General features: G+C 39.5%; 207 protein-coding genes, 1 other RNA gene and 9 pseudogenes. 77 read left to right on the forward strand and 140 right to left on the reverse strand.

Annotated elements, in window-relative coordinates:
* The 10 genes and pseudogenes from I7X29_RS07680 to I7X29_RS07720 form a co-directional block, all read left to right on the forward strand.
* Window positions 1–1350: pseudogene (locus I7X29_RS07680) on the forward strand (hypothetical protein); the annotation flags it as partial.
* A complete protein-coding gene (locus I7X29_RS07685; protein ID WP_225883692.1) occupies window positions 1347–1970 on the forward strand; it encodes a PepSY domain-containing protein in 624 nt (207 codons plus the stop codon). The pseudogene I7X29_RS07680 and the gene I7X29_RS07685, both read left to right, overlap by 4 nt.
* Window positions 1951–2160: a hypothetical protein gene (locus tag I7X29_RS07690; protein WP_198473769.1), complete on the forward strand. Its 210-nt coding sequence runs from the start codon at window positions 1951–1953 to the stop codon at window positions 2158–2160. Before I7X29_RS07685 ends, I7X29_RS07690 begins: the two co-directional genes overlap by 20 nt.
* A gap of 17 nt (window positions 2161–2177) precedes the next feature.
* A pseudogene (locus I7X29_RS15655) lies at window positions 2178–2426 on the forward strand (PAAR-like protein); the annotation flags it as partial.
* 278 nt (window positions 2427–2704) lie between these two features.
* Complete coding sequence (locus I7X29_RS07700) at window positions 2705–2935, forward strand: hypothetical protein (RefSeq protein ID WP_198473771.1); 231 nt, start codon at window positions 2705–2707, stop codon at window positions 2933–2935.
* Complete coding sequence (locus I7X29_RS07705; protein ID WP_198473773.1) at window positions 2914–3339, forward strand: hypothetical protein; 426 nt, start codon at window positions 2914–2916, stop codon at window positions 3337–3339. Before I7X29_RS07700 ends, I7X29_RS07705 begins: the two co-directional genes overlap by 22 nt.
* Before the next feature lie 219 nt (window positions 3340–3558).
* Window positions 3559–3678, forward strand: a pseudogene (locus I7X29_RS15660) (DUF4280 domain-containing protein); the annotation flags it as partial.
* Window positions 3679–3717: 39 nt separating this feature from the next.
* Window positions 3718–5487, forward strand: a complete 1770-nt coding sequence (locus I7X29_RS07710) for a zinc metalloprotease (RefSeq protein WP_225883694.1) — start codon at window positions 3718–3720, stop codon at window positions 5485–5487.
* On the forward strand, window positions 5484–6380 hold the full coding sequence (locus I7X29_RS07715) for a hypothetical protein (RefSeq protein ID WP_198473775.1): 897 nt from the start codon (window positions 5484–5486) through the stop codon (window positions 6378–6380). Before I7X29_RS07710 ends, I7X29_RS07715 begins: the two co-directional genes overlap by 4 nt.
* Before the next feature lie 12 nt (window positions 6381–6392).
* A complete protein-coding gene (locus I7X29_RS07720; protein WP_198473777.1) occupies window positions 6393–6746 on the forward strand; it encodes a DUF4280 domain-containing protein in 354 nt (117 codons plus the stop codon).
* A gap of 107 nt (window positions 6747–6853) precedes the next feature.
* Here the strand turns inward: I7X29_RS07720 and I7X29_RS15745 are convergent.
* The 20 genes and pseudogenes from I7X29_RS15745 to I7X29_RS07820 form a co-directional block, all read right to left on the reverse strand.
* A pseudogene (locus tag I7X29_RS15745) lies at window positions 6854–7367 on the reverse strand (transposase); the annotation flags it as partial.
* 79 nt (window positions 7368–7446) lie between these two features.
* Complete coding sequence (locus I7X29_RS07730) at window positions 7447–8769, reverse strand: leucine-rich repeat protein (protein ID WP_198473780.1); 1323 nt, start codon at window positions 8767–8769, stop codon at window positions 7447–7449.
* Window positions 8770–8817: 48 nt separating this feature from the next.
* Window positions 8818–9726, reverse strand: coding sequence for a hypothetical protein (locus I7X29_RS07735; protein WP_198473782.1), 909 nt, complete (start codon window positions 9724–9726; stop codon window positions 8818–8820).
* Window positions 9723–10838: a DUF4856 domain-containing protein gene (locus I7X29_RS07740; protein ID WP_198474077.1), complete on the reverse strand. Its 1116-nt coding sequence runs from the start codon at window positions 10836–10838 to the stop codon at window positions 9723–9725. The genes I7X29_RS07735 and I7X29_RS07740 overlap by 4 nt, the downstream gene beginning before the upstream one ends.
* A 4-nt stretch (window positions 10839–10842) precedes the next feature.
* Window positions 10843–11385, reverse strand: coding sequence for a hypothetical protein (locus I7X29_RS07745; protein WP_198473784.1), 543 nt, complete (start codon window positions 11383–11385; stop codon window positions 10843–10845).
* A 40-nt stretch (window positions 11386–11425) separates the two neighbouring features.
* Entirely contained in the window at window positions 11426–12406 is a 981-nt protein-coding gene (locus tag I7X29_RS07750; RefSeq protein ID WP_198473786.1) for a DUF4302 domain-containing protein, read from the reverse strand.
* Between the two features lie 33 nt (window positions 12407–12439).
* A complete protein-coding gene (locus tag I7X29_RS07755; protein WP_198473788.1) occupies window positions 12440–13519 on the reverse strand; it encodes a putative zinc-binding metallopeptidase in 1080 nt (359 codons plus the stop codon).
* A gap of 127 nt (window positions 13520–13646) precedes the next feature.
* Window positions 13647–15080 carry a RagB/SusD family nutrient uptake outer membrane protein gene (locus I7X29_RS07760; protein ID WP_198473790.1) on the reverse strand — a complete coding sequence of 478 codons (1434 nt, stop codon included), beginning with the start codon at window positions 15078–15080 and terminating at the stop codon, window positions 13647–13649.
* A gap of 43 nt (window positions 15081–15123) precedes the next feature.
* Window positions 15124–18477 (reverse strand): SusC/RagA family TonB-linked outer membrane protein, encoded by a 3354-nt coding sequence (locus I7X29_RS07765; RefSeq protein ID WP_198473792.1) that lies wholly within the window; start codon window positions 18475–18477, stop codon window positions 15124–15126.
* 2 nt (window positions 18478–18479) lie between these two features.
* A complete protein-coding gene (locus I7X29_RS07770; RefSeq protein WP_198473794.1) occupies window positions 18480–20792 on the reverse strand; it encodes a TonB-dependent receptor family protein in 2313 nt (770 codons plus the stop codon).
* Between the two features lie 291 nt (window positions 20793–21083).
* Entirely contained in the window at window positions 21084–21647 is a 564-nt protein-coding gene (locus tag I7X29_RS07775; protein WP_198473796.1) for a hypothetical protein, read from the reverse strand.
* A gap of 4 nt (window positions 21648–21651) precedes the next feature.
* Complete coding sequence (locus I7X29_RS07780) at window positions 21652–22182, reverse strand: hypothetical protein (RefSeq protein WP_198473798.1); 531 nt, start codon at window positions 22180–22182, stop codon at window positions 21652–21654.
* Between the two features lie 38 nt (window positions 22183–22220).
* The gene (locus I7X29_RS07785) at window positions 22221–22751 is read right to left on the reverse strand and encodes a hypothetical protein (protein ID WP_198473800.1); all 531 of its coding nucleotides are present in this window, start codon (window positions 22749–22751) and stop codon (window positions 22221–22223) included.
* A 144-nt stretch (window positions 22752–22895) separates the two neighbouring features.
* The gene (locus I7X29_RS07790; RefSeq protein ID WP_198473802.1) at window positions 22896–23810 is read right to left on the reverse strand and encodes a glutaminase; all 915 of its coding nucleotides are present in this window, start codon (window positions 23808–23810) and stop codon (window positions 22896–22898) included.
* Between the two features lie 48 nt (window positions 23811–23858).
* Entirely contained in the window at window positions 23859–24632 is a 774-nt protein-coding gene (locus tag I7X29_RS07795; protein ID WP_198473804.1) for a DUF695 domain-containing protein, read from the reverse strand.
* Window positions 24622–25497, reverse strand: a complete 876-nt coding sequence (locus tag I7X29_RS07800; RefSeq protein ID WP_198473806.1) for a hypothetical protein — start codon at window positions 25495–25497, stop codon at window positions 24622–24624. The genes I7X29_RS07795 and I7X29_RS07800 overlap by 11 nt, the downstream gene beginning before the upstream one ends.
* Window positions 25498–25511: 14 nt before the next feature.
* Window positions 25512–26597 (reverse strand): SH3 domain-containing protein, encoded by a 1086-nt coding sequence (locus tag I7X29_RS07805; RefSeq protein ID WP_198473808.1) that lies wholly within the window; start codon window positions 26595–26597, stop codon window positions 25512–25514.
* A complete protein-coding gene (locus tag I7X29_RS07810) occupies window positions 26594–26794 on the reverse strand; it encodes a Sec-independent protein translocase family protein (protein WP_198473810.1) in 201 nt (66 codons plus the stop codon). The genes I7X29_RS07805 and I7X29_RS07810 overlap by 4 nt, the downstream gene beginning before the upstream one ends.
* Before the next feature lie 13 nt (window positions 26795–26807).
* On the reverse strand, window positions 26808–27422 hold the full coding sequence (locus I7X29_RS07815) for an ankyrin repeat domain-containing protein (protein WP_317191529.1): 615 nt from the start codon (window positions 27420–27422) through the stop codon (window positions 26808–26810).
* A 307-nt stretch (window positions 27423–27729) separates the two neighbouring features.
* Complete coding sequence (locus I7X29_RS07820) at window positions 27730–28704, reverse strand: M23 family metallopeptidase (RefSeq protein WP_009412045.1); 975 nt, start codon at window positions 28702–28704, stop codon at window positions 27730–27732.
* A 109-nt stretch (window positions 28705–28813) separates the two neighbouring features.
* Between I7X29_RS07820 and I7X29_RS07825 the strand changes: the two genes are divergently transcribed.
* Window positions 28814–29074, forward strand: a complete 261-nt coding sequence (locus I7X29_RS07825) for a Sec-independent protein translocase subunit TatA/TatB (RefSeq protein WP_002681286.1) — start codon at window positions 28814–28816, stop codon at window positions 29072–29074.
* An 83-nt stretch (window positions 29075–29157) separates the two neighbouring features.
* Here the strand turns inward: I7X29_RS07825 and I7X29_RS15390 are convergent, their stop codons facing one another.
* Window positions 29158–29457 (reverse strand): hypothetical protein, encoded by a 300-nt coding sequence (locus I7X29_RS15390; protein ID WP_225883695.1) that lies wholly within the window; start codon window positions 29455–29457, stop codon window positions 29158–29160.
* On the reverse strand, window positions 29436–29642 hold the full coding sequence (locus I7X29_RS15395) for a hypothetical protein (RefSeq protein ID WP_225883696.1): 207 nt from the start codon (window positions 29640–29642) through the stop codon (window positions 29436–29438). The genes I7X29_RS15390 and I7X29_RS15395 overlap by 22 nt, the downstream gene beginning before the upstream one ends.
* A 329-nt stretch (window positions 29643–29971) precedes the next feature.
* Here I7X29_RS15395 and I7X29_RS07835 point away from each other — a divergent pair, with 329 nt between their 5' ends.
* The 3 genes from I7X29_RS07835 (at window position 29972) to I7X29_RS07845 (ending at window position 32631) form a co-directional block, all read left to right on the forward strand.
* Window positions 29972–30376 (forward strand): hypothetical protein, encoded by a 405-nt coding sequence (locus I7X29_RS07835; protein ID WP_198473814.1) that lies wholly within the window; start codon window positions 29972–29974, stop codon window positions 30374–30376.
* A 311-nt stretch (window positions 30377–30687) separates the two neighbouring features.
* A complete protein-coding gene (locus I7X29_RS07840; RefSeq protein WP_009412067.1) occupies window positions 30688–31983 on the forward strand; it encodes an MFS transporter in 1296 nt (431 codons plus the stop codon).
* A 90-nt stretch (window positions 31984–32073) separates the two neighbouring features.
* Window positions 32074–32631, forward strand: coding sequence for an RNA polymerase sigma-70 factor (locus I7X29_RS07845; RefSeq protein ID WP_198473816.1), 558 nt, complete (start codon window positions 32074–32076; stop codon window positions 32629–32631).
* Between the two features lie 84 nt (window positions 32632–32715).
* Here I7X29_RS07845 and I7X29_RS07850 read toward each other — a convergent pair whose 3' ends face one another.
* The 8 genes from I7X29_RS07850 to I7X29_RS07885 form a co-directional block, all read right to left on the reverse strand.
* Entirely contained in the window at window positions 32716–34017 is a 1302-nt protein-coding gene (locus I7X29_RS07850) for an MFS transporter (RefSeq protein ID WP_198473818.1), read from the reverse strand.
* On the reverse strand, window positions 34014–34907 hold the full coding sequence (locus tag I7X29_RS07855) for a glycerophosphodiester phosphodiesterase family protein (protein WP_225883697.1): 894 nt from the start codon (window positions 34905–34907) through the stop codon (window positions 34014–34016). Before I7X29_RS07855 ends, I7X29_RS07850 begins: the two co-directional genes overlap by 4 nt.
* Before the next feature lie 11 nt (window positions 34908–34918).
* Window positions 34919–36286: a RagB/SusD family nutrient uptake outer membrane protein gene (locus I7X29_RS07860; RefSeq protein ID WP_088593185.1), complete on the reverse strand. Its 1368-nt coding sequence runs from the start codon at window positions 36284–36286 to the stop codon at window positions 34919–34921.
* Between the two features lie 4 nt (window positions 36287–36290).
* Window positions 36291–39821 (reverse strand): SusC/RagA family TonB-linked outer membrane protein, encoded by a 3531-nt coding sequence (locus I7X29_RS07865; RefSeq protein ID WP_198473820.1) that lies wholly within the window; start codon window positions 39819–39821, stop codon window positions 36291–36293.
* A 209-nt stretch (window positions 39822–40030) separates the two neighbouring features.
* The gene (locus I7X29_RS07870) at window positions 40031–41008 is read right to left on the reverse strand and encodes a FecR family protein (RefSeq protein ID WP_088593183.1); all 978 of its coding nucleotides are present in this window, start codon (window positions 41006–41008) and stop codon (window positions 40031–40033) included.
* 72 nt (window positions 41009–41080) lie between these two features.
* The gene (locus I7X29_RS07875; RefSeq protein WP_198473822.1) at window positions 41081–42241 is read right to left on the reverse strand and encodes a 5-(carboxyamino)imidazole ribonucleotide synthase; all 1161 of its coding nucleotides are present in this window, start codon (window positions 42239–42241) and stop codon (window positions 41081–41083) included.
* Window positions 42242–42250: 9 nt separating this feature from the next.
* Complete coding sequence (locus I7X29_RS07880; RefSeq protein ID WP_009412056.1) at window positions 42251–43297, reverse strand: endonuclease/exonuclease/phosphatase family protein; 1047 nt, start codon at window positions 43295–43297, stop codon at window positions 42251–42253.
* Between the two features lie 53 nt (window positions 43298–43350).
* The gene (locus tag I7X29_RS07885) at window positions 43351–45993 is read right to left on the reverse strand and encodes a transglycosylase domain-containing protein (RefSeq protein WP_198473825.1); all 2643 of its coding nucleotides are present in this window, start codon (window positions 45991–45993) and stop codon (window positions 43351–43353) included.
* 189 nt (window positions 45994–46182) lie between these two features.
* Here I7X29_RS07885 and I7X29_RS07890 point away from each other — a divergent pair, with 189 nt between their 5' ends.
* Genes I7X29_RS07890 through I7X29_RS07905 form a run of 4 tightly spaced genes read left to right on the forward strand, consistent with a single transcriptional unit; the run spans window position 46183 to window position 48429 of the window.
* Complete coding sequence (locus I7X29_RS07890) at window positions 46183–46569, forward strand: hypothetical protein (RefSeq protein WP_198473827.1); 387 nt, start codon at window positions 46183–46185, stop codon at window positions 46567–46569.
* A gap of 17 nt (window positions 46570–46586) precedes the next feature.
* Window positions 46587–47120 (forward strand): J domain-containing protein, encoded by a 534-nt coding sequence (locus I7X29_RS07895; RefSeq protein WP_198473829.1) that lies wholly within the window; start codon window positions 46587–46589, stop codon window positions 47118–47120.
* Between the two features lie 31 nt (window positions 47121–47151).
* A complete protein-coding gene (locus I7X29_RS07900; protein ID WP_262895894.1) occupies window positions 47152–48117 on the forward strand; it encodes a LuxE/PaaK family acyltransferase in 966 nt (321 codons plus the stop codon).
* 57 nt (window positions 48118–48174) lie between these two features.
* Window positions 48175–48429, forward strand: a complete 255-nt coding sequence (locus I7X29_RS07905) for a hypothetical protein (RefSeq protein WP_198473831.1) — start codon at window positions 48175–48177, stop codon at window positions 48427–48429.
* 207 nt (window positions 48430–48636) lie between these two features.
* Here I7X29_RS07905 and I7X29_RS07910 read toward each other — a convergent pair whose 3' ends face one another.
* From I7X29_RS07910 to I7X29_RS07960, 11 genes are all read right to left on the reverse strand, one after another.
* Entirely contained in the window at window positions 48637–49431 is a 795-nt protein-coding gene (locus I7X29_RS07910; RefSeq protein WP_198473833.1) for an IS5 family transposase, read from the reverse strand.
* Window positions 49432–49526: 95 nt separating this feature from the next.
* A complete protein-coding gene (locus I7X29_RS07915; RefSeq protein ID WP_198473835.1) occupies window positions 49527–50039 on the reverse strand; it encodes a hypothetical protein in 513 nt (170 codons plus the stop codon).
* A gap of 408 nt (window positions 50040–50447) precedes the next feature.
* Window positions 50448–51470: a hypothetical protein gene (locus I7X29_RS15400; protein ID WP_225883698.1), complete on the reverse strand. Its 1023-nt coding sequence runs from the start codon at window positions 51468–51470 to the stop codon at window positions 50448–50450.
* The gene (locus I7X29_RS07925) at window positions 51470–52081 is read right to left on the reverse strand and encodes a hypothetical protein (protein WP_051035615.1); all 612 of its coding nucleotides are present in this window, start codon (window positions 52079–52081) and stop codon (window positions 51470–51472) included. Before I7X29_RS07925 ends, I7X29_RS15400 begins: the two co-directional genes overlap by 1 nt.
* Window positions 52082–52139: 58 nt before the next feature.
* The gene (locus I7X29_RS07930; RefSeq protein WP_198473837.1) at window positions 52140–52619 is read right to left on the reverse strand and encodes a hypothetical protein; all 480 of its coding nucleotides are present in this window, start codon (window positions 52617–52619) and stop codon (window positions 52140–52142) included.
* 22 nt (window positions 52620–52641) lie between these two features.
* The gene (locus I7X29_RS07935; protein WP_198473839.1) at window positions 52642–53106 is read right to left on the reverse strand and encodes a hypothetical protein; all 465 of its coding nucleotides are present in this window, start codon (window positions 53104–53106) and stop codon (window positions 52642–52644) included.
* An 82-nt stretch (window positions 53107–53188) separates the two neighbouring features.
* Complete coding sequence (locus I7X29_RS07940) at window positions 53189–54136, reverse strand: hypothetical protein (RefSeq protein WP_198473841.1); 948 nt, start codon at window positions 54134–54136, stop codon at window positions 53189–53191.
* A 161-nt stretch (window positions 54137–54297) separates the two neighbouring features.
* The gene (locus I7X29_RS07945; protein ID WP_198473843.1) at window positions 54298–58185 is read right to left on the reverse strand and encodes a DEAD/DEAH box helicase; all 3888 of its coding nucleotides are present in this window, start codon (window positions 58183–58185) and stop codon (window positions 54298–54300) included.
* Window positions 58186–58194: 9 nt separating this feature from the next.
* Window positions 58195–59823, reverse strand: coding sequence for a WG repeat-containing protein (locus I7X29_RS07950; RefSeq protein WP_198473845.1), 1629 nt, complete (start codon window positions 59821–59823; stop codon window positions 58195–58197).
* A 92-nt stretch (window positions 59824–59915) separates the two neighbouring features.
* A complete protein-coding gene (gene fabG, locus I7X29_RS07955) occupies window positions 59916–60650 on the reverse strand; it encodes a 3-oxoacyl-ACP reductase FabG (RefSeq protein WP_198473847.1) in 735 nt (244 codons plus the stop codon).
* A gap of 61 nt (window positions 60651–60711) precedes the next feature.
* Window positions 60712–62220, reverse strand: a complete 1509-nt coding sequence (locus I7X29_RS07960) for an HAL/PAL/TAL family ammonia-lyase (protein ID WP_198473849.1) — start codon at window positions 62218–62220, stop codon at window positions 60712–60714.
* A 151-nt stretch (window positions 62221–62371) separates the two neighbouring features.
* Here I7X29_RS07960 and I7X29_RS07965 point away from each other — a divergent pair, with 151 nt between their 5' ends.
* From I7X29_RS07965 to I7X29_RS08015, 12 genes are all read left to right on the forward strand, one after another.
* Window positions 62372–63106, forward strand: coding sequence for a hypothetical protein (locus tag I7X29_RS07965; protein ID WP_198473851.1), 735 nt, complete (start codon window positions 62372–62374; stop codon window positions 63104–63106).
* A 14-nt stretch (window positions 63107–63120) separates the two neighbouring features.
* On the forward strand, window positions 63121–63849 hold the full coding sequence (locus I7X29_RS07970) for a YggS family pyridoxal phosphate-dependent enzyme (RefSeq protein WP_198473853.1): 729 nt from the start codon (window positions 63121–63123) through the stop codon (window positions 63847–63849).
* Between the two features lie 106 nt (window positions 63850–63955).
* Window positions 63956–65278, forward strand: a complete 1323-nt coding sequence (locus I7X29_RS15405; protein WP_225883699.1) for a hypothetical protein — start codon at window positions 63956–63958, stop codon at window positions 65276–65278.
* Window positions 65278–66180, forward strand: a complete 903-nt coding sequence (locus I7X29_RS07980; RefSeq protein WP_198474080.1) for a histone deacetylase family protein — start codon at window positions 65278–65280, stop codon at window positions 66178–66180. The genes I7X29_RS15405 and I7X29_RS07980 overlap by 1 nt, the downstream gene beginning before the upstream one ends.
* Before the next feature lie 109 nt (window positions 66181–66289).
* Window positions 66290–66826 (forward strand): hypothetical protein, encoded by a 537-nt coding sequence (locus tag I7X29_RS07985; RefSeq protein ID WP_198473855.1) that lies wholly within the window; start codon window positions 66290–66292, stop codon window positions 66824–66826.
* Window positions 66823–67023: a hypothetical protein gene (locus I7X29_RS07990; RefSeq protein WP_198473857.1), complete on the forward strand. Its 201-nt coding sequence runs from the start codon at window positions 66823–66825 to the stop codon at window positions 67021–67023. The genes I7X29_RS07985 and I7X29_RS07990 overlap by 4 nt, the downstream gene beginning before the upstream one ends.
* A gap of 149 nt (window positions 67024–67172) precedes the next feature.
* Window positions 67173–67586, forward strand: a complete 414-nt coding sequence (locus I7X29_RS07995; protein ID WP_198473859.1) for a hypothetical protein — start codon at window positions 67173–67175, stop codon at window positions 67584–67586.
* 23 nt (window positions 67587–67609) lie between these two features.
* The gene (locus I7X29_RS15410; protein WP_225883700.1) at window positions 67610–68041 is read left to right on the forward strand and encodes a hypothetical protein; all 432 of its coding nucleotides are present in this window, start codon (window positions 67610–67612) and stop codon (window positions 68039–68041) included.
* Between the two features lie 62 nt (window positions 68042–68103).
* Window positions 68104–68412 (forward strand): hypothetical protein, encoded by a 309-nt coding sequence (locus tag I7X29_RS15415; RefSeq protein WP_225883701.1) that lies wholly within the window; start codon window positions 68104–68106, stop codon window positions 68410–68412.
* Between the two features lie 87 nt (window positions 68413–68499).
* Window positions 68500–70782, forward strand: a complete 2283-nt coding sequence (locus I7X29_RS08005; protein WP_198473861.1) for a hypothetical protein — start codon at window positions 68500–68502, stop codon at window positions 70780–70782.
* A 382-nt stretch (window positions 70783–71164) separates the two neighbouring features.
* Window positions 71165–72016, forward strand: a complete 852-nt coding sequence (locus tag I7X29_RS08010; protein WP_198465884.1) for an AraC family transcriptional regulator — start codon at window positions 71165–71167, stop codon at window positions 72014–72016.
* 37 nt (window positions 72017–72053) lie between these two features.
* On the forward strand, window positions 72054–72536 hold the full coding sequence (locus I7X29_RS08015; protein WP_198473863.1) for a hypothetical protein: 483 nt from the start codon (window positions 72054–72056) through the stop codon (window positions 72534–72536).
* A gap of 168 nt (window positions 72537–72704) precedes the next feature.
* Here the strand turns inward: I7X29_RS08015 and I7X29_RS08020 are convergent, their stop codons facing one another.
* From I7X29_RS08020 to I7X29_RS08030, 3 genes are all read right to left on the reverse strand, one after another.
* On the reverse strand, window positions 72705–73487 hold the full coding sequence (locus I7X29_RS08020; protein WP_198473865.1) for a lipocalin family protein: 783 nt from the start codon (window positions 73485–73487) through the stop codon (window positions 72705–72707).
* Window positions 73488–73653: 166 nt separating this feature from the next.
* On the reverse strand, window positions 73654–74442 hold the full coding sequence (locus I7X29_RS08025; protein ID WP_198473867.1) for a lipocalin family protein: 789 nt from the start codon (window positions 74440–74442) through the stop codon (window positions 73654–73656).
* Between the two features lie 168 nt (window positions 74443–74610).
* Window positions 74611–75399 carry a lipocalin family protein gene (locus tag I7X29_RS08030; protein WP_198473869.1) on the reverse strand — a complete coding sequence of 263 codons (789 nt, stop codon included), beginning with the start codon at window positions 75397–75399 and terminating at the stop codon, window positions 74611–74613.
* Between the two features lie 518 nt (window positions 75400–75917).
* Between I7X29_RS08030 and I7X29_RS08035 the strand changes: the two genes are divergently transcribed.
* From I7X29_RS08035 to I7X29_RS08050, 4 genes are all read left to right on the forward strand, one after another.
* Complete coding sequence (locus I7X29_RS08035) at window positions 75918–78956, forward strand: SusC/RagA family TonB-linked outer membrane protein (RefSeq protein ID WP_198473871.1); 3039 nt, start codon at window positions 75918–75920, stop codon at window positions 78954–78956.
* 123 nt (window positions 78957–79079) lie between these two features.
* Entirely contained in the window at window positions 79080–80564 is a 1485-nt protein-coding gene (locus I7X29_RS08040; RefSeq protein ID WP_178958077.1) for a RagB/SusD family nutrient uptake outer membrane protein, read from the forward strand.
* 145 nt (window positions 80565–80709) lie between these two features.
* On the forward strand, window positions 80710–82149 hold the full coding sequence (locus I7X29_RS08045; protein WP_198473873.1) for a SusF/SusE family outer membrane protein: 1440 nt from the start codon (window positions 80710–80712) through the stop codon (window positions 82147–82149).
* Window positions 82150–82342: 193 nt separating this feature from the next.
* On the forward strand, window positions 82343–84082 hold the full coding sequence (locus I7X29_RS08050) for an endo-dextranase (RefSeq protein ID WP_198473876.1): 1740 nt from the start codon (window positions 82343–82345) through the stop codon (window positions 84080–84082).
* A 70-nt stretch (window positions 84083–84152) separates the two neighbouring features.
* Here I7X29_RS08050 and I7X29_RS08055 read toward each other — a convergent pair whose 3' ends face one another.
* Window positions 84153–84515 carry a hypothetical protein gene (locus I7X29_RS08055; RefSeq protein ID WP_198473878.1) on the reverse strand — a complete coding sequence of 121 codons (363 nt, stop codon included), beginning with the start codon at window positions 84513–84515 and terminating at the stop codon, window positions 84153–84155.
* A 213-nt stretch (window positions 84516–84728) separates the two neighbouring features.
* Here I7X29_RS08055 and I7X29_RS08060 point away from each other — a divergent pair, with 213 nt between their 5' ends.
* On the forward strand, window positions 84729–86915 hold the full coding sequence (locus tag I7X29_RS08060; protein ID WP_198473880.1) for a glycoside hydrolase family 97 protein: 2187 nt from the start codon (window positions 84729–84731) through the stop codon (window positions 86913–86915).
* 367 nt (window positions 86916–87282) lie between these two features.
* On the opposite strand, the gene I7X29_RS08065 is transcribed toward I7X29_RS08060, so the two are convergent.
* Both I7X29_RS08065 and I7X29_RS08070 read right to left on the reverse strand, forming a co-directional pair.
* Window positions 87283–87693, reverse strand: a complete 411-nt coding sequence (locus tag I7X29_RS08065; protein WP_198473882.1) for a type II toxin-antitoxin system HicB family antitoxin — start codon at window positions 87691–87693, stop codon at window positions 87283–87285.
* A gap of 44 nt (window positions 87694–87737) precedes the next feature.
* Window positions 87738–87920: a type II toxin-antitoxin system HicA family toxin gene (locus tag I7X29_RS08070; protein ID WP_198473884.1), complete on the reverse strand. Its 183-nt coding sequence runs from the start codon at window positions 87918–87920 to the stop codon at window positions 87738–87740.
* A gap of 135 nt (window positions 87921–88055) precedes the next feature.
* Here I7X29_RS08070 and I7X29_RS08075 point away from each other — a divergent pair, with 135 nt between their 5' ends.
* The 4 genes from I7X29_RS08075 (at window position 88056) to galE (ending at window position 92149) form a co-directional block, all read left to right on the forward strand.
* Complete coding sequence (locus tag I7X29_RS08075; RefSeq protein ID WP_198473886.1) at window positions 88056–89672, forward strand: DUF6377 domain-containing protein; 1617 nt, start codon at window positions 88056–88058, stop codon at window positions 89670–89672.
* A 71-nt stretch (window positions 89673–89743) separates the two neighbouring features.
* A complete protein-coding gene (locus I7X29_RS08080; RefSeq protein ID WP_009418182.1) occupies window positions 89744–89983 on the forward strand; it encodes a hypothetical protein in 240 nt (79 codons plus the stop codon).
* 20 nt (window positions 89984–90003) lie between these two features.
* Window positions 90004–91098, forward strand: a complete 1095-nt coding sequence (locus I7X29_RS08085; RefSeq protein ID WP_198473888.1) for an SH3 domain-containing protein — start codon at window positions 90004–90006, stop codon at window positions 91096–91098.
* A 25-nt stretch (window positions 91099–91123) separates the two neighbouring features.
* Complete coding sequence (gene galE, locus I7X29_RS08090) at window positions 91124–92149, forward strand: UDP-glucose 4-epimerase GalE (RefSeq protein WP_198473890.1); 1026 nt, start codon at window positions 91124–91126, stop codon at window positions 92147–92149.
* A gap of 83 nt (window positions 92150–92232) precedes the next feature.
* On the opposite strand, the gene I7X29_RS08095 is transcribed toward galE, so the two are convergent.
* The 21 genes and pseudogenes from I7X29_RS08095 to I7X29_RS08190 form a co-directional block, all read right to left on the reverse strand.
* Window positions 92233–92466 (reverse strand): hypothetical protein, encoded by a 234-nt coding sequence (locus I7X29_RS08095; protein WP_002679563.1) that lies wholly within the window; start codon window positions 92464–92466, stop codon window positions 92233–92235.
* A gap of 7 nt (window positions 92467–92473) precedes the next feature.
* Window positions 92474–92677: a hypothetical protein gene (locus tag I7X29_RS08100; protein WP_198473892.1), complete on the reverse strand. Its 204-nt coding sequence runs from the start codon at window positions 92675–92677 to the stop codon at window positions 92474–92476.
* A gap of 254 nt (window positions 92678–92931) precedes the next feature.
* Window positions 92932–93027, reverse strand: a pseudogene (locus I7X29_RS15420) (PIN domain nuclease); the annotation flags it as partial.
* Window positions 93028–93042: 15 nt separating this feature from the next.
* Window positions 93043–93309, reverse strand: coding sequence for a glutaredoxin-2 domain protein (locus I7X29_RS08105; protein ID WP_198473894.1), 267 nt, complete (start codon window positions 93307–93309; stop codon window positions 93043–93045).
* 43 nt (window positions 93310–93352) lie between these two features.
* Window positions 93353–94219, reverse strand: coding sequence for an SDR family oxidoreductase (locus I7X29_RS08110; RefSeq protein ID WP_198473896.1), 867 nt, complete (start codon window positions 94217–94219; stop codon window positions 93353–93355).
* Window positions 94220–94222: 3 nt separating this feature from the next.
* Window positions 94223–94837, reverse strand: coding sequence for a CDP-alcohol phosphatidyltransferase family protein (locus I7X29_RS08115; RefSeq protein WP_198473898.1), 615 nt, complete (start codon window positions 94835–94837; stop codon window positions 94223–94225).
* Window positions 94838–94906: 69 nt separating this feature from the next.
* The gene (locus I7X29_RS08120; protein WP_198473900.1) at window positions 94907–95215 is read right to left on the reverse strand and encodes a hypothetical protein; all 309 of its coding nucleotides are present in this window, start codon (window positions 95213–95215) and stop codon (window positions 94907–94909) included.
* A gap of 164 nt (window positions 95216–95379) precedes the next feature.
* Window positions 95380–95979 carry a hypothetical protein gene (locus I7X29_RS08125; RefSeq protein ID WP_198473902.1) on the reverse strand — a complete coding sequence of 200 codons (600 nt, stop codon included), beginning with the start codon at window positions 95977–95979 and terminating at the stop codon, window positions 95380–95382.
* A 116-nt stretch (window positions 95980–96095) separates the two neighbouring features.
* Window positions 96096–97055, reverse strand: a complete 960-nt coding sequence (locus I7X29_RS08130; protein ID WP_198473904.1) for a hypothetical protein — start codon at window positions 97053–97055, stop codon at window positions 96096–96098.
* A 63-nt stretch (window positions 97056–97118) separates the two neighbouring features.
* Complete coding sequence (locus I7X29_RS08135) at window positions 97119–97511, reverse strand: hypothetical protein (RefSeq protein WP_157668352.1); 393 nt, start codon at window positions 97509–97511, stop codon at window positions 97119–97121.
* Window positions 97512–97598: 87 nt separating this feature from the next.
* Window positions 97599–98246 carry a hypothetical protein gene (locus I7X29_RS08140; protein ID WP_198473906.1) on the reverse strand — a complete coding sequence of 216 codons (648 nt, stop codon included), beginning with the start codon at window positions 98244–98246 and terminating at the stop codon, window positions 97599–97601.
* A 168-nt stretch (window positions 98247–98414) separates the two neighbouring features.
* On the reverse strand, window positions 98415–99608 hold the full coding sequence (locus I7X29_RS08145) for an NADH-quinone oxidoreductase subunit J (protein WP_198473908.1): 1194 nt from the start codon (window positions 99606–99608) through the stop codon (window positions 98415–98417).
* A 129-nt stretch (window positions 99609–99737) separates the two neighbouring features.
* Entirely contained in the window at window positions 99738–100544 is an 807-nt protein-coding gene (locus I7X29_RS08150) for a CPBP family intramembrane glutamic endopeptidase (RefSeq protein ID WP_198473910.1), read from the reverse strand.
* 31 nt (window positions 100545–100575) lie between these two features.
* Complete coding sequence (locus I7X29_RS08155; protein ID WP_198473912.1) at window positions 100576–102915, reverse strand: TonB-dependent receptor; 2340 nt, start codon at window positions 102913–102915, stop codon at window positions 100576–100578.
* A gap of 289 nt (window positions 102916–103204) precedes the next feature.
* Window positions 103205–104002, reverse strand: coding sequence for a DNA-methyltransferase (locus I7X29_RS08160; protein ID WP_198473914.1), 798 nt, complete (start codon window positions 104000–104002; stop codon window positions 103205–103207).
* Complete coding sequence (locus tag I7X29_RS08165; protein ID WP_096088391.1) at window positions 104002–104523, reverse strand: PD-(D/E)XK nuclease superfamily protein; 522 nt, start codon at window positions 104521–104523, stop codon at window positions 104002–104004. The genes I7X29_RS08160 and I7X29_RS08165 overlap by 1 nt, the downstream gene beginning before the upstream one ends.
* A complete protein-coding gene (locus I7X29_RS08170) occupies window positions 104520–105443 on the reverse strand; it encodes a DNA adenine methylase (RefSeq protein WP_198473915.1) in 924 nt (307 codons plus the stop codon). The genes I7X29_RS08165 and I7X29_RS08170 overlap by 4 nt, the downstream gene beginning before the upstream one ends.
* A gap of 23 nt (window positions 105444–105466) precedes the next feature.
* A complete protein-coding gene (locus I7X29_RS08175) occupies window positions 105467–107638 on the reverse strand; it encodes a glutamine synthetase III family protein (RefSeq protein ID WP_198473917.1) in 2172 nt (723 codons plus the stop codon).
* 271 nt (window positions 107639–107909) lie between these two features.
* A complete protein-coding gene (locus tag I7X29_RS08180; RefSeq protein ID WP_198473919.1) occupies window positions 107910–108680 on the reverse strand; it encodes a hypothetical protein in 771 nt (256 codons plus the stop codon).
* A 135-nt stretch (window positions 108681–108815) separates the two neighbouring features.
* Window positions 108816–109397, reverse strand: a complete 582-nt coding sequence (locus I7X29_RS08185) for a Uma2 family endonuclease (protein ID WP_198473921.1) — start codon at window positions 109395–109397, stop codon at window positions 108816–108818.
* Between the two features lie 58 nt (window positions 109398–109455).
* Window positions 109456–109869: a hypothetical protein gene (locus tag I7X29_RS08190; RefSeq protein WP_198473923.1), complete on the reverse strand. Its 414-nt coding sequence runs from the start codon at window positions 109867–109869 to the stop codon at window positions 109456–109458.
* Window positions 109870–109994: 125 nt separating this feature from the next.
* On the opposite strand from I7X29_RS08190, the gene I7X29_RS08195 reads away from it, so the two are divergent.
* The 3 genes from I7X29_RS08195 (at window position 109995) to I7X29_RS08205 (ending at window position 112795) form a co-directional block, all read left to right on the forward strand.
* Window positions 109995–110372, forward strand: a complete 378-nt coding sequence (locus tag I7X29_RS08195; RefSeq protein ID WP_198473925.1) for a zinc-binding metallopeptidase family protein — start codon at window positions 109995–109997, stop codon at window positions 110370–110372.
* Complete coding sequence (locus I7X29_RS08200) at window positions 110369–111544, forward strand: helix-turn-helix domain-containing protein (RefSeq protein ID WP_009412074.1); 1176 nt, start codon at window positions 110369–110371, stop codon at window positions 111542–111544. Before I7X29_RS08195 ends, I7X29_RS08200 begins: the two co-directional genes overlap by 4 nt.
* 75 nt (window positions 111545–111619) lie before the next feature.
* Complete coding sequence (locus tag I7X29_RS08205) at window positions 111620–112795, forward strand: dicarboxylate/amino acid:cation symporter (protein ID WP_198473927.1); 1176 nt, start codon at window positions 111620–111622, stop codon at window positions 112793–112795.
* A 181-nt stretch (window positions 112796–112976) separates the two neighbouring features.
* Here the strand turns inward: I7X29_RS08205 and I7X29_RS08210 are convergent, their stop codons facing one another.
* Together I7X29_RS08210 and I7X29_RS08215 are read right to left on the reverse strand one after the other, a co-directional pair.
* Entirely contained in the window at window positions 112977–113696 is a 720-nt protein-coding gene (locus tag I7X29_RS08210) for a nitroreductase family protein (protein WP_198473929.1), read from the reverse strand.
* An 81-nt stretch (window positions 113697–113777) separates the two neighbouring features.
* Entirely contained in the window at window positions 113778–116006 is a 2229-nt protein-coding gene (locus I7X29_RS08215) for an FAD-dependent oxidoreductase (protein WP_198473931.1), read from the reverse strand.
* 87 nt (window positions 116007–116093) lie between these two features.
* Between I7X29_RS08215 and I7X29_RS08220 the strand changes: the two genes are divergently transcribed.
* Window positions 116094–116801 carry a LuxR C-terminal-related transcriptional regulator gene (locus I7X29_RS08220; protein ID WP_198473933.1) on the forward strand — a complete coding sequence of 236 codons (708 nt, stop codon included), beginning with the start codon at window positions 116094–116096 and terminating at the stop codon, window positions 116799–116801.
* A gap of 103 nt (window positions 116802–116904) precedes the next feature.
* On the opposite strand, the gene I7X29_RS08225 is transcribed toward I7X29_RS08220, so the two are convergent.
* Window positions 116905–117504 (reverse strand): hypothetical protein, encoded by a 600-nt coding sequence (locus I7X29_RS08225; RefSeq protein WP_198473935.1) that lies wholly within the window; start codon window positions 117502–117504, stop codon window positions 116905–116907.
* Window positions 117505–117761: 257 nt separating this feature from the next.
* On the opposite strand from I7X29_RS08225, the gene I7X29_RS08230 reads away from it, so the two are divergent.
* Window positions 117762–118274 carry a lipocalin-like domain-containing protein gene (locus tag I7X29_RS08230; protein ID WP_095901501.1) on the forward strand — a complete coding sequence of 171 codons (513 nt, stop codon included), beginning with the start codon at window positions 117762–117764 and terminating at the stop codon, window positions 118272–118274.
* 48 nt (window positions 118275–118322) lie between these two features.
* On the opposite strand, the gene I7X29_RS08235 is transcribed toward I7X29_RS08230, so the two are convergent.
* The 5 genes from I7X29_RS08235 to I7X29_RS08255 all read right to left on the reverse strand — a co-directional run bounded on the left by I7X29_RS08235 (window position 118323) and on the right by I7X29_RS08255 (window position 123594).
* On the reverse strand, window positions 118323–118988 hold the full coding sequence (locus I7X29_RS08235; protein ID WP_198473937.1) for a hypothetical protein: 666 nt from the start codon (window positions 118986–118988) through the stop codon (window positions 118323–118325).
* A 73-nt stretch (window positions 118989–119061) separates the two neighbouring features.
* Window positions 119062–119724: a hypothetical protein gene (locus tag I7X29_RS08240; RefSeq protein ID WP_198473939.1), complete on the reverse strand. Its 663-nt coding sequence runs from the start codon at window positions 119722–119724 to the stop codon at window positions 119062–119064.
* Window positions 119725–119819: 95 nt separating this feature from the next.
* Window positions 119820–120116: a preprotein translocase subunit SecG gene (locus I7X29_RS08245; RefSeq protein ID WP_198473941.1), complete on the reverse strand. Its 297-nt coding sequence runs from the start codon at window positions 120114–120116 to the stop codon at window positions 119820–119822.
* Between the two features lie 94 nt (window positions 120117–120210).
* Window positions 120211–122793 carry a DNA mismatch repair protein MutS gene (gene mutS / locus I7X29_RS08250; protein WP_198473944.1) on the reverse strand — a complete coding sequence of 861 codons (2583 nt, stop codon included), beginning with the start codon at window positions 122791–122793 and terminating at the stop codon, window positions 120211–120213.
* Window positions 122794–122922: 129 nt separating this feature from the next.
* Window positions 122923–123594: an MIP/aquaporin family protein gene (locus I7X29_RS08255; protein WP_088593261.1), complete on the reverse strand. Its 672-nt coding sequence runs from the start codon at window positions 123592–123594 to the stop codon at window positions 122923–122925.
* 193 nt (window positions 123595–123787) lie between these two features.
* On the opposite strand from I7X29_RS08255, the gene I7X29_RS15615 reads away from it, so the two are divergent.
* Window positions 123788–123910, forward strand: coding sequence for a hypothetical protein (locus tag I7X29_RS15615; protein WP_262895896.1), 123 nt, complete (start codon window positions 123788–123790; stop codon window positions 123908–123910).
* 14 nt (window positions 123911–123924) lie between these two features.
* Here the strand turns inward: I7X29_RS15615 and I7X29_RS08260 are convergent, their stop codons facing one another.
* The 9 genes from I7X29_RS08260 to I7X29_RS08300 form a co-directional block, all read right to left on the reverse strand.
* Window positions 123925–124371, reverse strand: coding sequence for a PIN domain-containing protein (locus I7X29_RS08260; RefSeq protein ID WP_198473946.1), 447 nt, complete (start codon window positions 124369–124371; stop codon window positions 123925–123927).
* Between the two features lie 12 nt (window positions 124372–124383).
* Entirely contained in the window at window positions 124384–124665 is a 282-nt protein-coding gene (locus I7X29_RS08265) for a hypothetical protein (protein WP_198473948.1), read from the reverse strand.
* 132 nt (window positions 124666–124797) lie between these two features.
* On the reverse strand, window positions 124798–126189 hold the full coding sequence (locus I7X29_RS08270; protein ID WP_198473950.1) for an RtcB family protein: 1392 nt from the start codon (window positions 126187–126189) through the stop codon (window positions 124798–124800).
* Between the two features lie 474 nt (window positions 126190–126663).
* Window positions 126664–127011: a hypothetical protein gene (locus I7X29_RS08275; protein WP_198473952.1), complete on the reverse strand. Its 348-nt coding sequence runs from the start codon at window positions 127009–127011 to the stop codon at window positions 126664–126666.
* Window positions 127012–127036: 25 nt separating this feature from the next.
* Window positions 127037–127873 (reverse strand): hypothetical protein, encoded by an 837-nt coding sequence (locus tag I7X29_RS08280; RefSeq protein WP_198473954.1) that lies wholly within the window; start codon window positions 127871–127873, stop codon window positions 127037–127039.
* A 6-nt stretch (window positions 127874–127879) separates the two neighbouring features.
* A complete protein-coding gene (locus I7X29_RS08285; protein WP_198473956.1) occupies window positions 127880–128431 on the reverse strand; it encodes a 3'-5' exonuclease in 552 nt (183 codons plus the stop codon).
* Window positions 128428–128829, reverse strand: coding sequence for a hypothetical protein (locus I7X29_RS08290; protein ID WP_198473958.1), 402 nt, complete (start codon window positions 128827–128829; stop codon window positions 128428–128430). Before I7X29_RS08290 ends, I7X29_RS08285 begins: the two co-directional genes overlap by 4 nt.
* Window positions 128830–128939: 110 nt before the next feature.
* On the reverse strand, window positions 128940–129632 hold the full coding sequence (gene prfH, locus I7X29_RS08295; protein WP_198473960.1) for a peptide chain release factor H: 693 nt from the start codon (window positions 129630–129632) through the stop codon (window positions 128940–128942).
* Between the two features lie 60 nt (window positions 129633–129692).
* Window positions 129693–130475: a hypothetical protein gene (locus tag I7X29_RS08300; RefSeq protein ID WP_198473962.1), complete on the reverse strand. Its 783-nt coding sequence runs from the start codon at window positions 130473–130475 to the stop codon at window positions 129693–129695.
* A gap of 487 nt (window positions 130476–130962) precedes the next feature.
* Between I7X29_RS08300 and I7X29_RS08305 the strand changes: the two genes are divergently transcribed.
* Complete coding sequence (locus I7X29_RS08305) at window positions 130963–131790, forward strand: prephenate dehydratase (protein WP_198473964.1); 828 nt, start codon at window positions 130963–130965, stop codon at window positions 131788–131790.
* A 5-nt stretch (window positions 131791–131795) separates the two neighbouring features.
* Here the strand turns inward: I7X29_RS08305 and I7X29_RS08310 are convergent, their stop codons facing one another.
* The 24 genes and pseudogenes from I7X29_RS08310 to I7X29_RS08420 all read right to left on the reverse strand — a co-directional run bounded on the left by I7X29_RS08310 (window position 131796) and on the right by I7X29_RS08420 (window position 152383).
* Window positions 131796–132848, reverse strand: a complete 1053-nt coding sequence (locus I7X29_RS08310; protein WP_198473966.1) for an NAD(P)/FAD-dependent oxidoreductase — start codon at window positions 132846–132848, stop codon at window positions 131796–131798.
* 73 nt (window positions 132849–132921) lie between these two features.
* Window positions 132922–134133 (reverse strand): beta-ketoacyl-[acyl-carrier-protein] synthase family protein, encoded by a 1212-nt coding sequence (locus tag I7X29_RS08315; protein ID WP_198473968.1) that lies wholly within the window; start codon window positions 134131–134133, stop codon window positions 132922–132924.
* A gap of 295 nt (window positions 134134–134428) precedes the next feature.
* On the reverse strand, window positions 134429–135442 hold the full coding sequence (locus tag I7X29_RS08320) for an Acg family FMN-binding oxidoreductase (protein ID WP_095901485.1): 1014 nt from the start codon (window positions 135440–135442) through the stop codon (window positions 134429–134431).
* A gap of 82 nt (window positions 135443–135524) precedes the next feature.
* Complete coding sequence (locus I7X29_RS08325) at window positions 135525–136052, reverse strand: Crp/Fnr family transcriptional regulator (RefSeq protein WP_198473970.1); 528 nt, start codon at window positions 136050–136052, stop codon at window positions 135525–135527.
* A pseudogene (locus I7X29_RS15665) lies at window positions 136049–136201 on the reverse strand (L-2-amino-thiazoline-4-carboxylic acid hydrolase); the annotation flags it as partial. The pseudogene I7X29_RS15665 and the gene I7X29_RS08325, both read right to left, overlap by 4 nt.
* Window positions 136192–136356 (reverse strand): annotated as a pseudogene (locus I7X29_RS08330) (Crp/Fnr family transcriptional regulator); the annotation flags it as partial. The pseudogenes I7X29_RS08330 and I7X29_RS15665, both read right to left, overlap by 10 nt.
* Window positions 136357–136495: 139 nt before the next feature.
* Window positions 136496–137419, reverse strand: a complete 924-nt coding sequence (locus I7X29_RS08335) for a DUF3078 domain-containing protein (protein WP_198473972.1) — start codon at window positions 137417–137419, stop codon at window positions 136496–136498.
* Window positions 137420–137440: 21 nt separating this feature from the next.
* Window positions 137441–137764: an iron-sulfur cluster assembly protein gene (locus I7X29_RS08340; RefSeq protein WP_009413044.1), complete on the reverse strand. Its 324-nt coding sequence runs from the start codon at window positions 137762–137764 to the stop codon at window positions 137441–137443.
* Window positions 137765–137818: 54 nt separating this feature from the next.
* On the reverse strand, window positions 137819–138241 hold the full coding sequence (locus I7X29_RS08345) for a SufE family protein (RefSeq protein WP_198473974.1): 423 nt from the start codon (window positions 138239–138241) through the stop codon (window positions 137819–137821).
* A gap of 85 nt (window positions 138242–138326) precedes the next feature.
* Window positions 138327–138899 (reverse strand): hypothetical protein, encoded by a 573-nt coding sequence (locus I7X29_RS08350; protein WP_198473976.1) that lies wholly within the window; start codon window positions 138897–138899, stop codon window positions 138327–138329.
* Window positions 138896–139594 carry a hypothetical protein gene (locus I7X29_RS08355; RefSeq protein ID WP_198473978.1) on the reverse strand — a complete coding sequence of 233 codons (699 nt, stop codon included), beginning with the start codon at window positions 139592–139594 and terminating at the stop codon, window positions 138896–138898. Before I7X29_RS08355 ends, I7X29_RS08350 begins: the two co-directional genes overlap by 4 nt.
* A gap of 15 nt (window positions 139595–139609) precedes the next feature.
* Window positions 139610–140122, reverse strand: coding sequence for an STM3941 family protein (locus tag I7X29_RS08360; RefSeq protein WP_198473980.1), 513 nt, complete (start codon window positions 140120–140122; stop codon window positions 139610–139612).
* 20 nt (window positions 140123–140142) lie between these two features.
* A complete protein-coding gene (locus tag I7X29_RS08365) occupies window positions 140143–140802 on the reverse strand; it encodes a hypothetical protein (protein ID WP_198473982.1) in 660 nt (219 codons plus the stop codon).
* A 115-nt stretch (window positions 140803–140917) separates the two neighbouring features.
* Window positions 140918–143941, reverse strand: coding sequence for a leucine--tRNA ligase (locus tag I7X29_RS08370; protein ID WP_198473984.1), 3024 nt, complete (start codon window positions 143939–143941; stop codon window positions 140918–140920).
* 381 nt (window positions 143942–144322) lie between these two features.
* The gene (locus I7X29_RS08375) at window positions 144323–145108 is read right to left on the reverse strand and encodes a hypothetical protein (protein ID WP_198473986.1); all 786 of its coding nucleotides are present in this window, start codon (window positions 145106–145108) and stop codon (window positions 144323–144325) included.
* A gap of 194 nt (window positions 145109–145302) precedes the next feature.
* The gene (locus tag I7X29_RS08380) at window positions 145303–146268 is read right to left on the reverse strand and encodes a pentapeptide repeat-containing protein (RefSeq protein WP_198473988.1); all 966 of its coding nucleotides are present in this window, start codon (window positions 146266–146268) and stop codon (window positions 145303–145305) included.
* A gap of 12 nt (window positions 146269–146280) precedes the next feature.
* Window positions 146281–146889 carry a hypothetical protein gene (locus I7X29_RS08385; protein ID WP_198473990.1) on the reverse strand — a complete coding sequence of 203 codons (609 nt, stop codon included), beginning with the start codon at window positions 146887–146889 and terminating at the stop codon, window positions 146281–146283.
* Between the two features lie 152 nt (window positions 146890–147041).
* Window positions 147042–147611, reverse strand: coding sequence for a hypothetical protein (locus I7X29_RS08390; RefSeq protein WP_198473993.1), 570 nt, complete (start codon window positions 147609–147611; stop codon window positions 147042–147044).
* Window positions 147612–147667: 56 nt separating this feature from the next.
* The gene (locus I7X29_RS08395; protein WP_198473995.1) at window positions 147668–148366 is read right to left on the reverse strand and encodes a WG repeat-containing protein; all 699 of its coding nucleotides are present in this window, start codon (window positions 148364–148366) and stop codon (window positions 147668–147670) included.
* A 261-nt stretch (window positions 148367–148627) separates the two neighbouring features.
* A complete protein-coding gene (locus tag I7X29_RS08400) occupies window positions 148628–149146 on the reverse strand; it encodes a YfbM family protein (protein WP_198473997.1) in 519 nt (172 codons plus the stop codon).
* 12 nt (window positions 149147–149158) lie between these two features.
* The gene (locus I7X29_RS08405) at window positions 149159–149866 is read right to left on the reverse strand and encodes a hypothetical protein (protein ID WP_198473999.1); all 708 of its coding nucleotides are present in this window, start codon (window positions 149864–149866) and stop codon (window positions 149159–149161) included.
* 38 nt (window positions 149867–149904) lie between these two features.
* Window positions 149905–150639, reverse strand: a complete 735-nt coding sequence (locus I7X29_RS08410) for a hypothetical protein (RefSeq protein WP_198474001.1) — start codon at window positions 150637–150639, stop codon at window positions 149905–149907.
* A gap of 14 nt (window positions 150640–150653) precedes the next feature.
* Entirely contained in the window at window positions 150654–151445 is a 792-nt protein-coding gene (locus I7X29_RS08415) for a hypothetical protein (RefSeq protein ID WP_198474003.1), read from the reverse strand.
* A gap of 191 nt (window positions 151446–151636) precedes the next feature.
* Window positions 151637–152383 (reverse strand): acid phosphatase, encoded by a 747-nt coding sequence (locus I7X29_RS08420; RefSeq protein ID WP_198474005.1) that lies wholly within the window; start codon window positions 152381–152383, stop codon window positions 151637–151639.
* A gap of 385 nt (window positions 152384–152768) precedes the next feature.
* Here I7X29_RS08420 and I7X29_RS08425 point away from each other — a divergent pair, with 385 nt between their 5' ends.
* From I7X29_RS08425 to I7X29_RS08435, 3 genes are all read left to right on the forward strand, one after another.
* On the forward strand, window positions 152769–153101 hold the full coding sequence (locus I7X29_RS08425; protein WP_198474007.1) for a hypothetical protein: 333 nt from the start codon (window positions 152769–152771) through the stop codon (window positions 153099–153101).
* A gap of 91 nt (window positions 153102–153192) precedes the next feature.
* On the forward strand, window positions 153193–154011 hold the full coding sequence (locus tag I7X29_RS08430; RefSeq protein WP_198474009.1) for a class I SAM-dependent methyltransferase: 819 nt from the start codon (window positions 153193–153195) through the stop codon (window positions 154009–154011).
* Window positions 154012–154395: 384 nt separating this feature from the next.
* Entirely contained in the window at window positions 154396–154911 is a 516-nt protein-coding gene (locus I7X29_RS08435; protein ID WP_009413068.1) for an OmpH family outer membrane protein, read from the forward strand.
* An 86-nt stretch (window positions 154912–154997) separates the two neighbouring features.
* Here I7X29_RS08435 and I7X29_RS08440 read toward each other — a convergent pair whose 3' ends face one another.
* The 6 genes from I7X29_RS08440 to nrdD form a co-directional block, all read right to left on the reverse strand.
* Complete coding sequence (locus I7X29_RS08440; protein ID WP_198466841.1) at window positions 154998–155663, reverse strand: LysE family translocator; 666 nt, start codon at window positions 155661–155663, stop codon at window positions 154998–155000.
* Window positions 155664–155785: 122 nt separating this feature from the next.
* A complete protein-coding gene (locus I7X29_RS08445) occupies window positions 155786–156337 on the reverse strand; it encodes a hypothetical protein (protein ID WP_198474011.1) in 552 nt (183 codons plus the stop codon).
* 437 nt (window positions 156338–156774) lie between these two features.
* The gene (gene rnr, locus I7X29_RS08450) at window positions 156775–159006 is read right to left on the reverse strand and encodes a ribonuclease R (protein WP_198474013.1); all 2232 of its coding nucleotides are present in this window, start codon (window positions 159004–159006) and stop codon (window positions 156775–156777) included.
* A gap of 487 nt (window positions 159007–159493) precedes the next feature.
* Window positions 159494–160378, reverse strand: coding sequence for an NAD kinase (locus I7X29_RS08455; RefSeq protein ID WP_009413073.1), 885 nt, complete (start codon window positions 160376–160378; stop codon window positions 159494–159496).
* Between the two features lie 280 nt (window positions 160379–160658).
* Window positions 160659–161141 carry an anaerobic ribonucleoside-triphosphate reductase activating protein gene (gene nrdG, locus I7X29_RS08460; RefSeq protein ID WP_198466848.1) on the reverse strand — a complete coding sequence of 161 codons (483 nt, stop codon included), beginning with the start codon at window positions 161139–161141 and terminating at the stop codon, window positions 160659–160661.
* Window positions 161122–162912 (reverse strand): anaerobic ribonucleoside-triphosphate reductase, encoded by a 1791-nt coding sequence (nrdD, locus tag I7X29_RS08465; protein WP_111972236.1) that lies wholly within the window; start codon window positions 162910–162912, stop codon window positions 161122–161124. Before nrdD ends, nrdG begins: the two co-directional genes overlap by 20 nt.
* Window positions 162913–163705: 793 nt before the next feature.
* Here nrdD and I7X29_RS08470 point away from each other — a divergent pair.
* Window positions 163706–164437 carry a tellurite resistance TerB family protein gene (locus I7X29_RS08470; protein ID WP_198474016.1) on the forward strand — a complete coding sequence of 244 codons (732 nt, stop codon included), beginning with the start codon at window positions 163706–163708 and terminating at the stop codon, window positions 164435–164437.
* A gap of 31 nt (window positions 164438–164468) precedes the next feature.
* Here the strand turns inward: I7X29_RS08470 and ffs are convergent.
* Window positions 164469–164566, reverse strand: an RNA gene (gene ffs, locus I7X29_RS08475) — signal recognition particle sRNA small type.
* An 89-nt stretch (window positions 164567–164655) separates the two neighbouring features.
* Here ffs and I7X29_RS08480 point away from each other — a divergent pair.
* The 9 genes and pseudogenes from I7X29_RS08480 to I7X29_RS08520 all read left to right on the forward strand — a co-directional run bounded on the left by I7X29_RS08480 (window position 164656) and on the right by I7X29_RS08520 (window position 172098).
* Complete coding sequence (locus I7X29_RS08480) at window positions 164656–165075, forward strand: nucleoside-diphosphate kinase (protein ID WP_198474018.1); 420 nt, start codon at window positions 164656–164658, stop codon at window positions 165073–165075.
* An 82-nt stretch (window positions 165076–165157) separates the two neighbouring features.
* Window positions 165158–165637 (forward strand): CAP domain-containing protein, encoded by a 480-nt coding sequence (locus I7X29_RS08485; protein WP_198466851.1) that lies wholly within the window; start codon window positions 165158–165160, stop codon window positions 165635–165637.
* A gap of 9 nt (window positions 165638–165646) precedes the next feature.
* Window positions 165647–166225, forward strand: coding sequence for a TatD family hydrolase (locus tag I7X29_RS08490; protein WP_198474020.1), 579 nt, complete (start codon window positions 165647–165649; stop codon window positions 166223–166225).
* 52 nt (window positions 166226–166277) lie between these two features.
* Window positions 166278–166472, forward strand: coding sequence for a 30S ribosomal protein S21 (rpsU, locus tag I7X29_RS08495; RefSeq protein WP_009413086.1), 195 nt, complete (start codon window positions 166278–166280; stop codon window positions 166470–166472).
* 258 nt (window positions 166473–166730) lie between these two features.
* A complete protein-coding gene (locus I7X29_RS08500; RefSeq protein WP_198474022.1) occupies window positions 166731–168137 on the forward strand; it encodes a leucine-rich repeat domain-containing protein in 1407 nt (468 codons plus the stop codon).
* Between the two features lie 78 nt (window positions 168138–168215).
* The gene (gene pgmB / locus I7X29_RS08505; RefSeq protein ID WP_198474024.1) at window positions 168216–168848 is read left to right on the forward strand and encodes a beta-phosphoglucomutase; all 633 of its coding nucleotides are present in this window, start codon (window positions 168216–168218) and stop codon (window positions 168846–168848) included.
* 88 nt (window positions 168849–168936) lie between these two features.
* Window positions 168937–171201 (forward strand): NADP-dependent malic enzyme, encoded by a 2265-nt coding sequence (locus tag I7X29_RS08510; protein WP_198474026.1) that lies wholly within the window; start codon window positions 168937–168939, stop codon window positions 171199–171201.
* Between the two features lie 157 nt (window positions 171202–171358).
* Window positions 171359–171541, forward strand: a complete 183-nt coding sequence (locus tag I7X29_RS08515) for a hypothetical protein (RefSeq protein ID WP_198466855.1) — start codon at window positions 171359–171361, stop codon at window positions 171539–171541.
* Window positions 171528–172098: pseudogene (locus tag I7X29_RS08520) on the forward strand (GNAT family N-acetyltransferase). Before I7X29_RS08515 ends, I7X29_RS08520 begins: the two are co-directional and overlap by 14 nt.
* 5 nt (window positions 172099–172103) lie before the next feature.
* On the opposite strand, the gene I7X29_RS08525 reads toward I7X29_RS08520, so the two are convergent.
* The 8 genes and pseudogenes from I7X29_RS08525 to I7X29_RS08560 form a co-directional block, all read right to left on the reverse strand.
* Window positions 172104–173333, reverse strand: coding sequence for a 3-deoxy-D-manno-octulosonic acid transferase (locus I7X29_RS08525; protein WP_198474028.1), 1230 nt, complete (start codon window positions 173331–173333; stop codon window positions 172104–172106).
* Entirely contained in the window at window positions 173330–173779 is a 450-nt protein-coding gene (locus I7X29_RS08530; RefSeq protein WP_198474030.1) for a PIN domain-containing protein, read from the reverse strand. The genes I7X29_RS08525 and I7X29_RS08530 overlap by 4 nt, the downstream gene beginning before the upstream one ends.
* Window positions 173780–173781: 2 nt before the next feature.
* Window positions 173782–174024, reverse strand: coding sequence for a hypothetical protein (locus I7X29_RS08535; protein ID WP_198474032.1), 243 nt, complete (start codon window positions 174022–174024; stop codon window positions 173782–173784).
* 70 nt (window positions 174025–174094) lie between these two features.
* Window positions 174095–174345: pseudogene (locus I7X29_RS08540) on the reverse strand (DUF5053 domain-containing protein).
* Between the two features lie 11 nt (window positions 174346–174356).
* Window positions 174357–174647 (reverse strand): type II toxin-antitoxin system YoeB family toxin, encoded by a 291-nt coding sequence (locus tag I7X29_RS08545; RefSeq protein ID WP_198474034.1) that lies wholly within the window; start codon window positions 174645–174647, stop codon window positions 174357–174359.
* Complete coding sequence (locus I7X29_RS08550; protein WP_009413096.1) at window positions 174635–174892, reverse strand: hypothetical protein; 258 nt, start codon at window positions 174890–174892, stop codon at window positions 174635–174637. Before I7X29_RS08550 ends, I7X29_RS08545 begins: the two co-directional genes overlap by 13 nt.
* 71 nt (window positions 174893–174963) lie before the next feature.
* Window positions 174964–175332: an immunity protein gene (locus I7X29_RS08555; protein WP_198474036.1), complete on the reverse strand. Its 369-nt coding sequence runs from the start codon at window positions 175330–175332 to the stop codon at window positions 174964–174966.
* 68 nt (window positions 175333–175400) lie between these two features.
* A complete protein-coding gene (locus I7X29_RS08560) occupies window positions 175401–176213 on the reverse strand; it encodes a type IV secretion protein Rhs (RefSeq protein WP_198466860.1) in 813 nt (270 codons plus the stop codon).
* A 240-nt stretch (window positions 176214–176453) separates the two neighbouring features.
* On the opposite strand from I7X29_RS08560, the gene I7X29_RS08565 reads away from it, so the two are divergent.
* The 9 genes from I7X29_RS08565 to I7X29_RS08605 all read left to right on the forward strand — a co-directional run bounded on the left by I7X29_RS08565 (window position 176454) and on the right by I7X29_RS08605 (window position 182213).
* Window positions 176454–177455, forward strand: a complete 1002-nt coding sequence (locus I7X29_RS08565; RefSeq protein ID WP_198474038.1) for a choice-of-anchor D domain-containing protein — start codon at window positions 176454–176456, stop codon at window positions 177453–177455.
* Between the two features lie 157 nt (window positions 177456–177612).
* Window positions 177613–177837, forward strand: a complete 225-nt coding sequence (locus I7X29_RS08570) for a hypothetical protein (protein ID WP_002679792.1) — start codon at window positions 177613–177615, stop codon at window positions 177835–177837.
* Complete coding sequence (locus I7X29_RS08575; protein WP_198474040.1) at window positions 177837–178133, forward strand: Txe/YoeB family addiction module toxin; 297 nt, start codon at window positions 177837–177839, stop codon at window positions 178131–178133. The genes I7X29_RS08570 and I7X29_RS08575 overlap by 1 nt, the downstream gene beginning before the upstream one ends.
* 16 nt (window positions 178134–178149) lie before the next feature.
* Window positions 178150–178440, forward strand: a complete 291-nt coding sequence (locus tag I7X29_RS08580; RefSeq protein WP_198474042.1) for a DUF721 domain-containing protein — start codon at window positions 178150–178152, stop codon at window positions 178438–178440.
* The gene (locus I7X29_RS08585) at window positions 178440–178979 is read left to right on the forward strand and encodes a GNAT family N-acetyltransferase (protein ID WP_198474044.1); all 540 of its coding nucleotides are present in this window, start codon (window positions 178440–178442) and stop codon (window positions 178977–178979) included. The genes I7X29_RS08580 and I7X29_RS08585 overlap by 1 nt, the downstream gene beginning before the upstream one ends.
* A 16-nt stretch (window positions 178980–178995) precedes the next feature.
* On the forward strand, window positions 178996–180333 hold the full coding sequence (locus I7X29_RS08590) for a dihydroorotase (RefSeq protein ID WP_198474046.1): 1338 nt from the start codon (window positions 178996–178998) through the stop codon (window positions 180331–180333).
* A gap of 11 nt (window positions 180334–180344) precedes the next feature.
* A complete protein-coding gene (locus I7X29_RS08595; protein WP_198474048.1) occupies window positions 180345–180755 on the forward strand; it encodes a DUF4296 domain-containing protein in 411 nt (136 codons plus the stop codon).
* A gap of 14 nt (window positions 180756–180769) precedes the next feature.
* The gene (locus I7X29_RS08600) at window positions 180770–181441 is read left to right on the forward strand and encodes a DUF4271 domain-containing protein (protein WP_198474050.1); all 672 of its coding nucleotides are present in this window, start codon (window positions 180770–180772) and stop codon (window positions 181439–181441) included.
* A 22-nt stretch (window positions 181442–181463) separates the two neighbouring features.
* Window positions 181464–182213, forward strand: coding sequence for a uroporphyrinogen-III synthase (locus I7X29_RS08605; RefSeq protein WP_198474052.1), 750 nt, complete (start codon window positions 181464–181466; stop codon window positions 182211–182213).
* Window positions 182214–182262: 49 nt separating this feature from the next.
* Here the strand turns inward: I7X29_RS08605 and I7X29_RS08610 are convergent, their stop codons facing one another.
* Complete coding sequence (locus I7X29_RS08610; protein WP_198474054.1) at window positions 182263–183213, reverse strand: hypothetical protein; 951 nt, start codon at window positions 183211–183213, stop codon at window positions 182263–182265.
* 165 nt (window positions 183214–183378) lie between these two features.
* On the opposite strand from I7X29_RS08610, the gene I7X29_RS08615 reads away from it, so the two are divergent.
* Window positions 183379–184188 carry a lipocalin-like domain-containing protein gene (locus I7X29_RS08615; protein ID WP_198474056.1) on the forward strand — a complete coding sequence of 270 codons (810 nt, stop codon included), beginning with the start codon at window positions 183379–183381 and terminating at the stop codon, window positions 184186–184188.
* A 99-nt stretch (window positions 184189–184287) separates the two neighbouring features.
* Here I7X29_RS08615 and I7X29_RS08620 read toward each other — a convergent pair whose 3' ends face one another.
* From I7X29_RS08620 to I7X29_RS08645, 6 genes are all read right to left on the reverse strand, one after another.
* Window positions 184288–185523, reverse strand: coding sequence for a hypothetical protein (locus I7X29_RS08620; protein WP_198474058.1), 1236 nt, complete (start codon window positions 185521–185523; stop codon window positions 184288–184290).
* Window positions 185524–185609: 86 nt separating this feature from the next.
* Window positions 185610–186833 carry a hypothetical protein gene (locus tag I7X29_RS08625; RefSeq protein ID WP_198474060.1) on the reverse strand — a complete coding sequence of 408 codons (1224 nt, stop codon included), beginning with the start codon at window positions 186831–186833 and terminating at the stop codon, window positions 185610–185612.
* A 31-nt stretch (window positions 186834–186864) separates the two neighbouring features.
* On the reverse strand, window positions 186865–188586 hold the full coding sequence (locus tag I7X29_RS08630; protein ID WP_198474062.1) for an ABC transporter ATP-binding protein: 1722 nt from the start codon (window positions 188584–188586) through the stop codon (window positions 186865–186867).
* 22 nt (window positions 188587–188608) lie between these two features.
* Window positions 188609–190342, reverse strand: a complete 1734-nt coding sequence (locus tag I7X29_RS08635; RefSeq protein ID WP_198474064.1) for an ABC transporter ATP-binding protein — start codon at window positions 190340–190342, stop codon at window positions 188609–188611.
* Window positions 190343–190418: 76 nt separating this feature from the next.
* A complete protein-coding gene (locus I7X29_RS08640; RefSeq protein WP_198474065.1) occupies window positions 190419–191225 on the reverse strand; it encodes a class I SAM-dependent methyltransferase in 807 nt (268 codons plus the stop codon).
* Window positions 191226–191228: 3 nt separating this feature from the next.
* Window positions 191229–193553: a TonB-dependent receptor gene (locus tag I7X29_RS08645; protein WP_198474066.1), complete on the reverse strand. Its 2325-nt coding sequence runs from the start codon at window positions 193551–193553 to the stop codon at window positions 191229–191231.
* Window positions 193554–193766: 213 nt separating this feature from the next.
* On the opposite strand from I7X29_RS08645, the gene I7X29_RS08650 reads away from it, so the two are divergent.
* Window positions 193767–194729, forward strand: coding sequence for a helix-turn-helix domain-containing protein (locus I7X29_RS08650; RefSeq protein ID WP_225883704.1), 963 nt, complete (start codon window positions 193767–193769; stop codon window positions 194727–194729).
* A 45-nt stretch (window positions 194730–194774) separates the two neighbouring features.
* Complete coding sequence (locus I7X29_RS08655) at window positions 194775–196076, forward strand: Fic family protein (RefSeq protein ID WP_198474067.1); 1302 nt, start codon at window positions 194775–194777, stop codon at window positions 196074–196076.
* Window position 196077: 1 nt separating this feature from the next.
* Here the strand turns inward: I7X29_RS08655 and I7X29_RS08660 are convergent, their stop codons facing one another.
* From I7X29_RS08660 to I7X29_RS08700, 9 genes are all read right to left on the reverse strand, one after another.
* On the reverse strand, window positions 196078–197598 hold the full coding sequence (locus I7X29_RS08660) for a GH3 auxin-responsive promoter family protein (RefSeq protein ID WP_198474068.1): 1521 nt from the start codon (window positions 197596–197598) through the stop codon (window positions 196078–196080).
* A gap of 83 nt (window positions 197599–197681) precedes the next feature.
* Window positions 197682–198650, reverse strand: coding sequence for a glycoside hydrolase family 130 protein (locus I7X29_RS08665; protein WP_009417204.1), 969 nt, complete (start codon window positions 198648–198650; stop codon window positions 197682–197684).
* A 10-nt stretch (window positions 198651–198660) separates the two neighbouring features.
* Entirely contained in the window at window positions 198661–199437 is a 777-nt protein-coding gene (locus I7X29_RS08670) for a TdeIII family type II restriction endonuclease (protein WP_198474069.1), read from the reverse strand.
* Window positions 199409–201280, reverse strand: a complete 1872-nt coding sequence (locus tag I7X29_RS15670) for an AIPR family protein (RefSeq protein ID WP_198474070.1) — start codon at window positions 201278–201280, stop codon at window positions 199409–199411. The genes I7X29_RS08670 and I7X29_RS15670 overlap by 29 nt, the downstream gene beginning before the upstream one ends.
* A gap of 5 nt (window positions 201281–201285) precedes the next feature.
* Window positions 201286–202872: a DNA methyltransferase gene (locus tag I7X29_RS08680; protein ID WP_198474071.1), complete on the reverse strand. Its 1587-nt coding sequence runs from the start codon at window positions 202870–202872 to the stop codon at window positions 201286–201288.
* Between the two features lie 21 nt (window positions 202873–202893).
* Window positions 202894–203160, reverse strand: a complete 267-nt coding sequence (locus I7X29_RS08685; RefSeq protein WP_088593323.1) for a hypothetical protein — start codon at window positions 203158–203160, stop codon at window positions 202894–202896.
* Between the two features lie 11 nt (window positions 203161–203171).
* A complete protein-coding gene (locus tag I7X29_RS08690) occupies window positions 203172–203750 on the reverse strand; it encodes a Uma2 family endonuclease (RefSeq protein ID WP_198474072.1) in 579 nt (192 codons plus the stop codon).
* Between the two features lie 18 nt (window positions 203751–203768).
* On the reverse strand, window positions 203769–204683 hold the full coding sequence (locus tag I7X29_RS08695) for a restriction endonuclease (RefSeq protein ID WP_015781947.1): 915 nt from the start codon (window positions 204681–204683) through the stop codon (window positions 203769–203771).
* A 171-nt stretch (window positions 204684–204854) separates the two neighbouring features.
* On the reverse strand, window positions 204855–205979 hold the full coding sequence (locus tag I7X29_RS08700; protein WP_198474073.1) for a DegT/DnrJ/EryC1/StrS family aminotransferase: 1125 nt from the start codon (window positions 205977–205979) through the stop codon (window positions 204855–204857).
* Window positions 205980–206265: 286 nt separating this feature from the next.
* On the opposite strand from I7X29_RS08700, the gene I7X29_RS08705 reads away from it, so the two are divergent.
* From I7X29_RS08705 to I7X29_RS08730, 6 genes are all read left to right on the forward strand, one after another.
* Window positions 206266–207243, forward strand: coding sequence for a pyruvate dehydrogenase complex E1 component subunit beta (locus tag I7X29_RS08705; RefSeq protein WP_088593326.1), 978 nt, complete (start codon window positions 206266–206268; stop codon window positions 207241–207243).
* A gap of 339 nt (window positions 207244–207582) precedes the next feature.
* Entirely contained in the window at window positions 207583–208200 is a 618-nt protein-coding gene (locus I7X29_RS08710; protein WP_009750735.1) for a 4'-phosphopantetheinyl transferase family protein, read from the forward strand.
* A gap of 275 nt (window positions 208201–208475) precedes the next feature.
* Complete coding sequence (locus tag I7X29_RS08715) at window positions 208476–210767, forward strand: TonB-dependent receptor (RefSeq protein ID WP_198474074.1); 2292 nt, start codon at window positions 208476–208478, stop codon at window positions 210765–210767.
* Between the two features lie 343 nt (window positions 210768–211110).
* On the forward strand, window positions 211111–211434 hold the full coding sequence (locus I7X29_RS08720; RefSeq protein ID WP_095897561.1) for a DUF6660 family protein: 324 nt from the start codon (window positions 211111–211113) through the stop codon (window positions 211432–211434).
* A gap of 95 nt (window positions 211435–211529) precedes the next feature.
* Window positions 211530–215861: a CusA/CzcA family heavy metal efflux RND transporter gene (locus tag I7X29_RS08725; RefSeq protein WP_198474075.1), complete on the forward strand. Its 4332-nt coding sequence runs from the start codon at window positions 211530–211532 to the stop codon at window positions 215859–215861.
* 5 nt (window positions 215862–215866) lie between these two features.
* Complete coding sequence (locus I7X29_RS08730; RefSeq protein WP_009411030.1) at window positions 215867–217051, forward strand: efflux RND transporter periplasmic adaptor subunit; 1185 nt, start codon at window positions 215867–215869, stop codon at window positions 217049–217051.
* The last annotated feature ends 149 nt before the right edge of the window (window positions 217052–217200 follow it).

A 217200-nucleotide genomic window follows, 5' to 3' on the forward strand; every position in this document is an offset into this window, starting at 1 on the left:
TTGAGAGAGGTTGATAATGCTCAGACTTCATTTATAGACAGTAACAGCCAGCAATTTACAGATGAAAATTATTATATGCTATTAGAGTCGGGTTATGGTGATGGGCAGCACACAGACTTAACACCTAATGAAGCATACGAAAAACTTAAAAGACAATATCTCCGACATCCTATCAATAAGGAAGGTATGACCAATATGAATGAAGATGAGTATTATGTGCCTTATCTTACACTATTTCCTAAAAGTTATGTAGATACAATAAATCCAACACCAGCAGTTTCTCCTATGTATCAAGCGACATTAAGAATGCTTGGAGAGATTACAGAAGATATTGATAGATTGGAATTTGAATATGATGAAACACTTTTTGAACTCGACAAAAAAGTTTTAAGTAATAAAAGCAAGATAGAGGATTTAGAGTTTTTGCAAGAAACAATAACCATTACTTGTAAGGAGGAATTAGACAGCGATAAGGAAATACGATTGTACGCATACCCTAAAAGACCAGCTGTGACATCATACACCGATAAAAAAGGTACACGCCCAAGTGCTGATTTAGATCAGCTGGTACACCGTAGGCTGGCAGGAAAGATTATTGTAGTAAAGAACGATGCTACGGTACGCAAAGAAGAGAAGTTTGTATTGGTGAAAGTAATGACAGATGTTTGTAATCAAGGGGTTAAAGAAAGAGGAGGGTTTAATCCAGAAGAAAAAAAAGCTTTTTACAACACTTTACATCAAGCACTGATTATCCCGAAAGTAGAAGAGTATGGAGGTGAAAACAGTGAAGTGTATCTAAATTTGTCAGCTGATAGGAGATTTCGCAGTAGTGGAAAATATGTTGAGGGGGACAAATTAAAAACAAAGTTTTATACAAATCAGCAACGACAGATAGTAAAGAGTGAATTTTTAAAATATGTACAAGAAGCCTTCTTTAATGATCCGCCAGAGAATAGGGTACGTTATGCAGGGTACTTTACTGTTTTTGCTTTTGGGGTAGGAAACCCAGACACAGGAGGAGAAACGGCTGGGGAATTTGAGTTACTTAATAGAGTAGTAATAGCAAGTGCTATAAAATTCTTTAAAAATGTAGCACTATATGCAGGCAGAGGCAATACAGCATTATGTCACGAAGTCTTACACGGTTTGGGGTTATTACATACCCATAGAGAAAAGAAAGAAATAAATGGTAGAGAAGTAAATTCTGAACCAATTATTAAAGATAGTAAAAAGAAATACGTATATAAACACAAAACGACCACCAATGTGATGTCGTATAACCAGCCGAGAAATTACACTACTTGGCGTTGGCAATGGAGTATAATTAACCCTAATATTAGTGAGAAATGAAAAGGATATTTTTTTTAATTAGCTTACTAATAGTAGGCATCAGTTACGGACAAGACACAATTAATAACTTAAAACCGAGTAAAATGAGAGAACATTTTTTAGATGACAATTATAAAGATTGGGAACCTGACCCAAGATATGTTAATAGTACTTACACTATCCATCTTATTAGAGGAGATAAAAGAATTTGGATTTCTAAAGTTCGACAAACTAATGAAATCTATGTTGAAGAAACAAATGTAATAAATCGTTATAGCTCGATTGCTGTATACGATTATAATACAAAGGTTATCAAAATTTCTGGTGAGAAATTTTATAACTTTCTAATAGGAAAGAAAAAAACCTATGACCAATATGGTCGGCTTATTAAAGAGGAAGATTTTAACAAACCTTATAAAATAGGGGTTAGAGAACTTGCAGAGATTGTTAAAGAGCGGTATAATATAGATATTATAAAAAATAATCGAGATATAAGCGTTGGTCGATATTGCAATCCTAACCCTATTTATACTATTACAATTACAATAGACTACTCTCAGTATAGAGAAATTCGAATTGATGCAACCACAGGTAAAACAATCTCTGATAAAGTAAAGGACAGTGATTTATTTTCCTCTTGAAGAGAACAATACCTCCTCTATCTTCATAGAAGAAACAAAAGAACCTAAAGAATTAGGTGTTCCTTATAAACAAGTGGGTTATTACCCTGCTGGCACTTACCGCCTTTATAACGATAGGGCTTTCACTAAAAAAGAGTGGGAACTATATGTAAAAACACGCCCTTGGTGGGAAAGGTTATTTCTAAGTTAATTTAAAACTTAATCATTATGCCACAAATCATCACTAATACTGCAGAACTCAGTTGCAATCAAGGTACAGCAACGAGTAAACTCAATGTTACAAGTCAAGATTTTGTAACTATTGAGGGTAAAGCTATGGCTGCTGAGGAGGACAAGCAAGCGAATTCCAATATACAGCCTTTTAAGCAATGCAAACTAAAACCTTCTTCTGGTGGTTATTTACCTTGTGTGCCTGCTCCTATTCAATGGGAAGATACGGCTGAGAAAGACACTATTATGGGGTTCTATCACAATAATGACACTAAAACTCCTTTTTACCCTGAGAGTACTGCGGTAATCGAAAATTTTAAAAATGAGTATAGAAATGTAACAATAGATCGCAATGGTACACCACATGGGAGAAAAGTTGATACAGAGCCTATTATAAAAGATAGTAAAAAGAAATACGTATATAAACACAAAACGACCACCAATGTGATGTCGTATAACCAGCCGAGAAATTACACTACTTGGCGTTGGCAATGGAGTATAATTAACCCTAATATTAGTGAGAAATGAAAAGGATATTTTTTTTAATTAGCTTACTAATAGTAGGCATCAGTTACGGACAAGACACAATTAATAACTTAAAACCGAGTAAAATGAGAGAACATTTTTTAGATGACAATTACAAAGATTGGGAACCTGACCCAAAATATGCTTACAACCCTTATGATTATCACTTAATGAAAGAAGATAAGCGAGTTAGAATTATGAAAGATAAATGGGAAAAAAAATCTTTGTAAAGGAAAGTAATATTATAAATCAATATAACTCCTCAGCTGTATATGATTATGATACAAAAGTAATCAAATACTATATTGAGAAATTCTATTATTTTATTATAGGAAAGAAGAAAATCTATGACCAATATGGAAAACTTATCAAAGAAGAGGATTTTGATAAACCTTACAAAATAGATATTAGGGAGCTTGCAGAGATTGTCAAAGAGCGATATAAAATAGATATTATACGAATTAATCAAGATATACATGTATATCGTGATTGCGAGCAAAAAGCTCTTTATTATATTGAAATTTACCATATTAACCCTGAGAGTTATCACCAATATAGATATATAATAATTGATGCAACCACAGGCAAAACAATCTCTGATAAAATAAAGGATAGTAGATTTCCTGACAATTAGAACAACAATACTACCTCTATCTTTATCGAAGAAACCACACCTCCCAAAGAATTAGGTGTTCCTTACAAGTAAGGGGGGGATTACCCTCCTGATACTTACCGTTTATATGATGGTAGAGCCTATAACAGAGAAGAATGGGCTGCGTATGTTAAAAGACAAAATTGGCTGGTTCGTTGGTGGTTGAGTTAAATGTTTAAAATGTATAAATTAATGCTATAAATCATCACTAATACTGCAGAACTCAGTTGCAATCAAGCTACAGCAACGAGTAAACTCAATGTTACAAGTCAAGATTTTGTAACTATTGAGGGTAAAGCTATGGCTACTGAGGAAGATAAATAGGCTAATGCCAAACTTTATGCTCCGAATAATATCCGTATGAATGCAGGTAAAAACTTTGACTTAAGTGTTGGAAATAACCTCAACTTCACTATAGGCGGGCAGGCTACAATGCAGATATTGCAGCAAATGCTTTTAGAAACCCCTTTGATGAAGCAGATAGTTGCTAATTATGAGGCACGTTTGGGCAATGCGCTGCTCTCTTCTGACAACCTGATGAAGATAGAGGCAAAAGAGACCAACGTGGCAGGGCTGGAAAAACTCTTTATCCACTCCGATGAGTTGGCAACGGTGAACTCCAAAGGGCTGCTTGAGGTGAAGGGAGAGCAGGGAACAAAACATAGTAATAAGGCGGAAAGCCTTGCTCAAGACCCCGTTGTAATTGAAGGCAAAGCCTTAGTAATGTTTAGACCTAATAGCGATTGGGAAGATGACTCTGCCTCAAGTGATAACCCTACTTATGGCTTTGATTGGTATAGGGAAAATGACACTAACCTAATAGGTGATACAGCACAAATGGACACGCTTATGGGGTTCTATCACAATAATGACACTGATACTCCTTTTCAGCCTGAGAGTAGTACTGCGGTAATCGAAAAATTTAAAAGTGAGTATAGAAATGTAACAATAGATCGCAATGGCACACCATATAGGTATTTTGTGCCTAAACTTATCCTGTATAAGAATGAAAATGAACAAGTAAGAAGTGTAGCGTCTCTTGATATCATATATGATGTGTATGAAGAGCCTAACAACCTCTTTATAGAATATGAACGTGAATATTTTAACATCACAGAGCCAGGTGCCATTGTATATGGAGTTTCTCCACGTACTTCTCAACAAACGCCACGCCCTGAGATAGCCTACCAACCTACAGAAGGATATAACATATTTAAAATATCCCCAAAGTCAGTTGGAAATGATAAAAGTATTATTGTTGAAATAGAGTGCTTAAAACCTTTTGGAGACTTAAACGGAAAACAGATAAAAGCGTATGCTCTTACAGAAGGCACTAATGGGCAACCTGCACAGAAAAAGATAGTAGGGGTCTTGGATGTAATGCCTAATGACAAAGCCAATCGCAAAGTGGTAAAGCTACTTATGGTGAATGTGATTACGGATGTAGATAATGATGGAGAAACTGAGAAAGGCTATGAAGCTCCAAAACTGTTAGAACAAAAGAAGTACCTACGAAAGTATTTGAGAAACTCCTTAATAGATCCTATATTTAAAAAAGTCAATTTAAATTTGGATAGTTCTGCTATTAAAGAGCATTTCAATCGCGTCTATACTCGTAACAACAATTTATTATATAATACACCTAATGGGCATCCGCCTTTAAGTGTTTATTTAAAAGAAAAACTTAAAGAAAAATTAAAATCCATATTAAAAGAAAGACTAAGAGGAAAAACAGTTAATATAGAAGCAGAATACAATAAAAGATATAAAGATTACCTTCCCATATTCTTTTTCTCTCAAAGATATTTTGATGATAGCCTAACTACAACAGCTTATTATAGCAGCAGCAACAAGGCTGTAGTAGCTACGAATAATTTAAAAATAACTACTATAACCCACGAAGTATACCATAGCTTAGGCTTACCTCATTCATTTGAAAATAAAGCTCATATTCCTCAAAATGGAGATAGACAAACACAAAGTAATGGAGAATATTCATTTGAATACCGAAAGACCACCAATATTATGGATTACTCAGATTTGAGAAATAATTTATTCTATTGGCAAATAAAAATAGTTCGCAGCAAAGCGGCTCCAGAACCTAATAATTATAAACCTGAACAGTTATGAAAAAATTGATCACGATTAGTTGTTTACTATTGATAGTAAACCTTAGTAATGCACAATATATATATGAGTTAAAAATTGATAAAAAAATGGATAAGAACAATCGCCCAACAATAGATAGTGGATTTGACATTCTTCATTTAGAAGAATATAAAGATTATTTAATCAAAGACCCAGATAATATTGATAAAGATGTTTATGAAAAGAAAACCTCTTCAGGAAAAATACAAATAGAGGGAGGGTATGGGAATGATTATCAGTACAAAGAATGTTTTGATAATTCAAGCTATTATATATTTAAGATATATGATGTAAAAACATTGAAGATTAGATTAAAAAGGTTGTCAGAAGAACCAACAAGAATTGCCTTAGGGAAAGAGTATCACTATGATAGTAATGCTACCCTTATCAAAACCATTGACCACGATAAGGGCTGGAATTTTAGTTATGAAGATGTGATTAATTATTTATACGAACATATAGAAGATGAAGTAGAAATATTCAGTTCTTCTATCAAAAAAAGAGTATACCAAAATAGAAATTATTGGCAAGTAGAAACTAATGCAAGTTTTTGGAGAAATAATCATTTTTTGCGTATAGATGGTAATACAGGTGAGATATTATGTCATCTTGTTTTGTATACAGAAGAAAATGCTCCTGCAATAAATGTGCTTAAAACTATTGTTCCTAATAAGATAGATAAACTTCCTCCTGAAGAAAATAAATATCTTCATTGGATAGATGAAAACGGCAAAAAGTATCAAACCCCAGACACAAGGCGGAAAGTCAATGGTATTTCCTATACCGAAGAAGAATGGAAAGCCTATGAGGAAGAACAATGGCAACGCTATCAGAAAAACAAAGGAAAAAGTTGGTGGGAGCAATTGTTTAGTTAAAATATATAAGTTATGCCACAAATCATCACTGATACTGCAGAACTCAGTTGCAATCAAGGTACTGCAACAAGTAAACTCAATGTTACAAGTCAAGATTTTGTAACTATTGAGGGTAAAGCTATGGCTACAGAGGAGGACAAGCAAGCGAATTCCAATATACAGCCTTTTAAGCAATGTAAACTAAAACCTTCTTCAGGTGGTTATTTACCTTGTGTGCCTGCACCCATCAAATGGGAAGATGTTGCAGAGAAAGACACTATCAACGGGCAAAAAATACTTACAGAAAACTCCTATTGTATGTGCTCAGTAGGTGGTAAAATCACCATAAAAGACAAAGGGCACAACGAAAATCACAATGCAGAATGACCTAATCTCCACGACTTCGGAGTGCGGTGTTTTGCGCTCTCTTTCACACAAGTAGTTTTGAGCAGCTGAAAAAGTTTTCAGCTGCTCAAAACACAACTTGCTACCATAATGATTAGATGTAACTTAAATCCATAGAACCGGCCTAAAGAACATTGTCCTTTTTGGGCAAATCCTTTGAATACTTTATGTTGTTTTTCACGTTTGATATGACAAACTCTTATGGGGGTAGAATCAATATATGAAATGCCAGTACATTTTCCTAAACAAAACATTTTCAAGAATATAGCTAATTTTACAACTACTTTCTTTTGCAATTCAACGAATCGATTGTAGGATACAGTTTGTGGGAATTCACCTTTCATATGCTTCTTTATGTGATTGATATAGTAATGTTTTAAATCTCTATAATGACCTGAATGAAAAGAGAATTAGAATAGTCATAACCTCACTATCAGATAAAGTTGATTTACGATTTCTCTGTTTTAAGTCAGTATTTTGCACAAGGCTATGGTCAGACACTATTTTTTCAAAATTCTTGTCAAATTCGTCTATTATAAAGAAAATTTCCGTAACTTTGTGGCTATGATAACATAGGGATAGTTTTTTAGTTAAACTTTTGATTTTCAAACTACAAAGTTACTAAAACTATCCCTTTTTTGCAAATAAAAAATAACTTTTCTTACGTCGAACTCACGTTAGATTATTGTTCAAGCTCTTTGATAGTTCCTAATTTCTTCCATAAAGAATGATCGTCGTAGGCTGCTTTAGCACCTTTAGGCACATAAACAGTTGCTCCTGTTATTCCTATAAACGTTGAACGAGTTACTGTTGGTGGAGTAGCAGTTTTTACAATAATTGTTTTTAAAGCAGGACAATTAGCAAAAGCCACCTGACCTATTTCGGTAACTTTATTCATTGTTACTGAAGTAAGATTAGTAGCCCCATTAAAAGCACTTCCCCCTATTTTAGTTACGTTATTAAAGTCTACAGAAGTGATTTGAGTAGCATCTCTAAAAGCTCCTGACCAAATATGAAGTCCATTAGCAGGGATAGTAATAGCTCCTTTAGCGGTAGCCCCATTTTTTAAAGTTACTACACCATTACCATCTACATCAAAAATATCGTCTTTAGCTTTTACGGTTACAGTGATGGCTACTGTTTTGTTTTGGCTATCTTTAAGGGTGATAGTAGCAGTACCTGCAGCTACTCCTTTGATAATCACATAGTGATGCGTATCGTTTTTACCAGCTACTTTTTCAGTTTTCTCTTTTACTTCAGCAGTTGTAATATTATCAGCTGAAGAAGTAATGGTATAATTAGGGTTACCAGTGTTGATACGAACTTCGGTAGTTGCTTCAGTTTCTACCTCAGTAGCAGTTTTAGCAATGGTAAGCTCGGCAGCGGTAACAGTTACTTTGAAAGAAGTAGTTTGATTGTTTGTGTTATCTTTTATTGCTATTTGAGCAGTACCTACATTGAGGGCTTTTATACGTAGGTTTTTACCGTCGGGGTTACCATTTACAATGCGGTCTTCTACAGTGATACTCACACTTCCCGCAGGACTGATTGTGAAAGAAAGATTCATATTGCCATTGTGTTCGGCATTGAGAATTCTGTTCACTTCTTCTTCTCCGTTTACAAGGGTGAGTGTTTGTTTTTCTACCGAAAGTCTTTCGCTAGGGTCAATATTGCTTTCAACAGTTACGGCTATAGCAGCTTTTTGTCCTTTAGCATCGGATACTGTGAGAGTAGTTTGTCCTTCGGCTATTGCTGTGATTTTCACATTGTTTTGCTCGATTGTTGCTGTAGCAATGTTTTTATCGGCACTCTCTACCTTATAACCGCCATTGCCTGCTGTGATGCGCACGATAGCGCTTTCAGTTTGCTTTACGGTTACTGCCGATTTCTCTAAAGTAAGTCGCTGAGGGGCTTGTTCGCCACCGTTGTTGTCATCTTTTTTACAAGCTGTAAAAAGAAGGGCTATCAAGGCAAGCCCTAAGGTTAAAAATCTGAGATTTTTCATAAAAAATATATATAAAATTAAAATTAGACTCTATGGGTTAGTTTTTTGTCAATTGTAATAGGGCACTACTATTTTTAAGGTTTTACCGCGCAAAACCACTTGTTGGGTAGCGGTGCGCACTTCTTCTACGTAAAATTTAAGGTTTTCACGAGTAGCTACTCCGCCTAACTTCTTGTATTCGATAAGCAAGTTGATATAAGTGTCTGCTACCGGATTCTCAATAGGTGGAATTTTGTAATACCAATTGTTAAGCGCATTGACGTTTTCTTTTCCCGAAAAGAAAGTGCCTGTAGTGCGCTCACTTACAATACGCGCTGGGGTAATAGCTCCGTTAAGCGAACGACTGGTATTGTAGTATACTCCTAACTGATTGAGAAAGCCTTTTTCGTCTATACAACGCACTTTCACTTTCAGCTCTTTTGGGGCGAGTCCTGCTGAGGTAGCGGTTAGGGTGGCTACCCCTTCGGCTTTGCCTCTTATCTCTACAATCCCACTACTGCCGTTCCAAGTAACTTTCATCACCTCATCGGGGTCAGTAGTGGTGAGGCTCACGATATCGCCACCGCCTAAGCGTATGGTTTTATTGATATCGGTAGGGGCAAGGGTTACTTCATCAGCTGAAAAACTGAGTTCGTTAGGACGGACGTTAATCTCCAAGCGCGCGGTTTGGTCGTGTGAATGAATGATTGCATAAGTAGTTCCTTGTTCCTGAAAACTCTTTATCTTCAGGGTATCCTGACTGATAGAAGCACTTGCCAAACGACTGTTAGCAACATTCACTGTGTACTTGTGGTTGCCTCCTGAGAGCAATATATCGTGCTGACTCTGAGGGTAGAGTGTGAGCTGAGTGAGCGAGCTGCTCTCGGTGCCTATTTTGATAGGCTCGGTGGTATCTGTTTTGTCTTCGCAGGCGCATAGCACTATGGCAAAGAGACATAAAAGTATATTTTTTGTCATAACTGGTAACGTTCAGCGATTTGTTGTGTGATATTTTTAAGTGATCCTACAATTTCGGCAGGGGCTAACAAGCGGGATCTATTCCAAAGTCCGGTGCCTGCTATAAGTTGGTTTTGGAGGGCTTTCACTTCGTCGTAAGTAAAATAAAGAGTGCCATCGGGTTTGCGAGTGAATTGCAACGCGTATATAAAGCCATAACCTTGCGACAAGTATTTGAAAGCCTGCTTAGGCGATTCGCTGTAATTGGCAAGGGTATTTGCCCCCGTAAGGGTGTGAATGGTGCGAATAGCCATCACTTTGGAGAGTTCTTTGCGAATGATGCACATTTGCTCATATAAGGCTTCATAGCGATAGCGCCCTAACTCTATACGCCCTTGTACAAAAGCATTGCGAATTTTGCGCTCAGCACCTGCCAAAGCCGCTACTCCATCGGACTGGGTGAGGGATTGCAGATGCAGGAAATAGCCATAAGCCAAATCCCAATGATGTTCGAGTTGAGTGTAGTTCTCACCAGCGGGCAAGACTACATTTTGGTGTTCGCGGCGCAGGGTAGCATCGGAGAAAAAACGCTCATCCAAGTGGTATAAGAGAATTTTATCTAAATAGAGAGCTCCGTTTATAGTGTATATGAACACTTGTGCAGGGGCAATGCCTTTTTCGTCAACATACACACGATCGGCATCGCCTACCCTTCTACCAGCATCACCCGAAACGCCTTGTTGGGCTTCGCGTAGCGGAATATTTTTGGCTACAAGAAAGAGATTTTTTACATCTTCTCTCACTTGGGCAGTGGCAGCTAAAGGTGAGGAGGCTACTTCATCAGCGGGTTTTACGTAGGAAGTCCCCTCATTGTAGTAACGCAGAATTTCGTCGTAAGTAAAATTAGAAATAGCACCGTTGAGCAAACGCCTTTCGATAATCTCCAAAGGCTCGCGCAACAAGCTCACGCTGTGTTCATCAACGCTTGACTGCCCATTGCGGCTGAAAGTGTAGGGGATATCGGCTTGCGGACGCAAGATATTAGCAGTCTCCACTGTCTCACCTTCGCCTTTTTGGCAAGCTATTGCAATCAACAGCAGTGAAAAATATGATAGTATATGTTTTGTTTTCATCATCTTAAGGCAATACTATATATTCGCAATAGGAAGGAATATCATTGGAACCATCAGTGTTTTGGGCTGCAATGTACTGTAAGGTAGGTACATTCACCACTCCTTGGGTATCTACCGCAGTGAGCTGGGCACTCACGCGTGATTCTCTTTCTCCCCCTCCATACACACCGAGATACAGCGGATAACCTGAAAGGAGGGTAAAGGTAAGCGTTTGTGCAGTAGTGGTGGCATTGAGTACCACGCGCTCTTTATTGGCATTTACATAACACACATAATAACGCGGATCGCGGGTATTGCCTTCTCCTCGCTGGCATTGATAAGTGAGGGTTACGGTATACTCACGTGCTTCTTGGGGGGCATCAATACTTGGGTACACATAATGAGCGATATCACATTGTTTATGCACGAGGTCTTCGTAGTTGATGGTAGGCTTTTCAATTCCTTTGAAAGGGAATAGCTTTTGGTAATCCTCTGGAGTAGGATCTTCTTCTTTGCTATTGCAGGCTATGAGTAACAAGGCTGCAATGATAGTGTTTAGATATTTCATTTTATTAATTTGCCAATTTGCTAATTCTCAAATTTTCTAATTAATTCTCAAATATTTCAGCAGTGTAGCCAGTGGCAATTCCTTTGCTATCACGATGATGGGCTACAAAGCGGTTACCTTCTCTCACAAAGTTGTAGAATATAATCGACTTGTTGTAGCGCAAGCCTGCTCTAAAGGTGAGTCCGCTTTCAGTGCCTACATAGCCCGAGCCTATAAACTGACTTTTATACCTGCCTGTGGAGGGATCTTCCTGCGGATTGGTGCGGTACTCAAACACGTAATACCTATTGGCTACAAATCCCTCTAAGAAAGGTGTGTTGAGCCCAAAGCTATTGCCTTTTAGGTATACATCACTTTGGTAGTAGATTTTGCTCCCCCGCTTAATCACTATTTGAGGGTTTTGCATCTGCTCGAAAAAGAGTCGGTTGTTATAGGCTTTTTGCAAGAACTGTTGTTGATCGTCGGCAGTTTTGAGTTTTTCAAACACAATGTACTCGCGGGCAGGGTCGGCATACGAGGCTGTTTTGAAGACCATATTCTGCAAGGTGTCTTTGCCTACATACAGCCAATCGGCAGCGGCGCGAAAGCGGTTGTTTACTAATTGGTGAACGTAGTTATAGGTAGTGAACGAGAGCTGTAACTGCGCCTCTTGGCTAAGAGTGTATTCACTTGTTTTGACGGTTTGCAGCGTTTCGCTATGGGTGTCGGCTTGTATGGCTACTGTATTGTCTTTGTTAAAGGTCATCAGGAAATAGAAGCCTCCAAAACCTTGGTTTAAGAGTTTTTCTACATAGCGCGAATCACTTCGTTTTTCAGCTTTGGTAGGGTTAGCAAACAGCAATGAATCAGTACGGGGAAAGTAGAGCACTTTCCAGCCGTAGGGCGCTTCGGTAAGTTCTTTTTGCAAGGCAATGCGCTGCTGAAGCATTCGCTCTGAGGGCGATTGCTCAAAAACATTGTGGTCTTTTTGGCAAGATGCCAAAAGAAGCGCAATAAATGCTGTTGTTAAAAGATATTTCATATATGATTCATTTATTTTATAGACTCTTCACTTTTACCTATTATTAAAACGGTTGAGGCGTTGGAGACTTAAGAGCTGTAAACGCTTCAAGCTGAACCCTACTTTTTTGTTGAAATAATCGGCGATGAAAACTTCTTTTTTCAGTAGGTTGTTATACGATAGGGCTGCGCGTTGTACTTCTTCATCAGTGCTATCTACAGGAGTCTTCGCAATACTTTTAGCTATCTCTATCTGGGTGTTGAGATTGGTGAGGGGTACGCTTATCATCTCGGCAAAGTCATTTTCGGCTGAAAGCATTGCTTGAAAGGTGATAAATCCGTAGTGATTGGGCGTGCTTTGGGTAAAATTACAATAGTAGCATTCCTCATCTATACCTGCTTGGCTGTGTGCATTTTGGCATTGGGTAAGCGATGCAAAATACTGAAAAGGCAAGGCACTATTGCAGTTGTTTAAGTCACGCTTTTTGGGGTAATACTGCAAAGCATAAAGGGCAGTATCATCATTAGGAAAACCGTATAGCTGTTTGTTAGAACTCACGCGATAATCCTTCTGACTGATATTCAAAAACGCCTGACGGTCGTAAGGGTATATCTCATCGCCTAATAAGCGAGCGAATTGGTGATGTACAATGCGCATCAGTACATATACTTTATTCTTGTCGCGAGGGTCGAAATTATTGATGTTATACAAATGAAATTCACGCCCTACCGCACTGCTATTGATGAGTTCTTGTCCGTTGCCATCGATGTTTTTACCACCATAGAGGTATATTTTTAAAGGAGCTTTTCCTTTCCAGAAATTAGCCCCTCCTAAAGAGGGCTCACTATAGAGTTCGAGCCATAAGTATTTAATAGTCTCAAGTACCGGTTTTACTTTGCTTACTTCGGGCGGATAGGTATAGGTACCTTTAGGGGCAGTGTTCTTGTCCCAACGGTATTCCACAGCAATGCCATAAGGCAAGGTGATATTGGTTTCTATCCACTTGTCTAAATCGGTATAGGCTTGCTGAGCGGTTTCGGTATCTACAACGCTTTGTGTAGAAAGTTTTTCACGCTGACAGCTCACTATAAGGATTAATACCGTAATGAGTGTTATTTTTAAAAGGTTTTTCATATAAGTTTTATTTATTGCTTGTCGTGAATGAATAGCCCCCGTTCCCCCGAAGGGGGACAATCCGCGAAAAGATGTTTTATTTATTGTAACACTATTCACTTTTCACTATCCACTATTCACTTTTAACTTACCTCGGGTTTGCAGGCAAACCGCGGTTGATGGCTTCTATGGGGAGTTGTATCACTTTGCGCAAATCCTCTTTTTGTAGGGGTTCATTAGTGCGATTTACGGGGGTGTAAAAACGCCTGATGTCTAACCAACGCATTCCCTCGTGCATAAATTCCCATTGACGCAAAAAAGCGATATTCTTGATTGCCCCTAACTGACGAATGCTAAGCCCATAGAAAGGCGAGTAGTTGCGATAATCGTCATCGGTAGAGGCGATAAGGTCTTCCACGGTGATATTGCGAGGATTATCAAACTTTATTTTTTGAAATTCGCGGTATTCTAAGAGCAGTTGGTTGTAGTTTTTGAGCATAGCATAAGCTTCCATACGGTTGAGCATTACCTCATCGGTGGTGAACAATATGTTTGACACGTACAAATCAGTAGGTTTACTACCAGTGCTACCAAAAAGCGACAACTCATCAAACTTGGCGATATACATCCCATTGTACACGGGAGTGGGTGAGGTTGCTGGGGTGTAATAGGCAGCGTTATTGTTCATCAGTTGGGTGGTAAAGCCGTACTTAGCCGTAGGAAGCTCTCTTGCCCAACGCGATTGCACAGTGGTGATGAGTAGGTTAGCTTCTTCCTCTGGCTGGGTATAACGCTGGTAGAGATACGGACGATTATTGAAAGCATACACATCGTAATAGTCCTTTTTCCAGTGGCGCAACTGTGTTTTAGGTTGAGTGAGTACATAGTTAGCATAGTCTATCACAGTTTGCCATTCGCCTTTAAACAGATAGAAACGCGAAGCAAAAGCATAAGCAGCACGCTTGTTGAAATGAAACTTAGGTTTAGTGTAATAGGCATCGCTCACTAAAGAAATACCCAACTTGAGGTCTGTTTCTATCTTCTGATAGACCTCATACACAGTGCCTCTATTGTACTCCACCAAAGCGTTTTTCTCGGGCGTAGTGAGGTAAGGAATCCCCATATCGTTTTTAGAGGCTTCGCCTTTGTAGGGCTCTGCCCAAATATTCACGAGCATAAAGTGCAGGTAAGCCCTGAGCAAGAAAGCCTCGCCATAGAGCGCTTTTACACGTTCGGTTTTGGGGTAACGGGCTAAAAGTTCTAAGGCTTTATTAGCTTGTGCAATGCCTCGGTAACAACTATTCCAATAGAACAAAGGCGCATCAAGGTCTTCTTGGTCTTCATCTTCCCAGCGGTACATCGCTTCGTTCAAACGAGTATGCACACCGTTTTCGCGTTCGGCTACATTATCGGTGCGGGTTTCGAGGAAAGGAAAATAGCTCGCATCGGGGTAAGCCCCCGTAAGAAGCTCGGCTATTTTTTCTTCCGAATCAAGGGGAACATTTAGAGAGGCATCGGGGTCTTTGTCTAAATAGTTGCAACTTAGCAATAACAAAGAAAATATGTAAATTAAATGTTTCATTCAGTTTTAAACTATTAATTTTCAATTGTTAATTGTTAATTCATTAAAATCCTATTTGGAATGACAAGGTATATTGTTTAGGAGTAGGTAATGATACCCCTCCAGACTTGTAATACTCAGGGTCTTGACCGTTGAGTTTGCTATCGGAATAGATAAGGAATGGATTAGTGGCTTGTGCTCGCACAATAAGGCTACTCATACCATAGCGTTCCAAAGCCTTTTTAGGTACGCGGTAGCCTAATGATATACTTTTCATACGTACAAAGCTACCATCGGCAACGCGGTTTTGAGAATAGTTGTATGTATTATAAGCGCGCTCTATATTCTCTTTGCCAATGAGATCAATAAGACTCTGTGAAGGCAATGAGGGCACCTTGGTACGGAGCTCGTCGTAAGGATGCAACCAGCGGTTGTAATATTCCTTAGAAAAGACATTTAAATCGCCGAAAGCGGGATCGAAAGTAGGGTTCAAACGAATTTTATTCCCCGCTTGAGCCGAGATAAAGAAAGAGGCTTCCCAATTTTTGTAGGTAAAAGTATTAGAGAGTCCTGCAATCACATTGGGTTCTACCGATCCGTGATAGATAAGGTAGGATTTTGAGTACTTTGTGTCAAGAAAATCAGCGCCTACTACATTAGCATTCGGGCGGTTGTTGAGCGGATACAATCCAAAATCAAAAGTAGGTAAGCCTTGGTGGTTCACTCCTTGATAGTTGAACGAAAACAAAGATCCTTTAGGATAGCCCACAATATTGCCGCGCCCTGTACCTGATACCATATCAAAAGTGTTAGGGGTGTTGAGCAAACGGGTAATCTTTTGGTTCATATAGCTGAACGAGATAGTAGTTGCCCATTGGAAATCTTTTAGTTGTATGTTCTTAGTATTCAAAGAAAGTTCGATACCGCGGGTGCGCATATCACCAAAGTTGGCGTATTTGTAGTATTCACCACCTATGCCCGAGGTGCGAATCAGGTCGATGAGGTCGAATGAATTGCGCTGATAAACATCTACCGACATACTGATGCGATTATCAAAAAATCCTGCATCGACACCGAGGTTCAGCTCATACATCTTCTCCCAAGTGAGGTCGCGGTTCTCTAAGTGCTGCAAGCGCAAAGCGTTCTCTCTATCGCTAAAGCGGTAGCGGTTTTGCACATAGTTTTGGAATACACTATATGAATTTATCGCTTGCTCGTTCATTTTGGCTGTAAGCCCATAGCTGGCTCTCAAATCAAGGGTACTGATGTTTTTGCTTTCAAAGAAAGGTTCATCGTCTATATGCCATTTCAGCCCCACATTCCACGTAGGCAACCAGCGAGAGCGCGTACCGCGACCGGCAGTATTAGACCCTTCGTAGTTCAGCACGGCATTGGCAATATATCTGCCTTTATAACCATAAGTCGCACTGCCCGAAAAGGTAATGCCTCGGTCGTACTTTTCGGTAAGCGCAAAATAGTTGTTGCCCTCGTTGAGGAGCTTTTGAAAAATAAGCGGATTGGTAAACACCTGATTGCCGCGGTCATACTGAATGCCGTAGCCTTGGAAAGGCGTAACAGTACGGTCGGCATAGCGGATTTCGGCAAAGCCAAAGGCTTTGAGGTCGTGATGCTCGTGCAAGGTGCGATGATAATCAACAGCGAATCGCCCCATATAGCTTTTGAGAGAGGTTTCAGTTTTGTTAAAAATACCCCCATTGGTGAGCGCTATTTGCGGAGGTGCTAAAGGATTGTCCTTATTTTTGAGCAAATAGATATTATCATTGGCTACCTGAGGGGTTTCATTGGCGCGAAACGCCTTGATAACATTAGAATTTTCGGTGATGTAATGTGATGATTGGGTTTGTGCTTGGCGCGCTGATACTAAGGCAGTAACTTCTAAATGCGGATTGAGCTTGTAAGAGGTTTCGGCTTGTATTTTGAAGTCGAGTACATCGATTTTCATATAGTTGTTGCGATATTCCTCCAAAATATTGAAAGGCGCCCAATTGTTGCGGTAGTACTCCAAATTGCCCTGCGCATCTTTAGGTCTCAAGGTGCGTGAGGTACCTAAAGCATACGAAAAGGGGTTGATATCAAAATCGCGCTCGAAAGCACCTACCGCTGTGTTTTTACGCTGTGCAAAAGTGCCAGGGGCTTTCTGACTGCGTAAATTCCCCACGGCAGTAAAGGTAGCTTTTAGTTGGTCGTTGATATAAAAAGTATTTTTGAGGTTGGCAGTAATGCGTTTCACATTATCGGTAATCGTCCAGCCACTGTCGTGATAATAGCCCAAAGAAGCATAACTTGTACTGTTTTTGCCTCCTCCGCTAAATGTAATAGTGTGGCTGCGTATAGGGTTGATAGAAAAAAGATGTTTGAACCAATCGGTATTGGCGTATTCGCGTTCTCTCATAAAGGCAGCTTGAGCTGCTGGCGTATTGGGGTAGTAGTAGTTGCCAGTGTTGGGATTGATGGTACTCACGCCCTTATACCATTGGTAGTAAATGCCACTGCGCCTGCCGTAGAGGGTGTTTTGCAAATTGAAATAGCCTTTGCTGTTCATCTCTTGCAAAAGTGACATCGTTTCTTGCGAGTTCAGCAAGTCAAAATCTTTATACGACGGAATGGTGCGGAAGCTCTGTTCGTAGCTATAAGTAATGCGGTTAGGCGTATCGCGTTTGCCCGATTTGGTTGTAATAACAATCACCCCATTGAGGGCGCGCGCTCCATACATAGAAGTAGCCGATGCATCTTTCAGCACTTGTATATCCTCTATATCAGTAGCGTTGAGTCCAGCAATAGCCGAGCTCACTAAGGTAACCGCATCACCCGAAACCAATTGGTCAAGACTGAGAGAGACCAAATCTTCATAAATTGCCCCATCGATTACCCAAAGCGGTTGTACATTGCCTATGATAGAAGCCCCCCCGCGAATATTGATGCGCGGTGCTGAACCAAAAGAGCCCGTTACATTTTGGATAGAAAGCCCAGCCACACGCCCTTCGAGCATACGCGATATATCGGCAACACCTTCCATTTTGATATTGTCCATTTTCACCGAAGCAGCTGCCCCTGTAAATACACGGTTTTGTATTTTTTGGTAGCCCGTGAGTACTACCCCCTCTAAGGCTTGGGCTTCTTCTTGGAGTATGATTTGCAGGGTTTCCCCTTTGATTTTGAAGCGTTGGGTTTTCATTCCCACATAACTCACTTCAAGAGTTTGCCCTACCTGCGCTTTGATGCTGAAATGCCCCTCCATATCGGTACTGGTGCCTATATGTGATTCTTTCACCACTATCGTCGCGCCCAACAGCGGAGTGCCATTGGTTTCTTTTACCGTTCCTTTGAGGGTAAAGGTTTGAGCGCTAGCAGATAGGCTTACGAGGAGAAAAAGAAATATGTATGACAGTTTGTTCATCGTTAATTTACTTTGTAAATGATACCGCCAAAAATACCTAAAGGATGTCCTGGTCGCAATCCTGAAGGGTGACGGGATACCAAATAAGTGCGATTGGTAAGGTTGATAGCATTTAGGGTGAGGGTAAAATGGCGTGCAAAATGCGCTTTAGCAGCAACATCGATAATGGTATAGGCAGGAATTTTATGGCGTTCGGCGATGCGTCCTTGTCCTGGTTCAGTGCGTACAGCGCCATTATAGCGAATACCTATATTCAGTTCGTATTTTTTGTACTCGGCTCCTATACTCAAGTTGAGGCTATGGCGGTTGATATAAGGAATTTCATCACCAGCAATCACTCGCCCCCAAGAGTTGCTCTCAAAAGAGTTTTTCATCTCGGTATCGGTGAAGGTGTAGGAGAGTTGTAAGGGGGTTTTTATAGGAGATTCCTCAGGGAATGGCTGGTATTGTGCAATGAACTCAGCTCCTTTCACAACAGCTTCTCCCACGTTGAACTGTTCGAGGGTACCTGTGCCGCCCATAGCTGCAAGGTCGCTACCCAACATATTGCTGTAATGGTTGTAAAAACCTATCACTTCAGTTTTTAGCTGTTTGTAATTCACACGCAAGCCCACTTCAAAGTTGATACTGCTTTCGGGTTTTTGGTTTTCGGTGAGTAGGGTGATATTGCCATTCCTGTCCATCACGCGCTTTTCTTTACTTACCCCTGGAGGTGAAAAGCCCTTGTGTACACCAGCAAAAGCAGACAACCAATCGGTGAGGTTGTAATGCAACCCCAAACTGGGTATTACGGCATTGGCTACATTAGTGGTTTCTATGCGTTTTTGCCCTGTACGGCGGGTATCGGCAGTAGTATAATCTTTTTCTAACAATTCTATATGCTCAAAACGCAAGCCCGCAGTTACAGTGAGCTGTTTATAAGTCAGTTTAGAAAGCCAATAAGCCGCTAAGGCATTGGCACGGGTTATCTTATTCGCCTGACTGCCCTGTACTCCTTTCCAAAGGAGTTGCATTTGCTGGTTTTTCATTGCATAGATATCGTCCCACTGGTTGCGGTCTTCTTCATCGGTGTGGTAACGCAGCCCCCACTCGTTGTCTAAATAACAATTGCCCCATATCGCTTTGTATTCAGCTTTGGTTTGCACGCCACGAGAGAAATAATTGCGGTAGTTAGCGCGCACAAAGAGTCCAGGGTTGTCCTTCAACCGCTCGTAATCGTTGTAGAACACACGGCTATCGGTTTTACCTGAAAGTATATCAAAATAAGGAGCATTAGTTTCGGGGTCGGAGAGAATTTGCCCAATGGTGCGTTTTTCGTTGGCTGAAGTGCCGTATTTCACCGATTCAAGTTTGTACCAATTGCGGAAGAAGGTATTGTAATAGAAGTGAGTAGTAAATTTTAGTCGGTTAGAAAACTGAAGTAAGTAAGTGCCTACCCACTGAGTGTGGCGAGTTGTGAGGTGGTCTTTTTGAGAACCTACATAGCGCAGGAAAGGCGTTCGGGCAAAATCGGATTGCGTAAGACCTACGTAAGTTTCGTTAGAATCTTCATCGGCATAGCCCGCTTTGAGTTCAAAAGAGTGGTTAGTTCCTTCGGTTTTAGCTGTATTTACTTTGAATTTAGCGACCCAATCGTTGCGCTTGAAGCCCGCATTTTGTTTGTTTTCAAAATGTTTGAAGCCATCGGACTGGTAGCGGAGGTATTCCACCATATAGCCAAAGTGTTTTTTGCTGTCACCTACATTGATGTGCGTTTTAAGGGTGTTGTTAGTTCCACCGGAAGCACTTAGTTTGGCTGAAAATTTAGTTGGGATAGCCGTGGATACCATATTGATAGCCCCACCGGTAGTAAACGGACCGTATTGCACTTGGCTACTGCCTTTTACCACTTCTACCGCTTGCATACGAGCTGCATTGGGGAAATAGTAAGCCGCAGGGGCAGCATAAGGAGCAGGGGCGGCCAAAATACCGTCCTCCATCAGGGTGATTTTCTCACTTCGTTCTGCTTTAGTGCCTCGCAAACTGATGTTAGGTCGCAAGCCATAACCATCTTCTTCGTACACATTCACCCCAGGGACAGCTTTGAGCATACGGTTGATATCAGTATAGCCCATTTTTTGGATTTCTTGAGGAGAGATGTAATACGCTGATCCCGTACGGTTGCGCGCCTGAAACTTGCTACCTAATATTTGCTGAGCCGATACCGTTACTTCGTCTAATTTTTGTATGGTATCTTTCTGTTGTTCATTTTGTTGAGCAAAAGCAAAGGAGGTAGATAGCCAAGATAAAAGTATAAAAACACCCAATGTTTTCATATAGGAATCTTAAAATCGGGCGCAAAAGTACGTATTATTTATAAATAAAACAAATAAGAGGGTGTGAATTACGAGTTACGAATTACGAAGAAATCGGCTATCTTTAAAAGTTTTATTTTATAAGGGCGTTTTGCAAACGCCCCTACAGCGTAACTAAAAAATTAAAGACTTTAGTTACTATTCACGTAAAGGTCTGTAGCTTAAATGATGACCTAATAGAACATCTGTAAACAACTCCACCAAGTTTTTCGTTCTTATTCTCAGGCATTGTGCTACAATATTCTTCTTTTACTACCCATTCGTTGTAGGTGTAGGTTTTGTAGACTTCTGTGGCTTTTCATAATTTCTTAAATACCACTTTTTCAATCTTTTGTATAGTCGTAAACGATTGTTATAATTGGTTGTTTTATCTTGAGTGTGAAACAAAATAGCTTGTAAATGATCATACATATAAGCATCAGATTTATATTCTTTTTTAAATTCCTTTAAAACAACTTCTTTATAAATATCTCTTTTACTTTTCAATGCATAAGGCAACATAAAAAACGCATAATCTCCCTCTGTAAAATTACAAATTTCAGCATATCTAAAATATGTAGGGGTTGTATCTTTTACTTTTTCAATGAGACAGGGAACCAAAACTTTCCCCTTCTGATTAATTTGATCAAAAACCTTACCCGTAAATAAATAGTCATCTGTATATTCAATGTATCCCAAACTATCTAAAACAGGATATTTATCACAATCTAAATTAGTAAAAACAGATTGTTTTTTCGTCGCACAAGCCATTAAACAAACAACTATTATAGAAAATAAAAATAGTTTTTTCAAGGCTGTTTTAGCATATTCTTTCATATTCTTACTTAGGGTTATAATGTCCTTCATTTTTATAGATGATCCAATTAGAGTGCTGGGTAAACTCCTCCTCTCGATTCACATATTTGAACCAAATGGCAGCACGCATTTTTATATTGGGTTCTGTTATTTTAAAAATTTCCTCACATTCTCTCATTACAGCCATAGAAGAAAGTGTTTCTATTTTAGCATTAGGAGCTAAAATAGTATCATATTCTCTTATGTTAATGGGACGCATAGGTGGAGCTACACAAGTCATTTCTCTTATAGTATCATTTGCCTGAAATTCTAAAACCAATATATCTGTATATATCACAAACATATTTGTGGAAATAGGTTCGTCTAAGTAATTAGCAATTGTTAGTTTTGCCTCTTTGTTATTGATTTTATCTAATTGTACCACCACTTCTTTTTTTAGGTGAGGAGCAGGAGTAATAATCACATTTTCTTGTTGCTTAGGTGTGTTGTTAGTGCAATTAGCTCCCCCTAATAGTAAAAACAGAAGTGCACTAAATTTATTTATAGAATTTTTCATATCCGAAGCTGTTTAAATAAAGTAAAAGTCCACATTTGTTATTTTTGAGGCATATTCAATTCTTCTTCTGTAAAAACATCTTGATTCAAATAATATTTACCATCAGAATAAAGATAATATCTGCAATTTTTCCAAATGAGTTTATATTTATTGGGGTCTTTGCTAATAATATGTAATTCCCATCTGTCTGACCACTCTTTTAATAGGTATAAGAATTGCTTATCTTTTGAAAAACCTGTATCTGCTAATTTTTCATACGTATCTCTATCTACAATGTCCTTTATTTTTAATTTATCAGAGTTCATAGCATAAAGCTCTGATATGTATATTGGACGAGAATAGTAAAAGATCATATTGTTAGTTCCTTGTATATACAAATTCCCTTGTTTATCTTCAAAAAGATTATCTTTCAATTGCTTATAATCTTCTGTTATCTTTATATATTGACAACCTTGACTGTCTATATATACATCATTTTCAAAAAAACTATTACCTACTTTTTTTATATTTACATTTTTAGAGCAAGCTATAAATATTAGTAATAAAAGGAAAAATACAATTCTTTTCATAGTTCTATTTTTATATAGTCAAACAAAAAAAATTGACCAACAGATTGATAATCAGAGTAGTCAACTTTGCCTAAGTTTCCAGCCTGTGCGGATCGCACCTTTGGCAAAATTTTTAGACTTTTCAGACAGCCTCCTACAATGTAACTAAAAAATAGAGGTATGCGTTTGGGCAGTAAACATTTCTAAGAACTTCATTCCTCTATATGAATTGCCTTTGTCGTTGAGTTTGGGACTCCATACCGCTATGCTGTAATGATTGGGCAATAGGGCAACAATCCCCCCTCCTACTCCACTCTTCCCTGGCAAACCTACTTTAAAAGCAAACTCCCCCGACTCGTCATAAAATCCGCAGGTTTGCATTATGGCGTTTACGCGCTTGGTGCAGGTTTCGGTAAGGATTTGCACGCGGTCGTGCATACGGATACCGTCGTTGGCAAGAAATGAGAAGATATATGCCATCGATTTGCAAGTGAGTTCCAAAGAACAGAGTTTGAAATAGAAGTTGAGCACCTCAATAGGGTCGTTTTCGATATTCCCGAGCGACTTGATGTAATAACACAAGGCAAAATTGCGATATCCTACGGATTTTTCGGATTCGGCTACTAAAATAGAATAGTTGATGCTATTGTCGTTAGCCAATTCGCGTACAAAAGTGAGGAAATCGGCTTCGGCATCTTCTAAGATAGAGAGCAAAATATCACACACTACTATTGCCCCTGCGTTGATGAGCGGATTACGCGGAATACCATTATCGGCTTCTAACTGGACGAGAGAGTTGAACGATGTACCTGAGGGTTCTACATCTACACGTTTCCACAATTGGTCGCCTATGATGCTATACGCCAAAGAGAGGGCGAGCACCTTGGCAATACTCTGTGATGAGAATTTCACATCGCAATCGCCTATGCCATACGATTGCTTGTTGAGGCTATAGAAATACACCCCAAACTGCTCGGGGTTTACTTGTGCTAATTCGGGAATGTAAGTAGGGACGGTACCAGCGTTTTCGCCCTTTAATACTTCCTCATAAACGGCATCGATTATTTTAGAATACTTCATTTTTCAATTAACAATTGACAATTAATAATTAACAATTAGCTGTACTTCTCATTGTACGTTTACACAGCCCCAGCCGTCGTACTCACCTTCAAAAGGAGAGGCAAGTTCTAACAAATCCCATACGATATCATTGATATCCAGCGGACTGTCTTCACGGGTGGCTTCCACCATATAGGGATATTCTTTTCCTTCTGCTTTTCGCTCTTCCACAAATTCATCATCGTTAAAACGCACTTTAAAACCTTTGGCTTCAGCTTCTTTGGCAAAAGCCTGTTGCTGAGCAGCTTCTTTGAAGTAGATAAAATGGTCGATTTCGCGAGGTACTTCCATCTTATCGCCATTCTTTTCGAGCTGCATTAGCACTTTGCGGTTTTGCATTGTTTGGTAAGAAAACTCATCGGGGTAAAGGAAATCGAAATAATCTTCCCACTCAGGATCTTCGGCTATATTATACCCTGATTCATACCCCTGAAAAGCTTGTAATGCTTCTTCACTAGTTTTAGCCAAAGTTTTGGCATTTTGGGTATAAAACCAGAGTTCTAAAAACCCTTCCGATTTTACTACCCCTGCTAATACAGCCCCTGTAGCTCCCGCTTTTTCGCCTATAGCATCCTCTATATCACAAAGGATAGGATATTCTTCATTAGAAGAAAGTCCGTCGGGTCTGGGGTTTTGCATTTTGATATAGAACTGCAAGCGCTGTGTGAGTCCTTCAAGAGGAGCGACCTCAATCAAGGCTAAGTTGGTGCGTATAGAGGCAGGAGCGCCTTCAATACGGCACATAAAGAAATCCCAATTTTGGGGTAGATTTTTATGAGTCATAATATTCGTATTTTATTGTTTTTATGTTATGTAAATCGCGACTGCCTGTTAAGGTTCTTTTCTTTATGGGGTTGTGGTGCTTATCGTATTCGTACTCATAGATTTCTTCACTTTGTTCTTCCCCATCTGAAAAATTTTTTTTTGAGATTTCATCCTTGTTTTCATTGTAGGTAAAAACAATTTTAGTAGCCACTTTATCAATATTATATTCCATTTCTATCAGATTATTTTGGTTGTCATATTTATAGCTAATAACCACATCAGTTATGGACTTTCTTTTTGGATACGTAGTTGTCTCTACCATATCGTAATACTTGTCATTATAAGAAAATGTTGTTTGTGAGGTTAAAGAATCTTCTTTGCTAATAGGAATGGTATTTATTTTGGAAAATCTTCCTTTTTCATCATAAGAAAAAAGAATTTTAAAAGCGTATTGGTCGTTTATATATTCATCTCTTTGAATTACTTTACCTACTTGGTTATATTTATAATGAATAGTTTTTCTATTTAAAGGAGCGCCTTCATCAGAAAGAGTTACTTCAGTTTCAGTAATGAGGTTATGCTGAGTGTCATAAACATAATCTGTTGTTGTAACCTCCTTTTGAATACCATCATCCGTTTTTATTTGCTGAACATACCCATCTGTATTAAAGGAAATAGTTGTGGAGATAGTTGAAGAACCCTCTTTTTCATCTGTTTGGTAATGAGACATCACTTGTGTGATTGCTTCCATAGTTTTAACTTTTCCGTGAAGGTTCAACCATTCCCAGTTTTTTTCGGGTAGGGTAGTGAATCTTTTTTGTCCGTTGCAAGCCAATAGGCAAAGAGCAAAGACTAATAATGTAGTAAGGGTTTTGTAATTCATATTAATTTGATTTATTATTTAATACTGATACAGATATACTGACCTCGTGGGTTATAGTGCCCTTTTTGATCCCAACGAACAGAGACATTAATTACTTTAGCATAGAGACTTCCATTGCTTCCCATAAAGACTTGTTCTCTATCCTTTTCATCTAATACTAATGCCCACTGAGTAAAAGTGGTTGAAAATACTTGCTTTATTTTATTTGTCTCATCAATACTATAAAGTGAAAAGTCTGCAACTCCTTCATAGACATTGTCTAATAGAGTCATAAAATATTGTCTATCAGGAGTAATATAAGGATAAGCAGCTAAAGTAAACTTTTTACCTGTAGTTTTGTCAATCAAGGTATAATCCCAATCTTCATAGTATGTAGTACTGATAAGATATTGATTTAGAAAGGGTATTTCCCCTATATAGGTATGTTCTATTCTATTGTCATCGTACTTAGGCGCAAGGCTATCAATATAAGTAATATATTTGTTTTTACACTCCTGACAAGGAAGGCGCAGTTTCCCTTTTACTTTTTTGATAGTATTGGTAGTATCTATAAAATCAACCGCATTGGCTTTTTGAGCGAGATATTCGTCTTTAGTCACAAAACGAATGTTTATTTTCTTGTGCGGTTTCTTGTCTTCAGTAGTAATCAGGTCTTTATAGTTGAGTTTTATTTGGCTAATATCACCTGTTTGTTCTTTTTTAATAAAGAGTTTTTCCCATTGCCACAAGATAATGTCTTCGCCATTACGCTTGTACTTCCTCTGGATTTGCTGTTTTATGCCATACCAATACTTAAGTTCTTGAACTACTTCTACTTTTTCGGCGTAGGGCAATTTACCAAGACGTGCGCTTTTGTCGTCGGCTTCCTCATAAAAATCAATACTATCGCGGGTGGTTACATAAACTTCTTTAATCGTAGGTGCATTATAATCAATAGGGTTGCCTATTCTTTTGCCCTCAGAGTGTGTATCCTCAAGTGAATCCTTCTTTTCTGTATAAACCACATCAGCGGTGTTGATTACCTCCTCTTGGGCAGGAGAGGATGAGAAATATTGGCAACTGCAACAGAGGAGTAATATGGCGCTTAAGAGGGGTTTCATTTTGTTAAATCGTTTTTGAATTTTCCGATTTCTTTTTGGGTATCGGCAATGAATTTGGTATCTATATCGGTGGCTTGGTGGATAGATTGTTCGATTTCGGTTTTAATTTCGTTGGTAGCATCACACATTTGGCGTATGGTTTTGCCCAAGGTAACGCCAGAAAAGGCTTGCTGTATGGTGTGAATGAGGTTTGTCATTTTGCTGATTTTCTCATTTGCTGATTACTTTTTCTATTGTATATAAGTTGTTTTCATCTAACAATCTATCTAAAAAAGAACTCTTGAGAAGGTACGTACTGTTTTTCTTTACTATTTTTATATAATCCTCATTTTTCAAATCTACAAATGAAATTTCGCTGTTTTTTTCTTCTTTAAAAACATATTCCTTATCATTACTTTTATCATAAGTTTCTATCTGTAAATGAGCAATATTATCATCTATTTTTACTAAGATTTTTCCCCAAGCACGAGGGTCTGCCTTTTCTTCTTTTAAATATAAAAAATGACCTGAGTATATTCCTAACCAATCTGAAGAGTACTTAATTGCACCTTGTTTAATAAGATACGAAACAATCTCTTTGTCTCCTATTTTACGAGCTAATCCAAGAGGTGTTAGTCCTTCTTCTGTATATATTTGATTTATATCTGCTTGGTTTTCTACAAGATATTTAACAATAGGCAAATGACGATTTTCTATAGACACAAACAAGGCATCATATATCAAATAATCATCTTTTTTTGCAAATTTACTATTCGCTCCTTTAGCAAGAAGTTGTTTTACATTGTCCAAATTTCCTATTTTACACTCTATACCCAGCGAGTATATTTAAATATATTTTCTTTGTGATAAAAAGAGTCAATAGCAATTGAATTTTCTTTGATATCAGCAACATAGGTTTTCTTATGTTGTCTACAAGCCGTTATAAAACTGCTAAGAATAAAAAGAAATAGTATTTTTTTCATCTAATTATAGAATTTTGATTTCAATTCGCTAAAGCCTCTAAGTTCTGGCAGTTCTTTGTGGAGGTTTTTGGAGTATTTTTTAGAGGTTGTTTAGAGGTGAGAATATCTGACAAGTCGGACGAGTCAGACTCTGACACCTAAAACCTAACCCCTGAAACCTGCCCTAACCCCTAATCAAGCGATTGGTTTTCTTGGGTAGAGACGTGTAACATATCGGCGTATTCGCTGGGGGTGAGGTTGCCATAGTAGAAGTGAATAGGGTTGATATGTTCGCCGTTTTTGATGACCTCGTAGTGCAAGTGAGGTGCTTCAGACCTACCTGTGCTTCCTACTTTGCCAATGAGGTCGCCGCGCTTCACGTGCTGACCGGCGCGCACGTTGTAGGCAGAAAGGTGCCCGTAGAGGGTTACATAGCCATAGCCGTGGTCGATGCGAATGTGGTTACCATAGCCTGAGGCATTGCTATCGGCACGGACTACCACGCCATCGCCAGCAGCATATACAGGAGTGCCTTGAGGTGCAGCGAAGTCCATACCATAATGGAACTTACGGGCTTTGGTAAAAGGGTCGGTGCGCCAACCATAGCCTGAAGCCATATGTTTTAAATCTTTGTTGTTGATAGGCTGAATAGCAGGAATAGAAGCGAGAAATTTTTCCTTTGCCTTAGAGAGTTTGGTAATCTCATCAAGCGATTTAGATTGTACAACCAACTGTTTGCGCAACACATCTAAACGCTCATTGGTACTGGCAACAAGTTTGGAGTTGCCAAATTTTTCGAGGTCTTTATAGCGGTTGGGGTTTTTAAGGCTCTTGCGGATACTATCGGGGATGATAGGGGCGTTGAAGTATAGACGGTACATATTGTTGTCGCGTTCTTGGATATCGGCAAGCACCTCTTCCGCCAATTCCATTTTTTTATTGAGGATTTGGTAATTGGTTTCGTAGGTTTTTATCTCGCGTGCCAACACCACCTCACGAGGGGTGAAAAACAGACGCGAGTTAATCATTACCAAAGAAAATAAAATCCCAAAGAGAGCTGCTGCCGTGAGGAATATCAGGGCATTGCGCACCTTTGTACGCTTGCGATTGCGAATGCGTTTATACGAAAGCGTCTCGGGGTCATAATAATATTTTACCTTTTTCATACGGGCAAAAGTATAAAAAAAATATGATATTTACTATTTTGTGACAAAAAAAATGTAATTTTGCTCCGCATTTGCCAATTTGCTAATTTACAAATTTGCTAATTATATTATGGGTATTTCAGAGATTATATTTATACTTTTTATGGTTTTAATACTTTTTGGGGCAGATAAGCTCCCAGAGGTTGCACGTGGTTTGGGCAAAACAATGCGCCAATTGCGCGATGCTACTGATGAGATTAAAACTGAAATTCATCATCATATCAATCACACGGGAATAGACACTACTATCGTAGAAGACACCCAAAAAGAGATTGAAGAACTTAAAAAAACAATTGACAATGAAGAATTGACAATGAATAATGAACAATAATTTGTAACTAAATTGTTACTTTACTCTAAAAAATTCCCTTGCACTTTTACACTGCAAGGGAATTTTTCTGTTAATAAACGTGTTTAAACTTTTTTGAGAAACTTGGAGATAAACCCTAATAGAAGCATTCCAATCCAAGTTACATCATGATATTGGTGTCTCATTATCAAATCTTTATATCCGTCAATCCAACCATTTGCTTGTTCAATCTTAAACCTATTTTTGTACAATTCTTCATCAAAAAAAACATCTGGTTGCTCTCCATTTCGGGGATTAGGTTTGATATTTGCGATCAAATCCTGCATCAGCATTGAGAAACAGACCTTTGTGTACTCGCTGAAAACTACCATCTTTACTCCATTTATTGAAGTAGTAATAGACATTTTGCCAAGAGATTTCCCCCTTTTTCAAAATAGCTCTCAATTGGAAGTTCTCTCCATTGTACTCCTGTTTTTAATCTCTTGAGAATCAATAAAAATATTGAAGCTAAATCAAAATTACTTTTAAATCCTCTTTTTCCTACACTTAAAAAGGGAATAATCCATTTATTTATTGTATCTTTGCCCAAAGTTCCTGAATTTTGGTGTTCTTTTTTTTTGCAAACAAAAAATTACTAATTTTTGGGAACTTTTACTTTATTATAGGAAAAGTTTAAACAGCTTCTTAGTGAAGATTTGCTAAATAAATTGAATTATGATTGTTTTTGCAACAATTTTAACAAAGCTGAAGTGATTAAAAATGATACTATCTACAGTTTTGAAATATTTAGAGGAGATTGTAGAGGAGTTGAAGTTTTTAGTAGAAATAAAGAATGAAAAAGTTTGGCTTATAGATATAGCTTTTTATGCGTTTATGTATTATAATTTGAATAATATCACAAAAGAACATCAGTAAGGAATGATAAAGAGAATATTTTTAATACTTATCCTTTGTGGAATAGCTTTTTTCATATTTGCAATATCAACTTTTGATGAAGGCTATTTAAAAAATAGGATAGAAGCCATAGAAGCTGACAAAGCTAACCATTGTCTTACTCGTTTAGGAATTGTAGTAACCACAGAAAAACAACCTATTGATAGTGTTACTTTCTTTGATTATAACAATGAAATCATCACTCGTACAGATAGCGTTGGATTTTTCAAAATAACAAGAGAAAAAGAGGTGTTTATTCACGCTATTATCTTAAAGAAGAAAGATTATATTACAGATACCATTCATTACTATAATAAAGAAATAAAAGAATGGGATCCTGTATATAGAGGATATAATGACACTATTGTTTTAAAAAGAGAGAAGAAATGAGAGAATTATGGAATTTCATTGAAAAATAATGTTATACTTTTTAAAATTATTGCTAACATACATTTGCGCTCTATTTTCTCCTACCCCTTGATTCCTAATACCTAACACTTACTTCTTTTAAAAAATCATAAATAAACCTTAAAAAAGTCTTCGTTTTTGTTGCGTTTTAATTTTGGTTTATTTACTTTTGCCGTCAAAATAAGGCATCAGGTGTCAGGTGTCAGACATCAGGTAATAGGTGACAAGTGGAGTATTACCATTCTTACCTCTTATCTCTTTTTAACTAATTAAAAAATAAATAATTTAAAATAATGGAAAACCAAAATCAACAAAACAAAAGTTACGTATTGCCTATTGCAATGATGTTCGCTTTATTCTTTATGATATCATTCGTAACAGGCTTGCAAAACCCTTTTGGGGTTATTGTGAAAAACCAATTTATGGCGAGCAACCTCGAATCTCAATTGGGGAACTTAGCCAACTTCATCGCTTATGCCTTTATGGGTATACCAGCAGGGAAAATGTTACAACGCATTGGTTATAAAAAAACAGCTTTAACTGCTATTGTGGTAGGTTTTACTGGAGTGTGCGTTACTTTCCTTTCAGGTATTGCAGGTAGTTTTGCCGTATACCTCACAGGGGCTTTTATTTCGGGGTTCTCTATGTGTATGCTCAATGTGGTAGTAAACCCAATGCTCAACACTCTTGGTGGTGGTGGTAAACGCGGTAACCAACTCTTGCAGTTTGGAGGGGCTATCAACTCTATTGGGGCAACCATTGTACCTGTATTGGTAGGTTACCTCATTGGTACTATTAGCGCTGGCACTTCAATTGCCGATGCTAACCCTGCACTCTTCTTAGCAATGGGTATTTTTGCTTTAGCATTTATCGTACTTTTCTCTATGCAAATACCCGAACCTCACGCAGCTCAAGCTAATGTAGCTACTGTAAAAGACGCTCACAGCCCTATGTCGTTCCGCCACTTTATATTAGGAGCGATTGCTATTTTCCTCTATGTAGGTATTGAAGTAGGGATTCCTAATATTGCCAATTTATTTATGACCGGTAGTAATGAAGCCAATGGTTTAGGTATTGATACTACTACGGCAGGTTCGGTGGTAGGTACTTACTGGTTTTTGATGTTTATAGGTCGTTTGACAGGAGGTTCATTAGGAGCTAAATTCTCAAGTAAAGGGATGCTTACTTTTGTATCTTCTTTAGGTATCCTTTTTGTAATCTTAGCTATAGTAATCCCTGATACACAAGTAGTAAATATGCCTGTGTTCAAATCGGATATATCTTTTGGTTTAGCCGAAGTGCCAATGAGTATAATGTTCCTTGTACTTTGTGGTTTGTGTACTTCAGTAATGTGGGGAGGTATCTTCAACCTCGCTACCGAAGGATTAGGTAAATACACTGCTGCCGCTTCAGGTATCTTTATGGCGATGGTATGTGGTGGTGGTATCTTGCCAGCTATCCAAGGAGCTGTAGCCGATGTAGTAGGTTATATGCAAAGTTACTGGGTAATAGTAATTGCTCTTGCTTACTTATTGTTCTACGCCCTTGTAGGTAGCAAAAACGTAAATACCGATATCAAAGTAGACTAACGAAAATGATTGTACTATAATATAAAAAACTGCCCAAAGCACCTCAACTAAGGTCTTTGGTCAGTTTTGTTTTTAAACAACCTCCTACCAATGAACGATTTCGCTACATATTATGCCTCTTTGCACCAGCGCATACAACAAGGAGATAACACTGCCTTTCAAAAGCTTTTTGATAGTTTGTGGAAACCTCTGTACGTATGGGCACAATCGGTGGTGATGGACGAAGATATAGCTAAAGATATCGTTCAAGAGGTGTGGATTGACTATTGGAAACGCTGCAAAAATATACAAAACCTCGCTATCGATGCCTATTTGCGACAAGCGGTGCGCTACAAGGTGTACAACTATTTGCGCGACCGCAAGTTCAACACAGTGCAAATAGAGGTTATACAAGAACTCCTCACCGATGAACTCACCGTTGACGAACCTATAGCCCTACAAGAAAATCTCACCGCTACCGAGGGTAAACTTCACCGCGTACTCAAATCCTTGCCCAAGCGATGTCGTGAAATCTTCAGTTTGAGTCGAGAAGAAGGAATGAGCAACAGCGACATCGCTACGCATTACGGCATCTCCAAACGCACAGTAGAAAACCAAATTACTTTTGCCCTCAAAAAACTGAGAGAGGTGCTGGGCGCGTTCTTTTAGTGAGATAATTTACCAATAAGTATAAAAAACACTGACTTTTTGAGGTCAGTGTTTTTTCTTTATAAAGTAATGAAGGATAAAAGATTATGTTTTCTTCCAAGTGAGTAATGCAAAGAACATTGAAAGCACTGCTGCTGATACCCAAAATATAGATATAGCACCAAAATCGTAATGTGTTATACCATTTACTACTGTTTTATTTCCCTCGATGAGGTAACCACTAGCAATATCTTGAATACCTGCTGCTAAATAGCTCATTATTCCCACTACGCCTAAAGCAGCTCCTGATGCTTGTTTAGAAGCAATATCGGTAGCCATCAGTCCTCCTAAGAAACAAATGAGAGCTCCTATCGCCAAACCGAAAATTACCATACTGAGTACATCGATGAACCAGCTTTGAGGAGCAAAGAGCATTAGTGAGAGGGCGGTAATATTCATCAGTCCAAAGATAAGTGCGGGTTTGTTGCGATGACCTTCAAACCACTTGTCGGACACAAAACCTGAAGAAGCTGTACCTAAAATACCACATATTGCATTGATAGAAACCAAGAGGTTTGCCTCTGTAAGACTATAGTGCTTGGCAGCTTGAAAATAGTAGGGTCCCCAGCTGGTAACCGCATAGCGCGAGATATACATAAAAGCACTAGAAAAGGCTAAAAGCCATACATAAGGATTTTTTATTACCCCTAATTGTTCGCCCCATACACTTTTCTTTTCTTGAGCGACTTGTTCATTTACAGGGGGTAGCCCGATGCTCTCGGGGCTATCGTGAAAGAAAAAGTACAAAATTGCTACTCCTATAAAGCCTACTATAGTAGCTGTGAGAAACCCCCAACGCCACCCACAATATGAGGCTACTACGGCAGTGAGGATATAGGTAAGTGCTTCTCCTATATTGTGACTCGTACTCCAAAAGCCGTAAAAACTGCCTCGTTCACTACTCTTATACCAACGCGAAAGTCCCACAACACAGCACGCTGCCCCAATAGATTGTACCCATCCATTTATTCCCCAACAGATGATGAAAAACAAATAGGCATTGGTAAAACCCATCACAAGGTTAGCTAAAGCTGAAATGAGTAGTCCTGCACTCATAAAACGTTTGATATTGCTATGGTCAGCTAAAAAACCGTTTAGTAGTTTGCCAAAAGCATAGGAAAAGAACAAAGCTGAACCTATAATTCCTAATTGCGATTCACTGAGAAAACCACTATCAGCGATTGGTTTTTTGACTACATTGAGACTTAATCTACACACATAGTAAAAACCATAGCCAAAGGTTGCTGAGAAAAAGATGTACCAACGCAGTTTTTGGTAGCGTTTAGATTGCTCCTCAGCTGTGCCTTGCAGTGGCTGAGGAGCACTTTTTTTGAAGTAATTTATCATTGTTTGTAATGTAATTTCTTAGATTTGAGAAAAGCGACGAGTTCTTTAATTCTATCAGTTTGAATAATATTTACTTTTTTTTCAATAAACCACTGATAAACGTTAGGATCTTCTAAGAATTTATCGTCGCTATGGCCTCCACTGAGTTCGTCCCAAAGTGAATTGACCCATACGCGATACCCTTTTTTGCGCAACGGGCTGAAGTCGATCAAATGTTCTTCAGTTTCTCCTAAAGTAAACTCAAAGCCGTAAACGGGGTAGTGGTCTTCAAAGCCTTTAATCATATCCCAACCCTGTCCTTTTTCTAATCGAATGATAGGCATATAGCAAATTTTATCCTTGATATTACCATATTTTTCATTGAACTGTTCGTAGGTTGCTTCACCTTTGTAGAGCACTTGGTCTTCCATTGCGTATTTTTTGACTAACGGATAAACGAGATCAAAGTACTTAAAACCCTTGTCCAAGTTTAAGAATACTTTTCCTTTGGCGGTTTGTAAAGCTTCTTCAAGAGTAGGTATGCGCATTTTGGTAGGACATCCGTGACCGTTTTTTAAATATAGTTTTTTGATTTCGGCAAGGGTGTAGTCAATAGGGCTTCCTTTTCCGTTTGTAGTGCGGTCTAAGGTGCGGTCGTGTAGTAAGATAAGTACGCTGTCTTTGGTCATAGCTAAATCTATTTCTACCATATTTGCCCCAGCCTCGTAGGCTTTTTTAATAGCCCAAATAGAATTTTCGGGAGCTTCACGCCAATCGCCACGATGAGCAACGACCATCACTTTGTCTTGAGGAAAATTCTTGAGAGACAATTTTTTTTTGTTTTGTGCATTTGCCGAAAAAACAATGCATAATAGCATACTGAGTAAAGATAATGTAAATCTGTTTTTCATTTTAAAAAATTTTAATTATATCCTTGGTTTTGCCAACCAGTTTTGTTGTTTACGTTTTCAATTTCTACTGAAGGGATGGGGTACAGTTGTCGATAGGCAGGTACGCTGGGGTAAACAGTGCTAAACTGTTCTGTGCGTATGAGGTCGAACCAGCGGTCGCATTCTAAAGCGAGTTCTAATCGACGTTGCAAGTACACTTCTGTACGGAAAGCTTCTTTAGTAGGGAAATCGGATAAGGTTTTAGTAGCGATATTAGCATTGCTGCGTACGGCGTTTAGGGCATCTAAAGCAGCTTGAGTAGGAACTGAAGAGAGTTCGTTAGCAACTTCAGCATAGAGTAACATTACTTCGGCACAGCGAATAATAGGAAAGTCGCTGCTGGTTTCGTTACCAATACGGTCAGCATTAAATTTACCAGGGCGATTGCCATTAGAGGTAGGAGCTACTAAGTTTTTTCGATTATCACCACTTTCAAATAACGACTGAGGAAGTGCTATTACATTGCTGCTATCTTGATTGCGATAACGATTGTTTTGGTGTACGGATTCACCTACTCCTCCTTTGAGGTATTGTACAGCAAAAAGCACGTCCTTACTAGTTTTAAGATTGTTAGGAAAAGTTTCGTTTGAGGGTACTAAACCGATAACACTTCCTGCATTGATAGCAGTAACTAAGGGGGTAAGTTCTGTTAAGGCGGCACTGTATTGTTTTTGATATAGATACACTTTAGCTAAAAGAGCTTGAGCCGCATAAGCGGTAGCACGTCCGCGCTCGGCATCAGCCCAACGGGTAGGCAGTTGTTTTGCTTTTTGCAAATCACTGATGATAAGACTATACACATCGCTAATAGAGTTGCGTTGGTTGTTACGTGCTTCTTCTACGGTTTGTACTTTGGTGATAATAGGTACTTCTCCCCACAAACGCACTAAGTTGAAATAGGCTAAAGCGCGTAAAAAGGAGGCTTGACCTACAATGTTTGTACGTTCAACAGTAGTCATTGTTATTTTATCAACATTTTCCAAGATAGTATTGCTTCGTGCAATCACTTGATAGAGCGAAAGCCAAGTGGCTTTAAAATTTCCGTTAGCGGGGGTGTCGGCAAAAGTTTCTATTTCGTAGTTTACGCCTCCTGCAGCACCTGAATTTTCATCACTCACATTGTCAGCGCGTACCTCCATTAAAGTAAGAAAACGCCCTGAATATTGGTCTTTAGATTGCAATTCGTCATAGACACCTATAACAGCTCCCTCAAAATCTTTTACTTCTTTAAAAGCAGTTTTTTCAGTAGGTTTTGAAATAGGCTCGCGATCTATAAATTTGTTACAAGAAGTAGCTGAACATAAAGCTACTAATCCAAATAATATATAGGTTAGTTTCATCGTGTTAGAATTTTAAGTTTAAACCAAGAGTGAAGGTACGAGCCAAGGGATATACGCCGTAATCCTCACCACTGGTAGTAGCATCGGTACGGTTAGATACTTCGGGGTTGTAACCTTCGTAATTTGTAAAAGTATACAAGTTTTGAATGCTGCAATATAGGCGTACATTACTAAAATACTTACTGATGTTTTTAGGTAGATTGTAGCCCAAAGTAATGTTTTTGATACGCAAATATGATCCATCTTCTACGTGCCAAGTGCTGGTTACTCCATTTTGACCTTTGCTCACGCGATTGGCGCGCACATTCATCCCACTACCTGGATTACTTTCTGATTTCCAACGGTTGAGAGCTCCGCGATAGTTGTTCATATTTCCTTCGTGATTGTAGAAATAACGGCGGGAGAGGTTGAGAATTTGGTTGCCATATACACCTTGAAAATCTACTTTGAAGTCGAAGTTTTCGTAACTGATACCTGTACCAAAAGCATAAGTGAATTTAGGGAGATAGTTACCCACGATGGCACGGTCGGTATCTAAGATATCTAAGCGTCCATCACCATTCACATCCTTAAATTTGAAGTCACCTGGTCGAGAGGTTTGGTAATCGTAGTTGTTGGGAGTGTCAATATAGTGTAAAGAAGCATCTACTTCGGCTTGGTTTTTAAATACGCCTTCCACTACAGGCAAGTAATAAGAACCGATAGACTCTCCTACACGAGTGATAAAATAAGCGTTAGCAATCGAACCTGAAGAAATGATATCAGCATTGCCTGGCCCCAATTCTTTCACTGTATTGATATTCTTAGAATAGTTGAAGTAAGGCTCGAAGTTCCATTTGCCCCAATTGATATTGCTGGAGAGATTGATTTCTATTCCTTTATTGTTTACTTTACCAATATTTTCTAATCGGGTAGCGAAACCTGTAGTACGTGGAATAGGTACATTCAACAACAAATCGTAAGTGTTACTATTGTATAAGTCGAGACCGAGATTGAGGAGTCCTTTCCAAAGAGAAGCATCAAAACCTACATTCAATTGAGCGGTTTTTTCCCATTGCAAATTAGGATTAGGTAATGCACTGGCTCCCATCCCCTTTACTACTGCTGGTGAAGAACCTCCTAATACATAGCTGTAGTAGCTAAATTCGCCTTGAGCTCCGTAGTTAGGAATGCGGAAGTTACCTGTAAGCCCATAGCTGGCACGGAGCTTTAAGTCGGTAAGGAATTTTACGTTTTGCATAAACTCTTCACCTGTAACGCGCCAACCTGCTGAAAGTGATGGAAAGTAGCCCCATTTGTTGTTGTTCCCAAAACGAGAAGCTCCATCGGCACGTAAAGCCGCTGAAAGCATATACTTGCTTTTGTAAGAATATTGTAAGCGTGCTAAAGCAGAGAGTAGAGCCCATTCTGAAGCCTCAGAGTTCCCTCGTGTTACAGTACCAGCATTGAGGGTTTGAATACTATTGGAGATAAACCCATTAGCAAACATATAATTGCTCTCATCGCGTTGGTATTGCATTGTCCAACCTCCTAAAGCATTGAGGTGATGTTCGCCAAAATTTTTGTTGTAGTTCAAGGTTTGTTCAAATACCCAATTATAGCGCTGAGAGGTTTGAGAAGTCGCTTCAGCTTCTGAAGGCGGATTACCTGCCGTATTAGAAAGTGGAATAGTAGAGGGTTTGAAAGTGCTTTGAGCATCGGAGAAAATATCAAAGCCAAAGTCCATTTTGTAGGATAAACCTTTTAGAAACTCAGCCTCAGCATATACTTTACCAAGCAAGCGATTTGCTTTTGTTTGGTTTGAAGTAAGGCGCGCTAAGGCAACAGGATTCCACGCTTGAGTTTGTGAATTACCTATTCGTTTTACGCCATTTACCATTGTAGTAGTGCTGGCACTCCATTCGTTTTGAGCAAAACTAAAGGTTCCATCAGGGTTGTATACAGGAAAGATAGGTGCGTAGTGCAAAGCTGAGGCAATCACCCCTCCACCATTTTCGTTGTAGGCTCCATTTGCATTTACTTTATCTTCTTTTACAAACGAAGGATTGAGAGAAGCTCCAAATTTAAAAATTCCTGTTTTGCCATCTAAATTCAGGCGTAAGCCTATACGTTCAAAGTTGGTACCTATCACTATACCGTCTTGGTTGAGGTAATCTAAAGAGGAATAGTACTTTAGGTTAGGAGTTCCTCCTGAAATTGAAACAGAGTGGTTGGTCATTACTGCTGTACGGAAAATCTCATCTTGCCAATCGGTATCGGTGAGCCCTTGTACGCCTTGTAAATAAGGTTGTAGCTCTACAGGGATAATAGTGTTATAGTCGTTGTTAGTATTTTTAAGACGAGTGGCGTTATCGTCGGCTGATGAAAAGCTAATAGGCGCTTGGCTACGTGCTGCACGGCGTTTATTGATAGATTCCATACGGTCTGCATACGAATTGTTACGTGCGTCTTTTACTAAATCGGCATATTCGTAGGCATTAAGAAGGTTAATTTTTTTAGAGACGTTTTGAATAGAGAGGTAAGTATTGTAAGAGAAGGAAGGTTTGCCTTCTGCACCTTTTTTAGTTGTGATGAGCACCACCCCATTACTACCACGAGAACCGTAAATAGCTGCTGAAGAGGCATCTTTGAGTACTTGAATTGACTCAATATCGTTGTTATTGAAAGTGTTGAGGTCTTCTTTAGCTAAAGGCACTCCATCTACCACATATAGAGGGGCAGTTCCGGCGGTGATGGTGCCTACCCCGCGTACACGTACTTGCAAGTTAGCCCCAGGCGCCCCTGTGTTCTGAGCGATATGTACTCCAGGCATCTTTCCTACCATTGCTTCGGCTACCGAGCTAACCGCTTTGTCTTCTAAATCTTTTGCTTTTACACTGGCAATAGCGGTGGTTACATCACCGCGTTTTTGTACACCATAACCCACTACTACTACTTCGTCTAACTCGGTCGTATCTTCTTTGAGGACAACTTTAAATTGAGTGTTTTTACCGATAGTCACTTCTTGTGAATGATAGCCGATAGAAGAAAATACGAGGGTTTGAGCATCAGTAGGGACTTCTAAAGAGAAGTTGCCGTCAAAATCGGTAGCTACTCCTATGGAAGTGCCTTTCACTACTACACTTACTCCAGGAATAGGTATTCCTTTTTCATCTACCACCGTCCCTTTTATAGGTCGTCTATCGGCAGTTGCCTTTGGGGCGTTCACTTTCACCGAAATACTGTTGTGAATACGCAGAAAGCTCACCCCGTATTCAGTAGCTAACTTTTGTAAGATACTGTCTACTGAATCGCTTTGATAACTAAAATCCACTCGTTTTTGTAGTGCTTTCAGTTCGTTGTTGTACACAAAGCTCAATTGTGTTTGAGCTTCAATTGATTTTAAAACATCTAATATAGATGCTTTTTTTAAATTTAGCTGAATTTTTGTGTTTTGAACCTCTTGGTGAGGGGTCGCATTCATCACTAAAGGACAACACAAGAAAGCCATAGCTAAAAGCCACTTTGTGGTTTGATTGCGAAATTTTACATTCATAAAAAATAGTTTATAAGGTTCTTATTTTGATAAAACTGTTAAAATGCTTTAGTGCTGATATTCAATGATATATTTTAATATTTGAATAGTAAAGCATTTCTATTTCTTTCCTTTTTCACTTATAAATACCAAAAAAGTAGCAATACACACATAAAAAATAAAAAAACTGCCCGAGAAGGCAGTTTTTTAAGAATAGGGAGTAAGAAACCTTAGTAGCTGCTTCTTGTGCTACAAGTTCCTTTGAGTACTAAATGTTGGCTGTCGATATATTCGTAGCTGAGTTCTGAATGGATAAAGATGAGTTGTTTGAGAACTACATTTAAGTCTTCTTTTACAAAAGTACCCGATAAATGGCAGTGTTCAGCGTTTTCTACCTCTAAGCGTATTTGCACACCGTAGAATTTTTCAATTTTTTGTACCGCAGTGGGTAAGGAGCTTTCACGGAAGCGCAAAATACCCTCTTTCCAGTCGATGAAGTCGTTGGTAGCGACGTTTTGCACTTGCATTTGTTGAGTTGTTTTTTGGAAGACAGCTTGTTGTGAGGGGAGTAGTTCGCATTGTTGTGCCCCTGCTTGCACCCTTACTTTGCCGGTAACAAGGGTTACTCTTGCTTCATTTTGTGAAGGAAAAGCCTCAATGTTGAAGCTGGTACCTAATACTTCGGTGGTGAGTTTTTCAGTTTTTACAATAAAAGGTTTTTGTGGATTATGAGTAACCTCAAAGAAAGCTTCACCGTCCAATTGTACTTCGCGTTTTTCAGTTGTAAAAGCTGAAGGATAACGCAAACTGCTGCCGCTGTTGAGGGTAACAGTAGATCCGTCGGGCAGAGTGAGGGTTAAGGTTTTACCTTTAGTAGCCGATGCACTGAGCCACTGGATTGGGGTGCTCATCGCTGTAGGGTTAGGTGAGGAGAAGAACCAGCTCCAATTGGCAATACCTATTATCAGCAATAATACTGCCGCCGCTGCCACCGACCATCGGTAGTAGAAGGGTTGCGGGGAGAGCTTTTTAGTGATTCGCTGGGAAAGCTCACTATGCACGGTATCGGCAGAAGTGTGGGCAAAAACTTCAGAGGTATTTTTTGCTAAAAGCTTATTTTCAAAGTCTTTTAGTATTTTGTTTTCATCTGTTGAGGTGTTGCCCTGCAGGAATTTACGGATGATATTTCTGAAAGTATAAGTTTTCATATTTTTTCTTTTTCAGTTATAAATACCAAAAAGGGGAGGGGACACACATAAAAAGGGGTTAGGGGATAGCGATTAGGGGGTAGCGATTACTTTTATCGTTTGTTTTACTTTTTCGGCAATGGCTCGGGCTTTTTCAATGTCTCTATTTACGATGGTTACGTGTCCCATTTTTCTAAACGGACGGGTTTCGCGTTTGCCGTAGATATGAGGGGTTACGCCTTGCATTGCTAATATTTGTTCTATATTTTCGTATACTACATCGCCTTGGTAGCCTTCAGCTCCTACGAGGTTTACCATTACACCTGCTACTTTGCTATCGGTGTTGCCTAACGGAAGATCTAAAATGGCGCGCAAATGTTGTTCAAATTGGTTGGTATAAGCTGCTTCTATGCTGTAATGCCCTGAGTTATGCGGGCGTGGAGCTACTTCGTTTACTAATACCTCGCCTTCAGCCGTTAGGAAAAGCTCTACGGCTAAAAGTCCTACTACCTGAAAGGCTTGGGCTACTTGTACGGCTATCGCACGTGCTTTTTGGGCGATTTCCTCACTGATACGCGCTGGACACAACACATATTCCACCTGATTGGCTTCGGGGTGAAACTCCATTTCTACCACAGGGTAAGTGGTTGCCTCACCGCTTACATTACGGGCGACGATCACGGCTAATTCCTTAGCGAAAGGCACTAAATTTTCGGCGATACACTCTCCTTCGGGTAGAAGGGATAGATCGGGTAGTTGTCGTACGATTTTCACGCCGTTGCCGTCGTAGCCAAAACGCGCTGATTTCCACACGAAAGGCAGCGTTATTTGCTCGTTTGCTACTGCTTGTTGCAGGTTTGCTAAGCTCTCAAAGCGATGAAAAGGGGCAGTAGGGATGTTGTGAGTGGCGTAGAACTGTTTTTGGGTAGCTTTGTTCTGTATCAACTCAATAGTTTGAGGAGTGGGATATACTTTTACCCCTTCGGACTGTAGTTTTTTAAGGGCATCGACATTCACATTTTCAATCTCGATAGTGAGTACATCTACCTCTTTGCCAAAACGATAGACGGTATCAAAATCGGTGAGAGAGCCTTGTACAAAGGTATTGCAGGCAATGCGACAAGGCGCATCGGCAGAGGGGTCGAGCACCTTAGTGGTGATATCGAACTTACGGGTTTCGGTGAGGAGCATCTTGCCGAGCTGTCCGCCACCAAGGATTCCTAAAGTAAAGTTTGATGAAAAATAGTGAGGCATAAGGTTGATTTATTTCAATTCTCTAATCAAATACATATACACGGGGAAGTGGTCGGAATAGCCCCAAGTGTAGTTGCCGTTGCTCATACTGCGGAAAGGATAGCCTTTGTAGCGCCCTTTGGGGTTTGCTAAATAAGGACGATTGAAGATGCCTGTTTTCCAATAGCGATAACTGCTTTTGTCTTCTTTGAGCAAGTCGTAGGTGAAATAGAATTGGTCGAAAAGATTCCAACCGTCTTGATAGGCAAGGGTACCCATACCTTTTTTGAGCATCGCTTCCATAGGGTTGAAGAGTTCCCCTGGTTTTACATCTTCTTTTTTGTCTTTTGTTTTGAGTACATTTTTAAAGCCAGAGTTAATAGGGTCGTCGTTGAAGTCGCCCATCGCAATAACTTTGGCGTTAGGGTCTTTTTTGAGTAGAGAATCGATGATTTGCTTGTTCAGAGCGGCTGCTTTTTCACGACTGGGGCGGCTTTTGGCTTCTCCTCCTAAACGTGAGGGCCAGTGATTTACGATAAAGTGTATCATTTCGCCGTCTAACTCACCGCTTACGAGCAGTTGGTCGCGAGTGTAGAGGGGTTTGCCGTCGTCTTTAGTGAGGTGTAGGGGGTGTGCGAAAGAAGAAACGGGCTTGAACACGCCTTTTTTGTAGATGAGTGCTACATCTACCCCACGTGCATCGGGGGAATCATAGTGCACGATGCCATAGTTGTAACGTTTGAGATACTCGGTATTGATAAGGTCTTGTACAACAGCTTCATTTTCTATTTCGGCAAGTCCTACTACATCGGGGGCGTGGTGGGTTACATCGTTACCGATTTCGGAAATGACTTTAGCAATTTTCTGCACGTGGTCGTTATAGACTTTAGAAGTCCAGCGGTCGGCGCCTTCAGGGGTGCGATCGTCGTCGAATTTATTAGGGTCGTTGATGGTGTCGAACAAGTTCTCCACGTTGTAAAAAGCAATCGTTCTCACACTAAATTTTTTTTGTTGAGCCTCGGCATTGAGTACCGCTAAAAGTACAAGCGATACCGTTAAAGTTACAATTCTTTTCATTTATAATTTGGTGTTTTTTTAGCTGTTTAGTTTCAAAATAGCAAATCGGTAAATTATTGAAATATTCTCCCGAAAAAGCCTTTCTTTTTAGGTTTGTCTTCTTCTTGTTGTTGGGTGGAGGAGGCGGTGTTTTTGGCTGCTGCCGAAGGGTTTACCACATCGTCTATAGAAATTTCTTCCTCACCATTATCTATATCGTTTAATTTGCCTTTGCGCTCGTAGATGCGGTAATGCACTTCGCCTGCTCTAATCGTATCTTTTACAGCATTGCTATTGCTGAGGAGACGGTCGAGGAAACCTTCTCTTACCACGGGTTCACAATTGGTTATCTCCTCGCGTATCTCGTCGGGGACGGAGAAGGTAGCGCGGGTGATTGTGTTGAACTGCTTGTTGCGGTTGAGTTGTGATACAAAGAGGGCTGCAATAGGCAGTGCTGAGTTAGCTCCTTGCCCCAAATAGGTAGCGCGGAAGCCTATCTGCTGGTCGTTACCCACCCAAACAATCATCACCAAGTTAGGCAAGAGTCCTGCAAACCAACCGTCTTTATTATCTTGGGTTGTACCTGTTTTACCGGCAAGGTCATTAGTGAGCCCATATTGTCCGCGCATTCTGGCAGCTGTTCCTTCATTCACTGTAGCGCGCATCAATTGGATCATCTGTTGGGCAGTGGTTTGGCTGATAGCAGCGGCTTCTTTTTTAGGTTTGTGTTGCCAGATGATTTTTCCTTTTTTGTCGGTGATTTTTTCTATAAAATACGGTTGTGAGGGTACGCCGTTATTGGCAAAGGTGGTATAAGCTTTAGCCATTTCAATCACTGATAATTCGGCTGAACCCAAGGCGATAGAGGGCACTTGTGGCAAGGCTGTTTGGATACCCATTGCGCGCGCTTTCCTGATGACATTGTTGAGTCCTGCATAGAAGAGCGTTTGCACAGCGATGGTGTTCAGTGATTCTTTAAGCGCCTTGCCTACAGAGTAGTAAGTATAAGGGTCGTCGTCGGTTTTAGAGGCGTTGCGCGGAGTCCAGAATTTTTCATCGGCGTAGGTAAGGGCGCGTGGTGAGAAGTGAGTGCATACAGGCATTCCTACCTCTAAGGCAGTAGCATAGACAATAGGTTTGAAAATAGACCCAACTTGGCGTTTACTTTGCAACACGTGGTCGTACTTGAAGTGCTCAAAATCAACACCTCCTACATAACTTTTTACAGCTCCCGTTTGTGGATTCACACTCACAAAACCTGTGTTGAGCAAGCGGATATAAAACGACAAACTATCGAGGGTACTGTGTTTTTGCACTTCGTCCTGAGTGTAGAAACTCAAGTCCATAGGTTTTTTCTCGCTGAGTTTTTTCCAAATAGTTTCATCGTTGAGACCTTGGGCTTTTAGTTCTTTATAAGCGGGGAGTTTTTTAGCTTCTTGGAGTAGCCAGTCGTTATCGGTTTTCCAAGGAGGGTTTTTGCCATAAGCCGTTTCAAAATCTTTTTGCAGGCGTTCTAAGTGTTTTTTCACGGCAGCCTCGGCGTATTGCTGCATAGTACGGTCGATAGTGGTGTAGATGCGCAACCCATCTTTATAGATATTATAGGGCGTACCGTCTTCTTTTTTAACGTCTTTCAACAATTCGGGGAGTTGCAAGCGTATTTGTTCGCGGAGGTAAGGCGCGAGACCTTCGTTTTCGATGTTGTTATAGCTAATTTTCAGGCTGTCTTGCTTGTGGACTTCAAAGTCTTTATCGGAGAGGAGTCCATTTTTTTTCATCTTAGCCAATACTACATTGCGGCGTTCTTCACTTCGCTTGGGCGAGGTACGCGGATTGTAGTTTTTATTAGCTTTGAGAGATCCTACTAAGGTAGCAGCTTCGTTGAGGGTGAGTTCTTTGGTGTGTTTGTTGAAAAATCGATGGGCAGCAGCCTCTATACCGTAAGTATTGTCGCTAAAAGGTACGGTATTGAGGTAGAGGGTGATGATTTCCTCTTTAGTATAGACTTTCTCAATACGGCTGGCGATAATCATCTCTTTGATTTTATGCACGGGCATTGAGAGTTTTCCGTAGCGCTCGCCACGCCCGAAAATGTTTTTAGCCAACTGCATCGTAAGGGTACTACCCCCGCCCGAAGAATCATCTTGCAAGAGCAGTGTTTTGAAAAATACCCTAAAGAGGCTTCGCATATCCACGCCACTGTGGCTGTAAAAACGCTCATCCTCGGTGGAGATGAGGGCATTTACCAAGTAAGGAGGAAAATCGGAATATTCAACTTTAGTGCGGTCAAAAATGTAGAATTTTCCTAAGAATTCACCGTGGTCGTCGTAGATGAGGCTTGCTTCAGCTTGGCGGAGCTCCTTGAGTTCTTGTTCGGTAGGTAATTTGCCAAAAGCACCAAAATATACTAAAGAGAAGAGCAATAACAACATTGCTACCCCTGCTCCTACAGCAATACCTGCCCATTTGAGGTAGAATTTGTAGGTTCGGGGTTGTTTGCCTTCGCGCTTGCCGCTGAAGAGTTTATAAAATAAATAGGGAATGCCAATAAGCAGTAATACAAGGGCATACCAAGTGTATTTGAGGCAGTAACGCAGTAGTTTATATACCATAGAACCTAAAGCCAAAATCCCTTCCATCAGTAGAGAAAGGAGGGGAGCTATCAGGAGCAGCCCTTTGGTAATAAGTTTTTTGAATGATATATTTTTCAGTTGCATATAAAAAAGTACTGAACGATTTAGAATGCAAAAGTACAAATTAATTAATAATTACCAAGTAATGGAGAATAAAATTTAGGTGTAGAGAGAGATTAGCGAGAAAAAGTTTTTGATATAGGTTTTTTGTTATTTACTAAAAAATTTATACTTTTGCCGCTTCAGTAATAAAGGATTATAAAAATAAGTGTGATGATATACTATGTACTTCTTTCCTTAGGTGTGGTTGTGCTGCTTTATCTGCTTATTATGCAAGGAATTGCAAATCTTAAGCGCGAAAAAGTAAAAGATGAACTACGCGAAAAATGGCAAAATGCCCTTATCGACGAAAAACGAACTAAAGAGACCATTATGGAACTCATCAAAAAAACTTTTGGTGAGGCAACGGTTAGTAGTATTGAAAAAGGCATATACAAAGAAAGTATGCCCGATTATCTCGTGAAAATGGCTATCGGTCGCCCTGTGAGCGTCCAGCCCGTAGTGTTCCACGGCATCCCTACCGAACGCTGGTTCTACAAATCTGTCGTGCTTAGCTTTCAGAGCGGCCGACTTATAGGCTGGGAAACCAATGATAAATAACTCCAAATAACAGGACTATGACAGTAAAAGATTACTACCAAGTGCTGGGACTCACCCCTGAAGCCCCTACTGAAGAAATACGCACCGCCTACCGAAAACTCGCTAAAGCTAATCACCCCGATAAACACAAGGGTGACCCTATCTACGTAGAAAAATTTAAAGACCTCCAAGAGGCTTATGATGTGCTATCGGATAGCTACAAACGCAAAGAATACGACGATCAGCTGGCACGCCAAAAAAGCTATAATAAAAAAGACGCTAAAAAATCGACGGCTAATAAAAAATCGGATGAATCTTCTAACGATAACGCGCAACAACCCCCGCAAACAGAACAATCCCAACAACCCAAACAACCTCGCCCCGAGGAAATTAAGGATTTGCATACCTTGGTGGATATGTATTTCAAAAAACGCGACATCACTCTGCAAGCTCGTAAGGCTTACGATAGTTTTCTCGCTTCTCCTCGCAAAAAATATATCAATTGGGTAACCTTTATAGCTCTGTTGCTTTTTATCGCAGGAGTTGTTGTGGCAATGACGCTCCTCAATTGATAGGTAACAATTGACAATTAATAATTAACAATTGACAATTAACATACACAACGAAACGGATTTTACGGCAACTGCCTTGGATACTTTTCGCTATCAATACGAAAATAACGAGGTGTACCACCGCTTTTGTACCCTATTACAACGCACTCCCGAAAAAGTAACTGCCCTCGAGCATATCCCTTTTTTGCCTATTGAATGCTTCAAAACGCATAAAGTGTATTGTGGCAGTGCACCTCACCAGCAAATCTTCACCAGCAGTGGCACCACAGGCGCACAAACTTCCCGACATTATGTGAAAGACCTCACTATTTACGAAGAGAGCTTTCGCAAAGGATTTACATACTTCTATGGCGATATCCACAATTATGTGGTATTAGCCCTCCTCCCTTCTTATTTAGAGCGCACGGGCTCATCGCTCATCACTATGGTAGCCGACCTTATAGAGCGCTCAGATAGTGAGTATAGCGGTTTTTACCTCAATGAATACGACCTCTTAGCCGAGCGCTTACAAATGCTTGATGCTTCGGGTAAAAAAGTGTTGCTCATAGGGGTATCGTTTGCCTTACTCGACCTTGTTGAAAAACATACTTTCTCCTTAAAAAATACGATTGTAATGGAAACTGGCGGAATGAAAGGTCGGCGTAAAGAACTCGTGCGAGAAGAGTTGCACGCTATGCTCTGCCAAGGTTTTGGGGTAGCAATGATTCACTCGGAATACGGAATGACCGAACTGCTCTCGCAAGCCTATTCTGCTGGTAAGGGGATTTATAAGTGTGTACCTTGGCTCAAAGTGCTTATACGCGATACTAATGATGCGCTTAGCTATCTGCCTACTGGCAAAACCGGCGGACTTAATATCATCGATTTGGCTAATAGAGAATCGTGTAGCTTTATCGCTACTCAAGATTTAGGAAAACTATACCCCGATGGTACTTTTGAAGTATTAGGGCGCTTCGACAACGCCGATATCAGAGGGTGCAATTTGCTCATTAGCTAATTTTCTAATTTGCTAATTTCCTAATTATTTTCTATCTTTGCCAAAAATATAAGAATTATGGGTACAGTAAGATTACAAGCAACAGTGCAAGAATTTGATATTCCATACTTAGAAAGGTTTTTAAAAGGCATTTCAGCCACTGAAATCAATTTTGAAAAAGAAGAAGATGCTTTTGATATTCTTACTCCTGAAGACCTCAAAGCCATTGCGCTCTCAAAAGAGCAAGGAAACCTCGGTATGGTTACAAGCAATGACGATGTTTTTAAAGAGATTCGATATTTTAGAAGTTCAAAACAACAACCCTTATTTTAACAAGAAAACTCCCTTGTAGTTTGTACTGCAAGGGAGTTTTTCTAAAGTAAAGTAACTAATTTATTAATTGATTACTGTTTTTATCAGACAAGGCGGACGTGTCAGACAAGTCAGATTCCTGACCCCTAAAACCTATCATCGGGGGCAAAGGTAATAAAAAATAGTTTAATATCCTAATTTATGTCGCTAATTAATTATTAAACGTGTTTAAACTTTTTTGAGGAACTTGGAGATAAACCCTAATAGGAGCATTCCAATCCAAGTTATATCAAGATATTCATATCTCATTATCAAACCTTTATATCCGTCAAGCCAACCATTTGCTTGTTCAATCTTAAACCTATTTTTGTACAATTCTTCATCAAAATAAACATCTGGTTGCTTTCCATTTCGGGGATTAGGTTTAATATTTGCTATAATTTCTTTGCTTTCTAAAAAATCTCTAAGAGATTTGCTATCAAATCCTGCATCAGCATTGAGAAACAGTCCTTTGTTTTCTATTCCTGCTTCTTCTAAAAAAGCTAAGATTTCTTTTAGTACTTCTTCTATTTCATATAAGTCATTGTGATTTCCTGATTTAGGGCTTCCCATTGCTATCATTTGCCCTTTATTATCACACAAAAAAATACTATTTGTGGTTACGGCTTTTTTTCTTGCTTGATAACCTGCAGACTCTCCTTTTTGGCGACAACGTGTATGACTACCATCCAATTGAACACAAGACATATCTAATTTTCTTTTCTTCTTGCTTAATAGATTCAACCATACTCGCTGAAAACTACCATCTTTACTCCATTTATTGAAGTAGTAATAGACATTTTGCCAAGAGATCTCTCCTTTTTCAAAATAATTCTCAATTGGAAGTTCTCTCCATTGTACCCCTGTTTTTAATCTCTTGAGAATCAATAAAAATATTGAAGCTAAATCAAAATTACTTTTAAATCCTCTTTTTCCTACACTTAAAAAGGGAATAATCCATTTATTTATTGTATCTTTGCCCAAAGTTCCTGAATTTTAGTGTTCTTTTTTTTTTGCAAACACAAAATTACTAATTTTCGGGAACTTTTACTTTATTATAGGAAAAAGTTTAAACAGCTTCAATATTTATATTTGAATTTACCAAATACTGAAAGAGGAAATTCCCAAAGAAAGTTGGTAGGAAAAATATGATAGCCTAATATTACATCTTTACTTGATGTAATAAGTACATCATTTGTATAAGTTTTTAAATACTGATAGTTTTCTTCAAGAATTATTTCCTTTACATTAACTAAATCATTTTCTAAAAGACAAATACTTCTGTTATATACTCCTCTTGATGTTTTTACAGCATTAGCCCAAGCTATTAAATATTTAGAATTCTCATTTGCTATAAGAAAATAGTTACTTTTAATAATATTAAAATTTTCATCAATATAATAGCACCCCTTCTCTTCATCAAAAACTTGAATTAGAGAATCTGAAATCTTATAAATGCTAGTACCATCTATTCCTTCCATTAAGAGTGTATTGTCATATAACAAATTGTCGTTTAACAAACTATAAATTATTCCTTCTTTAAAAGGAATTACTTTATTTATATTTTCTTTTATTTCAATTAGAGAATACATAAATTAGAATTTTATAAAATTGTACAAAACAGAATCTGTTGAATTTATTAGGTCTCTAAAAACATTTTTAGCTTCACTTTTAGTTAAACCTTCACCTAATAAGTTATTTTTCAAAGTATTGTTTTTCAAAATAATCTCAAAGAGCTCATCTTTTCTGTTTTTAAACAATTCTTTAAAAGCTTGTTTTACTTTATTTATATTAGCTTTATTACTGTTAATCACATAAGCTAAATCTTCTATTTTGTTAACTTTTTGTAAATGGCTTTCAAATTGCTTGATAAAACCTTTATCATTAGCTATTTTGCTCCAAGTTTCACTGTTATAACTAATCAGGCGTATATTTTTTAGGGTTTTTCTATGCTTTTAAATGAAAGTAAAAGTAATAAAATTAGTATGATAAAACAAGAACTACTCTTCTCTTTCAAAAATATGCAACGTATTATTACTATCTAAGATATACACCTTATTCTCTGAAACTTTTAAATCTTTAAGCTGGGTAAAACAATCATCTCTTTCCACTACTGCAATAGGCTCTGAAACATAGATAATCTCCTTGGTATTGATGTCTAAAACACCAAATTTTAGTTGTTCAGCAAGATAAAAGTACAATAGATTATCTTGAACAACAAAATCTTCGGCAATATCATTTGCTTTTTTGATGTTGTACTTTTCAAACTCCTCTTGTAAACCATATTGAGTAACAAAAGGGGGGTCTTGATTTAAATCTATTTCAATAAAAATATGTGCTAATCCAAAAATTTTTCCTCGTTCATTATCCAAGTAATAATCACTTCTGAAAAAAAGTTTGCTTTCTTTTCCCATGTGGTATTCAGAAATACGATATTTCAGCTCTCCTGTTTTGATGTCTAAGCCTATAAAGCCTCCTATCTCTATAAAAGCCCAAAGAATATTGTTATATATACCTATAAGTTTATATACCTCGAAATCTCTTTCTTCATCCCACGAATTTTTCCACCTCCCAAGTGAAGAAAGAGGAAACTCCCAAAGGAATTGCCCTGATAAGAAGTTAATTGTTTGAATTTTATTCTCCTTTTCAAAAAATAAGAGCTCATCAAAAATATAAGATGATAGTATTTTGCCTCTCACTAGCTCTAAATCATTATACATCAATCTCTTTGATACTCTATCATAATAGATAAAGGAGCTGTCAGAAAAATAGTAATAAAAATTTCTTTCTTCAAAAGTGTTTATAACTTTTCCTTGATAATTAAAAAAAGTATTGACACTTCTATTAGTAAACACATTAAAAAAAGAAGGGTTAAAATCAACTCCCCAATACGGAAGAGGAATGGGAATACTAACCTCTTTGCCAATGACTTTTACTAGATTGCCAGAAGCATAATAACAATTACCATCTATTATTTTCCAACTATTTATATTAGGAAAATTCTCTACGTGTTGATACTTCATTAGTTTGTTTTTATAAAATTATATATTGGATTATTGAGATCCTCAACTTTCTCTAAGAAATCAGAGGCATTATCTATGTCCTTACCAAATAGCTTTCTTATTTTTTCAAGTCCGAGTCCTCCTTCTTCAGGAAATCTAAAAAGATTATCAGCTTCTTTTTTAAACACTTCTTTAAAAGCTTGTTTTACTTCATTTATATTAGCTTTATTACTGTTAATCACATAAGCTAAATCTTCTATTTTGTTAACTTTTTGTAAATAGCTTTTAAATTGTTGGATAAAACCTTTATCATTAGCTATTTTGCTCCAAGTTTCACTGTTATAGCTTTTAAATTCCTCAAATAAAGGTAGGTTAGGATTTTGTTTATTGTTAAACTTCACGTCATAACGGCAGTTGGGACAGATATCATCTAAAGCTTTTCCAAACTTCATATCTATATGCTCAATGTTTTCAGGTGTATATTTCTTAGGGTTTTTCTTAAAGGTGGATAACATATGCTGTGTGCCTTCACGCATAGCGGCATTGCTACTTAAAGCGCCTTCTTCTATTTTTTTCCATAAATCAGGACGGTTTCTAAAAGTATGAGCAACTTCTACATAGTTTTCGAGCATCTCATCTATGGTACGACCTCCAAAAATTTTCCTTCCTGCTTCTGCTTTTATAACAAAGCTAAGATTCTTTTTCCCAATCTACTTTTAAGACTTCAGTTTTAAAATCTTCATAGATTAAGAAATATTCTCTAAGAACATTTTTTAAATCTTCATAATTTCTAAAACGAGCATATTTAATTTTTTCAAACTCTCTTCCTTTATTGATTGTTATTAACTTACATATTCTTGAAAAAGGGCCTCCTCCTGATATGGCTTTATTTTTCTTACTTTCCCAATACATTATAACTTCAACCTTTCCATATTTTAATGAAAAATGAAAATAGAAATTAATTTCATTTATAGGTTCTAAAATCTGAAAGAAGTTTTCTTTCTTTTTATATTTAGCTGTATATCCTAATTCTTTTACAATTTTTAAAACTTCTTCATTAGAGTAATTCTCAAATGTGTTCTCATAATTATTCTGAACACTAAGAGCGTAGTGCCTTTTATAGAGATTTATTTTTTCATAAATCTCTAATTCTTTTTTATTTAATTCCATACTTATTCAGGTCTGAATCTTATTATTCCCAGTCTACTTTTAAGACTTCAATTTTGAAATCTTCGTAAATAGCAAAGGCTTCAGTTAGAATTTCTTCTAAATCTTGATAATTTGAGTAATAAGGTCTTGGTCTTATCTCAAAACTTTTGTTCAACATTTCCTCTAAAATACTTTCCCAAACTCCCCAACTTAGTTCAAGCATTTGTTTATTTAGTTTAACACTCCACACAAATTGTAAAGCTCCAATATAAGGAATTATATTAAACCCAATTGTTATTAAATTACTCTTGTCTTCTATTTTAAAAAAACATTCTTTTTTGGAATATTTAAATTTTACTTCCATTTGATTTAATAATAAATCAATATCTGAAATTGATTTACTATTTATACTATTTTGAAAATCAGAATATTTATTACATATTTCTAAATATCTTTTTTCAAAATTGATTTTTTGCAATACTTTTTTTAATCTAATGTCTATACTCATAAATTATTCCATATTTTCACCAAGACAAGTTTATTTTTGCTCAGTTAGTCTCATTTCTTGTTGATTTTATATAAAACTGACGTTAATCTATAATTCCTTTTCTTTTGGCTTCGGCAGTAACAATCTCTATATCGGGTAGTAACTCGCGATGGGTTGTGGTGAGTTTTTGAAAGAACTCATAGAGATCATAACTATAAAGAAATAGTCTCTCAGTATCAGGAATTTTTACAGCTTCTTCATAGAATTTGATAAAGTAAGCCATTGCCTTTAGGTCGGTAGCATCAGGGATGTATTCGGTGTGAAAGATAATTTGCAGGAAATTCTGGTTGTAGAATGTAGTGTAGTTGCGTATGAGCAAACGAGTATATTCCTCATTTATTTTTCTATCGCGATAATGAGCTTCCACTAATCGTTTCCACTGCCAGCGCAGTTGTTTAGGGGTTAGCTTTAAGGTGTAATTTTCTACCTTTTGTAGTTGTAAATCATAGTTGTTGGTCACCATTTTGTGAAAAACGTTTTCTACATCCTCTATAGGAGCTTGGGGGTTGGTAAGCACTTTGTCGATAAGACGAGCAGTGGCGGTAGTGCGCACCTCAGCTTCAGTATTGTCATAGAACAATTTTTTGCGATGTATTTCGGGTATAGTAGCTTCTTTATAATACATTACGTCACCATCATAATCACATACAGCATACACGTTTTTATCAGTAGGAATGTTGTTTTTTTTGAGCCATTGAGCGTCGTCAATTTCATCTACTAAGTAAAAAAAGTAGTAGTAAATAGGTTTTTTGCCTTCTAAATCTTGGTCGTTAGGGTGTGATTCTATATAGTCGTTCCAATAATCGTCGTAATGTTTAGACCTTTTCTTGTCGTTAGGTTGAGAGAGCACGACTAATAGTTTTTCTTGGTCTCGAACGATGTCGCTTATCACTCTTATCCGCATAGGAGGGGGAGGAGGTGGCGCAATAGGTATAGAATCGTTTTGACCAAAAGCAAAAAGGGGTAATAGTGTTAAAAAGAGGTGTTTCATTATAGGATTAATTTATAGTCAATATAAAAATAGGTTGCGAATAATTAGGCTTGTTTTTAGAGGGGCGTCCGAAAAGTTTTATTATGTGGGCGTTTGCAAAACGCCCCTACATAATGGATACCTCTCGTCCCTCGTCATTCGTCATTTGTCATTCGTCATTATCATTTCGCCCATTTTCTTTTGTAGTCAAAGCCGGCGTTGAGCAATATTTTTTCCTTGTGCAGGTCTTCTAAATAGGCTAAATCGTTGTTGTAAAGGGGTTTGCTGAGGCATTCTACAGCTACGGGCTTGCCTTCTTTGGGCTCTAACAAAATATCGATAGTATACCCACCAAACTCGTAGTCCATTGTAATACGTTGGTCGGGGTATTTTTCTTTGAGCTGACAGTAGGTTTGTTCTTTAAAAGCACTTTTACTTTGCTGGTCAACATCGGTGTGTTTGTGTCCGTAGAGGTCGAGTTCCGATAGGATTTCACGGCGAAGAGCATCATTGCCGTCGCTTACGGCACGAGCGTAGGCGAGGTAGGCGTAGAGCACAGCGCGGCGGTTGTTAGCCCCTTCTTGCGCTAAAGCCTCTTTATAGGTAGCTAACAATTCTTCGGGGATAGAGTTACACACGTATATCTGTTCCTTGGCGCGGGTGATAATCACGTTTAGCAGTTTGTAGCCTTTGGAGAAGTTCAGCGGACCAAAACTCTGTACGAACTTGCCGCCTTTCTTCTTGCCATAAGTTACCGATAAGATGATGATATCGCGCTCGTCACCTTGTATGTTCTCCAAGTTCTTGATAAAGAGTCCCGCTTGCTCTAAGGCGTTGATTTTCTCGCGGAAAGCCGTTTGAGTAGGGTCGTTTTGCTTTTGGAGTATTTGTTTGCGTATGTAGTTGCGCTGAGTGATGTTGAAGGTCGCAATCCCCACCGATGGGTAACTACCGTCGGCGCGAGGTTCTATTTCTGAGAGGATACGCAACACTTCGGCGGCTTCCTCACGGTTGATATGCTCATCAAAAGTGCCATTTACCTGAGTGAAATGGATAGGGATACGACTTTCGGTACTGGGTAGCGGACGCAATCGGGCGTTGTAGAAAGCGTGGTTAGAAAAATCAATCAGATAAGAGTGTTTAGAACGATAGTGAAAATCTAAATGGTTCTTACTAAATTGATATTCCAAAGCGTAATCCAAGAGCGACTCTATGTTTAGCATCGCGTTTTTGTAGGTGAGCACTTCATCTTCTTCCTCGTTATCATCGTCATCTTCGGCAGTACCGTCGAATACTTTGCTAAAGTAGTTAGACGGCGGCATTTGGTGTTCATCACCTGCGATGATAATCGTCTTGCCTTTGAGCATAGCCGGCAGATTGTCTTCGAGTTTCAGCTGACTTGCCTCGTCAAACACTACATTGTCGAAATAGAAATTCTTGCCCTCAAACAGATTGCAACAAGCATCGGGGGTGGTGAGGATAATAGGGAAGAAACTCGTAAAGAGGTCGGTGTCTCTCATCGCTATTTGTCTCAAAGTAAGTCGGTTGTGTTTTTCACTTTTGCGTTTGTTGTAGAGGTTCGCCACAGTGAGCTCTTTGTTAGTCTCTTCAAACGTTTTTACAGCTTTGCGTTGCTGGGTATTCCAGTAGCCCTCGATAAAATCTTTTTGGGCAGAGGCGAAGTAGTGTACTTTCTTTTTAAAATCGGCGTAATCGCGCTCGTTGAAGTTTAGCGTGTCATCGGCATTTCGTTGCAAGAGCAAGGTGTAATAAGCGTGGAGGAAAGAGGCTTCCCAATGCGTTACTTTGGTAAGTGATAAAACGATGCGCTCTTGGAAATCGTTGAGCGATTGGAAGAATGCAAACCACTCGTACTGAGCTACCAAAGGTTGTGCAGGGTCGGCTTGATAGCTGTTGTAGGTCGCCAAACTACGGGTGATAAAGGCTTCAAACTCGGCAAAGGTATTGCCAAAATTGAGGGAGTCGAGCCAACTATCAGCTTCTATGCGGTTTTTAAGCGATTTTACTTCGCTTGTGAGCTTGTCTAAATCGGCGTTTACAAATGAGCGTTCGTAATAATTCAGCAGGTCTAAGGCAGTGAAATCAGCATTGGCTTTGCTGTCGAAATCGGTTTGCGCTTGCGCAATGGCAGGAGTGTATTCGGCGATAACAGTTTTGTTGAGCAATAAGTTATCCGAAATAGCAATCGACGAAAAATTGCGGTGCAAACTGATCGCTTTAATCGCTGTACAGAGTTCTTGTAAGCGTTTTTGGGTTTTCAGCACCTGCTTTTTCTCAGCAGAAAAGAGTGCCGAGAGTTTATAGAAGAATCCTTTAGTAACCTCAGGTTGATACACAGGTGAAGTAGGGGGGAGGGTAGCGGTAATCAGCTCATACTCATTGCGATATTGCGCTAAGGTATCCAACTGTTGTATAAATTCTTCTTTGCGTTTGTGCAAGTAATAGGCTTTATAAATGGCTATCTGCTGCTGGATAACCTCCCATTGTTGTGCGTATTGCTTGAAGGCTTCGGCGAGTTGTTGCTGGGTATTAAACAGATTGGTAGCGGTGAGTTTTTGGGGGTTAAACAGATGATTTTGAGCGTAGGGTGCATACCGCTGATAGAGCGCCTCACCTTGTTGCCAAAGGGGTGCGAGAGAGGTAAACTCTTCATCGGTAAATTGAAAAGAGAAAGCCGAGAGGTCGAGTTCTTCTCTATCTGTTTCGTAGCGCATTAGCTCCGCCATTACATCTGTCCACGACAGTTGGTTGAGGAGCGGTTGGTTGAGTTTGTGGTGAATAGCATTGATATCCGTTGTGATTTTGCGCATTGCTTGCACTTGTTCGGCAAGGAGATTTTCGGGGAAGGCTGGTGTTTCTTTTTTAAACTCGGCATTATCAATATGGTTACGCACGGCGTCTACAATGAGCTTGCGATCGGCAATAGCATCTTTTATCATTGTGCAATACTTACCCAAACCTTTGTTTTGCAAGGCGTTGTAGAGTACTTCGAGGGCAGTTTGCTTTTCACAGACTACTAATGTTTTCTGTTTGTTTTCCAAAGCATTGATGAGAATTGCCGTGAGCGTTTGGCTCTTGCCCGTACCTGGAGGACCTTGAATAAGTATTTTCTGCTGACTTTTCAGCGATTCCAAAATCGACTGTTGAGAGGGGTCGGTTTCAATAGCACTTAGCGATTGGAATTGTTCGTTGGCTGTTGTCTGCAAAGGTATAAATTCCTTTTTCAGCGATTCGTAATCGTTGACGATATTCTGTTTTTGGACTTCAAAGAGGGAGAGGATGCCGCATTTTTCAATAAAGGCATCACCTTTGTTAGGCAAAAGTTCTTCGTACTCCGCTTTGGTTTTTAGAGGGAGAATCTCGGTATAGTTGTTCAGCAGGAAATCCAAGTTTTGGGTAACTTTCAGTTGGTTGAGGATATCCGAGCAAATAGAGTGCAGTTCAGGTTTATCGATTTTTCCGTCTTCCAGCATCTCGTCGGGGATAGGCTTAAGGCTTACGCCCGAATCGTTTTGCAGGTGGTTGGTGAGCACCTCGTTCAGGTAGATAGGGTCGTCCTCATTGCGGCTTATCACCCACGTATTCATTTGGGTAGCCGGCTTTATCTTCACCGACCAAATTAGGATAGGCGCAGCTGTGAGCTGTCCGTCGCCCATATCGCGGCGCAACAGTATGGGGAAGCCAAAGCCTAGTGTGTTCACCCCCTTTTCGGAAGTGATAACCTCGCTTTGGAACATCAGGTTTTCGATGCTATCTACGAGTTTTTCGAGGGCGGGATTGCGTTCAAAGCTGTTGTTACGGCTCTCGGAAGAGGCGCTACGGCGGTCTATATCAGTACTTTCGGTATCGTGAATAGAAAACGAAAAGTTGAGGTTGCGCAGGGTAAGGAGGTCGAGGATAAAGCGTTCGGGCAAGCTTTTGAAGATAGCCGAAAGTCGTGCAATATCAAATTTATAGCGCGAAGCAGCAGGAATAGCGTTGAGGTGCACGCCACGGCGGTTGCCTACTTTGAGTTTGTTCTGTAGAGCGGTAAATACTTCTTTGTTCATTTTAGGGGTTTATTTTTTATTTGCATTGATGGCTTTTATCAGGTCGTTTTTTGTAGGAGCTACCCAAACTTCAATGAGGTAATCCCAACGACTCACATCATCAAAGAAAGCAAAATGCAAGGTGTTGGTAGCATATACTTCATAATGCCACTGTGCATTGGGTGAAACTTTGTGCTCGGTTATGGTTGCGTTGAACTCTTTCTCAAGGCGTTCTTTCATTTGGTTAATAATAGATTTTCCTGTGTGTAGTTTTGTATCTCTGAAATTGATGCTATAGACCATAGCTTTAGAACGCGCTTTTACCTCTTGAATAGAAATGACATCTGTAATTTTTTTACTTTTATCAGTTACTTTATTAGGGTTGGCTAACGATTTGAAGCCGCTAAAGAATTTATCTACAAAATCACTCACATCGTAATAATCGGATCGAGCACCATAAGTTTCAGTAATTCTTGTTTTTACCTCATAGAACTTTTCAGGCACTATAAATTGTCCTTCTTTATTGATGATGCCCCATAGATATTCTTTAGTAGCAAAGGCCATATCGCCATAGAAAGGAGCAATGCGCCTAAAATTAGGTTTGATCACTACTTTGCCTTCTCTGTCAATACACCCCATATTATCTCTATAGTATCTAAAGGTAGCAAGGTTACTGCTGAAATTTTCAATATTAAGGGGGATAGAGTCATTGTCATAAGATATAGCATCAATCACTACCTTACCTGATCTGTCAATGCATTTAGGGTCTTGCCAGTCGATCTCCACAATCGCCAAGCCATTGCTAAAGGGTTTAGCTTTTTTGAATTGAGGAGCGATAACGTATTCACCTTTTCGGTTGATATAGCCGTAAAGACCGTCTTTTTCTTCTTGTACAAAAGCTCTATTGGAAAAGAAATCACCTGCATCTTCAAATTTGGGAGGAATGACCATCTCACCTTTTTGGTTGATATAGCCCCATTTACCATCTTTTTTCACAAGGGATAAGCCTTCGGAAAACTGGTTAGCATCCTCAAATTGAGCGGGAATGATTACTTCGCCTGAGGTGTTGATCCAGCCCCATTTGAGATTGTCGTCCTGATTGTGGTATTTATCTTTTTTAAGTTTTTCTTTATCAACTACTGAAAACAAAGCAATACCGTCAAAAAATTGGTCGGCACTATGCGCATCTTTCAATGAAAATTTAACATTTCCTTCTTTGTCAATACAGGTAGGGAAGCCTCCTTCTGGCACAACAAAAGCGAGTCCGCCAGAAAAGTAAGTAGCACTGATGTATTGAGCGGGGATTTTGTATTTACCAGTTTTATCGATAAACCCTACTCTGTTTTCAGGAGAAATGACTATAGCCAATCCTTCTCGAAAATAGTAAGCATCGGCAAATGATACAGGGATGACCATTTCTCCTTTGAGGTTAGCGTATCCCCATTTTTTGTATCGTTCAGGATAGTTAGGAGGAGTAACAGGAATCAAATCCAAAGGTTCAGGTTTGGTAACTTGAAAAATTTCGTCATCATCGTCGGCCATTTGCTGATTTTCTACAGCAGAAGTAGTAGAAGAGGTAGCTAAAGCTTTTTTAGAATGGCAAGAATACAGCACACTTATACTTAAAAGCACCGCTAAAAAATTAAAGATTCTTTTCATACGATAGGTAATTTATAATTAGCAAATTAGCAAATTAGCAAATAAGAAAAAGCTGTTCAGTATCCAACTGAACAGCTTTTTTCACTTTTCACTTAACTATATACTCCCCCGTTGATATTGATCACTTCTCCGGTGATATACGAGGCTTTTTTAGACACTAAAAACGACACGAGGTCGGCTACTTCTTCAGCTTCGCCAAAACGCCCTACAGGAATCAGTTTTACGAGGTCTTCTTCGTTGAGAGAGGAAGTCATATCGGTGCGGATAAACCCTGGGGCAATAGCATTTACAGTGATATGTCGTTTCGCTACTTCTTGAGCTAAGGCTTTGGTAGCAGCAATGATAGCCCCTTTAGCAGCCGAGTAGTTCGTTTGCCCTGCAGTTCCTTTTACCCCCGATACCGATGAAATGTTGATAATACGTCCGTAGCGATGGCGTAACATTTTTTGGATAAAGAAGTTTGTTACGTTGTAGAAGCCATCGAGGGTGGTAGAGATTACTTTGCTCCAATCCTCTTGGGGCATCCACATAAAGAGTCCGTCGCGATTGATACCCGCGTTGTTCACAATCACCTCTACCACAGCGTCTTTATTGTCGTGTTGCCATTGGGTAAGTGCTTTTACGGTGCTTTCGTGATTAGAAACATCAAAGCGAATAATCTCTCCCTCGCGCCCTAATTTTTTGATATGACCGAGGGTTTCAAGGGCAGCTATCTCATTGCTTTGGTAAGTAATGAGTAGGTGATAATCGGTGTCTTGCGCGAGTTTTTCGCATATAGCGCGCCCTATGCCTCGCGAACCGCCTGTAATGATAGCGTACTTTCTCATTTGTTTTTTTATTTAGTTTTTCTGTCTGATAAGTCTGACAAGTCAGACTCGTCTGATTGTTCTATTTTTTCAACCACGATACCATATCCTTCAAATAAGGATAAAACACCAAGTCTTCTTTGAAGAACGGAATAATACTTCTTATTTCGTTATACCATTCTTTGGTAGTGCTCGAAAGCTCGTCATAACAGTCTAAGATATCAATAGCCTGTGCAATGGTAATCGCTTCAATGGCGAGTACTTGGAAAGCGTTCTCTATCACCTTGCGGGTGAGCGTTGCGGCATTGGTACCCATACTCACAATGTCCTGATTGTCGTTATTATTCGGGATACTATGCACATACATAGAGGTAGAGAGGGTTTGACACTCGGCAGTGGTAGAGGTAGCAGTGAATTGCACCCCTTGCATACCGAAGTTAAAGCCCAGCTTGCCCGCATTCACAAACGGCGGTAAGAGCTCGTTGATTTTAGGATTCAATAGGTAGTTGAGTTGTCGTTCGGCGAGCATTGCCATACGGGTAACCACGAGCTTGAGCTTGTCCATTTCAAGGGAAATATAATCGCCGTGGAAGTTACCCCCGTGATACACCTGCTGGGTAGGCAAATCCACGATAGGATTGTCGTTAGCCGAGTTGAGTTCTTCTTCTACAATGCGCTGGGTGTGTTGCAAAGTGTCTAACACAGGACCTAATATCTGCGGCACACAGCGCAATGAATAGTATTCTTGTACTTTTTCTTTGAAAACAGTCTCGTTGTGCTCCCCTTGGTAAAGGTGTTCAGCGCGTTTGCGGGTGCGCTTACTGTCGGCGAGAAACTCGCGCATTAGCTTAGCGATATCCTGCTGACCGGTATGCTGTTTGGCGTTGTTGAGCTCTTCTGAAAAATGGTCGTCATAAGTCTGTACCAATTCATTGATAGCACAGCTGAATTTTACTGTCCAGTCCAATAGTTTTTCAGCGTAATACAAATTCACCCCTGCCAAGCCCGTCATTACCGATGTGCCGTTCATCAGCGAAAGACCCTCGCGCAAGTGTATTTGTAGCGGTTTGATGCCTACTTCGGCAAATACTTCAGCCGTTGGGCGACGCAAGCCTTTGTAGAACACTTCGCCTTCGCCTATGAGTACTAAGGCGAGGTGAGCCAACTGCACGAGGTCGCCACTGGCGCCTACACCACCGTGCTGGAAGATAAGCGGGGTAATGCGGTAGTTCAATAGGTCGCGCATCAGCTCAATAGCCTCTATATGCACCCCCGATTTACCAAGAGAAAGACTGTTCAAACGACAGAGAATCGCTGCGCGTACCGTTTTTATATCAAATACTTCTCCACAGCCTGAAGCGTGGCTACGGATGAGGTTATACTGCAATTGCAATTGGTCTTCAGGCTCTATGCGATATTGAGCCATAGGACCAAAACCAGTATTTACGCCATAGATAATTTTATCGTTGGCAAATTCTTTTAGAAAGTTATAACTCTCCTCAATCAAATGTTTAGCTTCTTTGCTAATCGCTACTTGTTTTTTGTGAAAAACAATGGCTTTAAAATCTTCGTAAGTACGTAGTGTTTTCAACTGAAAAAATTTTAATATGAGCGACAAAGGTAGTAAATAATTGGTAAATTAGCAAATATGAGATATTTTTACTACTTTTGTCGCCATAGTCTGGTTTATCAGGCAACTTTTTATTTTTTTAACTTTTCAACCCTTGATGGGCATTCTTACTATGAAACTATTGCTTCTTATGATTGTCAGTTTATGCTTTTTCAGTGTAAAGGCACAGAATTTTAGATTGATAACAGATGTGCAGCAACATCAGTTGAATGGAAAAGTGAAAAATGTGAAGGAAATTATTGAATATGAAGCACCTTTTTTTAGTGCTATTGATACTGTTTTCTATTCTTTTAGTAAGGATGGTTTTATAACCAAAAGCGAAACACGAACATTGCAAGGAGAACCTATTAATGAAGTATTTAAAACAATTTTTGAGCGTCAAGGAGCCGTAGCAACTACTATAGTTTATAATCAAGAAGGAAAGGAGATTGATGGGAATGTGGTAAAATTAAATAAAAAAGGCTTTCCTATTGAAATGGAAATGCAACTGAATGACACTGAAAAAGTAAAAGTTTATTATCACTACGATCCTAAAGATAGCAAATTAACTCTTGTAGCTGATGATAAAATAATAAATGTAAAACAAGTCATTACCTATAACAAAGAGGGATTTCTGATAACTAAAGAAGTTTTTAAAGATGATGACCCTCTTCCTATAACTAAAAATGTTTACACTTATAATAGTCGAGGTTTTGCAACTACAGTTCTTTCGCAAAACGCCGACAAAAAGGAAACAAAAATTACCTACGAGTACCAATACGACACTCACGGTAGTGCTATTGAAATAAAGAAATACGAAAACGGCAAACTCAAAAGTACCGCTAAACGCACTATTGAATATTATTAAGAAACACAAAAATAATGGAAAACATTCTGCAAAACATCGAATTAATACAACAACGCATCGCCAAAGCCTGTGCTAAGGTAGGTCGCAAACCCGAGGAGGTAAAACTCCTCTTAGCCACCAAAACTGTAACTCCTGAACGCATCAAAATAGCACTTGAGGCAGGATATACCCTCATCGCCGAAAACAAAGTGCAGGAACTTAAAGAGAAGTACGAAGCCCTGAAAGATACCCCTCATACGAATCACTTTATCGGTCATTTGCAAACCAATAAAATCAAAGAAATATTGCGCTATGAAGTGAGTTGTGTAGAATCGGTAGATCGCCTTGATTTAGCCCAAAAACTCCACAATCGCCTCGCTAATGAGGGCAAAGAACTCGATATCTTTATCCAAGTGAATACCTCTAATGAGGAAAGTAAATTCGGTGCCGACCCTTCCGAAGTGCTCGACCTTGTAAAACAAGTGGCAACCCTGCCTACCCTCCACATCAAAGGACTGATGACAATAGGCTTGTTTAGTGCCGAAACCGAAAAGGTGCGCGCCTGCTTTCAACTCCTCAAACGCATCCAGCAGGATATTATTGCCCTTAACCTCCCCAATGTAGACCCCAAAGAGCTTTCAATGGGAATGAGCGGTGACCTCGAAACCGCTATCGAGGAAGGCGCTACTATTGTGCGAGTAGGTACCGCTATCTTCGGTCAGCGCATCTACCCCGATAGCTACTACTGGAATGAGAAGGCGTAGGGGGTCAGAGGATAGGTTTCAGGTGTTAGGTTTCAGGGTCTGCCCTGTCCGACTTGTCCGCCCCGTTCGATGAGTCTCTTTACCAATTTGCTAATTTTCTAATTTTATGAAACACCTTATTTTTTTAATCTTCATTTGCTGTGCCATAGCTTGTGAGCAAAAAAAGCCCTCTGGCACTACATCTCAGGAAGAGACTATCAACTTTCAGTTTGAAAAAACTCCTGCCTTATACAACTGCTTGAAAGCCCAATTGGAAAACGGAATTTCAGTACTTGTAGACGGTTCCTTTGATGCAGAACTCTATAAATATGGTAAAAACGATTTGGAAGTTACTTTTCCTTTGGCAAAAGAAATATTGCAGAAAAAAGGCTATCAGTTTCCTACAGAACAGGAATTTATAGCACGTGTACAGAAGATTTTTGGCAGGACAATAGACCCTAAACTACCTACTTCTTTCTTGTATGTGCAAACCGAAATCCCTTGTGAGAAGCAAATTAGCTACTATAGAAATGACAAGTCGGTAGATATTACCCCTTATTCGTACTATCTCAGTAAAAAAGAACATTTTATAACCGAACTCTACGCTATTCCAGAACTGATAGACTACCAAGCGCTTTACCCCGATTTATACGCCTTAGAACAAAAAATGCCACGCCTTCTAAAAGACAAAGATGGTGAAGAACGTTATGAAGTTTACCAATGGCAACAAATCCCCGATTTGAAAGAGCAACGAGAGAAAAATATTGATAAATTAGTACATCGCAACAAATATCTATTCAACGATGATAAGGCTTCTTTCCAATGGCTTATAGCAAACGATGCTTATTTTATGAGTGAATTGGTGAAAAAAATAGGTTATACTGAAGATGAAAAACTCTTGGAATGGGCAATCAAAAACACTCACTACGAAAAGGATAACCCTCAAGATTACGGCAGACTTTTTTGGACAAAAAACTGCAAGACTGGTGGCGTGAAAATACATCTGAATACCTTTAAAATTTTAAGAAACCTATATAGTACAGAAGCAATAGCCGAAATATCAAATGGTTTAGATGGTTATATCAACTATTTAGGGAACGATATGTCCGCCGATGAAGAATCTAAAAAAGAACAACTTACTGAAAATGAATACATCCAAATTTTAGCCCATATAGCCTATTTTGCCCAACAATACGACTTAGATAACTACCGCCGAGAAGATTATCATTATAAAATCATTTATTTTCCGATGGGGCGATTGCGTTATTTTTTAAATGGAGATGACCGTTGGCTAAAGGAAAAACAGTATTTCGGTCTGCCAAAGTTTAAAGAATGGTGGGATAAAGCCGCTTATGCCGAATATTATTTATCAGAATGTGAATATGAAGGTAGTTGCGGTCCGGGTTATCAACCCTTAAGTGAAGAAGAATGGAAAAAGCAACAAAAATAATGTACATCGCCTATCACCCATTATACAATCATCCAGTGCCCGAAAACCATCGTTTTCCAATGGAAAAGTATGCCCTCTTGCCTCAACAACTCCTCTATGAAGGCATTGCCAGCGCGACCAACTTTCACACTCCTGAAAAAGCTACCCAAGCTACAGCTGCTTTGGTGCATACGCAACCTTACTTACACAATTTCTTACACTTAACACTTTCACATAAAGAAGCACTACCCATTGGCTTTGTACAATGTCAGCAGTTAGTAGATCGCGAACTTGCCTTAGTGCAAGGCACTGTAGAAGGCGCTTTGTGGGCATTGCGTACGAGAGAAGTCGCCTTTAATATAGCAGGGGGTACGCATCACGCTTTTTCAAACCGCGGGGAAGGCTTTTGTATGCTCAACGATCAAGCTATCGCTGCCGCTTATTTGCTACACCACACAACGGTGAAAAAGGTACTCATTGTAGATTTAGATGTACATCAAGGCAATGGCACTGCCGAAATTTTTAGAAACACCCCCGAAGTTTTTACCTTTTCAATGCACGCAGAAGGTAATTACCCTTTTGAAAAGGAACAATCGGATAAAGATATAGCCCTACCCAATGGCACAGATGACAAAACCTATTTAGATATATTGCGCAGCGTTTTGCCGCAGCTCATAGAAACCCATCAACCTGATTTTGTGTTTTATCAAGCAGGGGTGGATGTGCTGGCAACCGATAAGTTAGGTAAGTTATCACTTACCGTAGAAGGTTGCGGTGAACGCGATCGCCTTGTTTTTGAAACGTGTCATCGGTATCAACTGCCTGTACAATGCTCAATGGGAGGAGGGTATTCCCCGCGACTCACCTCCATTCTGCGAGCACATACCCAAACCTTTGCCATAGCGAGTGGGATTTACGAATAGGTTTCAGGTGTCAGGGAATAGGTTTCAGGTGAGTCACTACACTTTCGCAAAGTCCTTAATTGCCTGTGCGGCTCGCACCTTTGATAAAGTCTATTAGAATAAAAAAACAATGAGAACAATCCTAATTTTATTATTGATAATTCTACATACTCAAATACAAGCACAAACTACAAGAATAGAGAATGATTTATTCGTAAAGGTTGTTACAAAATTTAAAAAAGATAAGGAATCTTTTGGAGAGTTTAAATATTTAGGGCTGTGCCATTGTATTAGCAGTGTTTTAGAAAAAGAAGAAGATTTGTTTTTTGCTGAATATATAGATTACTACAATCGCTGTTCAGCGCTTACCCGTTTGTTAAATAAGGAAGTGCTAAAAAACACTTTTGATATTTATGAGAGTAAGTTGAAGGTTTTGAATAATAATGCTGAAAAACTCAATCAGTGTTTTCTTTTGTATAACCAGAGAAAACTCAAACAGTGTTATATACAGACTATCAGTAACCAGAATAATTATATAGAAGATGAAGAAATTCAACTATTTATGGAAGATTACCTCAACTTAGGTCGTGTAGATATCCATAGGTTTATAGAAGGAAAAAACCTTTGGAAGTCAGAAAATAATATTGAAAAAAGAATTAAAAAATGAGAAATCTTTATGTCTTAACAACATTCTTTTTCTTCCTTTCTTTAGGTTTTACCTATTCTCAAAACAAAATAGTTAAATATACTGATGAGAAAGGATGGAAACAACAAATTTTGTATTATCTTACTCCAAAGGGGAAAGAATATGCACGTGTGTATTTATCTTTAGATACACTTACTGATAAAACGCTTGATTTATAATATGAATTAAGAATTGAAAAATTGCGTCACTACACTTTGCTAAAGTTTTAATTGCTCGTCGTGCTACGACCTTTGGCAAAGTGTGGGGTTGTATTGATAATTGTGATTGTAATAGCATGAGCTACAAATTTTATTTTAAGAGGATTATTATGGCTAACAAAGTAATTTTTATATTGTTTTTTATAATTGTCGGTTGTTATTATGGTAGAGGTTATTTGATAAGACCCTATGTAAAAGGATATTTGTATTCAAAAATAGACAATGCGCCTATTCAAAATGCATTCATTTATGTAGATAAAAAATTATTTTATGCAAAATCACCTTCAAATATAACGACTGATAGTAAAGGATATTTTTTTATCAAAGGTTATAGGGATAACAATAGACAAACAATGAAACTAATGCAACAGTTTACTTTTTATATCAAAAGAGACACCCTGCTAAAGGTGTTTGATATTTCTAAAACAAAACAATTTCAAGAAGATATTTATGGGAAGAAAGATACTTTTGATATAGGTATAATTTATATTGAAGACTTAGAAGAGATAAGAGATAAGAGGTAAGAAGGGTATAATCCATTTATTTATTGTATCTTTGCCCAAAGTTCCTGAAATCTCTCAAACACAAAATCACTAAATTTGGGAACTTTTACTTTATTATAGGAAAAAGTTTAAACAGTTTCAATGATAAAACATCTATCAGAGCCTTTTCTATTCAAAAGAAAGAACATCTATGGGAGTTTCCTCTTGCTTCTCTTGGTAAAGGTAAAGATTACAATACAGATGAAGAATTTGACTATGAAGTAGAGCAATTTGTAGGAATATATAACAATATTCTTTGGGTTTATATAGAAAGAGGTGGATTTATTGGTTTAGATATTCAAACTGGGGAATTGAAACATCGTATTCTATGGATACCCAAGGGGAATTTATTAGGCAAAGTCGATAGTTATGTAGATAGTGAAGAGTTTTACATTTTTTATCGTGCAAAGTTTATTTTGGATGAAAAAAAGAAATAATTATCGGTTTAATAGCTGACAGATTTTTTGAAATAGACCTCAATAAAGAAAAAATAACTCCTATGCTATATGGTATGTGGGATAAAATGGAGAAAATGAACCTAAAGAAATATGGAGTTAGTGGGAATACAAGTCTACAAGAAGATTTATTGTATTTTTATAATGATAAAGAATTACAATTTGGTGTTTTAGACATCAACACCAAGGAAATTATCTATGTTTCAGAGCCTATTGCAGTCGTGGAAAGAGATGATAGTTTTACTCGCCTTAGAGATTTAAAAGTCTCAGAAAATAAGGTGTATATCTTAGATAGTAATCATACCTTACATATTTTTCAGCGTGAGCAGCATCAAAAACACCCTATTACCTAAAACAAGATTATAGTAGCAAGTATCTGGCTCACTTTTTGATAGACTCTTTTATCTTTTAACTCTTAACTTATTAACTTATATCTAAAAATGAAAGTACTCCCCTTATTAGCGCTCTTGCCCCTCTCTTTGGCTGCGCAAACCCCCATTCCTTCAGGAAATTATAAAGCTAACTCTCTTGGCAATGCTTTAGAATTGAGATTCCTCCCCAACGGCACTTACGAACTGATTGCTACCTCGGGCGAGTACGTTCTCAAAGATAAAAAAATACTTTTTCAACCTCAAACCTCTTCTTTTGTTGTTGAGAAAAAACAAAGCGACAGTCAGCAATTGCAAATCACCCTCAAAACACCGCCTCGCACGGGTGTCGATCCGCGTTATCTCTACATAGGGTATGAAAACGCCAAAGGAGAAGTGGAGTACGTATGCGTTTATAACAAAATCGATTCTTTAGAGAATATTGAAGAAAAAAAGGATAGCAATGGCGAGACTTACTATGTGCTCGAAAGTTTTGAAGTACCCCGTACTGCTAATCTCTACTTAGTTGATGCTCACCAAGCTGCCTACAGCAAAAACAAGGAAGTAAACATCCAAAAATTCCCTATTGGCAAAGATACAAATGCTGTGGAAATCGCTGTTTTAGCAGGTGGTAATTCCTTTAACCTCAACGGGGTTTACAATCCCGACAAACAAACTATTTCGGTTTCGGAAGGCAATAGCAGCAATGCCATTGTCTTTAGCAAACCAAACGACAAACCCAATCCTAACCAAGTACCTGTCGCTTCTAAAGAAAATGTAAGTCAATGGGCTCACTTCATCGACTTTGAAAAAGAACGCGATATCCCTCGATACGACCCCGATAAAAAAGCCAAAGAAAAAGCCAAAGCCGTAGTTTCGGTGCCTAAAAACCTCAATGCTGCCCTCGCTTCAGCCGATAAACAAAGTCGTTTAGTGGTAGTGTTCCAGCAACCCGACAACTCAAAAGCAAAAGCTGAATTTGATGATTTCTTCGCTAAATACAAAGAAGATGGTAGTGGCTACAACTACGATGATGACGATAACAGTCCGCTTTATCCTTACGAGTTCTATTTGGCTACTGCCAAAGACCTCAAAACCCTCAAAGCTAAAGGAGTTCCTGCAGGTAACCAAGTAGTTCTGTTAGACGTTGCAGGCAATGTGCTCTATTCACAACCCGCAACCATCAGTGAGGTTGCCAGCGATGAGCTCTTTACTTCTAACGAAAATGTAGCCCGTTTCAGCACTATTGCAATGGCACGCGCGCTCGATAAAGCCTTGAGTAACCCTAAACTACCCGTAAAAGAACTGCAAAACATTTTCACCACTTTCCTCAAAAAGGACAGTCAGCGTGTGTATTTATTAGCAAAGAATCGTCCGGAACAAAAAACCGGCGATAGCAATGAGGAAGAAGCTTTTGACTATATTGCGCAAGAAGCCGAAGATTATTTCTCTAATCTCAAGAATCCCAAAGGTATTTACCAAATGCAACTCACCCCTGATCAGGCAATCGCCCAATGGGAACGCGTGGTAAACGCTCATAAAAAGGACACTAAACTCGACCCTGAGTACGCTTTCTTGCTCTCTCTCAACAATACCGAAAGCAACTATTACTACCGCATTTTCAACGCCGAAAAACCCGCTACTACCGCCGATATAGATGCGGTTGCTTATTTGGTGAAATTCGCCGATGATATCAAAGCCTACAACAAAAAAATTGAAGGTAACGACGACAACTATATGGGCTATAACGAACGTTTGAACAAAGGAATCATAGAAGTGCGTTATGGTGAGCTCTCTAACCAACTCGACCGTATCGTTTTCAACGACAAAAAACTCTTTGAACCCGTAAAAACTGTTTATAAAGAAGGTTTGAAAAAGAAACTCTTCTCTGCCGATAACTACATCGATTTTCTCTATGAAAACAATGTAGATGAAGCAGCAGCTTACTTCGGTGAATACTACAAAAATCTATTGCAAAAGGACAGCAATCTCATCGCTGCATTAGACAAGGCTTTTTCGGAAGGCGATGATGAGAACAGTTGGAAATACTACAAAATGCGTTTTGCAAATCGCGCCAACAACATTGCTTGGAAAGTGTTTGAAGAGCACAAACAAAACCCCGATAAATTGAATGAGGCTTTCCAATGGTCGAGTTCGGCAGTACAATTAGAACCCGAAAATTCTTATTATTTAGACACTTTTGCCCACCTCTTGTACGCACGTGGTGAAAAGCAAAAAGCCTTAGAAATACAAGAAAAAGCTGTTAAAAATCTTCCTAAAGCTGAATATGGTGGCGACGATGAAAAATCAGAGATTGAAACCAATTTTGAAAAAATGAAGAAAGGAGAGATTTAGAGGGAAGGTCTTAGGTTTCAGGTATCAGGTGTCAGAAGTTAGTCGCTACACTTTGGCAAAGTCCTTAATTGCCCGTGCGGCTCGCACCTTTGATAAAGTCTATAAAATAAAAGTATCTAAAAAGTGCATTGATTCACTTTTTAGATACTTTCTTTTTTGTCACTATATTAGGTGTTAGGGGTCAGGGGTCAGGGGGTAGGAATTACAGGATACTTTTGACAGCCTTATCTGAGTTGTCCGAGTTATCCGAGTTGTCTGACTTTGTTTAACATTGTCCGACCTCCTACAGCTTGTATTGTAACAACAAACAATAAAGCAATATAGGAAAAGTCCCCTTCAAAAAACTGCTGTATCTTTGCCCCAGAAATTCAAATTACACCCTATGAAATCCATAACTCATAACGATTACACCCAGCGCATCAACAAAGTGGCGGAATACATCAACCGTCACCTCGATGAGCCTATCGAACTGAAAACATTAGCCGATATAGCTCACTTGTCGCACTTTCACTTTTGTAGGATTTTCAAAGTGCTGAAAGGTGAATCGCCTATTGCTTTTATCGCGCGTTTGCGCATAGAAACCGCTGCCCAACTGCTGCGCTACTCTACTCTCCCTATAGAGCAAATTGCCTTCAATATAGGCTATGAAACCCCTGCATCGCTCTCTAAAGCCTTTAAAAACCAATATGGCATTACCCCTACCGAGTACAGAACTAATAAAGATATCTACATTATGAAAAAAGAAATCATCAACCCCGATTTGGCTCTCAAAGCTCCTAAAATAATGGAACTTGAGCCTAAAAACCTCATCTATGTAGCCCTTACCGGCGGATATGGCTCTTTAGACTACGGCAAAGCCTACGAACAATTATGGGCTGTCGTAAAATCGCAAAAGCTATTTACCAAAGGCATCGAGTCGATATGTGTATCGTACGACGACCCTAAAATTACTGAAGCCTCCCTCCAACGTTCGGAAGTAAGTTTGGCTATTCACAAACCTGCAGTTCCCGAAGGAGAGGTGAGTTGCAAAACCTTAGCTGGAGGCAAATATGCGGTCTTTTTCTATCAAGGCAGTTACAGTCAGCTTTCTGCCGTTTGCGATGCTGCAATGCGTTGGGTAGTAGAAAGTGAATACGAACTGCGCGATGAGCCTATGTTCGAGAAATACCTCAACGACGCTCGCCGCACTCCCGAAGAAAAACTAAAAACAGAAATCTATATCCCCATTAATTAACGAATTTGCTAATTCTCTAATTTACTAATTTAACATTATGATTCTTACAAAAACTGAAAAAACCGTAGGGATTGTTTTGGCAATCCTCTTATTATTGCTCACACTTTCAGGGAGTGGTTATTTCTTCTTCACTTTGAAAGTAAACTTTGTGCAATTGCTTGCCTATAACGCTTGCTCACCCAGTAGCTTAGTGTATTTAGGTTGCTTTATCGCCTTTTGGCTCACCAAAAAGAGCTTTTGGCTACCCCTTGCTTTCCTGCCGATGTACTATTTCGGCACTATGGGACTCTTCACATTCACGTGGAGTGGCGCCAATATCTTTGCCCAACTGTCGCATATCACGATGACGCTCAATTTGCTATGGGCAGGCTACACCCTTTACCGCATCGGTGATTACAAAGGTTTTGCACAAGGTTTGTTGTGGGGCATACTATTATTTGTGCCTTACATCGCTTTTGTGATGTCCTACTGCCGCACCCACGCCGAGGAAATTAGTAACTTACTACAAATGACAGCTTAAAATGCTATCGGTTTTATTAGACCTTTCTGTTCATCATCAGACTCCTCAGACTTGTCAGACTCGTCGGATAACTCTGATAAAACCGACTTTATTCAAAAGTAAAAAAATCCCTTGCAGTGCAAACTGCAAGGGATTTTTTTAAAGTAAAGTAACTAATTTATTAATTGATTACTGTTTTTGGAAGAACATTGTAGTACCTCCAAGGCTAAGCGTAAGTGTTTGGTTGTTATTGCTAAAGCTAAAAGGGATAGGTACTTTTTGTCCGTTAGAAACGTTGTAATATTTGCCTCCTTCTTTTACATAGTCGTAGCTTTTCACTTCTCCAGCTTGACATTGTGTATTGTTCTCAGGCAGGGTATAGTAGAGCGAAAAACCTATAGAGCTCGCTACTATACTACCTGTAAAGCAAGCAGGAGTACCGGCAGGATAAGTAGTGCCTCCTGCTTCTATTTTGGTAAGTTCCCAAAGTCCTACCAAAGGATCGAGATAGCTATAGTCTACTCCTTTTTTGTGAAGGATATCTACTTCTGGAATACCTAAATTATTTGTAAAACGCAAAATAAGTTCTTTGCCTTTTATTTCGTATTTAAAAGAATTCATTTTCTGTCCTTTAGTGCCATTAGGAGAATTGCTAGCAATACTATGAATTATCTCACCATTAGAAAGGGTATAATCGTAATAGAAAGGAGTATATTTACATCCAGAACCATCCCTACGATACCATTCGAACTTCATCTGGGTATCTGAAAATGAGCGATAAGACTGCTTGGCGCAATTATCAGGAGTACTCCAACGGATATTTTTCCCATTGCCATTATAGTCTCCATACACAGTATGGTAATACCAATCCCCTTTGAGCGAAGTGCTACCTCCGCCGTTGTCGTCGTCTTTCCCGCAAGAGGAAAGGCATAATACTGTGGCAACCAATGCCGAAAAGATTAGTTTTTTCATATAATATTTGTATTATCCTCTCTCCCGTTCCCTCTCTCCCAAGGAGAGAGGGGCAATCTGGATAAGAGGGGTTAAAAAAAATGTTTGTTGTTTTTATAATTTATCAGACAAGGCGGACGTGTCAGACCAGTCAGATTCCTGAAACCTATCCCCTGAGACCTGACCCCTATTTTACTTTGGTAAAATAAAGGGTTACTAAGCCGTTTTGGGTTTGTTCGCTGTAGGAAAGCTTGGTGTTATTTTCTGAAAACACAAGTGCCAACTCCTCTTTGTTTTGGGGGTTGGTAATGTTATAATACTTGCCCCCCTCTTTTGCCCACTCGTAGGTATTGATAGTTTTTTGGCATTGCCCGTTTTGCTCAGGAACATTAAGATATAGTGTAAACCCTATGGAGCTACTCACTACAGTACCTTGCAAACATTCTCCTTCCTTTACAGTAGCTTCCGTTTGCCCGACAGTAGCTTTGGTCATTATCCAACGTCCTATAAAAGGGTCGAGATAGCTATAGTCTACCCCTTTTTTGTGGAGAACTTGTATTTCTTCCTGTTGGCGATTATTTTTAAAGCGAAGGATAAGTTCCTTGTCCTTTATTTCGTATTTTATAGAGGCTGTTCCCCCTTTGTTTCCATTAGGAGAATCATTGGCAATCGTCATATTAAAAACGCCATTAGTAGCCGTATAATCGTAATACACTGGAGTGTATTTGCACTCAGGACCCTCTGAATAATACCATTCGTGCTTTATTTTTTTATCGGAAATAGACCAATAAGTTTTTTTAGCGCAATTGCCAGAAATTGCCCAGCTTTTTCCATTACCATCGGGGTCATTATAAATGTTGTAAAGATACCAATCCCCATTGAGCGAAGTGCTTCCTCCGCCGTTGTCGTCGTCTTTCCCGCAAGAGGAAAGGCATAATGCTGTGGCAATGAATGCCGAAAAAATTAGTTTTTTCATATAATATTTGTGTTATCCTCTCTCCCGTTCCCTCTCTCCTTGGGAGAGAGGGGCAATCTGGTTAAGAGGGGTTAAAAAATAATGTTTAATGTTGTTTATAATTTATCAGACAAGTCGGACGTGTCAGACAAGTCAGATTCCTGAAACCTATCCCCTGAGACCTGACCCCTATTTTACTTTGGTAAAATAAAGGGTTACTAAGCCGTTTTGGGTTTGCTCGCTGTAGGAAAGCTTGGTGTTATTCTCTGAAAAGACAAGCGGCAATTCCACTTTGTTTTGGGGGTTGGTAACATCGTAATATTTACCACCTTCCTTTATCCACTCGTAGGTATTGATAGTTTTTTGGCATTGCCCGTTTTGCTCAGGAACATTAAGATATATTGTAAACCCTATGGAGCTACTCACTACAGCACCTTGCAAACATTCTCCTTCCTTTACTATCACTTCCGTTTTTCCTACGGTAGCTTTGGTCATTATCCAATATCCTACAAAAGGATCGAGGTAACTATAGTCTACCCCTTTTTTGCGAAGGATTTCTATTACTTCCTGTTGTTGATTATTTTTTAAATATATAAAAAGCTCTTTCCCTTTCATTTCGTATTTTATAGAGGTTTTAGCTCCTTTTCTTACGTTAGGTGAATCATTGGCAACCGTCATATTAAAAACGCCATTAGTAGCCGTATAATCGTAATATATAGGATAGTATTTGCACTCAGAACCTTCTAAATAATAGTATTCGTGCTTTATTTTTTTATCCGAAATAGAATAATAAGTTTTTTCAGCACAATCGTTAGAACTTGTCCAGTTCCGTCCGTTTCCATTGAGACCATTAAAATTACTGTAAAGATACCAATCCCCAGTGAGCGAAGTGCTACCTCCGCCGTTGTCGTCGTCTTTCCCGCAAGAGGAAAGGCATAATGCTGTGGCAACCAATGCCGAAAAGATTAGTTTTTTCATATAATATTTGTGTTATCCTCTCTCCCGTTCCCTCTCTCCCAAGGAGAGAGGGGCAATCTGGTTAAGAGGGGTTAAAAAATAATGTTTAATGTTGTTTATAATTTATTATCAGACAAGTCGGACGTGTCAGACAAGTCAGATCCCTAAAACCTATCCCCTGACCCCCTGAAACCTGACATCGGGGCAAAGATAACAAAAAAATATATTTGTATCCTATTTTTTAACTTATTTTATATTTCGTCATTCGTCTCTCGTCATTCATAACTCGCCCCTCGTCATTCGTCTCTCGTCATTCGTCATTCGTCTCTCGTAATTCTCTTACATTCTTTCTATATTTTTCGCTCTTGCTTTCTTTTTATTTTGTTGTTTATCAAACTGCTACATTTTTACTTATCTATATTTTCACTATCCTGTGTTTTAGTATATCTTTAACGTTTTATCTTTGCGGCAGAATTAGGTATCAGTTGTCAGGGGACAGTTGTCAGGCACAAACTCTTACCTCTTAACTTTTAACTAAGATGAAAGGAAAACAAAGAACTTTATTAAACAGTATTGGCAAGCTCACCTTGCTACTACTTTTTAGCTTGCTTTCTACCGCCCTTTCTGCCCAAAACAAAAAGATTAGCGGAAAGGTAATCGATGAAAAACACCAGCCCGTGCTGGGGGCATCGGTGGTGGTGAAAGGCACTACTAAGGGTACTACTACCGATTTCGATGGGAATTTCACGATAGAAGTACCTGCTAAAGCCACGCTATCAGTTTCGTTTATAGGGTATCACACCCAAAATGTAGCAGTAGGCAACCAAAACCAACTCACTATCGTGCTCAAAGAAGAACAAGAGCAGTTAGACGAGGTAGTGGTGGTAGGTTATGGTACTGTCCGCAAGAAAGACCTTACGGGGGCGGTTACTTCGGTGTCTAACAAAGCCCTCAAGGAGAAACCTATTGCCAACGCTGGGGAAGCGCTCCAAGGGCGTGCTGCTGGGGTGCAAGTAACCTCGGCGGGAAAACCTGGTGACAACGTGTCTTTTCGCATTCGCGGAATTAGTACGATTAACAACAGCGAACCGCTATTGGTTATCGATGGTGTACCTACCGACCTCGGTATCAACGCGCTCAACGTAGATGATATAGAAAATATCGATGTGCTAAAAGATGCTTCGGCAACTGCCATTTACGGCTCTCGTGGTGCCAATGGTGTGGTACTCATCTCTACCAAAAAAGGAAAAAATGGCGACGGCAAACTGTCGTTCAGCACCAATATTGCTCTCCAACAAGCCACCAACTTACCCGTGATGCTCAACGCCCGCGAGTTTGCTTCTTTTCACAACGAAATGATTGCCAACTACAACCGCACCCCTGGGGTGAGTCCGCTTTCACAACGCCCTGATTTTGCCAATCCTGAGGACTGGGGTGAAGGCACCAACTGGCTTAAAGCGCTTTTCCGCCCTGCTTTTATGCGCAACTATTCGCTTTCATACTCAGGCGGTAACGACAAGAGCAATTATTACGTATCAGCTGGGGTGTTCAACCAAGATGGGATTATCCTCAACACTTCTTACCGCCGTTATACAGTGCAGTTCAACGGTGAGTCGCGCGTAAAACCGTGGATTAAGTTTGGCAACAACCTCACCCTTAGCCACGACGAAAAGAAATCGGGCGACTACAACATCCGTATGGCAATGGCTTCTTTGCCTACACAACCTATTTACAATGAAGATGGTAGCTACTCTGGTCCTGATTCGCCTGCCCATCAGTACAGCGATATCCGCAATGTGATAGGTACTGCCCTTATCAACGGACAAAACACTACCAAAGGCTATAACATTTTGGGAAATATCTTTGCCGAGATTACTCCTGTGAAACATTTGGTATTCAAAACTACTGGAGGGCTCGATTTTAAATATTGGGACAATCGCAGTTTCTCACCTAAATACAACTGGAAACCTATACCCAATCCGCTCTCTAACCTCTACCAAGATGCTAACAAGAGCACTACCCTCCTATGGGATAACACACTCACCTACACCAATACTTTTGCCCAAAAGCACTTCCTCAATGTAATGGTGGGCACCAGTGCGCAAAACAATGTGTATAGCAAAATCAATGCGAGTGTGAGCAACTTCTTGAGCGACCAGCAAAACCAACTCAGCAAAGGCTTGGAAAACCCTACGGTAGGCGGTACAATGAACGATTGGGCTATCCTCTCTTTCATCGGGCGACTCAACTATACCTATGCTGATAAGTACTTGCTCACTGCTACGGTGCGTCGCGATGGTTCTTCGCGTTTCTCCAAAGAAAACCGCTGGGGTACTTTCCCGTCTTTCTCTTTGGCGTGGCGTGCATCAAATGAGTCTTTCTTCCCTAAAAACGACTATGTAAACGATGTGAAATTGCGCGTGGGTTACGGTATGACGGGTAATCAAGGCGGTATTGACAACTATGCTTATTTCACCAAATTGCGCACAGGGCAATATGTGTTCAACAATAATTTGGTTTCTACCCTTTATCCTCACGTAATGCCTAACCCTAATGTGAAATGGGAAACGGTAGAGCAATTCAACGGGGGTATTGACCTCGCGCTACTCAAAAACCGCTTGAACCTCACTTTCGATGCTTATATCAAAAACACCAGCGATATGTTGGTGCCAATGGCAGTATCGGTAAGTTCTGGTTATTCGGATATCAATGTGCCGAGTATCAATGCCGGTAAAGTGGAAAACAAAGGGGTAGAGCTCACAGTATCATCAGTGAATGTAAATAAAAAGGACTTCCAATGGAATACTGATGTAAATGTATCGTTCAACCGCAACAAAATTGTGAAGATGAACGATGGGGTGCCTTTGTTCACTGGTTTTGAGGCGTTCCTCACCAAATTGCAAATCCTCTCCGAGGGTCACCCTGTAAATTCTTTCTATGGCTATGTAATGAACGGACTTTTCCAAAACCAAAGCGAGGTGGACAACTATGCTACCCAAGTGGAAAACGGTACCGCGCCTGGTGATGTGAAGTTCCGCGACCTCAACAACGACGGGGTCATCAATGCCGATGACCGTACTTATATCGGTAATCCGTTCCCTGAATGGACGTTCTCTATGAACAACAACTTCAACTACAAGAATATTGATTTACAAATATTTTTACAAGGCGTAGCAGGCAACGATATCTACAATGCCAATCGTATATGGCAAGAGGGAATGTCGGTACCACAAAACCAAATTGCCAAAGTAAAAGACCGTTGGACTGGCGAGGGCACTAGCAATAGTATTCCACGTGCTATCTATGGCGACCCTAACCAAAATGCGCGTCACTCTACCCGCTTTGTAGAAGATGGTTCGTATTTGCGCATCAAAAACGTAACTTTGGGCTATACGCTTCCTAAAGAGGTTACTCAAAAATTCCACACCGATATGTTGCGCATATATCTGTCTTGCCAAAATCTGTATACTTTCACCAAATACAGCGGTATGGATCCCGAAGTAGGCACTGGTGGCGTTGATGGCGGTACTTACCCTGTAACCCGCACAGTTAGCTTTGGATTAAACGTGCAGTTTTAGGGGTCAGGCATCAGGTAATAAAATATAACACAATTATAAACAAAAAAAAATTACCCCTATGCAGCCTTTGTGGCTTGCCCCCTCTCCTTGGGAGAGGGGGAACGGGGGAGAGGAATTAATATTATGAAAAAGATATTATACATCACCCTATTAGCATTTCCGCTCTTCACGGCTTGCTCTAAATTCTTAGACAAGACCCCTTACGAAGATTCAAGTGCTGAAAACATAAGCGATGCGGCATCGGCAATTGCCCTTACCAATTCGGCTTATAAACCCTTGCAACGCTCTAACCTCTACAATATGCGCCTCTGGACGCTCGACATCGTAGCAGGTAACAGCATCGTAGGTGCTGGAGGTGGTAACGACGGACTCGAGACTATCACTCTTTCCAACTTCAACGCAACTGCCGATAACCCTTTGGCGCTCGAAATATGGCGCGGTTGTAACCCTGGTATTCTCTATTGCAATACGGCTCTGAAAGCTTTGCCTTCTGCCAATATCCCTGACGATATCAAAAACCGCTGTATCGGGGAAGCCAAATTCCTCCGCGCTCACTACTATTTCCTTTTGGTGCAACTCTTTGGCGATGTGCCTCTTCAGATCGACCCTAAAGAGAGTTTGACTAACAAAACGCCTTTCCGCCAAAGCAAAATGAAGATATACAACGAGGTGATTATCCCCGACCTCAAAGAGGCTTTCAACCTATTGCCTACACGCGAGCAATATAGCAATGCCGATAAAGGTCGTGCCACCAAAGGCGCTGCTGCGGGTATGCTCGCTAAAGTATACCTCACCTTGGGCAGATATAGTGAAGCCCTTGAAATGTGCAACGCTGTCGAAAACCTCGGCTATACCCTCAATCCTGATTATTCCGATTGTTTTGGCGCTGCCGAACGCAACAAAAACACTGCCGAGTCTATCTTTGAAATTCAGTATTACGGACTTACCAAAGATGATTTTTGGGGCGAAGAAAACCAAGCCTCTTGGCTCAGTACTTTTATGGGCCCTCGCAACAGTGGTTGGGTAGGGGGTGCTTATGGTTGGAATCAGCCTACACAAGAGTTTGTAGACCAATATGAGGCAGGCGACCTCCGCAAGGATAAGACGATTCTCTACGAGGGTTGCCCTAATTTTGAGGGGAATGCGTACCGCGCTTCAATGTCTAACACGGGCTACAATGTGCGCAAGTTTTTAGTGCCACTAAGTCAGTCGCCTGATTTCAACACCAACCCTGCCAACTTTGTAGCACTCCGCTTTGCCGATGTACTCCTAATGAAAGCTGAAGCCCTTAACGAGTTGGGTCGCACTACGGAAGCTGAAGTGCCTTTGTACAAAGTGCGCACCCGTGCGGGACTTACCCATCGCGCTGATATAGAGAACCTCACCCAAGCGCAAATGCGTGAGAAAATACGCCACGAACGCCGTATCGAACTCGCTTTTGAAGGACATCGTTGGTTTGATATGATTCGCTGGGACAACGGTCAGTATGCGCTGAATTTCTTGCACTCTATAGGCAAAACCAACGCCCGCGAGAAACACCTGCTCTTGCCTGTCCCTCAAAAAGACATCGATGCCAACCCCAACCTCACCCAAAACCCTGGTTGGTAATAATAATGACGAATGACGAATGACGAATGACAACAACTCTTATCTCTTAACTTTTAACTAATGTTCACCCTTGTCGCTTTTGCGGCTTCCCTCCCCCTCGCCTTCGGAGAGGGGGAGAACGGAGGGGGTGAGGACATAAACTAATATGAAACCATACCATTTATACATCGCCTTCCTCTTACTGCTCCTTACGGGCTGTAAAAAAGAGGACTATATGGAGCTCTTCAAAGAGGGCAAACCCTTTGAATTGAAAGCTCCTAAAGAAAATGTCGCCTTAGACGCTGCCAACCCCGAACAAGAAGCGATCAAGTTCACTTGGACGGCGGCTTCCAATCGCGGCACCAATGCCGCTATCACCTATACTTTCCAAATGGATGTGCAAGGCAACAACTTCGCGGGAGGTATCAGCGAGAATGTAGGTCGTGAAGCCTATGAGAGAGTGTATAAAAACGAAGAACTCAACACCCTCTTGCTCAATACTTTCAAGGTTGCGGCAGACACCGAAGTTACGATGGAAGTACGCATTATTGCTCAAGTAGCTTCTGGCGAGGGAATGAAACAACATACCAATGTAAAAACCATCGTTTTCAAAACGCATACCCCTATCAGCAATACGTTGTATATCATTGGTAGTGCAGCCCCTCACGGTTGGAGTGCCGATCAAGCCGAAGAGATGAAACCTGTTGAGGGTACTCCTAAAGCCTTTGCGTGGTCAGGACGATTGTCTGCTGGCGAACTCAAGTTTATCACTACCAAAGGTCAGTTTATACCATCGTATGGCAAAGGCAGCAACAACAACGAGTTGCATTTCCGCAAAACCGATGCCGACACCAGTGATGAGAAATTTACAATTGCCGAAAGTGGTGTCTATACTGTAAAAGTGAACCTCATCAATCTCACCATAAGCATCACCAAAGGTGAAGCGCCTGAATATACCGAGTTGTGGTTCGTAGGTGAACCTACTGGTTGGAGCTTTAAGAAAATGACTGTAGACCCTGTCGACCCATTTGTGTTCCACTACAATGCCGATTTAGGCAACGGAGGTGAGTTCAAAATAGGTACTAAAGAAGGTGATTGGTCAGCAGTATTTTTCCGTCCGAAAGAAAATAATACTGCTGAAGGTAGCGACCTCCCTGTGAAGAAATGGGCGGGCGACCCCGATAACAAATGGAAAATTGCAGCTGGTACTTACAAGATTACGCTCAACACTCGTACGATGAAGATTGACATTGTGCCTTTCACTCCTTATGCAGGAATGTATATGATTGGTAGTGCTACCGATGCTGGTTGGGATATCAACAATCCTATTGCAATGACCGTTGATAGTGGCAATCCTAATGTCTTTACGTGGGAAGGCGACTTGAAAGCGGGCGAACTCAAATTCTCTTGCGACAAGAAAAGCGATTGGGGTGGCGACTGGTTCTTGGCTGCTAAAGCTGATAAAGCACCCGCCGGAGTGGAAGAACCGATGATTTTCAGCGCCCACGGCTCTAACCCTGATAATAAGTGGAAAATCACTGAGGCTGGCACCTACAAAATCACCCTCAACCAACTCACCCAAAAGGTGATTATTAAAAAACAATAAGTTAAAAAGTCTCCACATACCCAGCTGTGTGCACTCGCTGGCTTCCCCCAAGGGGAGGGAGTTTAAGAAAGTTCAAGAACAAAACATCTTTATACGTGTTAAACAACCCTCTTTCCTCCCTTTTGCGGATTCCCTCCCCCTCCCTTTCGGGGAGGGGGAGAACGGAGGGGGTGAGGATAAAAAATCAATTAAAATGAAAGCTTTATATACTCTATTCTTCGCCACTACGCTCAGCCTCTTCTCTTGCGAGAAGAACGATACGCCGAGCAACAACCCTATTACTTATGGCGAAACTTATTTGAAAATAGATATCAGCACCGATAAGGCGGTCTATACCCCTGGTAGCACGGTGCGCTTCTCCTTGGCGAGTATGCCCTCTGGTACTTACAAAGTGCGCTACTCTTATTTAGGCGAAATCATTAAAGAAGAACCTCTTACCAGCGCCTCTTGGCAATGGGTAACCCCTGCCGATGACTATCGAGGTTATTTGGTGGAAATCTACCAAGAAGCAGGCGGTAAACAAAATACTTATGGCTGTATCGCTGTGGATGTATCTTCCGATTGGACAAAATTCCCTCGCTACGGCTTCTTGTCCTCTTACGGCAAAAATGAGCCTATCGAGAAGAATATCGACTTTATGAATCGCTGTCATATCAATGGTATTCAGTTCTACGATTGGATGTACGACCATCACAAACCGCTGGCTGGCACCCCTCAAAACCCTGCTAATGAGTGGCCAGACCTCTTCAAACGTCCCACTTTTCTTTCTACTGTACGTGGCTATATCAGCGCTGCTCATAGCAAGGGTATGAAAGCGATGTTCTACAACTTGGCTTTTGGGGCACTCAAAAATGCCGAAGCCGATGGGGTTGCTAAAGAGTGGTTTCTCTACAAAGACAATCAGCATAAAGAGAAAGACGCTCATATCTTAGGCGACTTTGCCCGCAGTAGTATCTACCTCACCAACCCTGGTAATACGCACTGGCAAAACTACTTAGCAGGGCGCAACAGCGATGTCTATGCCGTTTTTGATTTCGATGGCTATCATATCGACCAACTCGGAGGGCGTGGCACGGTATATGATTACAATGGCAATAGCGTAGACCTCTTGCCTCAATACGCTTCGTTTATCAATGCGATGAAAAACGCACATCCTAACAAACGCCTTGTGATGAACGCGGTAGGGCAATACGGTCAAACCGAAATTGCAGGTACCAATAAAGTGGATTTTCTGTATACCGAAATATGGGACGAAAAAACCTACGACCAGTTAGCTCGCATTATCCTCGACAACTACAATCGTAGCAACAACCAACTCAAAACCGTTTTGGCTGCCTATATGGATTACGAAAAATCTAAGAATGCAGGTTTTGTAAACGAACCTGGCGTATTGCTCGCTAATGCAGTGATTTTTGCCTTTGGAGGGGCTCATTTAGAGATAGGCGAACACTACCTCGCCAATGAGTATTTCCCTAACAAAAACCTTCAAATGAAAGCCGACCTCAAAAAAGCGCTTATCACCTACTACGATTTCTTGGTAGCTTACCAAAACCTATTGCGCGATGGCGGTAGCTATACCTCAGCTCAAGTAACTGCCGAAAATGCAACCATAGCGGCTTGGCCTGCAGCGAAGGATAAAGTGGCGGCTCTCACCAAAACCGTGAACGGCAAGGATATAGTGCATCTTATCAATTTCAACGGGGTAACCTCTATGGACTGGCGTGATACCAACGGTACTCAAAAGAAACCTACCACAGTAACCGACCTTAAAACTACCGTTGCTGTAACCGCACAACCCAAAAAAGTGTGGTTCGCTACTCCCGACCTCTTTGGCGGTGCTCCCCGTGTGGTAGAATTTACCTATAACAACAACCAAATCACCTTCACCCTCCCCTCTCTCAGCTATTGGGATATGGTGGTGATAGAGTATTAATAAAAAAATTAGCAGATTAGCAAATTTTCTCATTTGCTAATCTGCTAATTAATAAATTTGCTAATTATCGTTATAGTTTTTCTTTCTTTAAAACCTCTAAAACAGTATAGTGAGGTAGATATGTCTCATCTTGATAGGGTTCTCGGTTAAGAATTTTTTGTTCGCGAAGTACTTTTACAGTATAGCGATAACCCATTTCATAAGTGTCGAATTTTAAATATTCTTTAGCGAGCCTAAAAGTATTGTTAGATTCAGTAACACTATAACATTTTGTTTTGAAGTTGCCTGCACCCATTTGAAGAGTACATTCCTCTAAATGTCCATCAATCACAAAAGTGTGATAGCTCTTTTGAATTTCAAATTCAGGTTTTTCTTTTTTACAAGAAAGCAAAAACAACAAGGTAATAAGTGTGTAAAAAATAGTATTTTTCATAAGGAATAGATTTTAAATTCAAGACAAAGATACTGTTTTATTTCTATAAATACAAGTTTTATACTAAATTTTAATCTTTATTTTTCAGAGATTATTCCCTTCACTTTTAAGAATTGTCCCCTTTCGGGGAAGTCAGCGAAGGCTCATAACTGAATATGTACACCACAATTGTGAGTAAGTGAATAAGGGGACAATCCACAAATTGACAAATCAATGAGATTTCTTACTTTCATAACAATAACTATCCTCTCCTGTGCTAATGCTGTAGCGCAGGAGTTATTTTCGCCTAACAAAGCACTGAAACTCTCTTTTTCGCTCAGCGCGGAAGGTACTCCTGTCTATTCGCTTTTTTACAAGGGAAAAGAAGTAGTGAAACCGAGTAGATTAGGTTTTGAACTATTTAGCTCCAATGAAGTGAAATTTGGTGCTGAAATCACCAAAAAAGAGGGAGCAAACACCTCTCTCTACCATAATTTTGAAGTGGTGAATACCCAAAATACAACCGTTGATGAAACTTGGCAACCCGTATGGGGCGAAAGCCAAAACATTCGCAACCACTACAACGAGCTATTGGTGAGCCTCAAACAGAAGGACACGCACCGAGAAATGCACCTGCGTTTTAGACTATTTGATGACGGATTGGGATTCCGCTATGAGTTCCCCGAACAAAAGCAAATGCCTTACTTTGTGATAAAAGAAGAACGCACCGAGTTTGCAATGACGGGTGATCACCAAGCGTGGTGGATACCCGGTGATTACGATACCCAAGAGTACGACTATCAGCAATCGCGCCTCTCCGAAATACGCGCTATCAACCAAAAAGGGCGTCAGGCGAATTTAGCACAAACAGGCTTTTCGGATACGGGCGTACAAACTGCTTTAATGCTCAAAACTGACGATGGTTTGTACATCAACTTGCACGAGGCTGCTTTGGTGAACTACGGGGCGATGCACCTCAACCTCAACGATAAGACCTTCGTGTTCCAATCGTGGATTACCCCCGATGCCAACGGTGCCAAAGGTTATATGCAAACTCCTGCCCAAACGCCTTGGCGCACGGTAATTGTTAGCAACGATGCCCGCGACATTTTGGCTTCGGATATCACCCTCAACCTCAACGAACCTTGTGCTTTGGCTGATACTTCGTGGATTCACCCGATGAAGTACGTAGGGGTATGGTGGGAAATGATTACCGGTATGAAAGAATGGTCGTATACTTACGATGTACCCAGTGTGCATATCGGTAAAACCGATTTCACCACCCTCAAACCCCACGGCAAGCATGGGGCTACTACCGAAAATGTGAAGAAATACATCGACTTTGCTGCCGAAAATGGTTTTGATGGCGTTCTCGTAGAAGGTTGGAATATAGGGTGGGAAGATTGGTTTGGACACTCTAAAGATTTAGTTTTCGACTTCCAAACACCTTATCCCGATTTTGATATCGAAGGTATTCACCAATACGCCAAAAGCAAAGGAATTAAGATGATTATGCACCACGAAACCTCCTCATCTATCCGCAACTACGAGCGTTTTATGGACAAAGCCTATCAGCTGATGAACCAATACGAATACCCTGCCGTAAAAAGCGGTTATGTGGGCAATATCATTCCGCGAGGCGAAAACCATTACAGTCAGTGGGTGAATAATCACTACCTTTATGCTATTAAAAAAGCCGCCGACTACCGCATTATGGTGAATGCGCACGAGGCAGTGCGCCCTACGGGTTTGTGTCGCACCTATCCTAACCTCATAGGCAACGAGTCGGCACGCGGAGGTGAATACCAAGCCTTTGGCGGCAGCAAGCCCAATCACGTGTGTGTGTTGCCCTTCACCCGACTCATTGGCGGACCAATGGAGTATACCCCTGGGGTATTTGAAATGGACATCAGCAAGAACAACCCCAACAACCATTCACACTGTAATGCTACTTTGGCAAACCAATTGGCATTGTATGTAACGATGAGCAGTCCGCTGCAAATGGCATCCGACCTTCCTGAGAACTACCGCCGTTTTCCCGATGCTTTTCAGTTTATCAAAGAGGTTGCCCTCGATTGGAGCGAAAGCCACTATTTAGAAGCCGAACCAGGGGCTTATATCACTGTGGCACGCAAAGCCAAAGGCACTCGCAATTGGTTTATAGGCAATACTGCGGGCAAGGATTTTACCTCCAAGATTCATTTCAGTTTCTTAGAGCCCAAAACTACTTATGTAGCCACTATCTACGCCGATGCCAAAGATGCCAACTACCAAACCAATCCGCAAGCCTATACCATTCAGAAAATATTGGTAACCAACAAGAGCAAACTCACCCTGCACTCAGTAGCAGGCGGGGGTTATGCCATTAGTTTGTACCCCCTCACCAATAAGGCACAAGCCAAAGGATTAAAAAAACGATAGCAATTACAGTAATATAATAGTGAAAAAAAGCTGCTAAGCGACGTGCTTAGCAGCTTTTTAAATGTTAATTTTTTGTGAAAATTCTTTTTCTGTTGTACTTTTGGCACGCTGTTGAAAGTCGGCAGTGCTGGATGTAAAGCTAGCAAGGTCTTTACACAATAAAAAAAAGAGATATGCAAATAAAACTGTACTTTAAATGCAAATCCCTTATTTTAATTATTAAATTTTCTTTAAAGAAATTTAGATTATTGTAAGGTGAATGGGTGGGGGTCTGACCACCTCCGCCCTATCTCTTTTTTATTTTATGGGGCAAAGATAATACATTTTTTTGTAACCACCAAACAAATTTACCAATTTGCCAATTATTTCAGAGCAATGTAATTTGAGAAAGCTCATTTCCTATAGTTCTAATACCATTTTGTATTTCTAACAATCGTTTTTCTGAGGCTTTACTTTTTCCAGAAGCGTATTTTCGCATCATTACAGGACTAATAGAAATTCTACGAGCTAACTCACTCATATTGAGCTCTGGTAATTGCTGACTAATACCATCTAATGCTATTTCATAAACAAAATCAACTCCTTTTTTATAGCGATTGACAAAATCCCAATCCTCATCTTTTTCACATTCTTCCAAGTGAAAAGCAAAGGCTTCTTGCATATTTTTTTTAAGTTCTTCAAGGCTCTTGCCTTCGGCTACAACTATGCCTTCGATGTTTTCGGTATTTCCCCAAAACACACCATTTTCTTTACGTACAGTTACTTTTATTTTTTTCATTTTCTTATTATTTTCTCATCAAGAAACCCACTTAAAGCAGGGGGTTATTTCACCCCCATTTGCTTTAAGATGGAGTTCACTGTACCTTGTGGGAAGTCTTTTTTGGGATGCGGTACAGTTACTTTTCCTTTTTTTGTTGGGTGTTTAAAATGATGATGACTACCCTTTACATTGTATAAGTACCACCCGTCATCTGTCAACAACCTGATAACATCTGTGCTACTCATTGTTATATCATTTTAACGATGCAAAATTAGGTAACTTTTTTGTAACCACCAAACAAATTTACCAATTTACTAATTCTCTAATTGGCAAATTGACAAATTTTTCTTACTTTTGCCTCTGAAAATTAATGTTTGAAAATGAAGTACAAAAGCCTTATCATAACCCTTCTACTACTCCCCTACTGCGCTTTGGCTCAAATGGCACAAAATCAAACGCTCATTCACAACCTCACTGCACTTATCAAACAGAAAGATAACTACACCCAGCAAAAAGAACGCAAAATAAAAGAAACTATCGACTTGCTACGAGTGCCCAATGCCTCTGTTGAACAACGTTATGCTATCAATCAACGCCTCTTCGACGAGTTTAAAACTTATATATCCGACTCGGCGGTGTACTACGTGAAAGAGAATATCCGCATCGCTGAAGAACTCCAAAAACCCGACCTCCAAAACGATTCCCGCCTCTCTCTCGCTTCTCTGTACATCATTTCGGGCAACTACTTAGATGCTGCCGACCTTCTTAAGGCTATTGATAAAGAACAACTGCAAGAACCTCAGCTCATTCAGTACTACAACTGCTACCTCAACCTCTATAACAACTACGCTTTCAACAACCCCGATGCCAAAACCTATATCGCTAAAAGCAATGCTTACCGCGACCTCCTCCTCAATTTAGTAGATAAGAATTCCACTCATTATATCCTCCTCTATGCCGGCGTGCTCACCGATGCCGGCAGATATGACGAAGCCGAAAAACTCCTCCTTGACCGCTTTGCCCTAATGCACACCGATGAACACGAAAAAGCCGTATTAGGCTATGTGCTCGGCACGCTCTACAAAAAGAAAAAGAATGTCCCTAAACAAATAGAATACTTTGCTATTTCGGCGAGTTGCGACATCAAAGATGCGATTAAAGAAAATGCCTCGATGCTCGAACTTGCCTCAGCGCTCTTTCAATTAGGCGAAGTAGAGAACGCTTACACTTGTATCAAATCGGCGATGGAAGACGCTACTTTTTGCAACGCTCAACTGCGTTCCGATGAGGTGATGAAGATTTTCCCCATCATCGAAAAAGCCTATCAGGAACGCATTCACAGTCAGAATACCAAACTGCGCAACGCCTTGCTGTTAGTAGGGTTGTTTGCCATTTTCCTCATCATTGCCGTAGTATTGGTTACCCGCCAAATGAAGCGCATCGCCAAAATACGCAAGGAACTCTACCACAAAAACCAAGATTTAGAGCAACTCAACGAACATCTGCGAGAGGTAGTAACCCAACTCAACGAAAGCAACGAAGTAAAAGAAGCCTATATAGGCGAGTTTTTCAACTTGTGTTCGGTATACATCAGCAAATTAGAGAAATACCAAAAAATGCTCACCAAAAAGGCAAAAGACCGCAATTGGGACGAACTCAACAAAGTGCTCCGCTCTACCGAGATGATAGAGCAAGAGCTGAAAGAGTTCTACAAGCTGTTCGACGATATTTTCTTGCATCTATTCCCCCACTTTATCACCGAGTTCAACGCTCTATTAGCCGAAGACGAGCGTTTTGCCCCCAAACCTCACGAAATGACCCCAGAGTTGCGCATCTTTGCCCTCATCCGCTTAGGCATCACCGATAGTTCTAAAATAGCCACTTTCTTGCACTATTCCACCAATACGATTTACAACTATCGCACCCGTGTGCGCAACAAAGCTATCGTGCCGAGAGAAAATTTTGAAGAAATGGTAATGAAAATCGGGAAACGCTAACGCAAAAAACAAACTACTTTATTGCCAATCATTTCTTTTTTTGTACCTTTGTAGCGATAAAATAAAAACAAATGACTTACACAATCACCATAGACAATAGTCCGCAAGCTCTATCATTTATAGAATTCGTTAAGAATCTTGATTTTGTGTCGATTACTAAAACTAAAGAAAATAGTACAAAATCAAATGTTGTACTTAATGAACAAAAAGAACTCAAAAAACGTTTTTTTAAAGCGTTAAAAGAGGCTGACGACATACGTGCTGGCAAAAAAGAAGCTATTGATTTAGACGAATTGCTCAATGAACTATAAATTCCCAAAAATTAACACTTGTGAACCCCTACAACAATTATTTACATATACGCTTATTACCAATTTTATTCATCAGTTGTTGTCTATTTAGCGGCTGTGAATATTTTTCATCCTCTCCTGCCCAAGAAGAGACAAGTAAAACAGCTGATGAGATTTATACAGAAGAGAAGAATTCAGCTGAGAATATAAACTCTGAAGATGAAAAAATAGGCAATCCTATTGATTATGAAACACCCACTATCAAGAAAGTATTTGTTACCACTCGTGATGGCATTGAGTTTTACGAAGGAGCTGATGATAAAAGTACTCGTCTTGGCAAACTACCTTACGGAGAAAAAGTGGAGGTCATAGAAGAACTTATGTATTGGTACGCCATAAAGTATAACATTCAAAGGGAATACAAGACGCCTAGTGGAAATAATGTAACTATGTGGCAATGGGAAAAAGTTTTTATAAAGCAAGTGCAAACTGGCGATATTAGCCAGATTAAACTCAATTACAAAGACCTGATTACTACTGAAGACAAGAAACCATTAAAGAAAATAAGCATTCGCTTTGTGACTAAAGACGAATATCTCACCAAAAAAGCAAACGCTGTTGATTTTTTAGATACTACCAATGTCATCAAACCGGTAAAAGGAAAACTACGATTGCCTTGCGAAGAATGCAAACAAAAATATATTACTTATCTTGATAGTCTTCATTCTTATATGGGTGAAATACCTCCTCTAAACCAATATCTTATTAGTGCTATGTACTATGATAATTGGGGGTGTGCCTTGGTTGATAAAACCACAGGTAGAAAACTTATCTTATCTGGCTATCCTTATATCACCCCCGATAAACAGCATTTTATGACCCTTGATGATATTGATCCCGAAAAAGTTATGGAGTTTTCACTTTATAATGTTGATGAAACAAATAAAATAAAGAAAGTATTTTCAACTACTTTTACTAAATGGATTGTTATGTATGATAAAGAGGGAAAAGTAGAAAGGTTTATGGGTAGTAATGGAAAACTATATGCCAAAGTTTTTTACGCATATATTAGTCTATTTGAAGATATAGATAAATACAACCAATATGGACAGTACATCTGTATCAGCCTTAAATAATAAATGTGACTCAATTAATAAACAAATGAAAAAAATAGTAGTAACCGGTGGGTTGGGCTTTATAGGCTCTCACACTGTGGTAGAATTGCAAAACGCTGGTTTTGATGTGGTTATTATCGATAACCTTTCCAATGCCCAAGAAAACGTGTTAGAACACATTACTAAAATCACTGGCAAAAAGCCTCTCTTCGAGAAATTCGACCTCCGCAACAAAGCCGATGTGCAAGACTTCTTCAAACGTCATCGCGATGTACAAGGACTCATACATTTCGCTGCCTCTAAAGCGGTAGGCGAGAGCGTGGAAAAACCACTTTTATACTACGAAAACAACCTCACTTCATTGATATATCTGTTGCAAGAACTCAGCAAGTTGCCCAAAGCACACTTTATTTTCAGTTCTTCTTGCACTGTATATGGTCAGGCAGACGAGTTGCCTATTACTGAGAATGCTCCTGTGAAAAAAGCCGAATCACCTTATGGTAATACGAAACAAATCAGTGAGGAGATTATTGCTGACACTTGCAAGGTTACCCCTTCGCTTAATGCGATTGCCTTGCGCTACTTTAATCCTATTGGGGCACACCCTTCGGCTGAAATAGGCGAACTGCCCTTAGGCGTACCTCAGAACTTAGTGCCTTATATCACCCAAACGGCTATAGGCTTGCGCGAAAAACTCTCCGTTTTTGGCGACGACTACCCTACCCCCGATGGCACTTGTATTCGCGATTATATTCACGTAGTGGATTTGGCGAAAGCTCACGTAATTGCCCTCCAACGCCTATTAGAAAGCAAAAATCCCGAAAACTATGAAGTCTTCAATATAGGAACAGGTAAAGGTAGTACTGTTTTGGAAGTTATCCAAAGTTTTGAACGGGTATCGGGCAAGAAATTGAACTACCAAATTGTAGGTAGACGTGCTGGTGATATCACCGCTGCTTATGCTAACACTGATAAGGCTAATAACGTACTCGGTTGGAAAGCCCAAAGTTCTTTGGACGATGCGATGCGTTCGGCTTGGCAATGGGAACAGAAGGTGAGAAGTAAAAAGTAAAGCCCAGCAGGGACTCACAGCTGGATATGTGGTGAAAAGTTAAAAAATGGCTGTTCAGGCGAAGACTGAACAGCCATTTTTGTTTAAAGGTTTAAATTTTTTAATTCCTGCTCTACATCAATATTGAGGATATGATAAAGCGTTTTGCGCGAAATAAAGAATTTAGGATAGATAAACTCTCGCCAAATTACCGTAATAGGGATATAACGCGCATCGTGAGCGTTGAACTCATTCATTACCGCTTGGTAGCGCAGTAGTTGGTTGCGACGGCAAGTCTCCCGACTCCCGTTGCCTTTGGATTTCATTGTTGTTTTCATTATACTGCTAATTGTTGTTGTTGTTGATAGTTCTGCCAAAGTGTTTTAGCTCTTGCAAACTTCTGCCTAAACCGCTAATATGGTGAGGCAAGAAGCGTGAGGGGCGCTGCATTTTTTTTGCTTGAGCCAATACTTCAAGGGCACGTTGCTGGTGGAGCCTATCAAAATACTCCTGCTGTGCCATTTCATTGGGTTGTATATAAGTCTTCATTTTGTTTAAATTTACTGTTATACAAATAGTTGTAACACATAGAGAAACACTAAAAAGGCGGTGATCTATTCATAGTTTTTACGATTTATTAACCCTGCAAAAATATAGACTTTATCTCTAAATAACAAATATTTTTAGAGTGTTTTTCTAAAAATTTTAGAGTAGGAATGTAAGACATTCATCGTCAAGACAAAAAAACCTCCCCTTGCAAATCTTTTTGCAAGGGGAGGTTTTTGTTTTAAAGGAGTGTTATTTTAGACACTCTTTTTATAACATTTAGCTTTAAGGTCTTTTGTTGTTACACATATATCGTAGCCCATTTCTTTTAACCCTTTGATAAGTTCAAAATCAAAAATTTACAACTATCATATCGTTTGTTTTTCTTTCTTTTTAGCAAGATCCTCTCTCCAACGGCGTGCAATATTTCTGTTGGACTCTTTAGACATAGCCATTATTTCTTCACGGAATTTTATAGGAATACCATACTCATCTTCCTCAAGCTCCTCTGTAATAGGAGCTACTTCTTTAGGTTCTTTTATTTTGGTAACCTTTACAAAATCAAGACTTTTTGCATATTTTACAAAATTCATAGCTGTTGGGCTATCATTGGTAATGGTAAGGGTATAAGGCATAATATTCAGTATTTTTTTGGCAAATATACAATTATTTTTGTGATTAACAATCTTTTATCGCTTCAAAATACGGCTTCAATCGGTGTTTTCCTACTTTTAGAGGGGTTACCGAATCCATTGCCATTACAGTGAAAACAAACTCTATGGTACCATAAGCGCTCTTTGGCATCAAATATTTGCCTATTTTCAAAATAAAACGTCGTAACCAGTCGGGGGAATAGGTTATTTTCACAGGTTTGTGCAACACTTCAAAAGCTAAGCGGGCAATTTCGGTATGCGTAAAGACCTCAGCACCCCCTACATTCACTTCTTTTTCAGCACTTTCTAATTGTGCCACGCACACTTCGGCTAAATCTTCGCCGTGAATGGGGTTCATTGCGTATTGTCCTTTGCCAAACAAACGCACTTTTCCCCCTTTTGCCATCTTTAAAAAGTTACCCATATCGCTGTAAAAACCGCTGGGTCGCACAATGCAATAGTCTAAGCCACTGACTTTAAGAGCATCTACAAAACGCTCTTTGGCAGCCCCAATGGCGATATGCCGCATCATTTCACCTTTGAATACCGATACGTACACAAATTTCTGTACGCCTTCGCGCAAAGCCTCATCGAGGAGGTTTTTGTTAGCCCCATAATCCACTTGTTCGTAGGTAAGTCCGTCCTTTTGTTGGGTAATCCCTACGGTTGAAATTACTTTGCTCACCCCTTTGCATACGCCTTGTAAGGTTTGGGGTTGGGTTACTTCGGCTTCTACCACTTCCAATAGCGGGTGCGTGAGTAGGGCGGGTGCTATTTTTGCCTTATTGCGCACCACAATACGGGTAGGGTATTCTTTTTTTAGGAGCTCAGCCAGTATATACTGACCTAAATAGCCGGTCGCTCCTGCTAATAATATTTTTTCTGTTTTCATTTGTTAATTAAACAACTTGTGTTTCTTAATCTCTTTTCCTTTTCTCAGCAGATAAGCGTGGTAGCTACTCGGGATATCATTCTGCCATTTGGGTAGTAACAAAATGATAAGAATGACGTCCAATTGCGAGAAAAGTCCCCAATAGACCGCCAAGAGCAAGGGGAAACCTCCGTAACCAAAGCCGATGAGCGAGATAAAAGCTACTAATAAGCATACGCCCCACAGTTTGGAAAGAAAAGCGTGTGTACAAGTTTCTTTTCCAAATCGCCAAAAGCTCACCCCGTAGCAGAGTCCTTCCATTACAAAAAGGGCAATAATTTCATACCGATAGGCAGCTATCAAAGTGGGATTGAGGTGATAACAAGCCACGCCCACGCACAGCCAGAATATCAAATCTGTTTGGCTATCCATTCGCCGCATTGCCACGGTGCAGAGCCCCATATAGCGCGCAATAATCCCATCGAAGATATCCGACAATAGTCCTAAAACGATAAAAACTACTATCCATAGTCTTGTGGTGGGTTCTTCTGCCTTATACGCCATCCACAGAATAGTAGGGGCTAATAAAAACCGAAATAATATCAGTAGGTAGGGAGATTTTTTAAATAGTGTTTTCATTATTCAAATACGATTTTTCGCCAATAGAAATCTTTTGTATTAGTATGTTGCATTTTTAAATATTACCCTTTACCATAGACTTGTTTTGTATTTTTCTTTATAAAAAGTATTGAATAAGACGAAGAACTCATCCAAAGCCTTTTCTTCAGTTTCAAATTTATAGAGAAGTATATCAGCCCAGCCTCCACTACCTCCTACTTTGTATTTTTCTTGTAGCCATTCATAAAATTCTGTGTATAAGACACTAGCTTTTACATCTTCCTTGGTATCACGATAATACCAACCATCAATAAATACTTCGAGGCTGAATATACTATGTTTTCTAATGAACAGTTTAGGAATAGGTTTGATTTGCTTTATAAGTTCTATAATAGTCATATTGAAAATAGTTTTTTCTTTCTGTGTGTTATATTAGGTATAAAGTCTAAAGGATTTCTCTCACTGACTCGCGCCAGCGGGGGTAATAGAGCTACAAGCTCTTGGGATAATAGGCACGAGCTGCAAGCTCGCACCAGCGGGGGGGGCATTATATCGTACGAACGTTAAATTATATCTCCCATTTCTAAAAAGATGATATTATTAAATTCTTTATCCTCACAAAATTCTTTTACACGTTCTGTGCATAATAATAGATTTGTATTCTGTAAAGTGAAGAAATCATAATTATTGATAACCTCCTTATCAAAGAAGATTCCTTTACCTTTTTCACGAGGAATTATTTCCTCTCCTTTTAATTCTGACACTCCAATAAATTCTATTCTTCCTCTTTCTGTCTTAACTAAAGAACTTTGGGGAAGACAATCAAAATATGTAGGGCTAAAAAAGGATTTTAATGCAATGTCTTCTTGTGGTAGCCATTTCAGTCTTTTAGGATTTTTTGCTTTTAACTCTCTTTCAGTCTTATTAATCTTTACATCTACCCCCTTAATATCTTTAAAGTTTTCTTGTAAAAGATTAAAGACGGATAATTTACATATTTTAATGCCATAACAAAATGTAAAATCTCCGATTTTATTCCCATTACTACCCCAACTATCCCACCAAACATCTAGCAAATTGTTTTCTTTAATATTTTCTTTACTACTAGGTCGAAGAATAGCGTATTCTTTTTCTATGTAACTTGTAAATTTATAAACTTTCATTCTGTACAATCTTTTTTATTTTTTGGATTATATTTATCAATATTAAATTCCCTGCAGGTCTGTATAAATTTTGCCAAAGTCTATGATGAGCTGCAAGAAACGCGCCAGCGGGGGGCTTACTGTAATTCTTTTACTCTAAGAGAATCTATGTATAGTTCAAGTTTCTTACTGTTGTAAAAATCTATACATTTCATAATTGTTAGATATATTTTCCCTCTATTCTCTTCTGCAAGGTAGGTATTATATTCTTTTTTATGCCATTCCTTGACAAGATTATCAAAAGATAGGTTATTTTTTAGTAGGTTTACATCCAATCCTCCGTAATTAATATAATCCTCCCTACTTCTATCTATGAACAAAGAGTATAAATCGGGGTTTTCTTTTACAATTTGTTCATATTCGTATTCCATACAATTACAAAAAGCAATGTTTTTTAGAATTAATAGCTTGTCATCCTTATTTTTTATCTTTTTCTGTAAAAGCGGGGTGTCATAATAAATATCATCCGTTTTTGTTGCTGCTGTGCAATATTTTTCATCACTTGCTTTATATCTCTTCTCTAATACTACACGAACAGAATCTAAGTATTTTTTAAGTGCCTTACTATTGTAGAAATCTAAACACTTCATATAAGTAGGATAGCGTTTAGGACTTCCTTTCTCTTGAAAGGTTTTATAATAGGGTTTACTTAACCAATTTTCAACGAGCTTATCAAGGGTAGGATTTGCTACTATCCACTCTATATCGAGATGCTCACTACACTGAAGATATCCTCCTGTAGTAGCATCAGGTATCAATTTGTAAGTATTGGGTTCCTTCTTTTTTATACCGAACACTTCTTGTCCAAAACATTTGCAAAAAGCTACATTTTTAAGCATCAACAAATCATCTTCTAATGTTTTATCTTTCTTCATTGTCAATACTTCATTGTCAATTTCTTCCTCTTGCTTTATTTCCTTTGTTTGAGCAGAAGAGGTTTTGGAGGAAGTTTCCTTTAGCAACTTCCCTTCACTATTTTGTTTATTATTACAACAAAACAAAAAACTCGATAACAATATAAATAAAAAGCATCTCATATAATTTTCATTTGTTTATACTTATTAGTTTATTTTACACTGCTTGGCAGGTTGAGGGGGTATTTATTTCTTAAAAGAAACAATATCTTTTTCTTCTAACCATATAGACTCATCATTAGTAGTTATTTCTCCTGTATTGGCATTTATCCAAATACCAAAAACGGCTACCTTTTGCATAACTAAATTCTGAAAAGAATACACATAATGATCATCAATAATTAAGGTTGGAGAAAGAAGCGTTTCATCATAATCTAAATCCTTACTTTTTTTATTATCATATAAATATTTGACATATAAATCATTAGCTTCTTGGACACTAATTTTATATTTCTTTTCTTGGACAATTTCCTCAGAATACGGAAAAACTTTATGGTTTTTTAAGTAATTCTCACTTGGATTACAACCAAATAATAAGGTAATAAGTGATATAGTAATAATTATTCTTTGCCATTCCATAAATCTTTCGTTTTTGTTTAATTGTATTATAATGTTCTGTTGATTCTTATATTGCCCATGCAGATCGCGCCAGCGGGTCTGTTTGTTTTACCAGTCAGGAGTGCCTGTGAGGGTATCTACTTTTTGTTTGATATACATATCACAACAAAAATCTTCTTTGTCTCTTGTCCATTTTTTATAATTAGCAGGAGGTATAGGGGTCTTTTTTCTACGAAATCTACTAAAAACATAGATTGTATCACCTCTTATCACTCCCATTCTTTCTTCATAATGAGCTGATGTTGGCGAATAAGCTACAAATTCTTCTAATTCAACCTTGTTGGGGTTATGCATCTTATAATAACCAGCTGTCCATTGTTTTGAGGGGGCATTATATTGTAAAGAATCTTTGTAAAGGTATCCAGAAGCACAACGTCCATTAGCAAAAAAACGTAAAAATACAACATAAGGTTTTCTATAATAGTCATAACCTCTATCCTTATTTATGTATATAGCTGTTGTATCTATATGATCTCCTTTTTGCAATCGGTAAGGAGTAGGATATGCTAACCAAAAGCAAGGATCTATAGGGCGAGCTCCATCTCCTTCTAATGAATAATAGTTTCTCCCCACAGGAATGGGACAGTGAAATAGACGTGTATTACAACTACAAATTGAAAATATTATTGTTATTATCAGGATTCCAGAAAAACTGAATAGACGGAATTGTTGGTTCTTTTTGATGTTGAATTTCATTATCATTAATTTTTTAAGATTCTCACTCTTTTTGCTTTTTATGTCTTTTGTATTAGGTTGGGGAGGGGATGATAGGCACGAGCTGCAAGCTCGCTGAGTCCCTGCAAGCGAGTATGTGACTCACGCCAGCGGGGGTTTTCATTGGTTTATTTTAATTCTTTTCTCCTATTATTCATTCTTAATGATGTAGGTTTTGCCCCTATCATTAAACAGTTTATAGTGCAAATTCTTATTACTATACAGCTTCAGGTGAGCAAAAACCTCCATAGTTTCTGTAGGAGTACTAAAATAAGTTGTAAGCAATTTTAGGTTAGTGTTTCTTTCTCTATAATCACTTATATTAAAAGTAACCCCATCTATTACCAAATCGTAGTAAAAATCTTTGTTATCATAGCTCGTATATTGCGGTTGTATGCCTTTACGTTGCTCACTATCAAGCTTGGTAGACTCCCATTCTTCAAAATTCATAAAGCTTTTTACTTTATTTTTAGAGATAAGACCTCGCAGAAAACCTTCTTCATCACGTTCTTCATATTTTCTGTTAAATGGAAGAAAAAAATAGTACCACTCGTTGTCTTTGCTAAAAATAACCTTCAAGTCATTTAACTGTCTATTCTCAGGTTCTTTTCGGTATATATAGACTTCATCATCAATAAAAAAAGCATCAGTTGTTTGTTTCATTTCTTCAAAAAAAGCTTCACTTTCACTGTCATTCCACTCTGCCGATTCTTTTAAAAAAGTTATAGGTTTTGGTACAGTATCACCATCAATAGCCCAAGTAAGGTATTTGTTATTACGCGTGTCAAAGTAACAACTCTTCATCACATCATTTGCGTAATATCCTTGCCTAATGTAGTATTCGGCAATGAGATTGCCATAAGTATCGTATTTATAGAGTCTTTTAGCTCCTTCTATCAAGATAAGCTCATTTTTATCATTCAAGAAAACAACAGTAGTCGTACTACCATACCCAGGACCTTCGCGTTTAGAAAGAAAGCTAATAGTCTTGCCTTGTTTATGATAAGGTGCACTACTAAACAAGTTATTATAGTTCTTGTATTTCTTTGGAGTTATCTTATCCGAATAATAATCTATGATATCATTATGAAATAAATCAAACAACGAAATAGCTGTAAATAGTACAACTGCAGCCAACCCCCAGCGTGCCCATTTGTAATACAAACTAAAGTAGGTAAAGAACAGAAATGCTATAACGATACTCACTGCCGATGCAAGAATAAAAATATAAATAGCCCCCCACCCCCCTTCAAAAATAAACATTAGGGAGGCAATTAGCATTATAGCAAATATGATAAAAAAGACTACTATAGCAGGCTTTTCAGGATTTGGTTTTGCGTTCATATTATTGATATTGAATATTTTGAGATGTTAGACTAAGTGCATATTAACTAATGTTAGAAAATAAGGTGTTTTTGCTCCACAAAAGTAGGTATTTATTCACTAATAACCAAATTCTCCCCTTTTAACTCTTCACTCTTCACTAAAAAACAATCGCCTTTCTTTCACTAATATATAGCCCATTAGTAGGGCGAATAAGCCTGTTTGTATCAGTTTGCTGTCGGGGTGGGTAGCGAAGATTTCGTTAGAAATATTGGCTACCAAATGAAATAATATGGCTACTAATACATTGCGCCCCGACTTGTAATACAACCAGTTGATGATAAACACAAAGGAAAACAGACTCACAAAAAAGTTAGCCGTATAAATCCACCCTTCTGCTTGTATGTTGCTCTGGTAATAATCTTTTACGAAAAACAAAGGCAAATGCCATAACCCCCAATAGACGGTAAAGATAACCGATGAGATGAAAAGCTTCCACCTACTGCGCAAAGCATCAGTGCCGTAAGTATGCCAAGCCAATTCTTCGAGCACTGGCGCCAAACAGAGCACAAACCAAGCGTTGAAAGGCGCTGAACTGAAACTAGGCTCTCCCGAAATGTAAAACTGGTCGAGACTATGCCCTAAATCAAGCGAAAGTAGCTGTGCCACGACAATGGAAAGGGGTGGAAACAAGAGGGTAATCCAAAAATAGCGATTGGTAAGCAAATTTCTGCCAATAAAACGCGTTTTGAGGTCGGATAATAGTTCCTTATTGCGTGTAAAGAGGTAGGTAGCTACGCCCATAGGTGCTAACAAGCCTGCCAATTCAAAAAAGCCTGTCCAAAAAGCATTAGGTGCTTTGGGTTGGTGACTCCAATAAGCCACCACAAACCAGAATACCCAAGGAATCACAAGGGAAAGGGTAAAAAACAAAATAGGGTGATTATATTTTTTCATTTTATTTAGATAAGAGATAAGAGGTAAGAAGTTAGAATTCTATTTTATAACTGATATTAGGAATCACCAAAGTAGCTTTACTGAGCTCTATCTGTCCGGTTTGGTAATTGTAATTATGGTCGATATAGATAGGCGCCCCGAGTACATTCTTCATTTGGAAAGAGAACACGCTACTGCTCTTGCGGTGGTTGATGCGGTAATTCACAGTAAGGTCGGCGTAGGTAAGAGTGCGGAATTGCTCGCTAAAAGCCCGACTTTCATCGTATATCACACGTTTTTGGGTTACCGATTGGCTTTCCAAAATCGGACTGTAACGCTCACCTCCGGTTACACTCACACGCGTATTCACATCGAGCACCTTGCGGTTATTGGCAAAATAGAACTCTTTACCAAAGAGGGCATTCAGTACAAAACCCTTGTTATAGCGCGTATTACGCCACACATTATCCCCCGCTTTATATTCGGATTTGAAGATAGACCCCGTTATAAGGTAATAATAATTGTCACCTAAAAAGCGTTCCAAAGTAAGGTCGATACCGTAATTGCGCCCTTTAGTATTATTCACGAGTGTTTTGTTGAGATACAACGCCCGTCGCAAATTGATAAGCGAATAGCTGGTACCCTCTTCCCCTGGTATATTCCACAGATATTGATAATAGGCTTCGGCTTTGAAACGCAATTTATCGGTAAGCATCCAGTCGTAACCTAACACAAAATGATGTGCATCGCTCAGCTTCAAATCCTTATTCACAGCTACGCCCCCTACTTCTATCATATACACATTCAAATCTTCGGGCTGAGAATGTTTGCCATAACCGAAACTCAAACTGTGTTTATCGGAAAGTTTCCAAGCCAATCCTGCTCTGCTTTCAAGAGAAAGTTCTTTACTCAAACCAAAGTAGTGAGCGCGCAACCCCACGTTAGCCAAAAGTGAAGGTGATAGCTGGTATTTCAGTTGGGCATAACCTTCGGTAAGATGTGTATTACCAGCCGAATTAACGATACGCGCATAAGTGGAAGGCACATAATCCTGTGCAGCGCTGAGGTTATACTTGTAGAAAAGTTGTTTAGATGAAATCCCTACTTTTAAAGTAGCCAAAGGAGAAAACTTATGAGTGAGCGAGGTCGCCAAAGTGAGTGTTCCGTTTTGTTTTTTAAGTCGGCTGTCGGGGGTGAATACAGAAGCATCATCGGAAAGGTAATCGGTACTAATACGGTCGTCAGTACCCGAAAAAGCGAGGTGTGATTCTACAAAACTGCGCTCGCCAGCGGTAATTTGGTGGCGCAAGCCCACAGTACCCACGTAAGTATCCCAATTGTTATTCACGCGGTCGATATCAGTTTTCCAGTCGGCAGGAGCGTTTAAAGCATCTTTATGAGTGTTGTCAATCCCTCCGATACCCCAAAGAGAGAATGTACCTGCTTTTTCAGTAGGGAAATTCAATTTAAAGGAAAGGTCTTGGTACTTAATACGCTGACCGGTTTTGTTGATTTTCAAATCGCTGAGTAATCCCAAAGTAGAATAGCGATAGTTGAAAAGATAAGAAGAACCTTTGGCACGTGAAAGGGGACCCTCAGAAGCAAAATCGAGTCCTAATATGCCCACTTGTGCCGTATGTTCATAGCGGGAAGTATTACCAGTGCGCATTTTCACATCAAAAACAGCTGCGAGCGCATTGCCATACTCGGCAGGGAAAGCCCCTGTAAGAAAATCGGAATTGCCAATCACCTGATTGCTAAAAAGCGTCACCAGTCCGCCCCCGATGACGTTCCCCCCAGAAAAATGCTGAGGCGAAGGGATTTCCACGCCTTCCAATCGCCATTGCACGCCTTGTGGGGCATTACCGCGCACGACAATAGAGTTATCCTGCAAGTTACCCGTAGAGACTCCTGCAAAAGCAGACGCCAAACGCGCAGGGTCACTAAGTCCGCCGGCATAGCGCTGTGTTTCCTCTACCGAAAAGGTGCGGGCACTCACGGTAGCCATTGCATTGAGGGCTTTCTCCTTGCGGATACCTGCTACTACTTCCACACCTTCAAGCTCAGTAGCGGCTTCTTTCAGAGCGATACTAAGCACTACTTCTTTGGCTGAAGTAATGAGCACCTCTGGAATCACACGGCTCTCATAGCCTATATAAGAAATTTCCAAACTCACCCTTCCTAAGGGGAGGTTAGTAATCGAAAAATTTCCATCCTCATCGGTAGTTGTACCGATAACTGGCTGAGAGTTTTGCACCACTATGGTAGCCCCGATAAGTGGTTCGTGAGTGCTTTGGTCGTAAATAGTACCCCTAAGTGTTTGGGTAATATCTTGCGAATGTGCTACAAGCGGAAGCACTAAAAAAAGGACGATGTTCAAAAAGGTTTTCATTGCGTAATACTTTTAAAATTCTGGGGCAAAAGTACAGCGCAAAAAGGGGTGCATCGCCCAAGCGTGAGGGAATGGACGCTTTTTTTAATGACGAGGGACGAATGACGAGGGACGAATGACGAATGACGAGAGACGAATGACGAGAGACGAGAGACGAATGACGAGCTGTATGGGCAAGAAATTTTAGCAAAGGATAATCATTTACTTTTAGCGTATGTTATATAGAAAAACCAACAATGAATAAAGAATTGCTTCTCCAAAAAGAAAAAACTATAGCTTCATTAGTTTTTTATAATCGGGATTTGTATTTTTTAAATATATCAGGGTTTTGTATTTCTAATTTTCTGTTTTTACTCAGTTCTAAAAACTCTTGTTCTTTATCTATACCAACAAATTTTCTACCTTGCAAATTAGCTGCAATACCTGTAGTTGAACTCCCTGTAAAAGGGTCTAATATCCAAGCATTAGGTGGGGTAGAAGCTAAAATAAGTCTTGTAAGTACTGATAAGGGTTTTTGAGTAGGGTGTTTGCCACACGACTTTTCCCAAGGAGCAATCGCGGGAAAACGCCATACATCTTTCATTTGTTTATTACCATTCAATTCTTTCATTAGTTCGTAATTGAAGTAATGAGGCGTTTTTTCTTCTTTTCTTGCCCAAATGATTTGCTCAGTAGAATGGTTAAAATACCTACAAGAAAAGTTAGGGGGTGGATTGGTTTTCTCCCAAGTGATAATATTGAGTATTTTAAAACCTAATTCTGTAAGTATTTGTCCTACTGAAAAGATGTTATGCATCGTACCACTAATCCAAATAGTAGCGTCTTCTTTCATCACTTCGCGTACTAAAGTAAGCCATTGCCTATTAAAATCATTTACAAAAGCTATTCCTTTTGATTTATCCCAATCTCCTTTATTAACGCTTACAATTTCCCCGTTATTTATAGTAAGTCCTCCGTTTGATAAAAAATAAGGAGGATCTGCAAAGACCATATCAAACTTGCGATGAAACTGTGGTAACAGTTCCATCGTATCTCCGTGAAGGAGGTAAAATGATTTGTCTTGAGATTTGAAATAGGGGTTAAACATTATTCAGGAACAGGTAAACCTAATTTTATTAATGGAATATACTCAAAGAAATAATAACAATGTACACTATGAATATAGTCTAAAACATCTTTGTATTCGGGCTTTCTAAACCAATCACTTAATAGATAAATGTATTCTACTTCTATATTTGCTTTTGATAAAAGTTTTTGGTATTGTTTTCTTTTAAAATCACAAGTTTGCAATTTTTCATCTACTGACCCTGCTACTTGTTGGAATTTGCATTCAATTATGAATAATGTATTTGCTATAATTACAAATATACTATCATCGGGTAGTAATCTTTTAGAAATTAATTGTTTCCAATCAATATCTAACTCTTTTAGGAAATCATAGAAACCGTATTTTTTAAAAATTCTTCCAACAAGTTCACCTTTATAGAAAACATTATTTTCTTTTACTTCATAACCTTTTTGAGAGTTTAGAAATTCTGCTAAATCAGTTTTACCTTCAAAAACTAAACCTGTTTTTGTATTTCCTCCTCCTCTTCCTCCGTAAATCATATAGTTAAAAAATTATTAGTATAGTTGTTAATTAATAATTCATTTAATACTCCTCTTTTTTCAGGATTGGCATTGATACTTCTCTTAGCCAATACGCGTTTTATTTTAAAATCGGCATATAGTTCATCAAAAAAATGATTGTTTTCATCTTTTCCTTTTACATCTGAATTACTGAGTATCCAATAGTGATTCAAGTTGTCTAATTTTTGGCAGAAATCTCTTAATCTAATTTGTTCGCTATCATCAAAATTGTCTTTTGCATAAGCATTGAAGTTAGAGGTCTCGCTCAAAGGTTTGTAAGGAGGGTCAAAATAAAACAAGGTGTTCCCCTCGGCATATTGAATGGTTTGCTCGAAATCTCCACAAATAATTTCCACCTTTTGCAATGCTTTACTTACTACTAAAATGTTTTCTTTATCGCAAATCATAGGTCGTTTGTAACTCCCTATGGGTACATTGAACTCATTTTTACTATTTACACGATATAAACCATTGAAACAAGTGCGATTTAAGAATATAAATAAGGCTGATTGGTTTAGTTTGTCTTCACTTCTGCTATTAAACAAGGCTCTTTTCTCATAATAGTATGCTTTTTTAGCCTCTTGTTGATCTTCTAAAGCGTGGTATTCTCTTTGTAAATGCTCAAGAATAGTTATTAACGGCTCAGGATTTTCGGCAATAGTGGAATAAGTATCTATCAAATCTTTGTTGATATCATTGATTATTGCTTTTTTCATATTAGGAAACTCATTGAGTAACCAAAATAGTACAGCTCCACTCCCTACAAAAGGTTCTATATAGGTAAAGCTCTCATTATGAACAAAATTAGGTAAATTATTTTTGATTTGTTCTATGAGCTGTGTTTTACCTCCTGCCCATTTTAAGAAAGGTTTTGCTATGTGATTTGTATTTTTTCTCATTAATTTTTTATCTACGCTTTTGTTTAGTTAAACAACAATTCGCGGTATTTGGTGAGTGTCCAAAGTTCATCGTCTACCATAAGTTCGAGTTTATCGCAGTGGTAGCGTATTACCTCAAAGAAAGGTTTTACTTGCGTGCAATAAGCATCGGCTTTGGCTTCAAAATCGGGAAGGTGATTAGCGTGCTTACGCGCCTCCACCATTGCCTCTACCTGACTGTGGATCACCTTGATATGCTCGGAAATATGGCGTATGAGCTCTAATTGCTCGGCAGCGACTTCTTGATAGCTATCGCCAAATATTTCTTTTAAGCCTTTCACATTCTCAATAAGGGTGTTTTGGTAACGCACGGCTGTTGGCACCACGTGATTACGGGCAATATCGCCTAATACACGCGATTCTATCTGCACGGTTTTCACGTATTCTTCTAAGCCAATTTCATAACGCGCTAAAAGCTCTACTTTGCTGAGTACTCCTGTACTTTCAAACAAAGCCACAGCCTTCTCACTGATGTTTTCTTTGAGTGCTTCTGGTGTCGTTTTATGGTTTGACAGTCCGCGGCGGGCAGCCTCTTCCTCCCATTCTTTGCTATAACCATCGCCTTCAAAGCGTATTTTTTTACTTTCCTTAATATAGCGGCGCAACACTTTAAAAATCGCATCTTCTTTCTTCTTGCCCCCTTCTATAAGTGCATCAACTGCTTTCTTAAACTCGGTGAGTTGTTGGGCTACGATGGTACTCAATACCATTGTAGGCTTGCCACAGTTGGCTTTAGAGCCCACTGCGCGAAACTCGAACTTGTTGCCCGTAAAGGCGAAAGGCGAGGTACGATTGCGGTCGGTAGTGTCGAGGAAGAGGTCGGGTATTTTGCCTACTACGTTCAGTTTGAGTTCGGTTTTTTCCTCAGGAGATAAGTTATCGGAGGATACTTCTAAGGCGTTGAGCACTTGGGTGAGTTGTTCGCCTATAAACACCGATACAATGGCAGGTGGTGCTTCATTAGCACCTAATCGGTAATCATTAGTCGCCGATGCCACTGAGGCTCTTAACAAAGGCTCATACTCACATACTGCCTTGATAGTACAGATGAAGAAAGTGAGGAATTGCAGGTTCTTGATAGGCGTTTTGCTGGGTGCTAAGAGGTTTACGCCTGTATCGGTTACAAGCGACCAGTTATTATGCTTGCCCGACCCATTCACTCCTGCAAAGGGTTTTTCGTGGAATAGGATGACAAAGTCGTGGCGCTCGGCTACCTTGCGCATCACGTCCATTAGCAGTGAGTTTTGATCGACCGCAAGGTTGGCTTCTTCAAAGATAGGCGCCAACTCAAACTGATTAGGAGCGACCTCATTATGGCGCGTTTTGACAGGGATACCGAGCAATAGGCACTCTTGTTCCAAATCGCGCATAAAAGCCAACACACGGCTGGGAATTGCCCCTAAATAATGGTCGTCCAGCTGTTGTCCTTTCGCCGCTTGATGTCCTAAGAGGGTGCGACCAGTAATCATCAAATCGGGGCGGGTATTGGCAAGGGCTTTATCGATGAGGAAGTACTCTTGCTCACAACCTAAGGTAGTGGTTACTTTGCTCACATTTTTGTCGAAATAGCGGGCTACCTCGGTAGCTGCTTGGTCGAGAGCGCTAAGGGCTTTAAGCAGTGGCGTTTTGTTGTCTAACGCCTCGCCAGTATAGGCGATGAAGATTGTAGGAATACAAAGCACGGTGCCATATACAAAAGGCGGTGAAGAAGGATCCCAAGCGGTGTAGCCACGTGCCTCAAAAGTATTGCGAATACCACCATTGGGGAAGCTGGAAGCATCCGATTCTTGTTGTACGAGCTGTCCGCCCCTGAAGCGTTCGATAGCGCGGTCGCGAGTAACGGGCTCAAAGAAAGCGTCGTGTTTTTCGGCTGTGCCCCCTGTAAGAGGTTGGAACCAGTGGGTATAGTGGGTAGCGCCTTTGGAGATTGCCCAATCGCGCATAGCGGTCGCCACTTGGTCGGCTACACGGCGGTCGATTTTAGTACCATTATGAATGGCGTTCATTACAGCGGCAAAGGCATCGCGGGTCATCAGTTGGCGCATAGCCTCTTCGTTGAATACATTTTGGGCAAACAGTTCGGAGCGTTTGCCATTTTCGGGTACCGCCACCGGTTTGCGGTTTTGTGCGGTAGTAAGAGCGGTGAATCTTAGCATAGGTAACAGGTAATAGGTAACAAGCCACACGGGCAGTTTTATTGAAAAGGTCGGACAAGGCGGACTGGTCGGACTGGTCAGAGGAGGCGGACTGGTCGGACGAGGCAGACGCAGTTTTTAATATCAACTTTGGCAATCTCGACCTTTTTCGTGAGGTCACGAAAATGATCATCTACATTGATTTGCTGTGACTTAAATATGTTGGTTTAATAATTATCTTCCCATTGAAAAAGCACATAGTTTAAACTTACAATTTCTCAAATCTTCAGGATTATTGTCTGAACTTCTTTATTTCGGCTTCGGTACAGTCAAAAAAGCAAGACATTTCTTTATCTTTTTCATCATAACAATTTTCTTGTATTACATAGGTTATAGTTTCTGTGGTGAGGTCTTTTACCGCAAATACCCAAGCCGCTCTATCTTCTAATTGGTTATAAGCAAGTATCTTGAATTTTTTCAAGTGAAGTATATCAGTAGCATATTTCTCTACTTGCGTAGGTAATGCTCCTATATATTTAAATTTAGTTTCCACCTTCATTTTTGTTTCATGTTTATATACTACATCTTCCTTTATACCGGTTACTAACAAATAGTTTTTAGCCTTTTCTTGATCTTCTTTTTCATTTCTTGAAGTGCTTTTCACTAAGAAGATTTTCTTATCTGAGACTTTGTATATGTAATAATCGGCGGTATCGTTATGCAACGTTTTGTTTTTCTTTTCACAAAAACCTCTTTGTTCAAATTTTAGGGCATTCAGGCGTACATACGAGGGAGCTATAAGCTCAAATGTTCCTGATATAGATTTGAAACAATCGTTGCCACAAGGGGCGAAGTAAAATGATTTATATTGATTTTTGTCGTTCTTTTCAAATACCGTTGCAATACCTGATATTTCATCTTCGTCTTTCGTAAGTTCAAATAAGTTGCTGTCTTCTTCTTTGAATTTACACAACCGAGAGTTAGTTATCCATTCGCCTTTTAAGGGATTTTGTGCGTATACAGAAGGCGCACATAGTAACAAAGTTATTAAAATATGTTTCATAGTTGTTTATTTATCGGACAAGTCGGACTGGTCGGACGAGGCGGACGCAGTTTTTAATATCAACTTTGGCAAAGGTCGTAGCACGACGAGCATATCAACTTTGCCAAAGTATAGTGACGCAAAGTGTAGTGACCCCTAACTACTAAATATCTCACTTAGGTTTATCTGCAAGTCGGGGAATTTTTGTGGGGATACTACTTCGCCTGCAAAGCGCGGTTTGAGTCCTATATAGCCATTATCTTGTAGTACAAAGATATCTAATTCCTTTTCTTCGGGGCGTAGCACCCAGTATTCTGCTACCCCTGCTTCTTCATAGATATGCATTTTTTTGCTTAGTTCTTTTTCTACATTGCTGGGAGAAACGATTTCCAACACCCAATCAGGGGCTCCATAACAGCGTTTGCCATCGGCGAGCTTTTCGGGGTCGCACACTACACAAAGATCGGGTTGTAATACAGTATTATCTTCCCCATTAGGGTTTTTGAGCACTACATCAAAAGGCGCTGCAAAGACTTCACACCGCTTGCCTTCTAAATAGTTGTCTATCTTAGTAGATAGTTTTCTTGACACTCTCTGGTGGTCGATAGAAGGTGCTGACATCTTGAAGAGCTTTCCTTTGAGGAGCTCTACACGTTCTTCAAACTGCCATAGCAGGTACTCTGCATAGGTATACAGCCCATTGATAGGGTCTAACTGATTGATGTTTGTTATAGTCATATTTTAATTTTATTGAGTGAATGAGGGGGCGGACAAGGCGGACACTATCCCCTGACGCCTACAACTGCAATGTAATAGGGGCGTTGTCCTTTGATTTGAGGGTAACGGCTTTGCTGGTTTTCAAAGTGTTTTCAGTCACATCATCACCTGAAAGATTCTGCTTGTTTTGGTTGTAATAGACTACAAAATGATACACTTCACGCTCTTCAAATTTATCTACACTGAGGGTGAAAATTGCTTTTCCTTCATCGTCGGTTGCCATTGATTTGGCGTGGAAAGTGGGTTTTGAGCCACCTTTGTGTTCCCAAGCCCACTGGTCGTAGGCGTAGACTACCCAATTTTTTAGAGGAGTGCCATTGGCATCTTTTAAGTAGACGGTTACATCTACTTTACCTTCCATTTTTTTGATGTCCTCTTTGCTACAAGCTACAATAGCAAGTGCAATCAATAGTGTTAAAATTGTTCTTTTCATTGTTTTCTTATTTAGTTGTTAGACGTTATCTGTTAGTAGTTAGACAATGCAAAGGTATTACATAATGAACAAAAAAGCAAGGAGATAGAAAAATATTCTTACCTTTGCCATAAATTATGTAGTTTATGAAATTATTAGTCTTCTTATTGTTTTTATTGCCTCTGTGGGCAGAAGCGCAACTAATGGAACCTCTTGACAGATGGGGCATACGCACTGCTTACACACATACTAACAGCAGCAAGAGTTTTGTTTTTGTAGGTACTTCACTCAATAGTATAGATGTAGATGCCAGTGGTTTGGCTGCTGCAGGTGCCGATGCTTTTTTTATCTTGCCTGTAGGGGCGGGTGTTTCGGTAAATACTGAAGCAATAACACCTCGTGTAGGGATTACACTCTTGAATACTATCGAATTTTACTGGGGATACTCCATTCCTTTTAAGGAAGATAGCTACTTTAGAGGACGCACATTTTCGGTGATTGTAAATTTGTTTAGTGGATTATGAGTAGTCTTTTTGTTATTGGCATCTTTTTGTGCTTTTTCTTGGCGATACTGCTGTTTTCTAAAAAGTCTCCATCGTTGTCTGACAAGGTATTGGGGGTATGGCTTATGTGCATTGGTGTTTACTTGCTGAACTACTATCTGCACTATCTGGGTTATTGGGAGAAATACCCGCATTTGGTAGGAGTTACCCATCCTTTCCCGATGCTTTTTGCGCCTTTTCTGTATTTGTACGTATCGGTGTGTGCGCGTGAAGACCAACGTTTTCATTGGCGCGACACTTTGCACTTCCTGCCCTTTGTAGTAGGCTATATAGCGATGTTCCCCTTTTTATTTGGCTATTCGGCAGAAGAAAAGGCAATAACTGATAGTGCTGATTATCACAGTGATTATCAGTGGTTTTTTACCCTTTCGTTCATTGCTTTTGTGGTGGTGAGTGGGGTGTATTTTGTGTTAGCTTATCGGAAAATTAACCACTATGAGCGAGTGATAGGTGAGAATTTTGGCTATAATGAGGGGATTAGCTTGCAGTGGTTGCAGTTGCTATTGTTAGGTTTTGTGGCTATTGTAGCTGTATTGGTAACGGTGTATGTGGTGGAATATTCTTTAGAAATAGACACAGGATTTAATATAGAAATCATAGCCTTTGCGCTGTTTATATTATTTATTTTTGCAATTGGCTTTTGGGGCATACGCTATCAGGGGATTTTTAGTGCGAGTGGTGCAGTTAATACAGCTGACAAGGTGGATGAGGCTGACGAGGTGGAGGAAGTAGAGATTTTTAATAATTTTGAAGAGGAAACCAAAGCGCCTGAGTATCGCAAATCGGGATTGAAAGCTGAAGAAGCGCCCGAACTACACCAACAGCTTTTACAACTAATGCAAACTGAAAAACCTTACCTCGAGCCTAAACTCTCCTTAGCGCAATTAGCGGAAAGGTTAGGCGTACTGCCTAATCACCTATCGCAAATTATCAACCAATACGAAGAAAAGAATTTTTACGATTTTGTGAACAGCTACCGCGTGGAAGAGTTTATCGATTTGGCTAAAAAAGATACCGACAAGAGTTTTAACCTCTTAGGACTTGCTTTTGAGGCGGGGTTTAACTCTAAATCTTCTTTCAATCAGGTTTTTAAGAAATTTAAAGGAAAAACCCCAAGTGAATTTTTAAGTTGAGAGGTAAAATTTGCTAATTTGCTAATTATTTTATACTTTTGTCGCTTTCAATTAATTATAAAATATTAGTGAGCTATGAAAATCTTCAACAATCTTCTCGTGAGGGTGATTTGTGGTATTCTTTTAGGGGTACTCCTCGGTAACTATGCACCAGAATGGTTATACCGCATACTTCTCACTTTTCAATCATTATTTAGCAATTTTCTCAAGTTTGCTATCCCCTTGATTATGATGGGGCTCATTATGCCTTCTATCGCCGATTTAGGCAAGAATGCGGGCAAATTGTTGCTCATCACGGTAGGGATTGCTTATGCTTTTACGCTGTTTTCAGGTTTTTCTACTTATTTAGTGGGCGAGGCTATCTTCCCTTCACTCTTACAAGGCGAACAACTCGCTTCTCTTGCTGAAAACAGTGTGAAATCTGCACCTTATTTTACGATTGAAATGCCCCCACTTGCCGATGTGATGAGTGCTTTAGTTTTCTCGTTTATCATAGGGATAGGTTTATCGTTCAACGAAGAATCTAAACTCACCGATGTGATACGCGAGTTTGGCGATATTATCAAATGGTTGATTATCAAAGCAATTATACCTATATTACCTTTCTACATCTTGTGTATTTTTGCTGAAATTACCTATAGCGGACAAGTGCTTGCTATAATGAAGGTGTTCTTCAAACTAATCGTTATCCTCTTTGTAATGCACATTTGCTTGCTCATCATTCAGTATCTTATTGCAGGGGGTATTTCGGGCAAGAATCCTTTCAAAGCCTTGGGTACAATGCTACCTGCGTATGCCACTGCTTTGGGTACTCAATCCTCGGCTGCTACCATACCTGTAACGTTGCGACAATCGCTAAAATTAGGGATTTCACAACGCATCGCAGGCTTTGTCATTCCGCTTTGCGCTACCATTCACCTATCGGGGAGTACAATGAAAATCACTGCTTGCGCCCTTGCATTGATGATGCTCCAAGGGGTACCTTACGATTTTTCTCTCTTTGCCGGCTTTATACTGATGTTAGGCGTGGTGATGATTGCTGCTCCTGGTGTTCCTGGAGGGGCAATTATGGCGACCTTAGGAGTATTGAACACTATCCTCGGTTTTGACGAGAGTATGCAAGGACTGATGGTTGCTCTCTACATCGCTATGGACAGCTTTGGCACTGCCTGCAACGTTACTGGCGATGGTGCTGTAGCACTGATTGTTGATAGAATTGCGAAGCGAGAGGACTCAGGGGATAGGGGTTAGATAAGAGGTAAGAGATAAGAGATAAAAAAGAGATAGGAATTTGGCGATTTATTTTTAGGCAAGAATAAACTCTGTCGTCAAATTCCTATCATTAATCATTAACCATTAATCATTAACCATTAATCATTAACCATTAATCATTAACCATTAATCATTAACCATTAACCATTAATCACTGCTCTTATTTCTTTTTGTATATTTCTTCAAAAGGCAGTCTAAAACGTTCTCCCCTAATGCCTTGCTCTTCACGCAGTCCGCAAGATACGAGCATATTCACTTCTGCTCCATAAGGCAGGTGTAATATCTTTTTTACGCGTCGGCTATCAAAGCCTTCTATAGGACAGGTGTCATAGCCTGCTTCTGCCATTGCCAGCATAAAGGTTTGCGCTACCAATCCGCAACTCTTGTGTACATTCACCCGCATATCACTTTCAGAAACGAGTTGCATCATAGGGCGAAACCAACTGCTAACTACCCCAAAAGTCTTGCGCAAAAGACCCAAAAGACCAAAACACCTGCTAAAGAGAAAAGGCATCAGCTGGTTGTAAAACTTCTCTTGTTCCTTGATGCGCTTGGCTTGTTTCTCTGGCGGACTATTGCGCTGTATATTACCGCGTTCAAACTCTAGAACCTTCTTGGCGTGCAGACGGTGTTTGTCTTGTCGGGCAACGAATACTACCATTTGCTGCGCTGTAGTAGCCGTTTGCTGGTCAAGGCAAGCGTGTCCTAGCTTTTTAAGCAGTTCCTTATCGGTGATGTGATATACCTCATACAACTGCATATTATAGGTGGTAGGCGCCAGAGTAGCCAATTTAAGGCACTCTTGCGCCTTCTCTTCACTAATAGGCGTAGAAGCGTAATAACGCACCGCCCTTCTAAAATCTAAAATGTCTTTTAACATATTTATAATTGATATTTGATAATTAATTTACATCACTACACTTTTAGCAAATTAGCCGATTTGTTTTTAGACAATAAAGCATCAGGAAGCTGAACCAAAATCATCTTTAAAAATAAACTCGGCAGGGACTTTTTCATTGAGAAGGAGTTCCTGCATTGCTTTGGTAAAGCTATGGGTTCCCACGATGTAATACTCACAATCGGTGAGGATGTGGAGATGCTCCTTTAAGAAATCAGCGTTGAGGCGCTTTTGGGTGGCGGTGAACACGGGCAGATAGCTATAGTTAGCCAAATTGCTGTGTTGTAATTCGCTGTGAAAAGCGGCTGAGGCTTCGGTTTTATTAGAGTAAAACACTGCTACTTCACCTGCAAATTGCTGTTGTGCTAAGGTTTTGAGCATCGGGAGTACGGGGGTAATGCCAATGCCTGAGGCGAGGAACACGATGCGTTTATTTTCTGCTTTAAGAGTGAAATTACCCATAGGGGCGAATATCGTAGCGGTATCGCCTATCGCCATTGCGGCAACGCTCTTCTTAAAACTGCTATCACTGAGGCGCATTGCGAATTGCAAAGTGTCATCTTTAGGATGAGAGACCATTGAAAGCGGACGCAAAGGTATATCCAATGCGGTATATCGAGGATTATCGAGGCGCAAAACGGCATACTGCCCTGCTTTATACTCTAAACCTTTAGGTTTTTCAAAAGTGAGCAAGATAGTATTATCAGCAATGAGGTCTTTAGCTAAGAGTTTTACACAGCGTTCATCAGTAAGCGTTGAGGGTGCGTAGTCACGCCATTTCACTTGGGTTTTCATCTTATTTGCCGTCATAAAACCGCTGTAAATCGCCCCTGAATACCCTCCCCCTGAAGGCGCCCAAGCTGAGGCAAAGTACAAGTTTTTCAGCGGTGAAGTGGTGAGCTTATCGCGTTTAGGGTAAGTTTGTTTCACCGATTGCACATAGCCATAGGGGGTGCCCTGCGGGTTTAAAGTGTATCTTTTTATCGTTTTGGCAGTCGCTACCTCATAACACTCCAAGTACTCAAGAATAGTGGGAAATTCGGCTTCTAAACGCGCTAAAAACAGCTGTGCGACCTTTTCCTTCTTCTGCTGATATTCCGCTTCGCTGAGTCCTTCCCATTCTTTGAGGTAATCAATGGCACAAATCACACCTACCGTCTTTCCCTCAGGAGCTAACTGGGCATCTACTGCCCCATAATTCACAAAAGTAAATGATTTTTGAGCCCAATCACCTTGCGAATCGGCTTTTACATCTTTCAGTTTATAGTCTTTTTGACCCTGAATGATGGTAGAATAGTGGTTTACGCCGAGTTTTTTCAAATCGGTATTGAAACCCAAATAAATGGTGAGCAGGGAACAGGCGAGTTCTAAAGGCGCTACCTTTTGCGCTAATTTAGAGCGATAAGGCTCGGGGAGCATCTGGGCGACTATAGGTTGGGCAGCATTGGCGACCACACTATCGGCGTAGAGCGATTTTTTAGCTGCCGCACTGTTGAATGTATCGCGATAGCTCACCCCCACCGCTTGGTTGTTTTCCACCAAAATCTCTTCTACAAATTTACCCGTAAGCACTTGTCCGCCACGTTTTTCAATAAAGCGCACCAAGTAGTTAGACAGCGACTGTGAACCCCCTTTCACGAAGTTGCCCCCTCCTTTTAAATAGCTACCTTGCGCCATTAGAAAATACATTAGCGAGAGGTTATAAGGGTCATCGGTATAATAACCCAAATTAGCCGTGAGCACGTTTTTGAGTGCTTCATCTTTGATATTTGCATCCAGCCAATCACCTGTGTTCATTGTAGAAGTTTTGATGATCGTAGGAATCAAGAAAGGCATCAGTGGGTAGAGCAATATATTGAGCCATTTGTTGCGGGGGAGCCGACGCATTTCGGCATAAAGCCTATTGATGAGTTTAAAAAAGCGTTCGATTTCGGCTTTGCTATCGGGAAAATCGGCGATGAGTTTTGCTTTGGCTTCTGCCCCGTGATGTAGAGTACACTGGAAGTTTTGCTTCTTCAAATGGTAGAATTCTGGTACTTTTAGAAATTCTACTTCATCAAACACCCCTAAAAGTTCTAAGATAGGACGTTTAGGGTCAGTTTCGTGAAGTCCGTCGATTTCGTGCAAACCTACTTCCATCAAGTAATCTTTGCGTTTAAAAGCGGTAGCACAACCGCCAGCGATATAGTGTTGTTCGAGCACAATTACCTTCTTACCCCAGAGAGACAAAGTAGCTCCAGCGATGAGTCCGCCCAAGCCACTGCCTATAATAATACTGTTGTAATTTTTCATATTTGAGAAAAATTATTAATTTTGGGGCAAAATTACGGCGGTTGCGCAAGTGTGGCAATACGCAAAAATAACCATTTTTAATTGACGATGAGTACCTCAGCTTCTATGAAAATCTTAGCACAGAAGTATATCCCTTATGCCGAAATGCTTGCAAAAATAGGGAATAATGCCGTTTTTATAGTAGATAAAAACAAGCATTTCTATTTTATTTCCGATAAGTTTAAACTCTTTGGTTACGACGATATTCCTCAAAACGACAGCAACGAAATACAAGATTATCCGCTAAAACGGCGCATCCACCCCGATGATTTGGCGATGAAAGACCTCATAAATGAGAAAATTTTTGAGTTTCTATCGGCTTTGCCCAAAGAAGAGCAAATGCAGTACAAATGTATTTACGACTACCGCGGAATGGCAAGCGATGGCACTTATAGGCGCGTAACTAACGAGAAGCAACTATTAGAAGTTACTGACGACAATTACCTCGCCTTAGGCATTATAGAAATTGCCCCTGACCAATCGGAGAATTTGCCGGTAAGGGCGCAAATGAAACACTGTATAACGGGGGAGATTATCCCTATAAAAATAGAAGAAGAGGATACTTTTGCGCTTACCCCGCGGGAGAAGGAAATACTCTCACTTGCCTCTCAAGGTTTTTCGAGCAAAGAAATAGCTGAAAAGCTCTTCATCAGCACTTACACAGTGAATAGGCACCGACAAAATATACGGGAAAAGTTCAATGCCAAAAGCCTTATAGAAGCGATTGACATCGCGAGGAGAAAAGGGGTTTTGTAGGGTATTAGGTGTCAGGGGACAGGTGTCAGGTGTTAGGGGATAGATATAAAAAAACTTCCCTTTGTTTTTAGATAAAGAGAAGTTTTTTATTTACTAATTAGAATTATTGTGCTCTTTCAGCACGACCACTTTTGCTTTTAAAAATGCGTACTGTTCCTTCAGGAGATTTACTACTAGCTACTTTAACATAGTTAGCCCATTGAAATCCATTTATAGCACCTTCAGTAAATTCACCTGAAAGGGCAACTAAATCTCTTTCTTTGTTGAGAAAGAAAATAGTAAACTTATTACCTTCTCCTGAGATAACCGCATTTACACCATTAGCAGCATAAGTTCCTCCAGCGTGATTTCTATAGTCTACTTTTAGCTTAGAGCCGTTTTGCTCATAGAATCTATAGTAGAATCCATCAAAAGCTGCTGATTTTAGAGGATCATTATCACCAAGGCTAGTATGGGTAAGCTGTACTTCTCCAGAGGTAAAATAACCTTCAACTCTTGGAGGGGTTGTGCCACCATAGATAGTAGCTTTATTAGCTGCCATTTTTTGGATAGTTTCCTTAGAAGCAACGGCTGTTACCTCAGAAGAGAAATTATTATTTACAATTCCACCATTGCCTCCTTTATCATCATCGGATTTTGAGCAGGAAGTCATTACAAATAGTGCACATACCACTGTGCAAAGTGCGTAGATTGTTCTTTTCATTTTTGTTTTTTTAAAAAAATCGGAGGCAAATGTACAATTTCCAATACAATACTTCCAAATCTTTTAACAACAATTTAACAGAAAGTGTTGCTACTGCCAAAGTGCCGAAATATAATCGATATAGGATTATTTTCACTCAAAAGTTACTTTTTTTTTGATAAGAAAACATCCAATGTTGTAAAAAACTAACTGATGAATTGCCTAATTGACAAATAGTTCTTACTTTTGTACTTTCTAACTAAAAATTCACAACGGATATGAAAAAAATTTTATTAGGTGCTTTTATAGCACTCACAACACTTGTAACTTCTTGTGGAAGCAAGGATAATGACGCACCCGCACCTCCTGAAAAATCTCCTAAAATTATAAAGGATAATGACATACCAACACCTCCTCAAAAATCTCCTGAAATTATAGGAGTGTGGCAAATGGAATCGTCTACCATAGATGGGAAACGAATTTCAGTCTCAGAATGTACAATAAAAGAAACGGTTGTTTTTACTGAAAAGACAATAGAACTTCTTTCGTTTAAGAAGAGAAATGGCAATTGCGGCTATGAAAAGCAAGAGCTCTTGCCTTATACACTTTCAGGGAATACCTTTACAACCAAAAATGGCACTACTACTTTTACCATTACTGAGGGTAAACTTATGATAGAGGGTGCCTATATAGATGTAGATGGAAACAAAAAACCTTCTACCACTACCTATAAAAGAATTACCGAAAAAGAATTGGCAGCCCTTAGAGCAATGGAGTATAAGGCTCCTTAACAAATAAAAAAACTTCTCATGATGAGAAGTTTTTTTATTTGTTGTTTATTAGTCGCCGTAAGGGAACTCTTTCTTCTTTGTTGCTAATTTGCTCGTATCAACCCAAATACGCATACCGCCTATAGGCATCAACTTATTCAAGGTGTCATCTTTCTTGTCAACCAAACAAAGCGCCCATTGAAAATCTTTCACGCCATTTGCTGTCATCTCTCCCGAATACACGGCTACCTGTGTGTAAGTAGCCCCCAAAAGAGACCCCGTTAGCTGCAGATAAGCGGTGAACTTACTGCCTGACCCCGAAATGATTACGCCTTTGCCTGAGGCTCTATCATCACTTAGAAGGCTTTCGTGTACATAATCAGCTTTTAGCTTTGTTCCTTTTTGGTTGTAAAACTTATAGCGATAGCCTTCAATCTGTTTCCCTATCGGATAACCATTGTCTTCTGAACTTATGTAGGTCAGTTCCAATATGCCCGTAGCAAAAATACCTTCGATATTAGGCGGGTTAGTCCCCTCGTTGATGGTCATTCCGTTGGCAGCCATTTCTCCTATAAACTTCTCAGGAATGATAGCTTTAGCTTCCTTAGGAATATTGAAATTACTAGTTTTTACTTGTTTTTTCTCTTCTCCATTATTGTCATCAGATTTAGAACATCCGATAATGGTAAGCAGGGCAAATACGCCTGCGCAAAATGTGTAAATTGTTTTTTTCATTTTTATTTTTGTTTAAAAATTGGAGGCAAATGTACAATATTCAATACAACACCTCCCTATATCTCTTTGATATTTAATATGTTGTTTGCTTTTGAGCAATACTTTCGTAGTGAGTGAAAATGCGATAGGTACCTACCTTCATTATTTTATTGTTACTGTCATCTTTTTGAGTAACTGTTAGCACATAAACCAAATTCTTAATACCTTGAGATGTGAGTTCCCCTGAAATTAGAGTTATATCGTTATTCTTTACACCTTCTGTATTAGCAGCGTGGCTTAGGAAAACGGTGAACTTGTTACCGCTACCTGAAATGATAGCACCAGAGCCTGTAGCTGTGTCAAACACGCCAAATTTCAGTACTTTGTAATTCGATTTTACCTTTACTCCTTGTTGATCATAAAACTTATATTTATAATCGGCAGCTGGTTGTCCTTTGGTAAAGTAATGATCGTCGGGGTCACTGGTGTAAAGGAATTTGAGGTTGTCGAGCAAATAGATACCCTCGATATTAGGCGGGTTAGTTCCTTCGTGAATGGTCATTCCGTTAGCAACCATTTCGGTAAGAGTTTTGTCGGGCAAAATGGCTTTAGCTTCCTTAGGAATATTGAAGTTTGTAACTTCGATATCATTTTTGTCCTTGTTCTTTTTGCTGTCGTTGTCGTCGGATTTAGAGCAACCAATAATGGTAAGCAGCGCAAATACGCCTGTACAAAGTGTGTAAATTGTCTTTTTCATTTTTATTATTGTTTTTAGGTTTCAGGGGGTAGGGACTTTGCCAAAGTGTGGCGACACTACTCATTTGCTAATTTTCAAATTTGCTAATTAGCAAATTACTTAACTGTTTCTTGTAGTTGTTGCAATCTCTGTTCTTCTCTATCTTTTTGAATACCTTTGGAAATCATAAGAGCGAGAATTCCTATTAAAAAGAAAGTAATAGCACTAGCAATAGCAGAAAAGGTATATCTCTTCCTGATCACAGGGTCTTTATCAGTAAAGGCTCTATAGGTAGCATATAAAGGAATGCTTAAAATAAGAATTGCATAGAAAAATCCTGCTATCACTAATAAGAAAATTCCTATAGCAGAGAGTGCATTATAAAAAAGCAATGAATATCTAAAAAATCGCATAATAATTAGATTTTAGGTTTCAGGGATTAGTGTAATTATAGACTTTGACAAAGTGTAGTGATACTACTCATTTGCTAATTTTCATATTTGTTAATTAGCTAATTCGCTTACGCATTTCGTTGAGTTTCATCAGTGCCTCTACGGGGGTGAGGGTGTTGATGTCGAGACTGAGTAAATCTTCTTTTAGGGCTTCTAAAAGTGGATCGTTCATATCAAAGAAGCTCAATTGCATTTCTTTTTGGGCGTTTTTAACCACTTTGGCAGTGGGTACTACATTATGACTCTCCTCGAGCTTTTTGAGCATTTTATTCGCCTTCTGAATCACATATTGAGGCATTCCCGCCATCTTCGCTACGTGTATCCCAAAACTGTGCGCTGAACCACCCTCGGTGAGTTTGCGCAAGAAAAGTACGCTGTCTTTGGTTTCTTTTACCGATACATTGTAATTCTTGATGCGCTCGAACTGCTCACTCATCTCGTTGAGTTCGTGATAGTGGGTCGCAAAAAGAGTTTTGGCTTTGCTGGGGTGTTCGTGCAAATATTCGGCGATTGCCCACGCTATGGAAATACCATCGTAAGTGCTCGTACCACGCCCGATTTCGTCTAAGAGCACTAAACTTCTATCGGAGATGTTGTTCAAAATGAGGGCTGCCTCGTTCATCTCGACCATAAAAGTAGATTCGCCCATAGAAATGTTATCGCTTGCGCCTACACGGGTGAATATCTTATCGACGATACCTAATTGAGCAGTAGCAGCAGGCACAAAACTGCCTATCTGTGCCAAGAGTACTATCAGGGCGGTTTGTCGCAAAATAGCTGATTTACCCGACATATTAGGTCCGGTAATCATTATGATTTGCTGGCGTTCACGGTCTAAATACACATCGTTGGCAATGTAGGGCGTACCAACGGGCAGTTGCTTTTCAATCACAGGGTGGCGACCATCCTTAATGTCAATGGCGTACCCCTCGTTCATCTCGGGGCGGTGATAGTTGTTTTCCATCGCCAAAGTAGCAAAACCACAGAGACAATCCAGCTGACCGATAAGCGTAGCGTTCGTCTGCACCTGACCGATATACTCACTGATAAAAGCAATCAGTTCGGCGTATAGCGATTGCTCTAATTGAGCGATTTTTTCTTCAGCACCTAATATTTTAGCTTCGTATTCTTTGAGTTCTCCGGTGATATAACGCTCCGCATTCACAAGGGTTTGCTTGCGTATCCAATCAGGCGGGACTTTATCTTTATGAGTGTTGCGCACTTCGATATAGTAGCCAAACACGTTGTTGCTATCTATTTTTAGAGAAGGAATACCCGTGCGTTGGCTTTCGCGCAAGAGCAAATCGTCTAAATAACTTTTGTCCGAATGCGAGAGTCTGCGCAGTTCGTCCAATTCTGCCGAAAAACCTTTGGCGATAGCATTACCTTTGGCTATGTTCACTGGGGCATCTTCATTGAGTGTTTCGGCGATGCGCGCACTGAGTTGTTCGCAACTGTGGAGTTTATCGCCCAAAAGGGTAAGCGATTCATTGGCAGAAGCCAAACACAACTGTTTTATCAGGGGGATATGTTCCAAAGAAGCGCGCAATTGCACTACTTCCCGCGGATTGATTTTCAGGGTAGCGACCTTAGAAATCAGTCGTTCGATGTCGCCCATACGGCTGAGGGCTGTTTTCACCTGCTCTAATACATCGATGTGTTTCAAAAAGTAATCGACCACCTCGTGACGCTGACGGATTTTGTCTAACTTCTTCAGCGGTAACGCCAACCAGCGTTTGAGGGTACGACTGCCCATAGGCGACAGCGTTTTATCAATCACATCGAGCAAACTCACCGAGGGGGTGGTATTGCCCACATAGAGTTCCAAATTGCGAATGGTGAACTTGTCGAGCCATACATAAGCCTCTTCGGCGATGCGCTGAATGGCAGTAATGTGTTGGAGTTGGTGGTGTTGGGTTTCGGATAAGTAGTAGAGGATAGCCCCTGCGGTAAGAATCGCTTCGGTGAGTTCGTCTATGCCAAAGCCTTTGAGAGAGTTGGTTTGAAAGTGTTTGGTGAGTACCTGCTGGGCATAATCATCTTTAAAGACCCAATCTTCCAAGTAGAAACAGTGGAAGTCGTCGCCAAAATGCTCAGCAAATTCCTTTTTTTGGTGTTTAGCAACGAGCAGTTCGCTAGGGCGGAAGTTCTGCAAGAGCTTATCGATATAGGTTTTATCGCCTTGTGCTACCAAGAACTCACCGGTAGAAACATCGAGAAAAGCAGCACCGCAGCCTTGTTTGCCCAACCATACCGAGGCTAAGAAGTTGTTGCTTTTGCTTTGCAATATATCGTCGTTGAGGGCAACTCCTGGGGTAACGAGTTCGGTAACACCTCGTTTTACGATGCCTTTCACGAGTTTAGGGTCTTCCAGCTGGTCGCATATTGCCACGCGGTAGCCCGCTTTTACGAGTTTGGGGAGATAGGTATTGATAGAATGGTAAGGAAAACCCGCCAATTCACTGCGCTCGGTGCCGTTGTTGCGGTTGGTGAGCACAATGTCGAGGGTATGAGCGGCTTTTACGGCATCTTCGCCAAAAGTTTCGTAGAAATCGCCTACCCTAAACAGCAGTAAAGCATCAGGATATTTGCTTTTTATCTGATTGTACTGCTTCATTAGTGGGGTTTCTTTTGCCATATATTTTAGTGAAAAGTGAAAAAGTTTTGAAAGGGCAAAGGTACGTATTATTTGATAATTATCAAATTGATGATATAAAAAAACAAGGTGTCACAAACACCTTGTTTTTTTATAAATCCCAAACAATTCTTATTTTTTGGTTTCAATCACTTTCCAAATACCTGCAGCGCAACAAGCACCAATAAATGGACCTACAATGAAAATCCAAAGATGTTCTAAAGCAGAGCCACCAGCATAGAGAGCTGGAGCAATACTACGCGCAGGATTCACTGAAGTTCCTGTATAACGAATACAAGCCAAGTGGATAAGTACTAAACCTAAACCAATAGCTAAGCCAGCAAATTTGTTGGTTTCACCATTTTCTTTTGATGTTGCTCCTAAAACGATGAGCACAAACACGCAAGTGAAAATAATCTCTGCCAACAAACCGCCTAAAACAGTTACATTTGCATCCTGCAAATCATTAGCACCAGTGCCTGTTAAACCTGCATTAGAGGTCAAAACAAACAAAAGCGTTGAACCAATTAGCGCTCCAATAACCTGCGAGATCATATACCCCACAGCATCCTTGCCATTCATTCTTCCTGAAAGGAATACCCCCAACGTAATCGCTGGATTGATATGGCATCCTGAAACACCTCCTATGGTATAAGCCATTGCTACAACCGATAAACCAAAAGCTAACGCTGTACCAATTACTGTTGAAGGATCAGCATTTGTGCAACCTAAGCTCACAGCTACACCGCATCCCATTAAAACGAGCACCATAGTGCCAAACATTTCTGCTAAATACTTTTTCATATTTCTTTTTTTTAACTAAACGTATTTATTATTTAATGACAAAGGTATAAAAAATACATAGAAAAACAATTTTTCTTATCAAAAAAAGTCTTACTATTAGAATTTGCTTTGTCCAAAAAGTTTTTTCACTATCCATCGCAACCCTATATATAGGGCAGTAAGGTGAGAATATCCAAGCGAGAATAGTGCGAAGATGTATTTTCTCGTCCATCCTATCAAAAAAGCGGCTAAACAATATGCCAATGAAAAGCAGCGGAAGCAACAAAACACACAGCATATCCTTTATGTGAGAGGAGAGTTTCTTCAACTGAAATAAGTAAATTAGAGGTTTTATTTTTTGTAGAGATGTTCGCTCAATTCTTCTGTAGAGGTAAAGAAATGTCCGTAACCTTTTTCGGTAAGACCCTTTATAAGAAGTTTGTCAGAAGTCCATATTTTGTGTTTGATTTGCAGATGAAGAGCAATAAAGTGCATATCATTCTCATCTACATCAGCGACTATTTTTTCAGCTTTTGCTACATAGGTTTTTTGCAAATCTTCTTCTTTTACAATGGTAATGCCTTCTAATAGTTTTTTAAAATCAGCTAATAGTTCTTTTTTTGTTTTCTGATTTTTAAAACGTTTTACCAAATCAGGAATATGCTCGGTTACTTCAGTAATGAGATAGTCAGGCACTATATATTGTATTTTCTTCCTTTCAGCCAATATTAAAGCTTTATGACCAGAGGGGTTTATAAGAGCACTCATAAAAATGTTACTGTCGGCAATGATAATCATAATTAAAAGTTTTTATAGGTTAAAACGTTCTCTTAATCGTTGAGATACTTTCTTATTTATCTTTTTAGAGATTGTCATCACAAATGCGTAATCCTCAGGGGTCATTTCTTCTTCTTTAGCAGCTTCTACGATTTCCTCAGGGGTCATTTTTAATACTTTAGAAGCATCCAATACTTCCTGAGAGTACTTAGGTTCTTTTTGCTTTGTAACTTTTACAAAATCAAGTGTTTTAAGATATCTCACAAGGTGTAGTGCTTGTGGATTGTTATCGGTAATGGTAATTGTATAAGGCATAATATTTTCTATTTTTGGCAAAGGTACAAGATAATTAGCATATAAGCAAATAAAAAAACTGTCCGAAAAGTTTTATTTGTAAGGGCGTTTGCAAAACGCCCGTACATCATAACATAATTCAAAAATAACAGATTACTTGTCCATTCGCACGATGCGTGGCTGGAAAGTACCGATGATATCTACTAAATCGCTTTGGGAAGCCATTACAGTTTCTATGTTTTTATAGGCCATAGGAGCTTCTTCGGCATTGCCCCCAATGAGGGTAATATCTTTGGCTTTGAGGGCTTTTTTGATATCGGAATTGGTAAAGCGGTTCTTGCTCTCATTGCGCGAGAAAGCGCGCCCTGCTCCGTGTGAAGCCGAATTGAAACTTTCGGCATTGCCCTTGCCTCGCACAATATAGCCGGCATCGGTCATTGAGGCAGGGATAATACCCAATACTCCCTCGCCAGCAGGGGTAGCCCCTTTGCGGTGTACAACTACCTCCTTGCCATCGTGAATTTCTTTCCACGCAAAATTGTGGTGGTTCTCGATACGCGCCCTCAATCGTCCACCCACGGCGCGAATAAGTCGGCGGTGGATATCATCGTGGCAGGCAGAAGCGTAATCGCCTGCGAGGTTCATAGCCGTCCAATACTCTAACCCTAAGTGAGTGCTGAGGTCGAGCCACGCAAACTGTTGGGCTTCTTTGGGTAGCGGACATTGTTCGGCTGCCACGCGCACGTAATACTGAGCAATTTCAGCACCAAAACCACGCGAACCGCTATGCGAAAGAATACCGAGGTATTTTCCTTTGGGTAAGCCTATTTGTGGGTCGTCTGCCAAAAGTTCTACCTCGCCAAATTCTACAAAGTGATTGCCACTACCTGAAGTACCCATCTGCTTGATTGCCTTATCTTTCAATCGCTTGAGAATAGGAATCAGTGAAAAAGTATCGCGCTCGAAAATCTCGTGGTCTACGTGTGATTTGTGGGTTTCGTACATACCGAACTTCGTATGTTCCACAAGGGCTTTCTCGTACTTATCACGCGCCCCCGAAAGGTAGGATACAGGGATATCCAAGATGCTGAGGCACATACGGCAACCGATGTCCAAGCCTACCCCATAAGGAATCACGGCATTCTCCACCGCCAGCACGCCCCCTATGGGCAAACCATAGCCACTATGGGCATCGGGCATTAAGGCACCGCCAACCGAAATAGGGAGTTTGAGAGCCGTGTAGAGTTGCGTTTTTGCCTCTTCGGTGATGTCGTCGCCAAAGATGTGATAAGGGGCACGGGTAGCGTTGAGCTGTCGTTTTTCGGTTTTAGTAGACGAAAGCAGCGCTTCGGCTATCTGACCAAAAGTAAGGTGTCCTTCGTACTGCGCAGGATTTTTTAGAATATCTTCGAGTACCGACTTTACATACGCCAAGTTTTTAGTAGCGTAATTGCGTTTCATCACTTCCAACGCTACATTAATAGATTGATTATTCGGGAATCCTAACTTAAGTAAGTCTTTCCCTTTGAGTTTTAAATTTGCCATAATAATTTGTGAATTTGTTAATGCCCCCGTTCCCCCGAAGGGGGACAATCTGGAGTCATTGGCTAATTAGATAATTTTCAAATTTGTTAATTAACGTGAGTTCGACATAAGTAATTATTAAATAATCAGCAAAATGTTTTAAATCTCCCACGAATTTCACGAATTTTCACGAAATAAGGAATATCAAAAACCCTTTACTTTACATTATCTCACGAATTTTCACCTGACGGTGAATTATTTTGTGAATATATTATGTTACAAAGCTGTAAATCAATGTTCTGTTATATCGAACTGACGTTAATTAGTTTGATAAATGGTATTTGCAATGGGCGTTTGCGAAATGTTTGTGTGTGGGCGTTTGCAATAGGCATTTACAATGGGCGTTTGCAGCACATACCCAGCTATCGCTGGCTTTCCTACATAACATACTCTAAAAGTGATTGATTAACAGAGTAATCAAGTGGAGTGTTGCACTCATTGGCTAATTTTCAAATCTGCTAATTTTTCTCTCCATTTTGGATAATCAAAGAAAAAGGTGTATTGCTCGACTACTTCTTTCTCTAAAAGTTCTGCTGAAACAAGTACACGGTTTACAAATATATACTCACTTACGGCATCTTTGAAATCGGATTCAGGAGGGTAATTGTCATTGAAAATCTCTTGATACAAGTGGTTGAGTTCCTCTAATTCTTCTTCTAAATACGGATTGATATCCAAATCCGCAATCTCCACATTACGAGGGGTAGGATTCTTCACATTTTCCTCTATCCAAATAGGGGAACAAAAGAACTCAAATTGGTATTTAAATTCAAACTTTTTCATAGGATTAATTTGTCAATTTACTAAATTACCAATGGGCAACAACTGACTTGAACTTCTTTCTTTTTCTTTTATCGGGGATACCCGTATCGCTGTTCCATCGCTGTACGAATTTCTCAAAAGAATCGTAGGCTATTATATAGGGCGAAGGCTCTGGTAGGGATTCCTTAGGAATGGCAGTACCTATCCGCTCCAAGCGTTCGGCAAAGAGCAACAAGGCTTTATGACTCACCCTACGCACATCACTGAGCACTTCCTTCTCACCATCTCCCATCAGCTGAAGGCGCGCCTCCATTAGCGATTCCATCGTTGGCTTTTCAGTACTTTTATATAATAGTTCCACGAAAGTATAATGTCCGTCGCCCTCATAGTTATCAGTCCTCAATAGCCATACCGCACCATACTGACCTCCCAACAAGGGTACGCTCAGCACTTCATAAGGCACAAAAAGGAAATCGGTTACCTTTTGCCAATGTTCGCGTGCAGGCACTGCTGTATTGGCAGTGGCAAGGCGAGAGAGCAGTCGTACTACTTGCTGTTGTCGCTTTGCATAGCTCATCTGGGGGGTATCAGTACCAAACTGCTGTAGCCACTTTTTAGAAACTCCTTTTTGTACCAACTGTTGCAGGGGAGCTACCTCCTCGGGGCGCAACCACCCATACTGCCATAAAATAGCAAGGCGAAGGGTCAAAAATATTTCCTTCTCCAAAGCAGTGCGTACAGTTTCCTTGCGAAAAGTGTCTATAAGGGAGCGTATTTCGGCTTCTGTAGCGCCGTAGTGATAAGCATCTTCTACTATGCTATCCAACTCATTAGCGAGATCGCTTTCAAAAATATGAACGCCGTGAATAAGGTTGTTTTTCATTGCGAATTAATTTGTCAATTGATAATGAGACAAGCAGTGCATTATTTTAGCGATGTTATAAGCATCGTCTTTGCCTCGGTGGTGGGTTCCTACAAGGGGTAGCTTGAGGTAGTTCAGTGCCTGATGCATTCCCAATCGCTTGGGGTGCTGGGTTACCTCTTGGAAGCGTTCCTTTACATTGATATGCTCATTGCGCATTGGGTAAGGCAGTTTTCTAAGTGCACATTGCTTTTGGAGCATATTCCTATCGTAATTCCCATAACTCGCCCAAGTGTACTGATAGGCTTGGTATTCCTTTTTAAGGATTTGCAAGGCTTCTTCAAAGCTCACGCCTTCCCGCGCCACCAGTTCGGGGGTAAGGGTGGTAAGTTGGGTACAAAAAGGACTTATTTTGGAATGTGTAGGTTTTACCAAAATACCTCTGTTATCGCTAATTTCACCTGTAAGGGTATCGAGCAGACAAATGCCTATTTCTATAATTTCACTCACTTCTCCTTTGGGAGGTATTCCCTCCCAACAAGTCGCTTCTAAGTCTATAATAATGATTTTGTTTGTCATTGTTTTAATTTTCTAATGAAATAGCTCTTATCTTCTGTGGGGCAATAGTAGAGCCTGAGCTTTTCACCTTCTTCCAAAAGAAAGATAATCTCACTATTTCCGGCTACTTCTTCGGCAAAAATAGCGCTAATGTGTTTGCCTTTGAGTTGCCAAACCTCCGTAAGGTCATCAAAGCGATAGGCATCATCGTCCTCATCTACTTCATACTCATTCCAACATTGACAGAAAGCAAAGCCCAATTCTAAATAGAATTCAAAAATAGGCTGTCCTTCCGCTTTTAGATAAACTAAACAGATATTTTCATCATCAGGATTTACGGACAGTTTGAGTTGCTCTATGGGCAAACCATTGAGTATGGTAAGGTTGAAATGGGTATCTTGATAAAATATTCCGGTCATAAAGTTTGTTTTTTTAGAGATGCTGATATCTCGGAGAAACTCAGAATAACTTGGAGGGTTGCTGAAATTCTTTTCAACTTTGGCAAAAGTCGTAGCACGACAAGCATTTGCTAATTGACAAATTCCCTAATTTCCCTCTTGGCAGTAGCGCGTTCTTTCTTATAGCTCTTTTCTACATAAGTGCTTTTGAAATCGGTACCTTTGAAAGTGCGTACAGGGTTACCGCGTTGCACTTGGGTGTGATTGTTCCAATGGCTCTGCGCTTGCTCGGCGAGTTGCTGAAGCTCTATTTCGGCAAGTTTTTCTTTAAGGCGCGCAAGGGCGAGTTTCTTATTGTCGAGTTGCGAACGCGAATCCTGTGCCAATACGCTGATACCTGTAGGCAGGTGGGTGGCGCGTACTGCCGAATTTACCTTGTTCACATTCTGTCCGCCATTGCCTTGCGAGCGAGTGGTTTGGAACTGTACATCGCGCTCCGAGAAAGACTGGCGTTGCAGTTGGTCAAGCTCAAAAACGCCTATATACCAGTTGCTGCGCTGGTGAAACTTGCGAAAAGTGCTCTTGCCTACCCAGCAGACAGTGCCAAGCCAACTTTTCAAAAATGGTGCTAACTCCTTGCCTTTGAGTTGCAAGGTAACCGATTTAACCGTGAGATTGGCATCGCCTTCCTCACGGCTGAGAATGGTATAGTCTATGCCTGCTTGAGTAGCTTCTTGTAGGAAAGTCTTGAGTACTTTCGCCACTACCCATTGGCATTCTAAAGGACCGCGTCCTGCGGTGATTTGTATGATTTTTTCTTGCATTTTTTTCTTTGTTTTTTTGTAAATCGGACGAGTCGGACGGGGCGGACTGGTCGGATTGGGTTAAAGATTGACCTCCAAAAGCATATCTGCGATTTCCATTGCTGAAGTGTGATACTTAAGGGCGGCGATTTCTTTCAGCGGGGTGCGTTTGTACTTTTCCTTAGGCGTATAGCGCTTTTGGAATTGATTCCACGAATAACTGCCTCCATAGATTTTGCTATGGATAATCCCCCAGTTCTTATGGTCATTTATGATTTTATCAAGCTCGGCGAGTTCTCGCTCTATGGCTATATCTACCGGACGGTAGTGGGTGATCATATTAGGCTTTACGCGCAGTTCAAAACGCCACGCCTCGGTAAACTCGTAATAGGTTTCAAAACGGTCTTTTTGGCGATTGAAACACTCTATCCTCGCAAAATAGGCGCGTTCCTTTTCAGTGAACTTTCCCCTTTCAAGGGCTCTTTGCCATTCCCATTGATTAAAAGCGTACAATTCCTGCTTACGAGCTATGTAAACGCGTTTGCCACGGCGCTTTTTCTTCTTCTGAAACTTACGCGTATCAGCATATTGATAGGTGTTGATTTTCTCTAAGAGCGTAGCGAAAAAGTCGGCTTGCTTGCCTTGCTTTACATCTTCCCTCAGTACAAAGAAACGCACATAGCCCTTTTGGTAAGGTTTTTCGAGTGGTACAAGCGGCAAGTTTCGTTTCTGCTTTTCTAGTTCAGGATGGCGATCACAGCATTCGCGCAAAAACTTCTCGTGGTCTTCTCGAACAATGCGTTTGCGAGAACGCAAATTGCGCAGGCGAGAAACGCCTTCGGGGGTAATATATAGATTTCCCATTTTTCAATTAACAATTGACAATTAATAATTAACAAATTGCTTCGGGAAAATTTGAAAGTGCCTAAAAGTTTTATTTATATGGGCGTTTGCAAAACGCCCCTACACAACATACTACAAAAGCTATTGATTATCAGATTGATCAACTTTGCCAAAGGTCGTAGCACGACGAGCAATTAAAACTTTGCCAAAGTGTAGCGACACAAAAGCGATTTTGAGACTTTTAGGACAGCCTTCAGAGGTGAGGAAAAACAAAAAGCCCGAAGCGGGTGCTTCGGGCTCTTCTATATATTATACTATTATTCTAATCAAGCGGATACGCCACGAAGCGTTACCTTGTGCAAAGGTAATACAGATGCGATATGTAACTTGATATAGGTCATTTCTTCGTGCGTATTTTTTGTATTTAGTTAAACGATAATTCTTAAAATCGGGGGCAAAGGTACAACAATTTTTTGAATATGCAAGAAAAAAGATGTATTTTTGCACTATGAATGAAAAAATAGCCATACAAGGTACCCAAGGTTCGTTCCATTATCAGGCAGCTGAAGCCTATTTTGGTAAGGATATAGACGTTATAGAATGTCGCAATTTTGATATAGTGGTGAAAAAACTCTTAAGTGGGGAAGCCCAATGGGGGGTAATGGCGATTGAAAACAGCATTGCAGGGGCTATACTGCCTAACTATGCGCTTATCGACCGCAACAACTTGCACATCACAGGCGAGTACTATATGAATATTCAGCACCACCTAATGGCTCTTGGCAATCAAACTTTAGCCGATATTACCGAAGTGCGCTCACACTATATGGCACTATTGCAGTGCAAAGATTTTTTTGAGCAATATCCTCATATCCGTTTGGTAGAAGCTACTAACACCGCTCAAGCAGCTAAAGAAATTCACGAGCAGCAGCTGAAAGGTGTCGCTGCAATTGCCTCAACCTCGGCATCGGAACTTTACCACTTGCCGATATTAGCTGAAAGTATCCAAACTATCAAACGCAACGCTACGCGCTTTGTGGTGCTCTCTACTACTGACAACCATCTGCCAAAAGAAGAAATTGACAAAGCAACCCTAAAATTCCAAGTATACGACAAGAGCGGAAGTCTCGCTACCGTGCTGAACGTGTTGCGTGACCACGATATAAATATGACCAAAATACAGTCGTTGCCAGTGATAGAAACACCTTGGAAATACGCTTTTTTCGTGGATGTAGGGTTTGAACATTACGCCCAATTTCAGCAAGCTATGCAACTTTTGGAGATAATGACAGAAGAGTTGAAAGTTTTGGGAAAATTTATATCAGATAAGAGGTAAGAAGATTAATGCCTAAACCTCTTGGCAAAGCGGTTGATATTCATTTCGTGGGGGATTTCTATTTCTTCAAAAGCGGCGGCATAGAGCACCTCAGCACAATAAGGAGCATTGAGCACGCCTCGGGTGCCTAAACCGTTGAACACCCACAGATGAGAGTGCTGAGGATGTTGCCCTAAAAGAGGTCGCCTATCGGCTACTGTAGGGCGAATCGCGGCTTGATGACTTAGCACTTCATAAGGAACACTCGTCATTTTGTAGAGTTTATCTAAAAGTTCGGCACGGGCAGCTTCGGTAATTACTTCAGTTAAATCTTCGGGGTCGTAAGTAGCACCAAGTATATACTTATCATCACCTAACGGAATCAGTACCCCATCACTTTTGTAGATGTGTTGTAACTGCAAAGCAGTAGCACTGATAGTGAGCGTCTCCCCTTTGCACGGACGCATAGGCAATTTGCTGAAATACGGATTTTTGGCAATACCGCAGCCTTCACAGAAAATGATATTTCGGGCAGATACTCCGCAATAAACCACATGTGTATCGTATACTTCTAAATCGTCGTACACAAAAGTCTTCTCGTAGCACACCCCTTCTGTTTGCCAGTGTTTTATACTTTCGTTTAAATAGTGTTGTACCTCCAATCTCCCCGTGTGGAGCACTTCGCCTAAGCCAAAAGGTGCTGGGAGTGCCTCGTTGAGAGCGGGCAATATCACAGGACTCAAATAAGGAGCGAGCAGCGGATTATCAGAAGCTGTAAACCAATTGTTTTGTTCTTCTACAGAAGCGAATTTGCGCACTACGTGTATAGGAACGCGGAATTGACATTGCATTTTAGCCTCAATTTCGTCGTAAAAACGGTTGGCACTATTCATTATATCCTCAGAATGCCAAACGGGGGTAAATCGCTTTAAAACAACGGGATTATAAACCCCTCCCGCAATAACGCTCGCCACTTGGGAGTGATCGGAGAGGAGGCAGAAGGTTTTGCCGTTTTTTTCGAGGGTATGGGCAAAGCTTACGCCTGCAAGTCCCGCGCCTATGATGATAAAGTCGTACATTTTCAGGTTTCAGGGGTTAGGTTTCAGGGGTTAGGATAGTGTGGTGATTGCTTGTGTGGGTCACTCTTAATTCTCAAATTTTCTTGATTACTAACGCTGAGTTTGTACCGCCAAAGCCAAAAGAGTTGCTTAAAAAGGCATTGATGGGGCATTCTACAGTTTCGGCAATAATATTGAGTTTGGCAGAAGCTTCATCGGGGGTTTCAAAATTGATATTAGGGGCTATAAAGCTGTTTTGCATCATCAGTACGGAATATATCACTTCGCTAGCGCCTGCCATCCAGCACTCGTGTCCGGTCATTGATTTGGTGGAACTCACAGGGATATGGCTACCAAAAATCTCATAAATAGCCTTTGCTTCATTGGCATCGCCTATGGGGGTAGAAGTGGCGTGCGCATTGATATAGTCGATTTCATTAGCTTGCATTCCTGCATTTTTGAGGGCACGCGCCATCGCACGGGCAGGACCTTCTACATTGGGGGTAGAGATATGTCCGCCATTGGACGAAAATCCATAGCCTACGACCTCAGCGATAGGAGTTGCCCCGCGCCTCATTGCCGATTCGTAACTTTCTAACACCAAAGTTGCTGCGCCACCACTAGGCACTAAGCCGTCTCTATTAGCATCGAAAGGGCGTGAAGCTAAAGCAGGCTCTCCCTCGCGCATTGAGAAGACCCCAAGACCATCAAAACTGCCCATACTGTACTTGTTGATTTCCTGAGCACCACCGCAAATCACGCAGTCTTGCATACCGCTTTGTATCAGCAAATAGCCCAAACCCACTGAGTGTGAGCCACTGGCACAAGCAGCACTGATGCTCATATTTACCCCGCGCAGTTGGAAGAGGGTAGAGAGGTTCATCGTTACAGTGGAGTTCATCGTGCGGAACACCGCTCCAGAGCCTACCAGTGTGGTGTCTTTCTTTTCTCTTATCTTGTCGTTGGTAAGAATCACCGACTCGGCTACACTGTCGTTGCCATAGAGAATGCCCACTTCGTTTTGTTGTAAGAAATCGCTATCGATACCTGCATTTTTAAGCGCTTCGAGGGTTGCCATATAGGCAAATTCGCTTTCTTGTCCCATAGAAATACGCTCGCGGCGACCCAAGAGACCTTTGAGGTCGGGGTTTTCCACAAAGCCTGTGAGGGCAGAGCGATAGCCATATTCTTTGCGTTCGGGCAAGAAAACAATACCCGATTTCCCTTGGTATAACGAATCACGCACCTCACTGAGTGAAATGCCTATGCAGGAATAAATACCCATTCCGGTGATAACTACTCTCATAACAATTAACAATTGATAATTAATAATTAACAAACTGGGGCAAAGGTAATAAATATTTACGAATGACGAGTTACGAATGACGAAATTAGGCGTTAGAAAATGTATAAGGGCGTTTGCAGCACATACCCAGCTATCGCTGGCTTTCCTACACAACATACTCTAAAAGTGATTGATTATCAGATTTATAGACTTTATCAAAGTTTTGGGACTTTGGCGAAGTGTAGCAATTCTTTAATAGCCCGTGCGGCTCGCACCTTTGGCAAAGTGTAGCGACGCAAATCGACAAATTGGCAAATTATCTCATCACTTCCTTAACGTCTTTTCTTTTGGAGTATGCGACGGGTTTGGCATAGCCAATACGCAAAAGAATTTGAGGATAGACGTTGTTTTCAGTGAGTTTTTCGCGTAGAGAAGCATTTACTTCGGGTACTTCACACGGCTGATTGAGGTAGGCGTGAGCGATGCCTGCTTGGGTGAGCAAGAGCAAAAAGCGTTCGAGGGTGCGACCTGTGGCTATCCACGTGGGGATATCGTTTGTAGCGGTAGTGATGAGCACCATATCCGAAGAGGATTGAATCTTTTTCAGGTCGGTTTTGTTTTGGGTTTTTGCTTTGAGGCTTCCTTTTACGATAGGCTCTGTAACCCAACGGGGTAAGTTAGGTGCCCCGAGTACCGCATAACTGAGTCCGTCGTGAGTGCTTTCAGAGTGTTTTTTGTTGAAGCGAATCCACGAAAGCAGTTCGTTTTTAAAAGCAGGATCGGACATCTGGGCGGTATTGCCTTGCAAGACAGCATCAGTGAGTTTCTCGAAGAGCGGAGTGCCATTGGCAAAAGTAAAGATACCCGTTGCTCCTGTTTGCGCTACAAGACTTTGCAATAGCGCAGGGTCGATGTGCTTGTTGTCATACACCGAGCGGTTGGTTTGTCGTTTTTCAATCACACTCGCCAAAGGATCAGGGGCAACAGCTTCTGATTTTTGTAAGTCAATGGTGATGACCCCCTCGGGAGTGAGGGTTACATTAGTTTGGTACTGTAGCTCAGAGGCTTTGATACAGAGGTTTTCGAGCGCACAACCCAAGCTGATGAAGAGTTCGCGATGCTGACCATCGACGGCGGGGAGGGCTTTCTCAAAGTTGGGTTTGATAACGATACTGTGATCGGAAGTTTCAAACCACCAAGGCTGAGAGTTATGACCTGAAGGTGCTTGTGTAGCAGCCTTGATAAGGGTCAAAAAGTCGGGATTTTGGGCGGAAGCTTTAAGTGTAGCAAGCGCCATCATAAACGTGATAGGTAACATTTTTAAGTTCATTTTAGTTTGTATTTGTTTTACGTTGCAAAGGAACGGCGAAAAAACGCTAAAAAAATGAACTTGGGTTAAGAAATGGCAATACTCAGAAAATTCTTTTTCTAATCCTGCTCAGTGCTTGAGGGGTGATGCCAATATAAGAAGCTATATATTTCAGCGGGATATTCTGGATGAGTTTAGGGTCTTTTTCTAATAGATTGCGGTAAATCTCCTCCGGTGATTGCAATAAGAATTGCGCCTCGCGTTGCATCTTTTCAATGAGCAGATGTTCCAAAATATCAGCTTTTATTTGTAGGTACTCTTGCTGTTCTATGAGGTGTTCCAAGTGTTCACGCCCTATTTTATAGGCGGTAAGCTCTTTGAGTGCTTGAATAGAGAAGAGCGAAGATTCACGCTTTACAAACGAGGCATACGACATAAAAAACTGCTCGGCAAAAAGGATATCTACGGTAGTTTCCTTGTCGGTTGTGGGGTTGTAGTAATAGAAGCGCACGATGCCCTCGCTAAGGTAATAGAGCGAGTGCTCCACGTCGCCTGCACGGGTGATGAGGGCATCTTTATCGAAATGTACTTCAGTAAAATACTGACTGAGGAAATCGAGGTTTAGGGTCATTGTATATCTTCTGTTTTTTCTTCTTTTATAAACCACATTTGGCAGGTATTGCCCGTAGCAAAAGTAGTGGGTCGTGCAAAATGTAAGTTGTGTAGCTCTGTTTTAATGCCTTTTATCCAACCACAATCTACTTGGCATATAATTCTTTTTTGTTTACAAAGTAATAATGCTCACACACTTGTCCGAAGTCCAACAGCAAGGTATCTTTAGTAAGAACTTCTTTTTGGAAAGCCTCGCCAAGTATCTGTTCCTCTATTTTTAGTTTAGGAATTGTTTTTTGTATGTATGCAATAAGTTTTTCCAATTCTTCTGTAATTCAGCAATAGTGTGTGAGGCAAAGGTAGTATTATTTTTTCTAAATACCAATAAACATAATAAAAAAAGAACTGCCTTAATACGGCAGTCCTCTTTATATTTTTAAATAATTGTGTGTGCGACTCGCACTAGAATTTGTAACTTAAACCTAATCCTAACAATTCACGGATTTGGAAAGCGCGTGCAGCATCGTCGTCGTAGATGGCTTGGAAAGTAAAGTTAGCTGATAAAAATTTGTTTACTTTCATCACTACGTTAGCAGTGTAATCCAAATCTATATTTTGTGGTTTATCTAAATAGTTGCTGTACAAGCTGAGGATGTTCTCAATAGATACGTTTTCCCATACATTAACTTTAGCATAGCCGTTCAAGTAGAAACCGAGTTCGTAACGGATGTTTTTATCGTCTTCAACACCGTAGAAGTTATGAGTGTAGTGAGCTCCTGTAGGTGAAGTAAATTCCTTGCGTGCAGTAGTAATTTTAGAAGTTGCAGGCGCGATGTTCACTTTTAGGTTGTCACTCTTTTTCCACAACATACCAGGACCAAATTGCAAGTAACCTGGGGAGAGCAATTTGTTGATAAGCGTGCGGTTTTGGCTATCTACATACTTGTAACCATCGGTCATTTGAGTTTTGAAGTTCAAGAAGAACGAGTAGTACCATTGAGGGTTGTTCAATTGGTAACCGAGTACAGAGTTTACTTCAAAACGGTCGGTGGTTTTTTTAGTATATTCATCGCCATCTACTTTGGTGAGACCATAGTCGATGAAGATATTGTTATCCCAAGCCCATTTGTCTTTTTTGTAGTTGAAAGCATAGCTTACAGCGAGGTTAGCGGCAACGTTGTTAGAACCACCACCAGTCCAATCGTGGTTGAAAGCAGCTTGTGAGAACAACAATGAAGCGCTACCACCTTTTGTCCAACGAGGAGCAGGAGCTTCTTCGGTAGGGGCAGCTGTAGGATCTTGAGCTACACCGCCATTAGTTTCGTCTTCCTGAGCGAAAGTAGCTACTGAAGACAATAATAGAGCTGAAAATAAAAGTTTTTTCATAAGTGATTTATTAAATTTAGTTTACAAAAGTCCTAATTCGAGTTTTGCGACCTCGCTCATCATATCTTGATTCCAAGGGGGGTCGAAGGTAATTTCTACAAGTGTTTCGTGTACTTCGTCAATGCTTTGCACCTTTTCTTTCACTTCCATAGGGAGAGATTCGGCAACGGGGCAATTAGGTGATGTGAGGGTCATTAGTATTTTCACATCGCGGTCTTCGTTCACGAAAACGTCGTAGATAAGTCCGAGTTCGTAGATATCTACAGGGATTTCGGGGTCGTATATGGTTTTGAGTACCTCAACGATTTTTTCGCCGAGGACTTCGGTGTTTATGATTTCGTCCATCTTTTTTTAGTTAAGAGATAAGAGGTAAGACTTCTAATTCCTGTTTTCTAATTTCTAATTCCTATTTTCTAAATCCTGCCGAGCATACTGTTTCATTTGCTGAATCATACTCACTAAGCCGTTGGCACGGGTGGGTGAAAGGTGGTCTTTAAGACCAATTTTATCGATAAAACTCACATCGGCGTTGAGGATATTCTCGGGGGTTTGATGAGAGAATACTCTTATTAAGAGAGCGACAATACCTTTGGTGATAATCGCATCGCTATCGGCAGTGAATACGAGTTCATTACCTTGTTTTTCGGCGTGTAACCACACCTGACTTTGGCATCCTTTGATAAGGCAATTTTCAGTTTTATATTGTTCGTCTATTAGAGGCAACGACTTGCCGAGTTCTATAAGATATTCGTAACGTTGCGTCCAATCTTCAAAGAATGAAAACTCTTCAATGAGCTCATTTTGAATATGTTCGATAGTCATTTGCAATAAATTAGGGGGCAAAGATAAAAAACAATTAACAATTAGCAATTAACAATTAACATTTTTAACAGTTAGCAGTGGTGTTTTAAAGCGTTTCGATTTGTACACTGGGGTTGTAGTGCTTGATAATCGATGCGAAATGCTGGAATAGCTCTTTTGTCATTTTGGCAACATCGGTAGTGTTAGGCGTTTTGATAAAAGTCATTCCTCGTTTTTGTCTGTTATAATACCTCCAACTGAGTTGTTTGATAGTTGTAGGGTTGATTTCTTTGATATTAAAAAGGGGGAACAAGTAGAGTTTATCTCTACAAAACACAAATGGAGGGTTGTATTTCATCAAAGGGAACAAATATTTTTGGGTGTTGAGCAACTGCTGAAAATCAGTATCCGACATTTGCGCAATGAGTTCTTGTTGGTTTTGCATTTTCTTTTTTAATACGCGATAGTTAAAGTAGAGCGCTAAAATTTCGGCAACTGAAATTGCTAACAAAAGGTTGTAGATGTGAGATTTATCTGGAATGAAATAGAATAATATCCCTACAAAAAACGCTATTGTAACAATGGGTGTACAGGCAAAGAATACAGCTGCTTTTTTGATATATTTGTTTTGGTTTTCGACATATTGCTGCCGTTCGGAAGAGAGGAGAGTGTTGTTCATTTTAGTTTTGGATTATATAGTTCAACAATTTGTAAAAAGTAAGAAAATGTTGTGGGGGATAGAGTAAACATTGTTCTCTTAGGAGATTTGAGGTGTATAAAAATACTATTCTTATTATTTTCCCAATTAATTTCGGTTATTTGAGTAGGGTCAATTTTTCTAATTGCATAGAAGAGAAAAATATACAACTTCTTGTTACACAATACAAACGGAGGACTATATTTACTGATAGATGGCAAACTATCTCTTACCTTGAGGAGTGTTTCAAAATCAGTATCACTCATTTGTTCCAAAAACATACGTTGAGCTTTTTCATTGCGCTTCAGCACATAGGTAGCAAGGTAATACGCCAGAACAATAGGTATAAGGACAAGAAGGACAAACAATATGAGTTTCTTAATTTTATTAAAGATTACCATATATACACTGCCTATTTCCTCAAAATCCTCTTTGAACATTACAAAAATCAAAATTAATAAAAGAAAAGAAAATAGCACCAGCAAAGCAATAGAAGCATATTTGCGGTATTTGTGCGCCCCCTGCATATAGGCTTCACGCTTTTGTGAAAGTTGGTGAGTAGGACGGAAAAGCACTAATCGTTCTTCAAAGGTATTTTTTCGTACTACCGTAAGGTACAGAAAGATACCTATAAAAATCACTAAGGGTGCCAAACAGATAATGTAAACTGTGTCCATTTTTTTAGATAAGAGTTAAGAATTACCGTATTTAGCAAAAAACTCATTGATAAGCCTTTCTAATTCCTCAAAAGTGATTTCGAGTTCGCTATTGTCGATTTGAATTCCTTCAAACCTATTCCTTATCTCTTTACTTTTGATTCTGCTCAAGTAGTTTTCAGGGTGTTTGAGTTTGATATGGATGTGTATTCCATAGAATTTCATTCTGCCTATAGCAGCTATTTCGTTCCAAGGAATTTCACCTACCCATTTACCTACAAGATTCACATTGCTTTTGAGGTACTCAGGAGTGAGTATTACACCTCCTTTGCTTCTCTTTAATGATAATAGTCCTTTTATTCCCATAAAAAAGAGAATAATGGTTACTATCAATAAAACTAAAAAGAATGCTAAATAGTATAGGTTTAGGGTATCAGCTGATAAAATAAGAGCGATAACACCTGCTACACCAAGGATTATAAGAGCATAGATGCCTGTGAGTTTCAGCATTTTCTTTTTGCTGAACGGGATAATGATAGTATCTTTCATTTTTCTGTTTAGTTCATAGGTTATTTTAAAGTTTTTATTTGAGCATTAGGATTGTATTTCTCGATAATCTCTACCAAGAGAGGGTATATATTCCTATACATAGTAATTCGAATAGATTTTATCGATTTAATATGTACAATTACTCTCCCTCCCCTAGCATAAAGAAAACTTACTTCTTTTATTGTTGTAGGATCAATCTCCTCAACGGTAAGAGAAACAAATAAGTACAGCTTATCTTTGCAAAGTATAAAAGGAGGAAAGTATTTGAAGAGAAATAATTCTTTTTGTACACTCTGCAATAGCCGAAAGTCGCTATCACTCATTTGTTCTAAGAGTGCTTGCTGGTTTTTTATATTTCTTTTTAAAATACGATATAGTAAATAAATAGCCAAACACTCTATTGCTATTAGAAAAATTAGAAGAAGAAAAATGATAGGAATACCAACATCAGCTAATAGAAAAGCGCATACAACCATTAACGGAAAGCTAACAAACAAGCCTATAACTACGCTCGCTTTTTTGATATATCGTTCTGCACCCTTTATATATTCCTGTCGTTCGGAGGAAAGAAGTCGGGGAGTATGATAGGCTAAGCGTTTTTCGAAATTACTTTTGTACTGCACAATAAAATATACCGAAACAACTACAAGCACGAATATGAGAATGATTATGGCATTCATTGTATACATACTTTTAATTTTTGATTCACTGTGAAGTTGTATTTTTCAAACTTTCAATATGAGGGTTGCGACAAAAAAAGAGGCTTCACCTCAGTGGAGAAGCCTCTTTGTATTATTACATTACAATATTGATAATCCTATTAGGCACAACAATTACCTTTTTAGGGGTGTTGCCTTGTAGTTGTTCTGCGGTTTGAGGATCGGCGAGAATGGCTTGCTCTATCTCGGCAGGAGTCATACTTGTAGCATAAGCGCGTTTGAAGCGTACTTTGCCGTTAAACGATACGGGATACTCCTTACTGTCTTCTTGCAAATACTTATCCTCGTGTACGGGATAAGGTGCATAAGTTATACTTTCGGCATTTCCGAGCCTTTTCCAGAGCTCTTCGGCGATATGTGGCGCAAAAGGTGCTACCAATACCGCAAGAGGCGCTAAAACGTCTCTATGATGGCATTTTAGCGATGATAACTCATTCACGCATATCATAAACTGACTCACCGAGGTATTGAATGAGAAATTCTCGATATCTTCATTCACCTTTTTGATGGTTTTATGCAGTGCTTTGAGCATCTCGGGCGTAGGAGCTTCGTCGGTTACTTGCCAGCCGTTATCATTGAAATACAAACGCCATAGCTTGCGCAAGAAGTTATACACCCCCGATATACCTGCTGTATTCCAAGGTTTGGCTTGTTCCAAAGGTCCTAAGAACATTTCGTAGAGGCGCAAAGTATCAGCACCATATTGCTCGCAAATATCATCGGGATTTACCACGTTGTATTTAGATTTAGACATCTTTTCTACTTCACGAGCACAGAGGAAAACACCCCCCTTACCCCCCTCAAGGGGGGAATTGTGCCCCTCAAAGATAAACTCTGCATTGGCAAATTCTTTGCGCCACGCTTTAAATTTATCAATATCTAATTCATCAGAAGTATCTTTTAAGAGAGAAACATCTACGTGAATAGGTTGGATAATAGTATTAATTATTTTTCCTGAGAGTTTTTTCATAAACTCCACCCATTGAGGATATTTAGGGAAAATCTTCTCTAATAAAACAATCGCCAACTTATCATCCTTTAATTTCTTTGAAACAAATATAGGAGGAAAGTTATTAGATGAAAGCTCTTTTACTTCAACTAAATTCACTTCATTACCTTGCTCATCTTTCACTTCCCATAACACTCGGTATGCAAAGGCACTCATACCCAATATCATTCCTTGATTGATGAGTTTCTTAAATGGTTCTTCAGTAGGGGCAAAACCGCGGTCTTTGAGGAATTTGTTCCAGAAACGAGAGTACAAAAGGTGCCCTGTGGCGTGTTCGCTACCCCCTACGTAAAGGTCTACGTTTTGCCAGTAGTCTACTACGGCTTTGGTAGGGAAGGTTCCACGTGCGTCTTTTTCCATCATATATTCCAACCAATACCACGAAGAGCCTGCCCAACCTGGCATTGTATTCAATTCTAATGGGAATACGGTTTGGTTATCAATCAACTCGTTGCTCACTACCTTATGGTTTATGGTATCCCACGCCCAAGTAGTCGCATTGCCCAACGGTGGGTTGCCCTCTTCGGTAGGGAGGTATTTCTCTACTTCGGGTAGAAGAATAGGGAGGTACTCCTCGCCTATCATCTGTGGCAAGCTGTTTTTATAGTACACAGGGAAAGGTTCGCCCCAATAACGCTGACGTGAGAAAACAGCATCGCGGAGACGGTAATTCACCTTGGCTTTGCCGGCTCCTTTGGCTTCTAAGGCTGCTAACACTTTGGCAACTGCCTCGCTAAAGTTAGTGCAACCATTGAGAATGTCAGAGTTTTGGTAAGTCATTCCCTCTTTGTCGGTAAAGGCGTTTTCTGAAATATCTTTATCGAAAATATTAATCACTTCGGGCATTCCTTTGGCTCCCTTGAAGTGTTTAGCAAAGGCATAATCGCGGTCGTCACCAGCAGGCACTGCCATAACAGCCCCCGTACCATAGCTTGCCAATACATAATCGCCTATCCAGATAGGGATTTGCTTTCCGGTAAGAGGGTGCACGGCATACGCCCCTGTGAAAGCTCCTGATACGGTTTTGGTGTCTGCCATACGGTCGCGCTCTGAACGTTTGGCAGTAGCTGCGATGTAGGCTTCTACCTCAGCGCGTTGTTCCTCAGTAGTAATTTGCAATACTAAGGGGTGCTCGGGAGCAAGGGTAAGGTAAGTAACACCGAAGAGAGTATCGGGGCGAGTGGTGAAGACCTCGACTTTATGCTCGCCGGAGGCGAGCACAAAGTCGATAGAGGCTCCTACTGATTTTCCTATCCAGTTGCGTTGGCTTTCTTTGATGCTTTCACTCCAATCGATGGTGTCTAAACCTTGCAAGAGGCGTTCGGCATAGGCGGTGATGCGCATACTCCATTGGGTCATTTTCTTGCGAATCACAGGGTGACCACCACGTTCGGATACACCATTGACAATTTCATCGTTGGCGAGTACAGTTCCTAAGGCAGGGCACCAGTTTACTTCGGTTTCTGCCAAGTAGGTAAGTCGATATTTTAGTAAATGACGTTGTTTGCTTTCAGCTGTCATTGCGTGCCATTGGGCAGCAGTGAAGGTTGGGGTATCGTCGTCGCAGGCAGCATTTACCTTGCTATTGCCTTCTGTTTCAAAGAGAGCGATAAGCGTTTCGATAGGCTCTGCCTTGTCGGTTGCGTTGTTATACCACGAGTTAAACAACTGTATGAATATCCACTGGGTATGACGATAGTAATCGGGGTCGGAGGTCTTTACTTCGCGACTCCAATCAAAAGAAAAGCCCATTTTATCTAATTGTTCGCGGTAACGGGCAATATTCTGTGCCGTAGTAACCGCAGGATGCTGCCCTGTTTGTATAGCGTATTGCTCGGCTGGCAGACCGAAACTATCATAACCTTGGGGGTGCAATACATTGAACCCTTTGTGACGCTTGTAGCGCGCCACGATGTCGCTGGCGATATACCCCAGCGGATGCCCCACGTGTAAGCCCGCCCCTGAGGGGTAAGGGAACATATCGAGCACGTAGTACTTAGGTTTGGTACTGTTATTTTGGGCTTTGAAAGTTTGATGTTTAGCCCAATATTCTTGCCAAAAGGCTTCTATTTCTTTGTGATTATATACCATTTGTCGTTAATTTGTCGATTTGTCAATTAGCAAATTTGCCAATTATGGGGCAAAGGTAGTGTATAATTAGGAAATGAGCAAATTTGGTGCATTTTAAGATAAGAGGTAAGAGATAAGGTGCGAGCCACACGGGCAGTTTTTTAGAGGGTAGGGGGAGTGATGGGAGTAATGGGAATAATGGGAGTAATGGGGAAGGGGTTGTTTAGGTAAGAGATAAGAGATAAGAGATAAGAAAGTGATGATGATCAGCTTTGGGGAAGTTGTTTAGGTAAGAGATAAGAGGTAAGAGATAAGAAAATAAGCTTTATCAAAGTTTTGGGACTTTGACAAAGCTTACTAAAATAATCTTTTGTATATTATTCCTTAATGTTAGTACTCAAATTAGTTACTATTTGGTTTTAAGTTGTAATATTTTACAACAATTTCTCGTGAGTTATCAATTTTCTGTGTTATTATTAAGGAGTCATATTCATCTAAATTTCCCTCTGGAATATTGTTCAAATAAATCTTTTCATTGATTGTGAAGTCTCCTTTTTGTTTGTAGATTTTTCCTTTTTGACGAACATTAGGGTCTATAAAAAGTGCTCTTAAATCATATTTTTTCTCAACTGCTTCTTTCTGACTGAGAAAGTCATCTGTTGGTTCATCTCCATCTTCAATTTTAAAATATGTCTTATCAATAGTAATTTTTGCAACATTAAAGTTGATGGACAATTTTATAGACTCTCCTACTGCTTCTCCGTTAATAAATTTCTGAAATTCATAGGTATGTTTAAAAGAACCAGGTACCAACGGGCGAATATAAAAATCATGTTTTCCTTTCTTTGTAAAACTGATATAATTTTTATCTTTGTGTATAGTATTATCTTCATCACTAAGATAAAGTCCAAAATCTACCCATATTTTTTGATGATAGGAAGTCCCTTTGTCAACAGGAATTAATCTATACTCTACATTGTCGTTATTTCCTTCATCATTAATAGTTAGCTGAAAAGGTACATAGTCATTCACTTGAACATTTTCAAGATTTTTATATGTACTAGTAAAGTATTCTCTTACGGTTGCTTCATATTTTTCTGCCTCTTTTTTTTCTGCCTCTTTGTCATTTTTATTACAAGCAACTAAAGACATTACTGTTGCAAAAACAAATATAATTCCTTTTTTCATAATAAATATAATTTTTTAATAGTTATACAATCATTTTATTGGGTGCAAAAATATAAAAAAAATCTAAGAATAATATTATTTTAACAAAAGTTTAACGCAAGAACTTTGGGGAAGGGGTTTTTTAGGTAAGAGATAAGAGGTAAGAAAATAGGCTTTAGCAAAGTCCAAAAACTTTGCCAAAGCCTATTATAACCTTACTTTATTCTGCAATTGGTGGCTTCTGCTGCCTCGCAAACAAGGTCGTAGAGTCGCTGTGCAAAAACAAAACTTTCGGGTTCTTTAGGGTTTGTAAAATCTTTAGGGTGAGCGAATGCATAAGGTCTTCGCGGGTGCGGACGATAAAACGATTTGGCATAACGCATAATCATTTCATCGTCGCTCGCTTTTGCTTCTACCAGCTCACAAAGCTTGTCGAAAAAAGCATCTGTGCAATGTACCAAACAGTTGTTTGGCGAGGGTTTCACGCGGTCTAAATAGCAATCTGCAAAGCTACTCATCATTACTTCAGCTTGAGAGAAATCTATACGATCAAAGCGATTATCTACCTCTTCGGGAGTTACGTAGCCTTTTTTCCATTTTTCAGACCCCATCTCTAGACTGTCAAACGAACAATCATACAGCGTTCCTTTAAAAACGCAATCTTCTAAAGGAGAACCCCAAAAGTTGATTTTTCGCATTTTGCCTTCAAATAAACAGTCTTTTATCAGGTCGCAGTTAAAAAATAGTTTGGTGTTTTTCTTGCGTATGCCTTTAAATGAGCAAGATTGTAGGATACCATAAAAAGTATGGTCTTTGATCGTGCAATCATCAAAAGAGCAGTTTTTAAATATCATTTTGCCAGCAAGGCTTTTGTCGAAAAACGCTTCGTTAAAGACGCTGTTTTCAATCGTACTAGGGTTTTTATGTTCTTTTGAAACAAGTAAGAAATTAAGCCATTTTGAGCCCGAAAAATCGCAATTTTGCATTCCTGTGATAATGAGTTCGAAGTAATCGTAATAATACTTGTCGTGAGAGTATTCCAGTTTTATCCCACGAAAGTCCTGCAAGCCTTCTTCAGTAAGTCCAAAAGGAGACACACTAAGGTTTTGAGTTGCTGCAAGCACGTCTTGCAAAGAAGGATAAACATCCCAACGTTTTTTGAGTTTTATGGGTATTGCCATAGGATTAATTTGCTAATTTTTCTTATCTTTCCAAACATCGGGATTGAAGTAGTAAGTAAGTCCTACTTGGTAGACTACATTTTTAGGTTCGTAGCGGAAAGGGTATTCACGCGTATAATCATCTTTTGTAACACTCCATCGTCCGCCTTTGATACGTGCTTCAAGAGAAAGTTGTGGATTGAGGTATATTTCAAGTCCCATAAATCCAGCGATGTCCATCATACGTTGGTCGGGGATTTGAGCATCCTTGCTTAGAGCAAAATCAAGAGAGCCTCCGCAATCTAAGCGCATTCCTTTAAAGAATCTAAAACTCATTACATACCCCACTGATAGATAAGGGATAGAGTAGGAAGTGTTGATACCTTTTTCGGAGTATTTGTATTTACTACCTTGACCTGAGTAGGTGAGCTCAAATTTACCTGCAAGAAATTCGTATACATAGTCGGTATAGACAAATCCGAAGTAAGGTTTTTGAACGGGATCGTAATCGCCATCACCTCTGAAAGAAAAGTTAGCAAAGTTTATCCCACCTTTAGCACTCAAGGTACTATAGCGCAACCAATCATTTTGTGCTTGTGTGGTAAGGCTTAAGAGCAAAAACAAAGAAGTGATATATTTCATAGTTGATTTACTAATTAGCTAATTATAGGACAAAAGTAGAGTATAATGAGCAAATGAGCAAATTTGGCACGAGCTATAAGCTCTATTTATAGTAGGCACGAGCTATAAGCTCGCGCCAGCGGGGGGATTCTTTTCATTCTTAGACAGATATTTTAATAATAGACAATACTCCTTGTGTAATGCTGTACACAATCAGGATAAGTACCGGCTTGTTTGTGAATCCAATTGCCGTGGTCATCATACTCGTAGGTAGTGGCAGGTTGAGAGCGCAAGATACCATTTTTATAAAAACTCGTAAATGTACGGACTTGCTCTGTGTAGGGTACTCTACGATTCTGTTCAGTATGTTCTATTTCTTTCTCTATGCGTTCCTCTTCACCTCTTTTGTAGTGGTAGGTTTTAGTCTTTGTTATTTTATTCTGCTTGTAAAAATGAACTCTGAGGGTTACTTTCTCTCCTTGATAGGAGTAAAGGTGCTCTTGTGAGGAGTCTTCCCAAGCATACCAAATGTTCTTCACTACATTTCCTTGAGTGTCAAACTCAGTGATACACGTCCATTGAACATAGTCTATACAAGCTGCACACTTTCCTGAATAGGAAGCAGTAGTGGCTTTTACTTGTTTTACTTTTCCTTTGAGGTCATACTTTTCCCAATCGGTTTGCTGAGCTTGCAAGCTGAAAACAAATGTTAGGACTATAAAGGGCAAAAATATTTTTTTCATAGGGTTCTTGATTTTAGATAAGAGATAAGAAATTAATAAAACATTGATAATTAATATTATAAGAAATTACCTTCCTTATCTATAGTCAGTTCTTTGCCATTTTTGATGAGCAAATAATAATAATCTTCCCATTCTTCGGTAGGTTCTGAATAAGGCTCGGCGTGTTCATATTCAAATGGGAGCTTTGTATTTCCTTTTTTGTCAATCATTCCCCATTTGCCCTTGTATTTCACCATTGCGTAACCACTTTCGTTAAAATGATCTGCGTCATCGTATACAAATGGCAGTACGAGCTCTCCTTTAGGATTTAAAAAACCGTAATACCCTCTATTTTTGGCAAATGCCAAACCTTGGTAAAACACATCAATTTCGTCAAACCAAGGGGTAAGACTTTTGTTGTGGATATCCAAAAGTTGATAACTATCGTTCAATTTTACCACAAATACGCCTTGTGAATACCAAATAAAATCATACTCAGCAGGGATAATTTCCTCACCTGAAGGCTTGATGATTCCTCTTAAATTGTTGATAGTAACATCGTAAAAAGGCATATCTTGAGGGGGATTGGTATCAATATAATCGTATTTCACGGGGGTGATTTCCAATCCTTTAGGGCTTACAAGTCCGTATTTATCGCCTTTGCGCACCATCATATTCTCGGTGCGTGTGGGGAGTACTTCATCGTACTGTTTGCGCCAATCGCTGTTACAAGCTGCACAGCATAGCGCTAAGGTTGTTATTAAGAATTTTTTCATTATATTGTTGTTTTTGGTTATTCTATTAAAAATATATTGATTATCATATTTATAGCCCCCGTTCCCCCGAAGGGGGACAAGCCGGAAAAAGAGACTTTTATGATAACTCTCAAAATACTCTTACAAAAAAACTACAAAAGCTATTGATAATCAGAGTAATCAACTTTGCCAAAGTTTCTTGCTTGTGCGGCTCGCACCTTTGGCAAAGTGTAGCGATGCAAAAGCGATTTTGAGACTTTTTAGAAAGCCCCATATTTTCCTCTAACTCAGGAAAGTAACTATCGCCTCTCCCCTACTGGATGCCGTAGCAAAAAAAGATTGAAGTGCTTGAAAATAAGAATACAAATACTCAAAATCTTCCTCATTCCAATCCAATGAAGGGTATAATTCCTCCTCTTCACTCATTGCCTCAGGATCGTAATGCGCTTTTAAATCAGCTTCTGTAAGTGAAGCTATTTTGCGATGAATACCCGCTACTTGCTCAGGAGTAAGGTAATGAGCAGGTCCGTAGCCTACATCCATATCTTCATCAAAGAATTGCGCACTGAAAAAGATACGATTCAGGCTATCTACTTCATCCTCAGGAGTTCCAGAAGCAAACGGACTTCCTGTAAGCAAGTATAAAATACCGCCCCACGCTTTATCGATATCCAAAAAAGCATCATCATTATCTTCTGATTCATACAATACATCCAATTTCTCTTCAAAAAGAGAAGGCGTTTGAATGTAGTTTTCAAGCTCCTGCTTAGAGATGCGGAGCAAATTCATAATCATACTCATAGTTTTTAATATTTAGTCGTAATAAGTTATTTCTCTGCGTACAATTTCAGGAAATCTATCTTTTGGTACTGGCTTCTCAAAAATTTCTTCTCGCTCTATCCAATTGCCTTTATCATCATAAGTATATTTGTAATGATAGTGTAAAAGTTTAGTTCCTTTTAAGTTATATACCTCTATATCAGTTATTTGACCTTTATTGTCATAATGATAACTCTTTATATCGCCTTGAAGTGTATAATCTACCTGTCCGTTATCTTTGTAATAGATGTCATTTTCTATTGTGGTATGCCCTTTGACAGTAAATGATATTTGAGTATGAGTACCAAAATAACGATAGGTTGTACTTTCAGATTCGCCAACTTTTTCTACCAAATAAGTACCTGCTTTATCATATAAAAAGCTGATAGCCGTTTCTTCTCCCTTATCAGGGTAACTAATTCCCTTATCAGGATAACTAATTCTTTTACCGCCTTTTAAGTGATTGTGCGCATCATATTCATAACAGTATACAATATCGTGCCCAATATTCTTTTCCACAAGATTTCCCTTTAGGTCAAAACGGTAAGTGATAGGTACTACTACTATCATTTTAGTTGTCGACAATTCAGGAGGATACTTTAGAAGACTCACTTCTGTAACCGATTTTACTTTCCCTTTAAGGTCTAATCTTGCGGTTGTATATTCCTTTTGTGCCTGCAAATGAATTGTTTCTATAAACATAAAAATCAAAAAAAGATACCTCATCATAAGATTATATATTAGTCGTAATAAGTTATTTTTCTCTGTACAATTTCAGGGTATTTATCCGGTATAGGAGTCTGAAAAGTTTGCTTCTTCTCTACCCAATTGCCTTGCGCATCATACACATACTCATAACGGTAGCTATTACTCACTTCACCATTTTCGTCGTAGAAAATAATCGTCGCTACCTCGCCTTGGTCGTTATAAGTATAGACTTCCTTTTTACCATCTCGAAGTATGTAATTAATTTTGCTATACGAATAAGGTTTTTGGTAGTAAATCTCCTTCTCATCAATCACTTTTCCACCAATGGTATGAGTTATTTTACAGTGAACAGGTGACAAATAATCTATTCTTAATTTCTCTGTCATCTTTTTATAAAAAGTAAGTTCTTCCCAAAAAGCCCCATCTTTAACGCGTATAAACATTATATCTGCCTTTATTTTCTCAGAATAGACATACTTTTTACCACCCGATAAATAATGCTGATAGCGATCGTATTGATATACATACTTGATATCCGCTCCTATACTTTTCTCAGTGAGGTCTCCTCTTTGGTTAAAAGAATAAAGCGTAGGGATAGGACTTTGCATTTTCATAGTAGCTAATTTTTGAGGAGGATACGCATACTGAGTAGTTTCAGCAATGCTTTTCACCTTCCCTTTGAGGTGCATCTCAGCACACGAATATTCATTTTGCGCCAACAGCCCAAAATGTATGGTAAATACTATGATAAAGATAATATTTTTCATAAACAAATCTCGCACTAATTGGTAATTTCTCTCTCCACATACCCTACGATAGTCCCATTCACAAAGATAGTACGGGTAATCCAATTACCTTTTTTGTCGAAGGTATGCTTAAACTGTTGATTATTTGTACCCGTTGGGATACCCTTTTTGTCATACGTATAACGCAATACTTGTGGGGGAGTGTTACCCTCAGCAATACTGCGCTCCACTACCCTACCCTCACGGTCGTAACGCACTTCTATGCGTATTTCGGAAGAAGTATTGCCCTCGGTAACCATCTTGAGCAAAGTGCGCTGGTTGTGCTTATTGAACTCCTGCCACACCTTAGCTTTTTCTTTATCCGTTTGCAAAACACCTTCAATAGGATTGCTATTGCTATCCCACTTGCTAAAAGTATACACCTGCGTAGGCGATGCGCTCCCCTGCATTAGCATACGATAAGAAAGCAATTTCCCTTGAGCATCGTATTCATATTTACCTGTAGAAATAAGCGAACCACCGTGAGCCGTTTTGGTAATCGTTACCTCCAAAGGATGTTGTACAGTATCATACACATACTGGTAACGCAAGCTGTTACCACTATAACGCTGTTCAGAGTCCGTAGCGTACCCCGCTTTGTCAAACACATAACGATTTTCCGTAGCGAGGCGTTTTTGTTTAAGGTCGCCGCGATACACATCATACGTACGTTCCACCATCGTTTTCACCTCTCCTTTCAGCTCCTTATCAGCACGAGTAATGGGAGGATTGACAATTTGTGCTATTCCTAAAAAAGGAACAAAGCACAGAAAAAGCATTTTTTTCATATATTATTAGTTATTAATAGCAATCAAAAAGTTGAGTTAAGTACCTTTTAAATATAGCCCTCGAATCCCCGAAGGAGGAGAAGGTGCAAAAGCAATTCTCACTGTAACTTCTAATAAAACAATATATCTTTTTTAAAAAATTCTTGATTTATTTTATTAGTATTTAGTCGTTAGTATCTAACTCCTGAAACCTATCGTCTATTACCTGATCGTCCTGAAAGTTTAGCAAATTCTGCTTTTGCTTTAGTGAGTTGTTCCATAAACTCTTTATTGGCGTGCAAGCGAGCAACTACAGCACTAGCAACAAGTCTGCCTGCATCTACATCACTTTGGAAATGATAACCGCAAATCACTCTACTCTGTCCGATTTCATAACCGCGTTTAAGGATTTCATTTTGTCGTTCTACATTGATTTCAGCCAATACCAAGGCAGTAGCCCAACCAATAGCCGTATGTCCTGAAGGATAAGAACCGTTAGTAGAGAGTCCTTGTTGTTGTTCGGTGTTACAAGTATCTTCATTGTAGAATGTAAACGGACGCATACGCATATAGTGTTCTTTAGCACTACGGGTAGCATAATCGCCGGCATCTTCACGAAAATGACTAATGAGCTTGTAAATTTCTGGAGTTGCTTCTTTAGAAATTGTCATCCCAAAAGCCTGCGAAAACGATTTAGCTACTCCATCACCGTAAAGGCGTGCATCGCTCACGGCTTGGTCACCGCGCAGTGTAGGGCGTTGCATTTTGCCCCAGCGGTATTGAGCCTCATCATTCAAGAAAAGAATACTATTCACAGCAGGAGGAGGGGGCAGAAGTTCTAAACTACTTGCTACATCTTCCAAAGAGAGGTAATGATGTGATTCTTTTTCCTGTGCTTGTACAAAAGTACCAAGGGTCATAAAAGCAAAGAAGCTTACCAAAATAGAATGTTTTTTCATACTAATATTGTTTTTATGGTTAAAATTCGCCGACAAAAATAAGGATAAAAGAATAAAAATACAAGCAATAAAAGAATAAATCTCAAATCATAAAATACCCTGAATTTTTTAATTAGGGATAGCCCTGCACATACCCAGCTATGAGCATTCATTAGTTTTCCCGAAGAGGGACAAGCTGGAAAAGTGAGTTTGAAATTACTCGAGAATAGCCCCCGAACCCCCGAAGGGGGACAAGTCGAAAAAGAGAATGTTTATAAAATGTTCCACGTGGAACATTTTTTAATTAACAATTCACAATTGCGAATTATTAATTATAAATTGATAATTGTTAATTAATTTACTACCTTTGCACCATCTTAACTCATATCTCTCAACTCTTACCTAAGTGAAACGTTTTATCGTAAATAAATTTTTCGTACCCAAAGGCTTTGCAGGAATTACCCTCTATCCTTTTGTATTTACAAATAATCCGCGACTATTAGAAGACCCTCAGTTCATCAATCACGAACGGATACATCTTGCTCAACAACGCGAACTCTTAGTGATTTTTTTCTATATATGGTATCTCATAGACTTCGGAATTAAATACCTAAAGTACAAAGATAAATATCGCGCCTATCGCAATATCATCTTTGAAGGTGAAGCCTACGAAAACGATTATAACCTCCACTATCTAAAAACACGAAAACTATATGCCTTTCTTCGAGGTAAGAGATAAGAAGTAAGAGGTAAGAAATGTTCCACGTGGAACATTTCTTCAATTAACAATTAACAATTAATAATCAAAATGCCCGTGTGGTTCACACCTGATGATAATTAAAGATTACAGTGTATCACAAGAGGATTTTACTCTTGTATATGATTCATTATTAGAACTTTACAGAACAAATCCTGTCCCTGATGAGCTGGGTAAATACTACGAAAGTGAGACATATATCTCACATACTGATAGCCGTAAAACACTATTCGACAGACTCTACCAATGGGTGAAAAGCTATAACCTAAAGCATAAAATTGCACTCATCAAGCAATACAAAAAAGGAAATATACACCTCCTCGACATAGGGGCGGGTACAGGCGACTTTGTGTTGAGTAGCAAAAAATACGCTCATTGGGAGGCTATGGGCATTGAGCCCAGCGAGAAAGCACGTGGTAAAGCAGAAGAAAAAGGCTTATTGCTACAAGCGGATTTCGGCAATCTCCTGCCCCACTCTTTTGATGTGATTACAATGTGGCACGTACTAGAACACGTACCCGATGTAACACAAGAAATACAGATTATCAGCAACTTACTAAAAGAAAACGGTATTGCTGTAATAGCAGTGCCTAACTATCGTTCCTGGGATGCTCAGCATTATAAAGAACATTGGGCTGCTTATGATGTACCCCGACACTTATGGCATTTTTCCAAAAAGAGTATCGAGCAGCTTTTTGCCAAAGAAGGTTTTCACCTCCTCGCTACCCACCCTATGCTCTTTGATGCCTTCTACGTGAGTATGCTCTCCGAACAATACAAAACCGGTAAGAAATCATTTCTCAAAGGATTCCTCAACGGACTCCGTTCTAACTACTACGGTTGTCGCAAAGGAGAATACTCATCACAGATTTACATTTTAGGTAAGAAGTAAGAGATAAGAGTTACCTATTTTTACTATTTTTGAAGCTAAAAATAGTAAAAACTTTAAATAAGGCGTTTTTACGATACTTCTCCCTTATCAATAACTAAGTATATCACTTTTTAAAAATAACGCTTAAAAACGGCTGTAATAAAGTCGGTTTTGATAAAGTATTTTTATAGATTTTTAATTTAAAATAGAAAATGATTATTTTTAGGGAATAGGGGTCAGGTTTCACGTGGAACAATGAAAGATGAATGACGAGTGACGAATGACGAGTGATGAATGATGAGAAATAGTATTTTACTTTTTTGAGTAATAAAATTAAAAAATATTTCATTTACACACAAAACTTTCTTATTTTTGCGACCTGAATTGAATTAAACATTATAGAAAATGAAAAAACTCATCTTAACAGGCGTAGCAATCCTCACTCTTACTGCCTGCACCGATAAGGTGGCTTTCGTGGATAACAGTAAACTCTTAAACGAGTACCAAGAGAAAAAAGACATCGAGGCTAAATTGAAAACTGAAGTTGATGCCTATAAGAAAAAACGCGATAGTATTTCGGTAGCGTTCCAAACTGAAGCACGTGCTTTCGACGCTCAGGCTAAAACCCTCCCTCAAAACGTAGCTCAGAAAAAATACAATGAGTTGATGCAAAAGAGTCAGATATTGCAACAACACTTGCAACAAGAAGAAGAAAGATTGCAATTGGAAAGCCAAACTCAAATGGATTCTCTACTTAGCAAAGTGAAGAAAAACATTAAAGAATATGGCAAACAAAAAGGCTATACCTTTATCCTTGGTGCTAACGACGGCGGCAGCGTGCTCTATGGTGCTGATAACAAAGATATTACTAAAGAAGTTACTGAATACTTGAACAATCAATATAAATCAGGTAAGAAGTAACAAGGCCACAGGCCTTAGGCCATAGGCAATAGAAAATAGACTTTGTCAAGGTTTTTAAGACTTTGACAAAGTTTTTTTATTGATAGCTAATCAGTTAATTGTAATACGTTAGGAAAGAACGCTTGGAGTATCAAGAAAACTCCAAAGACTAACAATATAATGCTAATCGCACGTTTGATTTTGTAGATGTGAAAAGCGGTAAGTCGGTTTTTAAGTTTCTTAGCAATGAGAATTTTAACGATATCTATACCAAAGTATACTAAAATAATAGAAGTGAAAAATACAAATATCCTACTGGCATTCATATCGAGTTTAGGACCAAAAACGATGATAATTCCTAACCAAAAACCTAAAACCCCTATATTGATGAAATTCAGTAGAAAACCTTTGATAAACAGGGCTACATAGTTCACTTTTTCAGCTACTTGCAAGTGCGCATTTTCCTTATTGTCCATTGTTTTCTTGAAGTCTTTCTTCAGTTTGATGAATGAGATAAGCCCGTAGGCTACCATTATAAGTCCGCCAGCAAAGAAGAGTTTAGGATCGTCCTTAATTTCGCGTAGCAGACTGCTGGTAGTGAAATAGACAATGAGAATGAAGACAGCATCGGCTAATACTACCCCCGAATTGAAAGCAATAGCTGCCCTAAATCCTTTGGTAATGGCTGTTTCCAGCAATACAAAGAAGACAGGACCTATGGTAAAAGCTAACAACAAGCCTAAAGGTAATGCAAGCAATACATCCGCAAACATCTATTTCTACCTAAAATTTGATTAATTGCACAAAAGTACTAAAAAACTGCTGAATCACAAAAAATAAGGGAGAAGTTTTTAATACCTCTCCCCTACTCTATTGGTTTTGTGATAATTATTAACTATGGCTTAATAATTTCATTTACTTGTTTTAGAGTTTCTTCATCTTTCAAATCAACCAATTCATCAAGATCTTTAGAAAGATAAAAAGCTCTTACATCAGGTACATAAACTAAATAATTATCGATACCCTCAGTATAATAATTAAAAAGCAATTGCTTAAAATTACTAACTCCATTACAAGTTTTCTCTAAATTCTCACCATCATTATTTGCATAAAATACGGTATAATTATCTTTTTGATTGTGAGAAAGTTGTTGTTTTTCATACTTACCAGCCACATCAAAACCTACACCCCAGCTCGATTCAGCAATGATACTTGACAAGAAAGTAACGGTATTATCTTCTTTGTTTAATTTGTATGAGACAAGTAATACTTTCTCATTTGGAACAAAGTTTACTGATTTCTCTGATACAGTTTCAAAGAACTCTTTATAAGTCATTGACTTATTTTGCAAATCTTGCAATGGTTCTTCATTTTTTTCCTTAGAGCAAGACAGTAATACTACTGCAAAAAACAGTATAAACAACGAAAATTTCATCATTTCTTTCACATTAATTCAATTTTTAAATTATTAAATCTTTCTTTTGCACGTTCTTTTTTATGAAGACAGTAACCCGTAGCTCAGTTAGGGGAAGTTATTTTTAAAGAAAAATTCTCACTATATTTTGTTTTATAGAAGAAAGCAACAAAATATATCTCCAAAGGAAATAATATCAATATCAGTCATAGGCATTAGGATTTTATAGGACAAAGGTATATTATATTTTTATAACTTCCAAATATTTTTATAACTTTTTCACTATCAATCTACAAAATATCTTATAATTATTTATATATCAATATTTTATAAATATATTAGTAAATACATATTGTTACTCAATATATTATTAAAAGTATAAAAAAACTTTGCCAAAGATACGAGCCGTACGGGCAAGAAACTTTGGCAAAGTGTAGTGATGCAAAAACTGCTTGTCGTGCTACGATTCATTATTCACTTATGAGTTCAAAGTCTAATTGCTTTTTCATCAGGTCGGTGTTTTTCACACGTATCATTACTTCATCGCCAAGCTGATAAGTTTTGCCAGTGGCTTGTCCTACCAAGGCGTATTGTTGTTCATCGAAAGTGTAATAATCGTCTTTGATGTCGCGAGCGCGTACCAATCCTTCGCATTTGTTTACGGTAATTTCTACATAAATACCCCATTCGGTTACGCCTGAAATCACTCCTGCAAACTGCTGGTTCTTATGGGCTTCCATATATTTCACCTGCATATATTTGATAGAATCACGCTCAGCCGATGCTGCTAAACTCTCCATTTGTGACGAGTGTTTGCATTTGGTTTCATATTCGGCTTCGGGTTGTGAAGGGGCGTTATCTAAATAGAGTTGCAAAAGACGGTGTACCATCACATCGGGATAACGACGTATAGGCGAGGTGAAATGGGTATAATAATCAAACGCTAAACCGTAATGCCCTATGTTTTTAGTAGTATAAGTAGCTTTTGCCATTGAACGTATTGCCAAGGTATCGACTAAGTTTTGTTCTTTCTTGCCCTTTACTTCTTCTAACAAATTATTAAGTGAATCGGTAGTGGTTTGACGGTTGTTCAAGTTCAAGCTATAGCCAAATCTACTAATCACCGCATTGAACTGTTGGAGTTTATCGGCATCGGGTTCATCGTGTACGCGGTATACAAATGTCTTTTTCATCTTGGCTACGTACTCGGCTACTTTTCTGTTAGCCAATAACATAAACTCTTCAATCAGTTTGTTAGCTTCCTTGCTTTCTTTGAAATATACCCCTGTAGGGTTGCCGTTCTCATCGAGGTCGAATTTTACTTCCACTTTATCAAAAGTAATAGCTCCCAAACGCATACGCTTGCCACGCAATTTTTCGGCTAAAGCATTGAGCGTGAGAATAGCTTCTACTACCTCAACAGGTACTGCACGCTCTTTATCGGTAATAGAAGTCTCGGCAGGAATGGTATACCCCTCCCCTACTTTGGATTGCTCTATTACTGATTGTGCTTCTTCGTAAGCAAACCTAAATGAAGAGTGTGTTACAGTGCGTCCTATCCAAATATCTACCACTTCGGCTTTCTTATTCATCTCAAATACTACCGAAAAGGTGTATTTATCTTCATCGGGGCGGAGTGAACAAGCGAAGTTACAGAGGACTTCGGGCAACATTGGCACTACCCTATCTACCAAATATACTGAAGTAGCACGGTTGTAAGCCTCTTCATCTAATATAGTACCTTCTTTCACATAATATGATACATCGGCAATGTGTACTCCTATCTCATAATTGCCATTCTCCAAAAGTTTGAAAGACAGTGCATCATCAAAGTCTTTTGCATCACGAGGGTCGATAGTGAAAGTGAGGGTTTCACGCATATCACGACGGCGGGCGATTTCTTCTTCGGTAATAGAAAGGTCTAACTTTTTAGCAAAGGCTTCTACCTCTTCTGGATAGGTATAAGGCAGACCGTATTCGGCTAAGATAGAGTGCATTTCCGTAGTTTGCTCCCCTGGTTTACCGAGTATCTGTTCCACTACCCCCATAGGCGAATCGCTTTTGTCTTTCCAATCTTCTATGCGTACAATCACACGGTCGCCGTCCTGAGCACCATTGAGTTTGTCTTTCAACACAAAGAAATCAGTATACATACGAGCATCGGTAGGGACGACAAAGGCAAAGTTTTTGTGCATTTGCACAGTACCTACAAAGCGCACTTTGTTGCGTTCTAATACCTTACTGATTTCCCCTTCCATCTTATTGCGATTTCTAAAACGTGGAAATACATACACTTCTACCAAATCGCCGTGAAGGGCTTTGTTTAGAAAATTCTGTGCTACAAAAATGTCGTTGTCTAAACCATCAACTATTACATAACCATTACCTCGTGAACTCACATCAAGCGTACCCACATAATAGTGTTGCATAGGGATAGCTTGATACTTTCCGCGGTCGATTTCTACGATGCGTTTTTTCTCTTTCAGTTGTACGAGTTGTTTCACCAGCATATCACGACGTGGTGCATCGGTAATGTGAAGTTTGGCAGCAATTTGCTTGTAGTTGAACCCCTCTTCGGGGTGTTCTTGTAACACCGAGAAAATTGCTTTGATAAGCTCTTGCTTGTTGCGTTTAGCTAAACTTTTATTCTTTTTAGGTTTCCCTGATTTGCCTTGTTTTTGAGTTTTATTTGTTTTTTTCATAGTAATTTCTTTTTTAGATGTGAGCCACACAGCAATGTGACTAAATGCAAAGATAATCATTTTTGAGTTATCAACAATCTCTAAATTATAAACTGAAAAAAATATTTTTTTAAAAAAAGAAGGCTATTATTATGAGGGTGTGAATAGGAGGTAAAAAAATAGGCTTAAAAATTTGCTTTTTTCAGTTGATGTGATTTATGATTAGTTATCAACAATAAAAAACGATTTACGGATTTTAAAATGAATATTTTAGGCGAAACTGTTGATAACCGCTCAACAACTATTCAACTGCATTTTGTGGATAATTTTTTAAAAGGGCAATTGTGGATAACTGTTGTATCACTGTTGATAATTTTCTAAAAAATAAATTTGCTTATTTTAGACTTGGGTTTGTATATACGGAAAAGTGAGAGAAACAAATTTATTTATCATTTTTTTAGTAATAGTTATAAACAAGTTTTAGGAGTCAGGGGATAGGTTTCAGGAGTTATTTGTTTCTTCTGTCTTCACCCCAGAGTAGTTTGTATCTTAGTGTATTGATAAAACTATCGCCGTCTAATCGTATCATTTTCACTACAAAGGGTGCTTTGCGCACAATAATAGAGTGCTTTTTGTCTACCGATTTGATATGAGAATCTAACGATAAAAGGAATTTCTTTTCCCGTCCTGAGATAGTGAGTTTAATTTCAGTATCTTCGGGGATGATGAGCGGCCGCATATTGAGGTTATGTGGTGCGATGGGGGTAATGACAAAGTTTTTAGCTGTAGGTAAAATTACGGGGCCGCCGCAGCTCAGTGAGTAGCCTGTAGAGCCTGTAGGGGTAGAAATGATAAGTCCGTCAGCCCAATACGATGAGAGGAAGTCACCGTTTAACTCAGTATCGATAGTAATCATTGAGGCTGTATTTTTTCGTGTAACGGTAATTTCGTTGAGGGCGAAATTTATAGGGTCTACCGGATCGCCACTATCGGCATAGACAGCTTCTATCACCGAGCGTTCCACTACTTCGTAAGTTTTATCGCGCAATTGCAGAAAAACGTTTTGCAGGTCGTCTTTATGAGCATTTGCTAAAAAACCCAAACGCCCTGAATTGATACCTAAAATAGGTATTTGTAAATTGCGGAGATAAGTAATACCTTTCAGCAGGGTACCGTCGCCCCCAATGGTGAGCATTACCTCGTACGAATTATCGAGGTCGGCAAATGAGCTAAAAGGTTTAGCTTTGAGGAATTGGTGAGAGCGGATATTCAGTTCTTTAAGGATTTCACATTCAATAAATACCTCGTCATCGGGCAAGAGGTGAGAGAAGAGTTCGCGCAGTATAGCTTCATTTTCGGTAGAATATTGTCGGATATAGATTGCTATTTTCATTGATTTGCCAATTGGTATGGCAAAGATACAAATTAATTGATAATGAACAATTGACAATGAAGAATTTTTACTATTTTTGTTTTTTTAATCTCCAATAACAAGTTGCCGATAGTATCAATTTGTATATCGCAGGACTTGCTCAGAATGAAAAAGCGATCCACGTTTCTTTTTCTGATATATATCAAAACGACACCTTAGATGTGCCCCCACATTATATCAAGAACCAAAAGAAATTAGGAAAGGAATTTATGAAGTATTTTCCCTTAATAGGAAACTATTTTTACCTTTTACCTTTTTTATAAAACAGCTTATTCATCACCTCTCCGGTTTGCAGGTTTAAAAACTCTTGATTGGTGGTAGGGCTGTCTAAGCCGCCGAGTTTAGGTAACCATTTACCAGTTTTAATGTAGTCTAAACACCCTAACAGCTCAGGGTATTTGCGCTGTACTTGTTTAAGATTAAGCCCTGTATAGAGTGCCGTTTTCAGCCGTTTGCACTTCACTTGGAAGATAAGCGAGAGCAGGGTCTCTACCTGCCACTCGCCTCCCATAAACAGCACACAGCTTATCATATCTTCATACTTGCTAAGCAGTTGTTCTAAACCTTCATTAGTAAGCGCACAGCCTTTGCTACCGTCCCAAATATATTCGGAATGGCAACCCTCACACGCCAACGGACACCCTGTGATGGTAAAACACAGGGAAATCTCGTTGGGTACTTCTTGGAGGACTATATCGTAACTGCTATACCGTAGCGTTCCCATAGTAACGTATTTTAGCTTCTTTTTGTCGGTCTTTAGAGAAATTAGTGATGCGTTTGAGATAGCCTATCACCCGTGTCGCGTGGTCGATATTTTCAGAACCACAATGGGTGCAGTGGTCGTGCGTGTGTTTATCGATATAACCACAATCGTTGCACACGGTTACGCATATATTAAAGCAGAAGTAGTTACAACCCGTTTTAGCGGCTACATTTAGCAACTTATAAAAACCTTCGGCAGTGGTGTATTCTTCGAGATTGCAGTGGTAAGCCGAACCGCCGTCTAAGTACTGTATATAGTCGTTTCCGTGCAAATAGAACTTATCGATAAGGTTTTGAGAGCTGTCTTCCACAATATAGAAATATGAATTGTAGCAATCACGTGGCACTTGCAAGCCGTCGGCTTTGTCCCACGCCGCATTCTTTACGCCTAAGTTCTCGGCAGGTACAAACTCGGTATTGAACATAAAGCCGTATTTGGCTTTAGCTTCCTTGTTTTTGTCGTAAATTAGTTTGAGGTTTTTGTTGATGAATGCTTTATAGTCGGGGTTGTCGGAAATGCGAATGCCTAAATACTCGGCAGCTTCCACCATTCCGTTGATACCAACGGTGAGGAATTGTTTATCAAGTGAGATGAAGCCCGCATCGTACACTGGTAACATACCCGCATCTTTGTAATCCTGAACAATAGCGCGGTAAGCTACTTGGTATTTATGGATATTATCTAAGGTGCGTTCCAACGACAAGTGTTTTTGGTAAAGGCGATTCATATTAATAGTTATCACATTAATACTACCGGTAGAAACACCTCCTGCCCCGAGTGAATAACTAAAGGTATTATCGGAAATTTCATTGCGCAAACGACAGCAACTTGCCAAGGAGTCGGCGTTGTCCGATTGGTATACAAAGAAGGCATTCCCTTCGCTGAGCTCTTTGGCACAGAAGCGCGCAAAATGCTCGTCGTACACGTGTTTGTCCTTAGTGAGCATTGCTGCGGTTACTACAGGGAAGGTGAGTATCGCCTTGGTGCGTTCGATATTAAACCAATGCATAAAGAACTGTTGGAGCTTGTCTAAAGACTCATAAGAAGGTTTGCTACCATCGGGGTAAACGAATGTACCGAACATCGAATCGAAATAAGGGCGGTCATACAGCGATATGTTCCAGAATACCGACTGATAGCCACGTGCTGCTGCTGGCTGATTGATAGCGTATACTACGTGTTGCAGTTCGTTTTCTATCACTTCACGGTGGGTGTTGAGGTAATCGTCGCCATAGTCTTTGCGCGCAAAATGGTCGAAGTACATTAGGAACTCTACCGTTGCTACCGCTCCTGCAAATTGTGAGGAAACGGAAAAGAGGAAGTTCACGAACGACCCGCAATAGCTTGCTAAGTGTTGCGGAGCTTTGCTTTCACCGCCGAGTTTTACGAGCCCGTCCAAGAGCAAAGGATACATCGAAACGCTCACACAATAAGGTTTGAGGCTCGTTTCGTCGTGCACGTAGATTTCGTGTTCCTCAATCTGACGGATATACTCATCGGCTAATTCTTTGCCAAAGAGCTGTTCGATTTTGTGAGACACGAGCGAACGGTTCACTTGGATATTGATATCTTTATTGAGTTCTGCCTCCATCGTAGCGATGTTTTTATGTGCCACATTGGCATTGGCATCGAAGAGAGACCCAGTAGCGGCATTGTGAGATTGTAGGTAATTTTCGATGAAATTACGCTTTGTTTGAAGCTGTTCAGCTGTAAGCTTAGTGAATTTAGACATAATTTTTTATTTATTATTATTTCAGATACAAATTTTAATTTCTCGAGCATTAAGTTTCCAAGTTGTAATGATAATGGTCACTAATTTCTCTATTTTATTAACAATTTTCAAGTATGTGACACATAAGGAATGTTTATATAATACAAACATAGCTTAATAAGTTTATTTTTAACTCTCTTTTTTAGTTAGAGAGAAAGAAAGTGCTGAGAGATTTATATAAATCACTCATTTATAATGCATTGAATAATGTTGCTTTTATAAGTTCCCTAAAAAGGGGAAGAGTTTTTTCCTTAGTTGCTGGGGCAAAGGTACGGAATAAAGTAATAGGTTATCAACAAAATTAAAATAGTTATCAACAAAGTTATTAACAATTTTCGTTACTTATTCATACTTAGGAGTTAAAGAGAAAAAACTCCGTTATTAAAATTTTGTAACAAAAATAGGATTACCTCTATCATAAATAATTTAGCAGGAAGTATTAACGATGTTTTCTATAAGAAGAAATTGCTAATTATCAATTGTTTTGTATCTTTGCAAAAAATAACACTTATGATAAAATCTCAATTATTGAGATAATCACAATAAATCTCACTCTGATAAAATAGATGATGCCCTTTATAAATTAGAAGAAGAAATTAGTCTATCCCCATACTTTTTAGCTCAATATATATTATATAAGCGTAATTTCTAATATGGAAAATTTGCTATGTATTATCAAGTCTTAGAAGAGGAAAATCTTATCAGAATTATTTACTTCAGAAGTAACAAACAAAAACCTTTGTAACATAAACAAATGACTTTCTTTATCATCCTCATAGGTATCCTATGCTTCCTTCTCTTCCAACGATTAGCTAATCTACCCAATACTACAAAGGGTTTTGACAATCTATTTCGCCCTCATATCTCTCCCGCAACTTTCGAACTCAACCTCCTCTCCCTCTGCTCTCTGGTTATCAAAGCCAACGGTCGCGTTACGCAAACTGAACTCGATTTTGTGCGCTTGCAATTCGTGCGCTTATATGGAAAGGAACGCGCTAATGAGGTCTTTCGAAGTTTCAACGAGCTCATAAAGAACAGAGCTATAGATGCCACTCGTGTAGCCATCTATGTGCGAGTGCGTACTACCTACGAAACCCGCTTGCAAATCTTGTATTTCTTGTTTGGCATTGCCGAATCGGATGGAGTGATGAGTGAGGAAGAGGTACGACAAATACGAGAAATTGCATATCATTTTGCTATAGAAAACAGTGATTTTGAGAGTATCAAGGCAATGTTTGGCAGTAGCCAAAACGATAGTAACAACTCTTACAACACTACGCCTAATGCCTTGGCAAAGGCCTACGCTATCTTAGGATTACAATCCAATGCTACTGCTGAGGAAGTAAAACAAGCCTATAGAAATATGGCAAAAAAATATCACCCCGATAGAGTGATTACTGAAGATGCTGCCATCAAAAAAGGCGCTGAAGAAAAATTCAAACAAGTACAAGAAGCGTACGAGCTAATTAGCAAATATCAAAATTAGCAAATTGTCAAATCGACAAATTACAAAAAAAAGTGGCAAGCGATCTACATCGCACCGCTACAACCGAATACCTTTGCTGTGTTCCCACCCTGGAGGATTTTTCAGGAGCTGGTCGTGTAGGACTTGCCGCTGCAAATGTACTACTTTTTTATTACATAGCAAGTTTTTTTGAAAAAATTTTTGTACCTTTGTGGCTGAAACTAATAAAACAACATACAATGACTACAAACAGAACCCTTACAATGATTAAGCCCGATGCCGTTGAAAAAGGCTATATAGGGGCTATCCTTACCGACATTATCGCTGCTGGTTTTACCATCAAAGCGATGAAATTCACCCAGCTCACCCGCCGTGATGCCGAACAATTCTATGCCGTACACAAAGGCAAACCTTTTTTTGAGAGTCTGCTCAACTTTATGACCCGTGGACCTATAGTAGCAGCTATCCTTGAGAAAGATAATGCTGTAGCTAATTTCCGTGAACTCTTAGGGAGCACCAATCCCGAAAACGCTGCCGAGGGTACTTTGCGCAAGAAGTACGCCACTTCACTAACCGAAAATGCCGTTCACGGTTCTGATAGCGATGAAAATGCCGCTATCGAAAGCCATTTCCATTTCTCAGAACGTGAAGTATTTTGAGTTAAAGAATATTTTTTAGCTGTTTAACAACTAAAATTTCACTATTTTGCCTCAAAAGTACTCATATTTATCATATACCCAAATGAAAAAACTCCTTTTACTCTTAGCAATCCTATCGCTACAATGTAGTAAATCACAGGATAGTGATAACAACACGGGCTTGAGCACTAACAAGATGCTCGCCCTCATCAACCAGCAACGCCAAAAAGGTTGTAACTGTGGCAATACCTACTACAAAGCAGTACCACCCCTCAAGTGGAACACCACCCTCGAAAAAGTAGCCAAAGCCCATAGCGACGATATGCGTCGCCGTAATACAATGACTCACTATGGCAAAAACGGTGAAACCCCTGGTAATCGCCTCAGTAAAGCAGGCTACAAGTGGAGTACTTGGGCTGAGAATGTAGCTATGGGGCAACAAAATGAAGAAGAAGTGATGAAAAGTTGGCTCAGCAGCCCAGGACATTGCGCTAATATAATGAACCCCAATGTAACCGAAGTAGGTGCAGCTCATAGTGGCGACTATTGGACACAACTTTTCGCCGCCCCCTCTAAACCCTGACACCTGAAAATGTACTTAGACATTCACTCTCATACTCAGCATTCCACAGCTGATACTTTAGTGATTCGTAACCAATACCCTCTTACAGCCAATACTACCGAACCCTTCTCGGTAGGCATACATCCTTGGTATGTAGAGAATTGGAAACTACAATGGGAAGTCTTGGTACCTTTGGCAAAACATCCCAACTGCTGGGCTATTGGCGAATGTGGGATCGACAAAAACATCACCACTCCCCTACCCCTGCAGCAAGAAATCTTTTTAAAACACATTTACTTAGCCGAAACCTTAGAGCTTCCGCTCATCATCCATTGTGTAAAAGCCTATTCAGAAGTCCTTCACTTGCGAAAAATCACTAAAACCAAACAGCTCTGGATACTCCACGGTTTTCGCAAAAATCTAAAAGTCGCCGAAGAATGCATCGCTCATAACATTGCCCTTTCTTTTGGGAAACCCCTCACCTATTCACCTCAGCTACAGGAAGTTTATAAAAGTATTTCACCCGAATATCGCTTTTTTGAATCTGATGATGAAGAGATGTCTATTTCAAAATTTACTAATTTTCTAATTGACAAATTTGCAAATTAGAAAATTACTTTGTACTTTTGCGCCCTGAAAATTGAAAGGAGGTGTAATCACTATGTTAATAATCCCTTTAAAAGACGGAGAAAGCATCGATAAAGCTTTAAAACGTTACAAACGCAAATTCGACCGCACTGGTGTAGTACGTGAACTACGTGAAAGACAACATTTCACCAAACCATCTGTACGCAGAAGAACCGAAATCCAAAAAGCTCAATACATTCAACACTTGAAAGACCAAGAAGAAGTATAGCTTTTGTTAAATAACAAAATAATGAGGTAATAGATAGAGTTATCACAACTCTTATCTATTACCTTTTGTTTATTTTATACATTAAATATTGATTTTCAATAACTTAAAATAATTTGTTACATTCATCACAAAAAACTTACTTCTTTATCTCTCAATGATTTGCATTTTTTTATAAAAAGTACTACCTTTGTCCCGAAATTGAAATGAAAGTATAATAATACAAAAAATTTAGCAATGAAAACTACATTTTTAACATTAATGGCAGCAACGTTAGCTGCAACTGCACTCACTGGTTGCAAAAAAGACAGTGGAGGTGACGACGACAATGTCATAAGATTTACAGATCCAAATCTAACAGTAGCTGTAGATAAAACAGCTCAAGTAAAACTCTTTGTTCCTTCTGGTTCTGGAGTGACCGATATTAAATCTAATAATACTCAAGTAGCTATCGCAGGAAGAACAGGTAACTACCTCTTCATAAGTGTAAAAGGAGTAAAAGAAGGAGATACTACAGTAGAAGTTAAGAATGGTAATCGCTCTCAAAAAGCTGTACTCAACGTACACGTGTTTAAAGAAAACGTAGAAAATAAAAATGGCTTTAAAGTAGATGCAAGTACTATCTTCCTCAAAAAGAATGAAGTAACCAATCTTAGAAGTCGTATCAAAGAAGGATCTGGCAACTATACTATGTCAGTAGGAAATACAGCTTTCGCCGATGAGTTAGGCAACTTCCAAGTAAGAGGAAAAGGTGAAGGTTTGCACCACGAAATCACTTTTAAAGATGTAGATAAAAATCAAGAAGTTAAAGTACCTGCTTATGTAATTATACCTTTCAAAGCAATAAGCGCCCCTACCGAGTTGAGCTTAAATAGTACTTACAATATCAACTTACAAGGAGTTTATACCACTACTACTACTGATGATGGTACTACTAATGGCCGTTTTGATAGAGTACAAATGACTACTGATGGCAGTGTAACAGCTGTATTTTCACTTGAAACTGTTTATGATCGAGTAAATCGACCTATTGGTAAAGCAGTGTCTGGTATCAAAGTAACCGCTAAAAGCGTAGGTACAGGCAGTGTGAATCTTATCAACGGCGACGGACAAATATTGAAACTTAACTTTACTATAAAAGCTTCAGTACCTACTAGCTATTTCATTGTAGATGCCGATGGTGTCCTTACTGTAAAACCAGGAGCTGTATTACCTCCTCACGTTGATATACCTGCTGATGCTAAAAAAATAGGAAGAGAAGCTTTTAAAGATAAAGATATTACAAGCGTTGATTTGAAAAATGTAGAAGAAATAGATGAAGACGCTTTTCATGGTTGTGTTAACTTAACTACTGTTACAATGACAAGAGTAAAAGTAATAGGTAAAAGTGCTTTTAGAAATACTAAATTAACAGAAATCGACTTACCTGCTTCTGTAGAAAAAATAGAAAAAGGTGCTTTTGATATAACAAATTTAGTAAAAGTAACTTGTAGAGCCACTACTCCTCCTGCAGTAGGTACTTCTTTCCGTGCAACTAATGCTGAACGACGTGTGCTTTACGTTCCTGCAGGTAGTATTGATACCTATGCAAGTAGTTGGGGTACAGAAATAGCATCTTACTTCAGAGGTTTAAGAACTAATGGCTACAAACCTTACCCTATTCAATAAAATTTAAAACTAACATACTTCGGAAAACCGTTATAAGTCCCCCTTATAGCGGTTTTTCTTTGTACTATTCACTTTTCAATGGAAGGATATATTTTTGATTTAGACGGCGTACTCGTAGATACCGCCAAGTACCATTACCGCGCGTGGAAAACTATCGCTCAAGAATTTGGCTTTGAGCTCACTCCTGCACATAACGAGCAACTCAAAGGCATAGGTAGGGAGGTCTCTCTGCACAAAATACTTCAGTGGGCAGGTAAAACACTGCCTGAAAATGAGTTCCAAGCCTTAGCTCTCCGCAAAAACGAACTCTATTTGCAGTATATCGCCCATATCGATAGCAGTGAACTGCTCGTAGGTGTAGCCGATTTTCTGCATTCGCTGAAAAACAAAGGTAAGAAGATTGCCTTAGGCTCTGCCAGCAAGAACGCGCGTTTAGTATTAGAGCGCACAGGCATTTTGCCGCTGTTTGATGCTATTGTTGATGGCACTATGGTAACTCAAGCCAAACCCAACCCCGAAGTCTTCCTCAAAGCTGCTGAACTTTTGCAACTACCTCCTGCCCAGTGCTGTGTGTTTGAAGATGCCCCTGCAGGCGTACAAGCTGCTAAAGCCGCTGGAATGAGAGTCATAGGGGTAGGAGAGGAGCAAGTACTTTGCGCTGCCGATGAGGTAATTCCTGATTTTTCGTCATTCGTACTTCATTATTCGTAATTATTTTATAATTTTGCACTTATAAACAATAATAGGTAACAAGTAATTAGGTAATACCTCTTACTTCTTACCTCTTACCTAAAATCAAATGGATCAAAGAAAAAAAGAAGAAGCATTACATTATCACGAGTTCCCTCAACCTGGGAAAATCGCTATCGTACCTACTAAAAAACACGCTACACAACACGATCTCGCGTTGGCTTATTCACCTGGGGTAGCCGAACCTTGTTTGGCTATCGCCGACGATAAAAGCAACGCCTATAAATATACTGCCAAAAGCAATCTGGTAGCCGTAATTTCTAATGGAACTGCGGTTCTTGGCTTAGGCGATATAGGCGCCGATGCCTCTAAACCCGTAATGGAAGGTAAAGGTTTGCTCTTCAAAATCTTTGCGGGTATCGATGTGTTTGACATCGAAATAGATGCCACCGATGTAGATAAATTCATAGAAACCGTAAAAGCAATTGCACCTACTTTTGGGGGTATTAACCTCGAGGATATCAAAGCTCCTGAAGCTTTTGAAATTGAACGACGCCTAAAAGAAGAATTGGATATCCCTGTAATGCACGACGACCAGCACGGTACAGCTATCATTTCGGCGGCTGCCCTCATCAATGCCTTGGAAATCGTAGGTAAGGACATCGCCAAAGCACAAATAGTAGTAAATGGTGCAGGTGCTGCTGCTATCTCTTGTACACGCCTCTATGTGGCTTTAGGTGCCGACCCTAAAAATATCGTAATGTGCGATAGCAAAGGAGTAATTCGCAAAGATTCCCCTAATCTCACCGAACAAAAAGCTGAGTTCGCTACCGACCGCAATCTCCACACCCTCGAAGAAGCCGTAAAAGGCTCTGATGTGTTCATCGGTCTTTCTAAAGGCGATGTGCTCACCCCAGAGATGTTGCTCTCTATGAACAAGGATGCAATTGTATTTGCAATGGCAAACCCTACCCCTGAAATCGATTATGATTTGGCTATCAAAACACGTAAAGATATCATTATGGCAACGGGTCGTTCCGACTTCCCTAACCAAGTGAACAACGTACTCGGTTTCCCTTATATCTTCCGCGGAGCGTTAGATGTTCGAGCTACCAAAATCAATGAAGAAATGAAACTCGCTGCGGTACGCGCTATTGCCGAATTGGCTAAAAAACCTGTACCTCAAAAAGTGAGTCTTGTATATGGCGGCGAAAACCTTACTTTCGGTCGCAACTATATCATTCCTAAACCGTTTGACCCTCGCTTGATTTACGAAGTACCCCCTGCTATCGCCAAAGCAGCTATGGCATCGGGAGTGGCACAGAAACCTATCACCGATTGGGAAGCCTACAAAGGTGAATTAATGGATAGAATAGGCGTAGGAAGCAAAGAAATACGTCTCTTGCAAGACCGTGCCAAACGCGCTCCTAAACGCATCGTTTTCGCTGAAGCCGACCAATTAGAAGTGCTCAAAGCAGCACAACGCATCTATGAGGACGGCATTGGTATTCCAGTGCTTTTAGGCAATAAAGAACTCATCAAAGCCCTTAAATACGAAATAGGATTTAACGGTCGTGTAGATGTAATCGACCCTAAGAGCGATGCCGAGCGCGCACGCCGTGAGAAGTTTGTACAACACTATTGGAAATTGCGCGAACGCCGTGGTATCACTTATGAAGTAGCTGAACGACTAATGCGTGAACGCAACTATTTTGGTACAATGCTTGTAGAAACTGGTCAAGCCGATGCGATGATTACAGGTTATTCACACGCTTATCCAAAAGCTATTCGCCCTGTTTTAGAGATTATTAAAAAAGAAGAAGGAGTGCGCCGCATCGCTGCTGCCAGCATTATGTTCAGCAAGCAAGGACCTATTTTCCTATCGGATGCGACTATCAATATCAACCCTACTGCCGAAGAGTTAGCTAATATCGCTTTGCTAACGGCAAAAGCAGTAAAATCGTTTGGTTTAGAGCCTTCAGTAGCGATGTTGTCGTATTCTAACTTTGGATCGGCAGTATCCGAAAGCAGTCTCAAAGTACGTGAGGCGGTAGCTTATTTGCACAAACATCACCCTGATTTAGTAGTAGATGGAGAAATTCAAGCCGATTTTGCCCTCAATCCCGATAAGATTGCTAAGAACTATCCGTTCTCAAAACTCAACAATGGCAAAGGGGCTAATGTGCTCATCTTCCCTAACCTTGAGGCAGCAAACATCAGTTATAAACTCCTCAAAGAAACCCAACACTTAGATACCATAGGCCCTGTAATATTAGGTCTTACCAAACCTATTCACGTTACTACACTCGGTTCTACTGTTGATGAAATGGTGAATTTGGCTACGCTTGCTGTAATTCAAGCACAATCTGAGTAGTACGAGCTACACAAGCAATAAGATTGTAAATTATACTTTGCCAAAGTATTTATAGCTTTTATGTTATAGCACTTTGGCAAAGTTTTTATTTAGAAAGATTGCTAATCAAAAGATAATTTATAATTTTGCAACAAATTAACAATGAACAGAAAAGATTATGGCAAGAGAAATAAAACCAACTCCTACATTAAGAGGTGAAGAAGCTGTAGAATTCTGGAAAAAAATGGCTAATTTTAAACAGAGTTTAGCTGAAAAAGGTATTACTAGAGAGAGTGTTCGAAAAAATGCAATGCTTTTAAAATCAATATTTAAAGATGATGTAGAGAATGGAAGTAGATAGTAATATTTTACAAGGATTAAATTTTCTTCGACTTAAAAAAGGTTATCATATAAAACCTTTTGATTGTGAGGACAATGATTTAAATGAATTTTTGTTTGAAAAGGCAATTCCTTATAGAAAAGAAATGCTTGCCACTACATTCCTTATAGAAAATAAAGAACGTACTTTAGGGTATTATAGCCTTTTAAGTGATAGTTTTCGAGTAGAGGAAACACTTTTTACTTCTAAAAACCAATATAATAAATTCAAAAAAATATTACCTCATCCAAAGCGATATTTAAAAAGTATTCCTTCTGTAAAAATAGGACGTTTAGCTATTGATAAAAGTTTTAAAGGGAAAGGATTAGGTAGAATTATAATTGATACTATCATAAATTATTGCATAGAATTAAATGAAGACCAAGCTTGTCGTCTTGTTACAGTCGATGCCTATGCACAAGCAGTATCTTTTTATCAAAAAGATAGGATTTGAATTTCTTTCAAACTTAGATGAAGGTGAAGCAACGCGTTTAATGTTCCTTGATTTAGCAACATTTATAGATGATAATAGAATTTAATTATTTTATATTCCCTCCAAAAAAGCGTTTGTAGCACCTTTTTTTTCCGTTATATACTCACGGTTGATATTTCCTACTATCTGGCGTTTTTCAGCCGAATTTACAAGGCTATTCATCACCTCAGCAAATGCTTCTCCACTATCAACAGATAGTACACCTCCTAAAGCGACTAATTCTTTCGCTTCATTGAATTTTTCATAGTTCTTACCAATAATCACTGGAATACCAAAAACAGCTGGTTCTAACACATTGTGTAATCCCGAAGTTCCCATACCTCCACCTACATAAGCTATATCGGCATAACTGTATACCTTGGTGAGCATACCGATAGTATCGAGAATGAGTACCTCGTAATCAGAGAGGTTAAGAGTATCTTTCTCACTGAAAAGAGCAACTTTGCGGTCTAACTTCTGCTTGTTGTCTCTCAGTACAGCTATCTCAGTGGGGTGTATATTGTGAGGGGCAATAATGAATTTCACGTTAGCTTTGCAAGTGTTGAGATACTGCAAATAAACCTCTTCATCGGCAGGCCAAGAGCTACCAAATACCACACACAAAGCATCCCTTTTGAATTGCTCTATAAAATCGAGATGGTTGTCTCTTTCGGCTATTTCGGCTACACGGTCAAAACGAGTGTCACCACTCACCGTTACATTGGTAAAACCTAAACTGCCGAGCAGGGTTTTAGAAAGGTCGTTCTGTACAAAGAAATGCGTAAAACAGTGCAAGGCTTTGCGCATCATTCCGCCGTAAGGCTTAAAGAAGATTTGATCTTTTCTAAAAATACCGGAGAGCAAATAAGTAGGCACTTGCGCTTTTTTAAGTTCATTGAGGTAGTTCACCCAAAACTCGTATTTCACAAAGATAGCCATTACAGGATTTACGAGTTGTACAAACTTACGAGCGTTCGAGCGCGTATCGAGAGGAAGATAGACTACTATATCAGCATCGGGGGTGTTTTTGCGCACCTCATAACCTGAGGACGAGAAGAAAGTAATGAGTATTTTGTAACCTTGTGCTCTAAGGGCTTTGGCTACAGGCAATCCTTGTTCAAACTCACCTAAGGAAGCGGCGTGTAACCACACATAACGCGCATTTTTATCTAATTTTTCATTAAGGGTTGTCCATACGGTTTTACGTCCGCTTACAAAGAGACGTATTTTTTTATTGAAGAGGGCAATCAAGGGTAGGATTGCTTTTATTATATAAAGAGAAAGAGTATAAAGTATTTTCATTTACTTTTTTTATAAATATGAGCTCCTAATTCTTCAGTAGTTATAAAAATATGGTTATATCCCTTTTCTGTTAGTCCATCAATAAGTTTTTGATCACGAGACCAAATTCTATGTTTGTATTGAAAGTGCATTGCTACAAAGGGATAATCATTTTCATCAACATCTTTTACAATAGAAATAGCTTTTTGTATATTTCTCTTACTTAATGTACTTAAAGGAATAATAGTTACTTTTTTTAAAAGAATTTTTAAATCAGCTAATAATTGTCTTTTGGTTTTTGTATTTTTGATGCGCTTACGTATATCTTCTAAGTGTTCTTTTACTTCTTCTATAATATAGTCAGGGGCTAAAAATTGCATATTTTTATCCTTTAATATAGTTGCTATGTTACCATTAGGGGTAATTAATGAACTATAGAAAATATTACTATCAGCAATAACTATCATAATTATTTTTGGGAAGGTAGGGTAATGTTTTTTTCTTTTGCTAAGCGCAATGCTACTTTTTTATTAGTTTTTTTAGATAATTCCATTATAAAATCATAATGTTCTTGATCATCATCAATAATTTGAGATGAATCAAATTCTATTTTTTCAGGCTGATCAAAATCTATAAAATCAAGTTTTTTAGTATATTTTATAGAAGTTAACACAGGTGAATTATTCTCTTTAACTGTTAAATTTAGTTCCATAATGTTTCATTTTTAGATTGCAAATATATAACAAAAATAACTACTTTATTTTGTGGATTCAGTTTTTATTTTACTGTAAGTTATAAGTAGCACGCTTGATACGGTCGGATAGATCTACTAAGGCACCTCGCAAAGTTTCAATTTCATCAGAAGAAAAACCACCTCTCCACCATTAAAACCTTTGCCATTCATCTTTTTAGATAACCAAGACCTACTTTTTTTGAAGTATTGTTCAGATATTTCTCCCCACGATACTTCTACTATAATATCCCACAACTGTTGTTGTACAGTTTGTTTTTCTTGTTTTAATACAACTTCCATATTTTAAGAATCTATTTATCTTTATAGTGGTTGAGAAATTGCGATATAACTACAGTTTTTTCCTCCTCTAAAACTACGTATACAACTCTATCTTTCTTACTAAGTTCTCGACTATATCCTATACCTCCTTTCCCTTTTAGCCGCTCTACTCCTATTCCTTCTGTAGGGTGTTTCTGAAGCTCTTCAAGAATATGTTGTAACTTACTTTTCACAGCAGAAGTTGCTGATTTTTTTATAAGTTCAAGTTCTTTTTTTGCCTCTTTCGAAATTTCAATTTCATAGTCTTTTTCTATATCGTCCATAATGTTTCAGGAGTTATTTTTATTGTTTCACCAGCTTTGTGTTCTTCAAGGGCTTTAATAATTTTATTTCCTGTTTCATCTGAATATGTTTGTATATGTTCATCGAAGTTAGAGAAGCTTAAAAGAGCAGTTTCTATGTAGTTGTTAATACTTCTATTCTCTTTCATAGACATCTGTTTTATATGCTCATATAGCACAGGTGTTACTCTCAATGAAATTGTTTTTTTTAATGTAGTTGTTTCCATATTGATACTATTTTGATTGCAAAAATAATCAATTATTTTTGATTATACGCCATTTTTTTAGAAATATTATTCTACAATGCTGTCCAATTTATATTTATAGGCTTACTTTTAGTAATAAAAAATAATTCAGCAGCTTTGTAAAAATCAGTTATAGGAAGTATATTTGCTTTCGGTAGGAAAATTTGAGAGTATTCATTTTCATAGAATATTGCAGTTGTATCAGTCTTGGTAGTACTTTCTGAAATGAAACTTTCAGTAGTATCTAAATAATAGAGTACAGCCTCATTTGCTTTTACAAAAGCTGTAAGTTGTGGAAACCCTTCATCTTGAAAAGTTAAAATAAAGTAGTTAGCATTATGAGTGTATCTTTTCAGAAGAAGTTCATACAATTCTTCTAAAGAATTTATAGTATATTCTCGCTTAAAATCATTTAAATACATTCTTAAATAAGTAGATGAAATTTACAAAAAAAGCTGCTCTAAAACGGAGCAGCTTTTTTTGCTATCTATTAATAATATTTTAGTTTCTGAAGTAAAATCATCGTGGGTTTACCATCAACCGACATTGTTTTCTTTATCCAGTTTTTCTTCTTGTCATACACAAGTGTGTACGATTCTGTTTTGGTAACATTACCATCTTTATCAAAGTATTTTACTTCTGTTTCGTTGTTGTTGTCATCAAAAACTGAAGTAATGCGCTGTTTTAGGTTATTATCTTTGTCAAATACTTGTTTTTCAATGGTATTACCTTTAGCATCGTAAGTATATACAGTTTTACTTGATAATTCTTTTTTGCTGTATTTAGATTCTTCAGCTACTTTTCCGTTAGGAAGGTAGGTATAGGTGATTTTCTCATCGCACAATCCAGCCATACATTCGGTGCGTTCTATCAACTGGTCTTGACCGTTATAAGCATTGATACGACTCATAAAGATATTACCATCAGGAGTTTCAACATCGTGTTTGGTAAGGTTACCGCGCTCGTCGTATTCATATACGTTTTTAGAAAGGAGAGTATTAGAATCATCGTGAGAAGCCGATTCTAACAAAAGTCCTTCTTTGTCGTACACATCCACAAAATTGATGGTCATACCATTTTGTTTAGAGTACATTTTCACGGGAGTTCCTTTTTTGTCAAACTGAGTAAAAAGTTCAGAATTCATAGGGATTTCTTGTCCTTCTTCAGTAACTTGGATACCTGTTTGGGTATATGTTTTTACTTTTCCATTGAGTTTGGCACGCTCCCAACCATTCTTTTTTTGAGCCTGACCAAAGGCGATGGTAGTGGCTAATAAAGCCGCTATTGCTACAATTTTTTTCATAATAATGTGCTATTAATTTATATTTTATAAGGGCGCAAAAGTACAAAAGATTTTCTAATGTACCAATGCTTGTGCGGGCTAACGTACTAAAAGTATGCCAAAAAGCGCAAAAAGAGGATAGGTTGTTACAAATATAACTAAAGCGACAAATAAATAGATTGTAACTAACAAAAACAAGTTGTTCATTGTCAATTGGCAATTATTTTGTATATTTGCCAATAAAATTTAAAATTCAGTTTTATGAAAAAAAGATTCAGTTTTTCAGTAATGCTATTTTCATTAGCATTCGCTACTTTCGTTTCTTGTAAAAAGAATGACGATAATCCGCAACAACCACCAACCCCTAAGGTGGAAGTAACTGCCCCTAAAGGCGATTTTGTGAATGGTACTACTTCTAAAACCTTCACTATCACTAACACAGGCACAACCGATGTTACTATTACATCAGTGGAATTCACAGGTGCTAATGCCGATGAGTTTACAACCTCCGCTTCGCCCATTACTATAGGAGTAGGTAAAAAATACGAATTTACCGTTACCCTTTCTCCTAAAACTAATGGAAATAAAACAGCTAACTTAGTGATTAAAAGCAATGCAGGAACTATTACCATTCCACTAAAAGGAACTGCTACCATAACACCTAAAGTAACTTTTGTTACTAACAAGGCTGAAGGTGATTCCTTTATGTTAAGCGTTGCAATTGCAGAAAATGATATTCCTGAGGTGTGGTTTGATAGGAATAACAATGGTGTAAAAGATGGAGGTGAGGCTTTGTTAGAAGTTCTATATCCCAGTGTAAAAGCAGGAAACCTTTTTGTGGAAATAGGTAGCTCTAATACAGTTTCTATTTATGGAAAATTTACAAAAATGGAATTTCTTCCAGAAAAAGGTATTATTAGCTTTGATATTTCTCAAAATGAGTATATCAAAACCTTTTCTTGTGGAGGTTCTGATTTTAAAGGTGTTACTCTTAATACAAGTCTTACTAATATGTATTGCAATAATTCCAAACTCACTTCTTTAGATATTTCTAAACTTACCGAACTCAAAGGTTTATACCTAAATGAAAACAATTCTCTAACGAGTTTAGATCTTTCAAAAAACACAAAACTTACCTACTTGCAATTGAATGGAGCTAACTCCTTACAATGTATAAAAGTAAGCGCTGAACAATTAGCTAATCTTCCTGCAGGATGGAGAAAACAAGGAACCAGAGCAGAGTTCAAAACAGAATGTAACTAACAAAATCCAGCTTTGAGTACTGCTGGCTTTATAATTGTAAAGAGGTTGTCTAAACTTTAGGCAACCTCTTTTTTTAGTGATAGCTAACAAGTAATAGGTCAGGTAAATAATTGATAATTGATAATTAATTTGTACATTTGCAAAAAATATTGAAACTATGGAAGCAACCACAATTACATTCCAATCAGAAATACAAGCTGTAGACTTTCCATTTATCGAAAGAATTTTAAACAGTTTGAAAGCTACGACCAAGGTTATTAAAGAAGAAAAGGATGAAACTTTGATGACTAAGGAGGCTTTTTTTGCTAAAATAGATCGTGCAAGAGCTGGTGAAAAAATACAAATGAGTAGGGAAGAAATGAAAAAATTGATGTTTGACTAATGGAAGAAAAACAACCAGCCTTTGAGATTATTTATTCAAAAGAATTTTTCAGTGATTTAGAAATCCATAAGCAATCGGGTAATAAACAAATACTAAAAAAGATAGATACTTTTTTAGATGAGTTAGAAGAGACTCCTACAAAAGGAACTGGACAGACGGAACCTCTTAAAGGATATGGAGAAAGAAATGTATATTCCAAACGAATCAATGGAAAACATCGCTTTATATATGAAGTTTTTGAGGAAGAAAAAAAAGTAGAAGTACTTTCTGCTTTTGGACATTACAATGATAAGTAATTAAAGAATTAAAATTATGGACGGAAATACTCACACCCTCTCGGAGGTTATCAAGCTCATTGTAAAGCAAAATCACCTCAATTATGGTTTGCAAAAAGCCTCGTTGCCAGCTCTCTGGAATGAACTGATGGGTACAGCTATAGCGCGCTATACTACCTCGGTAGAGCTCAAAGGCAACATCCTATATGTGCACTTGAGCTCCCCTGCACTTAGCAACGAATTGAGTTATGGCAAAACCAAAATTATTGAGAACCTCAACGAGCGCTTGGGAGAAAACTTAATTCAAAAACTTATATTTCTAAACTGATGATACGACCCGCAACCCCTACCGATGCCTCTGCTGTCGCCCCCTTAATGTTTCAAGCAATGGAGGAAATCGTGTATAAAATGATAGGCAAAAACCATAAAGAAGAGGCTATTGCCCTACTACAAAAGCTCTTTGAACAAGAAGATAATCAGTATTCCTATAAAAATGCTTGGCTATACGAGGAAAACAACACCGTAATAGGGTCGGTGATTGCTTATGATGGTGCTCACTTGCACCGCTTGCGCGCCCCTGTGCTGGCACTTATTCGCAGTAGCTACGGTATAGATATTGTGCTCGAAGATGAGACTAATGAAGGAGAACTTTATATAGATACCCTCAGCGTATTGCCCACAGCTCAAGGCAAAGGTATAGGCTCCAAACTTATCACGCACCTCAAAAAGGTGGCTACTCAACCCATAGGCTTACTCGTGGATGTGCAAAATCCACAAGCCGAACGCCTTTACTCCCGTTTAGGGTTTGAATATGTAAATCATCAAGAACTCGCAGGTGGAATATATAAACACCTTGTATTTAGGTAACAAGTAATAGGTAACAATGAAAACCCTTATCAAAAACGCCATTATTGTAAACGAAAACACCCTCTTTCAAGGCGACCTCTTGATTGAGGGCGACCGCATTTCCCAAATAGGTACCCACATTACTCCTAAAGGGAATTATGAGGTGATAGAAGCCGAAGGTAAATACCTCCTCCCTGGGGTGATTGACGACCAAGTGCACTTCCGCGAACCTGGGCTTACTCATAAAGCTACTATCGCTACCGAAAGTCGAGCTGCGGTAGCCGGCGGTGTAACTACCTTTTTTGAGCAACCTAACACCGTACCTCAAACCGTAACAATTCCGCTTTTGGAAGAGAAATTTGCGATTGCCAAACAATCCTCTTATGCTAACTATTCTTTCTTCTTGGGGGGTACAAACGACAACCTCGAAGAACTGAAACGCTTAGATAAAAACGCTTGTGCAGGGGTAAAGCTCTTCTTAGGCTCTTCCACAGGGAATATGCTTGTAGACAACGAGAAAACCATAGAAGCTATTTTCAATAATGTAGATTTAGTAATTGCTGCCCATTGTGAAGATGAAGCAACTATTCGCAAGAATTTAGCCCACTATCAAGCCTTGTATGGCGAGGATATCCCTATAGACCTGCACCCTCATATCCGAAGTGCTGAGGCTTGCTATCTGTCCTCTTCACGCGCCATTGCTTTGGCTGAAAAAACCGGCGCGCGTCTGCACGTGTTCCACCTCTCTACGGCTGCCGAAACCGACCTCTTCCGCAATGATATGCCGCTAAAAGATAAGAAAATCACTGCTGAGGTATGCGTGCATCACTTGTGGTTTTCGGAAGATGATTATACTACTCGCGGGGCTTTCATCAAATGGAATCCGGCAGTAAAAACGGCTGATGACCGTACTGCGTTGTGGCAAGCCCTCTTAGACGACCGTCTGGATGTGATTGCTACTGATCACGCACCGCACACGTTGGAAGAAAAACAACGCAAAGGCTATACTAATATCCCCTCAGGGGCACCTTTGGTACAGCACTCGCTCGTGGCAATGCTCGAGAAAGCTCATAAAGGTAGCATTTCTATCAAAAAAATAGTAGAAAAAATGTGTCATAATCCCGCTATTCTTTTTCAGGTAAAAGACCGCGGGTTCTTGCGTGAAGGTTATTTCGCCGACCTTGTGTTAGTGGATATGGATACCCAATGGACAGTACAGAAAAACAACCTGCTGTATAAATGTGGCTGGAGTCCGCTGGAAGGACAACAATTTCACTCGGCTGTAGTGAGCACTTTCGTAAACGGCAAACAGGTGTATCACAATGGTAAGGTAATAGCTACCCCTCAGGGGCAACGCATCACTTTCAACAGATAATAAAACAAACTATGAAGAAAATTATTTATATATTCGCTTTACTGCTCACAGTAACAGCCTGCAAAAAGAACATCGTGCCAAAACCCGATAAGTTTTTAGACGAAAAACAAATGGAAAACTTGCTTTACGATTTGGCAGTATTAGAATCGATGAAAGTTTCACAAGCCCAAAAATTAGACTCGTTGCAGTTCAACCCACAACAGTTCATCTACAAAAAATACGCAATCGACAGTCTTTCGCTGGCACAAAATATGGTGTACTACGCTTCTTTTCCTAAAGAATACGATACCATTGTAAAGAAAGTAGAAAAGAGAATCCAGTTGCAACGCGACAGCCTCAGCAAAGCGATGAACTCCTCTAACAACGAGCTCAAAACAGAAACACAACCTAAAGAAGAACTCAAAGAAGAACTCATTAAATAACCCATTTAGTAATTTTGGACGCACTGCTCATACATCGCACCTATCTCACTTGGATATTCCCTGCCTTCCTGCTCATTTTTGGGTTGGTAGCCTTCCTGCGCGTGTTCTATCCTAAACATTTTACCGACTATCAACGATTGTTGTTCAACAATAAGTACATTATTATCTATGGCAAAAAGGAACGCAAACTTCATCTCTTTACGGTAGTACTCTACCTCACACAATGTTTGTGTTTAGCGCTTTTTGTATACGTATGCCTGAAACACTATGGAATAACAACACTTTATGCCGAGAAGTTTATGTTCTTAGAAATAGTGCTTTTCATATTTGTATTCCTTATTGTAAAACTCCTCCTTCAGCGGTGGATAAGTAGTCTTTTCGATCTTTCCGATTTTAGTAGAGACTACATTTTTAGCAGGGTAGCCTACTCGTCGTATGCTGCAATTGTGATGGTAATCGTCCTTTTTTTTGGTGTTTATCTACCTTTTACAAGCGAAAAACACTTGTTTTTACTTCTTTTAGTATTGTTGATGATACTACTGATTATCAATATATTAAGTTGGCTTAAAATCATAAAATCCAATCAAAAAGAAATAAAACCGTACTTATTCTATTTTATTTTGTATCTTTGCACCCTTGAAATAGCACCCTATATCTTTCTCGTTTACGGAACAAGGTATTTTTAGGAAGTGTGAAGAAATAACATTTATGAAGGTAAAATCGATATTAGTTTCGCAACCAGAACCAAAGGCTGAGAACTCTCCGTATGCACAAATCATGCAAAACCACAATGTGAAAGTAGATTTTGTGCCTTTTATCAAAGTAGAAGGGATGACCGCTAAGGACATTAGAATGCAGAAGATTGACCTTACTAATTTTACAGCCGTTATTCTCACCAGCCGGAAATCAGTAGACCATTATTTTCGCATAGCTGAAGAAATGCGCTTTAAAGTGCCTATTACAATGAAGTACTTTTGCCAATCGGAAGCCATCGCTTACTACCTGCAAAAGTACATCACCTATCGCAAGCGCAAAATATATGTAGGTAAAAAAGAGTTCGCCGATCTTTTGCCTATCCTCAAAAAATACAAAGATGAGAAATTTCTCTTCCCAGGCTCGGATGTACCCAAACCAGAGGCTTTTGCAGCCTTAGACGAAATCAAAATCAAATGGGAACGCGTGGTGTTTTACCGCACAGTATACTGTGATATTTCGGCACTGAAAGAAAATAAGTACGATATACTCACTTTCTTTTCACCTGCAGGTATAGAAGCCCTTTTTAAGAGTTTCCCCGATTTCTCACAAAAGAAAACTAAAATAGCCGTTTATGGCGATGCAACCCTTAAAGCTGCTGAAGAAGCAGGCCTTATCATCGATATCAAAGCGCCTTCACCCGAAAGCCCCTCGATGACCGTTGCCCTCGACCATTATTTAGGCAAACAAAATAGTAAAAAATAAAAAAAGACTGCTTTTTAGCAGTCTTTTTGTTTTATTTGTAACTATGCACTTAGTATTCATATACTATTGTTGATTCTTTTTCTGCCTCATTATCATTTTTAGTGTACACTTTAGCACTGATAGGATAGCCCGATGCATTGTAGTTGTACTCAGAGCGAACAGTAGTTACTTTAGTCTTACCATTATCATTTATGGTAGTGGTCATTTTAGTGATATTGTTCTTTGCTTTTTCACTAAATACTTCAGGGTATAGGGCTAACATACTAACAAAATGTTGTAAAGGATTGTTTTTAGTGTCGTAAGTGCTTTCTACTACGTAATGCAAACGACCATCGGAATCTTTATTATCTGTTTTTACAACATTGCCGTTGGAAAGTGTATAGGTAATAGTGTTAGCTTCGTAGACAGTTCTACTTATCACAGCCCCTTGAGCATCTATTTCAAAACCTTTATTGTGTTGTACTATGGTATTACCTCCATTACTATAAGTGAAAGTCTCTTCATAACAATCTATTCTGGTGTGGGGTACCCCATTTATACTTCCTTTTATGTAGGTTTTTTGAAATATTTTGGTGAGTTGTTTGCCTGTATAGCTGTATTCGTAAAACTCTTTAGACCTGTGACTATCAGTAAATATTTTTTCGTATGTAACGAGGTTTCCCTGATCGTCATAGCTGTATTTATCGGTTTTATCATCAACTCCCCCCTCAGAGCCTATAGTTACAGCTTTAATGATACGATTATGGCTATCATAGTAGAAAGTACTTACCTCGGGAGTACCATTTTGGGTGCCGTTTTTGCTATATTTTTGATGGGTTATGGCAGTGAGTCTTCCGTTTTCTACTGTATATAAAGCTACTGAGCTGTTTCCTTCAGCATCTCTTGTGGTCATTTTGCGGAGGATATTACTTTCTTGGGGATTTTCTTTTTTATTGTCGTCGTTTTTGCTACAACTTACTAAAGCAATACCTGCTATTAGGCTTATAAAAAATTTCTTCATTATTGAGTGATAATTAAGTTAGGGTACAAAAGTAAGAATAATTTATCAATTAGGCAAATGGATGATTTGTTCATTTGTAAGTTATAAATTATTTATTCACTCTTGATTGGTATTGTTGTTTTTTTTTTACTATCTTTGCGCTTTAAACAAAAAAAAATAAACACAATGAGAAAAATTTTATTAGGTGCTTTTATAGCACTTGCAACAATGGTTTCGTCTTGTGGTAGCAAGGACGATGATAGCACTAACGACCCCCAAGCACTTATTGGAGCGTGGCAATTAGAATCGATATCAGTTAATGGAAAAGAAATACCATTACCTGCCTGTGATGCCAAAGAGGTGCGAATATACAATGGCACACAGCAACAAACGTATGATTTTGATACCGATAATACTGGTAACTGTACATTTGAAAAAAATACTCCTACTAACTATACTGTATCGGGTAACACACTAAAAAAAGGAGAAGATATCTATACTTTTTCTATTAGCGGGAATAAACTTACCTTGAAATATAGAGATAAAAACAATAATGAAGGGGTAGCTGTATTTAGAAAACTTACTCAAAGTGAATTGGAGGAAATTAATAAAATGGAATATAAACCTTCTCAAAACAATCCTTTGGTAGGGTATTGGCAAATAGTGTCTAAAACAGTGAATGGAGTAGCAACTACCTTAGATGAATGTACCCAACGCTCGATGTTGGTTTTTGGTCGCGACAAACTTCGTGAGTATAACTTTGCTTATAACAATCAGCAATGTAGTTATGGAAATGTAGAAGCTAAGGCATATACCTTATTAGGGAATAATAGTTTTATGATAAATGACGGAAAAGAGAGGGCAATGCCTACTTTTGAAATAACTAACGACCAACTTACTATTACTACTAATACTTTGGAGAATTGGCAGAATAGAAAAACTGTAGAAGTTTATAAGAGAATTACAGAAGCAGCTTTTCAAGCGAATATTAAATAATAAAGCAATTGCTGGCAATCCTTGAAAGAGGAGGCATAAAAATGCTTGTTTATAAAAGAAGAGCCCGTTAGTAACTTCGCTAACGGGCTCTTCTTTCATTTAAAATGCGTGAAAAAAGGCAGGGTTGCCAGTAGTAGAGAGGATTTGCTCTACAGTTTCGGTAGCTGGGTTGAAATCGAAGAGTCCGCGTTTATCAGTGCCAAAAGCACCAAATAGCACTCTGTTTTTCAGTTTGGTGATGAGAATACTATGTCCGTCAGTAAGCGGAACGCCCCTTATCTGGCTGATAGATTTGTTGTTGAGATTTATAAGTACTGCCATAGCGTTTTTAGCAGTATAGGGGTTTGCGCCACCGAGTTCCACGATACCCACATAAGCTACAGCTTTACCATTGCCTATATATTGGCAGTTATACACGCTGGCAGGCTTGTAGGTAGTGCCTGCAATAGTGGTAGTGGAGATGTCCCACGATTTGCTGCTATCAAACTCGGTACTGCCTTTGGGAATACAGAGGAAACCGCATTTGGTATTGTCCTTAGAATATCCAAAATAGCCTGCGGTAGCCATATAAATATCACCTGCTTCATTGGTGAAGAGCATTCCCTTGCATTGCGCCATTGGGCGGGTAGGGAAGGTGAGTTTGGTAGTGGTTTCGGAGACTACTTTTTCTACTACATCAGTTTGAGGGTTGATGATAGCCACATCACACTGTTGGTAGTCGGCGTAAGGTTGCCAACCTGCTCCTGGGTTGATTTGGTTGAGACATAGATAGTATTTGCCATCGCGGAGGATACCCATAGCAGGCTCAGGACTGCTGTCGCCGTGAGCGTATTGGGCGAGATTGATTTCTCCTGTTTTTTGCATTGTTTGTGGGTTGATAATCCACACAACGCCTTGGGTATACATAGGCACGTAGGCTTTAATAGCGCTTACTTTCTCAAGGTGACCTACCATTGAGTTAGAAATTCCTGCAAGAGTAGCTCCTTTAGTAAGTTTTTGAGTAGCAGGGTCATAAGTATATTGAGTGATACCACCTACGCCTTTCATAGTGTCGAAAAGGTACACATCATTGCCTTCTACTTGTACCGAAGAACCAAACTCTATTTGTTCAGCTTTAGAGTTATCAACAGCGATACCTCCTGCCATTTTATGGATGATTTGAAGGTAAGAACTACCACTCATCCCATCGGGATTTTTCACCGAGGTTTCTAATAAGAAATTACCGTTGTACTCTACCGTGCTGGGAGGTACAGGAGCTGGTTTAGTGTTGTCATCTTTTTTGCAAGACACACTAAGCAGTGCAAGACTGCAGAAAGTTAAGATTACTTTTTTCATTGTAGTTTATTTTTTTGATTAATTTTCGATTTTTGCAACGCTATAAAGCCTGTGCGGCTCGCATCAAATTGGCTGTGCGGCTCGCACTAAAATGCGTAGAAGAAGTCTGCACCCCCTTCTGTATTCAGCACTTGCTTGCTAATACCGGTAGCAGGGTTGTAGCTAAACAAACCTCTTTTGTCTGTACCCGATACACCAAAAATCACTTCGTTGTTGTTTCTACCGATAAACACACTATGGCTATCGGTATAAGGGATACCGTCAATCTTCTTGATAGTTTTAGCATTGAGGTCTATCAATACGGCAATACCATTCTTATCGGTGAAAGGGTCTTTTACATTCAGTTCAGCAGCGCCTACAAAACCTACCGCTTTGCCATTACCTAAGTATTCCACACTATAGATAGTCGCAGGTTTATAGGTAGTACCCTCAATAGTAGTGTTGGATATATCCCAACTCTTACTGCTGTCAAACTCCGTAGCCGATATAGTAGCACTTTTAGGAATGCATACTAATCCTGAATGTTTATTGGCAGGATTAAAACCAAAATAACCTGCACACATTATGTATATATCTTTGTTTTCAGTAGTGAAAATACAAGTTTTATACGAGGGTTGAGAAGGCATAGCCAAGTGAGTAGTGGTTTCTGATATTACCTTTTCTACCTTATCAGTTTGTACATTGATGATGAGTACATCACTTTGGAGATGGTCGGCATAAGGAGCATAGTCAGGTCCTAATTGCAATAGGGGTAGGTAGAAATACCCATCGCGTATTATTCCGTAGCCTGCATCCGGACTGCTGTCGCTGTGGGCGTACCTTTGAATGTCTATTTCACCTGTTTTCTGCATTGTTTGTGGGTTGATAATCAATACCTTTGGTACGTTGTATAAAGGCAAATAGGCTTTGGTATCGCTCACCTTTATCAAGTTGCAGGGCATAGAGTGTGCAGGGGTATCGAATTTTTTACTTTCGGTAAGTTTTTGGGTAGTAGGGTTGTAAATAAATTTTCTCACACCATAACTACCATCAATAGCATCTAATGAATATACCTCATTGCCATATATCATTACACTCGACATATAGGGTACTTGTATAGCTTGTTTGTTGTTTAAAGCAGTAGTGGTATTGAGGTCATTAGTAAGTTGTAAGTAAGAACTACCACTTTTACCGTCGGGGTTTTTAAAGGTAGTTTTCACCAAATACTTTCCACTGCCTTCATTAGAAGGAGTAGGGGTAGGGGTGTCGTCTTTTTTGCAAGACACAATGAGCAGAGCGAGGCTGCTGAGGGTTAAGATTACTTTTTTCATTGTAATGTATATTTATAGGTTAATTTATTAGTTAGATATTCCATTCTTTAGCTCTGTTGTGGGCGTTCCACATTCGTTGGTAGAGTTCACTACTTTGCAAGAGCTCGTTATGAGTACCTATGGCGTTGATTTCACCTTTTTCAAAAACGATAATCTGGTCGGCAGTGGTGATGGTGGAAAGGCGGTGAGCGATAACAAGCACGGTTTTTCCCTTGATAAGCTCACTAAATGCCTGTTGTATTTTGTATTCGTTCTCGGGGTCGGCAAAGGCGGTGGCTTCGTCTAAAACGAGAATAGGAGCATTTTTCAAGATAGCACGTGCCAACTGAAAACGCTGTTGTTCACCTCCGCTGAGGTGTACACCTTGTTGCCCGAAAAGAGTGTCGTAGCCCTTGGGAAAGCTCATAATAAAGTCGTGTATTTGAGCGGCTTGGGCAGCAGCAATCACTTCTTCTTTGGTTTTGTTCATCCCCATACGGATATTCTCGTACATTGTTTGAGCAAACATAAAGCTGTCTTGAAATACAAAAGAGACCATCTGCATCAGCTTTTCAGTAGATAACTGACGAATATCTACCCCACCAATGCTGATGTTTCCTTCTTGTACATCCCAAAAACGCGACAACAATTGCCCCACCGTGCTCTTGCCAGCACCTGAAGGACCTACCAAAGCAGTAATAGAGCCTTCTTTGGCAATAAAGTTGATGTCGTTGAGTACGTAATGTTCGCCGTCGTAGGCAAACGATACTTTATCGAAATGAATATCGTAATGAGAGGGCTCTTGTGGAGTGTGTGTTTCGGGTAGGACGGGAGCTTCGAGTATTTTGTCTATTTGCTGTACGCCTTGCTCGATGAGTTGTAGTTGCATTGCCATATTGCTCATCGCAAACACGGGGCGCATATAACCCGTGCCCAGAATTAGGAAAAAGAGCAGGGTGGCGAGGGTGAGCCCATTGTGAAAATAGAGGTATAAACCCAATGCTAAAACGGGCAACATCGCATTGCTGGCAAAGCTCATAAAGATAGCAAAAGGGGGTGAACTATGGCGTATCCAGTCGCTTACAAAACGATGAAAGGTGAGCACTTTTTTGCCGTACTTATCAAAAGTTTCAGCTGATTGCTGGAAGATTTTCATCACCGGCATAGCGCGTACATATTCCACAATGCCTGCACTCATCTCTTCGAGTGAATGGTGGTATTTTTGGGTGAGATTTTGGTTTTTACTGCCAAACATCAGGGGCATTATCACCACCAATACGAGTAGCGGCAAACAGCTGATGAGTGCTAACCGCCAGTCTTCACTAAACAGATAGCCCAAGGTGAGCAGAGGCAAGGCAACGGCTTTTACAAAATCGGGGATTTGGTGAGCTACAAAGGTTTCGATACGTTCTACATCGTCTGAAATTATTTTCTTGAAAGCTCCCGAATTGCGGTGTGAAAGATAACCCATAGGCAAGATACCTACTTTCTCAGTAATAGTTTTGCGCAAGCCATAGAGAATATTGAAAGCGGCGATATGCGAGAGAATACCCGAAAGCAAAAAGGCTACCATACTCACTATTACCATCACTATAGCATATACCACATACTGTTGGATAGTGGTGAAATTAGGTTGTGATTGGGTGAGTTCTTTAATAATGTAAAACACTAAGGCATAAGGTACAAGGCTCAGCACGCTGTGTATGACGGCTAAGGTGCAAGAGGCTAAGAGTAAAGTCTTGCGTTGTCCTGCTATTTGGAGTAATCGTTTCATAATAAGCTAATTTTCATATTTGCTAATTTGGCAATTTCCATCCTCCAGATTGCTGTTGGAGTGTCCAAAGGCGCTGGTAAATACCTTTTTGTGCTAAGAGTTCGCTATGCGTACCAGCTTCGGAGATTTTGCCATTTTCTAACACGAGTATCTTATCAGCATTTTTGATAGTGGATAGCTTGTGGGCAATCACCACCACGGTTTTATCTTTTACAAGCTCTTGAATAGCCTGCTGAATAAATATTTCGTTTTCGGGGTCGAGGCTGGCGGTGGCTTCGTCTAATAAGATGATGGGCGCGTTTTTCAGCAAAGCACGAGCAATACTGATGCGTTGTTTCTCACCTCCTGAGAGTCGGTTGCCCCCTTCACCGACGGCGGTGTGCATTCCTTGAGGCAGTTCCCACGCAAACGACAGTACTTGGGCACGCTCGGCAGCGGCTATAACCTCAGCTTCGGTAGCGTGTGGATTGCCTATTTTGATGTTGTTGTAAATAGTATCATCAAAGAGGTATACCTCTTGAAAAACCTCGCTGATAAGTCCGTAGAAACGTTCTTGCGGAATATGGCGTATATCTACTCCTCCGATGGTGATACTGCCTTTGGTTACATCCCAAAAGCGGGCGATGAGTGAGGCAATAGTGGTTTTACCCGAACCTGAATGCCCTACCAAAGCTACCATATTGTGCTCAGGCACTGTGAAATTCAGCTGACTGAGAGTCGTTTTATCCGGTAGATAAGCGAAACTCACATCGTGGAAAGTAATATCGAAATGGGTAGGGAACTCGTTTTTATCAGTTTCCATAGTAGGTTCTTGCAATACTTCAATCACCCTACTGAGGCTCTCGTTCATATAGCGAATCATCAAATAGTCCACCAATACTACTTTGATAGGACTATAGAGATTATACCCCAAAATGAGGAATACCATTAGTATAGGTACAGTAATCTCTCCGTGTGTGAGGTAGTACAAGCCCAAGGCGAGCATCAGTATAAAAGCAATTTCGAGCACTATAAACGAAAGTGTAACCGTAGGACCTGGGATGGCCTCTAAACGGATACTCTTTTGGCGGAGGTCGGCGTAGGCTTTTTCGAGAGTGCTATAATTGTCGCCCGTAAGTCCATAGGATTTTAAATGTCGGATACCTTGTACATATTCTAAGAACTTAGCCGACACCTCGTTGCGGGCTTTCACTTGTGCTCTGCTCAACCCCCATTTATCGACGATAAAAGTGCCGAGCTTTAAAAAAGGAATGATAAGCGGTAAGGCAGCTAATAAACAGAGGGTGAGTCGCCAATCGCAATAAAACAAGAAGCTCGATAGCATTACGGTACCAAAAAGGGCAGCCGCCAGATTGCCAAAACTGTGACTAAAAATATGTTCGAACGAGGCAACATCTTGCATAATTACTGAGCCAATCTCTCCAGGGTCACGCTTTTTGAAGAAACCCAAAGAGAGCTTTTGCAAGTGATTGCCCAACTTTATACGCAATTCTTTAGCGATGTCGTATACGTAGAGATTAGAAGAGACCAAAGTGCGCGAGGCAACAAAGAACTGCAAACAGAGCAAGAGGCACATCAGCCCTACCATCAACCAGATGAGAGAAGTGTTAGGTTGTTCTTTGAAAAGTTCCCATACAATAATGAGCAAAATACCCGACGGTGCTGTGATAAAACCGCTGTGCACAATTTCCCACAACACACTTTTGAGAATCTGCTTAGGATGAAAAGTTGTAATATATTTGAGATTTTGTATCATAGTTTTGTTAGTCTTTAGTCTAAGCGCTTTGACGATAAAGTTTGCAACGCACCAAATTGCCTGTACGGCTCGTACCTCATTGGCAAATTGACAAATTAACTACCCTCTGGTTGAATCGTTTATAAAAATAAGGAATTTTATAAAGCATTCTGAATATAAAAGGATAACGACCTTGGTCATACTCACTCATATAGTATTCTTTAGCCAAATGGATTTTGGGATGCCAACTTTCCATCGTAGCACTTTCTTTTTCACTCCACTTAAATTCAGGACGCTGGTCTTTGTCCATCGCGCCGAGTGTATCGTGTTTTTTGGCGTGCCCCACTAAGGCGTAGGCGAGCATATCAAACAAAAAGGTAGCTTCGTCTATTTCATCACAGAGGTCAATCATAAAATCTTTTACTTCTCTCTGGCTGAAATACATCAGCACTCCCTCCACGATAATGAGCAAGGGTTTGTGATGTGCTTTTACAATAGGTATCCATTCTCTATCAAAAAGTGACATTTCCAAAAAACTCCTCTGTTCCGTCTCTTCAAAAAACTGACGGCGTAATTGCATCACTTCGGGTAGGTCGAGGTCGTACCAATGGGTAACTTCGGGGCAACCCAAACGCTCATAGCGGGCATCGAGTCCTGCACCGAGTTGTATGACTACCGCATTGGGGTGAGCGGTGATAAATTTGCGTGTCTCTTCATCAATCAGGCTCGCGCGCACGCATACCCCTGCTTGAGAGAATTTAGCTTTCTTAAACTTGCTGAAATCATAGTCTATTTTGCTAATAATCTCAGCAGCTTTTTCATCGCGCAACAAAGGATTGCGCTGTTGGTTTTCAGTTGCTTTTGCCCATAGGGTTATGAGCATTGTTTCAGGGATTTTATTCATAATCTAAAATATCATTCTAATCTTCACTCCTCCGTTGATACCAGGGAGTGGACGGTTAAATTCCGACAAGGTCTTTTCGTTCGTTACATTGCGCAATTTGCCCGATATAAAGAGTTTGTTATTCAAAAAGCTGTGTTCAAAGCCTATGTCAATAGTGGTGCTTCGTGGGATGCGGCGTTTTTGTAATTGGGTCAATTCAAAATCATAGAAATATTCTTCTACAAAAGCCACATCGGCAAAAAGTCGGGTGTTCTGACCGCTACCTCCAAAGAGATTTTCGCGGTGAAATTCCATTCCGGCGTTTGCCATTAGGTAAGGGATGTTAGGCATACGCTTGTTTTTAGTGGGGTTGGGCACGGTACTGGCGGGCTCGTAGTCGCGGGTGTCGCGCAAGTCTTGGTAAGTAGTATTCACGTAGGCATAGAGTGAGGGGAGTACATCGGCTTTAGCTTCAAACTCTACCCCAAGGGTGCGCATCTCGCCAAAATTCTGATATTGTGCGCCTATAAGTCCGGCGGTGTAGCGTATCATATCCTGCAAATACATATAGAAGAAGTTCATTTCTATTTGTGCATTGGTAGGGTGTTTGCCCGTGAGGTCGAACAATAAACCGAGGTTTGCACTAGCATTGCGTTCGGGTAGGAGGTCGGCACTGGGCACTACACCGATACCGTCGCCCAAAAGCTCACTTTCTGAGGGGATACGCACTTCATAACCTGCTGAGAGTTTTCCCATTAGCGAAGGCAAAAAGCGGTAGCGCAAAGCGTTGTTTACCCCCCAATTGTTCTTTTCTAAATCAACATCGTACTTACCAGGCACAAATAATGGTGCCATTTGAGTGTGCATAGTGTATTGGTAGTAGCGTACAGTAAGCGAGTTGAGAAATATATCGTTAAGTGACCGCAAGTCGTAAGTAAGTCCGCTCACCCAGCTGTGCATACGCGAATCGAAATTTACTTGTTTGCCTAAACTGAGAGTTTTGAGTTCATCCTTTGGCGTTCCTTTGGCTATAGAAAATACACTGTTGAAGTTGAACGAATGACGCTCATTGATGATATACTCCAAGTTGGTTTTATTGATAAACGATAGTTTTTGGTCATCGGAATCTGAAGGGAAGTTGTAGCCTACCTCGCCTCCGTAACGCGATGGGGTAGGGTAGGAGGTGCCGTCCCATTCATAGCGGCGGGTAGCTTTATCGATAAAGTTCATTTTGGTGAGTACCAATCCGTTGAACATATCAAAGTTGAGTCCTTCGGTAAGGAAATTGTCTTTCTTGAGTTTGTTAGCCAAGCCCGCCATAAGGCTCTCACTATATGCCTCGCGAATATCGTACTCTATACCTTGTACTTCTTTGTAAGTCTTCACCACTACGGGCTCTAACTCCACCTCGTCAAACCACCATTTTTTAGCTTTAAAGCTCCCTCCAACGATGTATTTGTGGTATTTATCGTGGTTGCGGGTGATACGCAAACCCTCGCGATAGGGCGAATCGAAAGTATAGTTATTATCGGAAGTGGTATAGCCCCCACCGATACCAAAAACGAGTCCGCGTGCTTTCAGGTTGCGTTTGAAGACCCCTTGCGCCTTGTGAGTGTTGAAGCTCTCGTAACCATAGCTGAGGTCGGCATATTTATCGGGGTATTCGCGAATTACAATATTGATAGCCCCACCCAAAGACGACCCTCCAAAGCGAGCAGGAACAACGCCTTTGTAAATCTCGATGCGGTCTATCATATCAATAGGAATATCGTTAATATCTAAATAATCGGTTTGTTCGCTCATTGGCAATTCATCGATAAAAAAGCCAATGCGCTTGCCTTCCAAGCCGCGTACCGAAATGCGCGAACTGCTTCCCACACCTCCAGAGGTGCGCAAGGTTACCCCCACGGTTTTGGCGAGAATGTCCTGCACATTGCTCACTGTGCCTCGCATATTGCTCATATCAATCACCGTTACAGGCATACTCTCTTCTTTCTTTTGGTGAGCGATGCTCTTGCCCGAAACGGTTACCCCGCTTATTTCCTCGGCTTGCTCTTTAAGGCCGATATCCAAGCGCTCTTGCCCTTTTAGATAGATTTTTTTGCTAAACGTTTGGTAACCGAGATAGCTACCTATAATAGTGTAATTGCCTTCGGGGATGCCTTTTAGATGATAGTTACCTTGTGCATCGGCATTAGTGCCTTTCTTCAATTCTTTGAGGTAGATATCGGCGCCTATAAGTGGTTTTTGGGTGGCTTTATCGGTAATTTTACCCGAAAGTTCAGCAGTATTTTGAGCCCATAAAAAGGAAGTAGTGAGCAGTAATAAAAGAAAAGTTTTGTATAACATAAATATTGGTTTTTATCCATTAAATCACTAACTATCAACTTCTAATCCTTATTTTTCTATCCCCTATCCCCTAAATCCTAACCCCTAAAATTTGGTAGTTTGCGATATATTATTTACTTTTGTTCTAAACAAATGAATTTCAGAGGCAAAAGTACAGTAAAAAAGAAGTACAATTGTTTAATATCCTTAGCAAAGTTTTATATCTGAATAGCTATGATAAATGAAGTAACATTACCGTTGGTAACCAATGAAGAAGAAATACTTACTTATTACGAAGGGGTAAGCGAGCAAATAGCTCATTTTCAGTTAGAACAACAAACCTTAGGGCATTATACTTATCATCGTTGGCAAGCGCAAGTAAAACAAGAGGCTACTTTCGAAGGGCGTATGGACATCCCTTCTTTGCGCCTGTATTTTGTAACCCAAACCCACAAAGACATTCAGATAGAGGTAGATAAATCTATTTCCACTGCCAAGGCAGGAACGCACAATATCTTTTTCGGACGTGAAGAATGCACAGGCAAAGACTTTTTGCATAAAGGCGATACTATAGAGGTCATTACCTTAGCCATTAGTGCCGAGCAGTTTGCGCAGATGGCTACTCAGTACCCCGAAACCTTTATGAGTTGGTACGAGCGTTATGAGCGTGGGGGTAATTTTATCCTCTCTCCCGACCACTCTCTGCCTACCACCTTTGCGATACAAACAGCACTTTGTCAGTTGCAACACGCAACCCTCTTGGGCAAGGCTGCCGGCCCCTATACCGACCTGAAAGTGCAGGAACTTCTCCTTTTACAACTCCAACAATACGAGCAACAACAGTCGCAACCTCACCAATATTGTAAAACCCCAACCGATATACAGAAGATGTACGAAGTGCGCGATCTCCTTACAGCTCAGTTAAACACTACACCCACTATAACTGAGTTAGCGCGTGCTGTAGGTACTAATGAAAAGAAATTATGCTACGGTTTTAAAGAAGTATTTGGCACTACTGTTTTCGGCTATTTATACGATTATAAAATGGAGTTAGCACAGCAACTACTTCTCCACAGTGATAAGAACATCAGTGAGATAGCATTTGCTTGTGGCTATGAGTATGTATCGCATTTCTCTACTGCCTTTAAGAAGAAATTCGGCAGAAGCCCGAAGCAAAAATTGCGTGATTTATCATAAATCACGCAATTTTTGCTATCTTTGCCCTCTAAACACATAAAACCAATGATAGAAAGCCCTCCTCCTTTTGTCCCTCAATCGGCTCTTTTTTCCCTTATAAAACCTCTGTTAGAAGAGGGTATCTTGCAGAAAATACAAGATGAATATCTGTATTGGTCAGAACTTAAATATAAAAAAACTAAAAGTGCGACCCCTGAACAATTGTGGCAGGCTGTAAAACTTTACCGCTTGCTAAACCAGCGTACATTGCAATTTGGCAATTACCATTTTAGCTATGTACTCACCGATTATATCCAGCAAGCTCTCCATAACTTTGATATGCACATTGGGGGTACCCTCACCAGCAATATGGAGATTGCCGAGGTAGATACACATAAATTTATGGTGAGTTCTATTATGGAAGAGTCAATAGCCAGTAGCCAAATAGAGGGCGCTAATACCACGCGTAAAAAGGCTAAAGAGATGATTCAAAAAGGGATAAAGCCTAAAAGCAAATCGGAGCAGATGATTGTGAATAACTACCATACGATGCAGTACATTGTGCAACATAAGGACGAACCGCTTTCAGCTGAAAACTTGTTGCATATCCACCAACTCATCGCTCATAAGACCCTCGATTTACCTGAAGAAGAAGGCGCTTTTCGCACCCATAATAATATTTATGTAGTTGATTTTACTAATAGCGAAGTAGTGCACACCCCTCCTGATGCTCGTGAAATACCACAGCTTATCAAGGAACTTTGCTCTTTTTTCAATAATAATAGTACTCCTTTTATTCACCCTCTGGTCAAAGCCTGTGTACTGCACTTTATGATAGGTTTTATTCACCCTTTCACCGATGGCAATGGGCGTACTGCTCGCGCTGTATTTTATTGGTATATGCTCAAATCGGGCTATTGGCTTACTGAATATCTCTCCATCTCACGTATTATAAAAGAAACAAAAAAGCAATACGAAAAAGCCTACCTACATACTGAAGCTGATGACAACGACCTCAGCTATTTCATCACTTACCAATTGAGGGCTATGGAAAAAGCTTTTGAAGCCTTAAAAACTTATATTAAAAGAAAGCAAAAAGAGATATTTCAAGCTTCACAATTTATGAAAATTCCTGGAGTAAACGATCGTATGGCGCAAATTATCAAAATCATTTACGATGATCCTGATCGTGTGCTTTCTATCAAAGAAATTGAAAATCGCTTTCTCATCTCGAACTACACAGCTCGCACTGATCTTAAACAATTGGTAGATATGGGATTTTTAGAAGTTATTCCCGTTAATAAGAAGAAACAGAGTTATATCAAATCACCTTTGTTTTTCAGTCTTTTAGAAACTAAAATTGCGTGATTTATCGTAAATCACGCAATTTTAGCAATTCTTCTACGTATTCTCTACTGTTAGAAAGTCGGGGGACTTTGTTTTGCCCGCCGAGTTTGTCTTTATGCTTGAGCCAATCGTGGAAAAGTCCCGCGCGTGCGCTGTGTACTTTGGGCTTGTTGAGGGTCATATTGTTGTAACGCTTGGCTTCGTAATCGGAGTTGAGTTTCTGGAGTTCGAGGTCTAATATCTCGGTGAATTGCTCTAAACTCTCTGGCGCCGACTCAAATTCTATCACCCACTCGTGTCCGCCTTTTAGCTTGTCCTGCATAAAGATAGGCGCTACGGTGTAATCTATCAAATGACTATTGGTTTGTTCGCAGGCTTTTTCTAAAGCGCGCTCAGCATTCTCTATAATGAGCTCTTCGCCAAAAACATTGATAAAGTGTTTGGTGCGCCCCGTAATCTTGATGCGATAAGGTGCTACTGAGGTAAATCGTACGGTATCACCTATAATATACCGCCACAAGCCTGCATTGGTGCTAATCACCATTGCGTAGTTTTTGCCTATCTCCACTTCACTCAGCGGAATAGCTTTTTGTTGGGCAGTGCCAAAGGTTTCCATCGGGATAAATTCATAGAAAATACCATAGTCGAGCATTAGCAGCATCTCGTCGGAATTGTTGCGGTCTTGAATAGCAAAAAAGCCTTCGGAAGCGTTGTATATTTCGTAATAGCGGAAAGTATCCGAGGGGATAATATTTTTATATTGTTCGCGATAAGGAATGAAACTCACTCCACCGTGGAAATATACTTCTAAGTTTTCCCACAATTCTAATAGGTGTTGTTTTTGGGTATCTTCTAAAATGCGGTTCAGCAATACGAGCATCCACGAGGGGACTCCTGCAATGCTAGTTACATTTTCGGTTTTTACTTCTTTTACAATTGCCTGTAGTTTGCTCTCCCATTCACTCATCAGCGACACTTTGTTGCTGGGAGTACAACTCCATTCTGCCCAAAAAGGCAAGTTTTCAATTAAAATTGCCGATAAATCGCCAAAATAGGTACCGTTTTGTTCGTATAATTGCTTGCTACCCCCAAGTCGCAAACTCTTTCCTTTGAAAAGGTTCGAATCCTCGTTGTTGTTCAGGTATAAGCAAAGCATATCTTTCCCTGATTTATAATGACACAATTGCAGAGCCTCCTCACTCACGGGTATAAATTTGCTTTTGGCATTGGTAGTCCCGCTGCTCTTAGCAAACCACTTGATGGGTGTATGCCAAAACACATTGCGTTCACCGCGCCGAGCTCTTTCAACATAAGGCTCAAAGTCCTCGTAGGTAGTGAGAGGCGTTTCACGCACAAATTGCTGGTAGTTTTTCACTTCGGCGAAGTTGTATTGCTTGCCGAGTTCAGTATCTTTGGCATTGCTGATTAGTTCTAAAAGCACGCGTTCTTGTACCCTATGAGGGTCGAGTACAAACTCTTGTATTTGGTCGATGCGACGTTTTAAAAACCACGAAGTGATAGAATTAAATAAAGCTAAAGGCATTTTGTTTCAGGTTTCAGGGAATAGGTGTTAGGTTTCAGGGTAGGATTTTGATACCTGCCCCCTGACCCCTAACACCTGATAACTTATAAAGAATTTTCTTTAGTGAATTTTACGATTTCGGAAATACGTCCGAAAGCAACGCCCACTACTGTATCGGCAGCACCGTAGTATACTGCTACTTTGTCTTCTTCGATAGAATGCAAGGCAGCGCAAGGAAATACTACATTAGGCACATCGCCGGTAGTTTCGTAGAGAGTGGCAGGCGCCAAGAGGTAAGGCTGTGTACGAGCGATTACCTTGCTTGGATTGTTGAGGTCTAACAATGCAGCTCCCATAGAGTAGCGGAAACCGTTGCAAGTGTTGATCACCCCGTGATAGAACAATAGCCAACCATCTTTTGTTTTGATAGGCACAGCTCCTGCTCCTATTTTGGTACATTGCCAAGCGCTATCTATAAAAGGTGTTACTTTCATCACACAGCGGTGTTCACCCCAGTATTTCATATCGGGGCTATAGCTGATGAAAATATCACCGAAAGGAGTATGTCCGTTATCACTTGGGCGGCTAAGCATTGCGTATTTACCGTTGATTTTCTCAGGAAAAAGTACCCCATTGCGGTTGAAAGGCAAAAAGGCATTCTCGCATTGGAAAAACTCTTTGAAATCAAAAGTATAAGCAATCCCGATAGTAGGGCCACAATAGCCATTACACCAAGTTACCCAATAGCGGTCTTCGATAAACGTTACGCGAGGGTCGTACTTATACTCAGAATGAAGGAAATCAGTATTACCACCTTTCATCACGATAGGTTCGTGGTTGATTTCCCAGTGAATAGCATCTTTACTGAAGCCAGCAAAAATGTTCATTTGTACTGCTTTGTTGTCGCAGCGGAAAACCCCTGCATAGCCGTCGCCAAAAGGCACAACAGCCGAGTTAAAAATACTGTTAGAGGTAGGGATATCATACCTACCGATAATAGGGTTTTCAGAATAACGCCACATTACATCGGTACAACCCGCAGGGCGTTCTTGCCAAGGAATTTTTTGACTCATTATTTTTGTTTTAGTTATTAAATTTTTTAAAATATTCATCAATTTCATTATGTAACTCTATACCTATACGTTCAAAGCAATCTAACAAACCTTGATAGGCATTCTCTCCTGCGAGAAAATCCCAAAACTCTTGGGCTACTTTTAGCTCGTTATCTAAATCTAACATTCCCGCCATTGTCCAGCGTGAATAAGGTTTAGGCTCATACGGATTGTAAGGTATAGCAATAAGGGTATGTATTTTTCTGTTAGGGTTTTTAGCCAATACACAGCCTACCCATTCTAATAAAGTGCGTTTAAATTCTTTAAAGCCTCCTTTGTTAGGTTTAGCTGTTTTAATGTCAAACAAGAAAAGTTCATCTGAATGACTTTCTAACCACACATCTACTTTGGTAGGCTTTACGATGTTCATCTTTCCTTCCTGACACACAGCCCTAATAGCTTCTATTTCTGCTTCCTTATTAGGGTTGCCATTTACGGTAAGATTGTCCATAATATCTTGAATAACCCGTTGTGCTTTTTCACTTATCTTATCACCTGCTACCGCTTGTAGTTTAGCAACTTTAAACCGAGATTCAGCTAATGATTTAGCCACAGGCTCAAAAATACTCGTCCCAAAATTAGTATTTAAAGAATGAATAAATGAAAACAATGCCATACGATCTTTACCCAATAAACGTGTATGGAAAGGCATCACCGCAGGTTCAGGGTTATAGTGCTGAAACTTTGTTCTAAGACTATGCCTAAGGGTGTTTTCTACATTAGTTATTTGTTGTGGGGTTAGTGCCATTTTCTGTTGTATTATTTAGAACATCATCAATATTTTTATTGAAAATTCTCTCAAAATTCTCAAAAAGTTTTTCTCCTCTTTGATTTTTATCAACTGTTTTATAAAGTATTTTCTCTTTTTCTTTAGTGTCAAGGTTATTCAATAAAGGATAATTATTTCGTATTGTCGTAATTATGTAATCTACAATTTTTTTAAATGCTTCCTCATTTTGTAAGATATATAAATTAGAGTATATTTTATTTATAAGTTGGTTTTGTTCTTGTAAACTCTCTCCTTCCAACTCTTCAAAATCTTTTTTATTTTTGTCCTTAATAAAATACTTTTCAATAGAATCAACGTCTGTATCTCTGTTTATAAACTTATATAAAAGGTATAAAATATGAAATCTTAATTTTTTATACTCAATATAATTGAGTTGAATATGATCTTCTAAAACTTTATATAGAGATACTATTATTTGATATAGTTTTATAAACCTATCTTCAAATATAATATCAATTAATTTACTTGTAGTAATATCAAAATACCCCGAAACCTTATGTGGAAGATATAATACAGAAGAAAAGAAAGCTCTTAGAATATCATTGATATTCACAATATAATCAGCATCACTTGAAATAGTGTCAATAGAGTTTTGTCTTTTATAAAAAAAAGATTTTGCTTGGAACTTATTTTTTTGCAAAAAATCCTCTAAGTCTTTTTGGATATTTTTAATTGATAATAGATCTTTTTCTGAAATACCATTTTGACTATTTGTTCTGATTGTTATCTTTTCATATTCTTCATCATTTGCAACAACAATTTTAACAGGTATTTTAACCAATTCTATATTAGACTGATTGCTTTTGAAAGTGTTGTAAATACTATTTGCAGTTTGGCAACCATTGACAATATTTACAGGAGTGATAATATAATTATCAACTCCATTTTTTATCTCCTTTGTTGTAATTGTTAGTCCATTGTTATATAAGTGAAATTTATTAGGTTCTTCAACAAGTGTTTTTTCAATATTTTTATTTACTTCTGTATGACCTAAATAAAGTCTAATATTATTTTTAAAAACATCAGGATATAAAGCTCTAATTCCACTTTCTTGTATAGGAGCAATACTATCAAGCAATTCTTTAGCATTTACAAAACCTATTAAGTAATTGTTTTCATACTTGCAATTATCTCTTGGAATTATTAGTTTATATTGATTAGAATTAAATTGTTCATATAACTCATTAAGCTTTTTAGAACCTTCTAAATGCACTCTTACAGAACCATAATTGGCATACTGATTTTTAATATAAGTAATCTCAGCATTCCAATCTTTTCTTATACTTTCAATGTCATTTTCATCCTTTTGTGTGTAAAAAGTAAGAACAAAGGAGGCTTCTAACTCTGGGTTTTCTTTTATATCTCTAATAAAATTAACTAATTTTATTAAATTTGCATCTGTAGGAGAGATTCCTTCTCCTTTTATTACTTTTATTGGAATTTCCACAAATTTTTTAAAATCTCCCAAATCAGCTTTATGGCTCTTTTTTGTTTGAATGAGATGAAATTCTATCTTATTATTATTGCGCTCAATGGCTTCTTTTACTTCTTGTATATTATCTTCTAATGAGTATATTTTATTAGCAATTAACAAAAAAAATGCATCGCCTCCTTGAGCAGAGCCCAAGGATATTTCTTTTCCTATTTTTTGTTTTGAATTATATGATTGGCTCGAATACTCCCAACAATGTAGAGAATTAACAAACCATTCAAACTTTAGATAATCTTCTTTCTTTCTTTCGGCTTTATCGAAGTTATTATCTATGAATTTATCTATATATCTTTCGAGTATTGTCTTCACTTTTATTACTTTTCTTTTAGATGAAATATAATCTCAGCATACGCACCTTTATCCTTCTCGGTACGGTTGAGTACAGGGCGTTTGTATTGATTTACAATGTGCATTCCTGCTCGCTCGGCTATTTCAGGGTATAAGCCGTACTTGTCGTTGGCTACCAAAAATACATCGTAATCATCGGCTAAAAAGCGTTTGCTATTGGTAAGCACCTCAGCAATACCCGCTACATACATACGTTTGGCTTCCTGCCCTTGTCCTTTGTAAAGGGGGCCTATCTCTTTATCGTCATTGCGCTCAAAACCAAAAAGGTCGTAAGCATAAGCGTGTTGCTCGTGATAATCAATCAGCCCTACATAAGGAGGTGATGAGAAAATACCTTTTATCTTTTGCTTTCTTGCCAAAGCGGCAAACTCAGGGTTCTTATGCTCTAATGCCTCAAAGATATCAATAGTACGACTATCACCTTGCAAACACTTTTGGTAGGTATTAGTACGCAATTCTTTAAATTGTTGCAAACGCTTGATAGTGTCTTTAGTGTAGGTCTCCCACCATTTCAATATAGAAAAAAGAGGTTTGCACACCTTGCCGTGTTTGGCACAATAGTAAGTGGTAGTTACGGGCTCTATCAGCGTGGCTAAATCGGCGTGAGTGGTAGCGCGACAACTGCGAATGGTACGGCTCAATATGAGGGTAACAATACGCTTGGTAGCGGGATTAGCTATCTGTTTAATAAGGTTAAACACAAAATCTATCTCCTCGCGCACGTGTTGTATATACCATTTATCTAAAAACGTATCGGCTTTAGCTTGTTTTAGTTGAATGTGGTACTTTTCTATGAGACCCTGATAAATAGGTAAAAACTGTTGCTCTTTCTCAGCGCCATATACTTTTCCGTCTATCTCTTTGCGTTGTAAGCGATATTTATAGTCGGGTACGGGGAAGAACTCTTTATTGAAATTATTGAGCGCTTCGGTAAGTTCAGCATCAAAAGCAAGTATGTGTTTTTCTGCTAAAAACTCCTTTAAGGCTTGGGTAATGCGGTGCGTTTCATTATACGCATCTACCAAATCATAATGTCCTACCTTAGCATTGCCTATGAGCGCATTGAAAGCCGACACATCTACTCCTATAGCGTGCATTCCTAATTCTGAGGCTTGCACCATAGTAGTACCACTACCCGAAAAAGGGTCGAGGACTATATCACCAGCTTTAAAAAAGACTTCTTTTTTGAAAGCATCAGTATGCCCATCTAAAAAATACTCTACCAATTGCGGAATAAACTTCCCTTTATAAGGGTGCAAGCGGTGTACGTGTTTGGTAGTTTCTGCTTCTTTATATTGCTCAAATGACAGACTCCAGTTGAGGTCATCACCTAATTTCTCTTTCCACTGTGAGGCGCGATTTCCACCCAAAGCATCATAATAGGCCTTAAGTTCCTCTTTAGCAATTTGAGTGATGCCATTGTTTTCAAATTTCTTTACTTTACCATACTGTACTAAATAGGAGATATTTGAGGAAGTAACATTCTTCCCCATATATTTCGTCGCCCACAATGAGGCTTGTTGCAATGTAAAGTATTGATTTGTATTTAGCATATTTTCTAATTAGGTAGATACTTAATTATTTTCATAGGGTATCAACTCTTGAATGGCATTCTCTATGCTATCATACCAATCGATGTAATCACCTATTTTACTTTCTAACAAAGTAACTTCTTCTGTCGTTAAATCTCTATTTAATACCTCATTAGATACTGTTTGTAAATCTTCTTTTGTAAGAAAATAAACAATATCTGATGTTTCTACCTCAAACTTTTCAAAAAGAGATTCAAAAATAGGTAAATCTTCCTCATCAATAGCTATTTGTAATACCGTCTTTGCCATAAGGTTGTTGTTTAAAAAATATCGTTAGTATGTAGTTTAAGAGTAGGAAATTTCTCTGAAGGGATATAATCATCTATTACATTGATAGGATTTTGGTACTTATCACCTTTCAGTATATAAACCAAAATATTTTGGTGATCGGGGTCAATAATCCAATATTCTGGTACTTTAGCTTCCTCATAAAGGGCATATTTAAACTTCATTTCCTTTTTAGAGTTGCCAGGTGAAAGGATTTCAATCACCAAATCGGGGACACCTTCACAACCGCGTTTGTCTATCTTTTCAGGGTCACATACTACACAAATATCGGGTTGCACAACCGTATAAATATCTTTATCTTCTTGTGCTTCTTTGAGCAAACGCACATCAAAAGGAGCGTGAAACACTTTGCCGTCTTTTCCTTTAAGAAACTGATAGAGCTCTCCTGCTAATTTCATTGATATTTCTTGATGTACCGCTGAAGGTGCAGACATTTTGAAGAGCTTTCCTTTAAAAAGTTCTACACGCTCTTTAAATTTCCACAATAGATAATCGGCATACGAGTACACGCCATATAGAGGGTCTAACTGGTTGATATTAGTGATTTCCATAAGGTTACTTTTAAGTTTCTATTTTTCAAAGTAATCAGTATCAATTTTTTTCACCTGATAATTTTCTACAACTGTTGTTCCTATTTCATATTCAATCATAAGTTTAGTAAGCGTTTTTCCATCAATAAGAACAACTTTTGGATCAATTGTCTTCACATATTCATAAGCATTATCGGAAAATTTACTTGTTGTGATAAAAACTCCTTTTTTTGCTCTTTGTCCATGTAAAGCTCCTACAAACTTTTGAACTTCAGGTCTTCCTATTGTAGTTTCTGTATCCCATTTTTTAGCTTGTAGATAGATAAGTTCTAACCCTAACTTATCTTCATTAATTATGCCATCTATTCCTTCATCATTTGTTCTTTTTACAGAATTTCCTTTTCTACTTTTTGCTCCTCCATATCCCATTTTTACCATTAGGTCTATAACTAAATCTTCAAAGAATTGCCAAGAATTTTCACGAACCTTTATCAATAACTCATGAGCTAATTCATCTTGTAACAGCTGATGAATATCTTCTAGTCTTTCAAAAGGTGTTTTATCTTCTATTAGATTTTCTTCTATACTTAATTGATTTAAAGAATCTCCATACTTAAAACTATGGAATTCAGGAATATTCTCTAAATCCTTAATTGTGATTTTTTTGTTGTTTTCTAACTTATTAAAGAACTCAACACCTTTTTTAGTAATCTTAAAATGAGATCGTTTAGTGGATTCTATAAGATTTGCTTTTGTAAAATAACTTTTTGTCCAATAAATTCGATTGTTGAATTTTGTTTGAGTACCACTTGGTACTTTTTCAGATTTATCATCCTCCGTTAATTTAAAATACTTTGTTAAGAAGTTTCTTAGCTCATCTATAGAATACTCCTTTTTATCTTTTATCATTAAAAAAGTAGGATAAAAAAAGGATTGGAAATCAGGTAATGCCATATTTAATCAATTTTTAATTGTTAATTTTTTAAAACATCAGAAAAAGTGATGTCTTGTTTTTAATTGTTATTGATTTTATAGACTTTGCCAAAGACCGTAGCACAGGTAGGTGTTAAGAACTTTGGCAAAGTGTGTGACGCAAATAACTGCTTGTAGTACCACGACCTACAACTACACTGTTTTCTTTATCAATTCTGTGATAAATGTTATTTGTTCATCATCAAGCTCGGTGTGCATAGGCAGAGAGATGACTTCTTGTACTAATTTATTGGTAACGCCAAAATCCGCTTCGTTATAAGAGTTGCGGGTATAGGCTTTTTGGGCGTGCAATGGTATAGGGTAGTAAATACCAAAAGGCACTCCGTTTTCACCAAAAACCTTAGCGAGTTCATCGCGTTTGCCATTAGTGATGCGGAGGGTATATTGGTGGAACACGTGGTCGTTACCTTTGGCGATTACAGGAGTGATGATATGAGGATTGCCTTTCAGCGCTTCGGTATATTTGCGAGCTGCTTCACGGCGGCGAGCGTTATAATCGTTCAGGTGAGGGAGTTTAGCGCGCAATACAGCCGCTTGTAAAGAGTCGAGGCGTGAGTTTACCCCTACTACATCGTGGTGATAACGCACGTACATACCGTGATTTACGATACCGCGAAGAGTGTAAGCAAGGTCGTCGTCGTTAGTGAAGATAGCCCCTCCATCGCCATAGCAACCGAGGTTCTTAGAAGGGAAGAAAGAAGTTGCCCCCACGTGACCGATAGTTCCTACTTTCTGTTTGTGTCCGTCGGCAAAAGTATAATCAGCACCGATGGCTTGCGCATTGTCTTCAATCACAAAGAGGTTGTGTTTTTTAGCCAAAGCCATTACGGCTTCCATATTAGCTGGCTGACCGAACAAATGCACGGGTACAATCGCTTTCGTGCGGGGAGTAATCGCTTTTTCAATAGCCTCGATGTTGATGTTGAAAGTATCGTCATACACATCTACCAATACAGGGGTAAGTTTTAGCAAGGCAATCACTTCTACAGTTGCTGCAAAGGTAAAATCGGCAGTGATAACTTCATCACCTTCTTTGAGTCCGAGCCCCATCATTGCTATTTGTAGGGCATCTGTACCGTTGGCGCAAGGGATGACGTGTTTTACCCCCATATAGTTTTCCAATTCCTTTTGAAAGGCTTGTACTTGGGGACCGTTGATAAAAGCGGTGGTGTTGAGTACTTCTTCAAAAGAAGCTTGTACTTCATTTTTAATTCTTTCATACTGACCTTGAAGGTCAACCATTTGTATTTTTCTCATATACTGAATATTAGTTGTTAGTCATTAAATTTACAGACGGCAAAGATACAACGTAATTGCTAAATTAGCAAATTTTAGTTATTGATTGTTAGCCACTTCCAAATAGCCCGATATTCTTTAGTTTTCGTATAAAAAAATTAGAAACTTAAACCGTTAATAAACAACATTTTAAAAATTTTCTCTAAAAATAATCACTTAAAAAAATTGGGAAATTAAATAATTATTTCTACTTTTGTACTTTCAAACTGAAAAATTTTAGTTATATACCTTATTTAATATAATATAAATGAGAACAATACAATTTAGAGAAGCCGTTTGCGAAGCGATGAGCGAAGAAATGCGTCGCGACGAGTCTATTTATTTGATGGGTGAAGAGGTTGCCGAATACAACGGTGCTTACAAAGCCTCTAAAGGAATGCTCGATGAGTTTGGTCCTAAACGTATAATCGATACCCCTATCTCCGAAGGTGGTTTTGCAGGTATCTCAGTAGGGGCAGCTATGAATGGTAACCGCCCAATCGTTGAGTTTATGACCTTTAACTTTTCGTTGGTAGCAATTGACCAAATCATCAACAATGCCGCTAAAATGCGCCAAATGTCAGGTGGTCAATTTAATATTCCTATCGTATTCCGCGGTCCTACCGCTTCTGCTGGTCAGCTTGCTGCTACCCACTCTCAAGCTTTTGAGAATTGGTACGCTAACTGTCCTGGTTTGAAAGTAGTAGTTCCTTCAACTCCTTATGATGCTAAAGGATTACTCAAATCGGCTATCCGCGATAACGACCCTGTAATCTTTATGGAGTCTGAGCAAATGTACGGTGATAAAGGTGAAGTACCTGAAGAAGAATACACTATTCCTCTTGGTGTTGCCGACATTAAACGCGCTGGTAGCGATGTAACTATTGTATCTTTTGGTAAAATCATCAAAGAAGCTCACAAAGCTGCCGATATTTTAGCCAAAGAAGGCATCGAATGTGAAATCATCGATTTGCGTACCGTGCGTCCACTCGATTTCGATACCATTTTCACATCAGTGAAAAAAACAAACCGCTTAGTAATTTTAGAAGAAGCTTGGCCTTTTAGCAGTGTCTCTTCCGAAATTACTTACCAAGTACAAGAACACATTTTCGATTACCTCGATGCTCCTGTACAACGTATTACTACCACCGATACTCCTGCGCCATTCTCTTCAGAATTGCTCAAAGAGTTCTTACCTAACGCCGAAGACGTAGTAAAAGCTGTAAAAAAAGTACTTTATAAATAAGAATTTGCTATCATTTTTATTTTTTAAAAGTTATATTTTATTTTTTAGTCTTCACGATTTTCTTTTTCGTGAAGACTTTTTTTGCGCTCTACACCGTTAAACTTTTGTTAAACTCTCATTTTTACAATGTTAAACTTCTGATAACTTAAAATAAGAGTTTTTAACACATCCCCATAGCCAAAATACTAATAAACTATTAAAAATTAAGTCCAAAACTTTTTTCATTAACATATTTATTATGTTAAATTGCAAAACAGACATTTTGCTCTCTAAATAGAACTTGTCTATATTGAAGTTTTTTTTACTACCTTTGTATAAAATAGATGAGAGAAAACAAAAATGCCATTGATTAAAACATTTGATATTGATGTAAAGACCAAACTTTACTTATGGGATGTGGAGGAGAGGCTCACTGATTTGCAGCAAGCGGTCGTACTCACACCCCAACAACAAGAAAGTTTGAATGCCATTCACAATGAGAAAGGCAAAAAAAACTTCCTTGCTACACGCGTATTGCTCAAAAATATCGGTTATACACCTACTGCTCTGTTCTACGATCCTAACGGAAAACCTTTCCTTAGCGATGGAAAACAAATTTCTATCAGTCATTCCTTTAATAAAGTAGCAGTGATTATCAGCGATAGAAAAGTAGGGGTAGATATAGAGAAAAAACGCCAAAAAATAGTAGCTATAGCACATAAGTTCACCCAATGGAACTTTAGAGCAGCCTCTTTCTCTTTAGAAAGTATCATACAAAAACTCACAATGACGTGGTGCGCTAAAGAAGTAGGCTTCAAAATTCACGGCAATCCTGAACTCACCCTCAACGATGTAAAAGTACGCGATTTCTTCCCTACCGATAGCTCTACCGAGATACTCGTAGGGCGTGGTAAATACGAAGTCCACTTCATTTTTATAGAGGATTATGTTTTAGGCTACTGCCATAGTATCAAGTAACAAATAATAGTTAACAAACAAAAAAAGCGACTCTTTTTGAGTCGCTTTTTTTGTTTGTACCTCTCCATTTCTACGACTTTTGAAAACCTTATAACTACAGCACTCTAACAAAACACTTTAAATAAAACTAAAAATATTTATTTAAAAATTTTCAAGTTATCTAAAAATGAATTACCTTTGCGCCGAAATAATAAGTAATTGTGCCTGCCTCAATAAGGTAATAAGAAAATTGCCCGTGTGGCTCGCACCAAATTTTCTAAACAAATTAATATTATATGAAAACTTTTTTATCAGCTATTGCTATAGCTTTCAGTACTTTATGTTTCTCTCAAAACGGAACTATCAAAGGTACTATCACGGTGGATAACGATCCTTTAGAAGCTGTAACTGTCCAACTCGAAAGTAAATCTTTAAAAAAATGGACAACCACCGACCGCAACGGTCATTATTCTATTTCCTTACCAGCCGGTGAATACCGACTAAAAATTCGCTCCTTAGGCTACATTCCTTACAACGATAAAGTGGTCATTACTCAGGAAGAAACCCTTACTCAAGATGTCGCTCTTAAAGAAGATGTACTCGGTATAGACGAAGTAGTCGTAACCGCTACTAAAACCAAAGAAAACCGCAAGGATGCTCCTGTACTGGTGAGTGTTACTACCAATCGCGAACTGGCAAACGTCAAAGCTCATACCTTGATGGAAGGTCTGGTATTCCAACCGGGTTTGCGCACCGAAGTAAACTGTCAGAACTGTGGTACTTCCCAAGTGCGCATCAACGGTTTGGAGGGAGCTTATTCCCAAATTCTCATCGATAGCCGTCCTATCTTTGGCTCGCTTAATGGCGTGTATGGCTTAGACCAAATCCCTGCCAATATGATCGAGCGCATAGAGGTAATCCGTGGAGGTGGTTCTGCCCTCTTCGGCTCTAATGCCATTGCTGGTACTATCAATGTGATTACTAAAAATCCTACTAAAAACGAGGCGCAAGCAGGTATTGTGGGTAACCTCATAGGCGGTAAATCAGCCGATGTGGTAAGTTCCTTCAATGGCTCTCTCGTGAGTGAGAACTATATGCGCGGTATCTCTTTCCACGCAATGCAACGCTCACGTCAGTCTTACGACGATAATGGCGATGACTTTACCGAAATCACTCGTTTGCGCAACCTCAATGCAGGTGCAAAACTCTTCAACGATTTCACCGACCGTCATAAACTCACCGCCGAACTGAACGTGAGCAACGAAAACCGTCGCGGAGGTAATAAACTCGACGAACCCGAACACCTTGCCGACCTTGCCGAGAGCATTCGCACTCAAATGCTTGGAGGGAATGCAAGTTTCGATTACTTTTCGCCTGCTTATAATCATAAGTTCACCGCCTATACCAGTGCCGAACGCACTCGCGCCGATAACTATTACGGCAGTTTCGACGGTACTGATATAGTAGCCTCTTCTGGCAACTATGGGGTTACTAAAGAAAATATATGGTTACTCGGCGGACAACATACAGCTTATGTGCCTACGGGCAACGGCAATTTGCAATGGACGTCGGGCGCCGAATTTCAATATGATAAGATAGCCGAAAAGCGTCAGAATCCTAATGTGCTTGCCGTAAACCAAAAAGCGAATACATTTGGTCTCTTCACTCAAGCCGATTGGCGTATCTCTCCCAAAATCAAAGTGCTCGGGGGTGTGCGATTCGACAATGTAAATTCCGATATAATGAAGAAAAGCGTTACAGCGCTCAACCCTCGTGCGAGTGTGCTTTATAATATCGATGAAAACTTCATCGCTCGGGGTTCGTATTCAAGAGGATTTAGAGCGCCTTTCTTCTATTCAGAAGATGTACATAGCGAATTGCAAGGAGGTGAAGCACGACGCGTAAAACTCGCCGATAATCTTAAAAAAGAGACCTCCGATAGCTTTACCGCTTCTTTTGAGTATAACCACGCTCACGATAACCACCAATTTGTAGCGATGATAGAAGGATTTTATACAGCTTTGCACGACCGCTTTACTTACGAAGATGCAGGTTTAGAAAATGGATTGCCTATTCGCGAGAAACGCAATTCCGATGGCGCCGTAGTAAAAGGGGTAAATATAGAAGTAAAATATAGCCCCAATCCCAAATTTATGGTACAACTTGCCACCACTATCCAAAGTTCTAAATACAACAGTGTGCAAAACCCCGAAGAAAACGTCTATACCGATGAAATTCTCCGCACGCCAAGTGTGTATGGCAACCTGATGGCAACCTATAAACCACGCCCTAATTGGGATATCAACTTTGTAACCGTATATACAGGTAGTATGAAAACCACTCACTTAAAAGGCTATATCCCCGATACGCGTTTGGAGACCACTCCCGCAATGTGGGATGTAGGGGTTAATACCGCTTATGAATTTAAATTCCCAAGCTTCTTCCCCTTAGAAGTAAGTTGCGGTATCAAAAACCTTTTCAACCAATACCAAAAAGATTTCGACAAAGGCGCTGAACGCGACGCCGATTACATTTATGGTCCTTCGCTACCTCGCACTATGTTTGTAGGTTTAAAAGTGAAGATTTAATATTCATATTAACTTTGCAAAGTTTGCCCCAAAATTGAAACTACTTTTATAATCTATTTTAAATAAAGAAGATACAGGAATTACAAGAAGATTAGGTAATGATTTAGTAATAGCTCTTATTTCATTTGATTATACCTATTTTCTCAGTAACTTCTAGGTGCAAAGGTACAACATCTTGACAATATAACCAAAAAAATTTACCTTTGCACCCGCAGACGTGCAGCAACGCACGTCTGCGTGGAGCTGGTAATGTGTCAGATGTGTTATTTTTAATTATGTAGTAGAATGCGACAAAATCAAAAAATTTTGTCAGATTGAAAAAAAATGTATCTTTGCCCCCAATATGAAATATTTCACTTTTATATTTAGTTTATATCTGCTGGTGCTCACAGGAGTTCCCTGTGCTGATATGCCTATATATGAAGGTGAAAACACTGCTTTTCGATTAGTAGCTACGCCTGATGATACTTCTTCGCATCTTCACTTAGATGTTTGTTCCCCTTTCTGCGTATGCACTTGCTGTCAGGTGCTTGTGGACAGCTTTTCCTTCAATACTTTCACTATAGAAGCACCTATAGAAACTATTCACCCTCATAGCCTCCCCCTCTATACCGAGGTGTGGGTATCGGCTTACTATGGTAATATCTGGACGCCTCCTAAAGTATAATCTATCTTTATTGTTTATTAGTACCCACTAATATTTTTGCTTTGAGAACTATTCTTGAGGCATTCTTCTTATTTATTCACAATTAAAGAAAGATTATGTTAGATAAAATTATTAAATTCAGCATCAAGAACAAGTTTCTTGTAGGATTGATGACTCTTGCCCTTATCATTTGGGGTGTATGGAGTGCTATGAGGCTACCCATTGATGCCGTTCCCGATATTACCAACAACCAAGTACAGATTATTACTTCTACGCCTACTCTTGCCTCGCAGGAAGTGGAGCAACTCGTTACTTTCCCTATAGAACAAGCTATAGCCAATATTCCTGGACTGGAAGAGACACGCAGTATTTCGCGCTTTGGACTCTCGGTGATTACTGCCGTTTTTAGCGAAGATATGGACATCTACTTTGCCCGTCAGTTAGTCAATGAAAAACTTAAAGAAGCGCAGGAGCAAATCCCCAAGGGAATAGGCACCCCCGAACTTTCGCCCGTGAGTACAGGACTGGGGGAGATATATCAGTATATCATTCGCCCTACGGAGCAGAGCAAAAACAAATATTCCGCCAAAGACCTCCGCACCATGCAGGACTGGATCGTGGCACGCCAACTCTATGGTACCAAGGGAATAGCCGAAATCAACAGCTTTGGAGGCGAACTCAAGCAGTATGAGGTGGTTATAGACCCCGATCGCCTCCGTGCCATGGGGGTGAGTGTCAGTGATATTTTCACTGCCTTGGAGCAGAACAACCAAAATACAGGAGGTGCCTATATCGACAAGCGCCCCAACGCCTACTTTATCCGAGGGATAGGCATGGCTCGCTCCCTTGAAGATATAGGCAATATAGCCGTAGGCAAGCACACCCCTCCCCTCTTCATCAAGCATGTAGCCGAGGTACGCTTGGGCAGTGCCATCCGCTATGGTGCCCTTACCTATAATGGCGAGGTGGATGCCGTAGGTGGGGTAGTGATGATGCTCAAGGGCGAAAACAGCCACGAGGTAGTCAGTCGTATCAAAGAAAAACTGCCCACCATACAGCAATCCCTACCTGAAGATGTAGTGATAGAGCCTTTCTTAGACCGCACGGACTTGGTACAACGCGCCATCCATACAGTAGAGAAAAACCTCTTAGAAGGGGCGCTGATTGTCATCTTCATCTTAGTACTTTTCTTAGGGAACCTGCGTGCCGGACTGATTGTTGCCACGGCCATTCCGCTCTCCTTGCTCTTTGCCTTAGGAATGATGAACCTCTTTGGAGTAAGTGCCAACCTGATGAGCTTGGGAGCGATAGATTTCGGAATTATCGTAGATGGATCGGTTATCGTGGTAGAAGCAGTGATGCACCACTTGGCGATCCGAAAGAACCACCAACGACTTACCCAAACACAAATGGATGAGGAGGTATTCCATTCCGCTTCCAAAATACGCAGTAGTGCCGCCTTCGGAGAGATTATCATCCTGATGGTGTATATACCCATTCTTAGCTTGGTAGGAGTAGAGGGCAAGATGTTCCGCCCTATGGCACAAACCGTCGTCTTTGCTATTTTGGGAGCCCTGATCCTTTCCCTGACTTATATCCCTGCCATGAGCGCTTTGCTCCTACCTAAAACAGTAAGTGACAAGCGCAGTTTTGCCGAGCGAATGATAAGCTGGCTCTACCGTCACTACCAACCGCTCTTTGTCCGTTCTATCCGCCTTAGGGGATGGATAATAGGCAGTACCATGGTACTGTTCGTCCTTGCGGTAGGCATTTTCAGCCGTATGGGAGGTGAGTTTATTCCACAACTACAAGAAGGTGATTTTGCTTTTCACTGTATTCTGCCACCGGGCACTTCCCTGAAGCAGAGCTTGGAGACTTCCATGCAGGCCTCTCGCTTGATTCGTGAGTTCGACGAGGTGAAAATGGTGATAGGCAAAACAGGTTCTGCCGAAGTACCTACCGACCCTATGCCGCTGGAAGCCTCCGATATTGTGATCGTTCTCAAGAGCCAAGACCAATGGAAAAGTGGTCGCTCCTATGAGGAATTAGGAGATGCCATCATTGAACGACTCAAGGATATTCCTGGGGTCTTCTTCGAGAAAAACCAGCCTATACAAATGCGTTTCAACGAATTGATGACAGGTATCAGACAGGATGTAGCGGTAAAAATCTTTGGAGAAAACATGGATACCCTCGCCCACTACGCCCAAAGAGTAAGCCAACTTATCCAGAAAACAGAAGGTGCTACCGCCCCACAGGTCGAAAAAGTAAGCGGACTTCCGCAAATCAATGTTACTTACGATCGGGTACGCTTGGCCAACTACGGACTTTCGGTGCAAGAGGTCAATGAGGTACTCAGTACCGCCTTTGCTGGTAAGAAGGCTGGGGTTGTCTTCGAGAACGAACGAAGGTTCGACCTTGTGGTACGCCTCGATAGCCTCCATCGTACCGGAATTGACGATGTACAGCATATGATGGTAGCTACCGAAAATGGGCAGGTGCCGATGAGCCAATTGGCCACTATCAAATATGAATTAGGCCCCGCACAAGTAAGCCGTGAAGCAGGCAAGCGCCGTATCGTCATTGGCTTCAACGTGCAAGGGCGCGATGTGCAGAGTGTGGTGAGTGATATAGAACAAAAATTAAAGGGCGTAAAGCTCCCTACGGGCTATTACTTTACCTATGGCGGTCAGTTTGAGAACCTACAACAAGCCACCGACCGACTGCTCATAGCCGTGCCTGTAGCCCTACTTTTAATATTTTTCTTGTTATACCTTGCTTTCCACTCTATAAAACAATCATTGCTCATCTTTAGTGCTATCCCGATGAGTGCCATTGGGGGCGTATTTGCCTTGCTTCTTCGGGGAATGCCTTTTAGTATTAGTGCGGGTATTGGTTTTATCGCGCTCTTTGGGGTAGCAGTGCTCAACGGTATAGTGCTTATTGGCACTTTCAACCAGCTGAAAAAAGAAGGAATGACCAACCTTTTGCATCGCGTGATTACGGGTACCGAAATGCGTTTACGCCCTGTGCTAATGACGGCTATGGTGGCGAGCTTAGGTTTCCTACCTATGGCACTCAGTCAAGGAGCAGGAGCAGAAGTACAACGCCCCTTAGCTACAGTGGTTATTGGGGGGTTAGTATCGGCTACCTTCCTCACCCTCTTCGTGCTTCCGTTGCTTTACATCGCTTTCAATAGTACCTTTTCTTGGCGCCGTCCTTCAGCTAAAGTACTCACGATAGCCCTATTGCTTATCAGTCCTATAGCGCTACACGCTCAGCAGTCTTACTCGCTACAAGAAATAGAGCAAATAGCCCTTAAGAACAATGGAGTGATTAAGGCAGCACAACTCAAGCTACAAGGAGCAAGTGCTAAAGAGCGAACCTCTTTTGAATTGGCTAAAACAGACTTTACAGGGCAATACGGGCAGTACAGCAGTGCTGAAAAAGACCTTTCAGTAGGTGTATCACAATCTATTCCTTTGCCTACAGTATTTGCTGCTCGCAAAAAGCTCTATCAAGCAGAGACACAATTACAACAAGGGCAATTAGCCCTTCAGCAGAATGAACTGAAGCGGCAAGTGCGCAACGCATATCAGCAATTGCAATATTTGACTTTTAAAGAGGAACAGCTCTTGCAGCTTGATAGTCTCTACAATAATTTTATTCGCATTGCTGAAGTACGCTATAAAGCAGGGGATACCAAGAAGATAGATATTAACACTGCCCAAGTGAAGAAAGGAGAAATAAGTTTGTTACTTCAACAGAACAAAACTATACAACAAGCTACCTATCGCAACTTGCGTACGTTAATGCAAACAGAAGAAGCATTTACCATTACCAAGTCGCCCGTGTATGAGCCTTTGTTACTCAGTGAGCCTTCGGATGTACAACTCTCTCAGCACCCTTTGGTACAACTTAGCTATCAAGAAGCAAACATAGCTGAGTACAACAAATGTCTAGAGCGTGCCCAAGCCCTGCCCGACCTTACATTGGGCTATACCAATCAGTCTCTTATAGGAATGCAAACCATTGGAGGGGTAGAGACCTATACTGATAGAAGTAAACGTTTTCACTTTGCCACCATAGGGCTTTCAGTTCCTATTTTTACCGCTACCCGTGCCAAGGTGAAAGCTTATAAATATCAGAAAGAAGCAGCTATAGAAGCAGCTCAACAAACAGAAAAACAGCTTAAAACTCAATGGATAAATCTGCAAGAGGAATACCAACTGAATTTGCAAAAATATCAGTTTTACAAACAAGAAGCGCTACCTGAAGCCGAGCGCATTATCCGAGCCAATCAGTTAGGGTATAGCGCAGGTGAAATAAGCTATGTGGAGTACCTTTACACCCTACAGACAGCCGTAGATACCCGCTTGGCATACCTTGAGAGTATCGAGGCGCTTAATCAAAAAGTAATAGAAATACAATCCCTTTTAAACCAGTAAAACAAATGAAAAAATATGGTATAAAAATCGCTTTTATCCTTATAGGAATTAGTCTATCAGCCTGCAATGGCACTCCTACAACTACCAATAATCAAAAGCTCGAAGAGCGCGAAGAACACCACGAAGAAGGAGGCAACCTCACCACCCTTACCCAAGCTCAAATCCAAACTGTAGATATTCGTTTGGGACATATAGAAGAAAAAGCTCTTGCCGCTACCCTCAAAGCCAATGGAATACTGAGCGTGCCTGCCGACCATCAGGCGAAGGTATCGACTGTATATGCGGGGATTATCAAGAGCGTAAAGGTAGAGATAGGCAGTTATGTGCAAAAAGGGCAAGTAATCGCTACTGTTTCTAACCCAGAATTCTTGCAACAACAACAGCGCTTGCTCACCGTTAATGGTCAGATAGAACTTGCTAAACAAGAACTTGACCGTCAGCAAACCCTCTATGAAGGGAATGCTGGTACTGGTAAGAACCTACAAGCCGCTACTACTCAGCTACGCACTCTCCGTACCGAAAAAGCTTCGCTTGAAGAACAAATACGCCTAATGGGCTTAAACCCTCAAACACTCACCGATAAGGGAATGCAATCTACTTTGGCGATAGTGGCTCCTATTAGTGGGAATATCAGTGCGGTATATACTAACAAAGGGGCTTATATAGATGCCTCCACCCCTATTGTGGAAATCATCGACAACAGTTCGCTACACCTGCACTTGCAAGTGTATGAGCGTGACTTGCCTTACATTAAGGTAGGACAACAAGTGCACTTCAACCCTACCAATAACACCTCTCGCGAATATGATGCCCAAGTGTATAACATTGCGGCTTCGTTTGAAAACGAAAGCAAAAGCATCATTGTACATTGCCACGTAGAGGGTGACAAACAAGGGCTCATCAATGGAATGAATGTAACAGGGGTTATCAGTCTTGACAAACAAACGACCCCTGCTGTACCTAACGAGGCTATCGTAGAGGATGCTGGTAAATCCTACATTTTTCTGGTAACCCAAACTTCGGATAAAGAAACCTCTTTTGAGAAAGTGGAGGTAGTAAAAGGAGCTTCCGAAAGTGGGTATACTGCCATTGCCCCTGTAAAACCTATAGCCCCCGAACAGACTATTGCCACCAAAGGAGCATTCTTTATCAACGCAACCTTAGTAAATGCTGGAAAAGATAGTGATTAGAATTGGTAATGTATCGGATATATTATTAAAATTTTATTACATTAGAAATACAATAAAAATATAAAAGTAAAAAACCACGACTTCGGACTGTGTTTTAAGCTCCCTGCAAGGGCAAGTGGTTTTGAGGTGCCTACACGTCTAATGCGTGC

The organism is Capnocytophaga periodontitidis, from assembly GCF_016126015.1.
Taxonomy (GTDB): domain Bacteria; phylum Bacteroidota; class Bacteroidia; order Flavobacteriales; family Flavobacteriaceae; genus Capnocytophaga; species Capnocytophaga periodontitidis.

Coding starts and splice junctions, on each gene's coding strand:
- I7X29_RS07685 (WP_225883692.1), top strand. CDS start 1,347: ATGAAAAGGATATTTTTTTTAATTAGCTTACTAATAGTAGGCATCAGT.
- I7X29_RS07700 (WP_198473771.1), top strand. CDS start 2,705: ATGAAAAGGATATTTTTTTTAATTAGCTTACTAATAGTAGGCATCAGT.
- I7X29_RS07705 (WP_198473773.1), top strand. CDS start 2,914: ATGGGAAAAAAAATCTTTGTAAAGGAAAGTAATATTATAAATCAATAT.
- I7X29_RS07710 (WP_225883694.1), top strand. CDS start 3,718: ATGAATGCAGGTAAAAACTTTGACTTAAGTGTTGGAAATAACCTCAAC.
- I7X29_RS07715 (WP_198473775.1), top strand. CDS start 5,484: ATGAAAAAATTGATCACGATTAGTTGTTTACTATTGATAGTAAACCTT.
- I7X29_RS07720 (WP_198473777.1), top strand. CDS start 6,393: ATGCCACAAATCATCACTGATACTGCAGAACTCAGTTGCAATCAAGGT.
- I7X29_RS07730 (WP_198473780.1), bottom strand. CDS start 8,769: ATGAAAAATCTCAGATTTTTAACCTTAGGGCTTGCCTTGATAGCCCTT.
- I7X29_RS07735 (WP_198473782.1), bottom strand. CDS start 9,726: ATGACAAAAAATATACTTTTATGTCTCTTTGCCATAGTGCTATGCGCC.
- I7X29_RS07740 (WP_198474077.1), bottom strand. CDS start 10,838: ATGAAAACAAAACATATACTATCATATTTTTCACTGCTGTTGATTGCA.
- I7X29_RS07745 (WP_198473784.1), bottom strand. CDS start 11,385: ATGAAATATCTAAACACTATCATTGCAGCCTTGTTACTCATAGCCTGC.
- I7X29_RS07750 (WP_198473786.1), bottom strand. CDS start 12,406: ATGAAATATCTTTTAACAACAGCATTTATTGCGCTTCTTTTGGCATCT.
- I7X29_RS07755 (WP_198473788.1), bottom strand. CDS start 13,519: ATGAAAAACCTTTTAAAAATAACACTCATTACGGTATTAATCCTTATA.
- I7X29_RS07760 (WP_198473790.1), bottom strand. CDS start 15,080: ATGAAACATTTAATTTACATATTTTCTTTGTTATTGCTAAGTTGCAAC.
- I7X29_RS07765 (WP_198473792.1), bottom strand. CDS start 18,477: ATGAACAAACTGTCATACATATTTCTTTTTCTCCTCGTAAGCCTATCT.
- I7X29_RS07770 (WP_198473794.1), bottom strand. CDS start 20,792: ATGAAAACATTGGGTGTTTTTATACTTTTATCTTGGCTATCTACCTCC.
- I7X29_RS07775 (WP_198473796.1), bottom strand. CDS start 21,647: ATGAAAGAATATGCTAAAACAGCCTTGAAAAAACTATTTTTATTTTCT.
- I7X29_RS07780 (WP_198473798.1), bottom strand. CDS start 22,182: ATGAAAAATTCTATAAATAAATTTAGTGCACTTCTGTTTTTACTATTA.
- I7X29_RS07785 (WP_198473800.1), bottom strand. CDS start 22,751: ATGAAAAGAATTGTATTTTTCCTTTTATTACTAATATTTATAGCTTGC.
- I7X29_RS07790 (WP_198473802.1), bottom strand. CDS start 23,810: ATGAAGTATTCTAAAATAATCGATGCCGTTTATGAGGAAGTATTAAAG.
- I7X29_RS07795 (WP_198473804.1), bottom strand. CDS start 24,632: ATGACTCATAAAAATCTACCCCAAAATTGGGATTTCTTTATGTGCCGT.
- I7X29_RS07800 (WP_198473806.1), bottom strand. CDS start 25,497: ATGAATTACAAAACCCTTACTACATTATTAGTCTTTGCTCTTTGCCTA.
- I7X29_RS07805 (WP_198473808.1), bottom strand. CDS start 26,597: ATGAAACCCCTCTTAAGCGCCATATTACTCCTCTGTTGCAGTTGCCAA.
- I7X29_RS07810 (WP_198473810.1), bottom strand. CDS start 26,794: ATGACAAACCTCATTCACACCATACAGCAAGCCTTTTCTGGCGTTACC.
- I7X29_RS07820 (WP_009412045.1), bottom strand. CDS start 28,704: ATGAAAAAGGTAAAATATTATTATGACCCCGAGACGCTTTCGTATAAA.
- I7X29_RS07825 (WP_002681286.1), top strand. CDS start 28,814: ATGGGTATTTCAGAGATTATATTTATACTTTTTATGGTTTTAATACTT.
- I7X29_RS15390 (WP_225883695.1), bottom strand. CDS start 29,457: ATGTCTATTACTACTTCAATAAATGGAGTAAAGATGGTAGTTTTCAGC.
- I7X29_RS07835 (WP_198473814.1), top strand. CDS start 29,972: ATGATAAAGAGAATATTTTTAATACTTATCCTTTGTGGAATAGCTTTT.
- I7X29_RS07840 (WP_009412067.1), top strand. CDS start 30,688: ATGGAAAACCAAAATCAACAAAACAAAAGTTACGTATTGCCTATTGCA.
- I7X29_RS07845 (WP_198473816.1), top strand. CDS start 32,074: ATGAACGATTTCGCTACATATTATGCCTCTTTGCACCAGCGCATACAA.
- I7X29_RS07850 (WP_198473818.1), bottom strand. CDS start 34,017: ATGATAAATTACTTCAAAAAAAGTGCTCCTCAGCCACTGCAAGGCACA.
- I7X29_RS07855 (WP_225883697.1), bottom strand. CDS start 34,907: ATGAAAAACAGATTTACATTATCTTTACTCAGTATGCTATTATGCATT.
- I7X29_RS07860 (WP_088593185.1), bottom strand. CDS start 36,286: ATGAAACTAACCTATATATTATTTGGATTAGTAGCTTTATGTTCAGCT.
- I7X29_RS07865 (WP_198473820.1), bottom strand. CDS start 39,821: ATGAATGTAAAATTTCGCAATCAAACCACAAAGTGGCTTTTAGCTATG.
- I7X29_RS07870 (WP_088593183.1), bottom strand. CDS start 41,008: ATGAAAACTTATACTTTCAGAAATATCATCCGTAAATTCCTGCAGGGC.
- I7X29_RS07875 (WP_198473822.1), bottom strand. CDS start 42,241: ATGCCTCACTATTTTTCATCAAACTTTACTTTAGGAATCCTTGGTGGC.
- I7X29_RS07880 (WP_009412056.1), bottom strand. CDS start 43,297: ATGAAAAGAATTGTAACTTTAACGGTATCGCTTGTACTTTTAGCGGTA.
- I7X29_RS07885 (WP_198473825.1), bottom strand. CDS start 45,993: ATGCAACTGAAAAATATATCATTCAAAAAACTTATTACCAAAGGGCTG.
- I7X29_RS07890 (WP_198473827.1), top strand. CDS start 46,183: ATGATATACTATGTACTTCTTTCCTTAGGTGTGGTTGTGCTGCTTTAT.
- I7X29_RS07895 (WP_198473829.1), top strand. CDS start 46,587: ATGACAGTAAAAGATTACTACCAAGTGCTGGGACTCACCCCTGAAGCC.
- I7X29_RS07905 (WP_198473831.1), top strand. CDS start 48,175: ATGGGTACAGTAAGATTACAAGCAACAGTGCAAGAATTTGATATTCCA.
- I7X29_RS07915 (WP_198473835.1), bottom strand. CDS start 50,039: ATGTATTCTCTAATTGAAATAAAAGAAAATATAAATAAAGTAATTCCT.
- I7X29_RS15400 (WP_225883698.1), bottom strand. CDS start 51,470: ATGAAGTATCAACACGTAGAGAATTTTCCTAATATAAATAGTTGGAAA.
- I7X29_RS07925 (WP_051035615.1), bottom strand. CDS start 52,081: ATGCTCGAAAACTATGTAGAAGTTGCTCATACTTTTAGAAACCGTCCT.
- I7X29_RS07930 (WP_198473837.1), bottom strand. CDS start 52,619: ATGGAATTAAATAAAAAAGAATTAGAGATTTATGAAAAAATAAATCTC.
- I7X29_RS07935 (WP_198473839.1), bottom strand. CDS start 53,106: ATGAGTATAGACATTAGATTAAAAAAAGTATTGCAAAAAATCAATTTT.
- I7X29_RS07940 (WP_198473841.1), bottom strand. CDS start 54,136: ATGAAACACCTCTTTTTAACACTATTACCCCTTTTTGCTTTTGGTCAA.
- I7X29_RS07945 (WP_198473843.1), bottom strand. CDS start 58,185: ATGAACAAAGAAGTATTTACCGCTCTACAGAACAAACTCAAAGTAGGC.
- I7X29_RS07950 (WP_198473845.1), bottom strand. CDS start 59,823: ATGAAAAGAATCTTTAATTTTTTAGCGGTGCTTTTAAGTATAAGTGTG.
- fabG (WP_198473847.1), bottom strand. CDS start 60,650: ATGAGAAAGTACGCTATCATTACAGGCGGTTCGCGAGGCATAGGGCGC.
- I7X29_RS07965 (WP_198473851.1), top strand. CDS start 62,372: ATGAAACTATTGCTTCTTATGATTGTCAGTTTATGCTTTTTCAGTGTA.
- I7X29_RS07970 (WP_198473853.1), top strand. CDS start 63,121: ATGGAAAACATTCTGCAAAACATCGAATTAATACAACAACGCATCGCC.
- I7X29_RS15405 (WP_225883699.1), top strand. CDS start 63,956: ATGAAACACCTTATTTTTTTAATCTTCATTTGCTGTGCCATAGCTTGT.
- I7X29_RS07980 (WP_198474080.1), top strand. CDS start 65,278: ATGTACATCGCCTATCACCCATTATACAATCATCCAGTGCCCGAAAAC.
- I7X29_RS07985 (WP_198473855.1), top strand. CDS start 66,290: ATGAGAACAATCCTAATTTTATTATTGATAATTCTACATACTCAAATA.
- I7X29_RS07990 (WP_198473857.1), top strand. CDS start 66,823: ATGAGAAATCTTTATGTCTTAACAACATTCTTTTTCTTCCTTTCTTTA.
- I7X29_RS07995 (WP_198473859.1), top strand. CDS start 67,173: ATGGCTAACAAAGTAATTTTTATATTGTTTTTTATAATTGTCGGTTGT.
- I7X29_RS15415 (WP_225883701.1), top strand. CDS start 68,104: ATGCTATATGGTATGTGGGATAAAATGGAGAAAATGAACCTAAAGAAA.
- I7X29_RS08005 (WP_198473861.1), top strand. CDS start 68,500: ATGAAAGTACTCCCCTTATTAGCGCTCTTGCCCCTCTCTTTGGCTGCG.
- I7X29_RS08010 (WP_198465884.1), top strand. CDS start 71,165: ATGAAATCCATAACTCATAACGATTACACCCAGCGCATCAACAAAGTG.
- I7X29_RS08015 (WP_198473863.1), top strand. CDS start 72,054: ATGATTCTTACAAAAACTGAAAAAACCGTAGGGATTGTTTTGGCAATC.
- I7X29_RS08020 (WP_198473865.1), bottom strand. CDS start 73,487: ATGAAAAAACTAATCTTTTCGGCATTGGTTGCCACAGTATTATGCCTT.
- I7X29_RS08025 (WP_198473867.1), bottom strand. CDS start 74,442: ATGAAAAAACTAATTTTTTCGGCATTCATTGCCACAGCATTATGCCTT.
- I7X29_RS08030 (WP_198473869.1), bottom strand. CDS start 75,399: ATGAAAAAACTAATCTTTTCGGCATTGGTTGCCACAGCATTATGCCTT.
- I7X29_RS08035 (WP_198473871.1), top strand. CDS start 75,918: ATGAAAGGAAAACAAAGAACTTTATTAAACAGTATTGGCAAGCTCACC.
- I7X29_RS08040 (WP_178958077.1), top strand. CDS start 79,080: ATGAAAAAGATATTATACATCACCCTATTAGCATTTCCGCTCTTCACG.
- I7X29_RS08045 (WP_198473873.1), top strand. CDS start 80,710: ATGAAACCATACCATTTATACATCGCCTTCCTCTTACTGCTCCTTACG.
- I7X29_RS08050 (WP_198473876.1), top strand. CDS start 82,343: ATGAAAGCTTTATATACTCTATTCTTCGCCACTACGCTCAGCCTCTTC.
- I7X29_RS08055 (WP_198473878.1), bottom strand. CDS start 84,515: ATGAAAAATACTATTTTTTACACACTTATTACCTTGTTGTTTTTGCTT.
- I7X29_RS08060 (WP_198473880.1), top strand. CDS start 84,729: ATGAGATTTCTTACTTTCATAACAATAACTATCCTCTCCTGTGCTAAT.
- I7X29_RS08065 (WP_198473882.1), bottom strand. CDS start 87,693: ATGAAAAAAATAAAAGTAACTGTACGTAAAGAAAATGGTGTGTTTTGG.
- I7X29_RS08070 (WP_198473884.1), bottom strand. CDS start 87,920: ATGAGTAGCACAGATGTTATCAGGTTGTTGACAGATGACGGGTGGTAC.
- I7X29_RS08075 (WP_198473886.1), top strand. CDS start 88,056: ATGAAGTACAAAAGCCTTATCATAACCCTTCTACTACTCCCCTACTGC.
- I7X29_RS08080 (WP_009418182.1), top strand. CDS start 89,744: ATGACTTACACAATCACCATAGACAATAGTCCGCAAGCTCTATCATTT.
- galE (WP_198473890.1), top strand. CDS start 91,124: ATGAAAAAAATAGTAGTAACCGGTGGGTTGGGCTTTATAGGCTCTCAC.
- I7X29_RS08095 (WP_002679563.1), bottom strand. CDS start 92,466: ATGAAAACAACAATGAAATCCAAAGGCAACGGGAGTCGGGAGACTTGC.
- I7X29_RS08100 (WP_198473892.1), bottom strand. CDS start 92,677: ATGAAGACTTATATACAACCCAATGAAATGGCACAGCAGGAGTATTTT.
- I7X29_RS08105 (WP_198473894.1), bottom strand. CDS start 93,309: ATGCCTTATACCCTTACCATTACCAATGATAGCCCAACAGCTATGAAT.
- I7X29_RS08110 (WP_198473896.1), bottom strand. CDS start 94,219: ATGAAAACAGAAAAAATATTATTAGCAGGAGCGACCGGCTATTTAGGT.
- I7X29_RS08115 (WP_198473898.1), bottom strand. CDS start 94,837: ATGAAAACACTATTTAAAAAATCTCCCTACCTACTGATATTATTTCGG.
- I7X29_RS08120 (WP_198473900.1), bottom strand. CDS start 95,215: ATGACTATTATAGAACTTATAAAGCAAATCAAACCTATTCCTAAACTG.
- I7X29_RS08125 (WP_198473902.1), bottom strand. CDS start 95,979: ATGAAAGTTTATAAATTTACAAGTTACATAGAAAAAGAATACGCTATT.
- I7X29_RS08130 (WP_198473904.1), bottom strand. CDS start 97,055: ATGAGATGCTTTTTATTTATATTGTTATCGAGTTTTTTGTTTTGTTGT.
- I7X29_RS08135 (WP_157668352.1), bottom strand. CDS start 97,511: ATGGAATGGCAAAGAATAATTATTACTATATCACTTATTACCTTATTA.
- I7X29_RS08140 (WP_198473906.1), bottom strand. CDS start 98,246: ATGAAATTCAACATCAAAAAGAACCAACAATTCCGTCTATTCAGTTTT.
- I7X29_RS08145 (WP_198473908.1), bottom strand. CDS start 99,608: ATGAACGCAAAACCAAATCCTGAAAAGCCTGCTATAGTAGTCTTTTTT.
- I7X29_RS08150 (WP_198473910.1), bottom strand. CDS start 100,544: ATGAAAAAATATAATCACCCTATTTTGTTTTTTACCCTTTCCCTTGTG.
- I7X29_RS08155 (WP_198473912.1), bottom strand. CDS start 102,915: ATGAAAACCTTTTTGAACATCGTCCTTTTTTTAGTGCTTCCGCTTGTA.
- I7X29_RS08160 (WP_198473914.1), bottom strand. CDS start 104,002: ATGTTTAACCCCTATTTCAAATCTCAAGACAAATCATTTTACCTCCTT.
- I7X29_RS08165 (WP_096088391.1), bottom strand. CDS start 104,523: ATGATTTACGGAGGAAGAGGAGGAGGAAATACAAAAACAGGTTTAGTT.
- I7X29_RS08170 (WP_198473915.1), bottom strand. CDS start 105,443: ATGAGAAAAAATACAAATCACATAGCAAAACCTTTCTTAAAATGGGCA.
- I7X29_RS08175 (WP_198473917.1), bottom strand. CDS start 107,638: ATGCTAAGATTCACCGCTCTTACTACCGCACAAAACCGCAAACCGGTG.
- I7X29_RS08180 (WP_198473919.1), bottom strand. CDS start 108,680: ATGAAACATATTTTAATAACTTTGTTACTATGTGCGCCTTCTGTATAC.
- I7X29_RS08185 (WP_198473921.1), bottom strand. CDS start 109,397: ATGACTATAACAAACATCAATCAGTTAGACCCTATCAATGGGCTGTAT.
- I7X29_RS08190 (WP_198473923.1), bottom strand. CDS start 109,869: ATGAAAAGAACAATTTTAACACTATTGATTGCACTTGCTATTGTAGCT.
- I7X29_RS08195 (WP_198473925.1), top strand. CDS start 109,995: ATGAAATTATTAGTCTTCTTATTGTTTTTATTGCCTCTGTGGGCAGAA.
- I7X29_RS08200 (WP_009412074.1), top strand. CDS start 110,369: ATGAGTAGTCTTTTTGTTATTGGCATCTTTTTGTGCTTTTTCTTGGCG.
- I7X29_RS08205 (WP_198473927.1), top strand. CDS start 111,620: ATGAAAATCTTCAACAATCTTCTCGTGAGGGTGATTTGTGGTATTCTT.
- I7X29_RS08210 (WP_198473929.1), bottom strand. CDS start 113,696: ATGTTAAAAGACATTTTAGATTTTAGAAGGGCGGTGCGTTATTACGCT.
- I7X29_RS08215 (WP_198473931.1), bottom strand. CDS start 116,006: ATGAAAAATTACAACAGTATTATTATAGGCAGTGGCTTGGGCGGACTC.
- I7X29_RS08220 (WP_198473933.1), top strand. CDS start 116,094: ATGAGTACCTCAGCTTCTATGAAAATCTTAGCACAGAAGTATATCCCT.
- I7X29_RS08225 (WP_198473935.1), bottom strand. CDS start 117,504: ATGAAAAGAACAATCTACGCACTTTGCACAGTGGTATGTGCACTATTT.
- I7X29_RS08230 (WP_095901501.1), top strand. CDS start 117,762: ATGAAAAAAATTTTATTAGGTGCTTTTATAGCACTCACAACACTTGTA.
- I7X29_RS08235 (WP_198473937.1), bottom strand. CDS start 118,988: ATGAAAAAAACAATTTACACATTTTGCGCAGGCGTATTTGCCCTGCTT.
- I7X29_RS08240 (WP_198473939.1), bottom strand. CDS start 119,724: ATGAAAAAGACAATTTACACACTTTGTACAGGCGTATTTGCGCTGCTT.
- I7X29_RS08245 (WP_198473941.1), bottom strand. CDS start 120,116: ATGCGATTTTTTAGATATTCATTGCTTTTTTATAATGCACTCTCTGCT.
- mutS (WP_198473944.1), bottom strand. CDS start 122,793: ATGGCAAAAGAAACCCCACTAATGAAGCAGTACAATCAGATAAAAAGC.
- I7X29_RS08255 (WP_088593261.1), bottom strand. CDS start 123,594: ATGAAAAAGTATTTAGCAGAAATGTTTGGCACTATGGTGCTCGTTTTA.
- I7X29_RS15615 (WP_262895896.1), top strand. CDS start 123,788: ATGTATTTTCTCGTCCATCCTATCAAAAAAGCGGCTAAACAATATGCC.
- I7X29_RS08260 (WP_198473946.1), bottom strand. CDS start 124,371: ATGATTATCATTGCCGACAGTAACATTTTTATGAGTGCTCTTATAAAC.
- I7X29_RS08265 (WP_198473948.1), bottom strand. CDS start 124,665: ATGCCTTATACAATTACCATTACCGATAACAATCCACAAGCACTACAC.
- I7X29_RS08270 (WP_198473950.1), bottom strand. CDS start 126,189: ATGGCAAATTTAAAACTCAAAGGGAAAGACTTACTTAAGTTAGGATTC.
- I7X29_RS08275 (WP_198473952.1), bottom strand. CDS start 127,011: ATGAAAAAGTTTGAATTTAAATACCAATTTGAGTTCTTTTGTTCCCCT.
- I7X29_RS08280 (WP_198473954.1), bottom strand. CDS start 127,873: ATGAAAAACAACCTTATTCACGGCGTTCATATTTTTGAAAGCGATCTC.
- I7X29_RS08285 (WP_198473956.1), bottom strand. CDS start 128,431: ATGACAAACAAAATCATTATTATAGACTTAGAAGCGACTTGTTGGGAG.
- I7X29_RS08290 (WP_198473958.1), bottom strand. CDS start 128,829: ATGACCGGAATATTTTATCAAGATACCCATTTCAACCTTACCATACTC.
- prfH (WP_198473960.1), bottom strand. CDS start 129,632: ATGCAAGAAAAAATCATACAAATCACCGCAGGACGCGGTCCTTTAGAA.
- I7X29_RS08300 (WP_198473962.1), bottom strand. CDS start 130,475: ATGGGAAATCTATATATTACCCCCGAAGGCGTTTCTCGCCTGCGCAAT.
- I7X29_RS08305 (WP_198473964.1), top strand. CDS start 130,963: ATGAATGAAAAAATAGCCATACAAGGTACCCAAGGTTCGTTCCATTAT.
- I7X29_RS08310 (WP_198473966.1), bottom strand. CDS start 132,848: ATGTACGACTTTATCATCATAGGCGCGGGACTTGCAGGCGTAAGCTTT.
- I7X29_RS08315 (WP_198473968.1), bottom strand. CDS start 134,133: ATGAGAGTAGTTATCACCGGAATGGGTATTTATTCCTGCATAGGCATT.
- I7X29_RS08320 (WP_095901485.1), bottom strand. CDS start 135,442: ATGAACTTAAAAATGTTACCTATCACGTTTATGATGGCGCTTGCTACA.
- I7X29_RS08325 (WP_198473970.1), bottom strand. CDS start 136,052: ATGACCCTAAACCTCGATTTCCTCAGTCAGTATTTTACTGAAGTACAT.
- I7X29_RS08335 (WP_198473972.1), bottom strand. CDS start 137,419: ATGAAAAAACTTTTATTTTCAGCTCTATTATTGTCTTCAGTAGCTACT.
- I7X29_RS08340 (WP_009413044.1), bottom strand. CDS start 137,764: ATGGACGAAATCATAAACACCGAAGTCCTCGGCGAAAAAATCGTTGAG.
- I7X29_RS08345 (WP_198473974.1), bottom strand. CDS start 138,241: ATGACTATCGAACATATTCAAAATGAGCTCATTGAAGAGTTTTCATTC.
- I7X29_RS08350 (WP_198473976.1), bottom strand. CDS start 138,899: ATGAACAACACTCTCCTCTCTTCCGAACGGCAGCAATATGTCGAAAAC.
- I7X29_RS08355 (WP_198473978.1), bottom strand. CDS start 139,594: ATGGACACAGTTTACATTATCTGTTTGGCACCCTTAGTGATTTTTATA.
- I7X29_RS08360 (WP_198473980.1), bottom strand. CDS start 140,122: ATGAAAGATACTATCATTATCCCGTTCAGCAAAAAGAAAATGCTGAAA.
- I7X29_RS08365 (WP_198473982.1), bottom strand. CDS start 140,802: ATGAATGCCATAATCATTCTCATATTCGTGCTTGTAGTTGTTTCGGTA.
- I7X29_RS08370 (WP_198473984.1), bottom strand. CDS start 143,941: ATGGTATATAATCACAAAGAAATAGAAGCCTTTTGGCAAGAATATTGG.
- I7X29_RS08375 (WP_198473986.1), bottom strand. CDS start 145,108: ATGAAAAAAGGAATTATATTTGTTTTTGCAACAGTAATGTCTTTAGTT.
- I7X29_RS08380 (WP_198473988.1), bottom strand. CDS start 146,268: ATGGCAATACCCATAAAACTCAAAAAACGTTGGGATGTTTATCCTTCT.
- I7X29_RS08385 (WP_198473990.1), bottom strand. CDS start 146,889: ATGAAATATATCACTTCTTTGTTTTTGCTCTTAAGCCTTACCACACAA.
- I7X29_RS08390 (WP_198473993.1), bottom strand. CDS start 147,611: ATGAAAAAAATATTTTTGCCCTTTATAGTCCTAACATTTGTTTTCAGC.
- I7X29_RS08395 (WP_198473995.1), bottom strand. CDS start 148,366: ATGAAAAAATTCTTAATAACAACCTTAGCGCTATGCTGTGCAGCTTGT.
- I7X29_RS08400 (WP_198473997.1), bottom strand. CDS start 149,146: ATGAGTATGATTATGAATTTGCTCCGCATCTCTAAGCAGGAGCTTGAA.
- I7X29_RS08405 (WP_198473999.1), bottom strand. CDS start 149,866: ATGTTTATAGAAACAATTCATTTGCAGGCACAAAAGGAATATACAACC.
- I7X29_RS08410 (WP_198474001.1), bottom strand. CDS start 150,639: ATGAAAAATATTATCTTTATCATAGTATTTACCATACATTTTGGGCTG.
- I7X29_RS08415 (WP_198474003.1), bottom strand. CDS start 151,445: ATGAAAAAAATGCTTTTTCTGTGCTTTGTTCCTTTTTTAGGAATAGCA.
- I7X29_RS08420 (WP_198474005.1), bottom strand. CDS start 152,383: ATGAAAAAACATTCTATTTTGGTAAGCTTCTTTGCTTTTATGACCCTT.
- I7X29_RS08430 (WP_198474009.1), top strand. CDS start 153,193: ATGATAATTAAAGATTACAGTGTATCACAAGAGGATTTTACTCTTGTA.
- I7X29_RS08435 (WP_009413068.1), top strand. CDS start 154,396: ATGAAAAAACTCATCTTAACAGGCGTAGCAATCCTCACTCTTACTGCC.
- I7X29_RS08440 (WP_198466841.1), bottom strand. CDS start 155,663: ATGTTTGCGGATGTATTGCTTGCATTACCTTTAGGCTTGTTGTTAGCT.
- rnr (WP_198474013.1), bottom strand. CDS start 159,006: ATGAAAAAAACAAATAAAACTCAAAAACAAGGCAAATCAGGGAAACCT.
- I7X29_RS08455 (WP_009413073.1), bottom strand. CDS start 160,378: ATGAAAATAGCAATCTATATCCGACAATATTCTACCGAAAATGAAGCT.
- nrdG (WP_198466848.1), bottom strand. CDS start 161,141: ATGGGAACGCTACGGTATAGCAGTTACGATATAGTCCTCCAAGAAGTA.
- nrdD (WP_111972236.1), bottom strand. CDS start 162,912: ATGTCTAAATTCACTAAGCTTACAGCTGAACAGCTTCAAACAAAGCGT.
- I7X29_RS08470 (WP_198474016.1), top strand. CDS start 163,706: ATGACTTTCTTTATCATCCTCATAGGTATCCTATGCTTCCTTCTCTTC.
- I7X29_RS08480 (WP_198474018.1), top strand. CDS start 164,656: ATGACTACAAACAGAACCCTTACAATGATTAAGCCCGATGCCGTTGAA.
- I7X29_RS08485 (WP_198466851.1), top strand. CDS start 165,158: ATGAAAAAACTCCTTTTACTCTTAGCAATCCTATCGCTACAATGTAGT.
- I7X29_RS08490 (WP_198474020.1), top strand. CDS start 165,647: ATGTACTTAGACATTCACTCTCATACTCAGCATTCCACAGCTGATACT.
- rpsU (WP_009413086.1), top strand. CDS start 166,278: ATGTTAATAATCCCTTTAAAAGACGGAGAAAGCATCGATAAAGCTTTA.
- I7X29_RS08500 (WP_198474022.1), top strand. CDS start 166,731: ATGGCAGCAACGTTAGCTGCAACTGCACTCACTGGTTGCAAAAAAGAC.
- pgmB (WP_198474024.1), top strand. CDS start 168,216: ATGGAAGGATATATTTTTGATTTAGACGGCGTACTCGTAGATACCGCC.
- I7X29_RS08510 (WP_198474026.1), top strand. CDS start 168,937: ATGGATCAAAGAAAAAAAGAAGAAGCATTACATTATCACGAGTTCCCT.
- I7X29_RS08515 (WP_198466855.1), top strand. CDS start 171,359: ATGGCAAGAGAAATAAAACCAACTCCTACATTAAGAGGTGAAGAAGCT.
- I7X29_RS08525 (WP_198474028.1), bottom strand. CDS start 173,333: ATGAAAATACTTTATACTCTTTCTCTTTATATAATAAAAGCAATCCTA.
- I7X29_RS08530 (WP_198474030.1), bottom strand. CDS start 173,779: ATGATAGTTATTGCTGATAGTAATATTTTCTATAGTTCATTAATTACC.
- I7X29_RS08535 (WP_198474032.1), bottom strand. CDS start 174,024: ATGGAACTAAATTTAACAGTTAAAGAGAATAATTCACCTGTGTTAACT.
- I7X29_RS08545 (WP_198474034.1), bottom strand. CDS start 174,647: ATGGACGATATAGAAAAAGACTATGAAATTGAAATTTCGAAAGAGGCA.
- I7X29_RS08550 (WP_009413096.1), bottom strand. CDS start 174,892: ATGGAAACAACTACATTAAAAAAAACAATTTCATTGAGAGTAACACCT.
- I7X29_RS08555 (WP_198474036.1), bottom strand. CDS start 175,332: ATGTATTTAAATGATTTTAAGCGAGAATATACTATAAATTCTTTAGAA.
- I7X29_RS08560 (WP_198466860.1), bottom strand. CDS start 176,213: ATGAAAAAAATTGTAGCAATAGCGGCTTTATTAGCCACTACCATCGCC.
- I7X29_RS08565 (WP_198474038.1), top strand. CDS start 176,454: ATGAAAAAAAGATTCAGTTTTTCAGTAATGCTATTTTCATTAGCATTC.
- I7X29_RS08570 (WP_002679792.1), top strand. CDS start 177,613: ATGGAAGCAACCACAATTACATTCCAATCAGAAATACAAGCTGTAGAC.
- I7X29_RS08575 (WP_198474040.1), top strand. CDS start 177,837: ATGGAAGAAAAACAACCAGCCTTTGAGATTATTTATTCAAAAGAATTT.
- I7X29_RS08580 (WP_198474042.1), top strand. CDS start 178,150: ATGGACGGAAATACTCACACCCTCTCGGAGGTTATCAAGCTCATTGTA.
- I7X29_RS08585 (WP_198474044.1), top strand. CDS start 178,440: ATGATACGACCCGCAACCCCTACCGATGCCTCTGCTGTCGCCCCCTTA.
- I7X29_RS08590 (WP_198474046.1), top strand. CDS start 178,996: ATGAAAACCCTTATCAAAAACGCCATTATTGTAAACGAAAACACCCTC.
- I7X29_RS08595 (WP_198474048.1), top strand. CDS start 180,345: ATGAAGAAAATTATTTATATATTCGCTTTACTGCTCACAGTAACAGCC.
- I7X29_RS08605 (WP_198474052.1), top strand. CDS start 181,464: ATGAAGGTAAAATCGATATTAGTTTCGCAACCAGAACCAAAGGCTGAG.
- I7X29_RS08610 (WP_198474054.1), bottom strand. CDS start 183,213: ATGAAGAAATTTTTTATAAGCCTAATAGCAGGTATTGCTTTAGTAAGT.
- I7X29_RS08615 (WP_198474056.1), top strand. CDS start 183,379: ATGAGAAAAATTTTATTAGGTGCTTTTATAGCACTTGCAACAATGGTT.
- I7X29_RS08620 (WP_198474058.1), bottom strand. CDS start 185,523: ATGAAAAAAGTAATCTTAACTTTCTGCAGTCTTGCACTGCTTAGTGTG.
- I7X29_RS08625 (WP_198474060.1), bottom strand. CDS start 186,833: ATGAAAAAAGTAATCTTAACCCTCAGCAGCCTCGCTCTGCTCATTGTG.
- I7X29_RS08630 (WP_198474062.1), bottom strand. CDS start 188,586: ATGAAACGATTACTCCAAATAGCAGGACAACGCAAGACTTTACTCTTA.
- I7X29_RS08635 (WP_198474064.1), bottom strand. CDS start 190,342: ATGATACAAAATCTCAAATATATTACAACTTTTCATCCTAAGCAGATT.
- I7X29_RS08640 (WP_198474065.1), bottom strand. CDS start 191,225: ATGAATAAAATCCCTGAAACAATGCTCATAACCCTATGGGCAAAAGCA.
- I7X29_RS08645 (WP_198474066.1), bottom strand. CDS start 193,553: ATGTTATACAAAACTTTTCTTTTATTACTGCTCACTACTTCCTTTTTA.
- I7X29_RS08650 (WP_225883704.1), top strand. CDS start 193,767: ATGATAAATGAAGTAACATTACCGTTGGTAACCAATGAAGAAGAAATA.
- I7X29_RS08655 (WP_198474067.1), top strand. CDS start 194,775: ATGATAGAAAGCCCTCCTCCTTTTGTCCCTCAATCGGCTCTTTTTTCC.
- I7X29_RS08660 (WP_198474068.1), bottom strand. CDS start 197,598: ATGCCTTTAGCTTTATTTAATTCTATCACTTCGTGGTTTTTAAAACGT.
- I7X29_RS08665 (WP_009417204.1), bottom strand. CDS start 198,650: ATGAGTCAAAAAATTCCTTGGCAAGAACGCCCTGCGGGTTGTACCGAT.
- I7X29_RS08670 (WP_198474069.1), bottom strand. CDS start 199,437: ATGGCACTAACCCCACAACAAATAACTAATGTAGAAAACACCCTTAGG.
- I7X29_RS08680 (WP_198474071.1), bottom strand. CDS start 202,872: ATGCTAAATACAAATCAATACTTTACATTGCAACAAGCCTCATTGTGG.
- I7X29_RS08685 (WP_088593323.1), bottom strand. CDS start 203,160: ATGGCAAAGACGGTATTACAAATAGCTATTGATGAGGAAGATTTACCT.
- I7X29_RS08690 (WP_198474072.1), bottom strand. CDS start 203,750: ATGGAAATCACTAATATCAACCAGTTAGACCCTCTATATGGCGTGTAC.
- I7X29_RS08695 (WP_015781947.1), bottom strand. CDS start 204,683: ATGGCATTACCTGATTTCCAATCCTTTTTTTATCCTACTTTTTTAATG.
- I7X29_RS08700 (WP_198474073.1), bottom strand. CDS start 205,979: ATGAGAAAAATACAAATGGTTGACCTTCAAGGTCAGTATGAAAGAATT.
- I7X29_RS08705 (WP_088593326.1), top strand. CDS start 206,266: ATGAGAACAATACAATTTAGAGAAGCCGTTTGCGAAGCGATGAGCGAA.
- I7X29_RS08710 (WP_009750735.1), top strand. CDS start 207,583: ATGCCATTGATTAAAACATTTGATATTGATGTAAAGACCAAACTTTAC.
- I7X29_RS08715 (WP_198474074.1), top strand. CDS start 208,476: ATGAAAACTTTTTTATCAGCTATTGCTATAGCTTTCAGTACTTTATGT.
- I7X29_RS08720 (WP_095897561.1), top strand. CDS start 211,111: ATGAAATATTTCACTTTTATATTTAGTTTATATCTGCTGGTGCTCACA.
- I7X29_RS08725 (WP_198474075.1), top strand. CDS start 211,530: ATGTTAGATAAAATTATTAAATTCAGCATCAAGAACAAGTTTCTTGTA.
- I7X29_RS08730 (WP_009411030.1), top strand. CDS start 215,867: ATGAAAAAATATGGTATAAAAATCGCTTTTATCCTTATAGGAATTAGT.